The sequence below is a fragment of the Piscinibacter sp. PDB1-1 genome (assembly GCF_056675995.1).
The window spans coordinates 339,205-564,391 of the sequence record NZ_JBWVZJ010000003.1 but is presented as its reverse complement, the minus strand read 5'-3'; the positions used below and the strand labels follow the sequence as shown (position 1 = coordinate 564,391).

Annotated in this window: 200 protein-coding genes and 5 tRNA genes (1 of these 205 cut by a window edge); 116 read left to right on the top strand and 89 right to left on the bottom strand. The window is 66.2% G+C overall.

The annotated features are described in order from the left end of the window. Positions 1–4: 4 nt before the first annotated feature. Positions 5–1,132: an aromatic ring-hydroxylating oxygenase subunit alpha gene (locus AC1KAR_RS18485; RefSeq protein WP_480320372.1), complete on the bottom strand. Its 1,128-nt coding sequence runs from the start codon at positions 1,130–1,132 to the stop codon at positions 5–7. Positions 1,133–1,377: 245 nt separating this feature from the next. Between AC1KAR_RS18485 and AC1KAR_RS18480 the strand changes: the two genes are divergently transcribed. The 4 genes from AC1KAR_RS18480 (at position 1,378) to folE2 (ending at position 5,267) form a co-directional block, all read left to right on the top strand. Further along, a complete protein-coding gene (locus AC1KAR_RS18480; RefSeq protein ID WP_480320370.1) occupies positions 1,378–1,620 on the top strand; it encodes an exodeoxyribonuclease VII small subunit in 243 nt (80 codons plus the stop codon). Then, positions 1,617–2,507 (top strand): polyprenyl synthetase family protein, encoded by an 891-nt coding sequence (locus AC1KAR_RS18475; protein ID WP_480320368.1) that lies wholly within the window; start codon positions 1,617–1,619, stop codon positions 2,505–2,507. The genes AC1KAR_RS18480 and AC1KAR_RS18475 overlap by 4 nt, the downstream gene beginning before the upstream one ends. Positions 2,508–2,509: 2 nt before the next feature. Beyond that, complete coding sequence (gene dxs, locus AC1KAR_RS18470) at positions 2,510–4,393, top strand: 1-deoxy-D-xylulose-5-phosphate synthase (RefSeq protein ID WP_480320366.1); 1,884 nt, start codon at positions 2,510–2,512, stop codon at positions 4,391–4,393. A gap of 64 nt (positions 4,394–4,457) precedes the next feature. Beyond that, positions 4,458–5,267, top strand: a complete 810-nt coding sequence (gene folE2, locus AC1KAR_RS18465; RefSeq protein ID WP_480320364.1) for a GTP cyclohydrolase FolE2 — start codon at positions 4,458–4,460, stop codon at positions 5,265–5,267. A 114-nt stretch (positions 5,268–5,381) separates the two neighbouring features. On the opposite strand, the gene AC1KAR_RS18460 is transcribed toward folE2, so the two are convergent. Then, entirely contained in the window at positions 5,382–6,512 is a 1,131-nt protein-coding gene (locus AC1KAR_RS18460) for a pectinesterase family protein (RefSeq protein ID WP_480320362.1), read from the bottom strand. Between the two features lie 133 nt (positions 6,513–6,645). On the opposite strand from AC1KAR_RS18460, the gene AC1KAR_RS18455 reads away from it, so the two are divergent. After that, positions 6,646–7,902, top strand: coding sequence for a lipoprotein-releasing ABC transporter permease subunit (locus AC1KAR_RS18455; protein WP_480320360.1), 1,257 nt, complete (start codon positions 6,646–6,648; stop codon positions 7,900–7,902). Then, positions 7,895–8,584 carry an ABC transporter ATP-binding protein gene (locus AC1KAR_RS18450; protein WP_480320358.1) on the top strand — a complete coding sequence of 230 codons (690 nt, stop codon included), beginning with the start codon at positions 7,895–7,897 and terminating at the stop codon, positions 8,582–8,584. The genes AC1KAR_RS18455 and AC1KAR_RS18450 overlap by 8 nt, the downstream gene beginning before the upstream one ends. Before the next feature lie 50 nt (positions 8,585–8,634). On the opposite strand, the gene AC1KAR_RS18445 is transcribed toward AC1KAR_RS18450, so the two are convergent. From AC1KAR_RS18445 to AC1KAR_RS18425, 5 genes are all read right to left on the bottom strand, one after another. Continuing rightward, positions 8,635–9,831: a glycerophosphodiester phosphodiesterase gene (locus AC1KAR_RS18445; RefSeq protein ID WP_480320356.1), complete on the bottom strand. Its 1,197-nt coding sequence runs from the start codon at positions 9,829–9,831 to the stop codon at positions 8,635–8,637. Positions 9,832–9,939: 108 nt separating this feature from the next. After that, positions 9,940–10,968, bottom strand: a complete 1,029-nt coding sequence (locus tag AC1KAR_RS18440; protein WP_480320354.1) for a VWA domain-containing protein — start codon at positions 10,966–10,968, stop codon at positions 9,940–9,942. Continuing rightward, positions 10,949–11,917 carry a DUF58 domain-containing protein gene (locus AC1KAR_RS18435; protein ID WP_480320352.1) on the bottom strand — a complete coding sequence of 323 codons (969 nt, stop codon included), beginning with the start codon at positions 11,915–11,917 and terminating at the stop codon, positions 10,949–10,951. The genes AC1KAR_RS18440 and AC1KAR_RS18435 overlap by 20 nt, the downstream gene beginning before the upstream one ends. Continuing rightward, entirely contained in the window at positions 11,889–12,902 is a 1,014-nt protein-coding gene (locus tag AC1KAR_RS18430; protein ID WP_480320350.1) for an AAA family ATPase, read from the bottom strand. The genes AC1KAR_RS18435 and AC1KAR_RS18430 overlap by 29 nt, the downstream gene beginning before the upstream one ends. A 10-nt stretch (positions 12,903–12,912) precedes the next feature. After that, complete coding sequence (locus AC1KAR_RS18425; RefSeq protein ID WP_480320348.1) at positions 12,913–13,902, bottom strand: S1C family serine protease; 990 nt, start codon at positions 13,900–13,902, stop codon at positions 12,913–12,915. A gap of 125 nt (positions 13,903–14,027) precedes the next feature. Between AC1KAR_RS18425 and AC1KAR_RS18420 the strand changes: the two genes are divergently transcribed. The 11 genes from AC1KAR_RS18420 (at position 14,028) to AC1KAR_RS18370 (ending at position 30,382) form a co-directional block, all read left to right on the top strand. Further along, positions 14,028–14,852, top strand: coding sequence for a TatD family hydrolase (locus tag AC1KAR_RS18420; RefSeq protein WP_480320346.1), 825 nt, complete (start codon positions 14,028–14,030; stop codon positions 14,850–14,852). Then, entirely contained in the window at positions 14,852–15,370 is a 519-nt protein-coding gene (locus AC1KAR_RS18415) for a DNA-deoxyinosine glycosylase (RefSeq protein ID WP_480320344.1), read from the top strand. Before AC1KAR_RS18420 ends, AC1KAR_RS18415 begins: the two co-directional genes overlap by 1 nt. Continuing rightward, positions 15,367–16,128 (top strand): spermine/spermidine synthase domain-containing protein, encoded by a 762-nt coding sequence (locus AC1KAR_RS18410; RefSeq protein ID WP_480320341.1) that lies wholly within the window; start codon positions 15,367–15,369, stop codon positions 16,126–16,128. The genes AC1KAR_RS18415 and AC1KAR_RS18410 overlap by 4 nt, the downstream gene beginning before the upstream one ends. Continuing rightward, positions 16,125–17,945, top strand: coding sequence for a type IV pilus assembly ATPase TfpB (tfpB, locus tag AC1KAR_RS18405; RefSeq protein ID WP_480320339.1), 1,821 nt, complete (start codon positions 16,125–16,127; stop codon positions 17,943–17,945). The genes AC1KAR_RS18410 and tfpB overlap by 4 nt, the downstream gene beginning before the upstream one ends. A gap of 113 nt (positions 17,946–18,058) precedes the next feature. Beyond that, positions 18,059–18,523, top strand: coding sequence for a tripartite tricarboxylate transporter TctB family protein (locus AC1KAR_RS18400; RefSeq protein ID WP_480320337.1), 465 nt, complete (start codon positions 18,059–18,061; stop codon positions 18,521–18,523). 30 nt (positions 18,524–18,553) lie between these two features. Further along, a complete protein-coding gene (locus AC1KAR_RS18395; protein WP_480320335.1) occupies positions 18,554–20,062 on the top strand; it encodes a tripartite tricarboxylate transporter permease in 1,509 nt (502 codons plus the stop codon). Between the two features lie 122 nt (positions 20,063–20,184). Next, on the top strand, positions 20,185–21,807 hold the full coding sequence (locus AC1KAR_RS18390) for a gamma-glutamyltransferase family protein (protein WP_480320333.1): 1,623 nt from the start codon (positions 20,185–20,187) through the stop codon (positions 21,805–21,807). Positions 21,808–22,016: 209 nt separating this feature from the next. Further along, positions 22,017–25,133, top strand: coding sequence for a YncE family protein (locus tag AC1KAR_RS18385; protein WP_480320331.1), 3,117 nt, complete (start codon positions 22,017–22,019; stop codon positions 25,131–25,133). 261 nt (positions 25,134–25,394) lie between these two features. After that, positions 25,395–28,508: a YncE family protein gene (locus tag AC1KAR_RS18380; RefSeq protein WP_480320329.1), complete on the top strand. Its 3,114-nt coding sequence runs from the start codon at positions 25,395–25,397 to the stop codon at positions 28,506–28,508. Between the two features lie 121 nt (positions 28,509–28,629). Beyond that, a complete protein-coding gene (locus AC1KAR_RS18375; RefSeq protein WP_480320327.1) occupies positions 28,630–29,547 on the top strand; it encodes a DMT family transporter in 918 nt (305 codons plus the stop codon). A 52-nt stretch (positions 29,548–29,599) separates the two neighbouring features. Further along, positions 29,600–30,382, top strand: coding sequence for an SDR family oxidoreductase (locus AC1KAR_RS18370; protein WP_480320325.1), 783 nt, complete (start codon positions 29,600–29,602; stop codon positions 30,380–30,382). Between the two features lie 4 nt (positions 30,383–30,386). Here AC1KAR_RS18370 and AC1KAR_RS18365 read toward each other — a convergent pair whose 3' ends face one another. The 12 genes from AC1KAR_RS18365 to AC1KAR_RS18310 form a co-directional block, all read right to left on the bottom strand. After that, positions 30,387–31,322, bottom strand: coding sequence for a DMT family transporter (locus AC1KAR_RS18365; protein ID WP_480320322.1), 936 nt, complete (start codon positions 31,320–31,322; stop codon positions 30,387–30,389). Positions 31,323–31,383: 61 nt separating this feature from the next. Continuing rightward, positions 31,384–32,499: a BMP family ABC transporter substrate-binding protein gene (locus tag AC1KAR_RS18360; protein ID WP_480320320.1), complete on the bottom strand. Its 1,116-nt coding sequence runs from the start codon at positions 32,497–32,499 to the stop codon at positions 31,384–31,386. Positions 32,500–32,604: 105 nt separating this feature from the next. Continuing rightward, positions 32,605–33,651 carry an adenosine deaminase gene (locus AC1KAR_RS18355; protein WP_480320318.1) on the bottom strand — a complete coding sequence of 349 codons (1,047 nt, stop codon included), beginning with the start codon at positions 33,649–33,651 and terminating at the stop codon, positions 32,605–32,607. Next, positions 33,651–34,625 (bottom strand): Rieske 2Fe-2S domain-containing protein, encoded by a 975-nt coding sequence (locus AC1KAR_RS18350; RefSeq protein WP_480320316.1) that lies wholly within the window; start codon positions 34,623–34,625, stop codon positions 33,651–33,653. Before AC1KAR_RS18350 ends, AC1KAR_RS18355 begins: the two co-directional genes overlap by 1 nt. A 72-nt stretch (positions 34,626–34,697) precedes the next feature. Beyond that, complete coding sequence (locus tag AC1KAR_RS18345) at positions 34,698–35,861, bottom strand: BMP family ABC transporter substrate-binding protein (protein WP_480320314.1); 1,164 nt, start codon at positions 35,859–35,861, stop codon at positions 34,698–34,700. A gap of 83 nt (positions 35,862–35,944) precedes the next feature. Continuing rightward, positions 35,945–36,865: an ABC transporter permease gene (locus tag AC1KAR_RS18340; RefSeq protein WP_480320312.1), complete on the bottom strand. Its 921-nt coding sequence runs from the start codon at positions 36,863–36,865 to the stop codon at positions 35,945–35,947. 22 nt (positions 36,866–36,887) lie between these two features. Continuing rightward, positions 36,888–37,970 carry an ABC transporter permease gene (locus AC1KAR_RS18335; RefSeq protein ID WP_480320309.1) on the bottom strand — a complete coding sequence of 361 codons (1,083 nt, stop codon included), beginning with the start codon at positions 37,968–37,970 and terminating at the stop codon, positions 36,888–36,890. Then, on the bottom strand, positions 37,957–39,489 hold the full coding sequence (locus AC1KAR_RS18330; protein WP_480320307.1) for an ABC transporter ATP-binding protein: 1,533 nt from the start codon (positions 39,487–39,489) through the stop codon (positions 37,957–37,959). Before AC1KAR_RS18330 ends, AC1KAR_RS18335 begins: the two co-directional genes overlap by 14 nt. A 170-nt stretch (positions 39,490–39,659) precedes the next feature. Continuing rightward, the gene (locus AC1KAR_RS18325; RefSeq protein WP_480320305.1) at positions 39,660–40,889 is read right to left on the bottom strand and encodes a M20 family metallopeptidase; all 1,230 of its coding nucleotides are present in this window, start codon (positions 40,887–40,889) and stop codon (positions 39,660–39,662) included. Beyond that, entirely contained in the window at positions 40,886–42,667 is a 1,782-nt protein-coding gene (gene uraD, locus AC1KAR_RS18320) for a 2-oxo-4-hydroxy-4-carboxy-5-ureidoimidazoline decarboxylase (protein WP_480320303.1), read from the bottom strand. The genes AC1KAR_RS18325 and uraD overlap by 4 nt, the downstream gene beginning before the upstream one ends. Further along, a complete protein-coding gene (gene puuE, locus AC1KAR_RS18315; protein ID WP_480320301.1) occupies positions 42,664–43,701 on the bottom strand; it encodes an allantoinase PuuE in 1,038 nt (345 codons plus the stop codon). The genes uraD and puuE overlap by 4 nt, the downstream gene beginning before the upstream one ends. A 3-nt stretch (positions 43,702–43,704) precedes the next feature. After that, positions 43,705–44,469, bottom strand: a complete 765-nt coding sequence (locus AC1KAR_RS18310; RefSeq protein ID WP_480320299.1) for a GntR family transcriptional regulator — start codon at positions 44,467–44,469, stop codon at positions 43,705–43,707. Positions 44,470–44,560: 91 nt separating this feature from the next. Here AC1KAR_RS18310 and uraH point away from each other — a divergent pair, with 91 nt between their 5' ends. Both uraH and AC1KAR_RS18300 read left to right on the top strand, forming a co-directional pair. Then, positions 44,561–44,914: a hydroxyisourate hydrolase gene (uraH, locus tag AC1KAR_RS18305; protein WP_480320297.1), complete on the top strand. Its 354-nt coding sequence runs from the start codon at positions 44,561–44,563 to the stop codon at positions 44,912–44,914. Between the two features lie 12 nt (positions 44,915–44,926). Further along, positions 44,927–46,126, top strand: coding sequence for a urate hydroxylase PuuD (locus AC1KAR_RS18300; RefSeq protein ID WP_480320294.1), 1,200 nt, complete (start codon positions 44,927–44,929; stop codon positions 46,124–46,126). Positions 46,127–46,138: 12 nt separating this feature from the next. On the opposite strand, the gene lspA is transcribed toward AC1KAR_RS18300, so the two are convergent. The 4 genes from lspA to AC1KAR_RS18280 form a co-directional block, all read right to left on the bottom strand. Further along, positions 46,139–46,639 carry a signal peptidase II gene (gene lspA, locus AC1KAR_RS18295; RefSeq protein WP_480320292.1) on the bottom strand — a complete coding sequence of 167 codons (501 nt, stop codon included), beginning with the start codon at positions 46,637–46,639 and terminating at the stop codon, positions 46,139–46,141. Beyond that, complete coding sequence (gene ileS, locus AC1KAR_RS18290) at positions 46,636–49,575, bottom strand: isoleucine--tRNA ligase (RefSeq protein WP_480320290.1); 2,940 nt, start codon at positions 49,573–49,575, stop codon at positions 46,636–46,638. The genes lspA and ileS overlap by 4 nt, the downstream gene beginning before the upstream one ends. Positions 49,576–49,672: 97 nt before the next feature. Next, positions 49,673–50,668, bottom strand: coding sequence for a bifunctional riboflavin kinase/FAD synthetase (locus tag AC1KAR_RS18285; protein ID WP_480320288.1), 996 nt, complete (start codon positions 50,666–50,668; stop codon positions 49,673–49,675). A 9-nt stretch (positions 50,669–50,677) separates the two neighbouring features. Then, positions 50,678–51,376: a pseudouridine synthase gene (locus AC1KAR_RS18280; RefSeq protein WP_480320286.1), complete on the bottom strand. Its 699-nt coding sequence runs from the start codon at positions 51,374–51,376 to the stop codon at positions 50,678–50,680. A gap of 67 nt (positions 51,377–51,443) precedes the next feature. On the opposite strand from AC1KAR_RS18280, the gene AC1KAR_RS18275 reads away from it, so the two are divergent. Both AC1KAR_RS18275 and AC1KAR_RS18270 read left to right on the top strand, forming a co-directional pair. Then, positions 51,444–52,622 (top strand): MFS transporter, encoded by a 1,179-nt coding sequence (locus AC1KAR_RS18275; RefSeq protein ID WP_480320284.1) that lies wholly within the window; start codon positions 51,444–51,446, stop codon positions 52,620–52,622. Positions 52,623–52,663: 41 nt separating this feature from the next. Next, entirely contained in the window at positions 52,664–53,443 is a 780-nt protein-coding gene (locus AC1KAR_RS18270) for an exodeoxyribonuclease III (protein ID WP_480320282.1), read from the top strand. A gap of 12 nt (positions 53,444–53,455) precedes the next feature. Here the strand turns inward: AC1KAR_RS18270 and AC1KAR_RS18265 are convergent, their stop codons facing one another. Both AC1KAR_RS18265 and AC1KAR_RS18260 read right to left on the bottom strand, forming a co-directional pair. Then, on the bottom strand, positions 53,456–54,106 hold the full coding sequence (locus tag AC1KAR_RS18265) for a retropepsin-like aspartic protease family protein (RefSeq protein WP_480320280.1): 651 nt from the start codon (positions 54,104–54,106) through the stop codon (positions 53,456–53,458). Positions 54,107–54,111: 5 nt separating this feature from the next. Further along, positions 54,112–54,600: a YajQ family cyclic di-GMP-binding protein gene (locus tag AC1KAR_RS18260; protein ID WP_480320278.1), complete on the bottom strand. Its 489-nt coding sequence runs from the start codon at positions 54,598–54,600 to the stop codon at positions 54,112–54,114. Positions 54,601–54,639: 39 nt separating this feature from the next. Here AC1KAR_RS18260 and murB point away from each other — a divergent pair, with 39 nt between their 5' ends. Together murB and AC1KAR_RS18250 are read left to right on the top strand one after the other, a co-directional pair. Beyond that, entirely contained in the window at positions 54,640–55,656 is a 1,017-nt protein-coding gene (gene murB / locus AC1KAR_RS18255; RefSeq protein WP_480320276.1) for a UDP-N-acetylmuramate dehydrogenase, read from the top strand. A gap of 8 nt (positions 55,657–55,664) precedes the next feature. Next, on the top strand, positions 55,665–56,207 hold the full coding sequence (locus AC1KAR_RS18250) for a VUT family protein (RefSeq protein ID WP_480320274.1): 543 nt from the start codon (positions 55,665–55,667) through the stop codon (positions 56,205–56,207). A gap of 16 nt (positions 56,208–56,223) precedes the next feature. Here AC1KAR_RS18250 and ppnP read toward each other — a convergent pair whose 3' ends face one another. Beyond that, a complete protein-coding gene (ppnP, locus tag AC1KAR_RS18245) occupies positions 56,224–56,535 on the bottom strand; it encodes a pyrimidine/purine nucleoside phosphorylase (protein ID WP_480320272.1) in 312 nt (103 codons plus the stop codon). Positions 56,536–56,604: 69 nt separating this feature from the next. Beyond that, complete coding sequence (locus AC1KAR_RS18240) at positions 56,605–57,117, bottom strand: 3'-5' exonuclease (RefSeq protein ID WP_480320270.1); 513 nt, start codon at positions 57,115–57,117, stop codon at positions 56,605–56,607. Positions 57,118–57,273: 156 nt separating this feature from the next. On the opposite strand from AC1KAR_RS18240, the gene AC1KAR_RS18235 reads away from it, so the two are divergent. Then, entirely contained in the window at positions 57,274–58,983 is a 1,710-nt protein-coding gene (locus AC1KAR_RS18235) for a long-chain fatty acid--CoA ligase (RefSeq protein WP_480320268.1), read from the top strand. A gap of 298 nt (positions 58,984–59,281) precedes the next feature. Here the strand turns inward: AC1KAR_RS18235 and AC1KAR_RS18230 are convergent, their stop codons facing one another. The 4 genes from AC1KAR_RS18230 to AC1KAR_RS18215 form a co-directional block, all read right to left on the bottom strand. Further along, positions 59,282–60,979 (bottom strand): carboxylesterase/lipase family protein, encoded by a 1,698-nt coding sequence (locus AC1KAR_RS18230; protein WP_480320265.1) that lies wholly within the window; start codon positions 60,977–60,979, stop codon positions 59,282–59,284. Between the two features lie 195 nt (positions 60,980–61,174). Beyond that, positions 61,175–63,292 (bottom strand): prolyl oligopeptidase family serine peptidase, encoded by a 2,118-nt coding sequence (locus AC1KAR_RS18225; RefSeq protein ID WP_480320778.1) that lies wholly within the window; start codon positions 63,290–63,292, stop codon positions 61,175–61,177. Positions 63,293–63,348: 56 nt separating this feature from the next. Next, entirely contained in the window at positions 63,349–63,639 is a 291-nt protein-coding gene (locus AC1KAR_RS18220; protein WP_480320263.1) for a GNAT family N-acetyltransferase, read from the bottom strand. Positions 63,640–63,699: 60 nt separating this feature from the next. Then, complete coding sequence (locus AC1KAR_RS18215; RefSeq protein WP_480320261.1) at positions 63,700–64,257, bottom strand: YaeQ family protein; 558 nt, start codon at positions 64,255–64,257, stop codon at positions 63,700–63,702. A gap of 88 nt (positions 64,258–64,345) precedes the next feature. Here AC1KAR_RS18215 and AC1KAR_RS18210 point away from each other — a divergent pair, with 88 nt between their 5' ends. Beyond that, positions 64,346–64,786 carry a hypothetical protein gene (locus AC1KAR_RS18210; RefSeq protein ID WP_480320259.1) on the top strand — a complete coding sequence of 147 codons (441 nt, stop codon included), beginning with the start codon at positions 64,346–64,348 and terminating at the stop codon, positions 64,784–64,786. Here AC1KAR_RS18210 and AC1KAR_RS18205 read toward each other — a convergent pair. Beyond that, positions 64,777–65,601 (bottom strand): acyl-CoA thioesterase, encoded by an 825-nt coding sequence (locus AC1KAR_RS18205; protein ID WP_480320257.1) that lies wholly within the window; start codon positions 65,599–65,601, stop codon positions 64,777–64,779. The genes AC1KAR_RS18210 and AC1KAR_RS18205 overlap by 10 nt on opposite strands. A gap of 110 nt (positions 65,602–65,711) precedes the next feature. Between AC1KAR_RS18205 and AC1KAR_RS18200 the strand changes: the two genes are divergently transcribed. Both AC1KAR_RS18200 and AC1KAR_RS18195 read left to right on the top strand, forming a co-directional pair. Continuing rightward, positions 65,712–66,191, top strand: a complete 480-nt coding sequence (locus tag AC1KAR_RS18200) for a hypothetical protein (RefSeq protein WP_480320255.1) — start codon at positions 65,712–65,714, stop codon at positions 66,189–66,191. 84 nt (positions 66,192–66,275) lie between these two features. After that, positions 66,276–68,360 carry a M3 family metallopeptidase gene (locus AC1KAR_RS18195; RefSeq protein ID WP_480320253.1) on the top strand — a complete coding sequence of 695 codons (2,085 nt, stop codon included), beginning with the start codon at positions 66,276–66,278 and terminating at the stop codon, positions 68,358–68,360. Positions 68,361–68,367: 7 nt separating this feature from the next. On the opposite strand, the gene AC1KAR_RS18190 is transcribed toward AC1KAR_RS18195, so the two are convergent. The 5 genes from AC1KAR_RS18190 to AC1KAR_RS18170 all read right to left on the bottom strand — a co-directional run bounded on the left by AC1KAR_RS18190 (position 68,368) and on the right by AC1KAR_RS18170 (position 76,242). Beyond that, positions 68,368–68,886, bottom strand: a complete 519-nt coding sequence (locus AC1KAR_RS18190) for a protease complex subunit PrcB family protein (protein ID WP_480320251.1) — start codon at positions 68,884–68,886, stop codon at positions 68,368–68,370. Further along, positions 68,883–71,375 carry a S8 family serine peptidase gene (locus tag AC1KAR_RS18185; RefSeq protein ID WP_480320249.1) on the bottom strand — a complete coding sequence of 831 codons (2,493 nt, stop codon included), beginning with the start codon at positions 71,373–71,375 and terminating at the stop codon, positions 68,883–68,885. The genes AC1KAR_RS18190 and AC1KAR_RS18185 overlap by 4 nt, the downstream gene beginning before the upstream one ends. A 355-nt stretch (positions 71,376–71,730) precedes the next feature. Then, a complete protein-coding gene (locus AC1KAR_RS18180; RefSeq protein WP_480320247.1) occupies positions 71,731–74,796 on the bottom strand; it encodes a PAS domain-containing protein in 3,066 nt (1,021 codons plus the stop codon). Positions 74,797–74,862: 66 nt separating this feature from the next. Then, positions 74,863–75,903 (bottom strand): NADP-dependent oxidoreductase, encoded by a 1,041-nt coding sequence (locus AC1KAR_RS18175; protein ID WP_480320245.1) that lies wholly within the window; start codon positions 75,901–75,903, stop codon positions 74,863–74,865. 129 nt (positions 75,904–76,032) lie between these two features. Beyond that, on the bottom strand, positions 76,033–76,242 hold the full coding sequence (locus tag AC1KAR_RS18170; RefSeq protein ID WP_480320243.1) for a cold-shock protein: 210 nt from the start codon (positions 76,240–76,242) through the stop codon (positions 76,033–76,035). A 194-nt stretch (positions 76,243–76,436) separates the two neighbouring features. Here AC1KAR_RS18170 and AC1KAR_RS18165 point away from each other — a divergent pair, with 194 nt between their 5' ends. Together AC1KAR_RS18165 and AC1KAR_RS18160 are read left to right on the top strand one after the other, a co-directional pair. After that, positions 76,437–77,432 carry an LLM class flavin-dependent oxidoreductase gene (locus AC1KAR_RS18165; protein ID WP_480320241.1) on the top strand — a complete coding sequence of 332 codons (996 nt, stop codon included), beginning with the start codon at positions 76,437–76,439 and terminating at the stop codon, positions 77,430–77,432. 29 nt (positions 77,433–77,461) lie between these two features. After that, positions 77,462–77,728: an RNA-binding S4 domain-containing protein gene (locus AC1KAR_RS18160; protein WP_480320239.1), complete on the top strand. Its 267-nt coding sequence runs from the start codon at positions 77,462–77,464 to the stop codon at positions 77,726–77,728. A gap of 24 nt (positions 77,729–77,752) precedes the next feature. On the opposite strand, the gene AC1KAR_RS18155 is transcribed toward AC1KAR_RS18160, so the two are convergent. The 3 genes from AC1KAR_RS18155 to trhA are packed head-to-tail and all read right to left on the bottom strand — an operon-like array spanning position 77,753 to position 79,120. After that, positions 77,753–77,998: a VF530 family protein gene (locus tag AC1KAR_RS18155; RefSeq protein WP_480320237.1), complete on the bottom strand. Its 246-nt coding sequence runs from the start codon at positions 77,996–77,998 to the stop codon at positions 77,753–77,755. Further along, complete coding sequence (locus AC1KAR_RS18150) at positions 77,995–78,489, bottom strand: cupin domain-containing protein (protein ID WP_480320235.1); 495 nt, start codon at positions 78,487–78,489, stop codon at positions 77,995–77,997. Before AC1KAR_RS18150 ends, AC1KAR_RS18155 begins: the two co-directional genes overlap by 4 nt. A gap of 16 nt (positions 78,490–78,505) precedes the next feature. Further along, positions 78,506–79,120: a PAQR family membrane homeostasis protein TrhA gene (trhA, locus tag AC1KAR_RS18145; RefSeq protein ID WP_480320233.1), complete on the bottom strand. Its 615-nt coding sequence runs from the start codon at positions 79,118–79,120 to the stop codon at positions 78,506–78,508. A gap of 69 nt (positions 79,121–79,189) precedes the next feature. Here trhA and AC1KAR_RS18140 point away from each other — a divergent pair, with 69 nt between their 5' ends. Beyond that, positions 79,190–79,927 (top strand): 2OG-Fe dioxygenase family protein, encoded by a 738-nt coding sequence (locus tag AC1KAR_RS18140; protein ID WP_480320230.1) that lies wholly within the window; start codon positions 79,190–79,192, stop codon positions 79,925–79,927. Positions 79,928–79,964: 37 nt separating this feature from the next. On the opposite strand, the gene AC1KAR_RS18135 is transcribed toward AC1KAR_RS18140, so the two are convergent. After that, positions 79,965–81,983, bottom strand: a complete 2,019-nt coding sequence (locus AC1KAR_RS18135; RefSeq protein ID WP_480320228.1) for a S9 family peptidase — start codon at positions 81,981–81,983, stop codon at positions 79,965–79,967. 109 nt (positions 81,984–82,092) lie between these two features. Here AC1KAR_RS18135 and AC1KAR_RS18130 point away from each other — a divergent pair, with 109 nt between their 5' ends. Both AC1KAR_RS18130 and rsgA read left to right on the top strand, forming a co-directional pair. Next, on the top strand, positions 82,093–82,371 hold the full coding sequence (locus tag AC1KAR_RS18130; RefSeq protein WP_480320226.1) for a hypothetical protein: 279 nt from the start codon (positions 82,093–82,095) through the stop codon (positions 82,369–82,371). Positions 82,372–82,665: 294 nt separating this feature from the next. Next, positions 82,666–83,772, top strand: a complete 1,107-nt coding sequence (gene rsgA, locus AC1KAR_RS18125) for a ribosome small subunit-dependent GTPase A (RefSeq protein ID WP_480320224.1) — start codon at positions 82,666–82,668, stop codon at positions 83,770–83,772. A 105-nt stretch (positions 83,773–83,877) separates the two neighbouring features. Here the strand turns inward: rsgA and AC1KAR_RS18120 are convergent, their stop codons facing one another. The 8 genes from AC1KAR_RS18120 to AC1KAR_RS18085 form a co-directional block, all read right to left on the bottom strand. Continuing rightward, a complete protein-coding gene (locus AC1KAR_RS18120) occupies positions 83,878–85,566 on the bottom strand; it encodes a 7TM diverse intracellular signaling domain-containing protein (RefSeq protein WP_480320223.1) in 1,689 nt (562 codons plus the stop codon). A 100-nt stretch (positions 85,567–85,666) separates the two neighbouring features. After that, positions 85,667–88,864, bottom strand: a complete 3,198-nt coding sequence (locus AC1KAR_RS18115) for an NAD(P)-binding protein (protein WP_480320221.1) — start codon at positions 88,862–88,864, stop codon at positions 85,667–85,669. A gap of 90 nt (positions 88,865–88,954) precedes the next feature. Continuing rightward, a complete protein-coding gene (locus AC1KAR_RS18110; RefSeq protein WP_480320219.1) occupies positions 88,955–90,193 on the bottom strand; it encodes an MFS transporter in 1,239 nt (412 codons plus the stop codon). Beyond that, positions 90,193–90,807 carry an RluA family pseudouridine synthase gene (locus AC1KAR_RS18105; protein ID WP_480320776.1) on the bottom strand — a complete coding sequence of 205 codons (615 nt, stop codon included), beginning with the start codon at positions 90,805–90,807 and terminating at the stop codon, positions 90,193–90,195. Before AC1KAR_RS18105 ends, AC1KAR_RS18110 begins: the two co-directional genes overlap by 1 nt. A 124-nt stretch (positions 90,808–90,931) precedes the next feature. Continuing rightward, positions 90,932–92,041 (bottom strand): diguanylate cyclase, encoded by a 1,110-nt coding sequence (locus tag AC1KAR_RS18100; protein ID WP_480320217.1) that lies wholly within the window; start codon positions 92,039–92,041, stop codon positions 90,932–90,934. A 114-nt stretch (positions 92,042–92,155) separates the two neighbouring features. After that, positions 92,156–93,619, bottom strand: coding sequence for a cytochrome P450 (locus AC1KAR_RS18095; protein WP_480320215.1), 1,464 nt, complete (start codon positions 93,617–93,619; stop codon positions 92,156–92,158). A 66-nt stretch (positions 93,620–93,685) separates the two neighbouring features. Further along, positions 93,686–93,859: a hypothetical protein gene (locus AC1KAR_RS18090; protein WP_480320213.1), complete on the bottom strand. Its 174-nt coding sequence runs from the start codon at positions 93,857–93,859 to the stop codon at positions 93,686–93,688. Between the two features lie 125 nt (positions 93,860–93,984). After that, positions 93,985–95,688, bottom strand: a complete 1,704-nt coding sequence (locus AC1KAR_RS18085; RefSeq protein WP_480320211.1) for a serine/threonine protein kinase — start codon at positions 95,686–95,688, stop codon at positions 93,985–93,987. Between the two features lie 112 nt (positions 95,689–95,800). On the opposite strand from AC1KAR_RS18085, the gene AC1KAR_RS18080 reads away from it, so the two are divergent. Continuing rightward, positions 95,801–96,202: a VOC family protein gene (locus AC1KAR_RS18080; protein ID WP_480320209.1), complete on the top strand. Its 402-nt coding sequence runs from the start codon at positions 95,801–95,803 to the stop codon at positions 96,200–96,202. A 152-nt stretch (positions 96,203–96,354) separates the two neighbouring features. Next, positions 96,355–97,287: a DUF808 domain-containing protein gene (locus AC1KAR_RS18075; RefSeq protein WP_480320207.1), complete on the top strand. Its 933-nt coding sequence runs from the start codon at positions 96,355–96,357 to the stop codon at positions 97,285–97,287. 18 nt (positions 97,288–97,305) lie between these two features. Here the strand turns inward: AC1KAR_RS18075 and AC1KAR_RS18070 are convergent, their stop codons facing one another. After that, on the bottom strand, positions 97,306–99,510 hold the full coding sequence (locus AC1KAR_RS18070; protein WP_480320205.1) for a penicillin-binding protein 1A: 2,205 nt from the start codon (positions 99,508–99,510) through the stop codon (positions 97,306–97,308). Positions 99,511–99,593: 83 nt separating this feature from the next. Here AC1KAR_RS18070 and AC1KAR_RS18065 point away from each other — a divergent pair, with 83 nt between their 5' ends. Further along, complete coding sequence (locus tag AC1KAR_RS18065) at positions 99,594–101,474, top strand: ABC transporter ATP-binding protein (RefSeq protein WP_480320203.1); 1,881 nt, start codon at positions 99,594–99,596, stop codon at positions 101,472–101,474. Between the two features lie 173 nt (positions 101,475–101,647). On the opposite strand, the gene AC1KAR_RS18060 is transcribed toward AC1KAR_RS18065, so the two are convergent. From AC1KAR_RS18060 to AC1KAR_RS18050, 3 genes are read right to left on the bottom strand one after another with little or no spacing between them, the layout of a single operon-like run. Then, entirely contained in the window at positions 101,648–102,097 is a 450-nt protein-coding gene (locus tag AC1KAR_RS18060; RefSeq protein ID WP_480320201.1) for an FKBP-type peptidyl-prolyl cis-trans isomerase, read from the bottom strand. A 39-nt stretch (positions 102,098–102,136) separates the two neighbouring features. Beyond that, positions 102,137–102,685 carry a methylated-DNA--[protein]-cysteine S-methyltransferase gene (locus tag AC1KAR_RS18055; RefSeq protein WP_480320199.1) on the bottom strand — a complete coding sequence of 183 codons (549 nt, stop codon included), beginning with the start codon at positions 102,683–102,685 and terminating at the stop codon, positions 102,137–102,139. 27 nt (positions 102,686–102,712) lie between these two features. Next, positions 102,713–103,255 (bottom strand): MOSC domain-containing protein, encoded by a 543-nt coding sequence (locus tag AC1KAR_RS18050; RefSeq protein WP_480320197.1) that lies wholly within the window; start codon positions 103,253–103,255, stop codon positions 102,713–102,715. A gap of 20 nt (positions 103,256–103,275) precedes the next feature. On the opposite strand from AC1KAR_RS18050, the gene AC1KAR_RS18045 reads away from it, so the two are divergent. Continuing rightward, positions 103,276–104,226, top strand: a complete 951-nt coding sequence (locus AC1KAR_RS18045) for a tRNA dihydrouridine synthase (protein ID WP_480320194.1) — start codon at positions 103,276–103,278, stop codon at positions 104,224–104,226. 36 nt (positions 104,227–104,262) lie between these two features. Here the strand turns inward: AC1KAR_RS18045 and AC1KAR_RS18040 are convergent, their stop codons facing one another. Both AC1KAR_RS18040 and AC1KAR_RS18035 read right to left on the bottom strand, forming a co-directional pair. Further along, positions 104,263–105,234 (bottom strand): Bug family tripartite tricarboxylate transporter substrate binding protein, encoded by a 972-nt coding sequence (locus AC1KAR_RS18040; protein WP_480320192.1) that lies wholly within the window; start codon positions 105,232–105,234, stop codon positions 104,263–104,265. 73 nt (positions 105,235–105,307) lie between these two features. Next, positions 105,308–105,940, bottom strand: a complete 633-nt coding sequence (locus AC1KAR_RS18035; RefSeq protein ID WP_480320190.1) for a DsbA family protein — start codon at positions 105,938–105,940, stop codon at positions 105,308–105,310. Positions 105,941–106,014: 74 nt separating this feature from the next. Here AC1KAR_RS18035 and AC1KAR_RS18030 point away from each other — a divergent pair, with 74 nt between their 5' ends. The 4 genes from AC1KAR_RS18030 (at position 106,015) to ylqF (ending at position 108,809) form a co-directional block, all read left to right on the top strand. Beyond that, positions 106,015–106,239, top strand: coding sequence for a hypothetical protein (locus AC1KAR_RS18030; protein ID WP_480320188.1), 225 nt, complete (start codon positions 106,015–106,017; stop codon positions 106,237–106,239). A gap of 148 nt (positions 106,240–106,387) precedes the next feature. Next, positions 106,388–107,359, top strand: a complete 972-nt coding sequence (locus AC1KAR_RS18025; RefSeq protein WP_480320186.1) for a hypothetical protein — start codon at positions 106,388–106,390, stop codon at positions 107,357–107,359. Between the two features lie 213 nt (positions 107,360–107,572). Continuing rightward, entirely contained in the window at positions 107,573–107,794 is a 222-nt protein-coding gene (locus tag AC1KAR_RS18020; RefSeq protein WP_480320184.1) for a hypothetical protein, read from the top strand. An 82-nt stretch (positions 107,795–107,876) separates the two neighbouring features. Further along, on the top strand, positions 107,877–108,809 hold the full coding sequence (ylqF, locus tag AC1KAR_RS18015; RefSeq protein ID WP_480320182.1) for a ribosome biogenesis GTPase YlqF: 933 nt from the start codon (positions 107,877–107,879) through the stop codon (positions 108,807–108,809). Positions 108,810–108,847: 38 nt separating this feature from the next. On the opposite strand, the gene AC1KAR_RS18010 is transcribed toward ylqF, so the two are convergent. Continuing rightward, entirely contained in the window at positions 108,848–110,626 is a 1,779-nt protein-coding gene (locus AC1KAR_RS18010) for a glutamine--tRNA ligase/YqeY domain fusion protein (RefSeq protein ID WP_480320180.1), read from the bottom strand. Between the two features lie 236 nt (positions 110,627–110,862). Here AC1KAR_RS18010 and AC1KAR_RS18005 point away from each other — a divergent pair, with 236 nt between their 5' ends. Further along, positions 110,863–111,174 (top strand): hypothetical protein, encoded by a 312-nt coding sequence (locus tag AC1KAR_RS18005; protein ID WP_480320179.1) that lies wholly within the window; start codon positions 110,863–110,865, stop codon positions 111,172–111,174. A 158-nt stretch (positions 111,175–111,332) separates the two neighbouring features. Then, positions 111,333–111,749: a hypothetical protein gene (locus AC1KAR_RS18000; RefSeq protein ID WP_480320177.1), complete on the top strand. Its 417-nt coding sequence runs from the start codon at positions 111,333–111,335 to the stop codon at positions 111,747–111,749. 65 nt (positions 111,750–111,814) lie between these two features. Here the strand turns inward: AC1KAR_RS18000 and AC1KAR_RS17995 are convergent, their stop codons facing one another. Genes AC1KAR_RS17995 through AC1KAR_RS17980 form a run of 4 tightly spaced genes read right to left on the bottom strand, consistent with a single transcriptional unit; the run spans position 111,815 to position 114,553 of the window. After that, the gene (locus AC1KAR_RS17995) at positions 111,815–112,099 is read right to left on the bottom strand and encodes a 2TM domain-containing protein (RefSeq protein ID WP_480320176.1); all 285 of its coding nucleotides are present in this window, start codon (positions 112,097–112,099) and stop codon (positions 111,815–111,817) included. Next, positions 112,099–112,905 (bottom strand): LytR/AlgR family response regulator transcription factor, encoded by an 807-nt coding sequence (locus AC1KAR_RS17990; RefSeq protein WP_480320175.1) that lies wholly within the window; start codon positions 112,903–112,905, stop codon positions 112,099–112,101. Before AC1KAR_RS17990 ends, AC1KAR_RS17995 begins: the two co-directional genes overlap by 1 nt. Before the next feature lie 16 nt (positions 112,906–112,921). Continuing rightward, a complete protein-coding gene (locus AC1KAR_RS17985; protein WP_480320174.1) occupies positions 112,922–113,974 on the bottom strand; it encodes a sensor histidine kinase in 1,053 nt (350 codons plus the stop codon). A gap of 42 nt (positions 113,975–114,016) precedes the next feature. Continuing rightward, entirely contained in the window at positions 114,017–114,553 is a 537-nt protein-coding gene (locus AC1KAR_RS17980; protein ID WP_480320172.1) for a DUF6622 family protein, read from the bottom strand. 196 nt (positions 114,554–114,749) lie between these two features. On the opposite strand from AC1KAR_RS17980, the gene AC1KAR_RS17975 reads away from it, so the two are divergent. After that, complete coding sequence (locus tag AC1KAR_RS17975; protein ID WP_480320171.1) at positions 114,750–116,471, top strand: M14 family metallopeptidase; 1,722 nt, start codon at positions 114,750–114,752, stop codon at positions 116,469–116,471. A 13-nt stretch (positions 116,472–116,484) separates the two neighbouring features. Here the strand turns inward: AC1KAR_RS17975 and AC1KAR_RS17970 are convergent, their stop codons facing one another. Next, positions 116,485–118,002, bottom strand: a complete 1,518-nt coding sequence (locus tag AC1KAR_RS17970) for a helicase HerA-like C-terminal domain-containing protein (RefSeq protein ID WP_480320170.1) — start codon at positions 118,000–118,002, stop codon at positions 116,485–116,487. 115 nt (positions 118,003–118,117) lie between these two features. Between AC1KAR_RS17970 and AC1KAR_RS17965 the strand changes: the two genes are divergently transcribed. The 10 genes from AC1KAR_RS17965 (at position 118,118) to rng (ending at position 127,479) form a co-directional block, all read left to right on the top strand. Then, a complete protein-coding gene (locus AC1KAR_RS17965) occupies positions 118,118–119,530 on the top strand; it encodes an ethanolamine ammonia-lyase subunit EutB (RefSeq protein ID WP_480320168.1) in 1,413 nt (470 codons plus the stop codon). Further along, complete coding sequence (eutC, locus tag AC1KAR_RS17960) at positions 119,530–120,324, top strand: ethanolamine ammonia-lyase subunit EutC (RefSeq protein ID WP_480320166.1); 795 nt, start codon at positions 119,530–119,532, stop codon at positions 120,322–120,324. The genes AC1KAR_RS17965 and eutC overlap by 1 nt, the downstream gene beginning before the upstream one ends. 65 nt (positions 120,325–120,389) lie before the next feature. Beyond that, complete coding sequence (locus AC1KAR_RS17955) at positions 120,390–121,115, top strand: YebC/PmpR family DNA-binding transcriptional regulator (protein WP_480320164.1); 726 nt, start codon at positions 120,390–120,392, stop codon at positions 121,113–121,115. A 69-nt stretch (positions 121,116–121,184) separates the two neighbouring features. Next, positions 121,185–122,471, top strand: coding sequence for a phosphoribosylamine--glycine ligase (gene purD, locus AC1KAR_RS17950; RefSeq protein ID WP_480320162.1), 1,287 nt, complete (start codon positions 121,185–121,187; stop codon positions 122,469–122,471). Between the two features lie 27 nt (positions 122,472–122,498). Then, positions 122,499–123,440: an oxygen-dependent coproporphyrinogen oxidase gene (hemF, locus tag AC1KAR_RS17945; protein WP_480320160.1), complete on the top strand. Its 942-nt coding sequence runs from the start codon at positions 122,499–122,501 to the stop codon at positions 123,438–123,440. After that, the gene (gene nadD, locus AC1KAR_RS17940; protein WP_480320158.1) at positions 123,437–124,015 is read left to right on the top strand and encodes a nicotinate-nucleotide adenylyltransferase; all 579 of its coding nucleotides are present in this window, start codon (positions 123,437–123,439) and stop codon (positions 124,013–124,015) included. The genes hemF and nadD overlap by 4 nt, the downstream gene beginning before the upstream one ends. Positions 124,016–124,080: 65 nt before the next feature. Next, on the top strand, positions 124,081–124,827 hold the full coding sequence (rsfS, locus tag AC1KAR_RS17935; protein ID WP_480320157.1) for a ribosome silencing factor: 747 nt from the start codon (positions 124,081–124,083) through the stop codon (positions 124,825–124,827). After that, positions 124,824–125,291: a 23S rRNA (pseudouridine(1915)-N(3))-methyltransferase RlmH gene (rlmH, locus tag AC1KAR_RS17930; protein ID WP_480320156.1), complete on the top strand. Its 468-nt coding sequence runs from the start codon at positions 124,824–124,826 to the stop codon at positions 125,289–125,291. Before rsfS ends, rlmH begins: the two co-directional genes overlap by 4 nt. Continuing rightward, positions 125,288–125,965, top strand: coding sequence for a Maf family protein (locus AC1KAR_RS17925; protein WP_480320774.1), 678 nt, complete (start codon positions 125,288–125,290; stop codon positions 125,963–125,965). The genes rlmH and AC1KAR_RS17925 overlap by 4 nt, the downstream gene beginning before the upstream one ends. Before the next feature lie 11 nt (positions 125,966–125,976). Then, entirely contained in the window at positions 125,977–127,479 is a 1,503-nt protein-coding gene (gene rng, locus AC1KAR_RS17920; RefSeq protein ID WP_480320155.1) for a ribonuclease G, read from the top strand. Between the two features lie 6 nt (positions 127,480–127,485). On the opposite strand, the gene AC1KAR_RS17915 is transcribed toward rng, so the two are convergent. Together AC1KAR_RS17915 and AC1KAR_RS17910 are read right to left on the bottom strand one after the other, a co-directional pair. Beyond that, positions 127,486–128,181: a class I SAM-dependent methyltransferase gene (locus AC1KAR_RS17915; protein ID WP_480320153.1), complete on the bottom strand. Its 696-nt coding sequence runs from the start codon at positions 128,179–128,181 to the stop codon at positions 127,486–127,488. Continuing rightward, on the bottom strand, positions 128,178–129,401 hold the full coding sequence (locus AC1KAR_RS17910) for a glycosyltransferase WbsX family protein (protein ID WP_480320151.1): 1,224 nt from the start codon (positions 129,399–129,401) through the stop codon (positions 128,178–128,180). The genes AC1KAR_RS17915 and AC1KAR_RS17910 overlap by 4 nt, the downstream gene beginning before the upstream one ends. A 160-nt stretch (positions 129,402–129,561) precedes the next feature. Between AC1KAR_RS17910 and AC1KAR_RS17905 the strand changes: the two genes are divergently transcribed. Continuing rightward, positions 129,562–130,452, top strand: a complete 891-nt coding sequence (locus tag AC1KAR_RS17905; RefSeq protein ID WP_480320149.1) for a DUF5672 family protein — start codon at positions 129,562–129,564, stop codon at positions 130,450–130,452. Beyond that, entirely contained in the window at positions 130,419–131,618 is a 1,200-nt protein-coding gene (locus tag AC1KAR_RS17900) for a glycosyltransferase family 9 protein (protein ID WP_480320147.1), read from the top strand. The genes AC1KAR_RS17905 and AC1KAR_RS17900 overlap by 34 nt, the downstream gene beginning before the upstream one ends. Here the strand turns inward: AC1KAR_RS17900 and AC1KAR_RS17895 are convergent. From AC1KAR_RS17895 to msbA, 4 genes are read right to left on the bottom strand one after another with little or no spacing between them, the layout of a single operon-like run. Further along, entirely contained in the window at positions 131,539–132,627 is a 1,089-nt protein-coding gene (locus AC1KAR_RS17895) for a glycosyltransferase family 4 protein (protein WP_480320145.1), read from the bottom strand. The two genes, AC1KAR_RS17900 and AC1KAR_RS17895, sit on opposite strands and share 80 nt — an antisense overlap. 7 nt (positions 132,628–132,634) lie before the next feature. Further along, on the bottom strand, positions 132,635–133,504 hold the full coding sequence (locus tag AC1KAR_RS17890; RefSeq protein WP_480320143.1) for a glycosyltransferase family protein: 870 nt from the start codon (positions 133,502–133,504) through the stop codon (positions 132,635–132,637). Then, a complete protein-coding gene (locus tag AC1KAR_RS17885) occupies positions 133,501–134,319 on the bottom strand; it encodes a glycosyltransferase family 2 protein (RefSeq protein ID WP_480320141.1) in 819 nt (272 codons plus the stop codon). The genes AC1KAR_RS17890 and AC1KAR_RS17885 overlap by 4 nt, the downstream gene beginning before the upstream one ends. Next, positions 134,316–136,100, bottom strand: a complete 1,785-nt coding sequence (gene msbA / locus AC1KAR_RS17880) for a lipid A export permease/ATP-binding protein MsbA (protein WP_480320139.1) — start codon at positions 136,098–136,100, stop codon at positions 134,316–134,318. The genes AC1KAR_RS17885 and msbA overlap by 4 nt, the downstream gene beginning before the upstream one ends. A 71-nt stretch (positions 136,101–136,171) precedes the next feature. Here msbA and AC1KAR_RS17875 point away from each other — a divergent pair, with 71 nt between their 5' ends. The 10 genes from AC1KAR_RS17875 (at position 136,172) to AC1KAR_RS17830 (ending at position 143,581) form a co-directional block, all read left to right on the top strand. Next, a complete protein-coding gene (locus AC1KAR_RS17875; protein ID WP_480320137.1) occupies positions 136,172–136,951 on the top strand; it encodes a glycosyltransferase family 2 protein in 780 nt (259 codons plus the stop codon). 22 nt (positions 136,952–136,973) lie between these two features. After that, entirely contained in the window at positions 136,974–138,254 is a 1,281-nt protein-coding gene (tolB, locus tag AC1KAR_RS17870) for a Tol-Pal system beta propeller repeat protein TolB (RefSeq protein WP_480320135.1), read from the top strand. A 51-nt stretch (positions 138,255–138,305) separates the two neighbouring features. Further along, a complete protein-coding gene (gene pal, locus AC1KAR_RS17865) occupies positions 138,306–138,824 on the top strand; it encodes a peptidoglycan-associated lipoprotein Pal (protein ID WP_480320133.1) in 519 nt (172 codons plus the stop codon). A gap of 11 nt (positions 138,825–138,835) precedes the next feature. Continuing rightward, on the top strand, positions 138,836–139,612 hold the full coding sequence (ybgF, locus tag AC1KAR_RS17860) for a tol-pal system protein YbgF (protein ID WP_480320131.1): 777 nt from the start codon (positions 138,836–138,838) through the stop codon (positions 139,610–139,612). Positions 139,613–139,620: 8 nt separating this feature from the next. Beyond that, positions 139,621–140,418: a tRNA threonylcarbamoyladenosine dehydratase gene (locus AC1KAR_RS17855; protein ID WP_480320129.1), complete on the top strand. Its 798-nt coding sequence runs from the start codon at positions 139,621–139,623 to the stop codon at positions 140,416–140,418. Positions 140,419–140,441: 23 nt separating this feature from the next. After that, positions 140,442–140,517 (top strand) — tRNA-Lys (locus AC1KAR_RS17850). Positions 140,518–140,548: 31 nt separating this feature from the next. Beyond that, a tRNA-Lys gene (locus tag AC1KAR_RS17845) sits at positions 140,549–140,624 on the top strand. 294 nt (positions 140,625–140,918) lie between these two features. Beyond that, positions 140,919–142,562, top strand: a complete 1,644-nt coding sequence (locus AC1KAR_RS17840) for a methyl-accepting chemotaxis protein (RefSeq protein ID WP_480320127.1) — start codon at positions 140,919–140,921, stop codon at positions 142,560–142,562. 158 nt (positions 142,563–142,720) lie between these two features. Then, positions 142,721–143,221, top strand: coding sequence for a hypothetical protein (locus AC1KAR_RS17835; RefSeq protein ID WP_480320125.1), 501 nt, complete (start codon positions 142,721–142,723; stop codon positions 143,219–143,221). 6 nt (positions 143,222–143,227) lie between these two features. Continuing rightward, positions 143,228–143,581, top strand: coding sequence for an arsenate reductase (locus AC1KAR_RS17830; RefSeq protein ID WP_480320123.1), 354 nt, complete (start codon positions 143,228–143,230; stop codon positions 143,579–143,581). Between the two features lie 48 nt (positions 143,582–143,629). Here the strand turns inward: AC1KAR_RS17830 and acnA are convergent, their stop codons facing one another. Then, positions 143,630–146,350, bottom strand: coding sequence for an aconitate hydratase AcnA (acnA, locus tag AC1KAR_RS17825; protein WP_480320121.1), 2,721 nt, complete (start codon positions 146,348–146,350; stop codon positions 143,630–143,632). A 220-nt stretch (positions 146,351–146,570) separates the two neighbouring features. Here acnA and AC1KAR_RS17820 point away from each other — a divergent pair, with 220 nt between their 5' ends. Continuing rightward, positions 146,571–149,267, top strand: coding sequence for a hybrid sensor histidine kinase/response regulator (locus AC1KAR_RS17820; RefSeq protein WP_480320118.1), 2,697 nt, complete (start codon positions 146,571–146,573; stop codon positions 149,265–149,267). Positions 149,268–149,297: 30 nt separating this feature from the next. Here AC1KAR_RS17820 and serC read toward each other — a convergent pair whose 3' ends face one another. Beyond that, the gene (gene serC, locus AC1KAR_RS17815; RefSeq protein ID WP_480320116.1) at positions 149,298–150,380 is read right to left on the bottom strand and encodes a 3-phosphoserine/phosphohydroxythreonine transaminase; all 1,083 of its coding nucleotides are present in this window, start codon (positions 150,378–150,380) and stop codon (positions 149,298–149,300) included. A gap of 73 nt (positions 150,381–150,453) precedes the next feature. Between serC and sbcB the strand changes: the two genes are divergently transcribed. Together sbcB and AC1KAR_RS17805 are read left to right on the top strand one after the other, a co-directional pair. Beyond that, the gene (gene sbcB / locus AC1KAR_RS17810; protein ID WP_480320114.1) at positions 150,454–151,881 is read left to right on the top strand and encodes an exodeoxyribonuclease I; all 1,428 of its coding nucleotides are present in this window, start codon (positions 150,454–150,456) and stop codon (positions 151,879–151,881) included. A 162-nt stretch (positions 151,882–152,043) separates the two neighbouring features. Further along, entirely contained in the window at positions 152,044–153,834 is a 1,791-nt protein-coding gene (locus tag AC1KAR_RS17805) for a S8 family peptidase (RefSeq protein ID WP_480320112.1), read from the top strand. Between the two features lie 114 nt (positions 153,835–153,948). Here the strand turns inward: AC1KAR_RS17805 and AC1KAR_RS17800 are convergent, their stop codons facing one another. The 6 genes from AC1KAR_RS17800 to AC1KAR_RS17775 all read right to left on the bottom strand — a co-directional run bounded on the left by AC1KAR_RS17800 (position 153,949) and on the right by AC1KAR_RS17775 (position 161,302). Next, complete coding sequence (locus AC1KAR_RS17800) at positions 153,949–154,845, bottom strand: beta propeller repeat protein (protein ID WP_480320110.1); 897 nt, start codon at positions 154,843–154,845, stop codon at positions 153,949–153,951. 87 nt (positions 154,846–154,932) lie between these two features. Next, on the bottom strand, positions 154,933–157,518 hold the full coding sequence (gene acnB, locus AC1KAR_RS17795) for a bifunctional aconitate hydratase 2/2-methylisocitrate dehydratase (protein WP_480320108.1): 2,586 nt from the start codon (positions 157,516–157,518) through the stop codon (positions 154,933–154,935). A 149-nt stretch (positions 157,519–157,667) separates the two neighbouring features. Beyond that, positions 157,668–158,150, bottom strand: coding sequence for a hypothetical protein (locus AC1KAR_RS17790; RefSeq protein ID WP_480320106.1), 483 nt, complete (start codon positions 158,148–158,150; stop codon positions 157,668–157,670). Positions 158,151–158,461: 311 nt separating this feature from the next. Then, on the bottom strand, positions 158,462–159,478 hold the full coding sequence (locus AC1KAR_RS17785) for an HpcH/HpaI aldolase/citrate lyase family protein (protein ID WP_480320104.1): 1,017 nt from the start codon (positions 159,476–159,478) through the stop codon (positions 158,462–158,464). Next, a complete protein-coding gene (tam, locus tag AC1KAR_RS17780; RefSeq protein ID WP_480320102.1) occupies positions 159,475–160,257 on the bottom strand; it encodes a trans-aconitate 2-methyltransferase in 783 nt (260 codons plus the stop codon). The genes AC1KAR_RS17785 and tam overlap by 4 nt, the downstream gene beginning before the upstream one ends. A 58-nt stretch (positions 160,258–160,315) precedes the next feature. After that, entirely contained in the window at positions 160,316–161,302 is a 987-nt protein-coding gene (locus AC1KAR_RS17775) for a malate dehydrogenase (RefSeq protein WP_480320101.1), read from the bottom strand. Between the two features lie 184 nt (positions 161,303–161,486). Here AC1KAR_RS17775 and AC1KAR_RS17770 point away from each other — a divergent pair, with 184 nt between their 5' ends. From AC1KAR_RS17770 to AC1KAR_RS17620, 31 genes are all read left to right on the top strand, one after another. Then, the gene (locus AC1KAR_RS17770; RefSeq protein WP_480320099.1) at positions 161,487–162,263 is read left to right on the top strand and encodes a GntR family transcriptional regulator; all 777 of its coding nucleotides are present in this window, start codon (positions 161,487–161,489) and stop codon (positions 162,261–162,263) included. 100 nt (positions 162,264–162,363) lie between these two features. Further along, complete coding sequence (sdhC, locus tag AC1KAR_RS17765; protein ID WP_480320772.1) at positions 162,364–162,786, top strand: succinate dehydrogenase, cytochrome b556 subunit; 423 nt, start codon at positions 162,364–162,366, stop codon at positions 162,784–162,786. Positions 162,787–162,796: 10 nt separating this feature from the next. Then, complete coding sequence (gene sdhD, locus AC1KAR_RS17760) at positions 162,797–163,162, top strand: succinate dehydrogenase, hydrophobic membrane anchor protein (RefSeq protein WP_480320098.1); 366 nt, start codon at positions 162,797–162,799, stop codon at positions 163,160–163,162. A gap of 65 nt (positions 163,163–163,227) precedes the next feature. Continuing rightward, the gene (gene sdhA, locus AC1KAR_RS17755; RefSeq protein WP_480320770.1) at positions 163,228–164,955 is read left to right on the top strand and encodes a succinate dehydrogenase flavoprotein subunit; all 1,728 of its coding nucleotides are present in this window, start codon (positions 163,228–163,230) and stop codon (positions 164,953–164,955) included. 13 nt (positions 164,956–164,968) lie between these two features. Further along, the gene (locus AC1KAR_RS17750; RefSeq protein ID WP_480320097.1) at positions 164,969–165,673 is read left to right on the top strand and encodes a succinate dehydrogenase iron-sulfur subunit; all 705 of its coding nucleotides are present in this window, start codon (positions 164,969–164,971) and stop codon (positions 165,671–165,673) included. 28 nt (positions 165,674–165,701) lie between these two features. Continuing rightward, positions 165,702–165,971: an FAD assembly factor SdhE gene (locus AC1KAR_RS17745; RefSeq protein ID WP_480320095.1), complete on the top strand. Its 270-nt coding sequence runs from the start codon at positions 165,702–165,704 to the stop codon at positions 165,969–165,971. A 36-nt stretch (positions 165,972–166,007) separates the two neighbouring features. Next, positions 166,008–167,321, top strand: a complete 1,314-nt coding sequence (gltA, locus tag AC1KAR_RS17740; protein WP_480320093.1) for a citrate synthase — start codon at positions 166,008–166,010, stop codon at positions 167,319–167,321. Positions 167,322–167,430: 109 nt separating this feature from the next. Continuing rightward, positions 167,431–168,840 carry a 3-isopropylmalate dehydratase large subunit gene (gene leuC / locus AC1KAR_RS17735; RefSeq protein WP_480320091.1) on the top strand — a complete coding sequence of 470 codons (1,410 nt, stop codon included), beginning with the start codon at positions 167,431–167,433 and terminating at the stop codon, positions 168,838–168,840. Positions 168,841–168,864: 24 nt separating this feature from the next. Then, complete coding sequence (gene leuD / locus AC1KAR_RS17730; RefSeq protein ID WP_480320089.1) at positions 168,865–169,509, top strand: 3-isopropylmalate dehydratase small subunit; 645 nt, start codon at positions 168,865–168,867, stop codon at positions 169,507–169,509. A gap of 16 nt (positions 169,510–169,525) precedes the next feature. Beyond that, positions 169,526–170,605, top strand: a complete 1,080-nt coding sequence (gene leuB, locus AC1KAR_RS17725) for a 3-isopropylmalate dehydrogenase (RefSeq protein ID WP_480320087.1) — start codon at positions 169,526–169,528, stop codon at positions 170,603–170,605. A gap of 49 nt (positions 170,606–170,654) precedes the next feature. Continuing rightward, positions 170,655–171,788, top strand: a complete 1,134-nt coding sequence (asd, locus tag AC1KAR_RS17720; protein ID WP_480320085.1) for an aspartate-semialdehyde dehydrogenase — start codon at positions 170,655–170,657, stop codon at positions 171,786–171,788. Positions 171,789–172,020: 232 nt separating this feature from the next. Then, positions 172,021–174,663 (top strand): motility hub landmark protein FimV, encoded by a 2,643-nt coding sequence (locus tag AC1KAR_RS17715; protein ID WP_480320083.1) that lies wholly within the window; start codon positions 172,021–172,023, stop codon positions 174,661–174,663. Positions 174,664–174,707: 44 nt separating this feature from the next. Next, positions 174,708–175,496 (top strand): tRNA pseudouridine(38-40) synthase TruA, encoded by a 789-nt coding sequence (truA, locus tag AC1KAR_RS17710; protein ID WP_480320081.1) that lies wholly within the window; start codon positions 174,708–174,710, stop codon positions 175,494–175,496. Continuing rightward, on the top strand, positions 175,493–176,140 hold the full coding sequence (locus tag AC1KAR_RS17705) for a phosphoribosylanthranilate isomerase (protein WP_480320079.1): 648 nt from the start codon (positions 175,493–175,495) through the stop codon (positions 176,138–176,140). The genes truA and AC1KAR_RS17705 overlap by 4 nt, the downstream gene beginning before the upstream one ends. Positions 176,141–176,155: 15 nt before the next feature. Continuing rightward, positions 176,156–177,400 (top strand): tryptophan synthase subunit beta, encoded by a 1,245-nt coding sequence (gene trpB / locus AC1KAR_RS17700; protein ID WP_480320077.1) that lies wholly within the window; start codon positions 176,156–176,158, stop codon positions 177,398–177,400. Further along, the gene (gene trpA, locus AC1KAR_RS17695) at positions 177,397–178,224 is read left to right on the top strand and encodes a tryptophan synthase subunit alpha (protein ID WP_480320075.1); all 828 of its coding nucleotides are present in this window, start codon (positions 177,397–177,399) and stop codon (positions 178,222–178,224) included. The genes trpB and trpA overlap by 4 nt, the downstream gene beginning before the upstream one ends. Beyond that, positions 178,221–179,093 carry an acetyl-CoA carboxylase, carboxyltransferase subunit beta gene (gene accD, locus AC1KAR_RS17690; RefSeq protein ID WP_480320073.1) on the top strand — a complete coding sequence of 291 codons (873 nt, stop codon included), beginning with the start codon at positions 178,221–178,223 and terminating at the stop codon, positions 179,091–179,093. The genes trpA and accD overlap by 4 nt, the downstream gene beginning before the upstream one ends. Before the next feature lie 75 nt (positions 179,094–179,168). Next, positions 179,169–180,470, top strand: coding sequence for a bifunctional tetrahydrofolate synthase/dihydrofolate synthase (gene folC, locus AC1KAR_RS17685; RefSeq protein WP_480320071.1), 1,302 nt, complete (start codon positions 179,169–179,171; stop codon positions 180,468–180,470). Positions 180,471–180,567: 97 nt separating this feature from the next. Next, entirely contained in the window at positions 180,568–181,386 is an 819-nt protein-coding gene (locus AC1KAR_RS17680) for an SPOR domain-containing protein (RefSeq protein WP_480320069.1), read from the top strand. Positions 181,387–181,398: 12 nt separating this feature from the next. Beyond that, positions 181,399–181,905, top strand: a complete 507-nt coding sequence (locus tag AC1KAR_RS17675) for a CvpA family protein (RefSeq protein WP_480320067.1) — start codon at positions 181,399–181,401, stop codon at positions 181,903–181,905. A 16-nt stretch (positions 181,906–181,921) separates the two neighbouring features. Then, positions 181,922–183,445: an amidophosphoribosyltransferase gene (gene purF / locus AC1KAR_RS17670; protein WP_480320065.1), complete on the top strand. Its 1,524-nt coding sequence runs from the start codon at positions 181,922–181,924 to the stop codon at positions 183,443–183,445. After that, positions 183,442–184,833 (top strand): glutamate--tRNA ligase, encoded by a 1,392-nt coding sequence (gene gltX / locus AC1KAR_RS17665; RefSeq protein ID WP_480320063.1) that lies wholly within the window; start codon positions 183,442–183,444, stop codon positions 184,831–184,833. Before purF ends, gltX begins: the two co-directional genes overlap by 4 nt. A 52-nt stretch (positions 184,834–184,885) precedes the next feature. After that, positions 184,886–184,961: transfer RNA gene (locus tag AC1KAR_RS17660), tRNA-Ala, on the top strand. A gap of 49 nt (positions 184,962–185,010) precedes the next feature. Continuing rightward, positions 185,011–185,086 (top strand) — tRNA-Glu (locus tag AC1KAR_RS17655). A gap of 52 nt (positions 185,087–185,138) precedes the next feature. Then, a tRNA-Asp gene (locus AC1KAR_RS17650) sits at positions 185,139–185,215 on the top strand. A gap of 275 nt (positions 185,216–185,490) precedes the next feature. Further along, on the top strand, positions 185,491–186,717 hold the full coding sequence (locus tag AC1KAR_RS17645; RefSeq protein WP_480320061.1) for an acyl-CoA dehydrogenase family protein: 1,227 nt from the start codon (positions 185,491–185,493) through the stop codon (positions 186,715–186,717). 10 nt (positions 186,718–186,727) lie between these two features. Beyond that, the gene (locus tag AC1KAR_RS17640; RefSeq protein WP_480320059.1) at positions 186,728–188,131 is read left to right on the top strand and encodes an LLM class flavin-dependent oxidoreductase; all 1,404 of its coding nucleotides are present in this window, start codon (positions 186,728–186,730) and stop codon (positions 188,129–188,131) included. Between the two features lie 62 nt (positions 188,132–188,193). Then, positions 188,194–189,153 carry an ABC transporter substrate-binding protein gene (locus AC1KAR_RS17635; RefSeq protein WP_480320057.1) on the top strand — a complete coding sequence of 320 codons (960 nt, stop codon included), beginning with the start codon at positions 188,194–188,196 and terminating at the stop codon, positions 189,151–189,153. A 2-nt stretch (positions 189,154–189,155) separates the two neighbouring features. Further along, on the top strand, positions 189,156–190,139 hold the full coding sequence (locus tag AC1KAR_RS17630; protein ID WP_480320768.1) for an aliphatic sulfonate ABC transporter substrate-binding protein: 984 nt from the start codon (positions 189,156–189,158) through the stop codon (positions 190,137–190,139). Position 190,140: 1 nt separating this feature from the next. Then, positions 190,141–191,013, top strand: coding sequence for an ABC transporter permease (locus AC1KAR_RS17625; protein ID WP_480320054.1), 873 nt, complete (start codon positions 190,141–190,143; stop codon positions 191,011–191,013). Further along, positions 191,010–191,747 (top strand): ABC transporter ATP-binding protein, encoded by a 738-nt coding sequence (locus tag AC1KAR_RS17620; RefSeq protein ID WP_480320052.1) that lies wholly within the window; start codon positions 191,010–191,012, stop codon positions 191,745–191,747. Before AC1KAR_RS17625 ends, AC1KAR_RS17620 begins: the two co-directional genes overlap by 4 nt. Before the next feature lie 3 nt (positions 191,748–191,750). Here AC1KAR_RS17620 and AC1KAR_RS17615 read toward each other — a convergent pair whose 3' ends face one another. Next, positions 191,751–192,443 (bottom strand): hypothetical protein, encoded by a 693-nt coding sequence (locus AC1KAR_RS17615; protein WP_480320050.1) that lies wholly within the window; start codon positions 192,441–192,443, stop codon positions 191,751–191,753. Between the two features lie 495 nt (positions 192,444–192,938). On the opposite strand from AC1KAR_RS17615, the gene AC1KAR_RS17610 reads away from it, so the two are divergent. From AC1KAR_RS17610 to AC1KAR_RS17585, 6 genes are all read left to right on the top strand, one after another. Then, positions 192,939–193,406 carry a rhodanese-like domain-containing protein gene (locus AC1KAR_RS17610; protein WP_480320049.1) on the top strand — a complete coding sequence of 156 codons (468 nt, stop codon included), beginning with the start codon at positions 192,939–192,941 and terminating at the stop codon, positions 193,404–193,406. Further along, on the top strand, positions 193,391–194,359 hold the full coding sequence (gene epsC, locus AC1KAR_RS17605) for a serine O-acetyltransferase EpsC (RefSeq protein ID WP_480320047.1): 969 nt from the start codon (positions 193,391–193,393) through the stop codon (positions 194,357–194,359). Before AC1KAR_RS17610 ends, epsC begins: the two co-directional genes overlap by 16 nt. An 11-nt stretch (positions 194,360–194,370) precedes the next feature. After that, on the top strand, positions 194,371–194,601 hold the full coding sequence (locus AC1KAR_RS17600) for a helix-turn-helix domain-containing protein (RefSeq protein ID WP_480320045.1): 231 nt from the start codon (positions 194,371–194,373) through the stop codon (positions 194,599–194,601). A 151-nt stretch (positions 194,602–194,752) separates the two neighbouring features. Further along, positions 194,753–195,682 (top strand): family 2A encapsulin nanocompartment shell protein, encoded by a 930-nt coding sequence (locus AC1KAR_RS17595; protein ID WP_480320044.1) that lies wholly within the window; start codon positions 194,753–194,755, stop codon positions 195,680–195,682. A 23-nt stretch (positions 195,683–195,705) separates the two neighbouring features. Continuing rightward, positions 195,706–197,481: a family 2A encapsulin nanocompartment cargo protein cysteine desulfurase gene (locus tag AC1KAR_RS17590; RefSeq protein ID WP_480320042.1), complete on the top strand. Its 1,776-nt coding sequence runs from the start codon at positions 195,706–195,708 to the stop codon at positions 197,479–197,481. A gap of 97 nt (positions 197,482–197,578) precedes the next feature. Further along, a complete protein-coding gene (locus AC1KAR_RS17585) occupies positions 197,579–198,178 on the top strand; it encodes a YdeI/OmpD-associated family protein (protein ID WP_480320041.1) in 600 nt (199 codons plus the stop codon). Positions 198,179–198,212: 34 nt separating this feature from the next. Here AC1KAR_RS17585 and AC1KAR_RS17580 read toward each other — a convergent pair whose 3' ends face one another. Next, a complete protein-coding gene (locus tag AC1KAR_RS17580; RefSeq protein ID WP_480320039.1) occupies positions 198,213–198,644 on the bottom strand; it encodes a DUF4334 domain-containing protein in 432 nt (143 codons plus the stop codon). Between the two features lie 20 nt (positions 198,645–198,664). Next, positions 198,665–199,621 (bottom strand): VOC family protein, encoded by a 957-nt coding sequence (locus AC1KAR_RS17575; protein ID WP_480320037.1) that lies wholly within the window; start codon positions 199,619–199,621, stop codon positions 198,665–198,667. 225 nt (positions 199,622–199,846) lie between these two features. Here AC1KAR_RS17575 and AC1KAR_RS17570 point away from each other — a divergent pair, with 225 nt between their 5' ends. From AC1KAR_RS17570 to AC1KAR_RS17545, 6 genes are all read left to right on the top strand, one after another. Beyond that, on the top strand, positions 199,847–200,203 hold the full coding sequence (locus tag AC1KAR_RS17570; RefSeq protein WP_480320035.1) for a DUF2845 domain-containing protein: 357 nt from the start codon (positions 199,847–199,849) through the stop codon (positions 200,201–200,203). Positions 200,204–200,250: 47 nt separating this feature from the next. Continuing rightward, entirely contained in the window at positions 200,251–201,606 is a 1,356-nt protein-coding gene (gene chrA / locus AC1KAR_RS17565) for a chromate efflux transporter (protein ID WP_480320033.1), read from the top strand. Positions 201,607–201,818: 212 nt separating this feature from the next. Then, positions 201,819–203,804 (top strand): carboxylesterase/lipase family protein, encoded by a 1,986-nt coding sequence (locus AC1KAR_RS17560; RefSeq protein ID WP_480320031.1) that lies wholly within the window; start codon positions 201,819–201,821, stop codon positions 203,802–203,804. Between the two features lie 47 nt (positions 203,805–203,851). Then, complete coding sequence (locus tag AC1KAR_RS17555; protein ID WP_480320030.1) at positions 203,852–205,864, top strand: carboxylesterase/lipase family protein; 2,013 nt, start codon at positions 203,852–203,854, stop codon at positions 205,862–205,864. Between the two features lie 179 nt (positions 205,865–206,043). Then, positions 206,044–206,700, top strand: coding sequence for a peroxiredoxin (locus tag AC1KAR_RS17550; RefSeq protein WP_480320028.1), 657 nt, complete (start codon positions 206,044–206,046; stop codon positions 206,698–206,700). A gap of 143 nt (positions 206,701–206,843) precedes the next feature. Beyond that, positions 206,844–207,407, top strand: a complete 564-nt coding sequence (locus AC1KAR_RS17545; RefSeq protein WP_480320026.1) for a BPSL1445 family SYLF domain-containing lipoprotein — start codon at positions 206,844–206,846, stop codon at positions 207,405–207,407. Positions 207,408–207,435: 28 nt separating this feature from the next. Here the strand turns inward: AC1KAR_RS17545 and AC1KAR_RS17540 are convergent, their stop codons facing one another. After that, positions 207,436–208,380: a nucleotide-binding protein gene (locus tag AC1KAR_RS17540; RefSeq protein ID WP_480320024.1), complete on the bottom strand. Its 945-nt coding sequence runs from the start codon at positions 208,378–208,380 to the stop codon at positions 207,436–207,438. Positions 208,381–208,513: 133 nt separating this feature from the next. On the opposite strand from AC1KAR_RS17540, the gene AC1KAR_RS17535 reads away from it, so the two are divergent. Further along, entirely contained in the window at positions 208,514–209,764 is a 1,251-nt protein-coding gene (locus AC1KAR_RS17535; protein WP_480320022.1) for an MFS transporter, read from the top strand. Here AC1KAR_RS17535 and AC1KAR_RS17530 read toward each other — a convergent pair. Genes AC1KAR_RS17530 through AC1KAR_RS17515 form a run of 4 tightly spaced genes read right to left on the bottom strand, consistent with a single transcriptional unit; the run spans position 209,737 to position 213,495 of the window. Continuing rightward, entirely contained in the window at positions 209,737–210,582 is an 846-nt protein-coding gene (locus tag AC1KAR_RS17530; protein WP_480320020.1) for an arylamine N-acetyltransferase family protein, read from the bottom strand. The two genes, AC1KAR_RS17535 and AC1KAR_RS17530, sit on opposite strands and share 28 nt — an antisense overlap. After that, entirely contained in the window at positions 210,579–211,496 is a 918-nt protein-coding gene (locus AC1KAR_RS17525) for a DMT family transporter (RefSeq protein WP_480320018.1), read from the bottom strand. The genes AC1KAR_RS17530 and AC1KAR_RS17525 overlap by 4 nt, the downstream gene beginning before the upstream one ends. Further along, positions 211,493–211,990 (bottom strand): methylated-DNA--[protein]-cysteine S-methyltransferase, encoded by a 498-nt coding sequence (locus tag AC1KAR_RS17520; RefSeq protein WP_480320016.1) that lies wholly within the window; start codon positions 211,988–211,990, stop codon positions 211,493–211,495. Before AC1KAR_RS17520 ends, AC1KAR_RS17525 begins: the two co-directional genes overlap by 4 nt. Positions 211,991–212,004: 14 nt before the next feature. Then, positions 212,005–213,495 carry an Ada metal-binding domain-containing protein gene (locus tag AC1KAR_RS17515; RefSeq protein WP_480320014.1) on the bottom strand — a complete coding sequence of 497 codons (1,491 nt, stop codon included), beginning with the start codon at positions 213,493–213,495 and terminating at the stop codon, positions 212,005–212,007. A 166-nt stretch (positions 213,496–213,661) separates the two neighbouring features. Here AC1KAR_RS17515 and AC1KAR_RS17510 point away from each other — a divergent pair, with 166 nt between their 5' ends. From AC1KAR_RS17510 to AC1KAR_RS17500, 3 genes are read left to right on the top strand one after another with little or no spacing between them, the layout of a single operon-like run. Beyond that, entirely contained in the window at positions 213,662–215,053 is a 1,392-nt protein-coding gene (locus AC1KAR_RS17510) for a phosphomannomutase/phosphoglucomutase (RefSeq protein WP_480320012.1), read from the top strand. A 54-nt stretch (positions 215,054–215,107) separates the two neighbouring features. Continuing rightward, complete coding sequence (gene waaC / locus AC1KAR_RS17505; RefSeq protein ID WP_480320010.1) at positions 215,108–216,079, top strand: lipopolysaccharide heptosyltransferase I; 972 nt, start codon at positions 215,108–215,110, stop codon at positions 216,077–216,079. 49 nt (positions 216,080–216,128) lie between these two features. After that, entirely contained in the window at positions 216,129–217,406 is a 1,278-nt protein-coding gene (locus AC1KAR_RS17500; RefSeq protein ID WP_480320008.1) for a 3-deoxy-D-manno-octulosonic acid transferase, read from the top strand. A 25-nt stretch (positions 217,407–217,431) separates the two neighbouring features. On the opposite strand, the gene AC1KAR_RS17495 is transcribed toward AC1KAR_RS17500, so the two are convergent. Genes AC1KAR_RS17495 through AC1KAR_RS17470 form a run of 6 tightly spaced genes read right to left on the bottom strand, consistent with a single transcriptional unit; the run spans position 217,432 to position 224,945 of the window. Further along, on the bottom strand, positions 217,432–218,814 hold the full coding sequence (locus AC1KAR_RS17495) for a TolC family outer membrane protein (protein ID WP_480320006.1): 1,383 nt from the start codon (positions 218,812–218,814) through the stop codon (positions 217,432–217,434). A gap of 22 nt (positions 218,815–218,836) precedes the next feature. Then, positions 218,837–219,175: a rhodanese-like domain-containing protein gene (locus AC1KAR_RS17490; RefSeq protein ID WP_480320004.1), complete on the bottom strand. Its 339-nt coding sequence runs from the start codon at positions 219,173–219,175 to the stop codon at positions 218,837–218,839. Positions 219,176–219,197: 22 nt separating this feature from the next. Next, positions 219,198–219,863: a protein-L-isoaspartate O-methyltransferase family protein gene (locus AC1KAR_RS17485; protein ID WP_480320002.1), complete on the bottom strand. Its 666-nt coding sequence runs from the start codon at positions 219,861–219,863 to the stop codon at positions 219,198–219,200. 42 nt (positions 219,864–219,905) lie between these two features. Then, on the bottom strand, positions 219,906–223,085 hold the full coding sequence (locus AC1KAR_RS17480; protein WP_480320000.1) for an efflux RND transporter permease subunit: 3,180 nt from the start codon (positions 223,083–223,085) through the stop codon (positions 219,906–219,908). Between the two features lie 19 nt (positions 223,086–223,104). Continuing rightward, a complete protein-coding gene (locus AC1KAR_RS17475) occupies positions 223,105–224,259 on the bottom strand; it encodes an efflux RND transporter periplasmic adaptor subunit (RefSeq protein ID WP_480319998.1) in 1,155 nt (384 codons plus the stop codon). Then, positions 224,256–224,945: a TetR/AcrR family transcriptional regulator gene (locus AC1KAR_RS17470; protein WP_480319996.1), complete on the bottom strand. Its 690-nt coding sequence runs from the start codon at positions 224,943–224,945 to the stop codon at positions 224,256–224,258. The genes AC1KAR_RS17475 and AC1KAR_RS17470 overlap by 4 nt, the downstream gene beginning before the upstream one ends. Before the next feature lie 171 nt (positions 224,946–225,116). On the opposite strand from AC1KAR_RS17470, the gene AC1KAR_RS17465 reads away from it, so the two are divergent. Continuing rightward, a protein-coding gene (locus AC1KAR_RS17465) for an undecaprenyl-diphosphate phosphatase (RefSeq protein ID WP_480319994.1) crosses the window boundary here: on the top strand, positions 225,117–225,187 show its start. It continues 787 nt past the right edge of the window; the window shows 71 of its 858 coding nt (coding positions 1–71); its start codon is at positions 225,117–225,119; its stop codon lies off the right edge, out of view.

Sequence of the window (225,187 nt, the reverse complement as noted above, 5' to 3'; positions counted from 1 at the left end):
GCCATCAACCCCCGCGGAAGTTCAAGGCGCGCCGGTACCAGGCGTGGAAATGCTCCATGCCGTCTTCCATCGGCGACTGATACGGGCCAGCCTCGTCGTCGCCTCGCTCGTACAAGGCCTTGCGGCCGGCATCCATGCGCAACGCGATCTCGTCGTCCTCGATGCAGGTCTCCATGTAGGCGGCCTGCTGGGCCTCGACGAACTCGCGCTCGAACGCGGTGATCTCCTCGGGGTAGAAGAACTCCACCACGTTGAGCGTCTTCTGCGGGCCCTTGGGGTAGAGCGTGGACACGATGAGCACGTGCGGATACCACTCGACCATGATGTTCGGGTAGTAGGTCAGCCAGATGGCGCCTTGCTTGGGAGGCTGCCCGTCACGGAACTTCAGCACCGCTTCGTGCCACTTCAGGTAGACGTCGGAGCCGGCCTTGGCGAAGCCCTTGTTCACGCCCACCGTCTGCACGGAGTAATCGCGGCCGAACTCCCACGCCAGGTCGTCGCAGGTGACGAACTGGCTCAGGCCCGGGTGGAAGGGGCCGACGTGGTAGTCCTCGAGGTAGACCTCGATGAAGGTCTTCCAGTTGTAGTCGCACTCGTGCATGTGGACCTTGTCCAGCACGTAGCCGCTGAAGTCGAGGTCGGCGCGTGGGCCGAGTCGGGCCAGTTCGGCAGCGATGTCGCGACCGTTGTCCTCGAAGACGAGCCCGTTCCAGGTGCATGTCTTGTACCGGTTGAGGTGCAGGCAGGGGTCCTGCTGGAAGTGCGGCGCACCGATCAACTGGCCCTTGAGGTCGTAGGTCCAGCGGTGCAGCGGGCAGACGATGTTCTGGCCGGTGTTGCCGCGCCCTTGCAGCATCACGGCCTGGCGGTGCCGGCAGACGTTGGAGATCAGCTCGATCCCCTGGGCGGTGCGCACCAAGGCCCGGCCTTCGCCCTCCTGGGGCAAGGCGTAGTGATCGCCAATCTCTGGAATCGCCAGCTCGTGCCCGAGATAGCGGGGGCCATGCTGGTAGATCAGCTCCATCTCGCGGCGGTGAAGATCGCCGTCGAAGTAAGCAGATACGGGGAGTTGGGTGCGAGATTGCTCTAAAGCGGGGCCAAGAGCGGGGAGAGCGAGGCTCAGGTCAGGCATGATCCCGAGGTTTCCTATAACCGATGTGAACGTGCCACCCGGGTACTGCTGGCGGGTGGGATGTTGTCGCTGCGCACGGCGCGGACGGGTTTTGATCCCTGTCATTCAGCGAGGGCGGGATTGTACCCAGCGGGTGCGTGGCCGTCCCGAATTTGAGGTCTCTCCCTGAAGGGCTGGAATTGGTGCGCCCCGACAACGCTCCTGTCCGGGCCGCCTGACTACAATCTCGCTTTTGCCCCCTCCTGATGGCCAAAGCACCTCCCGCATCCACTTCCAGCCCTCTGCCCGCCAACTATGAGCAGGCCCTGGCCGAACTGGAAGCCCTGGTGGCGGCCATGGAAGGCGGACAACTGCCCCTGGAGGGCCTGTTGCAGAGCTATCGCCGTGGCGCCGACCTCTTGAACTTCTGCCGCGAACGGCTGGAAGCGGTCGAGTCGCAGGTCAAGGTACTTGAAGACGGCCAATTGAAGCCTTGGAAGAACGAATGAGTCCCGTCGTCGATTTCGACTCGTGGTCACGTGCCCAGCTCGACATGGTCGAGTCGGCGCTGTCGGCCTGGGTGCCTGGCGACGCGCCCGCCGGCCTGGGGCTCGCCATGCGCTATGGCGTGCTCGACGGCGGCAAGCGGCTGCGCCCGCTGCTGGTTCTGGCGGCGTCTCACGCCGTGGGTGGCGCGGCCGAGCCCGCTTTGCGTGCCGCCTGCGCGGTTGAGCTGATCCACGCGTATTCGCTGGTCCACGACGACATGCCCTGCATGGACAACGACGTGCTGCGCCGCGGCAAGCCCACGGTGCACGTGCAGTTCGGCGAAGCGCAGGCCATGCTGGCCGGCGACGCCATGCAGGCATTGGCGTTCGAGATTCTCACCCCTGAAGATGGCGTGGCGCCCGCCTTGCAAGCGCGGCTGTGCGCGCTGCTGGCGCGTTCAGCAGGCCATGCCGGCATGGCCGGTGGCCAGGCCATCGATCTGGCCAGCATCGGACTGCAGCTCGACGAGGCCGGCTTGCGCAACATGCATCGCCGCAAGACAGGCGCGCTGCTGCAGGCCAGCGTCCTGATGGGGGCCGCCTGTGGCGAGTGTCAGCCGGGCTGCTGGCAGGCGCTGTCCGACTATGGCGATGCCATCGGCCTGGCGTTTCAGGTTGTCGACGACATCCTCGACGTCACCCAGGCCTCCGAGACCCTGGGCAAGACGGCCGGCAAAGACTTGGACAACAACAAACCCACCTACGTGTCGGTGCTGGGCCTGGACGCGGCCCGGCAGCACGCGCGCCAGTTGCGCGAGAAGGCCCATGCGGCCTTGAAGCGCAGTGCGATTGCAGACGTGACCTGGCTGGCCGAATTGGCAGACCGCGTGGTGGAGAGGGATTCCTGAAGATGAAACACGACTTGCTCAAGACCATCGACGGCCCGGCCGACGTGCGCAAGCTCTCGCGCACCGAGCTCAAGCAGCTGGCGGTCGAGCTGCGCGACTACGTGCTGCAAAGCGTGTCGCAGACAGGCGGGCATCTGTCGTCGAACCTCGGCACGGTCGAACTGACGATTGCGCTGCACCATGTGTTCAACACGCCGCACGATCGCATCGTGTGGGACGTGGGCCACCAGACGTATCCGCACAAGATCCTCACGGGCCGTCGCGACCGCATGGCCACCCTGCGACAGCTCGGCGGCCTGTCGGGCTTCCCGCGCCGCCCCGAGAGCGAGTACGACACCTTCGGCACGGCACACTCGTCGACCTCGATCTCCGCCGCTCTCGGCATGGCGATCGCCGCGCAGATCAATGGCGAAGAGCGCCGCTCGGTGGCCGTGATCGGCGACGGCGCCATGACGGCTGGCATGGCGTTCGAGGCGCTGAACAACGGTGGCGTGGCCGGCGCCAACATGCTGGTGGTGCTCAACGACAACGACATGTCGATCTCGCCGCCGGTAGGCGCGCTCAACCGCTACCTCGCGCGCCTGATGAGCGGCAAGTTCTACGCCGCTGCGCGCGATACCGCCAAGACCGTGCTGAAGAACGCACCGCCGCTGTTCGAGCTGGCCCGGCGCTTCGAAGAGCACGCCAAGGGCATGGTCGTGCCCGGCACCATATTCGAAGAATTCGGCTTCACGTACTTCGGCCCGATCGACGGCCACGACCTCGATTCGCTCATTCCCACGCTCGAGAACCTGCGCGACATGAAGGGCCCGCTCTTCCTGCACGTCGTCACCAAGAAGGGCATGGGCTACAAGCTCGCCGAGGCCGACCCCGTGGCCTACCACGGCCCGAGCAAGTTCAACCCGGCCGAAGGCCTCAAGAAGCCTGCCACGCCGCCCAAGCCCACCTTCACGCAGGTGTTCGGCCAATGGCTGTGCGACATGGCCGAGGCCGACAAGCGCCTGGTCGGCATCACACCCGCGATGCGCGAGGGATCGGGCATGGTCGAGTTCGAGCAGCGCTTTCCCAAGCGCTATTTCGATGTCGGCATCGCCGAGCAGCACGCAGTCACATTTGCCGCCGGCCTGGCCTGCGAAGGCATGAAGCCAGTGGTGGCGATCTACTCCACCTTCTTGCAGCGCGCGTACGACCAGCTCGTGCACGACGTGGCGATTCAGAACCTGCCAGTGGTGTTCGCGCTCGACCGCGCCGGCCTGGTCGGCGCCGATGGTGCCACCCACGCCGGTGCCTACGACATCGCCTTCCTGCGCTGCATTCCCAACATGAGCGTGCTGGCACCGGCCGACGAGAAAGAGTGCCGCCAGTTGCTGACGACCGCCTTCCACCAGGATCACCCGGTCGCCGTGCGCTACCCGCGCGGCTCGGGCACCGGCGTGGCCGTGGACCCGGCGCTGACCGACCTGCCCTGGGGCAAGGGTGAAGTGCGCCGCCAAGGCGAGCGCATCGCGATCCTCGCCTTTGGCACCTTGCTGTACCCTGCGCTCGCCGCCGGGGAGAGCCTGAACGCCACCGTGGCCAACATGCGCTTTGTGAAGCCGGTGGATGTAGCGCTGGTGACGGAACTGGCGCGCAGCCATGATGCAATCGTGACCATCGAGGAAGGCTGCCTCATGGGCGGCGCCGGCAGCGCAGTGCAGGAAGCGCTGGCTGCGGCCCGCATCGAGGTGCCGGTTCTCAGTCTGGGCTTGCCCGATGAATTCATTGAGCATGGTGACCCCGCCAAGCTTCTCAGCTTGTGTGGCCTGGACGCCGCGGGCATCGAGAAGTCGATCCTCCAACGCTTTGGCGCACGCCCGGCCCTGCTGAGGCCGGCGGCGCATGGTTAGCGAGGTCGTGACCCGATGACCTTGGGCCCACCAGGGCGTGCGTTAGCTGTCATCCTTGCTTGTTATGAATCAAATGAGTGACGTCAAGAGCGCGTTGAAAGACACGCTGCACATCCCCGACACGCAAAGCGAGCGCGACGAGCGCCACCTTGCCATTCAGCGCGTGGGCGTGAAGTCCGTGCGCTATCCCTTGACGCTGCGCATGGGCGATGCCACCCAGCCGACCATCGGCGTGTGGGACATGGCCGTGGCGTTGCCTGCCGAGCAAAAGGGCACGCACATGTCGCGCTTCGTGGCGTGGCTGGGCACGCTCGGCGAGCCACTCGATGCCGCCTCGTTGCGCACGCACTTCACGGCCATGCTCGAGAAGCTCCACGCGAGCGAAGGGCATGTCGACGTCAGCTTCCCGTTTTTCATTCGCAAGCGCGCGCCGGTGTCGGGCCTGGAGAGCCTGCTCGACTACCAGGGCAGCTGGATCGCCGAGGCCGTCAATGGCGTGACCACCGTGTGGTCGCAGGTGCTGGTGCCGGTGAAGTCGCTGTGCCCGTGCTCGAAGGAGATCTCCGACTACGGCGCGCACAACCAGCGCTCGCACGTCACCATCCGCGCCGAGTTGCTGCAACCCGTCGCGTGGACCGAGCTCGTGCGCTTCGCCGAAGAGTCGGCCTCCAGCGAAATCTGGCCGATGCTCAAGCGGGCCGACGAGAAGTGGGTCACCGAGCATGCCTACGAGAACCCGAAGTTCGTCGAAGACCTCGTGCGTGACGTGGCCCTGCGGCTCAACGCCGACAAGCGCATCGGCCGTTACAGCGTGGATGTGGAGAACTTCGAGTCCATCCACAACCACAGCGCCTACGCGCGGATAGAACGTTAGCCCCCCAGTCGCTGCGCTCCTGCCCCCGAGGGGCGCCAACCAGCGGCCCGGCAAAGCCGGATCCGCGGGCGTTGCTGGATGAGCAACTTGGTTTGCTTGTTGCGACCGGATTGGTCAGGAACCCGAGCCGGTGTTCTTGTACTCGCGCAGTCGGTTTCCGGATGCGCTGAACATCCGGCCTGAGGTCGACGAGCCCCAGGGCGCCTGCAGCTTGATGTGGCTGTCGAGCGTGCTCTCCCGAATCACCGCCTGCCCGTTGGGCGACACGCCGGCCCGGTAGGTGCCGGTGCTCACGCCTTCGTCCCAGCTGCGGCCCAGCGAGATGGCGTTGCTGCGTGTGCCGCTGTCCTTGGTGAAATGACTGCCCGAGAACAGGAAGCCATAGGTGTTGCCCGCGGCCGTGGCCGGTGCGATGTGGTTGCCGTTGTTGCCCCATCGCGTCGACAGGTACTTGATCGTGCAGCTCTCGAACACGGCGGTGCCGCGGCCGAAGATGAAGTCGACGTCTCCCTGCACGTAGCTGCTCTTGAAGTAGGCGCGCGCCACGATGTTGGAGCCGCCTGTCGACAGGAACAGCGTGTCCTGGTTGCCCAGCACGCGCACGTTCTCGAACACCAGCTTGTCGCCGGTGGTCATCAGCGCAACCGCCTGCAGGTTGCCGCTCGTGTTCTCGCTGAAGTCGTTGGAGAAGGTGATGTTCTTCGCCGCGAAGTTGTTCGCCGCCACCGTGAACGTGGCGCTGCCGGTGGTGCCGTAGGTGGTCGCGCCGATCTGCGGGTTGCATGGGTTGGCTGCGGTGCTCGACCACTTCGCCTTGTCGGCGTAGTTGTTGTAGACCAGCACAGTCTGCGCGGCGTCGCTGCTGGTGCTGTACAGCGTGATCGGGGGCTTGCCCTTGGGCACGCAGGTCACGCCACGGTACGTGCCGGGTTTGATTGCGATATAGACGCGGTTGCTGCCGCTGGCGGCATTGATTGCGTCCTGAACCGTGCTGTGCGTGCCGCTTCCGTCGGCCGCTACGGTGTACTTGGCGGTGAAGCCGGCGACATCACCGGCACTGGTGGGGTTCCAGTTGTCGCTGACCAAGGAACCGATGGTGCCGGCGCGCTGCAGGTAAGCCGCCTTCGTGTAACTCGCGGCCTGGCTGTCCGACAGGTTGGGGCGCTGCGCAGAAACGGTGGCGGCTTGGGTCGCGATGCTGGCGAGCAGCGCGCAGCCGACCCACAGGGGTCGAAATGAAGTCATGCTTGTCTCCTGGATGGTGGCGCCTTGGTGGCGCCTGTTATGGGCAAGGAGATTATTGGACGTTCGTGCACTTTCAACCAGCCCCTGCCCGAACACCGGGGCCAGATGGCCCCTCAGGTAGCATCCGCCCCACATGAATTGGCCCTACGAACTTCAAATTGGCTGGCGCTACACCCGGGCGGGGCGTGCCGGGCGGCGCAACGGCTTCATCTCGTTCATCTCGGGTGTGTCGATGCTGGGCATTGCGCTCGGCGTGGCGGCTCTGATCATCGTGCTGTCGGTGATGAACGGCTTCCAGAAAGAAGTGCGCGACCGCATGCTGTCGATCGTGGCGCACATCGAGTTGTCGGACATCGGTGGTGGCGCGCTGGACGACTGGCAGGCTACGGCCGCCGCCGCCCGCAAGAACCCGCAGGTGATCGGTGCGGCGCCCTTCGTGGCCGCGCAGGCCCTGGTGGCGCGTGGCGACGAGATGCGGGGCGCTGTGGTGCGCGGCATTTCGCCGAACGACGAAGCCACCGTCACCGACCTCGCCGCCAAGCTGAAGGACAGCACGCTCGCCTTGCTGGTGCCCGGCCAGTGGGGCGTGGTGCTGGGCAGCGAACTCGCCCGCTCTCTCGGCGTGCGTGCCGGCGACAACGTGACCATCCTCGCCCCGGGCGGCCAGGTCACACCGGCCGGCGTGGTGCCGCGGCTCAAACAGATGACCGTGGTGGGCACCTTCGATTCGGGCCACTACGAATACGACAGCACGCTCGCGCTGATCCACCTGGATGATGCGGCTCGGCTCTTCCGTGTCGAAGGGCCGACTGGCGTGCAACTGCGGCTGAATGACCTGCACCAGGCGCCACAGGTGGCGTCCGAACTGTCGGCGCAGCTCGGGCCTCGCATCCTGGCGCGCGACTGGACCCGCACGAACCGCAACTGGTTCGCCGCAGTGCAGATCGAGAAGCGCCTGATGTTCATCATCCTCACGCTCATCGTTGCCGTGGCGGCGTTCAACCTGGTGTCGACGCTGGTGATGACCGTCACCGACAAGCGCGCCGACATCGCCATCCTGCGCACGCTGGGTGCCAGCCCGCGCTCTGTCATGGGGATCTTCATGGTGCAGGGGGCCACGTCCGGCGTCATCGGCACCTTGGGCGGCGTGCTGATGGGGCTGCTGGTGGCGTGCAACATCGATGTGATCGTGCCCTTCATCGAGCGCGTGCTGCACACGAGCTTCCTGCCGGGCAGCATCTACCTCATCAGCCGCATGCCGAGCGAGCCGCAGGCGGGTGACATTGTTCCCATCACCTTGATCTCTCTGTTGCTGGCCTTCGTGGCCACCATCTACCCGAGCTGGCGCGCCAGCCGCGTGCAACCCGCCGAGGCGCTGCGCTATGAATGACGGGGCGAACAAGCCGGTGATCGTGGCGCAGGGCCTGCACAAGCGCTTCACCGAAGGCGGCCTCGACGTGCCCGTGCTGCAGGGCGTGGACCTGCGCGTGGAGCGTGGCGAAACGATCGCCATCGTGGGGGCTTCGGGGTCGGGCAAGAGCACGCTGCTGCATCTGCTCGGTGGGCTCGACGCGCCCACGCAGGGCAAGGTCGAGCTGCAGGGGCGGGATTTCGCCACGATGAGTGCGTCTGCGCAAGGCGAATGGCGCAACCAGCAGCTCGGCTTCGTCTACCAGTTCCACCATCTGCTGCCGGAGTTCTCGGCGTTGGACAACGTGGCCATGCCGCTGCGAATCCGCCGCTTGCCGAAGGCCCTGGCGCGTGAGAAGGCGCAGGCGGTGCTGGCACAGGTGGGCCTCGCGGCCCGCGTGCATCACCGGCCTTCGGAGTTGTCGGGTGGCGAGCGCCAGCGTGTGGCAATTGCGCGTTCGCTGGCGGGCGGGCCGTCTTGCGTGCTGGCCGACGAGCCCACCGGCAACCTCGATCGCCGCACCGCAGACACCGTGTTCCAGATGATGCTCGGCCTCGCGCGCGAGCAGGGCATGGCCTATGTGATGGTCACGCACGACGAGGCCCTGGCCGCGCGCTGCGACCGCGTGCTGCACCTCACCCTGGGCCGGCTGGCCGCCTGAGGGCGAGTGCGGCACAAGGGGCGGCCGCGAGGCCAGCCCCTTCTTTCACATCACTTCTTCGCGACGAACGCGTCGCGCGCCAGCCGGCCCAGGAAGGGCTGGTCGGTGAAGAAGCCGTCCATGCCGAGTGCCAGGAAGGCGTCGATCTGGCCGGCCAGATTGCCCAGGTCGGCGGGCGTGCCGGCACTGTCGAACTCGTTGGGCAAGAAACTGTTCTCGGCACGGAAGGTCCAGCCGTGGACGATCAGGCCGGCCGTGTGGGCGTCCTGCACCAGCGTGGTCGGCTGGCCCAGGCGGCCGCCGGCGAGCGGGATCATGAGGTTGGTATTGGCGCCGATGCCGTTGGCGTAGGTGGCGATCTCACGCAGGCCATCGGGCTTGGCCAGGTCGGCATAGGTGCGCGGGTCACCGCTCAGAACGAAGTCATACGGCTTGCCCGAACCGTTGAGCAGTTGCACCAGCGGCAGGCGCGTCATGCGGCTCATGGCACGCAGGTTGGCCGTTTCGAACGACTGGATGAACACCGGCGCGTTCGGCAGCACGTAACCATGCCGATGCAAGGTGCGCACCAGCGTCGCTTCCATCGGCAGGCGGATGCTGGCGAAGTAGCTGGGGTGCTTGGTCTCGGGGTAGATGCCGATCGGGCGCAGCGCGAGTGCAGCCTTGACGCCACCGCTCTTGAGGGCGCGCTCGCGGCGGCGTTCGTTGGCCTGCTTGACGAGGTCGAGCACTTCGTCGAGCGTGGGGACCTCGAACATGTTGTCGAAGCGCGTGTTGGCCACGCGCAGTTGCGGCAGGCGTTCGCGGGCACGCAGCGTCTTCAGCTCGGCCAGGGTGAAGTCTTCGGTGAACCAGCCGGTGATGCTGCTGCCGTCAATCACCTTGGTGGTCTTGCGGCCTGCGAACTCGGGACGCTCCGCGACATCGGTGGTGGCTTCGCGCACGCTGCCGTCGGCATTGAGAACGGCGATGGCGTTCTCGTGGCGGGCGACGAGCACGCCGTCCTTGGTGGGCACGAGGTCGGGCTCGACGTAGTCGGCCCCCTGCTCGATGGCGAGCCAGTAGGCGGCCAGCGTGTGCTCCGGCAGGTAGCCCGAAGCGCCACGGTGCGCGATCACGAGCGGCGGCGTGTCGGGCTGCGGGCGGTGGCGAACGTCGTGCGCCTGCGCACAGGCCATCGAGGTGGCGGCAACAAGCGCGAGGCAGGTCGCGCGCAGCAGAGAGAAAGCAGGGGCGAAAGCGGGCATGGAAGGCGGGTGTTGAGTGGCAGACGCCGCCATTTCACGTGGGGCGTGTGACCTGAACGTGACCCCTCGATGACGTGTCGGTTGCCAGTGCCTGCGGCCGCTCGAAGATCAGGCCACCCGCCCGAACCACCACACCGACAAGCCGGCGGCCAGCAGCACCAGCACGGCGGCTGCCGCGGCGAAGATCGAGGTGATCTCGGTCTCCTTCTTCTCGACCACGAGGCGCGAGCTGAGCGACTGGTACACCTTCTTGAGGTCAGCGGCCGTGCCGGCATAGAAGTACTCGGCGCGGGTCATGTTGGCCACGCTCTTCAAGGTGTCTTCATCGAGCCGCACGCGCATCGACCAGCCTTCGAAGCCGATGGTCTCGCCCTCTTTGGTGCCGATGCCCACCGAGTAGACCTTCACCCCGCGGTCGGCCGCCATCTTGGCCGCCTCCATCGGGTCAGGTCCGGTGGTACGCTGCCCGTCGGTGAGCAGCACGATCGCGGCCGAGTTGAAGGAGCCCGGTGCGACCGGTGTGAACTCTTTCGGCGGCAAGTCGCCAGGCCCGGGCGGCATCGCGCGCTGGCCTGTGATCTGCGAGAGGTCGATGCCGGCGTCGGGGAAGATCGTTGCCAGCGACAGCACGATGCCGCTGCCAATGGCCGTGCCGCGCTGGAGCTGAAAGCGGTCGATCGCGGCGACCGTGTCTTCGCGGTTCTGGGTGGGCGGCTGTACCACGGCGGCCGTGCCGGCGAATGAGACCACGCCGACGCGCACGCTGCGTGGCAGGTCATTCAGGAACGCCTTGGCCGCTTCTTGCGCCGCCACCATGCGGTTGGGTTGCACGTCGGTCGCCCGCATGCTGCCCGAGACATCCATTGCGAGGATGATCGTTTCCTGCTGCAGCGGCAGGGTGATGACCGCCCGCGGCCGCGCGGTGGCGAGCATCAGCGTGGCCAGGGCCAGCAACATGAGCGCCGGCGGCACATGCCGGCGCCAGCCGGGGCCTTTGCCCATGGCTTGCTTGACGATGGCCAGGCTGGCAAATCGCAGCGAGGCCTTCTTGCGGCGATACAAGAGCCACCAGTACAGCAGCACCAGCAGAGGCAGTGCCAGCAACAGCCAGAGCAACTCAGGCCATGCGAAGCTCATTCGCGTGCTCCTTGGGCATGGGTTTCATGTGGGCGGGCAGGCCACCGCCTGCCGCGAGTTGGCCGCGCTGGCGGCGTAGCTCGACAAAGCGCAGCAAGGTGTTCAGCAGGTCTTCGTCGGTGGCGAGTTCCAGGGTGTCGACACCGGCGCGGGCGAGCGCGCCGCGCAGCTGCGTCTCGTGCTCCTCGGCCGCGTCGGCAAAGCGTGCGCGAAAGCCGGAGTCGTGGGTGTCGACGAGCACCTGTTCGCCGGTCTCGGCGTCGTGCATGTTGACCATGCCCAGGTCGGGCAACGACATCTCGATCGGGTCGTACAGGCGAACGGCCAACACCTCGTGGCGCTGCGCCAGGCGGGCGAGGCTGTCGCTCCAGCCCGGTGCGCTGATGAAGTCCGACACGACGAAGACCGTGGAGCGGCGCGGGATCAGCGGGGCGGCACGCTGGAGCAGGTCGTTCAGCTGCGTCTGGTTCTTGGCGGGCGGGCTGTGGTGCTTTTGCATGCGCTGCAGCAAATGCAACACATGGGTGCGGCCCAGGCGCGCCGGCAGCACTTCATCGAGCTGGTTGCCGTAGAGCATGGCGCCCACCCGGTTGCCATGGCGCGTGAGCAGCCGCGACAGCACGGCGACGAACTCGGACGAGACCGCCCGCTTGCTGCGCGCGGTGCCGAAATCAACGCTGCCCGAGAGATCGAGCAAGAACCACGCGGTCAGCTCGCGGTCTTCGGTGAACTGGCGCACGTAGGGTTGCTGGAGGCGCGCGGTGACGTTCCAGTCGATGTGGCGCACGTCGTCGTGGTGCTGGTACTCGCGCAGATCGGCCAGGTCGAGCCCCGCGCCGCGAAAGAGCGTTCGGTAGTCACCCTGCAGCAGCCCGTCGAGACGGCGGATCACCGTCCATTCGAGGCGGCGCAGCAGCGCGTCAGGTGTTGTTGCTTCGTTCGCCGGCATGGTGGGCCATGGGTTTGTCGGGTTTGGGCACCTTGAGCACGATGCGCTGGATGATCTTGTCGGCGCTCAGGCCTTCGGCCAGCGCCTCGTAGCTCAGCACCAGGCGGTGGCGCAGCACGTCGGCGACGAGATCGAGCACGTCTTCGGGCAACGCGTAGCTGCGGCCGCGCAACATCGCCAGTGCCTTGGAGCCCTCGATCAGGCCGATGGTGGCCCGGGGGCTGGCGCCGAAGGTGATGTACTTCGACAGATCGCTCAGCCCGTGCTTGGCGGGCGTGCGCGTGGCGCCGACCAGCTTGACGGCGTACTGCACCAGCGAGGGGTCCACGTACACCTGCCTGCACTCGTGCTGGAGTTCGGCAAGCTGCGAGGTGCTGGCCATGGGCGCCACGGTGACGGGGTCGCCCGTCACCCGGCCGACGATGACGAACTCTTCTTCCTCGCTCGGGTAGTCGACCAGCACCTTCATCATGAAGCGATCGACCTGCGCCTCGGGCAGCGGGTAGGTGCCCTCGGTTTCGATCGGGTTCTGCGTGGCCATCACCAGGAAGGGCGAGGGCACCTTGTGGGTCTCGCCGGCGATGGTGACCTGCCGCTCCTGCATCACCTCGAGCAGCGCGCTCTGTACCTTGGCGGGCGCACGGTTGATTTCGTCGGCCAGCAGCAGGTTGGCGAATACCGGTCCGAGCGAGGTGGCGAAGTCGCCCGTCTTCTGGTTGTAGATGCGCGTGCCGATCAGGTCGGCAGGCACCAGGTCGGGTGTGAACTGGATGCGCTTGAAGCTGCCGCGCAGCGTGGTGGCCAGGGTCTTGATGGTGATGGTCTTGGCCAGGCCGGGCACACCCTCGACGAGCAAGTGCCCCTGGGCCAGCATCGCGACCATCACGCGCTCCAGAAAGCGGTCCTGGCCGACCACGACGCGCTTGACCTCGTAGAGGATCTGCTCCATCAGCGTGGCGGTGGGGCTGTTGTCGGTGGTGCTCATCAGGTGGGCCTCAGAAGGGTGGCATGCCGGCAGCGGCTGCGGCGTTCTCGATGGGGACGGCAAAACCGATGCCGATGAAGGTGCGTTGCTCGGACGGGTTCAGGATGGCGGTGACGATGCCCACCACGCTGCCGTCCGTCGTGACGAGCGGCCCGCCCGAGTTCCCGGGATTGGCGGCGGCGTCGAACTGGATCAGGTTGGTCAGCTTGCGCCCGCCCTGCGGCGAGCGGAACTCGCGCTTCAGGCCCGAGACCACACCGCCCGAGACAGACGGGCCGATACCGAACGGGAAGCCCACCGCGATCACCTCGTCGCCGGGCATCAGGTCGCCGGTGGAGCGCATGGTGGCGGCCTGCAGGTCGTCGGGGATGGTGCGGGCGCGGAGCACGGCCAGGTCGTTGTCGGCCTGAACGCCCACGATCTGCGCTTCGGATTCGCTGCCGTCGGCAAAGGTGACCTTGAGGCGCCGCGACCCCGAGACGACGTGCAGGTTGGTGAGGATGGTTCCGTTGTCCACGATCACCACGCCCGTGCCGGTGGCGTGCTTGCCGTGGGGCTTGGCGTCAGGCGTGGGCTCGTCATTCGCGGCAGGCTTTTTCTTGTCCTTCGGCGGGGGGGCGTCCAGAGGGGCGTCGATGTCGTCTTCGCCTTCGACCAGCACCACCGACGGCGCGATCGCGGCGTAGGCCTTGGCGTAGGCGGAGGGCAGGGGCTCCTTGTCCAGCGAGCGCCGCACGGCTGCATCGAACTGGCGCTCGGTTTGACCGGGGGCGACAGGGGCGAAGCTGCGGGCCGTCAGAACGCCCAGCAGGACGGCCAGGCACAGCACCCCGAAGCGGGTCGACCAGCGGCGCAGGCGGCCCGTCGGAGCCTGCGGGGAGGGAGTAGGCAGGGCGCTCGCAACGGGTGCGGCGTCGGGCGTGGCGGCGTGGTCGGCAGCAGCAGCGGGCGGTGCTGCGGACGGTCGCGGCGAACGGCTGTACAGCGGGGCCTTTCTCATGCCTGCCACCTCCAACGTAAAGCGGCGTTTGAGGGAAACCGCAGCCCTTGAAAAAACACAGGTTGTCGGCATGCACACCGTATCACGGCAGCAGCCGGAGTGCACGGGCAGGGCATGATGCCGCCATGCTTTGGACAGATACCCATTGCCATCTCGATGCTCCCGAGTTCGATGCCGACCGCGATGCCGTGGTGGCCCGCGCCCGGGCCGCCGGTGTCACGCAGATCGTGCTGCCCGCCGTGGCACGGAGCAACTTCGGTGCCGTACGCGATCTGGCGCACCGCCATGGACTGACCTATGCGCTGGGCATCCACCCGCTGTGCGTGAACGACGCGGCCGAATCCGACCTGCAGGCCTTGCGAGAAGCCCTGGCCGAGCACCGCGATGACCCACGGTTGGTGGCGGTCGGAGAGATCGGCCTGGATCACTTCGTGCCTGGGCTTGACCAGCCCAAGGCCGAGCACTTCTTCGCCGCGCAGATCAAGATCGCCCACGCGGCCGGCCTGCCGGTGATCGTGCATGTACGGCGCTCGGCCGACGCGTTGCTGAAGTATCTGCGTCGCACCCCTGTGCGCGGCATCGCGCATGCCTTCAATGGCAGCGACCAGCAGGCGAAGATCTTCGTGGACCTTGGCTTCAAGCTCGGCTTCGGTGGTGCGATGACCTTCGACCGGGCGCTGCAGATCCGCCGGATCGCGGCCGAGGTGCCAGGCGACGCTCTGGTGCTGGAGACCGACGCACCAGACATCCCGCCGCACTGGCTGTACCGCACAGCGGCGCAGCGGGCTGTGGGCGAGGTGTCGCGCAACGAGCCGGCCGAATTGCCGCGCATCGCGGCCACCCTGGCCGAACTGCGTGGCTGGAGCCTCGCCCAGACCGCCGAGCAGTGTTCGCACAACGCCCGGGTTGCCCTGCCGCGCCTGGGCGCTCTGGCAGACTCTGCCGCCTGATGACCCGCCCACATCTCGCCACGCCGCCGCTGCTCAAGGGCCTGCCCCCGGTGATCGCTCCGCACACGCGGCTGGTGGTGCTGGGCAGCTTCCCGAGCGTCGCCTCCTTGAGCGCGGGCGAGTATTACGCGCACCCGCGCAACCAGTTCTGGCCAATTCTCTCGGAGCTTTGGGGCATCGAGTTGCGCAGCCTGAGTTACGCCGAGCGCCTGGTACAGGTGCTACGGCATGGCCTCGGCATCTGGGACGTCTACGCCCATTGCCGCCGCGATGGCAGCCTCGACAGCGCGATCCACGACGCCGAGTTCAACGACCTGGCTGGCCTGCGCCGACACGCCCCGCAGTTGCAGGCGGTGGCGCACAACGGTGGTGAATCGGCACGCGCCATGCGAGTGACCCGCGCGCTTGGCCTGGCTGTGCTTCGCCTGCCATCCACCAGCCCCGCCAATGCCTCCTGGAGCTTCGAGCGCAAGCTCGCGGCCTGGCGGGCGGCGTTCGCAGAACACGGGGTCGCATGAAGAAGCGCAAGGAGATGGCGCCGGCCACGTTGTCCGAGTTCGAGGGGGTGCGGTACCTGCACCTCGGCACGCCCTGGGTGCAAGGTGCCATGCGTGTGCGCAAGCCGCACGCGATCGAACTCGAATACGTGCAGCGCATGATGGTGTGGATGCTGATCCGCGAATCCGATCGCGTGACCAAAGGCCACGCTGTGCAGCTCGGATTGGGCTCTGCCGCCATCACGCGGTTCTGCCACCGCAACCTGCGCATGAAAACCACGGCCGTGGAACTCAACCCGACGGTGATCGACGCATGCCGCATGTGGTTCCACCTGCCTTCCGACGATTCGAAGCTGAAGGTGCTCCACATGGACGCGGCTGATTACGTGGCCGACCCTGATCGCACCGAGACGGCCGATGTGCTCAATATCGACCTCTACGACCACGATGCGGCCAGCCCCGTGCTCGACAGCCAAACGTTCTACGACGCGTGCCGCCGCGTGCTCACCGAGGGCGGCGTGATGACCGTCAACCTCTTCGGGCGCGATGCCAGCTTCGAGCAGAGCGCACGGCGCATTGCCCGCGCGTTTGGCGACGATTCGGTCTGGTCGCTTCGGCCCACGAAGGAGGGCAACACGGTCGTGGTGGCAGTGAAGAGCCTGACGCTGCCCGACCGTGCCGTGCTTGCTGCCCGTGCAGAAAACATTGAAACTCGCTTCGATCTGCCTGCGCGCAAGTGGCTGCGCATGATCCGCGCCCTGCCCAAGCCCACGTCATGACCACTGCCGATCCCGAAGCCAAGCCGCCCAAGCCAGCCAAGCCCGCAAAGGCTGCCACCACGCACCCTCCCGGCCGATTGGATTGGAAGCGCCTGCTGCGATGGTTGCTTGAAGACGGCATCATCAGCGTCGCCAACTTCGAGCAGACCTCGACCCGCTTTGCCGCCGGCGCGAGCGTGCAGCATCCGCTTGTTCGCCTGGCCAATGCGCAACTTCTCAACGCCAAGACCGGCAAGCCGCTCGATGTGGAGTCGCTGACCGAATGGCTGGCGGGGCACTGCGCCCTGCCGTATGTGCGCATCGACCCGCTCAAGGTCGACGTGGGCCGTGTGGCCGATGTGATGTCGATCAACTATGCCGAGCGCCGGCGCGCTCTGCCGCTGCAGTTCGGCCTGAACGACGTGACGGTTGCGACCAGCGAGCCCTTCGATCTGGGCTGGGTGCCCGAGATCGAAGCTCACACGCGCAAGGCACTCAAGATCGTGGTGGCCAACCCGCTGGATGTGGCCAAGTTCACCACCGAGTTCTACACGCTGCAGCGCTCGGTGCGCGCGGCCATCAAGACCGGCGAGCAATCGGCGCAGGCGAGCTTCGAGCAGCTCGTCGAACTCGGCAAGACCAACAAGCAACTCGACGCCAACGACCAGGGTGTCGTGCAGGTGGTCGACTGGTTGTGGCAGTACGCCTTCGACCAGCGCGCGAGTGACATCCACCTCGAGCCGCGCCGAGACCTCTCGGTGATCCGCTTTCGCATCGACGGCGTGATGCACACCGTCTACCAGCTCCCGGCCGGCGTGATGAACGCCATGATCGCCCGCGTGAAGCTGCTCGGCCGCATGGACGTGGTCGAGAAGCGCCGCCCGCTCGATGGCCGCATTAAGACGCGCAACCCGCAGGGCGACGAGGTGGAGATGCGGCTGGCCACCATCCCGACCGCCTTCGGCGAGAAGATGGTGATGCGGATCTTCGACCCCGACACCACCGTCAAGCAGCTCGACGCGCTCGGCTTCGGATCGCACGACGCGCAGCGCTGGGAGTCTCTTGTCGCCAAGCCTCACGGCATCATCCTCGTGACGGGGCCCACCGGGTCGGGCAAAACGACCACGCTGTACTCCACGCTGCGCCGGTTGGCGACCGATGAGGTCAACGTCTGCACGGTCGAGGACCCGATCGAAATGATCCAGCCCGCGTTCAACCAGACGCAGGTGCAGTCGAGCATCGATCTCGGTTTCGCTGAAGGTCTGCGGGCTCTCATGCGGCAGGACCCGGACATCATCATGGTCGGCGAAATCCGCGATCTGGAGACCGCCGAGATGGCGATCCAGGCTGCGCTCACCGGGCACCTCGTGTTCAGCACCTTGCACACCAACGATTCGGCTGCCGCGATCACGCGCCTGTCGGATCTGGGCGTGCCGCCTTACCTGATCGGTGCCACTGTGATCGGCGTGCTGGCGCAGCGACTGGTGCGCACCCTGTGTCCGAGTTGCAAGCAGGCCGACGAGACGACGACCGCCGAGCAGATCGACGAAGTCATCAAGCCGTGGCGCATCAACGGCAAGGTGAAGCCCTACAAGCCGGTGGGTTGCCTCGAATGCCGCATGACGGGATATCGGGGCCGCGCCGGTCTGTACGAATTGCTCAGCGTGAGCGAGGCCGCGTCAGCTTGCATTCACCCGACGCCCGACATCGCAAGGCTGCGCAAGCAGGCGCTGAGCGAAGGCCTGCGCCCGTTGCGGCTGGCAGGTGCCATGAAGGTCGCAGAAGGCCTCACCACCATCGAAGAAGTTCTTCGCGCGACCCCTGCGTGGGAGACGTAGTTCGCACACCGATTCCGCGCAGCGGGCCTGTGCTTCGCTACGTGTAAACCACACACGGTTCCATAGGTCGGGCTACCTAGAATCCCCTGCTCCGAGACAGCCAGGAGCAGGCTTTGAAGATCAAGAGCGAAAAGGACTTCTGGTCCGGCATCATGTTCTTGGTGGTGGGCATCGGCTTCGCAGTCGGTGCGACCAACTACAGCATGGGCACATCGGCCCGCCCAGGCCCCGGCTACTTCCCCCTGATCCTGAGCGTTATCCTCGCCATCCTCGGTGCGGTGGTGCTGTTCAAGTCGCTCACGATCGAGACAGAGGGCGGTGACAAGATCGGCGCCATCGCTTGGCGGCCGTTGCTCGTGATCGTGATTGCGATCACTCTGTTTGCCATCGCGCTGCCGCCGTTGGGCCTGTTCATCTCGATCCCGCTGCTGGTGGTCGTGGTCAGCTTTGCCGGCGACGAGTTCTCGTGGAAGGGCGTGGTGGCGAACGCCATCATCCTCACGATCTTCTCGTGGTTGGTCTTCGTCAAGGGCCTTGGCCTGACGATCCCGACCATGCCGGGCTTCATGTCCACCTGACAAACAGAACGCTGAACGAGGTCCGAGACCATGAATGAATTGCTCAGCAATCTGGCGTTGGGGTTTGGCGTTGCCTTCACCGCGCAAAACCTGCTCTACGCGTTGGGGGGGTGCCTGCTCGGCACGCTGGTCGGTGTGCTTCCAGGCCTGGGGCCGGTGGCGACGATTGCGATGCTGCTGCCTTCGATCTACAGCCTGGACCCGACGCCCGCGCTCATCATGCTGGCCGGCATCTATTACGGCTCGCAGTACGGTGGCTCGACCACGGCAATCCTGATCAACGTGCCAGGTGAATCCGCCTCCGTAGTGACAGCGATCGACGGTTACCAGATGGCCCGCCAAGGGCGGGCAGGCCCGGCACTCGCGGCAGCCGGCCTGGGCTCCTTCTTCGCCGGTTGCGTGGGCACGGTGATCATCGCGGCCTTCGCGCCGCCGCTCACCGAGCTGGCTTTCAAGTTCGGCCCGCAGGAGTACTTCTCGCTGATGGTGCTCGGCCTGATCGGCGCCGTGGTGCTGGCATCGGGCTCGCTGATCAAGGCCATCGCCATGATCATCCTGGGCCTCACGCTCGCGCAGATCAACACCGACGTGATCTCCGGCACCGCTCGCTACAGCTTCGACATCCCGGAACTCACCGACGGCATCGGCTTCGTGGTGATCGCAATGGGCATCTTCGGCTTCGGTGAAATCATCGCCAACCTGGGCCAGCCGGCCGAGCAGCGCGAGGTCTTCACCAAGGACGTCAAGGGCCTGTGGCCGACCAAGCAGGACTTCAAGGATGCGGCTCCCGCCGTGCTGCGCGGTACGGCCTTGGGCTCCTTGCTGGGTGTGCTGCCGGGTGGCGGTGCGCTGCTCTCGTCGTTTGCTTCCTACACGATGGAGAAGAAGATCGCGGGTGCGTCCGGGCGCTTCGGCCGCGGCGACATTCGCGGTGTGGCGGGTCCCGAGTCGGCCAACAACGCGGGCGCGCAGACCTCATTCATCCCGATGCTCACGCTCGGTATTCCGCCCAATGCCGTGATGGCGCTGATGGTGGGCGCCATGACGATCAAGGGGATCCAGCCCGGCCCGCAGGTCATGACGAGCAACCCCGAGCTCTTCTGGGGGTTGATCGCCTCGATGTGGATCGGCAACGCGATGCTGGTGGTTTTGAACCTGCCGCTGATCGGCATCTGGATCAAGCTGCTGACGGTGCCGTATCGCTACCTTTTCCCAGCCATCACGTTGTTCTGCTGCATTGGCGTGTACACGCTCAACAACAACAACTGGGACGTGTACCTCACGGCAGTCTTCGCCGTCGTGGGATACCTGTTCTACAAACTGGGTTGCGAAGGTGCGCCGCTGTTGCTGGGCTTCATCCTTGGCCCGATGATGGAAGAGAACCTGCGGCGTGCGCTGCTGTTGGCCCGGGGCGACTGGAGCACCTTTGTTGTGCGGCCGATCTCGGCCGGCCTCTTGATTGCCGCGGCATTGATGGTCGTCGTCGTGATGTTGCCGTCGATCAAGAAGAAGCGCGAAGAAGCGTTCGTTGAAGACTGACGCAGCACGGCGCGGGTCACGCGCCGCCGGCCCTCGCTCAAGCCGCCCCCGGGCGGCTTGTTCGTTTGGGAGCGCGAATTGCTTTGCTTCACCGATACCGAATCACACCCCATGAGGAAACCATGACGCAGCACAGTTTCGACTGGACCGCCGGCTACACGAGCCAACGCCTGCCCGTGTTCGGGCGCAACATCGTCTCGACCTCGCACCCGCTCGCGGCCCAGGCGGGAATTCGCATGCTGCTCAAGGGCGGTAATGCGGTGGATGCGGCCGTTGCCGCAGCAGCGGCCATGACCATCCTCGAACCCGTCAGCAACGGCCTCGGGTCGGACGCCTTCTGCATCTTGTGGGATGGCGAAAAGCTGCATGGTCTCAATGCCTCGGGCCGCGCGCCGCAGGCGTGGACTCCCGGGTACTTCAAGTCCAAGTACGGCGCCGACGCCAAGAGCCCGCCCGTGCGCGGCTGGGATAGCGTCACCGTGCCAGGCGCTGTAGCGTCGTGGGTCGCGCTGAGCGAGCGGTTCGGCAAGTTGCCCTTCCCGGATCTGCTGGAGCCCGCGATCGAGATCGCCGAGCGCGGCTACTCGGTGCCTGTCATCGTGCAGCAGAAGTGGGCCGCCGCCGCCCCCTTGCTGGCCGACCAGCCCGGCTACGCCGACGCCTTCATGCCGCGAGGGCGCGCGCCCAACGTGGGCGAATTGTTCCGCTTCGAGCAGGCGGCGCGTTCGCTCAAGCTCATCGCCAACACACTGGGCGCTGCCTACTACGGCGGCGAGATCGCCGAAGCCGCCGCTGCGCATGCGCGTGAGCACGGTGCGGCGATCACCGCCGAAGACTTTGCGGCCTACAAGGCGGAGTGGGTCACGCCGATCAGCAAGACCTACGGCAGCCACTCGCTGCACGAGATTCCGCCCAACGGGCAGGGCATCTCGGCGCTGATGGCGCTGGGCATCTTGTCGAACTTCGACCTGAGCTCGATGAAGGTCGATGGCGTGGACTCGCAGCACCTTCAGATCGAGGCGATGAAACTCGCCTTTGCGGATACCTACCGCTACGTGAGCGAGCCTGCGAACATGGAGGTCACGGCCGAGCAGATGCTCGACGACGCGTACCTCGCATCGCGTGCGAAGCTGATCGACATGACGCGCGCACAGGATTTTGGCGCGGGCAACCCAGTCAAGGGCGGCACCATCTACCTGAGCGCGGCCGATGAGAGCGGCATGATGGTGAGCTTCATCCAGAGCAACTACATGGGCTTCGGCTCGGGCGTGGTGGTGCCGGGCTACGGGCTCTCGATGCAGAACCGCGGTCATGCGTTCAACCTCGACCCGAAGAGCGCCAACGTGGTGGCGCCGGGCAAGCGACCGTTCCACACCATCATTCCCGCCTTTCTTACGGCGGAAGGCAAGCCCGTCATGAGCTTCGGCGTGATGGGCGCGAACATGCAGCCGCAGGGCCACATGCAGACGTTGGTGCGCATGCTCGACTACCGGCAGCAGCCCCAAGCGGCTTGCGACGCGCCGCGCTGGCGCTTCAATCAGGGGCTGGAGATCAACGTCGAAAGCGCCATGGACCCCGCCACTGTGCAGGGGCTGGCCGATCGCGGTCACGTGATGGAAGTCATCCAGGACTCCTACCAGGACTTCGGCGCCGGCCAGTTCATCTGGCGTCTGGGCGACCCGGGCGTCGATGGCTACGTGGCCGCCAGCGATCCCAGGCGCGACGGGCAAGCCGTGGCGCTCTGAAGCCCCGTTCAGGGTTGGTTGAACCTGGGTTCACCGGGTGTTCACCCTAAAAATGCACGCATGGCCAGAATGGCACTTGCGTGCGAATAAGGTCATGAACTCTCTCTGCTTGGGCGAGTTGTGAATCCGTTCCACGTCTCACCACCTGCTTCAGACGGGTGGGAGTGATCGGTAACCACAACAACGTTGCCCGGCAACGAGGAGACAACATGACGCTATTCCGGAAACGGGCCGCCCCCAGGCGGCTCCGCATACCTTTGCTCGCGCTCGGCCTCGGGCTGAGCACCCTGGCCAGCAGTGCCTACGCCGACGTCCTGCTGCAGCAGGCGTTCTCCAGTGGCCTGGGCACCTTCAGCTCGGCGGGGTCCGTCTCGACGAGCTCTGCAGGTGCCCGCATGACGGCTGCACTCTTGTCCACCGATGGCGCGATCACCTCGGCGCCCATCAGCACGGTGGGCTTCAGCGATATCAAGGTGAGCTATGACCGCTTGACGACCGGGCTCGATCTCGGCGAGGCCGGTATTGCCGAATACTCGATCAATGGCTCGACCTTCACCGGCCTCGAATCCACGAGGGAGACCGGTTCGTCGCGCGTGAGCTTCACGCTACCGGCGAGCGCGGCGGGCATCAGCAACCTGGTGCTTCGCTTCCGCGTCAATGCCAACAGCGCGCTCGAGTCGTACACCGTCAACAACGTGGCCGTTGAAGGCACGGTGAGCGGCGGTGGTGGCGGCGGCGGCGGTGGTGCCCCCAAGCCGGCCATCGGCAAATTCGCAACCTTCGAAAGCGGGCATGTGCGCCCGATGGCCTTGTCCAGCAACGGCCTGAAGCTGTACGTGGTCAACACGCCCGACAACCGTGTCGAGGTCTACAACACGCAATCGGGCGTGCCGGTCTTGTCCGAGTCGATCCCGGTCGGTCTGGAGCCGGTGTCGGTGGCCCTGGCCAACGACAACCAGCTTTGGGTGGTCAACCACCTCTCCGACAGCGTGAGCATCGTCGACGTGTCGACCAGCCCCGCCAAGGTGATCAACACACTGCTCGTCGGTGACGAGCCGCGCGACATCGTGTTCGCGGGCGCCGGCAACAAGTGGGCCTTCATCACCGCGGCCCACCGCGGCCAAAACGCAGGCTTCGACCCGCAACTCACCACCGCAGGCGTCGGCCGCGCGGACGTGTGGGTGTACAGCGTGGCCAATGTCGGCACCAAGCTGGGCGGTGCGCCCGTCACCCGGTTGAACATGTTCGGCGACACGCTGCGCGGCCTCGCCAAGAACGCCGCCGGCACGCGTGTCTACGCGGCGGTGTTCAACTCCGGCAACAAGACCACGGTGCTCAACGAGGACATCGGCGACGGCGGCCTGACTCTGCCTTCACCGACGACCGACGCCAACGGAAACGCCGGCCCCGCCGTCAGCCTGATCGTGCAGAAGAACGCTGCCGGCCAATGGACGGACAACGGCGACCCGACGCGCGGCGTCGCCCCGCGCAACCTGAGCAGCCGCGTCAAGATCAACCTCCCCGACTACGACGTCTTCACGATCGACACGACAGGCACGCTGCCCGTGGTCTCCGGTCGCGTCTCGGGCGTGGGCACCACGCTCTTCAACGTCGCGGTCAACCCCGGGTCGGGCAAGGTCTACGTGAGCAACCAGGAAGCCCGCAATGTCGTGCGCTTCGAAGGCCCGGGCACGCGCTCGACCACGGTGCGTGGGCATTTCGTTGAAAGCCGCATCACGGTGATCGACGGCAGCACGGTCGCGCCGCGCCACCTCAACAAGCACATCACGAGCTACAACCAGGCCGTGGGCACGGCCGCCGAGAAGGCTGCCAGCCTGGCTACGCCGCTTGAGATGGCCATCACGGCTGACGGCGGCACGATGTACGTGGCGGCCATGGGCTCGAACAAGCTCGGGCGCTTCAGCACCTCGCAGCTCGAAAGCGACAGCTTCACGCCCTCGGCCAGCAGCCACGTCACGCTGACCGGCGGCCTTCCGACTGGCGTGGTGCTCGATCCGACGCGCAGCCTTGCCTACGTGACCACGCGGGGGGACAACGGGGTGTCGGTCGTCAACACCAGCAGCTTCAGCGAGACCGGACACGTGAAGATGTTCAACCCGGAGCCGGCGGTGGTCCAGAACGGCCGCAAGTTCCTGTACGACGCAAACTACACCTCCAGCCGCGGCGACTCGTCGTGCTCCGGCTGCCACATCTTCGGTGACCTCGACCAGTTGGCCTGGGACCTCGGCAACCCGAGCGAGAGCCGGGTCAACAGCCCCAACACCTACAACACCAATGTGCCGGCCATCGGGCGCAAGGCCTTCTTCCACCCGATGAAGGGGCCGATGACCACGCAGAGCTTCCGCGGCATGAGCGGCAATGGCCCGCTGCACTGGCGCGGCGACCGCACCGGCGTGGCCCGCACCTCGGGAGAGGCGATCGAGCACCAGTCCTTCGAGGACTTCAACGTGGCGTTCACCGGCCTGCTGGGCCGAGACGTGCAGCTGACCGACGCCGAGATGAAGGCATTTGCCGATTTCGCGCTCGAGATCATCTACCCGCCGAACCCGATCACGAACCTGGACAACTCGCTGACCACCATACAAGCCACGGGCCAGAACGTGTACAACACCGTGCGCTCGGACGTGATCACCACCTGCAACGGGTGCCACCGCATCGACCCGCCGAACGGCAAGTTCGGGACCGACAGCACCATGTCGGTCGAAGGCCAGCAGCTCGACCAGGACTTCAAGATCCCGCACCTGCGCAACATGTACCAGAAGGTCGGCATGTTCGGCACGAACTCACAGCAGACGGCGTTCACCAACGTGGGCGACCAGATCCGGGGCTTCGGTTTCGCCAACGCAGGCAAGTTCGGGACGCTGGTTCACTTCCTGAGCGAGCGGGTCTTCGCCGGGATCAACAACACCCAGCGGCAGCAACTCGAGCAGTACCTCATGGCCGCGCCCGCCGAGATGAACCCGGTGGTCGGTCAGCAGGTCACGGTGACCCAGGCGAACGCCACGCAGTCAGACGTGACGAGCCGCCTCAACCTGCTGGTGGCCCGCGCCAAGGTCACGAGCCCGCGGGTTGAATGCGAGCTGGTCGCGAAATCGGTGGTCGGTGGCGTGCCGAAGGGCTGGGTGCTCAACAACGCCGGCAACTTCGTGCCGGACAAGAGCTCGGAAGCCGCGGTGTCGCAGGCCACGCTGATCGGCCAGACGGCCACGGCCGGAGCGCCGGTCACATTCACCTGCGTGCCTCCCGGCAACGGCACGCGTGCCGGGGTGGACCGCAACGCCGACGGCAAGCTCGATCGCGACTGACACCCGAGTCAACCGCTCCCTGAACAGCCCCCGCAGGTCGCGCTGCGGGGGCTTTTTTCATGGTTCCGGGTGCCCATTCCGTTCAGGGGCCATTCATCAACAAAAGATGCACACTCGTTCAGAATCGCATCAGCGTGCGAATCTGTGCATATTTCTCATTTAGTGAGGGATGTGGGCCGGTCCGGCGCCTCACCACCCGCAGCAGACGGATGGGAGTGATCGGTAAACCACAACTACGTTGCCACGCAACGAGGAGACAACATGAAGCTATCCCTCAGGGGAGCCGCATCCAGGCGGCTCCGCTTACCCGTGTTCGCCTTGGGTCTGGGGCTCACCGCCCTGGCAGGCACTGCCCACGCGGACGTCCTTCTTCAACAGAGCTTCGGCTCCGGGCTCGGCAGCTTCACCACCGCCGGCTCGGTGTCGACCAGCAGTGCTGGCGCCCGCATGACGGCCGCGCTGCTGTCGACGGATGGAGCGATCACGTCGCCGTCCATCAGCACGGTGGGATTCACCGACATCAAGGTCAGCTTCGATCGGCTGACCACGGGCCTCGACTCGGGCGAGAGCGGCATCGCCGAGTACTCGACCAACGGCACGACCTACACGGCACTCGAATCGACCAACTCCACGACCAGCTCGCGCGCGAGCTTCACGTTGCCCGCTGCGGCGGCCGGCGTGAGCGGTCTGCGCGTGCGCTTTCGCGTCAGCGCCAACAGCGCCACGGAGTCCTACACCGTCAACAACGTGGCCGTTGAAGGCACGGTGGGTGGCGGTGGCGGCGGCGGTGGTGGTGCGCCCAAGCCGGCCATCGGCAAGTTCGCGACCTTCGAAACGGGCCATGTCCGCCCGATGGCGCTGACGAGCAACGGCTCGCGCCTCTTCGTCGTGAACACCCCGGACAACCGCGTCGAGGTCTACAACACGACCTCCGGTACGCCGGTGTTGACTGAATCGATTGCTGTCGGCCTGGAGCCGGTGTCGGTGGCGTTGGCCAACGACAACCAGCTGTGGGTGGTGAACCACCTGTCCGACAGCGTGAGCATCGTCGACGTGTCGTCCACGCCTGCCAAGGTCGTCAACACCCTGCACGTGGGCGATGAGCCGCGCGACATCGTGTTCGCCGGCACCGGCAACAAGTGGGCGTTCATCACCGCGGCACACCGTGGCCAGAATTCCGGCCTGGACCCTCAACTCACCACGCCCGGCATCGGCCGTGCGGACGTGTGGGTCTACGACGCGTCCAACCTCGGCACGCGCCTCGGCGGCCAGCCGGTCACGCGCCTGAACATGTTCGGCGACACCTTGCGTGGCTTGGCGAAGAACGCCGCGGGCACGCGCGTCTACGCCGCGGTGTTCAACTCGGGCAACAAGACCACGGTCTTGAACGAAGACCTGGGCAACGGCGGCCTGACGCTGCCATCGCCCACGACCGACGCCGGCGGCACCGCTGCGCCGCGCAACCCGCTGATCGTGCAGAAGAACGCTGCCGGCCGCTGGATGGACAACGGCGACCCGACGCGCGGCGTGGCACCCGGTGACTTCACCTCGCGCGTGAAGATCAACCTGCCCGACTACGACGTCTTCACCATCGACACCTCGGGCAGCGTGCCCACGGTGACGGGCCGGGTCTCGGGCGTGGGCACCACGCTCTTCAACGTCGCGGTCAATCCCGCGTCGGGCAAGGTCTACGTGAGCAACCAGGAAGCGCGCAACGTCGTGCGCTTCGAAGGCCCGGGCACCCGCTCGACCACCGTGCGCGGCCATTTCGTCGAAAGCCGCATCACGGTGATCGACGGCAGCACCGTCACGCCGCGCCACTTGAACAAGCACATCACCAGCTACGACCAGGCCGTGGGTACGGCCGCGGAGAAGGCAGCCAGCCTGGCCACGCCGCTCGAGATGGCGATCACGTCCGATGGCGGCACGATGTACGTCGCGGCCATGGGCTCGAACAAGCTCGGTCGCTTCAGTACCTCGCAGCTCGAAGGCAACAGCTTCACGCCGTCTTCGGGCAGCCACGTCACGCTGACCGGCGGCCTGCCGACCGGTGTGGTGCTGGACCCGAGCCGCAACGTGGCCTACGTGACCACGCGCGGCGACAACGGCCTCTCGGTGGTGAGCACGACCTCGTTGAGCGAGACGGCTCACGTCACCATGTACAACCCGGAGCCTGCTGTCGTGAAGAACGGCCGCAAGTTCCTGTACGACGCCAACTACACCTCCAGCCGCGGCGACTCGTCGTGCTCGGGCTGCCACATCTTCGGTGACGTGGACCATCTGGCCTGGGACCTCGGCAACCCGAGCGAAGAACAGGTCTCGAGCCCCAACACCTACAACTCCGCTGTGCCGCGCTTCGGCCGCAAGGCCCGCTTCCACCCGATGAAGGGGCCGATGACGACGCAAAGTTTCCGTGGTATGTCCAAGCACGGGCCGCTGCACTGGCGTGGTGACCGCACCGGCGTGAGCCGCAGCACCGGAGAAACCATCGAGCATCAGTCGTTCGAGGACTTCAACGTGGCCTTCACCGGCCTGCTCGGGCGCGAGGCGCAACTGTCGGCTGCCGAAATGAAGGCATTCGCCGACTTCGCCTTGGAGATCATGTACCCGCCCAACCCGATCACGAACCTGGACAACTCGCTGACCACGGTTCAGGCGCAGGGGCGCAACGTCTACAACACGGTGACCTCGGACACGATCTCCACCTGCAACGGCTGCCACACGGTCGACCCGGCCCGCGGGCTCTTCGGCTCCGACACCACCATGTCGATCGAGGGCGCGCAGCTCGATCAGGACTTCAAGATCCCCCACATCCGCAACATGTACCAGAAGGTCGGCATGTTCGGCACGAACTCGACGCGCTCGCTGTTCCGTCCCGTGGGCGATCAGATCCGTGGCTACGGTTACAACAACGCCGGCAAGTTCGGCACGCTGATCGACTTCTTCTCCGAAGACGTTTTCAACGCACTCTCGGCCACGCAGAAGCAGCAGCTCGAGCAGTACGTGATGGCCGCGCCCGCCGAGGTGAACCCGGTGGTCGGCCAGCAGGTGACGGTGACTCAGGCCAATGCGTCGCAGTCCGATGTGGTGGCCCGCCTCAACCTGCTGGTGGCTCGCTCCGGTGTCACGAGCCCGGTGCCCGAATGCGAGCTGATCGCCAAGGCGGTTGTCTCCGGCACGCCCAAGGGCTGGGTGCGCAACAGCGCCGGCAACTTCGTGCCTGACAAGACCAGCGAAGCGGCTGTATCGCAATCGGCACTGATCGCGCAGACCGCCACGGCAGGCTCGCCGGTGACCTTCACCTGCGTGCCTCCTGGCAACGGCACACGCTCGGGCGTGGACCGCAATGCCGATGGCAAGCTGGATCGCGATTGACAGCGACTGATCGCTGATCGAGCAATCTGACCTTTGCCGATTCAGCCCCCGCCGGGTTTTGCCCGCGGGGGCTTTTTCATTCGCGCGGCGCGGCGTGGGCCACCTTCCTAGAATCGCGCCGATGCGTTCTCCTCAACTGGCAACCGGTGCGCCGGCGGCCCACCGTGCGATGTGGCCCGGCCTGGCCTTCGCGATCCTCGGGGCCGTAGCCTTCTCGGGCAAGGCCATCATCGTGAAGCTCGCGTACCGGTATGGCGTGGATGCAGTCACGCTGATCATGTACCGCATGCTGTTCGCGATGCCGATGTTCCTGCTGCTGTCGTGGTGGGCCGGGCGCGGCAAACCGGCACTGACGCAGCGTGACTGGCTGGCGGTGATTGGCCTCGGCTTCAGCGGCTACTACCTCGCCAGCTTTCTCGACTTCGCCGGCTTGCAGTACATCACTGCCGGGCTGGAGCGGCTCATCCTCTACCTCAACCCCACGCTGGTCCTGGCGCTGGGTGTGGTGCTGTTCAAGCAGAAGGTCACGCGGCGGCAGATCGTTTCACTCGCCGTGAGCTATTGCGGCGTGTTCCTGGTGTTCGGCCACGAGGTCACGCTGCTCGGCAGCGACGTGGCGCTGGGCGCGGCCCTGGTGTTTGCCAGCGTGGTGAGCTATGCGCTCTATCTCATCTACAGCGGCGAAGAGGTCAAGCGGCTCGGCGCGCTGCGCCTGACGGGGCTTGCCACCTCGGTGGCCTGCGTGCTGTGCATCGGGCAGTTCTTCATCCTGCGGCCGGTGTCGGCCATGGCGGTGGCGCCCGAGGTGATCTGGCTGTCGATCCTCAACGCGACGGCCTGCACCTTCTGCCCGGTGCTGCTGGTGATGATGGCCATCGAGCGCATCGGCGCGCCTATGACCACGCAGGTGGGCATGTTCGGTCCTTTGTCCACCATCCTGATGGGCATTGTGATCCTGGGCGAGCCGTTCACGGTGTGGGTCGCCATGGGCACGGTGCTGGTGCTTGCGGGTATCTGGCTGCTCGCCAAGTGGCGATGATCCGGTCGCAACGCACGCTTTCACATTCGACAGTCAACTGAGGAGACGACACATGGATCTCGGCATCAAGGGCAAGTGGGCGCTGGTGTGCGCCGCCAGCAAAGGCTTGGGCAAGGGCTGCGCGCAGGCGCTGGCCCGAGAGGGCGTCAACCTCGTGATCACTGCGCGCGGCGCGAAGGCGCTGGAGGCCACGGTCGCAGAGCTGCGTGATCTGAACGCGGGCGGCGAGGTGCGCGCGGTGGCGGGCGACATCACTACGCCTGAGGGCCGAGCTGCCGCGCTGGCGGCGTGCCCGCAGGTGGACATCCTCGTCAACAACGCGGGCGGCCCACCGCCGGGAGACTTCCGCGATTGGGACCGCGACGCCTGGATCAAGGCGCTCGACGCCAACATGCTCACCCCCATCGAGCTGATGAAGGCCGTGGTCGACCCGATGATGTCGCGCGGCTTCGGGCGCATCGTCAACATCACGTCGGCGGCGGTGAAGGCGCCGATCGACATCCTCGGTTTGTCGAATGGCGCGCGCTCGGGGCTCACCGGGTTCACCGCGGGCCTCGCACGCAAGACGGTGCTGAAGAACGTGACCATCAACGGCCTGTTGCCGGGGCCCTTCGATACCGACCGCCTGCGCGTGACGATGGAAGGCGCGGCCAAGTCGAGCGGGCAGACCATCGAAGCCATCGCCGAGGTACGGCGCAAGCAGAACCCCGCCCAGCGTTTCGGCACGCCGGAGGAGTTCGGCGCCATGTGCGCCTTTCTGTGCAGCGTGCACGCGGGCTACATCACCGGCCAGAACATCCTGATGGACGGCGGCGCCTACCCGGGCACGTTCTGATGGATCAGCGCCTGCCCGGCCTCGACGTGACGACGATGCCCGCGGCAATGAACGCGAACGCGAGCACGTGATACCAGTGCGGCGTTTCGCCCAGCACCGCGGCTGACAGCAGGGCAGCGAACACCGGCGTGAGGTTGTTGAAGAACGCGGCGATGGCGGGCCCGACCGTGGCCACGCCCGCGCCCCAGCACCGGTAGGCGACGATCGACGGGCCGATCACGATGTAGGCCAGCGCCGCCACGACGCCGGGTGTCCAGTGGATCGTGGTGTTCTGGTGCACCGCGGCCTCGGCTCCCGCGCCGAGACCGGCCCACACCGTACCGAAGAGCACCTGCACCAGCAGCAACTCCGCCCAGCCCCAGGGTGGGCGGGCTTCGCCCGTCATGTGTGCCGGCGGGCGTGCGAGCAGCCAGCTGTACCAGGCCCACAGCGCTACGGCCACGAGCATGACGATGTCGCCCGGCAGCAGCCGCAAGGAGAGCAGCACCTCGGCCTGGCCGCGCGAGACGACGAGCGTCACGCCGATCAGCGACAGCACCGCCCCCGCGATCTGCCGGCGCGTCGGGTGCTCGCCATAGAACAGCGCGCCCAGGCCGAGCATCCACAGCGGCATGCTCGAGATGATGAGCGCCACGTTGAGCGGCGTGGAGGTTTGCAGCGCGAGGTACTGCAGGCCGTTGAAGCTGCCCACGCCCAGAAAGCCCAGCAGCGCCAGGTAGGGCAGGCGGCGTCGGATGTCCTGCGGCCGCTTGAAGACGCGCCAGCCGAGCGGCAGCAGGATGAGCAGTGCCAGCACCCAGCGCGCGAAACTCAGCGCCAGCGGCGGGAACAGGCCGACCAGCATTCGACCGACGACCGCGTTGCCGGCCCACAGCAGGGGCGGGAGAGTCAGCAGGACGATGACGCCGGGGGTGAGGCGAGGGGATGAAGAAGAAGACATCCCGCGAGTGTGCCGCCTCGCGTCATCGCGTGCTGTGCGCGGGTTGCCCGCGCCGAAGTGATCAGCCGTTGGGCAGTGTGCCGATCACGCCCTGCACGAACCAGTTCATGCGCGACAGCGTGGCATCGTCCATCACGCCCTCGGCTTGACGCACGGCACCGGTGTTGTCGACGAGGCGGCCCGCAAACGGGTGCAGGCGGCCGGCTTCGATGTCTGCCTGGCGCGCTTTCACCAGCGCAACCACTTCGGCCGGAACCGAAGGCGAGAACGGTGCGAGGCCCACGAAGCCGTCCTTGATGCCGCCCCACACGGGTCTGGATTGCCAGGTGCCGTTGAGCACGGATTGAGCCACGCGCGTGTAGTAGGCGCCCCATTGCGGCGTGACGGCGGTGAGCTGCGCATCGGGCGCGTGGCGTCGCATGTCGCTCTGGTAGGACACCACGCGCACGCCCTTGCTCTTGAAGAAGGCCTGTGCCGTCTGGGGCACCGCGGCCGAGCCGCTGTGGTTGGTGAGGATGTCCGCCCCCTGGTTGATGAGCGTGGTGGCCGCCTCGCGCTCGCGTGTGGGGTCGAACCAGGTGTTGAGCCACAGCACCTTCACCTGCGCTTTCGGGTTTGCCGCACGCATGCCCAGGGTGAAGGCGTTGATGCCCTGCATCACCTCGGGCACCGGGAAGCCCGCCACATAGCCCGCCACGCCGCTCTTGCTCATCTTGCCGGCGAGCAGGCCCGCGAGATAGCGTCCCTCGTAGAAGCGGCCGTTGTAGGTGTTGAGGTTCTTGGCGGTCTTGTAGCCCCCGGTCTGCTCGATCACGACGCCAGGGAAATCGGCCGCCACACGCAGCGCCGGCTCCAGGTAGCCGAAGCTGGTTGCGAAGATCAGCTTGTTGCCACGCGAGGCCAGGTCACGCATCACGCGCTCTGAGTCGGCGCCTTCGGGCACGGCTTCCACGACGGTACTGCTCACCTGGTCGCCCAGGGCCTTCTCCATCTGCAGGCGGGCTTGATCGTGCTGGTAGCTCCATCCGGCGTCTCCGACAGGGCTGACGTACACGAACCCGACCTTGAGCGGCGGCTTCGCCGACGCATGCGGTACCGACGATGTCTGTGCGGGGGAGTGTGCGGACGCGGCCGCGAGCATCGCGGCCAGAAGGCCGCGGGCGAGGTTTTTGAACATGGTGTTCCTCTACATGGCCCCGTTGAAAACACGAACCGCCTGCGGGGGCACGCAGGCGGTTCGGGGGCGATTGTCGCAGAGGGGCGCCGGTACCCGGCACGATGGCTACTGAAACGCCGCCTCCAGTTTTGCGCGCCAGCCTGCCTTCTCGGCCTCGGGCACAAAGCTCGCATCGATGCTGTTCAGCGCCAGCTGGAACGCAGCGCGCGGTCCCAGCTCTGGCAGCGACTCGAAGGTTGCGATGAAGTTTTGGTTCATGTACCCGCCGAAGTAGGCCGGGTCGTCGGAGTTCACGGTGACGCACAGGCCGGCTTCGAGCAGCTTGGCGATGTTGTGGTCCTTCATGTCACCGAACACGCAGAGCTTGATGTTCGACAGCGGGCACACGGTGAGCGGGGTGCGGTCTGCGGCCAGGCGCAGCACGAGGGCAGGGTCGTCGAGGCAGCGCACGCCGTGGTCGATGCGTTCGACCTTGAGCACGTCGAGCGCGTTCCAGATGTACTCGGGTGGGCCTTCTTCACCGGCATGTGCAACCACATGCAGGCCGAGCGCGCGGCAGCGCTCGAAGACACGGGCAAACTTCTCCGGCGGGTTGCCGCGCTCTCCGCTGTCCAGCCCGACACCGACGAAATGCTTGCGCCAGGGCAGCGATTCTTCGAGCGTGGCGAAGGCGGCTTCTTCACTCAGATGGCGCAGGAAGCACATGATCAGCAGGCCACTCACGCCCAGCTCCCGCCTGGCCGTGTCGCAGGCGCGCGTGAGGCCCTTGATTACCGTCTCGAAGCTCACGCCCCGCTCGGTGTGGGTCTGGGGGTCGAAGAAGAGCTCGGCGTGGACCACGTTGTCGGCGGCTGCACGGCGGAAGTAGGCCATCGCCATGTCGTAGAAGTCCTGCTCGTGGATGAGCACGCTGGCGCCGGCGTAGTAGATGTCCAGGAAGCTCTGCAGGTCGGTGAAGGCATACGCCTCGCGCAGCGCCTCCACGCTTGCGTACGGGATGTCGATGTTGTTGCGCTTCGAGAGCTCGAAGATCAGCTCCGGTTCGACCGAACCTTCGATGTGGATGTGCAGTTCGGCCTTGGGCATGGCGCGCAGCAGGGCGGGCAGTCGCTCGCGCGGGATGGTGGCAACGTGCTCGGGGATGAGGCTCATCAGCAGACTCCAAAGGTGATGCCGCGTTCACGCAGGAAGCGGCGGTAGGCAGCGGAACTCCGGTCGGCGGCGCAGTGGATCTCGCCGCCGCTCAGCGGCAGGCGTTTCGGGTGCTGCGATTCGAGCACAGGCTTGTCCTGCAGAAAGATGGTGTCCTGGAAGGATCGCAGTTCGTTGTCGGTGGAATCGAAATCTGTCACGGCGAGCCGGAACCATACGCGGCTGAGCTCGGGCTCGATCGGGCAGACGAAGAGACCGATCACGTCCTGGTAGTCGCTCTGCGCCTGCGGCAGCTTGGTGAGTTGGGCGCTGTAGGGGCCGGTGAGTTCATAGCGGTAAGCGACCTGGCTGCCTTGCGTGGAGAGCCGGTTGCTCTGCGGCTGCCATGCTTCGCAGCCGTGGGCGATGAAGCCGTGTGCGGTGGGCTCGATGCGGTAGTCGGCCATGGCGGTGTGCGCGCGGTCGCCCAGCAGGCCTTCGTGGACGAAACCGAAGTGAGAGAGATCGAGAAAGTTCTCGATGATGCGCGGCGCGCTCGATGCCACGTCGTAGGGGCCGCACTGCAGCTTGCGCAGGCGTGGGTCGGTCTCGGCGTCGAAGGCGGGCGGTGGCGCATCGCAGGCCTGCAGCCGGACCCAGATCAGGCCATGTGCCTCGCGCGCTTCATGCGTGCAGGCCGTGTGCGCGGCGGGTGGCGTGAATTGCGGCAGGGCAGGCACGCGCTTGCAGTGACCGTCGACTGCAAACTGCCAGCCGTGGTACGGGCATTCGAGGCGCGAACCGACGTCGGCCGCCACGACGCGGCCGAGAGAAAGCCGTGTGCCGCGGTGGGGGCAGCGGTCGGCCCAGGCATGCGCCACGCCGCTGGCGTCGCGCCACAGCACGAGGTCTTGCGAGAGCAGGCGCACGCCGAGTGGTGCATCGACTAGCGAGGCGCAATCGGCAACGGGGTGCCACAAGCCGGCTTCGGTCATGACCTGGTTCCTCTCGAATGAAAGAAGGCCGCACGCGGCGGCCTTCGATCGTGTTGAGCCGCAGGCTGTGCCTTACTTGGCGCCGGGCACCTTGCCCTCAACGCCCTTCACGTAGAAGTTGACGCCGCTCAGGAACTTGTCGTCAGCGGCTTCGTCCTTCTTGACCAGGTCCTTGCCGTCCTGGCCGACGATCGGGCCCTTCCAGATGACGAAGCTGCCATCCTTCAGTCCGGCCTTGACCGCTTCGACCTTGGCCTTGAGATCGGCCGGCACCTTGTCGGAGATGGACACGATGTCGATCGCGTCTTCCTTCACGCCCCACCACACGCTGCCGGTCGCCCACTTGCCTTCCAGCGCGTCACTGGTGGCCTTGATGTAGTACGGCGCCCAGTTGATGATCGATGAGGCCAGGTGGGCCTCAGGTGCGTAGGACGACATGTCGCTGTCCCAGCCGAAGGCGTACTTGCCGGCCTTGGCGGCGGCTTTGAGCACGGCGGATGAATCGGTATTCTGGAACAGCACGTCGGCGCCGCCGTTGATCAGCGATTGCGCGGCTTCGGTTTCCTTCGGTGGGTCGAACCACTTGTTGACCCACACCACCTTCGTCTTGATCTTCGGGTTGACCGACTGAGCACCCAGCGTGAAGCTGTTGATGTTGCGGATCACCTCGGGGATGGGCACCGAGCCCACGACACCCAGCGTGTTGCTCTTGGTCATGCCGCCTGCGATCACGCCAGCCATGTACGCGCCTTCATAGGTGCGGCTGTCGTAGGTGCGCATGTTCTCCGAGGTCTTGTAGCCCGTGGCGTGCTCGAACTTCACTTCCTTGGCATCGGCCGCCACCTTGAGCATGGGCTCCATGTAGCCGAAGGTGGTGCCGAAGATCAGCTTGTTGCCCTGGCCGACCATGTCACGCAACACGCGCTCGGCGTCTGCCGCTTCGGGCACGTTCTCGACGAAGCTGGTGACGACCTTGTCGCCGAATTGCTTCTCGACCGCCTTGCGGGCGTTGTCGTGCGCGAAGGTCCAGCCACCGTCGCCCACCGGGCCGACGTAGGCGAAGGCGATCTTCAGGGGTTCGGGCTTCGGCGCAGGCGCGGAGGCTGCAGCCACGGGTTCGGAGGGGGCAGCCGGAGCGGCTTCTTCCTTCTTGCCGCAGCCTACCAGCGCGGTGACCGCGGCGAGAGTGCTCCACCCGGCGATCTTCAGCAGGGCTCGTTTGGATGTTCGGGTCATGTCTTCTCCAGAGGAAAGGTCATCGCAATAGGAAATCACACACGAGGTTCGAGCGCTCTCGTGGAGCGCCTCGGATTATTTATCTAACTCCCAGGAAAGAACGGCTTGCCCAGCGAAGCCGGCATGTTCACGCGGATCCAGGTGGCGTTGCGCGAGATCAGCACCAGCACCACGATGGTGGCGAGGTAGGGCAGCATGGTTAGCAACTGGCTCGAGACCTGCACGCCTTCGCCCTGAAGATGAAACTGCAGCATGGTCACGCCACCGAACAGATAGGCACCGAGCAATACCCGTGCCGGGCGCCAGGTGGCGAAGGTGGTGAGCGCGAGCGCGATCCAGCCCTTGCCGGCGACCATGCCTTCCACCCACAGCGGCGTGTAGATCACCGAGATGTACGCCCCCGAGGTGCCGCACAGCGCACCACCCACCACCACCGCCGCAAGTCGGATGCGGCGCACCGGGTACCCGAGCGCATGCGCCGACTCGGGTGACTCGCCCACCGCCCGCAGGATCAAGCCCGCGCGGGACCGGTAGAGGAACCACGCGAGTCCGATGGTGAGGGCGATTGCCAGATAGACCATCGCGTGCTGCCGGAAGAGCGCCGGCCCGATGAAGGGCAGGTCGCCCAAAAGCGGGATGGGCGCGGCGGCGTGCTCGGGCAGGCGCTCCTGCGTGTACTTGATGCCCATGAAGGCCGAGAAGCCGGCGCCGAAGAGGCTGAGCGCGAGGCCGGTGGCGTACTGGTTGGTGTTGAGCCAGATGACCAGCAGCCCGAACGCGGCTGCCAGCAGCGCGCCGGCGCCTGCGCCTGCGGCCAGCCCCCACCACTCGCTGCCGGTGTGGAACGCGGCAGCGAAGCCGGCGATGGCCGCGACCAGCATCATCCCCTCGGCCCCGAGGTTGACGATACCCGCGCGCTCGTTGATGAGCAGGCCCAGTGCGGCAAAGGCGATCACGGTGCCCGAATTGAGCGTGGCGGCGATCAGCAGTGCGAATGTGTCCATCGGGCGTCCGTGAAGGCGTCGATCAGGCTTTGCCGGCCGCAGCCGGGCGGGTGGGCACCCGGCGGATGCGGTAGTGGATAAGGGTGTCGCAGGCAAGCAGAGAGAACAGCAGCATCCCCTGGAACACGCCGGTAAGCGACTTCGGCAACCCCAGGCGGGACTGCGCCAACTCGCCCCCGATGTAGAACATGCTCATCAACACCGCCGAGAACACGATGCCCACCGGGTGCAGGCGGCCCACGAAGGCCACGATGATGGCCGCGAAGCCATAGCCCGCCGGCACGTGCGGCGTGAGCTGCCCGAGCGGCCCCGCGGCCTCGAGCCCGCCGGCCAGGCCCGCCATGCCGCCAGAGAGCAGGAGCGCCGTCCACAAGGCCTTGCGCGAAGAGAACCCTGCGTAGCGCGCCGCAGCTGGCGCGAGCCCGCCCACCTGCATCTGGTAGCCCGAGTAGCTGCGGAACATGAACAACCAGAACAGCGCCACCGACACCAGCGCTATCACTAGGCCGATGTTGACGCGCAGCCCGTTGAAGAGCTTGGGTACCTGTGTGGCGGGCAGGAAGCTGATGGTCTGAGGGAAGTTGTAGCCCGCCGGGTCCTTCCAGGGGCCGTAGACGAGATAGCTCAGCACCATCTCGGCCACGTAGACGAGCATCAGGCTGACCAGAATCTCGCTCGCGTTGGCCTTGTCGCGCAAGAGCGCCACGATGGCCGCCCACAGCATGCCGCCCGCCACGCCGGCCAGGAGGATCAACACCACGATCCAGCCACCGGTCTCCTTGCCGGCCATCATGGCCACGCCGCTGGCCGCGATGGCACCGAGGATGAACTGGCCTTCGGCGCCGATGTTCCACACGTTGGATCGGAAACACACCGCCAGGCCGAGCGCGATCAGCAGCAGCGGCGTCGCCTTGAGTGCCAGCTCGCTCAAGGCATACCCACTTTTCAGCGGCTCGACGAAGAACGCCTGCAGGCCGCGCACCGGGTCCTTGCCGAGCACCATGAACAGCAGCACGCCGACCACCACGGTGATGGCCAGCGCAATCAGCGGCGATGCCACCGACATCACACGGCTCGGCTCAGGCCGGGCTTCAAGCTTGAGCATGCGTCACCTCGTGTGCAAGTTCGTGCTGGCCTTGCCACAGCCCCGACATCCACGCGCCGATCTGAGGGATCGTGGCCTGTCGCGTGGCGATGCTGGGCGAGAGCCGTCCTTGTGCGATCACATGCAGGCGATCGGTGATCTCGAACAGCTCTTCGAGCTCTTCGCTCACGACGAGAACCGCACAGCCGGCATCGCGCAGGCGGAGCAATTCGCCCCGGATCTGAGCGGCTGCCCCCACGTCCACTCCCCAGGTGGGCTGCGAGACGATCAACAGCTTGGGTTGTGCGTCGATCTCGCGCCCGACCAGAAACTTTTGCAGGTTGCCCCCCGAAAGGCTCTTGGCCGCGGCCTGCGGCCCGCCCGCTTTCACATGAAATCGCTCGATGAGCTGGCGTGCCTGTTCGGCCACTTGCGCGATCTTGAGCCACCCACCGCGGCTGACGGCCTCGGTACGCGTCAGCAGCGTGTTCTGGGCCAGCGAGAGGGTGGGCACAGCGCCCCGCCCAAGCCGCTCCTCGGGCACGAAGTGCAGCCCCGCCGCACGGCGAACCTGCGGCGGCTTGCGCGCAATGGGCTGGCCGAAGAGCTGTATGGTGGCCGGCGCGGCGCGGGTGTCCTCTCCCGAGAGCGCGGCCATGAGTTCCTGCTGGCCATTGCCGGACACGCCCGCGATGCCCACGATCTCGCCCGCGCGCACCTCGAAGCCGATGCCCTGCAGGTTCATCCCGAACTGGTCGAGCTTGGCCAGGCTCAGTTCGTGCACGGCCAGCACCACCTCGCCCGGCGTGCGCGGCGCGTGCTGAAGTTGCGGCGGCTCCGCGCCGATCATCAGGCGCGACAGGCTGGCGTTGGTCTCCTGCGTGGGATCGACCTCGCCCGTGACGCGGCCCGCCCGCAGCACGGTGCAGTGGTGGCACAGCGCGCGGATCTCGTCGAGCTTGTGGCTGATGTAGAGAATGCTGCAGCCATCGCTGGCCAGCTTGCGTAGCGTGACGAAGAGCGTCTCGACCGCCTGCGGCGTGAGCACCGAGGTGGGCTCGTCGAGGATCAGCAGCTTCGGGCTCGTCATCAGCGCGCGCACGATCTCGACGCGTTGGCGTTCGCCCACCGACAGCGTGTGAACCGGGCGCAGCGGCTCCACGTCGAGCCCGTACTCCTTGGAGACCTGCGTGATGCGCGTGCTGACCTCGGCGAGCGACATGCCCTTGCCCAGACCGAGCCACACGTTCTCGGCCGCGGTCAGCGTATCGAAGAGGCTGAAATGCTGGAACACCATGCTGATGCCCAACTGCCGCGCCTCGTGTGGGCTGCGGATCTGCACCGGCTCGCCGTTCCAGCGGATCTCGCCTTCGTCGGGCCGCACCGCGCCGTAGATCATCTTCATCAGCGTGGACTTGCCCGCGCCGTTCTCGCCCAGCACCGCATGAATCTCGCCCGGCTTCACGCGCAGGCTCACCTGGTCGTTGGCCTTGACGGCGGGGTAGCTCTTGCTGAGCTTGAGAAGTTCTAGGCGGAGCATGGAGGTTCTGGTGTTGGGCTGCCTGCTCACATCACTGTCCGCTCGGGCTGAGGTATCGAAGCCGTGCACGGTCTCGGCAAGCTCGGGGCTTCGATACCTCAGCCTGAGCGGTCGGTGGTGTGCGGACCATGCCGGACGCTGATGTGTGGTGGTGCTGTGCGGCCATACCTTCAGGCCACTTTCAGCATGTCGTACAGCGTGCGGGCCACCACCTTGGTCGCGCGCCGCAGATCTTCCAGCACCAGGTGCTCGTCCGCCCGCTTCGCATTCGATTCGAGCACCGTGCGCGGCCCGGCACCGTAGATGACGGCCGGGATGCCTTGCGCGCAGTACAGCCGCACATCCGTGTAGAGCGGTGTGCCCATCGCCGGGATCGACTCGCCGAACACGGCCTGTGCGTTCTTCTGCAGCGCATCGACCAGCGGCTTGTTGCCCGGCAGCGGTTGCAGCGAGTTGGCCAGCAGCAGGCGTTTGATGTCGACCGCGATACCGGGGTAGCTGGCTGCCGCGTCGGCAATCACCTTGCGGATGTTGGCTTCGACGGCCACCGGGTCCTCCTCGGGGATCATGCGGCGATCGAGCTTGAGCACCACCTTGCCGGGCACAACGTTGGTGTTGGTGCCGCCCTCGATTCGGCCGACATTGAGGTACGGATGCGTGATGCCCGCCACCTTGGAAGTGACCTGCTTGTACAACGTGTTCTGCGCGTACAGCGCGTTCAGGATGGCGACCGCACCCTGCAGCGCATCCACACCCGTGCTCGGGATGGCGGCGTGGGCCATCTTGCCGTGCACGGTCACCTCCATCTGCAGGCAGCCGTTGTGCGCGGTGACGACCTCGTAGCTGAAGCCGGCGGCGATCAGGTAGTCGGGCTTCGTCAGGCCGTTCCTCAGCAGCCAGCCCGGGCCGAGTTCGCCGCCGAACTCTTCGTCGTAGGTGAAGTGCAGTTCCACACCGCCCTTGAGCGGTGCGCCCAGCGATTCGAGCGCACGCACGGCGAAGGTGAAGGTGGCGAAATCGCTCTTGCTCACCGCGGCGGCGCGCCCGTAGAGCTTGCCGTCTTCGATTGCACCACCGTATGGGTCGTGCACCCAGCCTTCTCCGGGCGGCACCACGTCGCCGTGGGCATTCAGCGCGATGGTGGGGCCGGGGCCGTAAGCGCGTCGCACGATCAGGTTGGTGATCGATTGCAGGCCGTAGGCGCGCACCTCGGCCTCGGGCACGGGGTGCTTCTCGGCGCTGTAGCCTAACCCCGCCAGGAGTTCGGCGGTGCGCTCGGCGTGCGGCGCGTTGTCGCCGGGCGGGGTGTCGGTCGGGACCTGCACCAGCGCTTGCAGGTAGCGCACCTCGTCGTCGAAGTGGGCGTCTATCCAGGCGTCGAGTTCGGTGTGTGGGCTCATGGTGTCTTGGCTCGCGTCGTGGGCTCGGCGGCCAGTTGCTCAAGCAAGTGCGAGAACGCCTCCACGCACAGTTGCGCGTCGTCGTTCGTGGTCACCTCCAGCGGGTTGTGGCTGATGCCCGAGTTGCCGCCGCGCACGAAGAGCATGGCCTGCGGCATCACCTCGTCGAACTTCATGGCATCGTGGCCCGCACCGCTGGGCATCGTGAACACCGGCAGGCCCAGTGACTCCACGGCGCGCTCCCAGCGGGCTTGCCACTCGGGTGCACTCGGCGCGGCCGAGGCGCGCATCGTCTCTTCGATCGTGTAATGCAGCCCGCGCCGCACGCTGATGCGCTGCAACTCGGCCAGCACGTCGTGCGCCATGGCGTCACGCACCTCATTGGTGGTGGCGCGGATGTCCAGGCTGAACTGGCAGCGCCCCGGCACCACGTTGATGGAACCGCTGGGCACGTTGACGATACCCACGGTGCCCACCAGGTTCGGCACCTGTGCGGCGCGCTTCTCCACGTACAGGAGCAGCTCGGCCACCGCCGCGGCGGCGTCCCGACGGCGGTCCATGGGCGTGGTGCCGGCGTGGCTGGCCATGCCGATCACTTCGCCCAGGTAACGAACGCTCCCGTTGATGGAGGTCACCACGCCCAGCGGGAGATCGATCTCGTTCAGCACGGGCCCTTGCTCGATATGGACTTCGACGAAGCCCATGTACTGCGCCGGGTCGCGCTTCATCGCGTCGATCTGCGAGATGTCGCGCCCCGCCGCGAACATGGCTTCGCGCATGGTGATGCCATCGGCGTCCTCTTGGTTCAGCCAGGTGTAGTCGAAGCGGCCGATCACCGCGCCCGAGCCGAGAAAGGTTGCCTTGTAGCGTTGGCCCTCTTCTTCGGCGAAGGCGATCACCTCCAGGCCGAAAGGCAGGCGCCGGCCTTGGCGGTGCAGTTCTCGCACGCAGACCATCGGCACGAAGATGCCGAGCCGACCGTCGTACTTGCCCCCGTTGCGCACCGTGTCGAAGTGGCTGCCGGTGAGCAAGCTTGGCGCAGTGGGGTCCGTGCCTTCGTAGATGCCGACCACGTTACCGACGGCGTCGACCTGCACGTCATCGAACCCACAGTCATGCATCCAGCGAACGAGCTGCACCTGGCAGGCCTGATGGGCCGGGGTAAGGTAGGTGACGGTGAGGGCGTCATCCACGTCGCTGTGTTGCGCAAGCAGCTCGGCACAGTCCCACACCTGGTTGCCGAGGATGGGCTCGACGCCGAACTTGTCGTTGAGGCGGATCTCGGCAATGCGGTGGATGTTGCGCAGGCACTCGGCGAGCTCGAAATCGGCGTGGCCTTCGAGGCGGCGAGCAAAGGTGTTGATGATCTGTTGCCGCGTGAGGCCGGTGCCGCGCGGCCCGCGCACCGCCACGATGAAGGGCCAGCCGAACTTGGCGAGGTACTCGGCGTTGAGGCGCTGCAATGCGGCCAGCTCTTCGGGCGAACACGCCTTGAGACCCGCGGTGGCCTGCTCATGGGCCGACTCCGCCGTGAGCGCGGCCGCGTCGGCCAGCTTGCCGGTGAGTTGCGGGTGGGCGCGGATGAGCGCGAGCTGCGCCACACGGTCGGCCTGCCGCACGGTATCGGCCATGGCGTGCTTCAGGTGAGCCAGGCTCTTGAACGGGCGGTGCGTGAGCGCGGCCTCGGCGATCCAGGGCGAATGCTCGTAGACGCCGGCGAGCATCTCCGACGCCTGGGTCAGCGTCGCCGCATTGAGCTGGTCCAACGTCAAGTTCATGCCGGTGCGGGAAAGTGCTGCTTCCAATGCCGCGCGATGTCGATGCGGCGGCACACCCACACCTTGTCGTGCGCGAGCACGTGGTCAAGAAAGCGTTGCAGCGAGCCGATGCGCCCCGGCTTGCCCAGCAGGCGGCAGTGCATGCCGATGCTCATCATCTTGGGTGTGCCTTTCTGCTCTCCATCGGTGCCTTCGGCATAGAGCGCATCAAAGCTGTCGCGCAAGTAGGTGAAGAAGTGATCGCCCGTGTTGAAGCCTTGCGCCTGCACGTAGCGCATGTCGTTGGTATCGAGCGAGTAGGGCACCACTAGGTGCTGCACCGTGCTGCCGTCGCTCTTGGTCACGGGCGTCCAGAAGGGCAGGTCGTCGCCGTAGTAGTCGCTGTCGTACTCGTAGCCGCCGTGATCTACGACGAGGCGGCGGGTGTTCGGGCTGTCCCGCCCGGTGTACCAGCCGAGCGGCCAGGCGCCGCCGGTCATGTCGCGCAAGACGTGGGTGGCGAGGTCGAGGTGGCGCTTCTCGGTGGCCTCGGGCAGGTTCTGGTAGTGAATCCAGCGCAGGCCGTGGTTGGCGATTTCGTAGCCGCTCTCCATGAAGCAGGCCACCAGTTCCGGGTAGCGCTGCATGGCCATGCCGACACCGAACACGGTCAAGGGCAGCTTGCGCTTCTCGAATTCGCGCAGGATGCGCCACACGCCTGCACGCGACCCGTACTCGTACATCGATTCCATCGTCATGTGCCGGCTCTCGTAGGCCTGGGCAGTGACGAGTTCGGAGAGAAAAGTCTCGGAGGTGGGGTCGCCGTGCAGCGGGTTGTTCTCGCCGCCTTCCTCGTAGTTGAGGACGAACTGCACCGCGATGCGTGCGCCGTTCGGCCATTGGGCGTGGGGCGGGTTGCGGCCGTAGCCGACCAGGTCGCGCGGGTAGGTGTCAGCTCCCCGCTCGGCGGCTGCATCGCGCGCCGCCCCGAGTGCGTGAGGGCTGGCTTGGGGCTGGCCCGGCGCCTGGCCCGCAGTGTCGTTGGAGCGTGTCATGGTTCAGGTCTGTTGCAACAGCACGGCTTCGAGGTCGGGCACGCGCGGGTCGAGTCGCAGGTTGCGCTCGACGTGGCGCAGGTGGTTCTCCATCAGCTTGACGGCGGCGCGGGCGTCGCCTTGCTCCAGCGCGTCGACGATGGCCACGTGCTCGGCGTAGGAGTGCTCGGCGGAATGGGCGGATTGGTACATCAGCGAAATGAGCGAACTGCGCGACACCAGTTCTCGCAAGATGTCGGCCAGAGTCTCGTTGCCGAGCATCCGCGCGATGACCACATGGAAGTCGGCCAGCAGGCGCGTGCGGCCCGATACATCGGTGCGCTGCACTGCGGCCTGCTCGTCGCGCAGGTGCGCGCGCAGCTCGGCAATCTGCCCGGGCGTGAGTTCGCCTGCTGCGCGGCGGATCATGGCGGACTCGAGCATGTGGCGCACCTCGAACACCTGGCGCGCCTCTTCGACGCTGGGTTGCGCGACACGCGCACCGCGGGCCTGCTCCAGGGTCACGAGCTTGTCGCGGCTGAGCTGGTGCAAGGCCTGACGCACGATGGTGCGCGAGACCTTGAAGATGTCGGCGATCTTCTGCTCGGCCAATTTGGTGCCGGGCATGAGCCGCCGCTCGACGATGGCGGTGGTGATCGAGTCCGCGATGCGGCGGGTGGTCGTCTGGAGGCTGGCGTCGGCAGCCTCTGCGCTCGAAACTTGCTTACGCCCGGCTCGCGGCGTTCGGCCGGGCGCTCGGATGGCTTGCAGGGTTTCGGTGCGAGGCATGGCGGTCAAGTGCCGGCTGGGAGTTGCGTCGTTCGGCAAACTGTATACACTTTATTGTGTCTTGCAACTCATTTTTGAAGGCAACCCCGGCATGGGCCAACTCACCACCCACGTGCTCGACACGATGAACGGATGCCCCGCCGCCGGCATGCGCGTGACGCTGTATCGCACCGGCACGGGCGAGCCCGTTCAGATCAAGCAGGTGGTGCTCAACGGCGACGGCCGCGCCGACGGCCCGCTGCTCGACCACGCTGCTTTCAAGCCCGGCACCTACCGCTTGGTGTTCGAGCTCGCCGCGTACTTCCGGGAACGGGGCGTGGCGTTGCCCGAGCCCCCGTTCCTCGAGAACGTCCCTCTCGATTTCGGCCTGGCCAATACAGATCAGCACTATCACGTGCCTCTGCTGGCGAGCCCCTGGGCCTATTCCACCTACCGTGGTAGCTGAAACTGTATACACATGGACGCCCATCTTCTTGACTGGCTCAACCTGCTGCTGCGCTGGGCGCACGTCATCACCGGCATCGCCTGGATCGGCGCTTCGTTCTACTTCGTCGGGCTCGACAACGGCCTGATCAGCCCCGCCGATCCGAAGGACCGCGACAAGGGCGTCGGTGGCGAAATGTGGGCCGTGCATGGCGGCGGGTTCTATCACCAGCAGAAGTACCCCGTCTCACCAGCGCTGCTGCCCGAGAAGCTGCATTGGTCGATGTGGGAGAGCTACTCCACATGGCTCACCGGCTTTGCGCTGTTCACGGTGATGTACCTGTTCAACGCGAGCACTTTCCTGATCGACAAGCGGGTGTTCGACTGGTCACCCACCGCGGCGGTGGTGACGGCGCTGGGCTTCTTCGTGGCCTTCTGGGCCATCTACGACGGCATCTGCCGACTCTTCGGCCACCGCAAGAACGGTGACCTGATCGTCGGCGTGCTTGTGTTCCTGTTCATCGTGTTCGCGGCGTGGCTGTCGTGCCACCTGTTCGCCGGCCGGGCGGCCTTCCTGCTGGTGGGCGCGATGATGGCCACCACGATGAGCGGCAACGTGCTCATGGTCATCATCCCCGGCCAACGCAAGGTGGTGGCGGCGCTGAGGGCCGGCCAACCGGTGGACCCGGTGTACGGCCGCCGTGGCAAGCAGCGCAGCGTTCACAACACCTACTTCACGCTGCCGGTGATCCTGGCGATGCTGAGCAACCACTACGGCTTCTTGTACGAGTCAGCGAACAACTGGCTGGTGCTGGTCGTGATGATGCTGGCCGGCGCCTTGATCCGCCAAAGCTTCGTGCTCCGCCACAAGGCGCTGGCCACGGGCCAGGCGGTGCCGTGGTGGTATGCGGTGGTGGGCTTCGTGCTGCTGGCGGGCGTGGCCAGCGCCACGATGCCGGAGGCGCCTGCGAACCGCGCCGCCGGTCCCGCCGCAGCCCCTGGCTTTGCGGAGGTTCAAAGCGTTGTCGCGCAGCGCTGCGTGATGTGCCACAGCGAGCAACTCGTCAACAAGGGCATCCAGTTGCACACGCCCGAGTTGATCCTGCACAACGCTCAGGCGGTGTATCAGCAGGCCTCGGTGCTCAAGCTGATGCCGTTGAACAACGCCACGCAGATGACGCCCGAAGAGCGTGATCTGGTCAAGCGCTGGTTCGAGGCCGGCGCGAAACCCTGAACCACCGACGCGTCAGCGCCCGCGGCGCACGCGCATCAGTTCGTCGAGGATCAGCAGCACCGCGCCCACCGTGATGGCGCTGTCGGCCACATTGAAGGCGGGGAAGAAGTAGCGGCTTCCCCAGTGAACCTGGACGAAGTCGACCACGTAGCCGTGGATCAGGCGGTCGATCACGTTGCCGAGCGCGCCGCCCAGGATCAGCGAGAGTGCCCAGGCGAACACGCGCTGGCCGCCATGGCTGCGCAGCATCCAGACGATGAAGATCGCGGCCACTCCGCCCAGGCCGACGAAGAACCAGCGCTGCCACCCCGAGGCATCGGCCAGGAACGAGAAAGCCGCGCCCGGGTTGTGTGCCCGCACGATGTTGAAGAACGAGGTGATGTAGCGGCTGTCGCCATACTGGAAGTGCTGCAGGATCAGTGACTTGGTGAGCTGGTCGAGACCGATCACCGCGGCGGCGACCAGCAGCCACGGCCACAAGGCGGAGCGAGATTTGTCGAATGCCATGCTCATGCCGCCTTGCGCGATTCGCCCGCGCCGTAGAGGTTGCTGGTGCAGCGCCCGCAGATGGTGGGGTGGGCCGCATCGGCGCCCACGTCATCGCGGTAGTGCCAGCAGCGCTCGCACTTCGAACTGTTGCTCTTGGATGCTTTAACGAAGACCATGCTGGGTCTTTGAGTAAGCACCTCTCCGCCACCCGCTGGCAGCAAGCCAATCAAGCCAAGTCGCGCAATCGTTTGCTTTGCCTCTGGTGTGGTTGCATCGGCCACTTCCGCGCGCGAAGTGATCAGAACGAACCGCAAGTCGTCGCTGAGCGATCTCAGGTCGTTCAGGAGGTCGGAGTCTGCAAACACCTCCACTTCGGCTTGCAGCGAGGAGCCGATCTCCGAGTTCTTGCGAAGCTCTTCAAGTTGCCTGTTGACTTCATCGCGCACATACCGGATGCGGTTCCACTTCGCTGCCAACGTCTCGTCCATCCACGATGAAGTGTCGCTGTACACCTCGGTAAAGATCGACGGCGATTGGCCCGGCGCGAACACCTTCCACGCCTCTTCTGCGGTGAAGCTCAGGAAGGGAGCCATCCAGCGCAGCATGGCGTGCGTGATGTGCCAGAGCGCCGTCTGCGCGCTGCGGCGGGCGAGGGACTTCGGGGCCGTCGTGTAGAGCCGATCCTTCAGCACGTCGAGATAGAACGCGCCGAGGTCTTCGCTGCAGAAGACCTGCAGCTTGGCGACCACCGGGTGGAACTCATAGACCTCGTAGTGCGCCAGCACCTCGGCCTGGAACTCGGCCGCACGCGCGAGGGCGTAGCGGTCGATCTCCAGCATCTCGCCCAGCGGCACGGCGTCTTTCGATGCATCGAAGTCGCTGGTGTTGGCGAGCAGGAAGCGCAGCGTGTTGCGGATGCGTCGGTAGGCGTCGACCACGCGAGCGAGGATCTTGTCGTCGCCGGCGATGTCGCCGGAATAGTCGGAGGCGGCCACCCACAAGCGGATGATCTCGGCGCCCAGCTTGTTGCTCACCTCCTGCGGCTCGATGCCGTTCTTGAGGCTCTTGCTCATCTTGCGGCCCTGGCTGTCGACGGTGAAGCCGTGCGTCAGCAGGCCGCGGTAGGGTGCGCGGCCTTCGATCGCGCAGGCGATCAGCAGCGACGAGTGGAACCAGCCGCGGTGTTGGTCGTGGCCTTCGAGGTAGAGATCGGCCTCGGGGCCGCTGGTGTGGCGGCCGCCCTCGTGGCTGCCGCGCAGCACGTGGAAGAAGGTCGAGCCGGAGTCGAACCAAACGTCGAGGATGTCGTTGCTCTTGTTGTACTGGGTCGCCTCGGCGCCCAGCCACTCAGCCGCGTCGAGCTTGGACCAGGCCTCGATGCCGCCCTTCTCGACGATGGCCGCCGCGCGGTCCATGAACGCCATGGTCTGGGGGTGCAGTTCGCCGCTGTCCTTGTGCAGGAAGAAGGGCAGGGGCACACCCCAGCTGCGCTGGCGGCTGATGCACCAGTCGGGTCGGTTGGCGATCATGTCGCGAAGCCGAACGCGGCCGTTCTCCGGGTAGAAGCTGGTGGCGTCGATGGCTTCGAGCGCGGTCTGGCGCAGGGTCTTGGGCGCCTTGTCCTTGGTGAACACGCCTTCGCCTTCGTCCATGCGCACGAACCACTGGGCCGCAGCGCGATAGATCACCGGCGTCTTGTGGCGCCAGCAGTGCGGGTAGCTGTGGACGAGCTTCGCGGTGTTGAACAGCCGGCCGTTCTCGCGCAGCGCTTCGGTCACTGCGGCGGCGGCCTTCCAGATGTTCTGGCCACCGAAGAGCGGCAGCGAGGCTTCGTAGGTGCCGTTGCCCTGCACCGGGTTCAGGATGTCGTCGAGCGCCAGCCCGTGCGCACGGCAGGAGTTGAAGTCTTCGATGCCGTAGGCGGGCGCGGAGTGGACGATGCCGGTGCCGTCTTCGGCCGTGGCGTAGTCGGCAAGGTACACCGGGCTCAGGCGGTCGTAGCCCGGGTGCACGTGCGCCAGTGGGTGATGGAAGTTCAGGCCTCCCAGGTTTTTGCCCAGCGTGGTCGCGATCACCTGGCCTTGCAGGCCGTAGCGCTCCAGACACTTCTCGACCAGCGCCGACGCCAGCAGCAGCAGCCCGCGCTCGGTGTCGACCAGGGCGTACTCCAGTTCGGGGTTCAGATTGAGCGCCTGATTGGCCGGGATCGTCCAGGCGGTGGTGGTCCAGATGACGACGAAAGCTTCCTTCTCCAGCTTGGGAAGGCCGAAAGCGGCGGCGAGCTTCTCGGGCTCGGCCGACTTGAAGCCCACATCCACCGTGTGCGAGGTCTTGTCGGCGTACTCGATCTCGAACTCGGCCAGCGAGGAGCCGCAGTCGAAGCACCAGTACACGGGCTTCAGGCCGCGGTAGACGAAGCCGCGCTCCATCACGCGCTTCAAGGCGCGGATCTCGTTGGCCTCGTTGCCGAAGTCCATCGTGCGGTAGGGGTGCTCCCAGTCGCCCAGCACACCCAGGCGCTTGAAGTCGACCATCTGCTGGGCGATCTGCTCGGTGGCGTAGGCGCGACTCTTGGCCTGCACCTCGTCGCGCGGCAAGCCGCGGCCGAAGGTCTTCTCGATCTGGTTCTCGATCGGCAGCCCGTGGCAGTCCCAGCCGGGCACGTAGAGCGCGTCCATGCCCTTGAGCTGGCGCGCCTTCGTGATCATGTCCTTGAGCACCTTGTTGACCGCGTGGCCCATGTGCAGCTGGCCGTTGGCGTAGGGCGGGCCGTCGTGCAGGATGAACTTGGGGGCGCCATGGCGCGCTTCGCGCAGGCGCTTGTAGATGCCTTGCTGGTCCCAGTCCTTCACCCAGCCCGGCTCGCGCTTGGGCAGGTCGCCGCGCATGGGGAAGGGCGTGTCGGGCAGGTTGAGCGTGGACCGGTAGTCGGTGGCGGGGGCGGTGGTCTTGTCGGTCATGGCACTTTGCACACCGTGGGGGCGCGCCTGTGTGGGTGGGGGCAGGCCCGATGGCCTGGGCTCGCGAGCTCTTCAGCGAAGAGGAGTGGGGCGAGCTTTAAATTCGGTCGCGCGTGGTCTGGCGGCGTTGAGCCGCATGGGCGGCCAGGAACTCGCGCGCATTGCGAGCATCCAGGTCGATCGCGGCCTGCAAGGCCTCCAGCCCGTCGAAACGGGCCTCGTCGCGCAGTTTGTGCAGCAGTTCCACGCGCACGATTTTACCGTAGGCCCCCTCGTTGCCGAGGTGGGCGGGCCAGTCGAAGACGTGCGTTTCGAGCAGCACGCGGCCGCTGTCGTCCACCGTGGGCCGGATGCCCAAGCTCGCCACGCCACCCAGAGGCGCCTCGGTCAGGCCATGGACCAGCACGGCGAAGATCCCCATGGCCGCCGATTTGGCGTGCGCGAAGCGCAGGTTGAGCGTGCGAAAGCCCAGGGTGCGCCCGAGCTTCTTGCCGTGCACCACGTGGCCGCTGATGCTGTACGGGCGGCCGAGCAGCGCGGCCGCTTGCGCCATGTCGCCCGTGGCGAGGGCATCGCGCACGGCCGAGCTTGAAACGCGCAGCCCGTGCACTTCGTAGCTGTTCATCCGGGCCACGTCGAAGCCCTGCGCGGCACCTGCGGCATCGAGCATGGCGTAGTCGCCCGCGCGCTTGGCGCCGAACCGGAAGTCGTCGCCGACCAGCACGTAACGTGTCCCCAGACCGGCTGCGAGCGTTTCATCGATGAAGGCCTGGGCCGACTGCGTGGCCAAAGCCTTGTCGAAGCGCAGCACGACCACCTGATCGATGCCGCATCGCTCCAGCTCGCTGAGCTTGTCGCGCAGCGTTGCGATGCGGGCGGGCGCGGCCTCTGGCTTGCCCGCCAACCGCGCGAAGTAGTCACGCGGGTGGGGCTCGAAGGTCATCACGCACGAGGGCAGGCCGCGATGCTGGGCCTCGGAGCGAAGCAGCGCCAGCATGGCCTGGTGGCCACGGTGCACGCCATCGAAGTTGCCGATGGTCAGGGCACAGGCGTTGGCGATGTCGGGGTGGTGGATGCCGCGAAAAACTTGCATGGGCGCCGATTATCGCGGGCTGATCACTTCCGGGCCCGGCAGCCAACGCCACTGGCCGGGGGCCAAATCGGCAGGAAGTTGCAAGGCGCCGAAGCCGCTGCGGTGCAAGCCCTCGACGCGGTTGCCCACTGCCGCCAGCATGCGCTTGACCTGGTGGTACTTGCCTTCGGTGAGCGTGAGCCGCAGCGTGAGTTCGCTGGTGACCTCACAGGCCGCGGCGGCCACCGTGGCCGGGTCGTCCACGAGCTTCACGCCGGCCAGCAGGCGCTGCACCTGCTCGTCGGTGACGGGGTGCTTGCAAGTCACCTCGTAGATCTTGTTCACATGCTTCTTGGGCGACGTCAGGCGGTGGATGAGTGCACCATCGTCGGTGAAGAGCAGCAGGCCGGTCGTGTCTTCGTCCAGGCGGCCGATGCTTTGCACGTCGCGCCGTCGCAGCGGCACGGGCAGCAGGCTGTAGATGCTCACGTGGTGCTTGGGCTTTTGAGAGCACTCCACGCCCTGTGGCTTGTTCATCACGATCAGCGCCTTGGCGTGATAGGGCCAGGGTTCGCCACGCACGTGGAAGACCAGCCCTTCGGGGTCGATGTCCTCGAACGGGTCGTCATGCACCTGCCCGGCAATGCTGACCAGGCCAGAGGCGATCAGGCCTTCGCATTCACGGCGTGCGCCAAAGCCTTGGGAGAAGATGATCTGCGAGAGTTTCATGAGCGTTGGAGAGGTCGGCTGATGGCCCAGGGGCCGGTCGGGATCATCGCTCACGATAATCGCGCCCGTGAAACTGCCGTCCTACCGCTCGACCATCGTTGCACTCGCGGTGGGGCAACTGCTCTGCTGGGCGGCGCTGTTCTACGGTTTCTCGTCTTTCGTGCTGCCCATGCAGCGCGAATTCGGTTGGGGCAAGCCCGAGACGATGGGCGCCTTCACCCTGGGCATGGGTTTGTGGGGCGTCTGCAGCTACGCGGCCGGCGCGGCGATCGATCGCGGCCACGGCCGGTGGGTGATGACGCTGGGCGCCGCGCTCGCCGGCGTGGGCTTTCTCGTGTGGTCGCAGGTGAGCGGGCTGGTGGGCCTGTATGCCGCCTGGGCGTTGATGGGGCCGGCGATGTCCATGTGCCTCTACGACCCAGCGTTCTCAGTGCTGACCAAGCGCTTCCCCGACCGTTACCGCGAGGGCATCACCTCGCTCACGCTGGTGGGCGGGTTCGCGAGCACCTTGTCGTTTCCGGCGGTGGCGGGGCTGATCTCGATGGGCGGGTGGCGAGTGGCCTTGGTGGTCATCGGCCTGACGCTGCTGTGTGTCGTCGCTCCGCTTCATGCGTGGGCCTTGCGCGGGCCCGACATGCCCTCGCGCCACCTCACGCCAGACGCAGTCGACGACGCCACGCTGCACGACGCCCTGCGTCACCGGTCTTTCTGGCTGCTCACCACTGCGTTCACGCTCTATGCCTTCGTGTCGGCGGCGCTGTGGGCGCACATCATGCCGGCCTTCGCGGCCAAGGGCACGAGCGAGGCCCAGGCGCTGGCGGTGGTCATGTGGGTGGGCCCGGCGCAGGTGGCGGGCCGGCTGGTCTATCTGTGGCTGGGCCGGTATGTGTCGCCACGCACGCTCGGCCTCGTGGTGCTGGCGGGCACGCCGGCGTCGCTCACGGTGTTCGCGCTGGCCGACCACTTCGTGGCACTGATGTTGTTCGCCATGTTCTTCGGCATTGCCAATGGCCTGAGCACCATCGTGCGAGGCAACATCGTGCCGGACTTCTTCGGCCGCGAGCATGTCGGCCGCATCAGCGGTGCGATGACGACGATCTCGCTTGTGTCACGTGCCGCAGCCCCGCTGGCCGTGGCCTGGCTGCTGCTCGCGCTGCCGGGCTACCGCGAGGTGATCCTCGTGCTGGCCCTGCTCGGCCTGGGTTCGTGGCTGGCTTTTGCCCTGGCGCGTGCGCCGGGACGCTGAGCTGCGCGCAGAATGCTCAAACTCACAAGTTGCCCCGCACCATGAAGATCGCCACCTTCAACATCAACGGCATGAATGCCCGCCAGCCACGCCTGCTCGAATGGCTGGCCGAGAGTTCGCCCGACGTCGCCTGCCTGCAGGAGCTGAAGACGCCCGACGAGAAGTTCCCGCATGAGGCCTTGCGCGAGGCGGGCTACGAGGCCATCTGGCACGGCCAGAAATCTTTCAACGGCGTGGCCATCCTCGCCAAGGGCGTGATGCCCCAGGAGCGCCGCCGTGGACTGCCCGGCGACCCCGACGACACCCACAGCCGCTACATCGAGGCCGAGGTCAACGGCATCGTCATCGGTTGCCTGTACCTGCCCAACGGCAACCCGCAACCGGGCCCGAAGTTCGACTACAAGCTGAAGTGGTTCGACCGCTTGAACGCGCATGCGGCCGCGCTGCTCAAAGAGGGCAAGCCCACCATCCTGCTCGGCGACTACAACGTGATCCCGACCGACGACAAGGCCGACATCTACAACCCGGCCTCGTGGGTGAAAGACGCACTCACCCAGCCCGAGAGCCGCGCCGCCTACTTCAAGCTGCTCGACCAGGGCTGGACGGATGCCATCCGAACCCTGCACCCGGGCGAACCGAAGTACACCTTCTGGGACTACATGCGCCAACGCTGGCCGCGCAACGCGGGCTTCCGCATCGACCACCTGCTGCTATCGCCCGACCTGGCCAAGCGACTGGAGGCGGGGGATGTGGATCGCGACGCGCGCGGCAAGGAAAAGGCCAGCGACCACGCCCCGGTGTGGGTGCGGCTGAAGGCCTGATCCGCTGGCCCGTCAAGGGCGCTTGACGAGCGTCATGACGTCGTTGTCGCGCCTCATCTGGAAGCGCGTGAGAAAGCTGTTGCCGAGCAGGATGTAGGGCATCGGCGCCGGGATCACGAGTGCGTCGACGTTGTAGACCTGCACATCGCCCACGCGCACCGAACCGAGCTTCGCCCGGTGCACTTGCACCATGCCGTTGGCGGTGCTGGCCATGCCTGTCTGGCCGTCCTTGTACTTGAGGCCGATGCGATCGGCCTCTTCCTGGCTGATGGCCACCGTAGTTGCCCCTGTGTCGACCACGAACTGCACCGCCCGCCCGTTGATGGAACCCTGGGTCACGAAGTGCCCGCCCGATCCGGCGGTGAGCACGATGCGGTCGCCACCGCCTTCGGTGTTGGCGCCGCCGAGGTTGACCGGAGCACCGCCCAGCGGCACGGTGACGCGTTGCCCGGCGATCTCTACGATCGAGCCGTCGGCGGTGGTGCTCAAGAGTTTCACGCCTTGCACCGTGCTGCCCACAGCCACCGTGCGGGGTGTGCCGTCGATCACGAGCAAGGCCTTGTCGCCCAGGCGCCCGCTCATCGAAACGGCCTGCGCATGGGCCGCGCCGGCGAGCACCAAGGCGGCGCCCAGCGCAGCCCCTAGCGCGGTGGTGAAGCGCACGACGATCAGTCGCGGAAGTTGTTGAAGGTGAGCGGCGCGTCGGGCACGTCCTTGCGGATGAGGGCCATCGCGGCCTGCAGGTCGTCGCGCTTGGCACCGGTGACGCGCACCGTGTCGCCCTGGATCGCGGCCTGCACCTTCATCTTGCTTTGCTTGATGAGGTTCTGGATCTTCTTGGCGGTGTCGCTGTCGATGCCGCTCTTGACCACGATCTTCTGCTTGACCTTGTCGCCACCGATCTTCTCGACCTTGGCGCTGCGATCGAGGAACCGGATATCGACATTGCGTTTGGTCATCTTGGCCAGAAGGATGTCGAGCACCTGGCTGATCTGGAAATCGCTGTCGGCGAAGACGGTCAGCTCTTTCTCCTTCAATTCGACGGCCGCCGACGAGCCCTTGAAGTCGAAGCGGGTGCCGATCTCCTTGGCGGTTTGATCGATCGCGTTGCGCACCTCGACGAGGTTCGGGTCAAGTACGGCGTCGAAGCTGGGCATGTGCAGGTCTCTTTCGGCTGGATCGGCGAAAATTCTGCCATGCATATCGAATCGGGCGTGAGCCTGAAACCCTACAACAGCTTCGGTTTGCCCGCCGTGGCGCAGACGCTGGTGCGCATCACAAGCGACGCCGACGTGCGCCAGGTGGTCGATCACCCGCAGCTGGGCCGCTCGCCCAAGTTCGTGCTGGGCGGCGGCAGCAACATCGTTCTTACGCGCGACATGCCGCAGGTGGTGCTCAAGGTCGAGGTGGTGGGCCGGCGCCTGGTCGAAGAGCGCGCCGACGCATGGATCGTGGAGGCGGGCGCTGGCGAGAACTGGCACGAGTTCGTGGCCTGGACGCTCGCGCAAGGCCTGCCGGGGTTGGAGAACATGGCGCTCATCCCGGGCACGGTGGGTGCATCGCCGGTGCAGAACATCGGCGCTTACGGCATCGAGATGAAAGACCGTTTCGAGTCACTCGACGGTGTCGATCTGGTCACGGGGCGCACCGTCACGCTCGGCGCCGATTTGTGCGCCTTTGGCTACCGCGACAGCGAGTTCAAGCGCTCCCTGGCAAGCCGCGTCGTCATCACCCGCGTGCGCTATCGGCTCCCCAAACCCTGGCAACCGGTACTGGGCTATCTGGAGCTCGAGCGAAAGATGCACGAGACCGGTGTCGCCATGCCCAGCCCGCAGCAGGTCTTCGACTGGATCTGCGCGATCCGCCGTGCCAAGCTTCCCGACCCGGCGGTGGTGGGCAATGCGGGCAGCTTCTTCAAGAACCCGGTGGTCACGCCCGAGCAGTGCCGCGACATCATCGGCCGCGACCCGGAGATCGTTCACTACCCGATGCCCGACGGAAGCATGAAGCTCGCGGCGGGTTGGATGATCGATGCCTGCGGCTGGAAAGGAAAGACCGTGGGCCGCGCCGGTGTCTACGAGAAGCAGGCGCTGGTGCTGGTCAACCGTGGCGGCGCCATCGGCTCCGAAGTGATGACCCTGGCGCGTGCCATCCAGGAGAGTGTGTACGGGCGGTTCGGTATCCGGCTGGAGCCGGAGCCGGTGGTGGTCTGAGGCGCTTCATGAACGGCACTATCTCGATCGCGCGCCTCTGGCGGCCCATTCTTGCGATGCTGGTGGTGATTGCCGCGTCGAACTGGCTGGTCCAGTACCCGATCAACGAGTGGCTGACCTGGGGTGCATTCAGCTACCCGGTGGTGTTTCTGGTTACCGACCTGACCAACCGCGCGGTAGGCGCCGCGGCGGCCCGCAAGGTGGCTTGGATCGGCCTGGCGGGAGCGGTGGTGGTGTCGCTGGGGCTTGGCCCGTGGCGCATCGCGCTGGCGTCGGGCGCGGCCTTCATCTCATCGCAATTGCTCGACGTGGCGGTGTTCAACCGCTGGCGTCAACAGAGCTGGTGGAAGGCGCCGCTCTTCGGCTCGGCGATCGCCTCGGTGCTGGACACCGCGGTCTTCTTCTTCATCGCCTTCGCCGGCGAACCCGGCGTGAACTGGCTCCAACTCGGGAGCGGCGACCTCGGCGTCAAATGGCTGATGGCCGCGCTGCTGCTGGCACCTTACCGGGCTATGCTTCCGCGCCTGCAGTCCTGGGTGCCGATGCGCTGAGGCGTGATTTTGGCGCTCAGCCGAAGTGGCACACGTAATGCAGCGTCTGCGTCACTTCGATGTCGAAGGACGACTTGCCTGGCACGTTGAACGACTGGCCGGCGCTGTAGGCCAGCCAGTTGTCGCTGCCGGCGAACTTGACGCGGCACACGCCCTCGACGAGTTCCATCACTTCGGGCGCGCCGGTGTTGAAGGTGAGCGACGAAGGCAGGATCACGCCCACGCTCTTCTTGCTGCCGTCGGCGAGCTCAATGCTGTGCGAGACGCACTTGCCATCGAAGTAGACGTTGGCGCGGGTGTTGACGGTGGCGGTGATCTTGTCGGTCATGATTTGGGTGTCAGTCAGAGGTCGGTCAGCGGGAAAGATCGGCGATTCTAGGGGCCGCCCCCGCAGCGATCAGGCCGCGCGCAGCGCCTGCAGCGTGCTCTGCAGCAGCCGTGCATCCGTGCTCGCACGGTGGCGCTGGCCCTGCATGGCCTGCGCGATGCCCTGCTTGGCGGCCTGCCAGGCACCAGCCTCGCCTTCGGTCAGCAGGCTGCGCAGGCTTTCCAGCTTGAAGCGGGGCACCATCCCGGCTTCTTCGAACAAGACCGCCAGCCACGTGTAGTCGTGCGCCCAGCCGTCGCTGTAGAGGGTGATCCCCTGCAGCCGCTCGTTCAGCAGCCGCGCTACCTCATGCACGTCGCGGCCGTGCCGTTGCAGCATCTCGCGCGTGATGTGGTGGACGCGCTCGGCGGCTTCGTCCCAGTGCGTCCAGCTCGGGGCGGGGCGGATCAGGGTGCAGAAGCTGCTGCCGTCCGGCAGGACGTAGCCCACTTCGATCGGGTAGCTCGCGCGGCCGAACCCCGAGGCTTCCAGATCGAGGAAGGCGGGAAGCTCCAGGCGGTTCGGGGCCAGCGCGATGACCATGGCGCAGCATAAGCAAGAAGCGACCCGGGCTGGCCCATGCGCCGACGCTGTCGCGAAGCTGATCTAGGGTTTTCTCGGGGCGGGCGGCTGGTATTTGCACTGCCATGCTACGAGGTGTCTTGCAATGGTTTGCCACGTAACTCAGAGGATCCGCCCGTGACTGAAGCTGCCCCCCGCCCACATGAACGCATCTGGCCGGCCCGCCTGCCGCGCCGGCTTGCCGTGCCGTCCACTTCGCTGTGGTTCAACCTCGAGGTGACCGCCCAGCGCTTCCCGGACAAGGCCTGCACCATCTTCTTCGGGCGCACGAACACCTATGAGCAGTTGCACGCCCAGGCCGAAGCCGTCGCCGGCTGGCTGCAAAGCGTGGGCGTGCAGGCCGGTGACCGGGTGGGCCTGTACATGCAGAACTGCCCGCAGTTCATGGCCAGCTTCTTCGGCATCCTGCGTGCGAATGCCGTCGTGGTGCCGATCAACCCGATGAACCGCGCCGACGAACTCCAGCACTACATCACCGACCCCGAGGCGCGCGTCTTCATCTGCAGTGCCGATCTGGCCGCCCTGGTGGACCAGGCGAATGCCGCCGTTCCCGAATCCGCGCGCCTGCGTCATGTGCTCGTCACGCGCTACAGCGACGCCATGAACGGCGCCGCCGAGACCGATCCGGCCGACACGCCGTCGGCGCCGATCGATGCGTGGCTGCGCGCGGATCCACCGTTGCCTGAGGCGGGTGACGGCCGCCCCAGCTACGTGCGATGGCAAGACGTGCTCGCCCAGGCGCGCAAGCCCGGCCCGCACACGGCCGGGCCGGACGATCTGGCCGTGCTGCCGTACACCTCGGGCACCACCGGCAACCCCAAGGGCTGCATGCACACGCACCGCACCTTGATGCACCAGTCGTGCGGCATCCAGTGGAGCCACGGCGGCCCCGAGGCCGTGGGCCTGGGCGTGGTGCCGATGTTCCACATCACCGGCATGGTGGGCATGTCGGCCGCGGTGTTTGCGGGGTCGACCATCGTGCTCATGCCCCGATGGGACCGCGAAGTGGTCGGGCGCGTGTTCGCCCGCTACCAGATCAGCCACTGGACCTGCATCCCGACCATGGTGCTCGACCTGTTCGGCAGCCCCAACTACAAGAGCTTCGACCTCTCCAGCCTGCGCTTCATGAATGGTGGTGGCGCGCCCATGCCCGCGGCCATCGCCGAGCGGCTGGAGAAGGAGTTCGGAATCCACTTCGCCGAGGGCTACGGCCTCACCGAGACCGCCGCGGCCAGCCATGGCAACCCGCCGGAACGCGCCAAGCTGCAATGCCTGGGCATCCCGATCTTCGGCGTCGATTCGCGCGTGGTCGACCCCAACACGATGCAGGAGCTGCCGCCCGGCGAGGTGGGCGAAATCATCACGCACGGCCCGCAGGTCTTCAAAGGCTATTGGCGCCAACCTGAGGCCACGGCGGCCGCGTTCGTCGAGTTCGATGGCAAGTCGTTCTTTCGCACCGGCGACCTGGGCCGCATGGACGAAGAGGGCTACTTCTACCTGACCGACCGGCTCAAGCGAATGATCAACGCGAGCGGCTTCAAGGTCTGGCCGGCAGAAGTGGAGATGCTCCTGTATCGGCACCCGGCCGTGCAAGAGGCCTGCATCATCGCGGCGCGCGACGCCTACCGAGGCGAAACCGTCAAGGCGGTGGTGGTGCTGCGCGCCGAGGCCAAGGGCAAGACCACGGAGGCCGACATCACCGACTGGGCCAAGGACCACATGGCGGCTTACAAGGTGCCGAAACTCGTTCAGTTCGTCGACACCCTGCCCAAGTCTGGGTCGGGCAAGGTCATGTGGCGCCTGCTGCAGGACGCCGAAGCCAAGTAAAGGACCCGGCGGGGCATTCGCCCCTCCAAACACGCGCCTGGCGGGAGCCGGGCAGCGCCACGCCGCCGCCAAGGTTCACACCCTTGAAAAAGAAACGGCCCGGCAGGGGACCTGCCGGGCCATCCACGCAACCGGGCTGACTGCTCCCGGTCGCTCAGCGGGCCAGCTTGCGCCAGCCTGCACTCCCTACCTCTTTGTTGTTGGTGTGGTCAGGCGACTGAGGCTCAGCGCGTCGACCACTTGTACGTGGCAATTCAAGGGTGATGTTCACCACCGCGCCGCGGCGGTGAACCGTGCATCACGGCGTGGGCGTGTACGGCGTGTTGTTGTTCCAGACGGTGCAGCGGTGGTCCGCGGCAAAGCTGGGCAGTGCGGCCACACCGTTGGTGCCGATATCGAGGCCCTGGTAGCTGTCGTTCGACTGCGTATAGGCGGCCCAGGTCGGCACGCCTGCACCGTTCGGATCGCCGTTCTTCGAGAAGTTGGCCCAGTAGCGCACCATCGTGTCCGACAGGGCTTGCTGTGCCGCGTTGAACGATGCGCTGCCCTGCATCGTGAAGAGGTATTGCAGTTCCGAGGTATGGGGCGCGCCCAGATCGAAACCGGAGCGGTGGGGCAGTGTCGACGGTGCCGTGCGGTCACGGAATTCGTACGCAAACACCGGCCGATGCTGTTGCAGTTCGAGCGCAGCGATGCGGCCGTTGCAGGCAAAGATCATGTCGGTGCCGAGCGTGCCGTAGGCGATCGGAGCACCGCCGGGGAAGCTTGACGCGGGGTAGAAGTTGGTCACGATCGCGCTGGCCGTTGGCATCGCTGTCGAAACGAACGGGTGCCCCATCAGCGTCGCGACCTTGTTGATCGTGTCGGCGTCGCTGTTGAGCACCTGCGTCATCGGCGGGGAGGCCTGCAGCTCGTCGAGTGCTGCGAAGAGGCGCCATTCGTCACGCGTGGTGCCTTCGATCATCGGCACACGGTTGTGCGTGCCTGCCGAGATCGTGGTGCGCACGTCTTGCGTCAGCACAGCGCCGTCGACCGAAGGCACCGGGCCGCTCGGGTAGGCCACCATCTGGGCACCCAGCAGAGCGCTGACGGGCAGTGCACGCAGGCAGGCTGCGGTGGTACAGGCCGGGACGGTGGTGCCCGTGGCGGTTGAAAGGATCGTGGCCGCTGTCGAAGCAACCTGCGCGCCCTTGCTTTGTGCGCTCGGATAGGGCGCCGGGGCGGCCAGCACGTCTTGCGGTGCGGCAAACGGGTAGGCACCGCTCATCGCGATGGCCTTGTGGAAAAGGCCTGCGGCACCGGCCGAAGCCACGTGCGAGTGGACGCTGAAGCCACCTGCGGATTCACCGGCGATCGTGATGTTGTCCCGGTTGCCGTGGAAGTTGGCAATGTTGGCCCGAACCCAGCTCAGAGCCGCTTGCTGGTCCATCAGGCCGTAGTTGCCCGACTTGCCGCCTTGCTCGGCCGACAGGGCGGCATGCGACATGAAGCCGAGTGCGCCAAGGCGGTAGTTGAGCGTGACCACGACTAGACCTTGATCGACCAGCTTGGTCGGCTCGTAGCCGTTCGAGAAACCCAGATAGAACGCGCCACCGTGGATCCACACGAAGACCGGGTAATTGCCGGGTGCTTTCGGGGTGTACACGTTCAGGTAGAGGCAGTCTTCGCTCGTCGACGCAGAGCCGAAGGGCGAAGCGGGTTGCGCGCAGTGCGGCGCGAAGGCGGTGGCCTCACGCACGCCCGTCCAGTTGGCCGGTGCCGCGGGCGCGCGCCAGCGCAGATCGCCCACCGGGGCGGCTGCGTAGGGGATGCCCTTGTAGCTGACCGACGTGGCGTTCTCGGTGCCACGAACTTGGCCGTTGGCGGTGGTCGCGACGTTGATGGGCGCCGCTGCCGGTGCCTCGTCGTCGTCGGAGCCGCAGGCCACGAGGCCGGCGGCCAGGGCCATGCAGACGAAGCTGCGCGCCAGGTTGCTGGGCAAACGAGATTTGTTCATGAAGTCACTTCTCCAAAGTTATGTTGCACAAGCGTGCACAAAACAGGAGTCTGCCCCAGCCTGTACGGCTCGGACACTAGGAGAAGCGAGTGATGCGGTTTAGCAACTCGGTGCAAGGCCGCTCACTTTTTGATCAGTCGTGCTAATCGTTCGTTAAGTACTGCACGAATGTCCAGCGATTGGCGGGCGCGAAGGTCAGCGCTTGAGCTGTTCCCAGAGGTAGGTGTATTCCAGGGCCTGGAGGTGGGCGCGTTGCTCGTTGTCGGCTGCGCCGCCGTGCCCGCCCTCGATGTTTTCGTAATAGAGCACGTCGTGTTTCTGCGCCAGCATGAGTGCTGCCATCTTGCGGGCGTGGCCGGGGTGCACGCGGTCGTCGCGGGTGGAGGTGGTGAACAGCACGCGCGGGTACTTCTTTTCGGTCTGCACGTTCTGGTACGGGCTGTACCTGGAGATGAAGTTCCATTCGTCGGGGACGTCGGGGTTCCCGTACTCGGCCATCCAGGAGGCTCCGGCCAGGAGCTTGTGATAGCGCTGCATGTCGAGCAGCGGCACCTGGCAGACGACCGCGTTGAAGAGGTCGGGCCGTTGCGTGAAGGTGGCGCCGACCAGCAGGCCGCCGTTGCTGCCGCCCATGATGCCGAGATGCTTCGGCGAGGTGATCTTGTTCGCGATCAGGTCTTCGGCCACGGCGATGAAGTCGTCATAGCTGCGTTGCTTGTTGGCCTTGACGGCACTCTGATGCCACTGCGGTCCAAACTCACCACCGCCTCGGATGTTGGCCACCACGAGCACCCCACCACGTGAATACCAGGCGCGGCCGAATCCGCCCGAGTACCAGGGCTTGAGCGAAATCTCGAAGCCGCCGTAGCCGTAGAGCAAGGTCGGGTTGCTGCCATCTGGTTTCGCACCTTTGGGCCAGACCACGAAGTAGGGCACCTTGGTGCCATCTGTCGACGTGGCGAAGCGCTGCTCGGCGCGCATGCCGCTGCTGTCGAATAACGAGCCACGAGACTTGATGAGTTCAGCCCCCCATTCGCTGCGCCCTGAGGCCGGGCTGTCGGCAGTCTTCGTGGTGGCGAGGTAGAGCGAGTCGGGTGTGAGGAAGTCGGTGTAGGTCAGCCAGTAGGACTCGGCCAGCGGATCGTCCTTGACGAGCGGGTCGTGGAGCCCCGCCACGCCCAGGGCGCCGGGGAAGGGGGCCTTGACCTCGTGCCCGGTGAAGCGAGCGCCTTGCTTGTGCCACACCTCCAGCTTGCCGGCCACGTTGTCGATGATGTTGAGCAGCACGTGGTCGCGTGTGCTCGAGTAGCCCGACAGAGAGCGCGTGGGTGTGGGCGTGAACAAGACGCCGAACTTGCGATCACCGCGCATGAACGCTGCGGCATCGGTGTGCAGCAGGGAGCCGCTCGGGTAGGTGGTGTCGCCCACGACCATCGCGCTGCGCAGGTGCAGCAGCATGGTGTCGCGCAGGAAGCTGGGCGAGGCGTCGCTCGGGATGTCGAGCGGCACCAGTTTGTCGCCCTGCAGGAGAAAACTCTTGGCGTTGTAGAAATCGAGCGCACGAGTGAACAACGTGCGTTCGTGGCCGGGCGTCTTGTCCACGCTGACCGACACGGCCACGTCTTGCGCGATGCCCTCGAACACGGTCGCGGCTTCCGACAGGGGCGTGCCACGCTTCCAGCGCTTGATGACGCGCGGGTAGCCCGAATCGGTCATGGAGCCGGGGCCGAAATCGGTGCCCACGTAGATCGTGTCCGCATCGATCCATTCGATCTCGGTCTTGGCTTCGGTGAGCGTGAAGCCGTCTTTCACGAACGCCTTGGTGGCGATGTCGAACTCGCGCACGACCTTGGCGTCAGCCCCGCCACGCGAGAGCGAGATCAGGCAGTCGTTGTAGCTCGGCCCCAGGCAATTGGCGCCGCCCCAGACCCAGTTCTCGTTCTCGGCCTTGCCGAGGGCATCGAGATCGAGCAGGGTGTCCCAGGCCGGCTCAGGCTTTCGGTACTCCGCGAGCGTGGTGCGGCGCCACAGGCCGCGCTTGTGGGTTTCGTCTTGCCAGAAGTTGTAGAGCCAGTCGCCGCGGCGGGTGACGCTCGGGATGCGGTCCTTGGCGTTCAGCACTTCCAGGAGCTGGCTGCGGGTGCTGGCGAACCCGGGCTGGGCCGTCAGTTCCTTCTGCGTGATCGCATTGCGTTCGCGAACCCAGTCGAGTGCTCGCTCACCTTGCACGTCTTCGAGCCAGAGATAGGGATCGGCGGGTTTCTCGGCCGGGGTGGGCGTGGTGGGGGTCTGGGGCATGACGTGGGGGCTCATCGAGAGCAACAGGGTGGCCGCGAAGATGCCCGCGGCATGGCGCCAGGCGAGCATGTTCATGCGAGCAGGTCTTGCGTTTCAGGGTGGCGCTGCATGTACGCGCGCGTGTAGGGGCACTGCGGGTCGACCTTCAGGCCAGCGCTGCGTGCGTGAGCCAGCGTGGCCGCCACCATGGCCGATGCGATTCCCCGGCCTTCGACGGAGGGGTGCACGACGGTGTGCGTGATGCGCATCACCTTGCCATCGAGCTCGTACTCGACCTTGTTGAGGTGTCCCTCAACGGTGGTTTCGAACCGGCGCCGGGCTTCGTTGTGCTGGACGGCGTGAGTGCGTGCGGTATCGGTCATGGGATCTCCAAACCTGTTGGCGTGGCCAATTATTGGCCGATCCCGATGTAAGACAGTGTGTCAAACGCCCGGGTTCAGGCGCTGCGGTGTGATCTCGATGCTGCTCGCGCCGTCGCCCACCCACACCGCGCCGTCTTGCACTGTGACCTGGAGCTGCATGGTGCGCTGCGCCAGTGCTGCTAGCGCTTGGCTTTGCTCGGCCGGGATCTGCCAGACGGCGATGTTGCGGGCCCGTGTGATCTTGGTGGCGATGCCACTCCACCAGATCGGCGTGCTGTGGCTGAAGCTGTACACCTGCACGCTCTCTGCGCGCGGGCTGGCCTTCATCAGGCGCTTGTCGTCGGGCTGGCCGATGTCGATCCACTGCACGATCTGGCCGGTGAGGTCCTTCTGCCAGAGGCTGGGCTCGTCGGTGTCCCAGAGGTCCTTGGCGAACTCCATGGCGCCATGGTCAGTGTCGGCTGGTGCGTGCAGCGCGAAGGCCAGCAGGCGGATCATCATGCGCTCGTCGGTTTCGGACGGGTGCCGCGCGATCGTCACGCTGTGGTCGCCATAGATGCTGCGATCCATGTCGGCCAGTTGCAACTGCGCTTTGTAGATGGTGGCTTTGAGCGCCATGGGTGCCGGGCTTCGGGGAGGGAGGCGCATTAGACCATCCGGCGCGGTGACAATCCGGCGATCAATTGCCACCTAGCGAGACAAGTCCATGAGCCTCAAGAAGTTCGATCTGGCCAAGCAACTCGGCCTCAAGGTCGCCGGGAACATGAAGTCGGCCGGCGTCCCCAGCCGCTTTGCGCAAGGCGCCGGCGAAGTCCTGGACCGGCGCGAACGCCGCCTGCGCGATGCAGCAGCCGGTCTGGTGCCCTTTGCCTGCAAGTTGCCGAGCGAACTGGTCAAGCGCCTGCACGCAATCGCCCCGGAGCACGAGGGCGGTCTCAACGGCTTGATGGCTGAGTTGCTGGATCGGGGCCTTGGTGGTGATGCAGCTGCTGCACCAGTTGATGCGCCCGCACCCGCGAAGAAGGTGGTTGCCAAGAAGGCGCCGACTGGCGAGAAGGCTCCCGCCAAGGCGGCATCTGCGAAGGCGGCCTCTGCGAAGGCGGCCCCTGGCAAGAAGGCCCCCGCCAAGAAGACGGCTCAGCCGTAGACCGTGACCACCTGGTAGCCCAGCGCGGCAAGTTCACCGCCAGGCGACCACAGGCGCGTGGCCTGGTTCGAGTAGCCACCGGCCGCGGCGAGCACCTCCGTGTCGACACGCCACCAGCCGTCGTTCGACGTCGTCGTGATCGGGCGCAACTCAAGCTCCCACGAGACCGAGCTTGCAGGCGTGGGCTTGGTGAACTGCGACAGCAGCGGCGTCGGCGGCACGTCGGCCAGCAAGACCGTCAGCATTTCGGCGTCGATCTCGCTGGCAGGCTCGCCCTGCAGTCGCAGGTGGATGCTGGTTTCTGTGCGCAGGCTGCCGGTGAACGGCTCACCACCGCCGACGAAGCGCATGTCCATGTGCTGGGTGAATTGCGGCGCCACGCCAGGGGGCAGGGCGCGCTTCGGGGTCTGATCCGGCGCGGTGGCTGCCGGCGGGCACTGGGGCGACATCTCCGGCACGAGCGTGTCGCGCTCGGAGCCGAATACGCCGAGCAGCAACGCGGCCGTCTGGCCCTCCTGCTGAACGAGCGCCTGTACCTGCCGCACGTTCTTGCCTTCACGCAGCAGGGTCACCTGCACCTCGACCGGGCCTTGCGCCACCGGCCCGATGAAGCTGGTCTGCAGCGCGCGCAGGCGCACTGCGGCGGGCCAGTCGGCGCCAGCCACGTCGCGCATGGCCTGCACGGCGATGACGGAGATCAGGCCGCCGAACGAGGTGCGGCCTTGCAGCCAGTCGCTAGGAATCTCGAAACGCACGTGGCTCTCGTGGCGGCTGCGCGCGGCCAGCAGGCTGGCCAGTGGGGTGAATGTGGACATGTCGTCGGGCGGATGGGGGACACTTCGGATTATCAAATTCACCCCGCACCCCTGCTGGCACCACGGTGACAGCTGTGGTGGCGCATTCGCCTATCAAGGATCAGATCAACATGAGGTTCACGCACTCTTTGGCCACCTGTCTGCTGGCCATCTTCGCTTTGGCCACCGCTGCGTCGCATGCCGCCCCTCCGCGCGAGGGGACGCTTGGCACTGGCAAGGGCACTGGCAAGGTGATGAGCATGTCGGAGTTGCGTGCCTGCCTGGCGCAACAGTCGCGCATCAGTGCGCAGAACCAGCAGAACACCAAGGACCAGGACGACCTCAAGACGGAACGCGCCGCGATCGAGCGCGATGGCGAGGCCATCAAGACCGAGATGGCCACGCTGGATCGCACCAACAAGGAGGCGGTGGAGGCCTACGTCGCCAAGTCGCAGGCGCACGACAAGCGCATCGACGCCTATCAGGACCGGGTGACGGCCTTCAATGGCAAGGTCGAGGCCACCCAAGGAGAGCGAGCCAGCTGGGGCAAGAGCTGCGAGAACCGGCGCTACCTGGAAGACGACTACAAGGACATCAAGGCCGGAAAGTGACCCGGTAGGGCCACGGCGGCCGGTGCAGGTGTGGGGGCGGGGTGCTGCCTAGAATCGGCGCGTCTCACCACCGAGAAAATCACCATGACCGTTGCCACAAGCAATCCCCTGGTGCAGCCCTGGAATACCCCGCACGGGCTGCCCCCTTTCGCAGAGATTCGCGCCGAGCATTTCAAGCCGGCCTTCGCCGCGGCGATCACTCGGCACCTGGCCGAGATCGAATTGATCGCTGCATCGCCCGAACCTGCAAGCTTCGAGAACACCGTCGCGGCGCTCGACCGCACGGGCCAGCTTCTGTCTCGCGTGGCTGATCTGTTCGACAACCTTACATCCAGCGAAACATCGCCGGCTTTGCAGGAGGTCGAGCGAGAGATGGCCGCCCCGCTTGCGGCGCACCGCAGTGCGGTGTCGATGAACAAGCCGCTGTTCGCGCGCATCGACGCGCTGTACGAACAGCGCGCGGCACTGGGCCTCTCGGCCGAGCAGGTGCGACTGCTGGAGCGCATTCACCTCGATTTCGTGCGTTCAGGTGCTCAGCTGGCCGGCAATGCGCAGAGGCGATACGCACAAATCATGCAGCAGTTGGCCGAACTCACGACGCGATTCAGCCAGAACGTGCTGGCGGATGAATCCGCATATCGCCTTGTGCTGAGTGACGAGCGCGATCTCGCCGGCCTTCCCGATTTCGTGCGAGCCGCATCGCGGCAGGCGGCGGCCGACCGTGGCATGGGTGACGTGCACGTCATCACGCTGTCGCGCTCGCACATCGTGCCGTTCCTGACCTTCTCCGAGCGCCGTGACCTGCGCGAGCAGGCGTGGCGTGCCTGGGTGTCACGCGGCGAACACGCGGGCGACCATGACAACCGCCCGGTCGCACGCGAAATACTCACGCTGCGCAACGAACAGGCGCGGTTGCACGGCTACGCGAGCTACGCAGACTACGCCCTGACCGACACCATGGCCGGCAACCAGGCTGCCGTCGCCGGGCTGTTGACCCAGGTGTGGGAGCCCGCCAAGGCACGCGCCGCGCAAGAACTGGCCGACTTGCAAGCATTGGCCGCATCGCACGGTGACTCGACCGACATCGAAGCGTGGGACTGGCGCTTCCACGCCGAGAAGCTGCGCAAGGCGCGCTACGACCTCGACGAAGCGCAGATCAAGCCCTACTTCCCGCTCGACCGCATGGTCGAGGCCGTCTTCGATTGCGCACAGCGATTGTTCGGTGTGGCCTTCACCCCTCGCACGGATCTGCAGGCCTATCACCCCGACGTGAAGGTCTACGAGGTTCGCCGCAACGCAGGCGACAGTCTGGTTGGCATCTTCCTGCATGACAACTACGCGCGGCCCACCAAGCGCAGTGGCGCGTGGATGTCGCTGTTCAGGAGTCAGTCGCGCAATCTCGGGGAGCAGGGCGGCGCGGCCTTGCCCATCGTGATCAACAACAACAACTTCGCCAAGGGGGCGCCGGGCGAACCCACCTTGTTGAGCTTCGACGACGCGCGCACGCTGTTCCACGAGTTCGGCCATGGCCTGCACGGCCTGCTCTCCGATGTGACGTACGAGCGCCTGTCGGGGACGAACGTGCTGCGCGATTTCGTCGAGTTGCCGTCGCAGCTTTTCGAGCACTGGCTGAGCGAGCGCGAGGTGCTCAAGAAGCATGCGCGCCACCATCAGACCAACGAGCCGATTCCCGACGCCCTGATCGAGCGCCTGGAGGCGGCCAGCCGGTTCAATCAGGGCTACGAAACAGTGCGCTACGTGGCGTCAGCCCGCGTCGACATGGCAGCCCACGCGCTCACCTCGGCCGAAGGCCCGGACATCACGGCCTTCGAGCGCGAGCAGGCGCAAGCCATGGGCCTGCCCGCCGCCGTGGGGATGAACCATCGCCTGGCCCACTTCCAGCACCTCTTCTCCGGCTCATCCTATGCGGCCGGCTACTACGTCTATCTCTGGGCCGAGGTGCTCGACGCCGACGGCTACGACGCCTTCACCGAAGCCGGCAACCCCTTCGACCCGGCGGTTGCCCGGCGTCTTGAGCAGTTCATCTACTCCAGTGGCAACAGCCGCGAGCCGCGCGCCGCCTACCGCGCCTTCCGCGGGCGCGATCCGCTCGTGCAGCCGATGCTGCGCGAGCGGGGTTTGCTCGAAGAGGCAAACCAGCCGGCGTGAAGCGCGTTCAGCGCGCGGCCGCGAGTGGCGTCGAGGCGCGCTCGCGGCCCTGCCCATCCACCACCACGACGCTTCGGTAGTCGCCACGCGGCACGGCCACGATCACGCACGGCTGCGTGACCATGGCCGCGTACATGCGGCCCGGCTCAGGCTGGGTCCAGGTGGTGACGATGACGAGCCGGTGCGCACCCGCCTCGAGCCGCACGCCGGTCACACCCATCCCGTAGCCGGCGTTCGCTTGCTGCCCCATCGAGATGCGCAGCACCAGCGAGCGATCGAAGTCGACGAGAGGCGCGGCGGGCGCCGTACCCAGGCTGCGCCCTTGCATGAGCTGCTGCAGCGCGCTCGCATCGGAGACGCGTTGCACCGAGGTGTCGCTGGTGCCGCATTGGCCGCCGGCATGGACCACCTGATGCGGCACCCCTGTCGGCTTGGACGCTGGCGCCTGCGCTTGGCATGCGCCGATCAGTGCCGAGGCGGCGACGGCCACCGAGACACCCCAGCGTGACGCGACGAGCCGCTTCATCGGCGCACCCTCAGCCCTTTGATGCCCCCCGCCGAGCGCGACTGCGCAGTGCTGGCGCCGATCGTCGTCACGTAGTTCGCCCCGAAGTTCAATCCGCTGCGGTTGGCGTCAACCGTCACGCGAACGGGTTCGTCGAGTGTGAGGAACGCACCGCAAGCCTCACCCACGTCGCAGATGCTGTCGTCGTTGTTCGGGTCGGTGCCGGCGACAAGCAGGTAGGTGCCTGCCGGGACGTTGCCGAACTGGAAGCTGTAGGCGCCGTTGCTGGCGGTCGCCCGCACTTGGCCGATGCCGGTCATGGTGTCGGGGTTCACGAGGAGGATGTACATCGTGCCCAGGTCGGCAGTGGCACCACCGCCTCCACCTCCGCCACCGCCGGCCACTTGCAAGGTCACCGGAACATTCACGCGGTTGGCGGACGAGGTGATCTCGAGCGTGGTGCTGTATGCGCCCGGCGCGAGTGTCCCGCGGTTCACGCTGACCGTGTAGGTGCCCAGGCCGTTGGCCGATGTCGGTGGTGTGATGCTGATCCAGCTGCTCGGCGGGTTCACGTTGATGGATGACACGCTGAGGGTTGCGGTGCCCGCGTTGCCCAGGTTCAGCGGTTGCGTGGTCGCGCCGGGGGCGAAGACCAGGCTGCCTGGCGTTGCCACCAACTGCGCCGGCGACGGGGTGTTGCCGTCTTGCGCCGCCTGCACGGCTTTCAGCGCATCGATGAGACCGTGGCCGAACTGGTCGTCACGGCCAGGTGCGCCCAGGTCATTCGTCAGCCGCCCCGCGGCCAGCAGCCGGTCGATGTCGTCCGGCGTGAGGCGTGGGTTCACCGATTTCATCAGGGCGAGGACGCCGGCCATGTGTGGCGACGCCATGGAGGTCCCTTGATGGAAGGTGTAGGCGAATCGCGTGGTGCCCCCGCTGTCGTCGCCGACCGTGCTGAGTACCTGGTCGATGTAGCCGTCGCCGTTCAGGTCGCCGCCATCCCCACCTGGGGCGGCCACGTCAATACGCGTGCCGAAGTTGGAGTAGCTGGACAGCGTTCGCCGGATGCTCACGGCGCTGACCGAGATGACGCCGTCGTACGAAGCTGGGTAGAAGAGCCCGGCATTGCCTTCGTTGCCCGCTGCCGCCACCACGATGACGCCCTGTGCCCGTGCCTGCGTGTAGGCGGCCTGCTCCGCCTGCGACGAGTCGCTCCCGCCCAGGCTCAGGTTCACGATGTCGGCGCGGCGTGCCGGGACGGTCCCGGAGCTGTTCGGCAGACCCGCCGCGTAGAGGACGGCCTGCGTGATGTCGAAGCTGCTGCCCCCCTGGGTGCCGAGCACGCGCAAGGGCATGATTCGGGCGCCTGGTGCGATGCCTGCGACGCCGATCGAGTTGTTCGTGGCCGCCGCGATGGTGCCGGCGACGTGGGTGCCGTGGAAGCTGCTTTCGCCGCCGGGCGTCGAGTTGTCGCCAGGGTCGTCGGGGTTGTTGTCGGGGCCGTTGCCATCGTTTGCATTGGCAGGGTCGGTGATGAAGTCGTACCCGGCAATGAGTTGGCCGGCCAGGTCAGGGTGGCCCGTCAGCACGCCGGTGTCGATTACCGCCACGGTGACGGTGTTGCTGCCGACCGTGCGGTCCCACGCGGCGGGCAGGTTGATCATCGGGTAGTGCCACTGCAAGGCGTAGAACTCGTCGTTCGGAATGGCGAGAGCGCGGCGGATGTAGTTGGGCTCGGCATACAGCACGGCGGGGTCGGAGCGCAGCCGCTTGATCGCCTGCAGCGTCGCTGCCTTGAGGTCACGCGACGACAAAGGCACGTTCGCAGCCCGCGCGGCTTGCGGCGTGTTGCGCGACTGGGCCAGCAGCGTGCGCGGGCTGTCCAGGGTGAGCAGCCAGTCGCCTTCGGGGGCGCCTGCGGCCTTGGTCAGCCCGTGAACCGAGAGCACCGAGGCCGAGCTGCGCTTGCCAGCTTGAAGCACCTGCGCGGGCTGACGCCAGCGGACGACCACCTCGCCCGGCACGAACTCGGCGCTGCGCCGCAGCACACCGTCGGCCTCGCCCGCGTGGCCGGCAGCCTGCGCGCCTGCCTGCCCCACGGCGAGCACGTACTGGCCTGCGCCCGAGTACGCGTAGACCTCGATGTAGTAGCGGCCAGTGGCCGGGATCGTGACGGACTCGAGCCGGCCCGTGCCTTCGGAGACATCAACCTCGTTGCGGTTCTCGTCGTAGAGGTAGAGGTCGATGTCGCTGGCTTGCGGGTCGGCGACGACAAGGGAAACCGTCTGGCCGGCCACCCCCGAGACGGCGAAATAGTCGCTGCGGTCACCGGGGGTGCGCGACCGGCCAGCGGGACCCTGATTGGCCACGTTGACGTAGCCGGCCAGGCTCAGCGGAATGGGCACGGCTTGTGCCACGGGGAAGGTGTCGTTCGATGTGTATGCCGAGTTGACGTCGTTCACATCGCTGTCGACCAGCGTGTTGCCGCTCACGCGGACCTGGCCTGACACCTCGAAGCTGCCCGCTGCAGGCGGGGGTGGTGGTGCCGGGACTGGTGCGGGCGCTGGCGCAGGCGCAGGCGCAGGCGCGGGGGACGGTGATGGTGCACTCCCGTCTCCGCCCCCTCCACCACCGCAGGATGCGATGAGTACGGTGGCGGCCAACAGGGCAACACGTGATGACAATGACATGGAACCTCTCCTGAACTTCTTGTTTTCGATGGAGGGCGGATGTTTCCATGCTGCGCCGCAGAAAACGTCACCCAGAGGGGGGAGTCATGCAGCTGTCACGGCCGGCGTGGTCCGTGCCGGGTCGTCGTTTCCCCGCGGCTCGATGCACGAGCGCGTGCGCCGTGCCGACCGCCCGTTACGCGTCCGGGAAGATCCTGTCGAGCGCGTCGAGAAACTGGCCGAAGTCGATCGGTTTCGTCCAGTAGTCGGTGAACCCCGACAGCTTGGCGCGTGCGATGTCCGCCGGCATGGCGTTGGCCGACAGGGCGATGCACGGGATGTGCGCCGTCTGTGCCTGCTGGCGCAGATGGCGCAGTACCTCGAAGCCGTTGATGTCGGGCAATTGGATGTCGATCAGGATCAGGTCGGGCTGCAGGCTCGCGGCGCGCGCCACGCCGGCCAGGCCCGTGGCAGTGGATTCCAGGCGCAGGCCGGGGCGCATGCGGATCAGTTCTTCCACCAGCACCACGTTGATCGCGTTGTCTTCGATGTAGAGGAGCGTGCCCTTTCGGGCCGCTGCCAGTTGCTGCGCGGGGGGCCTGGGCTCGCTGCTCGTCGTGCTTGCCAGGCTTGCGTCGGCCGCACGCGGCAGGCGAATGGAGAAGGTCGAGCCGACGTTGGGTTGGCTGCTGACGATCACTTCGCCGCCCATGTGCGTGGCGAGGGCCTTGACGACGGCCAGGCCGATGCCGGTGCCTTCGATCCCTTCGCGCTCCAGGCCGAGGCGGTTGAACGGCTCGAACAGGTGCGCCTGCTGTTCGGCCGTCATGCCGCGGCCGGTGTCTTGCACATGGCAGATGACGGCGTCGCCGCTGACCTCGCTATAGACCGTCACGCTGCCGTTGGGTCGGTTGTACTTGATCGCGTTGCTCAGCAGGTTGATCAGCATCTGGCGCAGGCGCGTGCGGTCGGCGTGCAACACACCATCGGTGGCACCAGTGCGCAGCGCAACGCCGTGGGTGTGCGCGAGCGCATCGACAAGCGGCAAGGCCTCATTGAGCACGTCTGCCACAGACACCGCCTGCAGGTCGAGTTTCAGTTGGCCGCTCTCCAGGCTGGACAGGTCGAGCGCGTCGTCGATCAGCGCGAGCAGGTGTTCGCCGGCTGATTGGATGTGTGCGACCTTGCCGCGCTGCTGAGGCAGCAGGGTGTCCTTGCCGATCAGCAGCAGTTGCGCAAAGCCGAGCACGGCGTTGAGCGGTGTGCGCAACTCGTGGCTCATGCGGGAGAGAAACTCCGACTTGGCGCGGCTTTCGCGCAGCGCGAGCTCTTTCTCGCGGCGGCTCACCTCGGCGCTCATCGCATCGGTGATGTCCCAGTTCACGCCAATGCGCAGCTTGCTTCGGCCATCCACCGACGGCGCGGGGGTAGAGCGCGAGGCGAGCCAGCGCACGGTGCCGTCGGGCCAGACCACGCGGAACTCGTAGGCGGTAGGGCCGGTGTTCTCGGCGGCTTCGCGCAACTCACGCCGGACGTGCTCGACGTCTTGCGGGTGCGTCATTGCAAGGCGTTGCACGGCGTCGAGGGCCTCGGCCTGTGGCTCCATGCCACGCAGGCGGAACATCGCTTCGTCCCACTTGGCGGCGCCGGTGACGACGTTCCATTCCCAGGTCCCCATCCCCACGCTGCGTGCCGCCAGCGCCACGCGCTCGTTCACGCTGAGCAGCTCGGTCTCGGCTCGCACGCGCTCGGTCACGTCGATGGTGATGCCCACCACCATCGGCACGCCATTGCGGACCTCTCGGGTGGCGCGGTTCACCAGCCAGCGGACTTCGCCGTCGGGGCGCAGGATGCGGCACTCGTGCTCGAGTGAGGTCATCTCGGGCGTGATGGCGGCGCGGGCTTCCAGGATGGCGGCACGGTCGTCCGGGTGGACGATCTCGTAGACCCATTCATCGCGCGTCGGCCCGCCGAGCGCTTCATCGCGGCCGGCGATCTTGAACATCTGCTGGTTCCAGGTCGCGCGCTCTGCGTCAGGTGCGCGGCTCCAGACACCCACGCCGGCCGCGTTCACCGCGAACTGGAGCAGCTTGGCGGCCTCATTGGCTTCGCGCAGCTTTTCCACCTGCTCCGTCACGTCGAGGCCGACGCCGATGAACTCGATTGGTGTGCCGTTGGCGTCGCGGTGCACCATGCGGCGCGTGAGCACGTAGATCCATCGGCCGTCGGTGCGGCGATAGCGTGCTTCCATATCCACCGGCTGCGTGGTGTGAAGGGCGCGTTCCGCCGTCTCCTGGACGTGCGGGATGTCGTCCGGATGGATGAACGAGCGCACCTCCTCGAGGGCGAGGCCGCCTTCGCGCGGCTCCATGCCGAGGATCTTGAAGGCGTGGTCGTTGTAATGGAAACGGTTGGTCTTGAGGTCGTGCCGCCAGATCGCGATGTTGCCCAACTCCACCGCAATGCGCAGTTGTGCGTTGGCTTTGTTGAATGCGTCTGCGAGCTCGAAGGCGCGCGAGTCGTCGATGATGAGGCCCATCACGCGCTCTGGCATGCCTTGGGCGTTGCCTTTCACCTCCCAGTGCGAATGCACGTGGCGCAGCTCGCCGGCAGGCAGCGTAAGGCGGCTGTGTTGCTCATAGACGCCCGGCTTGTCGAGCGACGTGCGGTAGACGTCGCCGGCACCGTCGTCGGGGTGGATGCGCTTCGCCGTGAGGTCGTAGTTGGGCGGGCCGTCTTCGGGGCGCATGCCGAACAGGCGATACATGTGCCTGTCCCAGAATGCAGGACCATCCGGCAGTTGGCGCTCCCACACGGCGAGGCGGCCCACCTCCTGCGTCATGTCGAGCAGTTCGGCCTGGCGGCTTGCGGTGCGGCGCAGTTCGTCGGTCAGGGTAGTGTCCTGCAGGCTGAGCATCAGGCACGCGGGGCCGGCATCGGCCACCACCCGCGCGCTGGCACGTGCGGTGTGCGCGTGGCCGGCAGCGTCGAGCCAGGGCAGATCGGCGGGGTCGAAGGCTTGCCCGGTGCGGATCGACGGTGCAATGAGCGCCCAGCCATCGGCAGGGGAGAGCAAGTCCGCCGCGTCGCGGTTCACGACGTCAGGGGCGGCATGGCCACTCAGGCGCGAGAAGGCCGCGTTGACCCACAGGATGCGGCCTTGCGCATCGAGCAGGGCGATCAGGTCGGAAACGGCGTCCAGCGCCGCGGCCCAGGCCGGTATGCCAGCGGGGAGTGCGGATGTCACCTGGATCGGAGGCATGGCAGGCCAGTCTAGCGGGCCGACGCTTTGCGCAGTTTGTCGCAGGTCGGCGCCGTCCGTGAAGTGCTACGCAGTTGCGACCTGCAGCACGAGTTTGCCGAAGTTCTCGCCGTTGAACAGCTTGAGCAGGGTCTCGGGGAAGGCTTCGACGCCACCGGTCGCCACGTCTTCCTTGCTCTTCATCTTGCCGGTCTTGAGGTAGCCCGCCATCTCGCCGATGGCTTCCGGGTAGCGATCGACGTAGTCGAACACGACCATGCCTTCCATTCGCGCCCGATTGACCAGCAGCGACATGTAGTTCGCCGGCCCCTTGATGGGCGTCGTGTTGTTGTACTGGCTGATGGCGCCGCAGATCACGATGCGCGCCCTGCGGGTGATCCGCGTCAGCACGGTGTCGAGAATCTCGCCGCCGACGTTGTCGAAGTAGATGTCGACGCCCTTGGGGCAGTGCTCGCGCAGGCCGTCCTTGACGTTGCCGGCCTTGTAGTCGACGCAGGCGTCAAAGCCCAGTTCGCGCACGACCCAGTCGCACTTGGCCTGCCCGCCGGCGATGCCCACCACGCGCAGCCCGAGGATCTTGCCGAGCTGGCCCACCGTCTGGCCGACCGCGCCGGCTGCGCCCGAGACGACGAGCGTTTCGCCCGCCTTGGGCTGGCCCACGTCCATCAGGCCGAAGTAGCCCGTCATGCCCGGCATGCCCAGCACATTGAGCCACTGCGTGAGGGTGCCCACCCGCGTGTCTATCTTGGCGAGGCCGTAGCTCTTGTGCTCGGCTTGGCCGATCAGGCAGTACTCCTGCACGCCCAGGCTTGCACTCACGTGGTCGCCGACGGCGTAGTCGGGGTGCTTGGACGCAGCCACCACCCCCACGCCACCGGCGCGCATGACTTCACCGATACCCACTGGGGGGATGTAGCTCTTGCCCTCGTTCATCCACCCCCGCATGGCGGGGTCGAGCGAGAGGCTGAGCGTCTTGATCAGCACGTCGCCCGCGGCCGGCTCGGCGACTGCTTCGGTGGTGATGTTCCAGTTGGCCCGCGTAGGCAGCCCCACCGGGCGTTCAGCGAGGCGAACCTGGCGATTGGTGGCGCTGGTGAGTGTGCTCATGCGGGGCTCCGTGGTTGCGTGCCGCCGCATCGTAGCGCCGGGTTCGTGGCCGTGCATTGCTGCATGACATTCAGGCATAAAAAAACGCGGCCGAGGCCGCGTTCTCATGAGTGGCTTGACACCCAGTCTTTACAGCACGCGGATGTTCGCGGCTTGCAGACCCTTCTGGCCTTGCTTGACTTCGAATTCGACGCGCTGGTTTTCGAGCAGTGTCTTGAAGCCGGAGCCTTGGATGTCACGGAAGTGGGCGAACAGGTCAGCGCCGCCCGCGTCTTGAGCGATGAAGCCGTAGCCCTTGCTCTCGTTGAACCACTTCACGGTACCGGTTTGAGTCGTCATGGACGATTCCTATCTTTCTTGCTTAAGTAATGCGTAGCACATGCTCCGCATGCAGAGACACTCAAGAGACGTTATTCGGGGGTTCTGACGGAACCGGGCTGGAATCAGCCCGGCATTCGAAAAGATCACTCGCAACCACTGTCTTGCGTATACCTGTAGTCTGAATATACCTCAGGCATTGTGAAAACCGCGTGATGAAGCTCTCTGTTCTCGATCAATCCATCTCACTCCATGGCAGTACTGAAGACGCCGCCATTCGCGACACTCTGGCGCTGGCCGAACACGTCGAGGAGCTGGGCTACGACCGCTTCTGGCTGAGCGAGCATCACAGTCTGCCGACCATCGTGGGCAGCGCCCCCGAGATCTTGATGGCGGCCATCGCGGCGCGCACCACGCGCATTCGCATCGGCAGCGCCGGAGTCATGCTGCCGCACTATGCGGCGCTGAAAGTGGCCGAGCAGTTTCGCGTGCTCGAAGCCCTGGCACCCGGGCGCATCGACCTGGGCGTCGGCCGGGCGCCAGGGGGTGACATGCGCACCGCGCAAGCGCTCAACCCGCACACCTACGGTACGGCGGACCACTTTCCGGAGCAGGTTCGTGACCTGCAGGCTTGGACGGCCGGCGAGCCCCACCGCGGGATCGTCGCCCACCCGCGCGGGCCCGAGGCGCCGCAGATCTGGGTTTTAGGGAGCTCAGACTACGGCGCGCAACTCGCCGCGCACTTCGGGCTCCCCTATGCCTACGCGTACTTCTTCGTCGACGGCCAGGGTGTCGAGCAGGCGCTGGACCTGTACCGCCGGCTGTACCAGCCCAGCGCCCGCCACCCGACGCCCCAACCGACGATATGCGTCTGGGCGCTCGCAGCGGACACCGAAGAAGAGGCCCTGCACCACGCCCTGAGCCGCGAACGCTGGCGCGTTGACCGCGGGCGCGGCGTGCTGGGGCCGCTGCAGTCGCCCGACGTCATCGCCGAGCGCGGTTTCAACGCCGACGAGATGCGCATCGTGGAGCCGATGCGCCAACGCGCGTTCGTCGGCAGCGCGGCGCAGGTGGCGCACAAGCTGCGTGCGTTGGGCGAAGAGTTGGCCCTGGCTGAGATCGTCATCAACACCTGGGCACACGACCCGCAGGTGAGGCGCCATTCCTACGCCCTGCTGGCCCGCGAGCTCGGGTTGGCGCACACTCGCTGAAGTCGCACAACAACACACGGAGACAGGGGATGCGAACGATCGAGTTCGAGCTGCGGGGCGACTACATCACGCTGGACGCCCTGCTCAAGGTGACAGGCCTGGCCAGCAGCGGCGGCGAAGGCAAGGCCATGGTGGCCAGCGGCAAGGTCGAGGTCGATGGCCGGCAGGAGCTGCGCAAGGCCTGCAAGATCCGGGCGGGCCAGGTCGTGGGGCTGCACGGCGCCCGCATCCGGATTCACGCGCCGACCCTGCCGGCCCCGCTCGATGGGGCCGAGGAGCGGCCGCACGAAGCCTGATGCAGCCTCGCTGCGGTGGCGCCGTCAGGGGCGGCGCTGAGTGCGCGCCTGTTCTCGCAGCATGTACAGGTACAGGCCCTCGACCTTCTCGCGCGCCCACGGCGTCTTGCGCAGGAAGCGCAGGCTGGATGAGATGCTCGGGTCGCTGGTGAAGCAGCGGATCTGAATGCGCTCACCCAGGCCCGGCCAGCCAAAGAAGGCAACCAGCTCGGTGAGCATCTTCTCCAGCGTCACGCCGTGCAGCGGGTTGCGCGGTTGATCGGTGCTCATGGCTGGTCTGCGCCCGCAAGCCGCAACAGGGCTGGGTTCAGCGCCGTGATGGCTGACATGACCTTCGCATCGAGGCGCGCGAACGAGAAGTCGGCGAACTCGAAACCCGGGCCGACGGTGGCGCCCACGTAGGCGAAATCTCCGAGCGGCTCGGCGGCCTGCCACCACCCGGATGGCACGACGTGTCGCGGTGCCGACGCGACACTTGCGGGTGCCAGGTCGACGGCATCGATGCGGTCGAGCGAAGGTGGCATGCACCAAAGGCGCAGCGGTTCGCCTTCGAGCCAGTGCCAGACCTCGTCGGATGCCACCCGGTGCCAGGCGCTGAACTCGCTTCGCTGCAGCAGGAAGTCGATGCTGGTGAGGGCGCTGCGGACCGGGCGGCCGTCGTCGGGCGTGACGCGGGCGGCAGACCGAAAGATCTCGCGGTAGTGCCCGCCCTCGGGGTGCGGGGCGAGCTGCAGGAGTTCGATCAACCGTTTGGCGCGCATGACGACCGCGGGCTACTCAGTTCACGTAGAGCAGCACAGCCACGTAATGGCAGGCAGTGCCGGCCAGCACGAAGAGGTGCCACACGCCATGAGCGTGTTTCCAGCGCTCGTCGTTGGCGTAGAAGACGACGCCCGCGGTATAGAGCAGCCCACCCGCAATCAGCCAAGTCAAGCCGGGGGCGGGAAGCTCCCGCACCAGCGGCGCCGCGGCGATCACGGCCAGCCAACCCATGGCGATGTACAGCGGTACCGAAGGCACCCGATCGCGGCCGACGACCAGCTCCTTGAGGATGCCGATCACCGCCAGGCCCCAGACCACGCCGAACAGCGACCAACCCCAAGGGCCGCGCAGCGTGACGAGCGTGAAGGGCGTGTAGGTGCCGGCGATCAGCAGGTAGATCGCGCAGTGGTCGAACTTGACCAGCACGCGCTTCGCCTGGCCGCGCACCGAGTGGTACAGCGTGGAGGCACCGTACAGCAGCACCATGGTGGCCGAGAAGATGCTCGAGGCCACGATCTGCCACGCATCGCCATGCAGAGCGCGTTGGGTGATGAGCACGGCAGCGCCGGCCGTGGCGGCCACAAGGCCGGCCAGATGCGTGAAGCTGTTGAATCGTTCGCCGTAATACATGTACGTGGGGTGGAGGTGAACAGGCCCGGCCGATTGTGGCAGCGCGGTGCGCTGGCATCATTCAGGCCCATGACCATGACCCTCACGCCACCGTTCATTGCGCCGCAAGCGCTCGTCGATGCGCTGCGCGGCGCCGGCCATGCCACGCTCAGCCCTGCCGGATGGTGCGAGTTGTTGTCGTGCGAACCGGTGGCCCTGACAGCGCTCGAATCAAGTTGGGACGATCTCGTGCCCGACGCCTACCTCCGCGATGGTGGCAACTACCGCCGCCGGCGGCACGCGTGCTTCGTGGTTGAAGGCGACAACGTGACCCAGGCACCCCACCGCGCTCATTGGCAGCCGGTTGAATACAACGCCTTGCACGGCGGTCTGGAGCGGTGGTTCGAACCGATCGAACCGCAGATCGTGGCGCACCCCGTCTGGGAGCAAATGCTGAGAGCGCTCAGCCGCAGTTGCTCTGCCGTGAAAGGTGCGCAGCCCTGGTACGTCGAGGCGCATCAATTCCGGATCGATACCTCCGAAGGCATTGGTCGCCCCACGCCGGAAGGCGCGCATCGCGATGGTGTCGACTTCGTGGCGGTGATCCTGGTGAACCGCGTGGGCGTGAAGGGCGGTGAAACACGGGTGTTCGAAGCCAACGGGCCCAAGGGCATCCGCTTCACGCTGACCGAGCCCTGGACGGCGCTCGTGCTCGACGACGAACGCGTGATCCACGAGAGCACGCCGATCCAGCCGGTGGCCGCCGATGGGCACCGCGACACGCTGGTCATCACCTTCCGCGCGGGCGGCTTCCAGGGGCCGGTGTGAGCCCGCCGCCTTGCCGGCCGCGGCGGGCAAGGCGGGGTCAATGGCCGATGGTCTGCCTCAGGAAGAGCACCGTCGCGTAGAACTGGTAGTCGGCGTTTTCCTTGCGCTGGAAGCCATGGCCCTCGTTCTCGGCGCGCAGGTACCAGACGGGCGTGTTGTTGGCGCGCGCCTTGGCGACGATCTGCTCGGCCTCGGTGTAAGGCACGCGAGGGTCGTTCTTGCCTTGCACCACGAACAGCGGTTTGGTGATGCGGCTGGCGTTGGTCAGCGGCGAGATCTTCTCCAGAAACTCGCGCATCGCCGGGTCGCGTTCATCGCCGTACTCGACGCGCCGCAGGTCGCGGCGGTAGCTCTCGGTGTTCTGCAGGAAGGTGACGAAATTCGAGATGCCCACCACGTCGATCGAACCGGCGATGCGCTCCGCATAGTTGGTGCTGACGGCCAGGCTCATGTAGCCGCCGTAGCTGCCACCGATCACGATCACCTTGCTTGCATCAAGCTGCGGCTGCGTGGTGATCCAGTCGAGCAGGGCGCCGATGTCCTTGACCGAGTCTTCACGCTTCACGCCGTCGTCGAGCGACAGAAAGCTCTTGCCGAAGCCGCTCGAACCGCGCACGTTGGGCTGGATCAGCGCCATGCCGAGTTCATTGACGTAGTAGTTGTAGCGCCCTAGGAAGCCCATGGTCGACTGGCCCTCCGGGCCACCGTGGATCAGGACCATGACCGGGCGCTTGCCGGTGTATCGCTCGGGTGGCATGTTCATCAGGCCCGAGATCATTCGGCCGTCGAAGCTTGCCCAGCGCACGATGCTCTGGTCCTGGAAGCTCGCCATGTCCACGCCGGGCGGGGCGTACGGTTGAGTCCACGACGTGATTGCTCCATCGGGCAGGCGGCTGACGATCTGTTGCGGGCCTTGCGCACTGTTGATCGACAGCGCGAGTTCGCCGGTTCGGCGGTGGAAACTCGCGCCCGTGACGCTGCCCGGCGGCACCTGCGGCTGCGCCAGTTCCTTGAGCGTGCGGCCGTCGAAGAGGTGCAGTTCTTCCTTGCCTTCGACATTGACGATCGCCGCGATGCGGCGCCCGTCTTGTGTGGTGGCGACGGAGTCCACGTCCCACGGGATATGCGCGCTGACCGGCGTGAGCCGCCTGTTCGAGAAGCGATAGCTCAGCAGCTGCCGGAACTCGCCCGCCTGGTCGCTCAACACCAGGAGGCCGGTGTTGCCGGGCGTGAACTCGCTCGCGTAGTAGGTCGCGCGTTCGTTGCTGCCCGGCGCGGGCAGGATCTGCGTGGCGCGGCCCGAGGCCACGTCGAGAATCCAGACCTGCGACTCGGTGGCAGAGATGTAGCGCGTGAGGGCGATGCGCTTGTCGTCGGACGACACACCCCCCGCATACCAGCCGCCGCCCTCGAGCTCGGCCAGCTTGCGGGCCGCCAGGGGCTTGAGCGGGTTCACCAAGCGGAAGGTCGTCGTCACCTTGTTGCGCGTTCCGCCCTGCGCTGTCTTGTCGAGCGGCAGCGACGCCGTGATCAGCGTGCTGCTGCGTCGCAGCCAGCCTTGAAGGTTGTGGCGCTCCGAGGGGTCGGTGATCTGAGTGGCTTCCTTCGTCGCGAGGTCAAGGCGGTAGAGCTGGTCGGCTTCGCTGCCGCCCGAACTGCGCTCGAACACGGCGAATTTGCCGTTGCGCGGTTCGTAGCTCGCGGTGTTGACGGGGTCGACCGAGTCGGTGAGTTGCTCCGGCTCGCCGCCGGCTTGCGCCACGCGAAAGAGCTGGGCCGTGTTGGCGCCGGCCTTGCGGTGCGAGACCAGCATTTCGCGGCGCTGCGGGTGCCAGTCTGCGAAGCCATGGCCGCGGAAGTCCGTGTACTTGGCCACCTCGTCGGCCAGGCTCGCCGGGATCGGCGGGATGCCTTGCACCAGCAAATTGGGATTCGGTGCCAGCACCGGCACCGGCTCGGCGGGCGGGGCGCTCGGGGCATTGCTGCTGCAGGCGGTGAGGCCGGCAGCGATGGCAACTGCGAAGGGGGCGAATGACGACAGCGCGGGCTTGTTCATGCGATCGGTTCGTTCTGCGGAGATGAGGGGGTTGTATCGCGGCAGATAATCCCCATGTGTGGGTTTTCCGCGACCACGGGCTGCCGGTGGCAGGCCGCACCGAATTTACATGCAAGCACTCTTCTCATTCGTTTTGTGCGCCTTGCTGGTTACCGTGGGGCTGGTTTTTGCAGCAGCGCTGCTCGTGACGGGCCTGCTGTTCAGCGTGGTGTTCGCGGTTTGGAGCGCGCTGCGCGGCCGCCGCCCCCGCGTGGTGCGGTTCAAGGTCGATCCGCGCGATCCGTTCGCCGCCATGCGGCCCAAACCGCAGGCACAAGCCGATGTGGTCGACATCGAAGCGCGTGTCATCCCCGACATGCCGCAACATTTGAATCGAAACGATCGTTGACCATGCCTTTGGCGCGTGCCAGACTGCGCGCCGTCCCATCCACCCACTTCAAAGGAGACCACTCAATGACGCACGCTGACATTGCCCTCCTGTGGGTCGCCGCTCGCATCGCCTGAGCCGCGTCGTCACGCTCTGCTTGCCCAGGCTGGCAAAGAGCGAGATCTGAACGTTCGCTGTGGCGCGCCTGCGCTGCGGTTGACCTGCTTCCTCCCCTTCGCGGCCTCGCGCACTCGCGCGCAGGCAACCGCGCGGCATTGCGCCGCGCCATCCCGACGATGGAAGACAGATCTCACCATGATCGAAATGGATGTCGAGCGCTTGCGCTCGGTAGGCTTGACCCCCGCGATGGCCCTGGTGGCCATCTGTTCCCAACCCGTTCCCGAGACCGACGCCGACGAGGTGCATGCCCTGGCGCGTCGCCTTGTGCGCGTGACCGAAGTGCATCGCGAGACGCTGCAGGTACACGACGGCCTGCACGAAGCTCGCGCGCGCGTGCTGCCCAAGCTCGCGCGCAAGCTGGCCGACCGGGACACCGCCGTGGCCGTGGGTGATTGGGTCGTGCTGGTGCACGACGCGCACGGCGAACCTTGGGTGCACGAGCGCATCCCGCCGATCTCGCACATTGCCCGGCGCGATGCCGACGGGCGCCGCCACGCGGTGGTGAGCAACGTGGACACCGCACTGCTCGTGATGGGCCTGGATGACGACTTCAACCCGCGGCGGCTCGAGCGATTTCTCGCGCTGGTGCAGGGTGAGGGCGTGACCCCTGTGGTGGTGCTCACCAAGGCCGATGTGGTGTCCGCCAATGAGGTGGAGCAGGCCATTGCGGACCTGCGCAGGCGGTTGCCGTCCAAGGTCGATGTGGTGGCCGTCAACGGTACGGCACCGCAGACCACTCGCGTGCTCGACGGCTATCTTTCTCCTGGGCAGACCGTCGTGCTGCTGGGTTCGTCCGGGGCGGGCAAGTCGACATTGACCAATGCCCTGGCCGGTGCACCCGTGCAGGACACCGGCGCGGTGCGCGAGCACGACAGCCGGGGCAAGCACACCACCACCTCGCGCTCACTGCACCAATTGCCGGGTGGAGCATGCGTGATCGACACGCCGGGCCTGCGCACGCTGCGGCCCGATGCCGACGAGAGCAGGCTGGCGCTGAGCTTCGAAGACATCGCCTCGCTGGCCGACCAATGCCGCTTCCGCGATTGCCGCCATGGCGACGAGCCCGGCTGCGCGGTGCGCGAAGGGGTGTCGCCCGATCGGCTGCGCAACTACCAGAAGCTGCTGCGCGAGATGCGCCGCGACACGCTCACGGTGCTGGAGCGGCAGCAGCAGTTGTCGGAGTGGAAGGCGCGCGGGCGTGGCGCGCAGCTGAGGCTGAAGATGAAGCGCGGCGAAGCTTGAGCCAGCGAAGCGTGGCTCCCCTCAAGCAACGTCTGTGGATCCGGCTTCGCCGGTCCACCAGGCGGCACCCCTCGGGGGGAGGGGCGCAGAGGCTGGGGGGCCGAACTAGGCAGTCGTTGTGCGCTTGGTCGTCTTGTGGAGGTACATGCGCGCGTCGGCGTGCATAAGCAGCTGCGAGCCGGAATTGATCTCCGACCCGAAGGCCACGCCAAAGCTGATGCCGCAATCGGGAAACCCGGCTTCATGCAGCTTGCGTTCGACGAGGTGCAGCGTGTGCCGCGCGAGGTCTTCCTGGCTGCGGTCACCAAGCACGGCGAACTCGTCGCCGCCCAGGCGGAAGACGCGCATGCCGTCGCTCTCGAGCACGCTGAGCTGCTGGGCGAACTCGCGAAGCAGTCCGTCGCCGTGCGAGTGGCCGTGCTTGTCGTTGATCTGCTTGAGGCCGTCGAGGTCGATCATGACCAGCATCGTGCGTTCGGATGCCGCAGGGTCGTGCGAATTGATCGTCATCGCGCTCAGTTCGCGGTCGAAGGCGTGGCGGTTGCCGATGCCTGTGAGCGAATCGGTGCTGGCCTGGGTGAGGGCGGCGTTCAGGCGGACGAGGTATTCGTCCTTCTCGCGGCCGAGCAGCCGGATCTTGTCGGCCAGTGCAAACGCGAGCAGCAAGGCGTCGGTGGTGGCGCCGAGAAGGGTGAACAACTCGATGTTGCGCATCACGCTCGGCACCAGGCCGAAGTTCGCGGGCAGGATCAGGATCGCCGGCAGCAACAACGCAAAGAACGCGGCGAGGAAATAGCGCGCCGGCAGGAAGCCTTGGCCGAGGCGGATCATCCCGGAGATCAGCGCCACCGTGAGCGTGACGGAGATGATCGCCGTGGCGAGTTGGTGCGCGTAGGCGAGCGAGACGAAACAGATCGGGATGAGGGCGATCGCCAGGAACATGTTTCCCTTGGCGACCCAGGCGAGGCGGGGCGCGTGCTCCTTCAGGCGAAGGAACTCCAGGAAGAACATGGTGTTGAACACCGCACCGAGGAAGAACAGGACGTAGTGCCAGTCGAGCGCACGCCAGCCGAGCCAGTCGGCCGGTACGTGCAGCGTCATCGACCACGACATGGTGGCCGTGATCAGGTACAGCGCGTAGTACAGCAGAGCGCGGTCGCGCACGCCGAGGTAGACGAATAGGTTGTAGAGCGCGAGCGTGAGCGTGGCGCCCAGCGCGCACAGCGTCAGCACGTTCTCGGAGACGACCGTCTTGCGGTAGCTCGCCTGGCTGGCCACGAAGACGCTCGGGTAGCGCGCGAAATAACGGCTCTCGATGCGCAGCAGGATCTGCGCGCGGGCGCCCGGCGGCAACTCGACGTTGCCACCGTAGTGCAGCATGTACGGCCCGCTCGTGTGATAGCCGGTGTTGAACGACTGCACGGCCTGGCCGGGCGTGTATACGCGCACCTCGATGCGCTCCATGAGCGTCCCGGTCGGATCGATGACCCAGCGCGTTTGCAAGGTGTCGTTCTGCACCGTGGCGTGGAACCAGTAGGTGCCGCCGAACAGGCTCACGCGGTTGACCGGCTTCAGCTTGCCCAGCCAGGCGTCGAGCTCGGCGCCGCTGGCGGGCGGGGTCTCGTCCTGGGCCTGGTAGAACTGGCCGCGGCCGGAGACTTCGGATTCGGCATCCGCATTGAGCGACACCGACGCCTGGGCCTGCGCCAGGCCGCAGCACAGCATCAGGGCCAGGACCGGCAGCCAGTGCAGGCAGGCCGAGCCATAGCGGAACCAGGGGAACAAGCGCGACATCGCGGCTATCAATTTCGCTGAGCGGACGTGATTGGCAATGTAACGAGAAGTTGCATGGGCAGACGAAGGCTGTTTCGCGAAGTGCGACTAATGTCACACATCACGGGACGTCTTTCTCGCCGGCAATCACCTTCGGGTGGCCGCAGATCGCTCGGGAGGCCTGCATGCCACCCATCACCGCGGCTTCGACGCAGCCCGCATTGACGCCGGTGCGAATCCAGTCGCCTGCCACGTAGAGGTTCGAGAAGCCCGTGCCGTCTGCGGCCAGCCTGTACTGCGTGCTGTTGACGACCGAGAGCACGTAGCGCTCGGACGGGTCGACGTTGGCGCGCCAGTACTGGCTGCTGAAGCGTTGCTCGCCGCTCGCGCCTGTCGTGTCGATGAGGCGGCTCCAGTCGAAGTCCTGCACCGTGGCCACGGCCGGCCACAGGGCGTGGATCTGGTGCTTGAGTTGGTCGATGGCGGCCTGCTTGACCTGCGCGGCCATGCGCACCGGGAAGTCGGAGTCGGTGAACGGCGGGTAGTCCTTGATCGGCAGCGCGCTGCAGAAGTAAGAGACGTTCTTCGGCTCGAATGGCGCGGGCCAGTCTTCGCGGATCAGCGTCTGGTCCATCGGGCCCCAGGTGTCGAAGGGTTCGCTGAAGGCCGTGAGCACCGGCACTTCATGCCCGCGCCCGAAGTCTTTCCAGCCGAGCTGCGGCACAGTGCGGTCCAGCCAGACCTGGTAGGCCTGCGTTGCTGCGGTCTTCACGAACTTGGCGGAGTTCTGCAGCGTCGTGCTCTTCGCAACCAGTTGCGGGCAGAGCTGCGCCAGGCCGTCGGCGGAGATGCCGAACACCACGCGGTCGAAGTCGACACCGCGCTGCAGCGTGACCGTGGGCAGTGGCTTGCCGAACTTGGCCTGGTAGCGCTGTGGCCAATCGGTCCAGTTCGATTCGAGGTTAATGGGCGGGTCGGCCTGCAGCAGCGCCGCCTGCGCGGGGTCGATCTGCTCGTACAGCGGCTGGTTGGGCCAGCAATCGAGGCCCTTCACGCTGCGCACGGGGTGGTAGTCGGCTCCGGCGAGATCGGCTTGCCGCGTCATGCGGATCTGGCCGACCGTCTTGCCGCTCGCATCGGGCAACAGTTCTTCGACCTTGTGGAAGAACTTGAACTTCACGCCGCGCTTCTTGAGGACTTCGTAGAAGGGCGTGAAGACCGTGTCGCCCATGCCGGCCTGCATCTTCCACATGATGCCGCCCTGGTAGCCGCAGGTCATGCGCAGGATGCCGCGCAGCATCGTGCCGGCTTCGATGTTGGGGCGGTCGAAGTCGCCATCTTCGTAGGCGAACACCAGGTCGTACAGGCCGCGGATGGGGGCGGAGTGGACGCTGATCTTCTCGTTGGCGCCGTGGCGGATCAGCCAGTCGCACAGGTCTTCGCCGTTGATGACGTCGAAGCCCTTCTCGAACACGCCGTCTTCGAGCATGCCGATGAGCGAGGTGACGGCCAGGTCGATGCAGATGTACAGGCGGCGCAGGTCGTCGGCCACGGTGTCGTCTTCGGCGCGCGCACCGTAGCGCGCCCGCAGCGCCGAGCGCACGCTCTTGAGTGCGCTGGCCTGCAGCGAGCGGTCGTGGCTGTCCTGGTCAACCAGGCTGGGCAGGCTCTTGACGAACGACAGGGTGGCGTCGAAGGCGCTGTGCAGGTCGGCGGCAATCGTCTCGACCGTGCGCTCGATGCGGGTGGCGATCGTCTCCAGCCAGCTGTTGTCACCGTCCTCACTCGTGACGGCGGCCACGGTGGTGGTGGTCGTGGTCGTCGTGGTCACGGTCTGGGTGGTTGCGACGGCGGCTTCTTCACCGTGCACGCCATCTAGCTCGCCGATCCACATCTTGACCCACGCGTACATGGTGAGGGCGATGTCCCACAGGCCGATGTCTTCGTCGCCATTGCCGGGCACGCCTTCCCGGATGGGCGTGTCGATCAGCCACTGGCGCCAGCTGTCGTCGATCAGTTCGCTGAGCGCGAAGGAATGCTGGGGCTTGAAGGCGTCTTCCCAGGTGGCCAGCGGCGCGCCGGGCGGGCGGCCCATCAGTTCGTAGGCGCGCTGGATGGTCTTGAAGGCGTTTTGGTAGAAGCCGAACCAGATGTGCAGGCCGTGCTCTTCGATGCGTTCGCCCAGCGCTGCGTTGCGGCCGCTCGCGCCCTTGCCGCCCAGGCGCCAGCCGAGCTGGTAGACGGTCACGTCGTACTGGTTCTGCCAGCCGGGTTGGTCGGTGAGGTAGAAGGCCGCCGTCATGGCACCCACGCCACCGCCGAGGATGGCGATCTTTTCGGGCGCGACCTGCGAGTTGTCGTGGATCTCCTCGCCCGGCGTCACTTCGAAGTCGAAGCTCAGGTGGAAGGGCAGGATGCCCGGCTGCGTGCCCAGTTGCAGGCCCAGTGTCTCGTTGAGCGGGAAGCTCGCGAAGCGGTGCAGCGTGACTTCGTAGTCGTCCTCGAACACCTCCACGCCGTGCACGGCCGTGACCTTGGCGGGCGCGGCCACGATGGCCTGGTACACCGCCTTCACGCCCGACGCATCGGGAAACTGCTTCAGGAAGATCTGCTCGCACCCGGGGCTGCGCAGCATGCCGGCGATCTGCTCCCAGCCCTCTTTGTCGAGCTCCAGCGTGGCGGGCAGGTTGGCGGCGATGAGTTCGATCGCCTCTTCGATCAGCTCCACAAAGCCGCCGAGCTTGCGCACGCCGTGGCGGTTGGTGGTGGCGGCCACCTCGATCAGCGGGTGCGTCTGCAGCTTCGAGTCGGGCGAGAAAGGCTCGAAACCCTTGGCCGCCAGCGAGAAGTAGCGCGCCGGCTCGCCCGGGGCGGGCATGCTGTATTCGCACAGGTACTTGGGGTAGCCGAACAGCTCACGCCCATTGATGAGCGCCATCGCGTCGTCGACGAAGATGTGGCACGGGTAGAAGAACACGCGGCTGATGCCGGCCTCGCCCTTCTTGATCTGGCCCACCATCACCCAGGTGATGATGTCGAGCTCTTCGCCCCAGCCCTTGGCCTGGTCGGCGGGCCAGGTGGAGAACGCCTTGTGCACCTTGGTGAAGGTGAGCATCACGAAAGGCGAGAACACCTGGAAGCGCATCTCGCCGCCGGCACAGGCGGTGAGGGTTTCGTCGACCGTGGCCTGCAGCTTCGTGAGGTCGCCCTTCACGAAGAAGCCGTACATCTCCGAATCCTGGAGCTGCAGCGGCGGGTGCATGAGCGGCGAGCCGCCCGGGTAGAGAAAGTCAGGGCGATTCGGCGTCGATGCTGTCATGGTGTCGTTGTTCGGGGCAGCCAGGGTGCGCGAAGTATCTTCGCGGCCTTGTGTTCGAACGCTCGTGAAAACCCGGTCGAAGGGCCCTCCTCAGGGCGCTTCGGTCAATCGTTCACGGCTTGCCAAGGCGGGGAAGAGTTTCAGCCACAACACCGCCACTGCCAAGGTGCCGATGCCGCCCAGCAACACCGAGCCGACCGGCCCGAGCAGCGCCGCCGTCGCCCCCGACTCGAACTCACCGAGCTGGTTCGATGCACCAATGAAGATCGAGTTGACCGCCGACACCCGCCCGCGCATGGCGTCGGGTGTTTCCAGCTGCACCAGAGATTGGCGGATCACCACGCTGATCATGTCGGCCGCGCCACTCACCCACAGCGCCACGAACGAGAGCACGAAAACCGTGGAGAGCGCGAACACCAACGTCGCCACGCCGTACACCGCCACGGCACCCAGCATCACCTTGCCCACGCGGCGGTTGATTGGCCAGCGCGTCAACACCACCGACATGCACAGCGCGCCTACCGCGGGCGCACCGCGCAGCAACCCCAGCCCCCACGGGCCCACATGCAGCACATCCTTGGCGAACATCGGCAGCAATGCGGTCGCACCGCCCAGCAGCACGGCGAACAGGTCGAGCGAGATGGCGCCGAGCACGACGGGGCGGTTCCAGATGAATCGAAAGCCTGCCAGCACCGTGCCCATCGACACCGGCTCCTTGGGCGGCGGCACGTGCGGGTGGCCGATGCGCGTGAACAGCACGCCGCCGATCACGAAGCTCAGCGCGCAGACCGCGTAGACCGCGTTCGCGCCCGCCACGTAGATGAACCCACCCAGAGCCGGGCCACCGATGATGGCCGCCTGCATGCCTGCCGAACTGAAGGCCAGCGCACGCGGCAACACCGGCACCGGCACGAGCGAAGGCACCAGCGCCTGCTGCGCCGGCATCTGGAAGGCCTTGGCCACCCCCAGGCCGACCGACATGGCCAGCAAGAGCCAGCGGCTCGCCCAATGGCCGTGCGCGGCCGTCATCAACACCACCGCGATGACCGCCTGCGCCGCCATGCACAGCGCCAGGATGCGCGTGCGGTCGTAGCGGTCCGCCACATGCCCCGCCACCAGGGTGAGCAATAGCGCAGGCAGGAACTGCAGCAGGCCGACCATGCCGAGGTCCCAGGCGCTGTTGGTCAACTCGTACATCTGCCAGCCCACGGCCACCATGAGCATCTGGTTGCCGATGGTGCCGAACACGCGCGCGAACCAGAAGCGGATGAAGGCGGGGAAGGCACGCAGCGGGGTGTCGGGCGCGGTGGAAGGTGGTGCGAGGTTCATCAGAATGGAGCAGGGCTCTCGAAGGACAGGGGCGCTCCGCTCACCGGGTGGGCGAACGCGAGCGCGTGGGCGTGCAGCAGCAGGCGGGGCGACCGCGCTGCAACTGCGGGCGGCGCATAAAGCGTGTCGCCCACGATGGGGTGGCCGAGTGCCTGCATGTGCACGCGCAACTGGTGCGAGCGGCCGGTCAACGGCGTGAGCGCCACGCGGGTGCGGCCGGGTTCGCGCACCAGCACCTCGAAGCGGGTCACCGAGGGCTTGCCGGTCTCGTGGTCGACCTTCTGCAAGGGCCGGTTGGGCCAGTCGGCGATGAGCGGCAGGTCGATCTCGCCGTGCTCGCGATCCATCACGCCCGCCACGACGGCCAGGTAGCGCTTGGCCACCAGGCGTTCGGCGAAGGCGGTGCCGAGCGTGCTCTGGGCCGCCTTGTGGCGGGCGAAGACGAGCAGGCCGGAGGTCGCCATGTCGAGCCGATGCACCACCAGTGCATCGGGCAGCACCGCCTGCACGCGCGAGGCCATGCAGTCATGCAGTTCGGCCGGGCGGCCGGGCACCGAGGGCAGGCCGGCGGGCTTATCGACGACGACGAGGGCGTCGTCCAGGTAGAGGGGGATCAGGCTCACGCGTGGTGGCGGGTTGGGGCACGCCGGGCATCGCCCCGGGCAGGCGCGCATTCTCGCGCGGACCCCAGGGTTTGGCGCGCGCCCGGTCATTCGGGCGGGGTGGTGCGAACAGGCCCTAACCCAGCACGATCCGGTCGCGCCCGCCGGTCTTGGCGCGGTACATCGCGTGGTCGGCACGCTCGAGTACCGATTCGATGCGCTCGCCAGGGTTCACCTGGACCAGCCCGGCGGAGAAGCTCATGCGCAGATCGGGCGCTGCGCCGGAAAAATCGGCCGACGCAACCTGCTCGCGCACCCGCGCAAGCGCCTGCTGCGCCGCGGCTAGCGGGGTGTCGGGCAGCAGCGCCACGAACTCTTCGCCGCCCCAGCGGCCGAGCAGATCGCTCGTGCGCAAGGCCTGCTGGGCCGTCTGGGCGAAGCGGCGCAGGGCTTCGTCACCCGCGGTGTGACCGTACTGGTCGTTGATCGCCTTGAAGTGATCGATGTCGAGCACTGCCACGCACATCGCTGCGCCGCTGCGCTCGCGTTGCTGTTGTGCAAGCGTCATCAGCTCCAGCATGTGGCGGCGGTTGTGCACCTGGGTAAGGTCGTCGCGCGTGGCGAGCAGGCGCAGCTTCTCGAATGCGAGCGCGAGTTCGCCGCGCTGTGTGCGCAGGCTCTCGTTCATGCGTGATACCAGGCTTGCCAGCCGCGCGATCAGCGCCGCCACCAGCGCGGCGTAGCCGAAGCCCAGAAGTTGCTCCCCCAGCGGGTAGCGCTCGGGTTGCCACTGACTGCACAGCCACATGGTGGCTCCCAGGCCCGTGAGCGAGAAGGCCACGATCTGCCACACGCGGCGCGTCGCCAGGCCGAACAGCGCATAGACGATGTGGCTGGCCATGATGATGAGCGTGGCGCCCGCCACCGGCCCGGCCACGGCGTAGTTGGCCCACATGTAGACGATGCCGACCAGCAGTTGGCTCACGCCCAGGTGACGGTCACCACGCGGGCCGAGCCCGAGACGCACGCCAATGTAGAACCCGGCGTTGATCACCACCGCGCTGGCGACGAGCAGCGCTGCGATGCGCGCCGGCGTATAGCCGAGCGCCACCTGCAGGCCCAGGAGGCCGGCGTACAGGACGTAGGTGACGACCGAGGTCAACCACAAGCTCAGGTTGCGGCGCACCGCGGGCTCGCGCGTCAGAACGCGATCGGCGAGTTCACGCAGGAATGGACCGCGGCGCATGCGCCGATTGTCGGCAGGCGGGGCTCGCGCATGAGGCCTTTCTCATCGCGAGCAGACGCATTGCGTGGCGATTGCCACGATCCGTACGGGTGGTGTTGCGTTTGGCGCGATGCGCTAGGCGGCGGTCACGTGTTCACGCACCCGCAGCCCGAGGCCCACCGGCGACATGGCGAAGGCCATGCGCTCGCGGGCCTCCTGCCCATCGGGCGTGGTGACCGCTTCCATCTCGAAGCTGCCGAGCAGCATGGCCATGGCCATCTTGATCTCGAGCGTGGCGAGATAGCGCCCGGGGCACACGCGGGGGCCGGCGCCGAAGGGCATGGACACGCGCTTGGGCGAACTGGGTGCGAGCGCCGCGTCGGCCCCGTCCAGCCAGCGTTCGGGCTTGAAGGCGGTGGGGTCGGGGAAGTGCGCTTCGTTCACGCTGTCGTGGCGCATCACGCACCACACGTAGCCCCCCTGGGGTACGAGGATGTCGTGCACACGGGTGTCGCGCAGGGCCTCGAACACCATCATCGGCGCCACCGGCTTGAGCCGCATGGTCTCGGCGGTGCAGGCCTCCAGGTAGTGCAACTGGTCGATGTGCTCTTGCGTGTAGGCGGCCGGGTCGGGGGCAATGCGGTGCACTTCGTCGGTGGCGCGCTGCAGGGCCTGCGGGTTGCGCTGCAGCAGATAGATCATCCAGGCGATGGTGTTGGCGGTGGTGTCTTCTCCGGCGAGCAGCATGGTGAGCATGTTGCCGGCCACGTGTTCGTCGGTCACGCCGCTGTCGCCGTGGTCGGCGGCGGCGATCATGGCTTCGAGCAGGTTGCTCGGCTGCTCACGCAACGCAGGGTTGATCCGCATGCGTTCGCGCGCCTGGGCGATGAAGTTGGCAATGGCGTGCTTGATCGCCGTCACGCTGCGGTCGAGTTCTCGGTCGGCCTGGCTGCGCCACACGCGCCAGTACGGCACGCGCGCGAAGATGCGCCGAAAGAGCGCCGGGAAGATCTTGTCGAGGTGGCGCTGGATGACGTCGTCGTCCGACTCCAAGGTGTTCATGTCGGTGCCGAACGCGAGGCCGGCCACGCCGTCGACCGTGTAGCGCATCAGGTCTTCCTGCAAGGGGATGGTGCGCCCGGCGCGGGCCGCGGCCTGCCAACGCCCGCGCAGGCGCTGCGAGACCTTCAGCAGCGTCGGGAAGTACGCCCGCACATGGTTCGGCGCGAAGCTCGCCATGACCATGCGGCGCTGGTCGCGCCACGCCTGGCCTTCGGCACCGAAGACGCCGGGCTTGAAGCCCATCTCCATGCCGACGATCGTCTGCCGCGAGGTGCGGCGAAAGCCATCCGGGCGGTCTTTCAGCAGGGTGGCGATGGCCTCGTGGTCGGCCACGCCCAGCACAGGCAGGCGGCCGAGCCGGAAGTGAAAGTACGGCCCGAACTCACGGGCCCACGCTTCGATGTCGCGGTGGATGCGATCGAGTTGAACCTGCAACGCATTGCCCAGCAAGGGAATGCCGCGTGGGCCCGGCAGATCGGCAACGCGGCGTGTCACCGCGTTGGCCGGGGCGGGTGTGGCGTCGCCTGTGGTGTTCATGGTGGCTCCCTGGTGCGCCGAGTGGTGCGCTGAGGCGGCCAGTGTCTACCATCGGGCAGCGATGCCCTATCGGCGCCCACGAGGTTCGTAGTACGGCGGCGGCGGGCCGTAGGCCGGTTCGACCACCACCGGGCGCACGCGGCGCGCAGGCACGGGCACCACGACACAGGCGCTGAGCAACTGCGTGAGTAGCACCACACCGAGCACGCCGAGCTTGCTTCGTCGGACAGACTGGTTCATCGTCTTCACTCCTGGGTGCCGACAGGCCCCCACGGGTGATCAACGGTGCGTGCCGAAGCGGTGTTGACGCTGCGAGGTTGCTGGGAGGTAAAGGCGAAGTGAAGCTTGCGTGGCGCGCTGCGGCGTCACTCTTCGCGCGCGCGGAACTCGATGCACTGCGGGTGTTGCATGAACTTGGCGCGGTCGCACTGCTGCTCCATGCAGTAGTACAGCGCGAAGTTCACGCGCGTGCCGCAGGCAGCTCGCGGCGTGCTGGCTTCGGCGCTGGTGCTTGCGGCTGCGGGAGATTTCTCTCTGTTGGCTTTGCGCGGTGCCGGGGCCTCGGGCGCGGGGCGTTCCGGCGCGCTTGGTGCTGGGGCCACGGCCGGCGTGGCGGGAACAGCTTCCGAGGGGAGAGGTTGAACCAGGGGGGCTTGAGCGGGAACAGAGCCGGGCACAGCGGGCGAGGGCGCTGCAGCCAGTTCGCTGGGCGCGATCGACGTGGGGCTCGCCGACGCGGGTGCGGCCGGCACGGATGCTTCGACAGCAGCGACCGGGACCGCCTGCGACGCGGCCTGCGCGGCGGTCGCCACGCTGGGTGCGGCAGGTGCCGGCATCACGGCGGGTGCGCTCGCCGTGGCACTCACCGGTTGCATCTGCATCCACCACCACCCGCCGACGCCGACGAGCGCGATCAACCCCAGGGCTGCCACCCACAGCGAGCCCCTGCGGCGCGGCGGGGGGGCGATGGCGGCCTGGCGCTCGGGTGGTGCATCGGCGAACCACTCCTCGCGCGGCGTGGCAGGGGGCGGATCGAAGACGGGTTCGCGACGTGCGTCGGCGCTCGCGCGAGCATCCGGTGCGGCGGGCGTGGCTTGGATGGGTGGTTGCGCCGCCTGGGATGGCCGATCGAGCAGGCGCTGGAAGTCCGCCACGTCGCGCGCTCGCTCGCGGGGCCGCACCGACAGGGCCTTGTCGATGCCGGCGAGAAAGCCGGGCGTGAAGTCGTAGCGCAGCGCCGGGTAGCGCGCCTGGAGTGCGCGCACGGTGTCGGCCAGCGGCCGCTGCGGATCGGGGTTCACGCGCAGCGTGGCGGGCGCCGGGGGCTGGCCCGTGATGGCGAAATGGAGCACGCTGGCCAGGGCGTAGAGATCGGTCCAGGCGCCCTGCGGCAGGGTGGCCGATTCGCTGTAGAGCTCGATGGCTGCGTACGCCGGGTTGAGCCTCTGGCCGAGCGACATCGCGTCGTCGCCGGCCACGCGGTTGCTCGCGGCCAGGTCCATCAAGACCGGCCTGCCGTCGGCCAGCAACATGATGTTGTCGGGGGAAATGTCGCGGTGCAGGCACTGCGCGTTGTGCAGCACGCTGAGTGCGCCCAGGAGCGGCGTGAGCATCGCGCGCAGCCAGGCTTCGTCGGGCGGGCGCTTCTGCGCGGCCAGCACCTGAGCGAGCGTATGGCCTTCGTAGTAGGGCATCGCCATGTACGCGCTGCCGTTCTCCTCCCAGGTGCTGTGCACGTGGGCGAGCGAGGGGTGCTGAAGTTGCGCCAGCAGGCGGCCCTCGGCGATGAAGGCATCGCGCGCCCTGGCGAAGGCCTCGGCCACCCGGGGCGTGCGAGGCTCCACCTGGGACGCGCCGCTGCGCACGGCCAGATCGGCGGGCAGGTACTCCTTGATCGCCACCTGCCGTTGCAGCGACGAATCGAGCGCCAGGTAAAGAATGCCGAACCCGCCGCGCAGCAGCGCGTCGACGATCTGGTAGCCGCCCAGCCGGGTGCCGGCTGGCAGGGCCTCGCGGGTCAGGGCGGTGTCGGATTGCTGGGTAGAGGGGCCGAAATCGGGAGAGGGCATCGTCTGAAGGGTTCGGGTGCGGCAGGCGCAAGCTTATAGGTCAGTGTGGCAGAGCAAGGCGCGCGCCTGCTACCGTGTCGGCCTTGATCAACCAGTACAGGAACCTTGCGTCATGGGCGTGCAACTCACCAAGCAATCGATCGACCTCGGCATCGTCACCACCAACGGCCCGGCCATGCTGGCCTTTTATCGCGACGTGCTGGGCTTCAAGTACCTGCGCGAGATGGCCGTGCAGGGCGTGGGCACCATGCACCAGATGCTGTGCGGCGAGAGCATGGTCAAGCTCGTGGTGGCCGACAAGGTGGCGGCCCCGGCCGCACCGGGCGGCATCCCAGGCGGCAGCGGCTACCGCTACTGGACCATGACCGTCAGCAACCTTAGCGAGATGGTCGACGCCTGCGCCGCGGCAGGTGCCAAGGTGGCGATGAAGGAACGCGAACTGCGCCCGGGCGTGAAGATCGCGATGGTCGAGGACCCGGACGGCAATTGGGTGGAGTTTCTCGCCCTGGGCTGAGGTCACGCTCCGGCGGTCTCGCCGGGCTCAAGGCCTGAGCGCAATCTGAATGCGGGCTGACGCTCGCGTACCATCCTCGCCGCAGCTGCGGCGGGCTCAGCGCGCGCTTCGCTCGCTTCAACTTGCTCGTTTCAACTCCGCGTCTGCACACCATGGCCACCAGCTTGCTCGCCCTTCTCGACGACATCTCGACCGTCCTCGATGACGTCGCCCTGTTGACCAAGATCGCCGCCAAGAAGACCTCGGGCGTGCTCGGCGACGACTTGGCGCTCAACGCGCAGCAGGTCAGCGGCGTGAGTGCAGATCGCGAGTTGCCGGTGGTGTGGGCCGTGGCAAAGGGCTCGGCGATGAACAAGGCGATCCTGGTGCCGGCCGCGCTGCTCATCAGCGCGTTCGCGCCCTGGGCGGTGACGCCGCTGCTGATGGTGGGCGGTCTGTTCCTGTGCTACGAAGGCGTGGAGAAGCTCGCGCACAAATGGTCGCACCGCAACGAGAAAGACGGCGGCGAGGCGGCGCGCCTGGCAGCACTCGAAGCCGAGATGAACAAGCCGAAGGTGGACCTGGCGACGCTCGAGAAGGACAAGATCAAGGGCGCCGTGCGCACCGATTTCGTTCTCTCCGCGGAGATCATTGCGATCACTCTCGGGACCGTCACCGAAGCGACCTTCGTCACCCAGGCGACGGTGCTGGTCGGGGTGGCGATCATGATGACCGTGGGCGTTTACGGGGTCGTGGCGGGTATCGTCAAGCTCGACGACCTGGGCCTGTACCTCAGCCACAAGGCTGGCAGCGCGCCGAGAGCGTTGGGCCGCGGCATCCTGTGGGCCGCGCCCTACTTGATGAAGGGCCTGACGATTGCGGGCACGGCCGCCATGTTTCTGGTGGGTGGCGGCATCCTGGTTCACGGTATCGCAGCGCTGCACCACGCCATCGAACACATCGGCGCCGGCCTGGGTGGCGTGGGCGAAGTGGTTGTTCCCGCGTTGCTCAATGGGCTGGTGGGTGTGGTGGCGGGCGCGATCGCGCTGGTGGTCGTGAGCGCCGTTCAGAAGCTCTGGGCCTCGCGCAAGACGAGCGCCGCCTGAAACCGATCCGCATGGCCCTCAGGGGCTGGCGGGCGGGTTGGCCACGTCGACCCATTCGCCGTTGACCTGCTCCAGCCCGGGCGGTGCCTCGGCCTCGTGCACGGGAACGCCTTGCAGCGCGGTTTTCATGTAGTCGATCCACACCGGCAGCGCGAGGGCGCTGCCTGAGGCGCGCTCGCCCAGGCTGCGTGGCGTGTCATAGCCCATCCACACGGCCGCCGCGACGCTGGGCTGGAAGCCCGCGAACCAGGCGTCGACCGCATCGTTGGTGGTGCCGGTCTTGCCGTAGATGTCGGGTCGCTTGAGTTGCGCCTGCGCACGGGCCGCCGTGCCCGAGCGCGTCACTTCCTGCAGCAGCGTGTTGGTGAGGAAGGCATTTCGGGCCGGGATCACGCGGTCCACTTCGGCCGGAGTTGCAGGCACGGCTTCGAACAGCACCGCGCCATGCGCGTTGGTGATGCGATCGATCATGACCGGCTTCACGTGGTGGCCACCATTGGCCAGCACAGCGTAGGCGGACGCAAGCTGCATCGGCGTGGTCGCGCCGGCACCCAGAGCGAGCGTGAGGTCGGCCGGCTGCCGCTCGGGCTCGAAGCCGAAACGTGCGGCCCACTGGCGCGCGGCGTCCGGCCCCAGCAGCTGCACGAGGCGGATGGTGACGAGGTTCTTCGAGCGCGCCAGCGCATCGCGCAGGGTCATGGGGCCGTCGTACTGGTCGTCGGAGTTCTTCGGGTTCCACTCTGGGTCCTTGCCGTCGGTGTCGGGTGGCAAGGGCGCGTCGTTGACCAAGGTTCCGGGCATCACGCCGTTCTCGATGGCCGCCGAGTAGATGAAGGGTTTGAAGCTCGACCCGGGCTGCCGCCACGCCTGCGTGGCGTGGTTGAACTGGTTGCGGCCGAAATCGAAGCCGCCCACCAGCGCGCGCACGCGACCGCCCGCCGGTTCGAGCGCCACGAGCGCGCCCTGCGCTTCGGGCCATTGCGTGATCGACCACCGGGCGCCGTCCTGCACGGTGCGGATCACGGCGCCGCGCGCAATTCGCAGCTCTGCCCTGGCGCGGGGCTGCAGCGCAGCTTGCACCTGCCTCAGGCCGTCGCCGCTGATGCGGGCGACCTCGCCGCTCGACAAGGTGGCCACCACCTCGCGCGGGCTCGCCTCGGTGACGAGCGCCACACGCAGCATCTCGTCGTCGGTATGGTCGGCGAGGGCCTGGGCCACGGCCGGGTCGCCGGCCACGGCATCGCGCGGGATGTCTTCGTTGTCCTCCGGGCCGCGGTAGGGCTGGCGGCGCTCGTGATCGACCAGGCCCTTGCGCAGGGCGTCGTACGCGGCCTGCTGGTCGGCGGCGCGCAGCGTGGTGGTGACCTTCAGCCCCAGGGCGTAGGCCGCCTCGCCGTACTGCGCGTACACCGTGCGACGCACGGCCTCGGCCACGTACTCGGCATGCACGGGTGCATCGGTGCGGCGCACCAGATGCAGCGGTTCGGACTTGGCGGTGTCGTACTGCTTCTGGGTGATGGCGCCCGTGTTGCGCATGCGTTCCAGCACCACCAGCTGGCGCTTGCGCGCCCGGTCGTAGTTCGTCACGGGGTTCGCGTAGCGCGGGTTCTGCGGCAGGCCGGCGAGCATGGCGCTTTCGGCCACTGAGAGCAGGCGCAGCGGCTTGCCGAAGTAGGACTGCGCCGCGGCCTCGAAGCCGTACGAGCGCTGGCCCATGTAAATCTGGTTCATGTAGAGCTCGAGGATCTGGTCCTTGCTCAAGCGGCGCTCGATCTTCAGCGCCAGCAGCGCCTCGCGCAGCTTGCGCGCATACGACTTCTGCTTGGTCAGGTAGAAGTTGCGCGCCACCTGCTGCGTGATGGTCGAGCCCCCCTGGCTGCGCGCGTGCCACAGGTTGGCGATCGCCGCGCGCAGCGTGGCTTTCACGCTCACCCCTGAGTGGTCGCGGAATCCGGTGTCTTCGATCGCGAGGATGGCGTCCTGGATCAGCCGGGGCGTGTGCGTGATCGGCAGGTAGTAGCGGCGCTCGCTGCCGAACTCGCCGATCTCGACGCCCTCACGCGTGAACACGCGCAGCGGCTGGCGCGGGCGGTAGTCGACCAGCATGTCGATCTCGGGCAGATCGTCGTACAGCGCAGCGAGCGTGGCGCTTGCTGCAAGCAGCGCGATCAGCGCGGCGCCGGCCAGCGCGAGCAGGGTGTATCGGAGAGTCGGGCGGTACATCAGGGCCTATCGGTGGACGGCCATTATCGTGAAGCGCCATCCGCTAACCTTCCGGGCTTCGATCTCGTTTCCAGGGGCTTTTCTTGTTCCGATTCTTCGAACGGCTGGTTCACCCATTTCCGGACGACGCGCCCGCGTCGCCGCCGGGCTCGCTGCTCGCCTTCCTGTGGGCCGGCACGCGCGGCATGCGGCCGTGGCTGCTGGGCATGACGCTGCTGTCGGCGGCGATCGGCGCCTTCGAGGCCTACCTGTTCGGGATGATGGGCAGCATCGTCGACTGGCTCTCGCACACGCCGCCGGCCGAGTTGTGGTCGCGCGAGCGTGAATCGCTGCTGTGGCTCTTGGGCATCCTGGTGCTGAGCATCGGGCTGGTGGGCCTGCAGACGGCGTTCAAGCACCTCACGCTCGGCGGCCACTTCCCGATGCTGCTGCGCTGGAACTTCCACCGCCTGATGCTCAGCCAGAGCATGAGCTTCTATCAGGACGAGTTTGCGGGCCGCGTGGCCACCAAGGTCATGCAGACCGCCCTGGCGGTGCGCGATGCCTGGTTCATCGGCGCCGATCTGATGGTCTTCGTCATCATCTACTTCGTGACGCTGCTCACGGTACTCGGTGGCTTCGCGTTGTGGATGCTGGCGCCGATCTTCGTGTGGCTCGCGCTGTACATCGGCGTGCTGTGCTACTTCGTGCCGCGCATGGCGCATGTGGCCAAGAACCAGGCCGATGCGCGCTCGCTCATGACCGGGCGCATCACCGACGCCTACACCAACATCGCAACCGTCAAGCTGTTCTCGCACGCTGGCCGCGAAGCCGCCTACGCACGCGGTGCGATGGAGGAGTTTCTCGGCACGGTGAAGCAGCAGATGCGCATGGTGGCCGGCTTCGAGCTCGCGAACCAGGTGTTGTCGGTGATCCTGATCGCGGGCACCGCCGGAGCGGCGCTGTGGCTGTGGACGCTCGGCCAGGTGGGCGTGGGCGCGGTGGCGGCCGGCACGGCGATGGCGTTGCGCCTGAACGGCATCTCGCACTGGGTGATGTGGGAGATGGCGTCGCTGTTCGAGCACATCGGCACCGTACAGGACGGGATCATCACGCTGTCGAAGCACCGCACAGTGCTCGACCGGCCCGATGCCATGCCGATTGCCGTCACCCGCGGCGATGTGCGGTTCGAAGCTATCGACTTCGCCTACGGCGCCAAGGGGTCCGCCGCGCGCAAGGTCATCGACGGTCTCTCGCTGCACATCCGCCCCGGCGAGAAGATCGGCCTCGTGGGCCGCTCGGGTGCCGGCAAGTCGACGATCGTGAACCTGCTGCTGCGCTTCTACGATGTGGATGCCGGCCGCATCGTGATCGACGGCCAGGACATCGCTGGCGTCACCCAGGACAGCCTGCGCGCCCAGATCGGCATGGTCACGCAAGACACGTCGCTCCTGCACCGCTCGGTGCGCGACAACATCCTGTACGGGCGGCCCTCGGCCGACGAGGCCGAGATGCTGGCAGCCGCCAGGCGCGCCGAGGCGCATGAGTTCGTGGCCGGCCTGGCCGATGCGAAGGGCCGCACCGGGTATGACGCCCATGTGGGCGAGCGGGGCGTCAAGCTCTCGGGTGGCCAGCGCCAGCGCATCGCGATCGCACGGGTGATGCTGAAGGACGCGCCCATCCTGCTGCTGGACGAAGCCACCAGCGCGCTCGACTCCGAGGTGGAGACCGCCATCCAGGCGAGCCTGTACTCGCTGATGGAAGGCAAGACCGTGGTGGCCATTGCGCACCGGCTGAGCACCATCGCCGCGATGGACCGGCTGGTGGTGCTCGACAAGGGCCGCATCGTCGAGATGGGCGACCACCGCAGCCTGCTGGCGCAGGGTGGTTTGTATGCGCGCCTGTGGGCGCACCAGAGCGGTGGTTTCCTCGGTGAAGAAGCCGAGGACGACGACGAGCCGGAGTTGCAGCCCGTCGCCGGTTGACTGGAGGCTTAGGGCAACGCTGAACAAGTCCCTCGCGAACGGCGCATCCTCGTTTTGGGCGGTCTGCGGCGTTGCAAATGCTCGCGATACCTGCGGGTATCGCTGTGCTTTGCGCCTTGCAGCCCATCCCAAACCGAGGCGCGCCGCCTCGCGGGGACTTATTCAGCGTTGCCTTAGCGCTTCGGCGAGATGTCGAGCAACTCGACTTCGAACAGCAGCGTGGCATTCGGCGGGATCACGCCGCCACCGGCGCCGCGTTCACCGTAGGCGATGGACGCCGGGCATACCAGCTTGGCCTTGCCGCCGACCTTCATCATCTGCACGCCTTCGGTCCAGCACTTGATGACGCCATTGAGCGGGAACGAGATCGGCTGGCCGCGCTTGTAGGAGCTGTCGAACTCCTTGCCGTCGGGGAAGGTGCCGCGGTAGTGCACCTTCACGGTGTCGGTCGCGCTCGGGCTCGCGCCGGTGCCGTCTTTCAGGGAGCGGTAGACGAGGCCGCTCTTGGTGGTGACGGCGCCGGCCTCTTGCGCAGCGGGGGCGCTGGCCTGCGCGTGGGCGCCGGTTGCGGCCCAGGTGCCAAGCAGGGCGAAGGCCAGGGCAGGGGTCAGGCGTGCTTTCAAGGGTGTCTCCTTTGGTTTGGTGTCGAATCGAGGGCGATCCTAGAACAGCCCAGGGTGGGGCCCGAACTGAGCCTGCTCGATCAGCAGGATGCGCAGCTTGGTCGATACGCCGCCGCCGGCCGAGAACCCACCCGAGCGGCCGTCTGCCGCCAGCACGCGGTGGCAGGGCACGATCACGGCAAACGGATTGGCGCCCAGCGCCTGGCCCACTGCACGCGAGGCATGGGGTTCACCCATCTCGGCGGCGATCTGGCCGTACGTGCGTGTCTGGCCGGCGAGGATCTCGCGCGTGATCTCGTACACGCGGCGATGGAAGGGCGCAATGCCGTCGTAGTCGATCTGCACTTGGCGCAGGTCGATCGGCTGGCCTTGCAGCAGCGCGACGATTCCGTCGAGCGCGCCTTGAACCTCGCGCGGCGGCTTGGCCCGCGGCAGCGGCTGGCCGCGGCGGAACATGCGGCGCAGGGTGCCGGCGTCATCAGGCTCGGGCAACTGGAAGGCGCTGATGCCGTTCGGCCCCCAGGCAATGCCGCAGCGGCCGATGGCGGTGTCGAAAAGCGTGCAGGCAGTTTCGAGGGCAGGACTCATGGCGCAGCACCCCGGGTTCGGCGGCCGTCAGACGCGTTCGAGCTCACGGTGCGGGTGTGCTGGCAATGCGGTGCGGATCGAGTCGCCCGGGCGAACGCCGCCGCCTTCGATCACGATCCCCATGACGCCGGCCTTGCGCAGCAGTTTGCCCTCGGGGGTGCGCCCGAGCACCGCCGCCATCAGGCCGGGCTGATACCGATCGAGCTGCTCGCAGGGGTTGCGCAGGCCGGTGAGCTCGACGACAGCCGAGTCGCCGATGTGCAGACGCGTGCCGACGGGCAGTGCCAGCAGGTCGATGCCGCGCGTGGTGATGTTCTCGCCAATCTGAGCGGGCTCGATCGTAAAGCCCTGTTCTGCCAGTTCTTCGAACAGCTCGGCATGCACGAGGTGCACCTGGCGCAGGTTGGGTTGGGTCGGATCGCGTGCCACGCGTGACCGGTGCTTCACGGTCACGCCGCAGTGCGCATCGCCCTCGACGCCCAGGCCGGCCAAGAGCGTGATCTGCGAGGTGGTGTTCTTCGAGAAGCTGTGCTCAGCACTCAGGCTGACGGAGGCGACTTGGGGTTCCATGGCGTCGGAGAATACCCGCCATGACGCAACTGCTCCTCGCGCCGATGGAAGGCCTGCTCGACCACATGCTGCGCGACGTGCTCACGCGTGTGGGCGGAATCGATCGTTGCGTGTCCGAGTTCATCCGCGTCACCGGCACCCTGCTGCCGGATCGCGCCTTCCTGCGCATCGTGCCCGAGCTGCGCCATGGGGGGCGCACGCCCTCGGGCGTGCCGGTGCGGGCGCAATTGATGGGCTCCGACCCGGTCTGCCTGGCCGAGAACGCCGCCAAGCTGGCTGCGCTCGGGCCGGCGGGCATCGACCTCAACTTCGGCTGCCCGGCCAAGGTCGTCAACCGGCACGGTGGCGGCGCCGCCTTGTTGGTCGACCCGCCCTTGCTGCACACCCTGATGGCTGCGGTGCGGCGCGCCGTGCCGTCGGGCATGCCGGTGTCGGCCAAGATGCGGCTCGGCTTCCACGACGACTCCCTCGCGCTCGAGTGCGCGCAGGCGCTGCACCGCGGGGGCGCCGAAGAGATCGTGGTGCACGCGCGCACGCGGTCCGACGGCTACCGGCCGCCTGCGTACTGGGACCGCATCCAGCAGATCCGCGAGGCCCTGCCGATCCCGGTCATTGCCAACGGCGAGATCTGGAACGCCGACGACGCCGAGCGTTGCCGGCAGGCGTCGGGCTGCGACGCGCTGATGCTCGGGCGTGGCATGGTCAGCGACCCCGGTCTGGCGCTCGCCATCGCAGCGCCGGATCGCGCACCGCTGCCCTGGCAAGAGGTGCTGCCGTTGATGCATGCGTTCTGGGAGGAGGTCCGCCTTCACCTCGTGCCGCGGCACCAGGCCGGGCGCATCAAGCAGTGGCTCAACTACCTGCGGCGCCGTTACCCGGAGGCTGCCGAGGCCTACATGGAGCTGCGCACCGTGAACGACCCGCAACTCATCGGCGCATGGATCGCGCAGAGGTGCAGGCCGACCGAGTGAGTGTTTGGCGGCGGGGCTGCTCCGTGCCGCGCTGGCTCACGCGGGCTGGATCTTGGCGTCGTGCACGACCTTGCCCCAGCGCCGAGATTCACTGCGGATCACCGCCGCGAAGTCTTGCGGCGAGCCGCCTGCTACCTCGTTGCCCTGGTCGATGATCGCCTGGCGCAGCTCGCTGTCTTGCAGCGCCTGGTTGGCCGTGCGGTTCAGCAGTTTCACGACGTCGGACGGCACGCCCCTGGGCGCCACGATGCCTTGCCAGTTCGTCACTTCGACAGCCGGGTAGCCGCTCTCGGCCATGGTGGGCAGGTCGGGGTAGAGGGGGGAGCGGGTCTTGCTGGTGATTGCCAGCGCGCGCAACCGGCCTCGCTTGAGAGAACGCGAGGCCGAGTACATCTGCTCGAACATCAGGTCGACCTGCCCGTTCATCAGATCGCTGCTGCCCGCGGCGCCGCTGTTGTAGGGCACGTGCGTCAACTCGATGCCCGCTACATGCTGGAACAGCGCACCGCTCAAGTGGTGCGTGCCGCCCACGCCGCCAGATGCGTAGCTGAGCGTGCCGGGCTGCGCCCGTGCGGCGTCGACGATGTCCTTGACCGACCGATAGGGCGAGTCGCTTCGCACCATCAGCACGAGCGGGCCGCGCTCGATGAGCATGATCGGCGTCAGGTCGGTCGCCGGGTTGAACTGGAGCTTGTCGAACAGGGCATGGTTCACCGCCAGCGGCGCGAAGTTGCCCATGCCGATCGTGTAGCCGTCCGGCCTGGCACGGGTGATCGTCTCGGTGCCGATGTTGCCGCCTGCGCCGGCCTGGTTCTCGACGACGATGCTCTGGCCGAGCAGGCCCTGCATCACGCGCGCGATCTGGCGGGAGCGGGTGTCGGCGTTGCCGCCTGCGGCATAGGGGCAGATCCAAGTGATGGGGCTGCTCGGGTAGTTTTCGCGCGCCAGAGTCAGGCTCGGCAGCAGCGCAGCCGCACCGGCTGTCTTGAGGAAGATGCGGCGTTTCATGGCGAAGGCTCCACGGGCGCGGGTTTGAACGCCGCCGAGCGTATCCGAGGCCGGGCTGCGCAGGGCGGCCGGGTCAGTGCGGGGCGGCTGCGCTGCCAAGCCGTTCACGCAATTCGGCGATTGGCATGTAGCCCTGGCAGACCAGGTGCAAGTGGTCGCCGTGTTCCGCGATGAGGGCCGGGAAGCCCCTGATGCCCCACTGCTGCGACTGCTGGAAGTCGGCCAGGGTGGCGTCACGCATCTCCTGCGAAGCGAAGGCCTTGGCGAAGTCGACACGCGTGATGCCCAGCGCCTCGGCGACATCGGCCAACGCTTCGGGCTTCGTCACGTCCTTGGCTTCGGCATAGAAGGCATGCTGCACGGCCTTGAGATAGCGCCACACCACGCGCGGCCAGTGCGTGCGAACGGTGATGACGGCGCGGCTTGCGGGTTCGGTGTCGTACACGAAGCCGGGGATGTGCAGCGAGGTATTGGGCGCCTGCGCGAACGGCTGACCACTCGCCTCGGCCACATGGTGCCAATGGCCGGCGATCTCGGTGGCGCGCTCCGGCGACAGGGTTTCGGTGGTGAACGGGCGCAGGCCGCCCATCACGAGGGCAAGTTGCAGGGGCGCGGCGGGCCCGGGTTGGGCGAGCAGTTCGTCGAGCGTCTTGGCAAAGCCGTAGCACCACGAGCACATCGGGTCGGCGACATAGATGAGGTTCATGGGGCGATGCTAGCCGGGCTTGCGTATTGAGATAGTCTCAGGGCTTCCGTAGACCAATTTCGCCAGGAGCTGGCTTGAAGACTTTCCAGATCGAGCTGCAAAAGATCAAGGCCATGAGCAACCGCAACGGGCTCGTCGAGGCCCGGATCGATGCGCTCGTGCTTCCCAAGAACGCCCGCGGCGACGAAGAGCCCGGCACCACGCTGAGCATGGACGAGGCCACGGCACGTGTGCTGCTGTTGCTGCTGAAGCAGCAACTGGCCGAGTTCGATGGCCGCAAGGCACGCAGCCAGCGCTGAGCGGGTGAAATCGGCTTGGCTGTTGGCTGCCCGCCGCACGGTGTAAGCAGCGGTGTCCGTGACCCCTGGCTGGCCGGCGGTGCCGGCTGGGCGAGCGGTTGCCCCCCACTTTCGGGCCGCGCCACAATGCGAGACCGAAACCTGATCGATGCCCAAGCTCACCGCCCCCACCAAGACGCCCGCCGGCGTCGACGAACTCCGCCAGCGCACGCGCGGGCTGGGTCAGCGCTACCGCACCGTCTTGTTGCTGGTCGATGGCCGCCGTTCGCTTGGCGACGTGCTGACCATGGCGCTCAAGGCCGGCGCACAGACCAGCCACTTCGAAGAGCTGGTGCGCATGGGGCTGGTCGAGATCCCTGACGACGCCCAGGCGGCCGAGCCGGTCGAGACCATGCCTGGCGCGCTCGACACCCCCCGTCTGACGAGCGTCGACGTCGACGTCTACCCCGAACCCGCACTGACGCCCATGGGCGACCTGCTGCCGGAAGACGAAGACGAGGCCGTCGACACCGCGCCACCCTTGCCGGCTTCGGAAGAGGCCTTCGACGAAGAAGATGCGCAAAGCGTCGCTGCGATCGCCGAGGTGGTGATGGCGCCCACCGCATCGGCTGCCGTTGCGGCAGTGGTCGAGCCCACACCCGATCCAACCCCAAGACCGACACGCCCGCCGATGGTTGCCGCGGCGGCACCCTCGATGCTCGCACCGGCTCCCGCCGTGCCACGCTACGTGCCGCCGGTGATCGAGATCAACGACACGCCGCGCGCGCCGGAATGGGTGAACCAGGCCCGCGCCACGCCTTTCAAGGTGGCAGACCATGCGCGGCCCGCCCCGAAGCTGACCGATGAGCAGCGCCTGCAGCAGGCGCGCGATCTCCTGGTCGACACCGTGCGGCGCGACTCGCTCTTCGCGACCTTCTCGCTCGGCCGCGTGCGCAGCGCGGCTACGCACAAGGAGCTGATCAAGCTCGTCTGGGAGCTCGAGCGCGACCGCGCGCACGCGCGGCGCAGCCGGGATCAACTGCTCAACCTGCAGCGTGCGCGCGAGCTGCTCGGCATGGGCAATACGCTCGTCGCCGGCGACAGCCAGCCCGGCGGCGGGCCCTCCGAATCCGAGTACTGAGTCACGGCGTGCCTCGATTGCCGACGCGTGATGCCCCGAATGAGGGGCGTCGGATGGTCGGAAGTCACATGAATTGTGTCGGGCGAATTCCTACATTTGGCTCATCCACTTTTCGACATCGCGCAGAGGCAGTCGCTTAGGGACACGGAGCTCGCCGGCTCCTAAGCTTCTCTCACGTTGTCATCACGGCCATAGCAGCAGGAGTTCGTTGCCATGAGTACCAACAGTTCTTCCTTGCAGATCTCAGCCAACTACGAGTTGCGCTTCCAATCGCTCTTTCACGAGGGGCGTGCGTTGAGCTTCCCTTGCGATGCCTGCGGGCAGGTGCAGCTCGACGCGCTGAGCGACCGGGCCCGCCACAACTACCTGTACGCCCGCGCGGTGGTTGGCCGGGAGTACGCGGCGCCTGCCGTTCAGTTGAGTGATCTGCACTGACTTTTGTTGTTGACGGCCGGCCCACGGCCCTCTGAGACAATCCGCGCGGCGGCAGGCCGCCGTTTCAGAGGAGCGATCGACAGTGCCGATCCAGTGGTTTCCTGGTCACATGCATCTCACGCGCCAGGCAATAGCCGAGCGCATCAAGGAGATAGACGTCGTCATCGAGCTTCTCGATGCCCGCTTGCCAGGCTCCAGCGCCAACCCCCTGCTGGCTGAGCTCACCGGCAAGCGCCCGAAGCTCAAGCTGCTGAACAAGCAAGACCTCGCCGACTCGGCGCGCACCGCCGAGTGGCTGACCCACTACAACGCATTGCCTGAAACCCGCGCCATCGCGCTCGATGCCTCTGAAACTGCACCCGCGCAGCGCCTGGTGGACGCCAGTCGATCATTGGCGCCCTTGCGCGGCGGCATGGCCAAGCCGCTTCGGGTGCTGATTTGCGGCATCCCGAACGTGGGCAAGTCCACGCTGATCAACACCCTGACCGGCAAGAAGGCCACCAAGACGGGTGACGAGGCGGGCATCACCAAGACCGAACAGCGCATCGCGCTGGCGAGCGATGTCTACCTCTTCGACACGCCCGGCATGCTGTGGCCGCGCATCATCGTGGACAAGAGCGGCTACAACCTGGCCGCGAGCGGTGCTGTCGGGCGCAATGCCTATGACGAAGAGGAAGTCGCGCTCGAACTGCTGAACTACCTCAAGCAGCACTACGCCCAGAGCTTGGCCGATCGCTATCGCGTGGACGCCGCAGGCAGCCTGACCGACGAAGACCTTCTGGCCGACATCGGCCGAAAGCGCGGCGCGTTGCAAAGTGGTGGGCGCGTGAACCTGCAAAAGGCGGCGGAGATCGTGATGTTCGACTTCCGCGCCGGGCACCTTGGGCGTGTGACGCTCGAAACGCCCGAAGAGTTCTCCACCTGGCTGGCCGCAGGGCTGCTCGCCGACGCGAAGCGCCAGGAGCGAAAGCAGGAGCGACGGGGCAAACGCAGGGCATCAGAACCCGAGGACTGATCCTCGGGGCCGTGGCCACCCGGCTCACGCCCCGGGGTTTACTTGGCGGTCCAGGTGTCCTTGAGCGTGGTGGCGCGGTTGAACACCAGCTTGCCCGGAGCGTGATCGAGCCGGTCGGCCACGAAATAGCCGTGGCGCTCGAACTGGAACCGATCTTCGGCGCGGGCCTGCGCCAGGCTCGGTTCCACATAGCCCGACACCACCTTCTTGCTGTTCGGGTTGAGGGCTGCCAGGAAGTCGGCGCCACCCGCGTCGGGCTGCGCGGCGGTGAAGAGCCGGTCGTACAGCCGGATCTCGGCCGGGATGCCGGTGGCCACGCTGACCCAGGTGATCACGCCCTTGACCTTGACCGAATCCGCGCCCGGCGTGCCGCTCTTGGTGTCCGGCACGATCTTGGCGAGCACCGCCGTCACTTCACCGGCGTCGTTCTTCTCCGCACCCACGCACTCGACGACGTAGCCGTACTTGAGGCGCGCCTTGTTGCCGGGATAGAGGCGGTGGTAGCCCTTGGGCGGCACTTCCATGAAGTCTTCGCGCTCGATCCACACCTCGTTGGTGAGGGTGAACTGGCGCTGGCCGCGCTCGGGGTGGCCTGGGTGCACAGGCGCGTGGCAGGGCTCGCCGTGGGTTGCCGTGCCGAACACGTCGGCAAAGTTGACGAGCTTGAGCTTCAGCGGATCGAGCACCGCGCAGGCACGGGCTGCCTTGGGGTCGAGGTCGTCGCGCAGGGCGATCTCGAGCGAGCTGTAGTCGAGCCACCCACCCGACTTGCTCACGCCGCTTCGCTCGGCCAGCAGTTGCAGGCTTTCGGGCGTGTAGCCACGGCGGCGCAGGCCGACGATGGTGGGCATGCGCGGGTCGTCCCAGCCGTTCACGTGCTTCTCGTCGACCAGTTGCTTCAGCTTGCGCTTGCTGGTGACGATGTAGGTGATGTTGAGCCGCGCAAACTCGTACTGGTGCGGGCGCGGCTGCGCCAGCAGGCCGAGTTCGCACAGCTTGTCGAGCAGCCAGTCGTAGAACGGGCGCTGGTCTTCGAACTCCAGCGTGCAGATGCTATGGGTGACCTGTTCCAGCGCGTCTTCGATCGGGTGCGCGAAGGTGTACATCGGGTAGATGCACCAGGTGTCGCCGGTGTTGTGGTGCGTGGCGCGCTTGATGCGATAGAGGGCCGGGTCGCGCAGGTTGATGTTCGGCGAGGCCATGTCGATCTTGGCGCGCAACACAGCCGCGCCGTCGGCGAGCAAGCCGCCGCGCATCTCGCGAAAGCGCGCCAGGTTCTCGGCCGGCGTGCGCGTGCGGAACGGGCTGTCGGTGCCGGGCGTGGCGAAGTCGCCGCGGTTGGCGCGCATCTCGTCGGCGGTTTGCTCGTCGACATACGCGAGGCCCGCGCCGATGAGCGCCTCGGCCGCGCGGTACATGAAGTCGAAATAGTTGCTCGCGTAGAACAGGTGCGAGGTGCCGTTCGCCTGCCAGTCGAAGCCCAGCCACTTCACCGCATCGAGGATGGAGTCGACGTACTCCTGTTCTTCCTTCTCGGGGTTGGTGTCGTCGAAGCGCATGTGGCACACGCCTGCGTAGTCGCGCGCCAGACCGAAATTCAGGCAGATGCTCTTGGCATGGCCGATGTGCAGGTAGCCATTTGGCTCGGGTGGGAAGCGCGTGCGGATGCGCGCGGCATCGAGCGGCCCGGCGGCATGGTGCGCGGCATCACCCGGCGTGCCGGCGAAACGGCGGCCTGCATAGGTGCCCTGAGCGATGTCGCGCTCGATGATCTGCCGCAGGAAGTTGCTGGGGGAGTGGGCTTTGTCGTCGCTCATGCAAGGCGCTTCGAATCAGGGGATTGGCTGGAGAAAACCAGCGCGGGCGATTGTAGTGGGCGCCCTTTGCGCAAGCGGGCTGCGGGGTCGGCGTGACGGTTTGCACACAGGCGCCGTGTCCGGCATCGCCACCCCCCTCGGCCGCAGGGGCGCCGCCTCTGGCCCGCGCGGGTGGAGCCCAGAACAATCCGGGCATCGCCGGCCGAGACACGACCGGTGCCAGACAGACATTCACCGTGAACCAAGCAGTTTCGTCCGACTACCCCCAGCGCCAACCGCAATCGAATGCCCTCACGCCAGACGCCCACGTGTGGCTGGCTCGCCTGCCACCGCGTTACCAGCCGCTGGCAACGGCCCGGCGGCACCCGCACATCGTGAACCGCCTGGCCGAGCTGTGGGAGGCCCCGGTCGATCTGCACACGCAACTGCGAGAGCTGATGTTCAGTACCCGGCCCGGTCGCCGGCAGGGCTTTGCGTTTGAAGTTCTTACCGAACTGGCCGACCTGCAGTCGATGCTGGAGATGACCCAGCGCGGCGAAACACCCTGAGGCTGCCCGGAGCCGCTCACACGGCGCGGTGGTCGGTCGACGCCCGCTTTACGTTCGGCAACATGGCTTTACCTCCAGCGTGTGAACGCAAGCTGAGTTCGACGCGTTGTGTGCACAGACCGACCGGCTTGTGTCGGGTCTGAAAAGGAGAGCACACCATGTTGAACCGCAAATCCACCCTCGCCGCCGGCCTGCTTGCACTGGGCTCGGTCTTCGCAGGCGCCGCCCAGGCGGCCGATGTGCATTGGTCCGTCGGCATCAACCTGCCGGCCGTGGGCACCGTGATTTCCAACGCCCCCGTTTACTACCCGCCGGCTCCCGTCGTGTACGCGCCGCCCCCGCCTGTGGTGGTGTACCAGCCGGCACCTGCACGCGTCGTGTACCGCCCGGTGCCGGTGTACCGGCCGGTGGTGCCTGTCTACCGTCCGGTCGTGCCTGTCTACCGCCCCGTTCCGGTGCCGTATGGCCGACAGCCCATGGTTCGCGCAGGCTGGGAGCGCAATGGCGACCGGCACGACCATCACCCGGGGCACGGCCCGCGCGGTCGTGGGGATGATCGCCGCCACCATCACTGATGAGCGCCTGGGCGCAAGGTGCTGAGCCGTGAGGAGCCGCCGCAAGGTGCTCCCTCCCGGCTCGGTCATTCCTTGCGGTCGCGCCGCATGCGCTCGATCTCCTCGCGCAGCATGCGTTCGCGGATGCCCTCGCTCTGCAGCGAGGCGAAGGTCATGATGCCGTGGATCGCCAGGCCGATGGCCCAGCCCCACACGAAGAACGGGCGCGTGCGTTCGCCGAGCAGGTACGCGATACCGAAGCCGAGGTGCACGAGCACGAACACCAGGGAGTGCCAGTAGAAGCCGAGCTTGCGCCGAACGCGCCGGTGCGCCCGGGCCTCGATGCTGTCGCGTGGGAGGCGTTCTCTCATCACATGGCCCTGAAAAGGTGGGCGTACAGCCGGCTCACCGCCAGTTTGTCCGGGTGACCGCGCAGTGCCAGCGTAACCTTGCCCGCCTCGTCGCGCGCCGCGCTTTCGACCGCATCGGCCCGAACCACGGTGCCGCGGTGGATCTGCCAGAAGCGGTCGGCATCGAGCTGGGGCAGCAATTCGCGCAGCGAGACCCGGATCAGATGCTCACGCTCGGGTGTGACGACCCGAACGTACTTGTCGGCGGCCTCGAAATAGAGAACCGAATCGACCGGCACCATGTGCACCGCAGCACCCACACCAGCCTGGATCACCCGCAGGCGGGGCGCGGTGGATGGCTGCGAGGCCGTCGCGCCGAGCAGACGGCGCAATTGCACGAGTGCGGCATCCATGGCGTCGGCCGGCGCGGCGCTTTGTTCGCGTTGCTTGAGCGCCTGTTGGAGCCGCCCGCAGGTTTGCGCCAGCCGCTCGGTGGTCGCGGGTTTGAGGATGTAGTCGGCGGCAGCACGCTCGAAGGCTTCGAGTGCGTACTCGTCATGCGCCGTCACGAACACCAGCAACGGGAAGGAGGCTCCGTCGGGCCATTCTTCGGCGAGCTGGTGGGCGGCTTCGAGGCCGCTCAGGCCGGGCATGCGGATGTCGAGAAAGAGCACCTGCGGCCTCAGTGAGAGCGCCTGCTGCACGGCGGCTTCGCCATGCGTGACCGTGGCCACGATCTCGAGCTGCGGCCACAGCTTGCGAAGCTCCAGCTTGAGATGTTCGGCGAGCAAGGGCTCGTCTTCGGCGATGAGGGCGGTGGCGTTCATGACAATCCTGGGCCGTTCAAGTGGTTCGGTTGAAGGGAATCCGGATGATGGCCAGCGTACCGCCTTCATCGTCCGTCGGGCTCTCGAGTGCGAACGTGGCCTCGGCGCCGTAGAGCGTTTCCAGCCGTTCGCGCACCTGGCTCACGCCGAAGTGGGTGCCATCGTTCGCCACCGTGGACAGGCCCGCGCCGGTGTCGCGAACGCTCAGCATCAGATCGTGCTCGGTGCGGCTTGCCGTGACGACCAACCGCCCACCCGCGATGTGCGGCTCCAGGCCGTGCTTGATGGCGTTCTCGACCAGGGGTTGCAGGATCAGCGTGGGCACGGCGAGGGTCCCCAGTTCCTCGGGAAAGTCCACCTGCGCTTGCAGGCGGTCGCCCATGCGAACCTTCATGAGGGCAAGGTAATCGTCGATGCGGGAGAACTCTTCGGACAGCGGCTGAAGCATATTGCGCGAGGCCGTCAGCGTGGAGCGCATGAAGGCCACCAGGCGGTCGAGCATGTCTTGCGCACGCACGGGGTCGATGCCCATGAGCACCCGCAGATTGGCCAGCGTGTTGAACAGCATGTGCGGTTCGAGCTGTGAGGCCAGCAGCTTCAACTGGTTCTCGGCGGCATCGCGCTGGGCCGTGGCCACCAGCTTCTCGAGTTCGCGGCCCCGACCCCAACTGTGGAAGAAGTAGCTGATGGCCCCCGCGGCTCCGAGCGTGAGTAGCAAGTAACCAAGCGCGGCGCCGGGTGAGGTTGACATCTCCTGGAGCGTCGATCTCCCACTGAAGGCATCGCCAATGAAGCGGCCGATGCTGTAGCCCACGATGATGCTGAAGGCCATGAGCACCCAGCGGCGCCAGCCCACGGGCCAGGAGCCGGTCGGCCCGCGCTTGAAGGCGAACTTGCCCAGGTCCATCAGCAGCCAGATCGACAGCCCGATCGCCTGCGCGTAGACCATCTGGTTGAGCGGGTCGGCGTTGCGCAGTGCGAGGCCGGTACCGATCAGAAGGTTGAATGCGACCACCAGCGACCCATTGCGGAGCAGGGTGAGGGCGAGTTGCTGGGCAGGGGGGCGCATGGTTGCTTGGCGAGGCAGGTGGTCTGGGCTGGCGCAGTCTACTCAGGCGGCCTGGGCGCTCGAGCCGGGCTGCGACGGTGCACGCAGGATGCGCAGGCATCGGGCCACGAACAGTCCGCTGAGCGCGCCGTAGACCGCGGGCAGACCGAGGCTGAACGCGGTGTCGTGCACCAATGCGGGGTGGATGGCCACCAGCACCGCGCTCACATAGCGCACGCAGAAGATCGCCCACATCGTGAAAAGTGGACCCAGGCTGCCTTGCACCTCGAAACGACCTTGGCCGAGCGCGCGAGCCTGAGCCGGCAGGCCGATCCAGCGGCTCACGCCCAGGGCCGCGGCGGCGCCGCAAGCCCAGGCGATGAAGACGGCGGCGTGCAGGCCGAGCAGGCCGACCGCGCCCGCCACCGACAACGCGCCCAGCACCACCGGCAGCGCCGTGAGGCGGCGTGTGGCGAGGACTTGCGCCGACGATTGCCGCCAGCCGAATGCTGTCAGCAGCGCCAGGACGCCCCAGACCCACACGGGCGTGTGGCTGATGATCTGTTGAATGAGAAGGCTGGTCGGGAGGTCGGAGGTCATGGTGTTCCTCGGCGTTTGTCGTGATGGGATGGCGTCACTTTGCCGGTCGACGCGCGGCGCGACGAGGCGCATGCGACGAAGTGGCGGCGTGCGTCGCGAAGCGCAATCGGCAAGGCGCGAGAGGCTGGTGCCCGTGGCCCGTGTCCGCTGCCGGTGTCCGTGGCTATAGTCAAACCCCCCAGGAGCGGAGACAGACATGGCTGGAACAGTGGCGCGCGGTCTTGATCAATGGATGCTGCAACTGGGTGCCCTTGGTGCTGCCGCCACCGTGGTGATGGGCGTCGCCGGGTGCAGCTCGCCGATGCCCCCGCACCGGCCGGCACCGCCGCCGCCCGTGGCTGCACCGCCGGCCGCCGCCGCACCCCGGCCCGCTCCGGCGTCGGAAGCCGCCGTGGCGCTGCCCGTAGCGCCCACCCCCTCGGCGGCGCCGGCGGTCAACCCGGCGGTCGCGGCGCGCTTTCCCGATCCCGCGGTGAACTATCGAGTCCCCGCCCTGCAGGACAAGCGCAGCGGCTTCACCACGCAGTCGGAGTTGCAGTCGATCGTGCGGGGCCTGGCGGGCAACGGTGCGTCGGGCGTGCACCTGATCAACCTGGGTACTTCGCAACAAGGCACGCCGCTCGAGGCGCTGCTCTTCACCCAAGGCTCCGACCCGAGCGCAGCCACCTTGCTGGCCAGCGGTCGCCCTACCGTCTTGATCGTCGGCCAGTTGCATGGTGATGAACCCGCCGGCGCCGAGGCCTTGCTGGTCGTGGCGCAAGAGCTGGCCAGCGGCTCGCTGCGCAACCTGCTCGATCGCATCAATGTGCTGGTGATGCCGCGCGCCAACCCGGATGGTGCGCTGGCGGGCACGCAGGCGACCGCGAACGGCATCGACATCGATCGTGACCAGATCCTCCTGGGTGGCGTGGAGACGCAGGCCCTCACCCGGCTGTTGCGCGAGTACCAGCCGGCCGTGGTCGTCAGCGCCCGCGAGTACGCCGTGGCCGACGCTCTCTACCGCCAGAAGTTCGGCACGCTGCAGCGCTACGACGCCTTGCTGCAATACGCAGGCACCGGAAACCTGCCGGCCTTCGTGACCAAAGCTTCCGAAGAATGGTTCCGCGGCCCCTTGCTGGCGAGCCTGAAGCAGAACCAGCTCAGCGCGCAGTGGGCCTACACGACGTCCGACGACGTGGCCGACCGCCGCCTGAGCATGCTCGGCACTGGTGCGGACAGCCTGCGCAACGCCGCAGGTTTGCGCAACGCAGTGAGCTTCAGCGTGGCCTCGCGGGGTGCTGGCATCGGCCGAGAGCAACTCAAGCGGCGCGTTCACACGCAGGTGGTGTCGGTGACGAGCCTGCTGCGCAGTGCCGCATCGCGCGGCGCAGACTTGCTCAAGCTGCGGCAATACGTCGAGGCCGAAGTCAGCTCGCAGACGTGCCAGGGCCAGGTCGTGGTGGAAGCGGGGCTCACACCCAGCGAGTTCACGCTCCAGATGCTCGATCCGACGACCGGTGCCGATCGCGAGGTCAACGTGAACTGGGACACCGCCTTGTCGTTGCAAGCCCTCAAGAGCCGCCCGCGCCCGTGTGGCTACTGGCTCGCCGCCGATCAGGCCGACGCCGTGGCGCGCTTGCGCCTGCTCGGCCTGCGGGTCGACCAGGTGAACGCGATGGGCGTGTTGCAGGCCGAGACCTTCAGCGAAGCGGCCGCGCGCCAGGGCGGTGTGCTGAAGCTGAACGCTGCCAACTCCCTGATCGACGCACCGGTGGGCAGCTACTACGTGCCGCTGAGCCAGCCGCTGGCCAACCTGGCGATCGCGGCGCTGGAGCCCGACGCACCGGGCAGCTACTTCGCCAACGGCGTGATTCTCGACCTGCGCAAGCTGGCGCGGGTGGTGGCGCTGCCCGGGATCAAGTCCGCGCCGGTTCAGTAACTCAAGCGCTGGGTCAGCGGCGCTTGCCGCCGCCGAACAGGCTGCCGAGCACGCCGCGCACGATCTCGCGGCCGACGCTAGTGCCCATGGTGCGCATGGCCGACTTGGCCATGGTCTGCGCCAGGCCGTCGTACTTGGCGCCGCGCGGCCCGGTCCGCCCGAACAGCACATCGTTCAATCCGCCGAGGATGCCGCCGTCTTCGGCCTGGGCCTGGGCGCCGCCCTTGGGCTGGGTGGAGGCGGTTTCGGCACCTGTCTCGGCCCGGCCCTTGATCATTTCGTAGGCCGATTCGCGGTCGACCGACTTTTCGTACACGCCGGCCACCAGTGAGTTGCCGATCAGCGCCTTGCGTTGTTCGGCCGTGATCGGCCCGATCTGGCTGCCCGGCGGGATCACGAAAACGCGCTGCGTGATGCTGGGGCGGCCTTTCTCGTCGAGCAGGCTCACCAGCGCCTCGCCCACGGCCAGTTCGGTGATGGCCGTTTCGATGTCGAGGCCGGGGTTCGTACGCATGGTGCTGGCAGCCGACTTGACCGCCTTCTGGTCGCGCGGCGTAAATGCGCGCAGGGCGTGCTGCACGCGGTTGCCGAGCTGGGCGAGCACGGCGTCGGGGATGTCCAGCGGGTTCTGCGTCACGAAGTACACGCCGACCCCCTTGGAGCGCACGAGCCGAACCACAAGTTCGATGCGTTCGATCAGGGCGGCCGGCGCGTCCTTGAACAGCAGGTGGGCCTCGTCGAAGAAGAAAACGAGCTTGGGCTTGTCGAGGTCGCCCACCTCGGGCAACTGCTCGAACAGCTCGGACAGCATCCACAGCAAGAACGTGGCATACAGGCGCGGCGCGTTCATGAGCTTGTCGGCGCTCAGGATGTTGATCACCCCTTGGCCGTCGGTGCTCTGCATGAAGTCGGTGATGTTGAGCATCGGCTCGCCGAAGAACTTGTCGCCCCCTTGCTCACCGATCTGAAGCAGGCCGCGCTGCACCGCGCCGATGCTGGCCGCGCTGACGTTGCCGTACTCAGTGGTGAACTTCGACGCGTTGTCGCCCACGTACTGGAGCATGGTGCGCAGGTCTTTCAGGTCGAGCAACAGCATGCCGCTGTCGTCGGCGATCTTGAAGACGAGGTTGAGCACACCGGCTTGCGTCTCGTTGAGCGCCAGCATGCGTGCCAGCAGCAGCGGCCCCATGTCGCTGATGGTGGCGCGCACCGGGTGGCCTTGCTCGCCGAACACATCCCACAAGGTGGCGGGACAGGCGGCCGAGGCCGGCGGCTCGATGCCGCGCTCTTTCAGCACGGCAGCGAGCTTGTCGCTCACCTTGCCCGCCTGGGAGATGCCGGTGAGGTCGCCTTTCACGTCCGCCATGAACACCGGCACGCCGATCCTGCTGAAGCTCTCGGCCAGCGTCTGCAGTGTGATGGTCTTGCCCGTGCCCGTGGCGCCCGTGATCAAACCGTGGCGGTTGGCCAGGGCGGGGAGAAGAAAACACTCGTTCTTGTCGTTCTTGGCGATCAGGATGGGCTCGGCCATGGTGCGTTCTCGCTGGGGGATGTGGGCTCAGTCTATCGAAGGCAAGGCCCGCGCGGTAGCGGGCCGGGGCTTGCGATGTTTCAATGGGCACGTGTCCACCCGCAGGTGCAAGCCCATGGGATACCGCCACGCCGTGCAAGGCGAGACCTACGCCTTTGCCGACTTGAAAGACTTGCTCGCCAAGGCGTCGCCGCTGCGCTCGGGCGACGTGCTCGCCGGCGTTTGCGCTGGGAGTGCTGCCGAGCGCATGGCCGCCCGCATGGCGCTGGCCGACCTCCCGTTGGCCGCGTTTGTGCAGCGCGCATTGGTGCCCTACGAGGACGACGAGGTGACCCGCCTCATCGTCGACAGCCATGACGCTTCGGCGTTTTCCGAGATCGCCAGCCTGACCGTGGGCGAACTGCGCGAGTGGTTGCTGCTCGAGACCACCGACACCGCGGCACTCACCCGCGTCGCTCCCGGCCTCACGCCCGAGATGGCCGCAGGGGTGAGCAAGCTGATGCGCAATCAGGATCTGATTTTCGTGTCGCGCAAATGCAGCGTGGTCACGCGCTTTCGTACCACCATCGGCCTGCCCGGCCACCTGGCCGTGCGCTTGCAGCCCAATCACCCGACCGACGATCCCCGGGGCATTGCCGCGTCCATGCTCGACGGCCTGCTCTATGGCTGTGGCGATGCGGTTGTGGGCATCAACCCGGCGGCCGACAGCGTGCCAGCGCTGATCCGCCTGTTGCGCCAGCTCGACGAGGTGCGCCAGCGCTTCGAGATCCCCATGCAAAGCTGCGTGCTCACCCATGTGACCAACCAGATGGCGGCCATGCAGCAGGGCGCGCCGGTGGATCTGGTCTTCCAGTCGATCGCCGGCACCGAGAAGGCGAACGCGGGTTTCGGCGTCAATCTGGCGCTCCTGCGTGAGGCACGGGAGATGGCGCTTTCGCTGCGCCGTGCCACGCTGGGCGCACCGGAAGATGCCAACCTCATGTACTTCGAAACAGGGCAGGGCAGTGCGCTGTCGGCCGACGCACACCATGGCATGGACCAGCAGACCTGCGAGGCCCGGGCTTACGCGGTGGCGCGCGCGTTCAGGCCCTTGCTCGTCAACACCGTGGTGGGGTTCATCGGGCCGGAGTATCTGTACGACGGCAAGCAGATCACTCGCGCCGGCCTGGAGGATCACTTCTGCGGCAAGCTGCTCGGCCTGCCGATGGGCTGCGACGTCTGCTACACGAACCACGCCAAGGCCGACCAGGACGACATGGACAACCTGCTCACCTTGCTCGGCACGGCGGGCGTGAACTTCGTGATGGGGGTGCCCGGCGCCGACGACGTGATGCTCAACTACCAGAGCACCTCGTTCCATGACGCGCTGTACCTGCGTGAGCTGCTGGGCCTCAAGCGCGCACCGGAGTTCGAGGCCTGGCTCACGAAGATGAGCATCACAGACGGCCGCGGCCGTCTGCGGCATGACGCAGGCGGACATCTCCAGCTTTCCGGCCTGGTGCCAGGCGTCGCGGGTGAGGGCGCGTGATGGGCGGGCTCGTACGACGCGATCCCTGGCAGTCGCTGCGAGCGCACACGCCGGCCCGCATCGGCCTGGGCCGTGCCGGCCACGGTGTGCCGACGGAGGAACTGCTGCGGTTCGGTTGCGCACACGCGCTGGCGCAGGATGCCGTGCACCACCCATTCAATGCCGACGCCTTGTCTGAAGGGCTCGCTGAGCAAGGTTGGTCCACGACCATCGTGCACAGCCGCGCGAGCGACCGCGAGCAGTACCTGATGCGCCCCGATCTGGGCCGCCGGCTCGATGAGGCGAGCGTGGCGCGGCTGCAGGCTTTGGCGCCACCGGCATTGCCCGAGCTGGTCGTCCTCATCGGCGATGGCCTGTCACCCTTGGCCGTCGAGCGGCACGCTGCACCCTTGTTGCGGGCGTTGCATGCCGAACTGCCTCCGGCCTGGCGCGATACGCCCGTGGTGCTGGCGCGGCAGGCGCGTGTGGCGCTTGGCGATGAAGTCGGTGAACTGTGGCGAGCAAGGATCGTGGCGGTCTTGATTGGCGAGCGCCCTGGCCTCAGCTCACCCGACAGCCTGGGTGCCTACGTGACCTATAGCCCGCGGGTGGGCCGCAACGACGCCGAGCGCAACTGCATCTCGAACATTCGCCCAGCCGGCTTGCCGCCGGCCGAAGCAGCACGCAAGTTGGCGTGGTTGCTCGCGGCCGCAGCACGGCGCGGGCTGACCGGTATTCAACTCAAGGACGAGAGTGACCTCCGCCTGATCGCTGCGGACGATGCGGCCACCCAGGAAGAGCTGCCGCCCCCGTAAAATGGCGGGCTTCCGATCAACAACGCAGCGCTGCCGCTTTCGGGCAGGGCGAGGAGATTCCTTTCATGGCGGGTCATTCCAAGTGGGCCAACATCCAGCACCGCAAGGGCCGCCAGGACGAAAAGCGCGGCAAGATCTGGACTCGCATCATTCGTGAAATCATGGTCGCGGCCCGTCAGGGGGGCGGTGACCAGAACATGAACCCGCGCCTGCGCTTGGCGATCGAGAAGGCCAAGGCGGCCAACATGCCGGCCGACACGATCAAGAAGAACGTCGACAAGGCCACCGGCAACCTCGAAGGCGTGAGCTACGAAGAGATCCGCTACGAGGGCTACGGCATCGGTGGGGCGGCCGTCATCATCGACTGCATGACCGACAACCGCGTGCGCACCGTGGCCGAGGTGCGCCACGCCTTCAGCAAGCACGGTGGCAACCTGGGTACCGAAGGCTCGGTGGCCTTCCAGTTCAAGCACTGCGGGCAACTCGTGTTTGCGCCGGGGACGAACGAAGACAAGGTGATGGAAGTCGCCCTGGAGGCGGGCGCCGACGACGTCGTCACCGGCGACGATGGCTCCATCGAGGTGTTGAGCGCGCCGGGCGAGTTTGAAGCCGTCAAGGCCGCACTCGAAGCCGCGGGCCTCAAGGCTGAGATTGCCGAGGTGACCATGCGCGCAGAGAACACCATCGACCTCGCGGGTGAGGATGCCCAACGCATGCAGAAGTTGCTCGACGTGCTGGAAGACCTCGACGACACGCAAGAGGTCTATCACAACGCCGTCATCGGCGATTGATCCAGGTCGCGCCCCACGGACAGCGACAAAGACAGCGACACAGAACCCCAGCAGGAACAGAAGGCATCCATGAAAGTCCTCGTCATCGGCTCCGGCGGCCGCGAACACGCGCTGGCCTGGAAGCTGGCGCAATCCCCCAAGCTGCAGACGGTGTTCGTCGCGCCGGGCAACGGCGGCACGGCGCTCGACCCGCACCTCAAGAACATCGACATCACCGACGTCAAGGCGCTGGCCGACTTCGCTCAGGCCGAGAAGATCTCGCTCACGGTGGTGGGCCCCGAGGCGCCGCTCGCGGCAGGCGTGGTCGATGAGTTCCGCGCCCGGGGCCTGCGCATCTTCGGCCCCACCCGTGCGGCTGCTCAGCTCGAAAGCTCCAAGGCATTCGCCAAGGACTTCATGAAGCGCCACGCGATCCCGACCGCGGCCTACGAAACTTTCTCCGACGTGGCCGCTGCACACGCCTACGTCGACAAGATGGGCGCGCCCATCGTCATCAAGGCCGATGGCCTGGCCGCTGGCAAGGGCGTGGTAGTCGCGATGACGCTGACCGAAGCCCACGAAGCCGTGGACTGGATGCTCGCGGCCGACGACAACAAGCTCGGCGTGAAGCACAACGCCGGTGGCGCACGCGTTGTGATCGAGGAGTTCCTGACCGGCGAGGAAGCCAGCTTCATCGTGCTGTGCGACGGCAAGAACGTGCTGCCCCTGGCCACGAGCCAGGACCACAAGCGCTTGCAGGACAACGACCAAGGCCCCAACACCGGCGGCATGGGCGCCTACTCACCGGCGCCGGTGGTCACGCCGAACGTCCACGCGCGAGCGATGCAGGACATCATCCTGCCCACCATCGCCGGCATGCAAAGCGATGGCATCCCGTTCACCGGCTTCCTGTACGCCGGGCTGATGATCGACGAACACGGTGTGCCCAAGACGCTGGAGTTCAACACCCGCATGGGCGACCCCGAGACGCAGCCCATCATGATGCGGCTCAAGACCGACCTGGTCGACGTGATGATGGCCGCCACCGACGGCTCGCTCGACGAGGTCGAGCTGCAGTGGGATCGGCGCGTGGCACTGGGGGTGGTGATGGCCGCGGCTGGCTACCCGCTCGACCCGCGCAAGGGCGATGCCATCACCGGCTTGCCGGCGGCGGCAAGCGATGCCATGGTCTTCCACGCCGGCACCACCAAGCAGGGCAATGCCGTGCTGACCTCTGGCGGGCGTGTGCTGTGCGTCACGGCGCTCGGCGAATCGACACGGCTCGCCCAGGCGCGTGCCTACGAGGCGCTGCAGGGCATCCGCTTCGACGGCGCGCAGTACCGCAACGACATCGGCCACCGGGCGATCAAGCGCTGAGGGCGGCTTGCACCGCAGCCCCGCCCCATGACCAGCACCCAAGGCGTACGCGACTACCTGCTCGGCCTGCAGACGCGCATCATCGATGCCATGCAGGCCGAAAGCGGCGAACCCTTCGTCACCGACGCATGGCAGCGCCCGGCCGGTGAGCGGCTGCAGGGCGATGGGCTGTCGCGCCTGATCGAAGGTGGGCGGTTGCTCGAACGCGGTGGCTGCAACTTCTCGCACGTGAAGGGCCAGGCCATGCCGCCGTCGGCCACGCAGCACCGGCCCGAACTGGCCGGCGCGCCGTTCGAGGCCATGGGCGTGTCACTGGTCTTCCACCCGCGCAACCCTTACGTGCCCACCGTGCACATGAACGTGCGCATGTTTGCGGCACTGCCCGCAGACCGCGAACCGGTGGTGTGGTTCGGCGGCGGCATGGACCTCACGCCTTACTACGGGTTCGACGAGGACGCCATCCACTTCCACCGTTGCAATCGCGACGCATTGGCCCCGTATGGCGACGACAAGTACTCCCGCTTCAAGCAGTGGTGCGACGAGTACTTCTTCTTGAAGCACCGCAACGAGCCGCGTGGTGTGGGCGGCGTCTTCTTCGACGACTTCTCGTTCAGCCCGGCCGAAGGCGGGTTCGAGCGCAGCTTCGAGATGACCCGGGCTGTGGGAGATGCGTTCATCGCGGCTTACCTGCCCATCGTGCAGCGCCGCAGGCACCTGGCTTACGGCGAACGCGAGCGCGATTTCCAGTCGTATCGCCGTGGCCGCTATGTCGAGTTCAACCTGGTCTTCGACCGAGGCACCTTGTTCGGCTTGCAGTCGGGCGGGCGCACCGAGAGCATCCTGATGTCGATGCCGCCGCTCGTGAGTTGGCGCTACAACTGGGCGCCTGAAGCTGGAACACCCGAGGCGCGCCTCTACACCGACTTTCTGCGCCCGCGCGATTGGGCGGCGGAACAAGGCGCGCAGTGAAGCGAATCGGCCTGTTCGGCGGCAGCTTCGACCCTGTCCACAACGCCCATGTGGCACTTGCCCGCCTGGCCCTTGCCGATCTGGCGCTCGACGAATTGCGCTGGATACCTGCTGGACAGCCCTGGCAGAAGGCGAGAGAGTTGGCGGCACCGCATCACCGCGAAGCCATGGTGCGTTTGGCCATCGAGGGTGAGACACGCTTCGTGCTCGACCGCTGCGAGCTGAGACGCAAGGGGCCGAGCTTCACGCTCGACACGGTGCGCGAGATGCAGTCGAGCGAGCCGGGGCACTCGTGGTTTCTTCTCGTGGGCCAGGATCAGTACGCCGGCCTGCACACCTGGCGCGACTGGCGCGAGTTGCTCGGTCGCGTCACGCTCGCCGTGGCCAACCGACCGGGCACCACCGCGCAGGCTCACCCCGACGTGCTTGCTGCGCCGCACAGCGTCGTGTCCCTGCCGATGATGGACGTTTCGTCAACCGATATTCGCCAGCGTGTCGCGGCTGGCCAACCCATCGACAATCTGGTGCCCGCTGCCGTGGCGAGCTATATTGCCCAACACCACCTCTACCGATAATCCACCCCCGGCCGCTGCACGCGGCGGCCACCACCGAGAGACTCGAGAGGCATCCCAGGAGCTGAATGGACATCCGCAAACTGCAACGCGCCATCATTGATGGTCTGGAAGACGTGAAGGCCCAAGGCATCCAGGTCTTCGACACCGAGCACCTTTCACCGCTCTTCGAGCGCGTGGTCATTGCTTCGGGCACTTCGAACCGTCAAACCAAGGCGCTTGCCGCCAGCGTGCGCGATGCCGTCAAGTCAAAGGGCTTCCCGGTCTTGCGCACGGAAGGCGAAGACAACGGCGAATGGATCATCGTGGACTGCGGCGCTGCCGTGGTGCACGTGATGCAACCCGCCATCCGCGACTACTACCACCTCGAAGAGATCTGGGGTGACAAGCCCGTCAAGCTGAAAGCCGAGGCGCCCACCAAGCTGGTCAAGGCGAGCGAACCTGAGAAGCCTGCGAAAGCGGTGGCCAAGAAGGCGCCGGCGAAGAAGTCACCGGTCAAGACGACGGCGACGAAGGCGGCCCCCGCCAAGGCCAGTTCCGCCAAGGCAAGTTCAGCAAAAGCCAGCGCTTCGAAGACAGCCGCAAAGAGCAAGGCGCCAGCCAAGTCGGCGGGCACAACGGCAGCCAAGAAGGTCGTGACTCGCACCGTGGGGGTCAAGACACCAGCCAAGAAGGCGCCGGCCAAGAAGGCCGTCGTCACCAGGGTGGTTGGTGCGAAGAAAGTGGTCGGCAAGAAGGCTGCGCCGTCGAAGCCTGCTGCAAAGAAGGCCGCAGCCAAGAAGGTCGCCCCCAAGAAGAGCAGCGGGCGGGCGTGAAGCTGTTTCTGGTCGCCGTCGGCCAGCGCATGCCTGCGTGGGCCGACACGGCCTACGATGATTTCGCCAAGCGCTTCCCGCCCGAGATGCGCCTGGATCTCAAAGCCGTGAAGGCCGAGACGCGCGGCTCCAAGACCGTCGAACAATTGATGGCCGCCGAGGCCACGCGCATCGAGGCCGCGCTGCCCAAGGGCGTGCGGCGCGTGGTGCTCGACGAGCGCGGCGATCGCTTGACCACGCTTCAACTCTCGGCCCGCATGAAGGCCTGGATGCACGACGGTCGTGACGTGGCCCTGATGGTCGGCGGCCCTGATGGCCTGGACACTGCGCTCAAGCAGACCGCCGACGAAACCTTGCGCCTGTCCGACCTGACCCTGCCGCACGCCTTCGTGCGCGTGATGCTGGCCGAGGCGCTGTACCGGGCATGGACGGTGATGGTCAACCACCCCTATCACCGCGAATGAAATCATCTGCACGCACGGCAACGGGTCCGTCTCCGTCGCAGGAAGGGGACTCCGCCTTGGGTCAGCCCGATGCCAGGTCGTTCATCTATCTCGCCTCGCAGAGCCCGCGGCGCAGCCAGTTGCTCACCCAACTCGGCGTGCGCCATGAGCTCCTGCTTGCAGGGCCTGATGAAGACGCGGAAGCCTTGGAAGCAGAGCAGGCGGGTGAATTGCCTGCCGATTACGTCGAGCGAGTCACTCGGGCCAAGCTCCATGCGGCGCGAGCACGCTGGAAGGCGCGCGGGCTTCCGCCAGCGCCCATTCTGTGTTCGGACACCACCGTGGCACTGGGGCGGTGCATCCTCGGCAAGCCCGTCGATGCTGTCGATGCGCGCAATACCCTGTCCTTGCTCGCCGGGCAAACGCATCGCGTGATCACGGCGGTGGCGCTCGCGTGGGGGCGCGATGAAGCACTCGCCGTGAGCGTCTCCCACGTGCGGTTTGCAGCGATCAGCGAGCAAGAGATCGATGCCTACATCGAAAGCAAGGAGCCCTTCGGCAAGGCCGGAGCCTATGCAATCCAGAGTGCCGCTGCGGCCTGGATCGCGCATATCGACGGGAGCTACTCCGGTATCATGGGTTTGCCCCTCTACGAGACGGCCCAGCTGCTGAAGCAAGCGCGCGTGAAGTTCTAACCCTGTACTCCATGCAAGACATCCTCATCAACTGGTCGCCCCAGGAAACGCGTGTGGCCGTGGTCGAGAACGGCGCGGCGCAAGACCTCTACATCGAACGCACGCTGGAGCGAGGCCTGGTCGGCAACATCTACGCCGGCCGCGTGGCGCGCGTGTTGCCCGGCATGCAGTCGGCGTTCATCGACATCGGTTTGGAGCGCGCTGCCTTCCTTCACGTGGCAGATGTTCACGTGTCAGGCAACAACGGCTCGCGCGGCGAGCATGGCCCCGGCGTGCCGCCTCCGCTGCCGATCGAGCGTCTGGTGTTCGAGGGTCAGACGCTCACCGTTCAAGTGATCAAGGACCCGATCGGTACCAAGGGTGCGCGCCTGTCCACACAGATCAGCATTGCAGGCCGCATGCTCGTGTTCCTGCCGCAAGACGATCACATCGGCATCTCGCAGAAGATCGGTTCGCACGAAATGCGCGAGCAGCTGCGCAGCCGCATGAACGTGCTCGTCGGCAAGCCGGAAGAGGGCAGCGGTGACACCTACGCCGGCGGCGGCTTCATTCTTCGCACCAATGCCGAAGATGCAACCGACGAGGAACTGGGCGACGACATCGCCTACCTGCGCAAGACCTGGGGCGTGATCCGCGAACGCAGCTTCAAGTCGCCGGCCGGCACGCTGCTGCACCAGGACCTGAGCCTGGTCGAGCGCGTGCTGCGAGATCTCACCAACGACTCCACCCAGTCCATCCGCATCGATTCGCGTGCCCAGTACGAGCAGCTCGTGGCCTTTGGTGCCGAGTTCACGCCCGGTTCGGTGGCCAAGCTTGCGCACTACAAGGGCGAGCGCCCGATCTTCGACCTGTACAGCATCGACGAGGAGATCGCTCGTGCGCTCGCGCGCCGCGTCGACCTGAAATCGGGCGGCTATCTCATCATCGACCAGACCGAGGCGCTCACCACGATCGACGTGAACACCGGCGGCTACGTCGGCGCGCGCAATTTCGACGACACCATCTTCAAGACGAACCTCGAAGCCACCCAGGCCATTGCGCGCCAGCTCCGCTTGCGCAACCTGGGCGGGATCATCATCATCGATTTCATCGACATGACCCGCGAGGAGCACCAAGGCTCAGTGCTCGCCGAATTGCGCAAGCAACTCGCCCGCGACCGCACCAAGATCACGGTGAGCGGGTTCACCCAGCTCGGCCTGGTCGAGATGACCCGCAAGCGCACGCGCGAATCGCTGGCCCACATGCTGTGCGAACCATGCCCCATATGCGAGGGCAAAGGTCAGGTGAAGACACCGCGCAGCGTCTGCTACGACATCCTTCGAGAGATCTTGCGGGAAGCACGGCAGTTCAACCCGAAGGAGTTCCGCGTCGTGGCCTCAGCCACGGTGGTCGAGATGCTGCTCGACGAAGAGAGCCAGCACCTGGCAGGCTTGTCGGACTTCATCGGCAAACCGATTTCGTTGCAGGCCGAGACCTCGGGGTCGCCCGAGGCGTACGACATCGTGCTGCTGTAGGCCGCGTCAGACTTCTTTCGGCTTCTTCACGGCTTCGAGCTCCCACAGCAGGTGGGACTTGCGGTTCTCCGGAAGCTCCCACCCGCGCTTGCCGCGGAGGAACCGGATGGACTCGCGGACGCCGTAGGCAATGCGTCGCGACAAGCGTTTGTCCTTTGCGTAGCGCCGCTGCTGCTCTTCGCGTTCTGCGGCGACATCTTCCGCGACGACGAGGCTCAGGTCAGGCTGCCGGACCCATTCGACGCGAAGCACCTTGAAGTCACCGTTGAACCCATACATGCGGCCCCAGGGGGATACGCCAGAGAAGTAGAAGTGCGTGCGATCGGTGATCACGTTCACGTGCGTTGGGTCGACGAACACCTCCGGCGCCGGGAAGGCCGGCGTGACCGCGTACAGACGACCGCCGGGTGCCAGAACGCGCCAGATCTCGTTCATCAAGTCGATGAAGGGCAGCGTCGTCCTGCGGCCCGAGTCGACCGCCAGCACGCGCGGGATGTGTTCGATGAAGTCGAACGCCGAGACCGAACCGAAGGTGTCGTCCTCGTAGGGGATCGGGTCTAGCGACAGGTTTGCGGCGCGCGACTCGAAGCTGTCGGTTGCGGGGATATCGCGAATGTCCACCCCATAGAGCTTGCTTCGGCCATAGGGGTTGCGCGGCCGGGTGCCGCAGCCGAGATCGAGGTGCTTGTCGGGCAAGGTCATTCATTGGCTCCACGAGGATGGGGCGATGTCAGGTCCTGGATCACGTCTAGCAGCTTCATTCCGTGCTCGTCATCCGGCTCCAGGTAGGTGCCTTCGGCCCACTCGTTCCAGGCGTTGAAGAACAGGAACTCGGCATTCTGGCGCCGCCCCTTCTCGAGCTGTGCCGCCATGCCGCGTCGGAAGGCTGCGAGGTTGAAATTGCGCAGGACGAGAGACCGCAACGCACGGCGCGGGCTGTTGTCCCAATCGGCGAAGCCGCCTGGGTAGACGCTCTGGGCCAGGGGTCGGCGGTTGACTTGCTTCCACAGCGCCTCGTAGTCGTGAGTGCCCAGCTTGTGCGGTCGCGCATCGCGAACGAAGAAGCGGCGAACCTTGGCCAGGTGCCGCACCAGTTTCTCGCGCCGCCGGTGCCCGCGCGTGAGGTGATGCTGGAGCGTGTGCATGGGTTCGAACTCGGCTCTCGCGTCGAACAGTTCGACGCGGTGGTCCGGGTCGGAGCCCGTGAGCATCGAGACGATGTGCAACCCGGGCAGGCCCGCATCGCGCGCCAAGGCATACCACCGCCCCAGCATCTCGGGCATCCGTTCGATCGAGACAGTGCGGTAGATCAGGAACATTGGCTTGCCGTCGACGCGGATGTAGCGAGGGTCCTGGAACGCCTTGAGCAGATAGGCGAAGTGCCGGTCCCACTCGTTCTGTTCTCCGTATAGCTGGGGCATGAGCACATCGCGATCGCCGCCGTCCCACGCGCGCGTCCAGGGCTCGTTGGCCCAGGCCAGGCAAAAGGGGAAGTCAGGCGTCTTCGCTTGGATCATCGCGTCGACTGGCTTCTCAAGAAGCTGCCGTCCATTGAACCAATAGTGGTAGTAGCAGAAGCCATACACACCGTGCCGCCGGGCCAGATCGGCCTGCCATTCGCGCGTGGCCGGGTCGAGCATGTCGTAGTAGCGGCCTTCCGCCGGTGCGCGGGGCTGTCGATGGCCGCGAAACAGAGGCTTGCTCTTGCGAACGTTCGTCCATTCGGTAAAGCCTTTGCCCCACCAGCGGTTGTTTTCCTCGATCTCGTGATACTGAGGCAGATGAAAGGCGATGATCTTGGGTGTTGCCATGCGAACGACAAGAGAGAGTGGCGGCGCCGCCGAGTCAGCTCGGACTTCTTGGCGATGAAGGGACGGCGAATTATCTGGCAGGCGCGTCGTGTGGCCGCGCGTGCCGAGCACGAAAGAGGTGTCAACCCGTTTTCAAGGGAGAATGCGACGCCACCTTGACGCCGCTTCCGACTCGATCGCGATGAGCACGCTTTCCCTTTCGCAGGTGACCCTTTGCTGCATCGACTGCACACCGCGGCTCCCCTGGGCATTGCGTGCACTGGAGGTGTCGATGAGGCAGGTGCACTTCGCTGATGCGGTCCTGTTCAGCGATGCCGAAACCATGCGGGGCGTGACGCTCCCAGAGGGCGTGCGCTGGGTCGAGATCGAGCCCTTGCGCAGCATCGAGGCCTACTCGCAGTTCATGATCAAGGGCCTGTCCGATCACCTCGTGACCTCGCACCTGTTGGTGATCCAGTGGGACGGCTACGTGCTGAACGCCGAGGCTTGGAGCGACGAGTTCATGCAGCACGACTACATCGGTGCGCCGTGGAACCACATTCCCGAGCCGTGGAAGGTCGGCAATGGTGGCTTCTCGCTGCGCTCGCGCCGGTTGCTGGAGGCCCTGCAAAGCCCGCAGATCCAGGCCAGTCACCCCGAAGACATCTGCATCTGCAAGACCTATCGGTATGAGCTCGAGCAAAGTGGCATTCGCTTCGCCCCGGTCGACATCGCCCGTCGATTCGCGGCCGAGGATGACCCGCTGACTGGCGCCGAGTTCGGCTTTCATGGGCCGTACCACCTGCCCACCGTGCTGGAGCCAGCGCAGGTGCTGGCGTTCATCGAGTCTCTCGATCCACGCGCCGTGCAGGCACATTACTTTGGCAGCCTGCTGCGCGAAATGCGTGGTGGCGCCCAGCGCGATGCGGAGCTCCGGCCCGCGATGCACGCATTTCGCCGGCTGATCCTGCGTGCCGTCGCCAGCCTGCAAGGCTCTGCAAGCTTGACGCCGCAGGCGCTTGGCATCACGAAGGCGTTGATACGGTACGGCGAGTTCGACGCCGCGGCGCAGCTGCTTGCGCACCGGCGGCATGCAGCTGGGTTTCGCTGGGGCGAAGCCCGGTTGTGGATGAGACTGAAGGCGAAGTCGTGGATTGGCCACTTGCGTGGGCCCGCGGCATGACGGACGAGGCGATGGGCGGAGATGCCTCCGGGTCGTGGCTGACCCGCTACGCGGCGCAGACCTGGACGCCACCATTCCCGCAGGCCTTGCCGTCGAATACCCAGCACTACGCGGCCAATGCACCGGTGCCGAAGGTGGCGTGGCGCCGCGCCTTGAGAGAAATCAACCTCGCCCTCCATGGGCAGCGCAGCCTGGAGCGTCGGCGGATCGACCCCGCCGTGCACAAGCGAATCCTTTGGATCCACCAGGGCACTCCTCAGGTTGGTGACTCGCTGATGGACCTGGCCGCACGCGTGCTGCTCCGAGGGCGCGTGGAGCGGCTCGACCTGCTGACCGACCAGCATCTTCTGAGCCTGTATCGACATGACGAGGTGTTTGGCCAGGTCGAGTCTTCGGCCGCGGCGCTGGCCGAGGCCTATGACCTGGTGTTGCTCCACAGCACCTCGTCGCGCTCGCTGAGGGACAAGTTTCAACACTACAGGCATACGCCTTTTGCGCATGTGCTGGGCTTCTACACGGGGCCGGAGTTCAACCGCACCTTGTTCGGCTTCTACCGGATTGCCCAGCTGCTCGGCTTGCGGCTGGACACCGGTGATCTCAACCGGATGGCCAAGCCAAGCATGTGGCCGGGCGCCGACGCGATCGCCGTGGCTTCCCGGCTCGCTGTCCCGCAGGGCAGCCTGGCGCTTGCGCTCGGCGGCGTGCGCGACTGGCGTACCTACACCCGATGGGTGCCTGTGCTCAAAGGCTTGCACCAGGCGGGCATGGAGGCGCCGGTGCTGCTGCTCGGCGCAGACAACGGCCTCGCACTGCGCGACGAGATTGTCGGTTCGGTGCCCGGGCTTCGCTTCATCGACCGCGTGGGTCAACACAGCCTGGGCGAAGTGCAGGCGCTGATGCAGCGCTGCGGTCTGGTCATGTGTGCCGATGGCGGCCTGCTGCACGTGGCGCACACGGCTGGCGTGCCTGTGCTGGCGATGTTCGCGGGCATCATCGAGCCCCGCTTTCGGGTCACGGCCGCGAACCGAACCACCTGTCTCTACGGCGCCGAGCGCGTGGACGACATCCCGCCCGATGACGTGGTCGTCAGTGCGCTGGAGGCGATGGCAGGCCCAGCATCCTTGCGTACACCGACAGGTAGTCCCGTACCGCGCGATCCCAGCTGAACTGCGCGGCGTGCTGCCGGATCGTGCCTGTACTGGCGAGCAGACGCGGCATCTCACGCTCGATGGTCTGCCGCATGGCCGTGGCGTCGAAGCTGTCGAAGTAGGCTGCAGCGCTGCCTCCGACCTCCGGCAGGCTGGTCAGGCGAGAGAGGAACACCGGCTTGCCGAAGTGCATGGCCTCCAGCGGCGGCAGGCCAAAGCCTTCGGTGATCGACGGGAAGAGGAAGGCCCGGCAGTTTGCATAGAGCCAGGCCTTTTGGGCGTCGCTCACCTCTTGCACCACATGCACGTTGGCGAGCCCGCGTGTTCGCGCCTCGGCTGCCAGCAGATCTGAATCGCGCGTCGGTGGACCCGCGAGCACCAAGGGTTGCTCCGGCCACAGTGCGGCCATCTCCAGCAGGCTGCGCGGGTTCTTTGATGCCGCCATGCGGCTCAGATGCAAGAGGTACTGGCCGGCGGGCAAGCCAGGCACGGTCTCTTGCGCATGAGCCGTGAGATCACGCGCCCCGTTGGGGATGACCGTGATGGGGCCCTTCCATCCGAGGTGCTTTCGTATGTCGCCCTCAACGTGGTGCGTGAGCGTGCTCACCTCGTCGAAGTAGCGCAGCCGACGCATCAGCTTGTGCATCGCTCTCTGCGAATCGCGTTCCTTGTCGTGATAGATCTGGTTCAGATCGTGAATGGTCAGCAACGAGTGGCGCGTGCCGAAAGGCGGGACGATTCTGCCGAGCTGGTTGAGCCCATGCCATACATCGAAGCGGCGAAAACCTTGCCAATGCCAGTAGCCCTGCAGCTTGCTCGTGTCGAGGTACGCCACGCTCTGACCGAAGCGGCCGTGCCAGTGGCGCGGCATGTGCAGGTGGAACTGCACGCCGTACTTCTGCCGCCACTGAGGGGCCAGTGCCGCGATCCGCTCGCACACCTGGGTGGAGAACTCGCCGATCCCGTCGCTCAGCGAAGCGATCATGCCCAGGCTGATGCCGACGTGGCGGGCTGGCGGCAGAGGCATCGCGGGGTCAGGCAACGAGGCGGTAGTGCTTGCGGCTCAAGTCCCAGCCAAACCAGCGCTCCAGCACCATCGAGGCGCGATGCTTGCGCTCGCGGCGCGTCAGCACGTGCTCGGGGTTGGCGGCAAAGTGCTGCTCTGCTTCGCTGGCCAGCCAGTCGGTCATCACGGCAGGGTGGCTGCCGGTGAACGGCCGCAGCGATTGCGGGTCGATGTTGCCGTACTGCACCTTCGGTGCGCCGTGCGACCAGTACTTGCTCACCTGGTCCATCTTGGCCTGCATGTAGTCGCTGCGGCGCACATGCCCGTAGTGGTAGATATGGGCCTTGGCGAGCGCGGCCTGGGGATTGCGCCCATGGCGGTGGCGATCCATCACCACCCAGAACTGGCCATCGGGGGCGTAGGTTCGGATGGTGTTGCGAACCAGCCGGCATTCGCGGCGGTACCAGGCCGGGCTCACGGCGATCCAGTGGGGCGAGCCGTAAAAGTGCAGGTAGTCGAACACCAAGGCCTCGACCTGCGGGTTGTCGTGGTGCCGGTCGACCGATGCCCGAATGGCAGCGAGCTCGGCTTCGTGCAGCACCTCGTCTCCTTCGAGGTAGAAGGCCCAATCGCCGGTGCAGGCGTACTGCGCGATCATCTTCTGCTGTGCATAGACGAACCCGCGCTCGGCCATGCGTTCGTTCCAGATGGTGTCGACCAACCGGATCTTGGGGTCGCCGATCGCCATCAGGCGCTCGCGCGTGTCGTCTTCGCCCTGGCCGATTGCGATCACGAACTCATCGACCAGAGGCAGCAGCGAACGGATCGATTGTTCGAACGGGAAGCCCAGCTTCACGCCGTTGCGCAAGAACGTGAAACCGCTGATCGAGGCGCTCATGGTGCGGTGTGCAGCCGGTGTGCCTCGGCCGGCGTCCATTTGGATTCCATCGGGATGAGGCGGTCGGCATCGGCAAAGGCGGGTGGGTTGGCGCGCATCGTGATGCGGATGTAGTGGTGGACGAACACATCGAGCGCAATGTGCAGCGGCTTGATGTCGCCATGGTCCACCGCGCGCTTCTTAACGCGCAGGAAGAGATCCGCGTCGGCCGCCTGGATGCGCTCATCCCATTCGCCCGTGAGCGCGATGGCCTTGCGGTTCAGCAACACCGAGTTGCCCACATAGCCCTCGAGGATGCGGCCCTCGAAGCGTTGTTCGCGGTCTTGGCTGAACCGCTCCCAGTCGCCGTACATCCAGCGGTGCGACAGCTTGAGCCACGGTTGCTTGCCACCGAGCAGCCGCACGGGCAGTGAGGCGCGCTTCCAGCGGCGGCGCAGTACCTGGGTGGCTTCAGGCGATTCAATGCGCTCGATGCCGCAGACGGTGAGGGCATCCAGCCCGTTGCGTTCTGCGCCGGACAGAATGCGGGTGTCCCAGGCCGGCGGCACCACGATGTCGTTGTTGAGGAAGGCCAGCCAATCGCCCTGCGCGACCCGAATGCCCTGGTTCTGCGTGTACGGGTACGAATAGTTCGCCGCGTTGCGGATCACCTTCGCACCCACTGACTCGAAGAACTCGGCCGAGCCATCGGTCGACGCGTTGTCGATGATGATCAACTCGAAGGGGCCGCGCGTGTATCGCTTCAGGTTCTCGACGAACCAGCGGTTCATCTCCAACTGGTTGTGAACGGCAGTGATGATGCTCAGTCGGCTCATGCGTGAGGCGGTGGCTCGGCGGATGTGTGATCGTTCTTGAACTGCAGCGAGTGCAGGTGGGCGAACAGGCCGTTCAGTGCCAGCAGTTCTTCATGCGTGCCTTGCTCTACCACGCGACCACCATCGAGCACGAGCACGCGGTCGGCGGCCTTGATGGTGGCAAGGCGGTGAGCGATCACGAGGCTCGTGCGGCCCTTCATCAAGGTGTCGAGCGCTTCCTGCACGAGCCGCTCGGATTCCGAGTCGAGCGCCGAGGTGGCTTCGTCGAGGATCAGGATCGGTGCGTCCTTGTAGATGGCGCGCGCGATGGCGAGTCGTTGGCGTTGCCCGCCCGAGAGCTGGTTGCCGTTGTGGCCGATGAGAGTGTCGAGCCCCTGCGGCATCCCTTCCACGAAGCTCAGCATGTTGGCGGCCTGGAGAGCCTGCCGCACGCGGGGCATGTCGGGGTTCTCGGCGTCGTCGCTGCCCAATGCCACGTTGGCGGCCACCGTGTCGTTGAACAGCACGACGTCCTGGCTCACGAGCGCGAACTGGCGCCGCAAGGCGCGCACGCTCCACTCGGGCACGGGGACGCCGTCGAGCAGCATCTCGCCGCTGGTTGGTTCCAGAAAGCGCGGCAGCAGGTTCACCAGTGTTGATTTGCCGGCGCCAGAGGGGCCCACCAGGGCCACCGTCTCGCCAGCATTGAGGTGCAATGTCACGTCGTTCAACGCCGGTGCGAGGTCGCTCTTGTATTGCAGGCTCACATGGCGCAGATCGATCCGGCCGGCAGCGCGGCCCGGATCGTGGCTGCCGCCGATCTCATCCGGCGTGTCGTTGATCAGCGTCACGCCGCGCTCCAGCGCCGCCAGCCCTCGCGTGATCGGCCCGGTGACTTCGGAGAGGTGCTTCAACGGCGCCAGCAGCATCATCATGGCGGTGATGAAGCCGACGAAGGAGCCCGGCGTGCCGCCTTGGCTCGTGCTCTGCCAGAGCGCCATCACCACCACGGCAGAAACGCCGAAGGCGGAGATCATTTGCGTGATGGGGCTCATGGTGGCTGCCGCCATCGTCGATTTGATCGACAGGCGGCGCAGCCGGTCGCTACCCTGGCCAAATCGTTTGGCCTGCGACGCGCCGGCATCGTGCAGCCGCACGATGCGCCAGGCCAGCACGTTCTCTTCGACGACATAGGCCAGCGAATGAACCGCTTCCTGCCCCTCGAGAGTGAGCCGGTGCAGCCGCTTGCTGAGCTTGCGCATCGCAAATGCAATGGCGGGGAACAAGAAGCCCACGAACAGCGTGAGCTGCCAGTTCAGATAGAGCAGGTAGACCAGCAGCGCCACCAGGCTGAGTGAATCGCGCACGAGCGTCATCACCGACCCGACCAGCATGGCGATGCCGCCCTGCGCTTCGTAGGTGATGGTGCCCGTCAGCGCGCTGGCGGTGTGCTTGCTGAAGACGGAGGGGTGCACCGTCGTCAGGCGGTCGAACATGGCCGTGCGCAAGGCCTGCGCGCCGCGGTTGCCCGCCCAGGCGAGACCGTACTCGGACATCAACCCCGCCAGGCCGCGCACGCCGAAGATCGAGATGATGACCACCGGCACCATCCACAGCGGAAAGGTGCGTTGCGTGAAGGCATCGCTGTCGAACAGGGTCTTGAGCACCTGGGGGATCAGCGGTTCCGTGGCAGCCGCGATGACCGCGCCCACGATCACCAGGGCGAAGCCTCGACCTGTGCCCGCAAAGTAAGGCGCGACGCGGAGCAGGCGCTCCTTGAGGGGGAGGGTGGGGGTGCTCATGTGGCGGGGATTATGTATCGCCGGCATCCCTACAATCCGCCGCACCCGCCAGGGCTGACCCGCCCCCACACATGCCCGACATCGCGATCTCCGTCACCCTCATCACCCACAACGAAAGCCGGCACATCGCGGCCTGTTTGATGAGTGTTGCTTTCGCTGACGAATGGGTGGTCGTGGATTCGGGCAGCACCGACGGTACGCGCGAGATAGCCGAGTCCATGGGTGCACGCGTGGTCAAAACGGACGACTGGCCCGGCTTCGGCGTGCAGAAGAACCGCGCGCTGGCGCTCGCGCAGGGCCGCTGGGTGCTGAGCATCGACGCCGACGAGCGCGTGAGCGGCGAACTCGCGGCGCATATCCAGGATGTCATTCGGAACCCGCAGTCAGCCGATGGCTACGAGCTCTCGCGCATCTCGCGCTTTTGCGGGCAGTGGATGCGCCATGGCGATTGGTATCCCGATCGCGTGCTGCGCCTCTTCAGGCGCGACAAGGGCCGCTTCACCGACGACCTGGTCCATGAGCGGCTCGACGTGAGCGGGCGCGTAAGCCGCCTTGCGGGCGATCTGTTGCACGACACCATGCCCACGCTGGACGATGCCATCGACAAGATGAACCGCTACAGCAGCGGGCGGGCTCGCGACAAGGTGGCCGCGGGCAAACGCGGCGGCCTCGGCGCGGCGTTCGGCCATGGCTTGTGGGCATTTGTGCGGTGCTACATCATCAAGCGCGGGTTTCTCGACGGGCGCCTTGGCCTCGTGCTTGCTATCTATCAGGCCGAAGGCACGTATTACCGCTATCTCAAGATGGGCCTGCTGGCCGACCAAGCCGGCAAACACGTTGAACCAATTTGAATTCGCGAGGTCTTGACCTTTCATGCTGATCAACCGTCGTTTCTTTGGGGGCAGCCTTGCCGGCGCCTCGGGTCTTTTGCTCGCCGGACCGGCATTCGCGCAGTTCCGGGTCGAGATCTCCGGCGTTGGCGCCACCCAGTTGCCGATCGCCATCGCGCGCTTTCGCGATGAAGACAAGACCACGCAGGTCATCTCAGCCATCGTGCGCGCCGACCTGGAACGTGCCGGCGTCTTCAAGGGCATCGACAACTCGAGCGTGCTCGACGAGAGCGCCCAGCCGCAGATGACCGAATGGCGTTCGCGGGGCGCCGACGCGCTGGTCGGTGGCTCGGTCACACGGCTTGCAGATGGCCGGTTCGATGTGCGCTTCAAGCTCTGGGACGTCGTCAAGGGCAGTGACATCGGCGGCCAGAGCAAGGTCGTCGCGCCCGCCGATCTGCGATTGGCAGCCCACCAGATCGCCGACTACGTCTATGAAAAATTGACCGGTGAGAAGGGCGTTTTTTCAACCCGCATCGCCTACGTCACCCGATCGGGCAGCCGATACGCGCTGCGCGTGGCCGATTCCGATGGCGAAGGCGGGCAGGTCGCGCTGGCGAGCCCCGACCCGATCATCTCGCCCGCGTGGTCGCCCAACGGGCAGGAGCTGGCTTACGTCTCGTTCGAGGCGAAGAAGGCCGTGGTGTATGCGCAGGATGTGTCGTCCGGGCAGCGCCGAGTGGTTGCGAACTTCCGGGGCACGAACAGCGCGCCCTCGTGGTCGCCTGACGGGCAAAGCATCGTGGCCACCCTCAGTCGCGATGGCGGCTCGCAGATCTTCATCATGGGGCGCAACGGAGAGAACCCACGCCGCGTGACCAGCAGTTCGTCCATCGACACCGAGGCCACATTCGCGCCGGATGGCCGCTCGCTGTACTTCGTGAGCGACCGCAGCGGCGGACCGCAGGTCTATCGCGTGCCGGTCTCGGGCGGGTCGGCCGAGCGCGTCACGTTCACGGGTGACTACAACATCAGCCCGGCCTTGAGCCCCGACGGGCGCTATCTGGCCTACATTTCGCGCCAGAGCGGTGCCTTCAAGCTGCAGGTGATGGAGCTCGGCAAGGGCGACGCCCAGTCGATCACCGACACCCGCGACGACGAGAGCCCCAGCTTCGCGCCCAACGGCCGCCTGCTCATCTACGCCACCCGCAGCGGCGGCCGCGATGTGTTGATGACCACCACGCTCGATGGCAAGATCAAAGCGAAGCTGGTGTCGACGGACGCCGACGTGCGCGAACCGATGTGGGGGCCCTACGGGCGCTGACCTGTTCACCCATCACAAGAATCACATCCACCTTCAAAGGAGCAAGCCCAAATGATCGCAACCCGTATCGCATCCATCGGCCTCGTGGCCTGTGCCTTTCTCGCCGGCTGCGCGTCGGACGTCAAGCTCGACGACACGCCCGCTCCAGTCGAAACCCGCACGCCGGGGCAGGGCGCCACGACAGGTGGCTCGCAAAGCCAGGTGGCAAGTGTCGATCTCAGCAAGAACGCGCAGGCCAATACGGCGGCGCGCGTGATCTATTTCGACTACGACAGCTTCGTCATCAAGGAAGAGTACCGCTCTGCGGTCGAGTCCCAGGCCAAGCTGCTGTCGTCCGATCGCACCAAGAAGCTGAAGGTCGAGGGTCACACCGACGAACGCGGCGGCAGCGAGTACAACCTCGCACTCGGCCAGAAGCGCGCTGAAGCAGTCACCAAGGCGTTGCGCCTGCTCGGCGTGACCGATGCGCAGGTCGAGGCAGTCAGCTTCGGCAAGGAGCGCCCTGCAGACGCCGGCCATGACGAAGCCGCATGGGCCAAGAACCGCCGCGCCGAGCTCGTCAACCGTTGAGCTTCATGAAGATGGCAGTACCTCTGCACGCCCGGGGCGTGCGCTTCGCGGCCGGGGCGCTCATGGCTGTGTCGCTGCTGGGCATGCCCTCGGCGCATGCTGGCTTGTTCGATGACGCGGAGGCTCGCAAGGCCATCCTCGACCTACGAACCAAGCTCGACCAGGCCGATGCCCGGGCAAAGGCCGCTCAGGAGTCGACCGACCAGCTGCGTGGCAGCCTGCTCGACCTCAACAGCCAGCTCGAGCTGATGCGCACCGAGCTGGCCAAGCTGCGAGGCAGCAACGAACAGCTCACGCGTGACGTGGCTGAACTGCAGCGCGCCCAGAAAGACACGCTGAAGGGCGTGGACGACCGCATCGCCAAGCTGGAGCCGCAGAAGGTCACTGTCGACGGCAAGGAGTTCATGGTCGACCCCGAAGAGCGCCGCATCTTCGATGAAAGCATGAACACCTTGCGCAGTGGCGACTTCGCCGCAGCGGCAGCGTCGCTCTCGTCGTTCAAGCGCCGTTATCCGGCGAGCGGCTACAACGCCGCAGTGTTGTTCTGGCTTGGCAATGCGCAGTACGGCATGCGTGACTACAAGGAGGCGATGAATTCGTTTCGCAGCCTCGTCACGTCCGCGCCCGACCACCCGCGCGCGCCCGAATCCTTGCTGTCCATCGCAAACTGCCAGATGGAGTTGAAGGACACCCGCGGGGCCAAGCGCACGCTCGACGAACTGCTCAAGACATATCCCAAGTCCGAAGCAGCGCAGGCCGGCAAGGAACGGCTGGCCACGCTCAAGTAGGCGGGCGCGTGAACGCTTCGCTCGACCAGTTGGCCCCGGATCTGGAGCGCCGCTTCGGCGGCTTGCGCCGCCTGTATGGCGACGCCGGCTACGAGGCGGTGCGCGCTGCGCGCATCGGTGTCGTCGGGCTGGGTGGCGTGGGGTCCTGGGCCGTCGAGGCGCTGGCGCGCAGCGGTGTGGCGCAGCTGACGCTGTTCGACATGGATCACGTGGCCGAGTCGAACGTCAACCGTCAGGTGCAGGCCATGGGCGCAACCATCGGCCAATCCAAGGGCCTGGCATTGCGCGAGCGCATCGCGGATATCCACCCGGGCTGCGACGTGCTGTTTGTCGATGACTTCGTGACGGCCGACAACTGGCCGGCGCTGCTCCCCCGCGAGGTCGACGTCCTCATCGACGCCTGCGACCAAGTGCATGCCAAGGCGGCGCTGGCCGCTTGGTCCCTGCAATCAGGTGTGGCATTGATCAGCGTGGGCGCGGCCGGCGGAAAGCAGCGGCCCCAGGCCGTCGAGGTGGAGGATCTGGCGAACGTCACGCACGACCCGTTGCTCGCCTCGCTGCGGCAGCGGCTGCGCAAGCAGCATGGCGCCGCACGCACGGGCGCAATCGGCGTGCGATGTGTGTTCTCGCGTGAGCCCGTGGTGGCGCCTACCGAGGTGTGTGACGTTGACGGGAGCCTCAACTGCCACGGCTACGGCTCGACCGTGACGGTGACCGCAACATTCGGTTTGGTGGCCGCAGCAAATGCGCTACAATGCGAGCTTCGCCGAACTGAGCGACGCGATCGATCCGAAGCCGGGCTATAATCGAAGGCTTTCGAGAGAACAGCGGGTTGTTAGCTCAGTCGGTAGAGCAGCGGACTTTTAATCCGTTGGTCACAGGTTCGAATCCTGTACAACCCACCAGCCCTCCGGGGCGAACAGAATTAAATCGAGCGGGCTCTTAGCTCAGTTGGTAGAGCAGCGGACTCTTAATCCGTTGGTCGAAGGTTCGAATCCTTCAGGGCCCACCAAATATTCATGAGACAGCCCCTGGCGCGCGAGTGCCAGGGGCTGTTTTCATTGGCGCGTCCGTGGCGAGCGCCCGTGAAATCTGCCCGCAGCCGAAGCGCCCTGCAACAAATCTGTTACGCCGGCCTCAAGCGGCACGCGTTCGGGCCGACAACCTACTGGATGCCAGCCGCCGCTATGGCGCGCCCTGGGGGCTCGTGCGCCCGGCATCAGTGATTCGCAGTCAGGGAGAACAACAAGCAAGCGCATCGCACGCCGTAGGCGATGCCCCACCCGTGGTGAATGCGAGGACAGATATGAGCCATACCCCGAAGGAATATGTCATCGACGAATCAGACCTGCTGGTGCTGATGGGCGATCAGGCGGGCAACTTTCTCTATGCCAACCCCGCCTATCTCAAGGCCAGCGGGTATGACTGGAGCGAGCTGAAGGGCACGCAGTCGGCGCGCATGCTGCACAAGGACAACCCGCCGCAGGTGATGAAGGACATGATCATCACCATCCGCGGCAAGCAACCTTGGACGGGCCTCATCAAGAACCGCCGCAAGAACGGCGACTTCTACTGGCTGCGCTTGAACATCTCGCCGGTGTTCGCGCAGAACGGCGCCTATGCCGGCAGCCTGATGGTCCACAGCCGGCCGGCGCCGGGCGAGGTCGAGAAGATCGAACCGGTCTACAAGTTGATGCTCGACGGCAGGCACAAGAAACTGATGCTGCGCCACGGCAAGGCATTCACCGCCAATGGCTGGGGCAAGCTCATGCTGTGGGCGCGCGAGACGGGCCTCAAGGGGCGCATCTGGAGCGCAATGGCCGCCCTCAATGTCGTGGGGATCGGCGGCCAGCTGGCCACGCACGGCAGCGTAGGCGAGTTGTCCTTCTGGTTGGCGGCCGGCAGCCTGACGGCGTTGACGATCGTGATCGGCGCCTACCTCAATCGCAGCGTGGTCAAGCCGCTGCGCCAGGCCGCGCGGTTTGCCAACGACATTGCTGCAGGCAACCTGGGTTCGCAGATGCTCAGCAACCGCAGCGACGAGATCGGTGCGGTGATCCGCGCCTTGTCGCAGATGAACGTGAACATGCGCGCGACCGTGCTCGACGTGCGCGATGGCGCAGGCCTGATGAAGCGCGCCACGTCAGAGATCGCCACCGGCACGCTCGACTTGTCGTCGCGCACCGAAAGCCAGGCCAGCAGCCTGCAGGAGACGGCGGCATCGATGGAGCAGATGAACGTCACGGTGCGCAACAACTCCGAGACCGCGCGCCAGGCCAGCGAGGTGGCCGCCACGGCGTGCCAGGCGGCCGAGACCGGCGGCAAGGTCGTGGGCGAAGTGATCTCGACGATGGAAGTGATCACCAAGTCGAGCAAGCAGATCTCGGAAATCATCGGCGTGATCGACAGCATCGCGTTCCAGACAAACATCCTCGCGTTGAACGCGGCGGTGGAAGCCGCCCGCGCCGGCGAGCAGGGGCGCGGCTTCGCCGTCGTGGCGGCAGAGGTGCGCAGCCTTGCCCAGCGCAGCGCCCAATCGGCCAAGGAAATCCGAAGCCTGATCTCGCAAAGCGTCGAGACGGTGGCCGGTGGCTCCAAGCTCGTCAATGCAGCCGGTCAGACGATCGACGATGTGGTGCAGCAGGTGCGGCGCGTCACGGATCTGGTGAACGAGATTGCCGGAGCGTCGAGCGAGCAGTCGTCGGGCATTGGTCAGATCAACCAGGCGGTCGTCACGCTCGATCACATGACGCAGCAGAACGCGGCCCTGGTCGAGCAGAGCACGGCAGCGGCCGAAAGCCTGCGTGAGCAAGCGGTACGCATGGTGGACGTGATGCGCCTCTTCAAGCTCTCGCATCAGGAAACGGCCGAGCTCTACAACGCCATTGACCCTGCGAAGGCTGAGGCCGACCGGCAGAAGACGGCGCGCGAGGTGGGCGTCAAGGCGTAGTGCGCTGAGCCCGGCCGCTGAGAGCCGGGCCCGCTTTGAAGCTGCGTCGCTGGTACAGGCAACGTCAGTGCAGACCCCGATCGCGACCCAGGCTGACCGAGGCGACTTAGACTCGGCACCTCGGCGCTCGCATTCGCAGAGCGCTTCGCGAGGCGACCATGAAGACAAGCACGCTGACACTCTGCCTGCTCACCTCCTGCCTGATGGCGGCCTGCGCCACCTCTTATGGGCCACCCAAGTCACTGCAGCCCGGTAGCAGCATCGATGCCGCCAAGACGGCGATGGGCGCACCCACGGGCGAGTACCCCTTGCCAGATGGCGGGCGCCGCGTCGAGTACGCACGCGGCCCGATGGGCAAGCACACGTTCATGCTCGATTTCGACGCACAGGGGCGGCTTGTGAAGTGGGAGCAGGTGTTGACCGAGAACAACTTCAACCAGATCCGCAGCGGCATGAGCGTGAACGAGGTTCTGATGCGCATTGGTCATTCCGGGCAGAAGCGCGGCATTGGCTGGCAGAAGCAGATCGCCTGGGCTTACCGTTTCGACAGCCCCTTCTGCGTGTGGTTCCAGATCGGCATGGACTTGACCGAGACCACGGTGATCGATACCGCCTATGGGCCGGACCCTATCTGCGAGGGCGATCGCTTTCCGTTCTGAGCACCCATGAGCATCAACGTCTACGGCATCCCCAACTGCGACACCGTCAAGCGCGCCCGCGCCTGGCTGGCCGAGCACCAGGCCGATGTGGTCTGGCACGACTTCAAGAAGCAGGGCGTGCCCGAAGCCGAACTCGACGCGTGGCTGAAAGCCGTGGGGTGGGAGAAGCTCGTCAATCGCCAGGGCACGACCTGGCGCAAGCTCGATGACTCCGTGAAGGCCCAGGTGACCGACTCCGCATCGGCGCGCCGCCTGCTGATCGAACAAGCAAGCGTCATCAAGCGCCCCGTGGTGCGATGGGCCGACGGCACGATCACCGTGGGCTTCAGCGAGGCGCTCTTCTCAGCTCACCTCGGCTGAAGCGGGCGCGGCGCGCGGCCGGTCAAGAGACGCCGGCCCTCGCCGACATCAAGCCAGCAACTGCCGCAACACGAACGGCAGGATGCCGCCGTGCTTGTAGTAGTCGACCTCGATTGGCGTGTCGATGCGCAGCGTGACGCGCACGTCGCGCGTGCTGCCGTCCAGGTCGTGGATCACTAGCGTGGCATCTTGTTGCGGCTTGAGTTCGGTGCCCAGCAGCACGTCGAACTTCTCGTCGCCGGTGATGCACAGCGTTTGCCAGGAGTCGTCGCCCTTGAACTGAAGGGGCAACACGCCCATGCCGACGAGGTTGGCGCGGTGGATGCGCTCGTAGCTGCGCGCCACCACGGCCTTGATGCCCAGCAGGGCGGTGCCCTTGGCGGCCCAGTCGCGCGAAGAGCCGGTGCCGTACTCCTCGCCCGCGAAGATGATGGTCGGCGTGTTCTCGGCCATGTACTTCATTGCGGCGTCGTAGATGAACATCTTGGCGTTGCCGGGCTGGAACAGCGTCACGCCGCCTTCCTCGCGGCTGCCGTCGGCATCGGCGGGGATCATCAGGTTCTTGATGCGCACGTTCGCAAAGGTGCCGCGCACCATCACGTCGTGGTGGCCGCGGCGCGAGCCGTAGGAGTTGAAGTCGGCCTTTTGCACCCCGTGCGACTTGAGCCACTGGCCCGCGGGTGATTGCTCCTTGATGGCGCCGGCAGGCGAGATGTGGTCGGTGGTGATCGAGTCGCCGAAGAGCGCCATGGCGCGTGCGCCCTTCACGCCGGCATCGGCCAGCCCCGGCTCGGGGTGGAAGTTGTCGAAGAAGGGCGGTTGCGCGATGTAGGTGCTCTTGGGCCAGGTGTAGGTTTCGCCCTTCACACCCTTGATGTTCTCCCACAGCTTGCCCGGCTTGGTCTTCACCTGCGCGTAGTTGTCGCGGTAGACCTTGCCGTCCATCGCGAGCTTGACGAGCTTGTGGATCTCTTCGCTGCTCGGCCAGATGTCGCCGAGGTAGACGTCGCGCCCGCCCTTGCCCTTGCCAACCGGCTCGGTCATGAGATCGCGCAGCGTGGTGCCTGCCAGCGCATAGGCCACCACCAGCGGCGGGGATGCGAGGAAGTTCGCCTTCAAGTTCGGATGGATGCGTGCCTCGAAGTTGCGATTGCCCGAGAGCACCGCGGCGCAGACGAGGTCATTCTTGGTGATCACCTCGTTCAACTCGGCCGTCAGGTCGCCCGCGTTGCCGATGCAGGTGGTGCAGCCGTAGCCGGCGAGGGCGAAGCCCAGCTTGTCGAGATAAGGGCTCAGCCCGGCCTTGTCGAGGTATTCGGTTACCACCCGCGAGCCCGGCGCGAGCGATGTCTTGATGTGCGGCGCCACCTTCAGGCCCGCCTCGACAGCCTTCTTCGCCAGCAGTCCGGCGGCCATCAGAACCGCGGGGTTGGAGGTGTTGGTGCACGACGTGATGGCGGCGATCAGCACGTCGCCGTTGCGCACCTCGAGGCCGCTCTTGGTCTTGAAGACCTGGTGCAACTTGTCGGCCGGCTGGTTGAAGCCATTGGCCGAAGCCGGCTTGGAGAACAGCTCGCCGAACTCGGCCTTCATCTTGCCCAGCTCGATGCGGTCTTGCGGGCGCTTGGGGCCGGCAAGCGACGGAGTGACGGTGGAGAGGTCGAGCGACACTTCTTTCGAGTAGTGGATGTCGCCCGATTTCGGTACGCCGAACATCTTCTGCGCGCGGAAGTAGGACTCGAAGGCTTCGATCTCGGTCGGGGTGCGCCCCGTGCCCTGGAAGTACGCGATCGTCTTCTCGTCGACCGGGAAGAAGCCCATGGTGGCGCCGTACTCGGGTGCCATGTTGGCGATGGTCGCGCGGTCGGGCAGCGAGAGCGAGGCCGTGCCTTCGCCGAAGAACTCGACGAACTTGCCGACCACCTTCTCGCGACGCAGGATCTCGGTCACGGTAAGCACGAGGTCGGTGGCCGTCACACCCGGGCGCAGCTGGCCCGTGAGCTCGAAGCCCACCACGTCGGGCGTCAGGAAGTACACCGGCTGGCCGAGCATGCCGGCCTCGGCCTCGATGCCGCCCACGCCCCACGCCACCACGCCGATGCCGTTGATCATGGTGGTGTGGCTGTCGGTGCCCACCAGCGAGTCGGGGTAGTAGACGCCGTTCTTGTTGTGCACCCCGCGTGCCAGGTACTCCAGGTTCACCTGGTGCACGATGCCGAAGCCCGGGGGCACGACGCGGAAGGTTTCGAACGCCTGCATGCCCCACTTCATGAACTCGTAGCGCTCGTTGTTGCGCTGGAACTCGAGCTTCATGTTCAGGTCGATCGCATTCTTGGTGCCGTAGTAGTCGACCATGACCGAGTGGTCGACCACCAGATCCACCGGCACCAGCGGCTCGATGGCGCGCGGGTTCTTGCCCTGGGCCACGGCCACGTTGCGCATCGCGGCGAGGTCGGCCAGCAGCGGCACGCCCGTGAAGTCTTGCAGCACCACGCGGGCGACCACGAACGGGATCTCGTCGACCCGGTCACCTGTGGGCTTCCAGTTGGCGAGCCGTGCCACGTGCTCGGGCGTGACCTTGTTGCCATCGCAGTTGCGCAGCACCGACTCCAGCACGATGCGCATGGAGATCGGCAACTTGTTCACATTCGGGTGCGTCTTGGCGAGTTCGGGCAGCGAGAAGTAGCTGCCCGTCTTGCCCGAAGGGGTCTTGAACGTCTTGCAGGTGCTGGCGAAAGCGTGATCGGCTGGCTTCTTGGCGGTGGCCATGGCGTGCTCCTTGAAAAAGTTCTGGGGCATTTTGCAGTGCTGTGCGTGCCAGGTGGGTGACATGGGAATGGCGTCGTCTTCGCCCCGGTATTTGGCGCGAATTCATCGCCGGTTCGTGAACGAAGGCCGCCCGACCGGGGGCAATCCAGGGGCTGAGGGGCTTGCAGACATGACTAGACTGCGCTGAGCAGTGCGTAACGATCACTTACATACCCCTCGCATGGCGACACGCTCCTCTTTGCCGCTGCAGTTGCCATCCGGCCCGTGGGCGGCTTTGCTCGAGACCAGCACCGAACTGATGGCGCTGCTCGATCAACAGGGTGCCCTCCTGTGGGCCAACCCGGCCCTGCTGCGCGCCCTCGGCCCACGAGCGGGCTCGGCATTTGGCATGCCGCTCTTCGAACTGCTCGGGGCGCCCGAGCCCGCCGAACTGGCCGATGCCGTGCGCGAGGCGCGCCCCGTGCAACTGGAAGCCCTGTCTTGGCGCGGTGCCGACGGATCGGCCCGCACGGCACAAGCCCGACTGCGCCCGCTGGCCGATGCCGAATCGGTGGCCGAGGCGCGCTGGCTCTGCGCGATGCAAGACACCACCGAGCTCACGTACTGGCGCACGGAGGCGGCGCGCATCACCGAGCGGCTGGAGCGCGCGCAGGAGTTCGGCCGCCTCGGACTGTTCGAGCGCAAGCTGCCCATGGGTCGCGGGAGTTGGGATGACCACATGTTCCGCATGTGGAGCTTCGACCCTGCCAAAGGCGCGCCTGACTTCGCCGAATTCGTGGCCCGCATCCACCCGGACGACCGGCCTGGCCTGGACTATCGCGACTCCGCCCGCACGCCGGGCAAATACTCAAAGCGGTACCGCATCACCTCGCCCAGCGGGCAGTGGCGGCACGTGCATGCGCAGTGGGAGGTGAAGGCCGGGGCCGACGGCACGCCGAACCTCATCACCGGCGTGATGGTCGACGACACGGAGGTCTATGAACTCGCGGAGTCGTTCAACACCACGAGTGCGCAACTCAAGCTGGCTGTCGACCTGGGCAACATCGCCATCTGGCGCCATGACCACCGCACCGACCGCGTGCACTACAACGACAAGTGCTTCGAGCTGCTGGGGATTCACCCGCGGCCCGAGGGGCTGGACATCAACGAGGTACGTGCGCTCATCCACCCGGATGACATCGCCCTGGTGCAAGCCAAAGCGCGTGAGTCCCTGCAAACCGACCGTCCCGTGGACATGGAGGCGCGTTACCGGCGGGCTGACGGTGCCTACCGCTACGTCCTGACGCGACGGATGATGCGTCGCAACGCCGAAGGCGTGCCGGTCGAAGCCCTGGGTGTCGCGCTGGACATCACCGAGCAGGTCGAAGACACCCGCCGGGCGCAGGAGCTGGCGCGCCGCCTCGAAGTGGCCGCATCGGCGGCCGGCATCGGCATCTGGAGCCGCGAATCGAGCGGCACGCGCGGCGAATGGAACACGCAGATGTTCGAGATGATCGGCCGCCCGCAGTCGCTCGGTGTGCCGCGGCGCAGCGAATGGCTGAGCGAGGTGGTCCACCCCGACGACCGCGAACGAATGCGCACCGCGCACGCGGAGCTGCGTGCCACCGAAGACGTGACCGTGGAGCATGAGTACCGGGTGGTGCGGCCCGACGGCCAGGTGCGCTGGCTCGTCAGCCGCGCGCGCCACGAGAGGCGTGAGGGCGGCTCGGTGCAGTTCGGGATCGCGATCGACGTGACCGAGCGGCAGGAGAAGCTCGTGGCGCAGCGCGAGAGCCAGGCGAAGTCGGAGTTCCTGGCGCGCATGAGCCACGAGTTGCGCACGCCCTTGAATGCGGTGCTGGGCTTCTCGCAGCTGCTGGGGATGGACCCGGCGCTTGCCGGCCCAGGGCCGCAAGAGAAGGTGCGCCACATCCTCTCGGCCGGGGAGCACCTGCTGTCGCTGATCAACGATGTCCTGGACCTCTCCAGCCTGGAGAGCGGCGAGGTGCGGCTCGATCTGCGTTCGCAACGCGTTGCCGACGTGTTGCAAGAGGCGCATGCGCTCGTCGATTCGTCCGCCCGCAAGGCAGGTGTGCGTATCGAGATCGAGGCGACGGAAGCCGTGGTGCACGCCGATCGCATCCGCATGCGCCAGGTCTTGATCAACTTGCTGAGCAACGCCGTGAAGTACAACGCCACGCGCGGTCGGGTGCACGTGAGCACGAGTGACCGCGGGCCGTTTGTCGTGCTGACGGTAGAAGACACCGGGCGCGGAATGACTGCTCAGCAGATGACGCATCTGTTCGAGCCATTCAACCGCCTCGGTGTCGAGCGCGAGGGCATCGAGGGCGCGGGCGTCGGCTTGTCTGTCGTGAAGGCGCTCGTGGAGCGCATGGGCGGCTCGGTGCACGTGCAAAGCCGGCCGGGCATCGGGTCGCGTTTCGAGGTGCACCTGCCGCGGCAGGCCATGGCGGGGGTGCCCGCCGCACCAGCGGCGGCGCCGCATCAGGTCTCGGCGAGTGCGGCCGAGCCGGCACCCGCACCCGCGTTACGGGCCCAGCGCCGCGGACGCCTGCTCTACATCGAAGACAACCCGGTCAATGCCTTGCTGATCGAGGAGATGGTTCGCAACTTCTCGGGGGTGGAGATCGAATCCATCCCCACTGGGGTGGCCGGTGTCGCGCGTGCGCTGGAGTGGCAGCCCGATCTGATCCTGATCGACATGCAACTGCCCGACATTCACGGCTACGAGGTGCTGTCGAGGTTGCGCCAGCAGCCCGCTACTTCGGCCACGCCGTGCATTGCGCTGTCTGCCAATGCCATGCCCGAAGACATCGCCCGGGCCACGGCCGCAGGCTTCTCGGAATACTGGACCAAGCCGATCAACCTGAGCGCCTTTCTGGCGGCGCTCGACCGTTTGTTTCCCGGCGCGGCCTGAGCGACCGACGCGGGCTCGCCGGGTTGCGGCTTAGCCGTTGCGGGCGGCGAACTCACGCATGTAGTCGGCCAGGGCCTGCACGCCTTCGATGGGCATCGCGTTGTAGATCGACGCGCGGATGCCACCCACCGAGCTGTGCCCCTTGAGCTGCACCATGCCGCGCTCGGCGGCGCCCTGCAGGAAGAGGTTCGTCAACCGATCGTCGGGCAACGTGAAGGGCACGTTCATCAACGATCGCGCTTCGCGCGCGACGGGGCTGGTGTAGAACGGCGTCGCGTCGAGCAGCTCGTACAGCAGCGCCGCCTTCTTGCGGTTATGGGCCTCCATCGCCTGTAGGCCACCTTGCTTCCTGAGCCACTGGTACACCAACCCGGCGATGTAGATCGCGTAGGTGGGCGGCGTGTTGAGCATGGAGTCGTTGTCGGCCTGCTGCTTGAAGTCGAAAGCGTTGGGCGTGATGGGCAGGGCCTGGCCGATGAGGTCCTCGCGCGCGAGCACGAGCGTCATGCCAGACGGGCCCATGTTCTTCTGCGCACCGGCGAAGATGAGGCCGTAGCGGCTCACGTCCACGGGGCGCGAGAGGATGTCGGAGGACATGTCGGCCACCAGCGGCACGTTGCCGGTGTCGGGGGTGAACTGGTACTGCACGCCGCCGATCGTTTCGTTGGAGCAGATCTGCACGTAGGCGGCATCGGGGTCGAGCTTCCAGCTCTCGAGCGGCGGGATGCTCATGAACTTGTCGGCTTCGCTGCTGGCGGCCACGTTCACCTGGGCGTACTTTCTGGCTTCCTTCAGCGACTTGGTGGACCACGAGCCGGTGTTCACGAAATCGATGCTCTTGTGCCCGCGCAGCAGGTTCATCGGCACGATGCCATTCATGCCGACGCCGCCGCCCTGCAGGAAGAGGATCTTGTAGTTGCCCGGCAGGTTCAGCAACTCGGCCAGGTCGGCCTTGGCCTGCGCCAGGATCGACATGAACTCCTTGCCGCGGTGGCTCATTTCCATGACCGACATGCCTGAGCCGTGCCAGTCCATCATTTCTTCGGCGGCTTGGCGAAGAACCGGTTCAGGGAGGACGGCGGGGCCGGCGCTGAAGTTGTAGGCGCGTGTCATGGCGAAGCAAGTACGAAAGAACTGCGGAGCCAGGGAGCTTATCGCACGTGCCCGCCTGTTAGATTCCCGGGCCATGAGCGACATGAGCTTCTTCTGGCACGACTACGAAACCTTTGGCCGCGTGCCGCGCCACGACCGGCCAGCCCAGTTTGCAGGTGTGCGAACCGACGCCGACCTCAACGAGATCGGCGAGCCGGTGATGGTGTACTGCCAGCCGGCACCCGACTACCTGCCCGACCCGGAGTCGTGCCTGCTCACCGGCATCCTGCCGCAGGCTTGCCTGGAGCAAGGCGTGCCGGAGCATGCCTTTGCTGACCTGATCGAAAGGGAGCTCGCTGCGCCGGGCACCATCGGCGTGGGCTACAACTCGATTCGCTTCGACGACGAAGTGACCCGCCACCTGTTCTGGCGCAACCTGATCGACCCCTACGCGCGCGAGTGGCAGAACCAGTGCGGCCGCTGGGACCTGCTCGACGTCGTGCGAGTGACCTGGGCCCTTCGACCCGAGGGCATCGAATGGCCCCGGCACGACGACGGCCGGCCGTCATTCAAGCTGGAGCATCTGACCAAGGCCAACGGGCTGGTGCATGAGGCCGCGCACGATGCGCTGTCTGACGTGCGCGCCACCATCGCCATGGCCAAGCTGATCAAGGAGCGCCAGCCCAAGCTGTGGGACTTCTGCCTGAAGCTGCGCAAGAAGGACGAAGTCGTGCGCGAGATGGGCATCGGCAGGCCGTTTCTGCATGTCTCGGGCATGTACGGCGTGGAGCGCGGCGGTATCGCGCTGGTGTGGCCACTGGCGCCGCACCCCACCAACAAGAACGAAGTGATCGTGTGGGACTTGTCGCACGACCCGTCGGAGTTGTTCACGCTCGGTGTCGACGACATCCGCCTGCGCATGTTCAGCAAGACCGACGATCTGCCCGAGGGCGTGGCCCGCTTGCCGATCAAGACCATCCACATCAACAAGTCGCCCATCGTGGTGGGCAACTACCGGCCGTTTGCGCCGGCTCTGACGCAGCGCTGGGGGCTCGACGTGGAGTTGTGCCTGCGCCATGCCGAAACCGCAGCACAAAGGGGCCAACTGCTCGCTGGCATGTGGCCCGCCGTTTTCGAGCGGCCCGGCATGGCGGCCAAGGCTGACGTGGACGAAGACTTGTATGGCGACTTCATCGGCAATGACGACCGTCGCACCCTGCAGCGCCTGCGAGGTCTGAGCCCGGCGCAGTTGTCCGAGAAGCGACCTGCGTTTGCCGATGGCAGGCTGGATGAACTCCTCTTCAGGTACCGGGCGCGCAACTTTCCGGCGAGCCTGAGCGAAGTCGAGCAGGCCCAATGGCGCGAGCACTGCGCGCACCGTTTGCATGACGGCGCCGGCGGTGCGCTCACGCTGCAGGCCTTCATGGATCGGATCGATGTGCTTCAGGAGTCGGCCGACGAGCGCGGCCAGGACATCCTGGGCGCCCTGGTGGACTACGCCACCGACATCGCCCCGGACTGACGCGCCTCGGGCGCCTTGTATCGGCCTGCCGCAGGTGGGCGTTGCAGGTCCAGGACAGCCCCGAAAGTCTTCGGGTAAACGCTGTTATGCACGATTGTGCACAAAACTACATTGAGTCGGCTCCGCCCTTGGGCGGCAATTTGTCACACCCCAGGGGGACTCATGAGCAAACAAGGATCTCAAGGGCGCTTTGCCCGGCTGACTCACATCGCCTGCGCGGCCCTCGTGCTGGCAGCCGCTTCATCGGCGCAGGCCGGCAGTGCCGACGCGTTCAGGCAGACCGCAGGCGCTGACTCGCCGCCTACGGATCGGCTCATCATCAAGTACCGAGGCGGTGCAGGCGCCGCCACCGCGGCCGTTCGCCAGCGTGCGCAGGATGCTGCGGCCCGGCGCGGCTTGCGCTTGCAGTTTCTGCGGGCCGCAGCGTTGAACGCGCAGGTGATGAGGCTCGAGCGGCGCATGCCTGTTTCTGATGTGCGCGAACTCGCGCGCGAGATCATGGCGGGCGACAGCGACGTCGAGTACGCCGAACCCGATCGCATCCTGCAGGCCCTGGCCACGCCCAACGACACGCAGTACGGCCAGCAGTGGCACTACTTCGAGGCCCGTGGCGGCCTGAACCTGCCGCTGGCGTGGGATCTGTCCACCGGCTCCGGCGTGCGCGTGGCGGTGATCGACACAGGCTACCGTCCGCATGCCGATCTGGCGGCCAATATCGTGGGCGGCTACGACTTCATCAAGGACACCGCCAACAGCAACGACAGCAACGCCCGTGATGGCGACGCCAGCGACCCCGGTGACTACGCGAGTTACGGCCAGTGCGGCTACTTCACGCCATCGCACAACAGCAGTTGGCACGGCACGCACGTGGCCGGCACCATCGCCGCCGTCTCCAACAACGGCAACGGTGTGGCGGGTGTGGCATACGGTGCCAAGGTGGTGCCGATCCGCGTGCTCGGCGCCTGCGGCGGCTACACCTCCGACATCGCCGACGGCATCGTGTGGGCTTCGGGCGGCAGCGTCTCGGGTGCACCCGCCAACCCCAACCCGGCGCGAGTGATCAACATGTCGCTCGGCGGCAGCGGCTCGTGCGACAGCACCTCGCAGAACGCCATCAACTCGGCGCGCAGCCGCGGCACGGTGGTGGTGGTGGCGGCGGGCAACAGCAACACCAATGCCTCGGGCTTCTCGCCCGCCAGCTGCTCGGGTGTGATCACCGTGGCGGCGACCAACCGCAACGGCGGGCGCGCGTCGTACTCCAACTACGGCAGCATCGTGGCGGTGGCGGCGCCCGGCGGCGACACCGCTTCGGGCTCAGCCAACGGCATCCTGTCCACCCTCAACAGCGGCTCGCGCACCCCAGGCAGCGACAGCTACGCGTACTACCAGGGCACCTCGATGGCCTCGCCGCACGTGGCGGGCGTGGTCGCGCTGATGCTTGCGCGCAACCCCTCGCTCACGCCGGACCAGGTGGCTTCCATCCTCAAGAGCTCGGCGCGCGCCTTCCCCGCCACCTGCTCGCAATGCGGCAGCGGCATCGTCGACGCCTACGCTGCGGTGGTGGCAGCGGGTGGTGGCACCACGCCGCCGCCGATCAACAATGTGGCCGAGGTGGAGTCGAACAACACCACGGGCACAGCCCAGCTGGTGCGTGAGGGCTACACCGTGCTCGGCAGCATCTCGAGCAGCAGCGACACCGACTACTACCGCGTCAACATCAACCCGGGCAGCACGCTGGGCGCGCGGCTCACGCCCCCGAGCGGCGCCAACTACGACCTCTACATCTACAGCAGCTCTGGCACCGAACTCGCCAGCAGCAAGCTGGGCACCGGGGTTGTGGATGCCACGTCGTACAAGAACAACGGCACGGCCACGGCCACCTACTACGTGCGGGTGCGCTACGTGAGTGGCAGCACCGGCTCGTCGGGCAGCTACACGCTGCTGGTGGATTGAACCGGTAGCGGTCTGAAGCAAACGGCCCGCTGTGAAGCGGGCCGTTTGCGTCTGGGTTGAATCTTCAGGTCATTGAAACTTGATGAAGGCGTGGCGGTGAAGAGGGCCGGGGCGTCAGACGATGCGTGTCCAGCGGCTGCCGTCGAACGACATCAAGTCGAACTCGCCGTTCGACCACATCACCCCTTCGGCACTGCTCAGTTGGTAGCAGCTTTTGGGCGGGTCGTCGCCGAAATCGACGGGGCTGAGACCTTGTGCGCCGAGCCGGTACACGTTCGTCATCGTCGAGACGTAGAGGTCGCCGGCGAACCACTGCACGCCCCAGATGGGGCCGATGGCGGTGTCGTCGTTGACCACATGCCATGAGCCTGCGCGCCCGGCGATCAGGGCGCCTTGGTGGCCACCGATGTACACCGTGCCGTCGGGGGCGCAGGTGACGCAGGTGAACGTGGCAGACGAGGGAGATTCCTCCTGCACCCAGCGCGTTCCGTCGAGGCGCCACACCTGGCCTTCGCGGCCCACCACGTACAGGTCGTCAAGGGCGAACCCGTGCACTGCCTGGGCATTGAATGTTTGCGCAAGCCCCTCGTCGATGCGAGCCCACGCCGTGGGAGAGTCCATCCGATAGACCATGCCGCGCAGGCCCACGGCGTGCGCCTGCCCTGCAATGGTGGCTACCGCACGCAGGCCACCGAGGCGCGGCTGGGCGGGCGGCGGCTGGCTGACGTCGAAGAGATCTCCGCCCATGGCACCGGCCGCGCTGTTGACCCCGTAGATGCCTTGGGCGGATACATCGACCAGGGCGAGCATGGGGTGACTGATCATGCAGGCCGAATGGGTGCTGTAGTTGGCCTCTCCCGCAGTGAACTTGCCACCCGCGTATTTGAAGATCAGCGTATGGGGTTTGCCGGCCGCTTCCTTCTTCGGGTCGGCGGCGTAGATGTAGCCCACCCCGGGCTGGCGCACGACCGCCGTGCGCATGATCAATCCGTTCAATGGGTTCTTGGGCATGGCCGAGCTCATTCGACTGCGATCAAAAAGAAAGCACCCAGGGGCTGGCGCCGCTGGGTGCTGATGAGAAGACGCGTTCTACGGCGATCAGGCGGTGACCTTCTCCGCCGCATCCGTGAAGTCCTGAATCTTGTCGAAGTTCAGGTACTGGTACACCTTGTCGCTGGCGGCTGTCAGCACGCCCATGTCGGCCAGGTACTCTTCCTTGGTCGGGATGCGGCCGAGCTTGGAGCAGATCGACGCGAGCTCGGCCGAGCCGAGGTAGACGTTGCTGTTCTTGCCCAGGCGGTTGGGGAAGTTGCGGGTGGAGGTGGAGAACACCGTCGCGCCTTCTTTCACCTGCGCCTGGTTGCCCATGCACAGCGAGCAGCCGGGCATTTCCATGCGGGCGCCGGCGGTGCCGAGAACGCCGTAGTGACCTTCTTCGGTCAGCTGCTTGGCATCCATCTTGGTCGGCGGTGCGACCCACAGCTTGACCGGGATGTCGCGCTTGCCTTCGAGCAGCTTGGAGGCTGCGCGGAAGTGGCCGATGTTGGTCATGCACGAGCCGATGAACACTTCGTCGATCTTGGCGCCGGCCACGTCGGCCAGCGTCTTCACGTCGTCCGGGTCGTTCGGGCAGGCCACGATGGGCTCGTGGATGTCGGCCAGGTCGATCTCGATCACGGCGGCGTAGTCGGCATCGGCGTCGCCCTTCAAGAGCTGCGGGTTCTTGAGCCAGGCTTCTTGCGCGGCGATGCGGCGCTGCAGGGTGCGAGCGTCGGCATAGCCTTCGGAGATCATCCATTTCATCAGCGTGATGTTACTGTTGATGTACTCGATGATCGGCTCTTTGTTGAGGTGCACCGTGCAACCTGCGGCCGAGCGCTCGGCCGAGGCATCGCTCAGCTCGAAGGCTTGTTCCACTTTCAGGTCGGGCAGGCCTTCGATCTCGAGGATGCGGCCGGAGAAGATGTTCTTCTTGCCCTTCTTCTCGACGGTGAGCAGGCCAGCCTTGATGGCGTACAGCGGGATGGCGTTGACTAGGTCACGCAGCGTCACGCCGGCTTGCATCTTGCCCTTGAAGCGCACGAGCACCGATTCAGGCATGTCGAGCGGCATCACGCCGGTGGCGGCGGCAAAGGCGACCAAGCCCGAGCCGGCCGGGAAGCTGATGCCGATGGGGAAGCGGGTGTGGCTGTCACCACCCGTGCCCACCGTGTCGGGCAGCAGGAAGCGGTTGAGCCAGCTGTGGATCACGCCGTCACCCGGGCGCAGCGCAATGCCGCCGCGGTGGGCGATGAAGTCGGGCAGCTCGTGGTGCATCTTCACGTCGACCGGCTTCGGATACGCAGCGGTGTGGCAGAACGATTGCATCACCAGGTCGGCGCTGAAGCCCAGGCAGGCCAGGTCTTTCAGCTCGTCGCGCGTCATCGGGCCGGTGGTGTCTTGCGAGCCCACGCTGGTCATGCGCGGTTCGCAGTAGGTGCCGGGGCGCACGCCCTGGCCTTCAGGCAGGCCGCAGGCGCGGCCGACCATCTTCTGTGCTAGCGAGAAGCCCTTCTTGGTGTCGACCGGTGCTTGCGGCAGGCGGAAGAGGGTGGAGGGCGCCAGGCCCAGCGCCTCGCGCGCCTTGGCGGTGAGACCGCGGCCGATGATCAGCGGAATGCGGCCGCCGGCACGCACTTCGTCGAACAGCACGTCGCTCTTGACCTTGAACTCGGCGATGACCTTGCCGTCTTTCAGGGCCTTGCCTTCGTAGGGGCGCAGTTCGACCACGTCACCCATGCCCATCTGGCTCACGTCGAGCTCGATCGGCAGGGCGCCGGCGTCTTCCATGGTGTTGTAGAAGATCGGGGCGATCTTGTTGCCCAGGCAGACGCCACCGAAGCGCTTGTTGGGGATGAAGGGGATGTCTTCGCCGGTGAACCACAGCACCGAGTTGGTCGCCGACTTGCGGCTGGAGCCGGTGCCGACCACGTCGCCCACATAGGCCACGAGGTTGCCCTTGGCGCGCAGGTCTTCGATGAACTTGATGGGGCCGCGCTTGCCGTCTTCTTCAGGGGTGATGCCGTCGCGCTTGTTCTTCAGCATGGCGAGCGCATGCAGCGGGATGTCGGGGCGGCTCCAGGCATCGGGTGCGGGCGACAGGTCATCGGTGTTCGTCTCGCCGGTCACCTTGAAGATGGCGACGGTGATGCTTTGCGGCACCTCGGGGCGCGAGGTGAACCATTCGGCGTCGGCCCAGCTCTGCAGCACCGACTTGGCGTTGGCGTTGCCCTTCTCGGCCTTTTCTTGGACGTCGTGGAACTGGTCGAACATCAGCAGCGTGCCCTTCAGGCCCTTGGCAGCGATGGCGCCGACGGCGGCGTCATCCAGCAGGTCGATCAGGGGGCTGATGTTGTAGCCGCCGAGCATGGTGCCCAGCAGTTCGGTAGCTTGCTCGCGGGTGATCAGCGAGCATTTTTCGGTGCCGTGGGCCACGGCAGCCAGGTACGACGCCTTGACTTTGGCCGCGTCGTCGACGCCGGCCGGCACGCGGTGAGTGAACAACTCCACCAGCGTGGCGCCTTCGCCCGCCGGGGGCGCCTTCAGCAACTCGATCAATTCGCCGGTTTGCTGTGCAGAGAGCGGCAGGGGAGGGATGCCGAGTGCGGCACGGTCAGCGACATGTTGGCGATAGGCTTGAAGCATGAAGTTCTCCGAGTGATGCGAAGCGATAGGACAGTGAAGCAAGAAACTTGCGAGCCACGCCCGTGACCATCCACCGGGCGGGGGAAGGGGGGAGGGGAATGGCTCGCTGGAACATGAGTGATTCGTCTCGCTTGCGCTCGGAGAAGCTCTTACTTCGGTTGCTGTTGAGCAGCTTCGAAGGCTTTGTGCTTCTCGTGCATGCAAGCGTCGACCAGGCGAATACCTTGGCGGGTGTCCATCAGCATGGACTTGTTGGCGATTTGCAGAACCAGGCCGACACCGCCCGTATCTTCCAGGCGCAGCGCGCCGGTCGACGAGAGGACGGGCTTGGTGACGAAAGTCCGGCCCTTGAAAACGACGTTGACATAGCCCGGGTACTTCGGGTTCATGCCGACGTCCATGGTTTGGTTGAACTCGCAGTCGTACTTGCCGAAGTAGGTGCGCTCAGCGGCGTCGAGTTGGGCTTGATCGGCCGGGGGCAGGGGCTTCTCGGGCGCAGCTGCGGCCGGTTTGGCGGGGGCCTTCTTCGCCGGGGCAGCTTTCTTGGCGGGCGCAGGGGCGGTGGTGGTCTGTGCCAGCGCAGAGGCGCCAGCAACTGCCATGGAGACTGCGATGATGGCGGTACGAATCATGGAATCACTCCGTGGTTGTGAAAGGACCCACGGATTGTGATCGGCTGCTAACTTGGAGGCCAGTGCCGCATCCGAGCTTTGCAACAAACTGCACGGCACTTGCGAGGTGTTTTGGGGCGCAGCGCCAGCGGCGCCAGCCTTTGGTGCAGGAATCGAGCCTCGCGTTCCGAAACGGGGCGTGCTCGAAGTCACGCACTTCGAGGGAGCCGTCTGGCGTCGGACTGCCTGCGCCGTGCTAGGGGGTTCCCACGCGCGCGTGACAACCTGGAAACATTTGTTCGCCATGTGGCGGACAAGGCTTGCGGTGAGACTCACGCTGCACCCCTCGCGTCATCGCCGAAGAACGCCTCGTGCACCGAGGCGGGCAGTGCTTGACCGGTACGCTCGGCGCGTTCCAGCACATGCCAGAAGTAGCGGTAGCTGGCTCGGTCGTGCAGGGTGTCGCGGTGGCTGATCGGGGCCCACTCGGCCGCCTGGGCGGCAAGAAGAATCTCGATCGCCTGGTCGGTCTCCGCCACGGTCGGCGCAAAGGCTTCGACGATCGGGCGGATCTGGTCGGGGTGGATGCTCCACATCCGCAGATAGCCGAGCTGTCGGGCTGCCTTATTGGCGGCCTCTTGCAGCAGGTCGAGCTTGCGGAACTCCGTGACCACGCAGTGCGACGGGGTCTTCAAATGCGCGTGGCAGGCCGCGGCAATCTCGAGCTTCGCCCGCACAACCAGAGGGTGCTCGAACTGACCCGCGGCGCTCATGCCCGCCTGCGGGATCGCGCCGCGGTGCGCCGACACGAAGTCCATCAGGCCGAAGGAGAGGGATTCGATGCGCGGATGCGCCGCGATGCGATCGACATCGCGCAGCGCACCGTGGGTTTCGATCAGGACATGGACCGGAAGCGCATGCGCAACCCCGTGCTCCTGCAAGCTGCGGTCGATGGCCGCAACCGCCGCATCGGCCTGCTCGAAGCTCTCGACCTTGGGCACCATCAGATACGCCAGGCGGGAACCCGCGCGTCGGACGAGCGTTTGCACGTCGGAATCGAACGACGGGTGATCGAACGGGTGCACGCGTGCCCCGGCGCGGCCGTGAACGTTGTGCGACGACGTGGCGAGTTCTGCCACCAGGTGCGCATGTTCGGCTTCGCCACCCACCGGCGCGCCGTCTTCGCAGTCCAGCGTGACGTCGAAGATGGGCCCCAGCTCAGCCTGCAAGGCCAGACTCTTGAGCATGCGAGCCTCGACGCCGCAATAGTGGTCGCAGACGGGCAACGCGCGCGCGACGCGGTCGCTCTCGAAGAGCGCGCGGCGCGGGTGGATAAGTGCGCCACTCATGATTTGCGCCGCGCCACGATGAACATGCGCGGGAAGCCCAGCAGCAGCCGCCCATCGGTCCGAGGCGGGTAAGCCTCGGCGATGCGGCGCTCGTAGGCTGCGAGGTAGCTGTCCCGCTCGACAGGTGGCAGCGGTTCGAGGAACGGCCGCAGGCCCGTCGAGCTGACCCACTCGACGATTCGGGCCGGCGAGTCCATCGGGTGTTGGTACGCGGTGCGCCAGACATCGATCTCCGCGGCCTGCGGCGCCAGGAGGTCGTAGTAGGCAGTCAGGGGCAAGACCTTGGTGCGCACCAAGGCGGCGCTGCCAATGTGGTCGGCCCACGGAGCCATCGACGCTAGCTCGCGCATGATGCGGTGAGTAGGTTCGTCGCGGTTGTCGGGCATCTGGATCGCGAGCACACCACCCGGCGGGAGACCGTCGAAAAGCCGTGGGATCAGTGCCTCGTGGTTGCCAACCCATTGCAGGGCGGCGTTGGCATAGATCAGGTCGGGCTGGCGGCCGGCTGCCGGTTGCCAATCGGCGATGTCGCTCAGCTCGAATCGGCAAGAGGGCAAGCGCAGTCGCGCTTCGGCGAGCATGGGCTCGGAGTTGTCCGTGCCGATTATTTCTGCGCCGGGGTATCGATCAAGCAGCAATTCAGTCGAATTGCCCGGGCCGCACCCGAGGTCGATCGCCGTGCGCGGGGCGTCGAGGGGCACCCGGGCCAGCAGTTCGCGGGCCGGCCGGGTCCGCTCGTCTTCGAAGCGGCGGTACAGCTGCGGATTCCAGTCGCTCAAGCGAGCTCCTTGGTCCGCGAGTTGAGGGCTTGCCCCGGCCGTACGCCGCCTCCGTGGGTCACAGCAGATGCTTGACGCCGTCTTGCTCTTCTTGCAGTTCCTTGAGCGTCAGGTTGATGCGCTCTTGCGAGAAGGCGTCAATGCTCAGACCGTCGACGATCTTGTACTCGCCACCTTCGGTCGTGACCGGGTAGCCGAACATCACATCCTTGGGGATGCCGTATTCGCCGTTCGACGGGATGCCCATCGTGACCCACTTGCCGTTGGTGCCGAGAGCCCAGTCGCGCATGTGGTCGATGGCTGCGTTGGCAGCCGATGCAGCCGACGAGAGGCCGCGCGCTTCGATGATGGCGGCGCCGCGCTTGCCGACGGTGGGCAGGAACACGTCCTTGTTCCACACGTCGTCGTTGATCATCTCCTTGACGGGCTTGCCATCGATGGTGGCGAAGCGATAGTCGGCGTACATCGTGGGCGAGTGGTTGCCCCACACGGCCAGCTTCTCGATCGAGGAAACGGGCTTGCCGGTCTTGGCGGCAATCTGGGAGGCCGCGCGGTTGTGGTCCAGGCGCAGCATGGCAGTGAAGTTCTTGCGCGGCAGATCAGGGGCCGACTTCATCGCGATGTAGGCGTTGGTATTGGCCGGGTTGCCGACGACGAGCACCTTGACGTTGCGCGAGGCAACGGCATTCAGTGCCTTGCCTTGAGCGGTGAAGATCTGGGCGTTGGCGGCCAGCAGGTCCTTGCGTTCCATGCCGGGGCCGCGGGGGCGGGCGCCGACGAGCAGCGCGTAGTCGGTGTCCTTGAAGGCCGTGTTGGCGTCGCTATGGGCTTCCATGCCCACCAGCAGCGGGAACGCGCAGTCGTCCAATTCCATCATCACGCCCTTGAGGGCCTTCTGGGCCTTCTCGTCGGGGATCTCCAGCAACTGCAGGATGACCGGCTGGTCTTTGCCCAGCATCTCGCCGGAGGCAATACGGAACAGCAGGGCATAGCCGATCTGGCCAGCTGCGCCGGTGACGGCAACGCGAACGGGTTTCTTGCTCATGGGGAGGCTCCGCAGGGGTTCAAAAAGGGATTCGAAGACAGCGCGCGAGGCGCGCTGTGGCCAGCCGGAAAGTTTAGGGCAGTCTAGGTGGGAACCCGCGCCCTGTCAATACTCTTATGTCTTATATAAGACATCTATCAAATGTCTCGTGGACGTGGCGTGGCGTGTGTGATGCAATCCCGACATGGCTGCGTCGTCCAATCCCTCGCTTGCTAGCCCACGGCCCGGTGAGGCCGAGGGCGAGGGGCCTGCGTTCAGCCCGCTCTACCAGCAGATCAAGGTGTTGATCACGCGCAGCCTCCAGGGTGGCGAGTGGAAGCCTGGTGAGGCCATTCCCAGCGAGATCGAGCTTGCTGCGCGCTACAAGGTGAGTCAGGGCACGGTGCGCAAGGCGATCGATGCCTTGGCTGACGAGAACCTCGTCGTCCGCCGCCAAGGCAAGGGCACTTTTGTTGCCACCCACGCCGAAGAGACGATCCAGTACCGCTTCTTGCGGTTGACCTCCGATACCGGCGAAACCAGCGGCTTCGAGCGTCGTTTCATTGATTGCCGCCGCATGCGCGCGCCGTCCGACGTGGCGCGGGCGCTCGATCTGAAGGCGGGCGACATCGCGGTCCAGGTGCGCCGCGTTCTGCACTTCCGGGCGAAACCCGTGGTGCTTGATGACATCTGGCTTAACGGGGGGCTCTTCAAAGGGCTGACGGCCGAGCGTCTGAGCGAATACCGTGGGCCGATGTACGGCCTGTTCGAAACCGAGTTCGGCGTGCGCATGATCCGTGCAGAAGAGCAGCTTCGTGCCGTGGCTGCGGATGCGGTGGCGGCCGAGCTCTTGCAGATCGAGGTCGGTACGCCTTTGCTCAGTGTGGAGCGGCTATCCCATACCTACGGCGACAAGCCCGTCGAGTTGCGCCGGGGGCTGTACAACACCGAGGCGCACTACTACCGAAATGAACTGAGTTGAGGGTGAGTGAGGAGGTTGGGTTTGTTGCGGTTGCGGCGCGATGCTGCTGCATTGCAATAAACTCATAAAGTTTCTACGTGTTTACAAGCAAGGTTGGGGTATGGCTGAAACAACAGTAAAGCAAAGACCGGGTTCTCCGATGCGTCTCATCGAAGCGACGCAGTACAGGCTGCCCCCTGCGGGCATCGTGTCGATTCTTCACCGCGTGAGCGGCATCGTGATGTTCGTGCTGATGCCTTTCATCATCTGGATGTTCGACACCAGCCTCACTTCGGAGATCAGCTACAGCCGTTTCACCAGCGCCTTCACGGCTGGCATCGGCTTCATCCCGGCCTGGTTCGTCAAGCTGGTCGTACTTGGGCTGATCTGGTCCTACTTGCATCACTTCACCGCCGGTGTGCGCCATTTGTGGATGGACGCGACCCATTCGGTGTCCAAGGAATTCGGTCGCAGCTCGGCGCTGGCGACGCTGGCCATCAGCATCGTGCTGACCCTGGCTCTGGGCTACAAGCTGTTTTTCTGAGGCCTGCGCAATGACGACAAAGAACTATGGTTCCAAGCGCGTGGTGGTTGGCGCGCACTATGGCCTGCGCGACTGGCTCGCGCAACGTGTCACCGCTGTCCTGATGGCGCTTTTCACCCTGGTGGTTATCGTGCAAGTTCTGCTGCCGGGGCCGATGGGCTACGACAAATGGGCCGGCATCTTCAATCCGCAATGGATGCGCGTCTTGACCTTCGTGACCATCGTCGCGCTGCTGTACCACGTGTGGGTGGGCATCCGTGACGTGCTCATGGACTACGTGCAACCCGTGGCTATCCGCCTAGTGCTGCAGGTGGCGACCATCGCGTGGCTGGTGGGTTGTGCGGGTTGGTCGATTCAAGTGCTGTGGAGAATGTGAACGTGAGCGCAACCGTCTCAAAGAGAAGATTCGATGTGGTGATCGTGGGTGCCGGTGGTTCGGGCATGCGCGCATCGCTGCAACTGGCGCAGGCCGGCTTGAATGTCGCCGTGCTGTCCAAGGTGTTCCCCACCCGCTCGCACACTGTCGCTGCGCAGGGCGGCATTGGTGCTTCGCTCGGCAACATGAGCGAAGACAACTGGCATTACCACTTCTTCGACACCGTCAAGGGTTCCGACTGGCTCGGTGACCAGGACGCGATCGAGTTCATGTGCCGCGAGGCGCCCAAGGTCGTGTACGAACTTGAGCATTTCGGCATGCCGTTCGACCGCAACCCGGATGGCACGATCTACCAGCGCCCGTTCGGCGGTCACACCGCGAACTACGGTGAAAAGCCGGTGCAACGTGCCTGCGCCGCGGCAGACCGTACCGGCCACGCGATGCTGCACACGCTCTACCAGCAGAACGTCAAGGCGCGCACGCAATTCTTTGTCGAATGGATGGCGCTGGACCTGATCCGCGATGCAGACGGCGATGTGGTCGGCGTCACCGCGCTGGAGATGGAAACCGGCGACGTGCACATCCTCGAAGCCAAGACGGTTCTTCTCGCCACGGGTGGGGCAGGGCGCATCTTCGCGGCCAGCACGAATGCCTTCATCAACACGGGCGACGGCCTGGGCATGGCCGCACGTGCCGGAATCCCGCTCGAAGATATGGAGTTCTGGCAGTTCCACCCGACCGGCGTGGCCGGCGCTGGTGTGCTGCTGACCGAAGGCTGCCGCGGCGAGGGTGCGATCTTGCGCAACAGTAACGGCGAGCGCTTCATGGAGCGCTATGCCCCCACGTTGAAGGATCTGGCGCCGCGAGATTTCGTCTCGCGCTGCATGGATCAGGAGATCAAGGAAGGGCGTGGCTGTGGTCCGAACAAGGACTACGTCGTGCTCGACATGACCCACCTCGGTGCCGAGACGATCATGAAGCGCCTCCCTTCGGTGTACGAAATTGGGCACAACTTCGCGAACGTCGACATCACCAAGGAGCCGATCCCGGTGGTGCCCACCATCCACTACCAGATGGGCGGTATCCCGACGAACATCCATGGCCAGGTCGTGGTGCCGAAGGACGGCAACCCCAATTCGGTCGTCAACGGCTTGTACGCTGTCGGCGAGTGTTCGTGCGTGAGCGTGCACGGCGCGAACCGGCTGGGCACGAATTCGCTGCTGGACCTGCTGGTCTTCGGACGTGCTGCAGGCAACCACATCGTCGAGAGCGGCCTCAAGGCCAAGGCGCACAAGGCCCTGCCGGCCGATGCTGCCGACTACACCTTGTCGCGCCTCGCCAAGTACGAGCAGAGCACCGCGGGCGAATACGCCCAGGACGTCGCGAACGACATCCGCAAGACGATGCAGTTGCACGCCGGCGTGTTCCGCACCCAGGCGTCGATGGATGAGGGCGTCACGCAGATCAAGGCGGTCGCCGAGCGCGCGAAGAACATCTTCCTGGCCGACAAATCCAAGGTGTTCAACACGGCGCGCGTCGAGGCGCTGGAAGTCGAGAATCTGGTCGAGGTGGCCCTCGCCACCATGATCTCCGCGGCTGCCCGCACCGAGAGTCGGGGCGCGCATACCGTCAACGACTATGGCGACTCGGCCGAGTTCCCGAACGGTCGCAACGACAAGGTGTGGATGAAGCACACCCTGTGGTACTCCGAGGGCAACCGACTCGACTACAAGCCAGTGAACCTCAAGCCGCTGACCGCCGAATCCATCCCGCCCAAGGTCCGCTCGTTCTGAGCCGAGAGATCCCATGACAAAGCGTACTTTTCAGATCTACCGCTACGACCCCGACACCGATGCCAAGCCGCGCATGCAGACGATCGAGGTCGCACTCGACGGCTCCGAGCGCATGCTGCTCGATGCACTGATCAAGCTGAAGGCGGTCGACCCCTCGTTGAGCTTCCGACGTTCGTGCCGCGAAGGCGTGTGCGGCTCGGACGCGATGAACATCAACGGCAAGAATGGCTTGGCCTGCCTGACCAACATGCGCACGCTGCCCGATGTGGTGGTGCTCAAGCCTCTGCCCGGCCTGCCTGTCATCCGCGACCTGATCGTGGACATGACCCAGTTCTTCACGCAGTACAACTCGATCAAGCCGTACCTCGTCAACGAAACGCAGCCTCCCGAGAAGGAGCGCCTGCAGTCGCCCGAAGAGCGCGAGGAACTGAACGGGCTGTACGAGTGCATCCTGTGTGCAAGCTGTTCGACGAGCTGCCCGAGCTTCTGGTGGAACCCCGACAAGTTCGTCGGCCCCGCCGGGCTGCTGCAGGCCTATCGCTTCATCGCCGACAGCCGCGACCAGGCGACCGGCGATCGGCTCGACAACCTCGAAGACCCGTACCGTCTGTTCCGTTGCCACACCATCATGAACTGCGTCGACGTCTGCCCGAAGGGTTTGAACCCGACCAAGGCCATCGGCAAGATCAAGGAATTGATGGTTCGCCGCGCCGTCTGACGCCCGCATCCGCAAAGCCCTGCCTGCCATGCAGACACTGATCGACGAACGAGCCCTCTCCAAGCTGCGCTGGCGCTGCCGCCGCGGCTTGCTGGAGAACGACCTGTTCATCGAACGGTTCTTTGCGAGGCAGGGCGACGCCATCACGGAACAGCAGGCCCAAGGCTTGCTCGCGTTGATGGACTTGCCGGACAACGACTTGCTCGATCTGCTTCTTGCCCGCAAGGAGCCTGAAGGCGAGTTGCAGCGAGACGATGTATTCGAAGTGCTCAGGCTGATGCGCAACAGCAAACACTGAGCCGTGACTTTCCAAGCCTCTCATTAAGGAACGCCCATGACCCCATCCGACGTGAAAGCCACCCTGTCGTTCTCGGACGGCAGCCCTGCCATGGAACTGCCCGTGTACAAGGGCAGTGTGGGTCCGGATGTGATCGACATCCGCAAGCTTTACGCCCAGACCGGCAAGTTCACCTACGACCCGGGCTTCCTGTCGACCGCGTCGTGCCAGTCGGCCATTACCTATATCGATGGTGACAAGGGCGAACTGCTGTACCGCGGCTACCCCATCGAGCAGCTGGCCACGCACTGCGACTATCTGGAGACTTGCTACCTCTTGCTGAAGGGCGAGTTGCCCAACGCGCAGCAAAAAGAGGAGTTCGTTCAGACGGTGACTCATCACACGATGGTCAACGAGCAGATGCAGTTCTTCCTGCGCGGCTTCCGCCGCGATGCGCACCCGATGGCCGTGATGACCGGGCTGGTGGGCGGTTTGTCTGCCTTCTATCACGACAGCACCGACATCAATAACCCGCAGCACCGCGAGATCTCGGCAATCCGCCTGATCGCGAAGATGCCCACGCTGGTGTCCATGGCCTACAAGTACGGCATCGGCCAGCCCTACATCTACCCGAAGAACGACCTGTCGTACGCCGGCAACTTCATGCGCATGATGTTCGCCACCCCGTGCGAAGAGTACGAGCCCAACGAAGTGCTCGTGCGCGCCATGGACCGCATCTTCATCCTGCACGCTGACCACGAGCAGAACGCGTCGACCTCGACCGTGCGCCTGTGCGGTTCGTCTGGCACCAACCCGTTCGCGGCCATTGCCGCCGGGGTGGCGTGCCTGTGGGGTCCGGCGCACGGCGGCGCCAACGAAGCAGCGCTCAACATGCTCGAAGACGTCCAGAAGATGGGCGGTGTCGAGAAGATCGGCGAATTCATCAAGCAGGTGAAGGACAAGAACTCCAACGTGAAGCTGATGGGCTTCGGCCACCGGGTCTACAAGAATTACGACCCGCGCGCCAAGCTGATGCGCGAAACCTGCCACGAAGTCCTGGGGGCCCTGGGCCTGCAGAACGACCCGCTGTTCAAGCTGGCCATGGCGCTCGAGAAGATCGCTCTGGAAGACGAGTACTTCGTCGCCCGCAAGCTGTACCCGAACGTCGACTTCTACTCGGGCATCGTGCAGCGCGCCATTGGCATCCCGGTGAGCCTGTTCACCGCGATCTTTGCGCTCGCCCGTACGGTGGGCTGGATTGCCCAACTCAACGAAATGATCTCGGACCCCGAGTACAAGATCGGCCGCCCCCGCCAGCTATTCGCTGGCGCCACCCAGCGCGACGTGAAACCCATTTCGCAACGCGCCTGACGCCGGAAAAGCGACCGCTTCGCACGCAAACCCCGGCCGATCGGCCGGGGTTTTTGTTTCTGGGAGCCTAAAATCTCACTCTTTTGCGAGATTCCCTTCGAGAGTCATCATGGGCCGCACGCTGTACGACAAGATCTGGGACGAGCACGTCGTCCACACCGAAGAAGACGGCACCGCCGTTCTCTACATCGACCGCCATCTCGTCCATGAAGTGACGAGCCCGCAGGCATTCGAGGGCCTGGAAATCGCGCACCGCAAGGTCTGGCGCATCTCTGCCAACCTGGCGGTCAGTGATCACAACGTGCCGACCACCGACCGTTCTCATGGGATCGCCGATCCCACGTCGCGCCTTCAGGTCGAAACGCTCGACAAGAACTGCGACCACGTGGGCATCACGCAGTTCAAGATGAACGACAAGCGGCAGGGCATCGTCCACGTCATCGGGCCGGAGCAGGGGGCAACCTTGCCGGGTATGACGGTGGTCTGCGGTGATTCTCATACCTCCACGCACGGGGCCTTCGGTGCCCTCGCGCACGGCATCGGCACGAGCGAAGTCGAACACGTTCTTGCGACGCAGACCTTGCTGGCACGCAAGGCCAAGAACCTGTTGATCCGCGTCGACGGGGTGGTGCCGGCGGGGTGCGGTGCGAAAGACATCGTGCTGGCCATCATCGGAAAGATAGGCACCGCGGGCGGCACGGGCTACACCATCGAGTTCGCCGGTTCGGCCATCCGTGCGCTGACCATGGAAGGCCGCATGACGGTATGCAACATGGCCATCGAGGCCGGTGCGCGCGCCGGGCTGATCGCCGTGGACGACACCACGCTCGAATACGTGAAGGGCCGCCCGTTCTCGCCAACGGGAGTCGTGCTGGAGCAGGCCAACAACTACTGGCGCACGCTCCACTCCGACGCTGATGCGGTCTTCGATCGAGTGGTCGAGATCGACGCCTCTCAGATTCGCCCTCAGGTCACATGGGGCACCTCTCCCGAGATGGTGCTCTCGATCGAGGACCGCGTGCCGGACCCCGATCGTGAGAAGGACCCGAACAAGCGCGGCGCCATGGAGCGCGCGCTGACCTACATGGCGCTGGAGCCCAACAAGCCGATCTCCGACATCCGGATCGACAAGGTCTTCATCGGTTCGTGCACCAACTCGCGCATCGAGGACATGCGCGAAGCCGCGGCCGTGGTGAAGCGTCTCGGAAAGCGCATCGCTTCGAACGTGAAGCTCGCGATGGTCGTGCCCGGTTCCGGCCTGGTGAAGGAGCAGGCCGAGCGAGAAGGACTCGACAAGGTCTTCACGGCAGCCGGGTTCGAGTGGCGCGAGCCGGGGTGCTCGATGTGTCTGGCCATGAACGCTGACCGGCTGGAGCCGGGTGAACGTTGCGCCTCGACGTCCAACCGCAATTTCGAAGGCCGCCAGGGTGCCGGTGGTCGCACCCACCTCGTGAGCCCGGCGATGGCTGCCGCTGCGGCCATCGAAGGCCATTTCGTCGACGTGCGGCGCATCGCCTGAAGGCGCGACACAAGAGAAACGATCATGCAAGCATTCAAGCTCCACAAGGGCCTCGTTGCACCGCTCGACCGCGAGAACGTCGACACCGACGCCATCATTCCGAAGCAGTTCCTGAAGTCCATTAAACGCACGGGTTTCGGCCCGAATCTGTTTGACGAGTGGCGATACCTCGATCACGGAGAGCCGGGGCAAGATCCGGCGACACGCAAGTCGAACCCGGATTTCGTGCTCAATCAGCCGCGCTACAAAGGCGCGTCGATCCTGCTGGCGCGCCAGAACTTCGGTTGCGGTTCGTCGCGCGAGCACGCGCCCTGGGCGCTGGAGCAATACGGATTTCGCGCGATCCTGGCGCCTAGCTTCGCCGACATCTTCTTCAACAACAGCTTCAAGAATGGCCTGCTGCCGATCGTGGTGCCTGAGTTGGTGATGGACAAGCTGTTCGACGAAGTCAATGCGTTCAATGGCTACCAACTCTCGATCGATCTCGAGCGACAACTGGTGCTCAAGTCGGATGGGTCCGAGATTGCGTTCGAGATTTCGCCGTTTCGCAAGTACTGCCTGGTCAACGGTTTCGACGACATCGGCTTGACGCTGCGGCACGCCGACAAGATCAAGACCTACGAGGCCGAGCGCCTCTTGACCAAGCCTTGGCTCGCCAAGACCATCTGACGAAGACCTGCACAACATGAAGATTGCGATCCTGCCGGGGGACGGCATCGGTACCGAGATCGTGGCGGAGGCGCTGAAGGCGCTGGCATGCCTCGACCTGAAGCTTGAGATGGAAGAGGCCAAGGTCGGTGGTGCCGCCTATGAAGCGCACGGCCATCCTTTGCCCGAGCACACCCTCAAGTTGGCCCAGGGTGCCGACGCGGTGCTCTTCGGCGCCGTGGGCGACTGGAAGTACGACAAGCTCGACCGCCCGCTGCGGCCTGAGCAGGCGATCCTGGGTTTGCGCAAGAACCTTGAGCTGTTCGCCAACTTCCGCCCGGCCATCTGCTACGAAGAGCTGACCCACGCGTCGTCGCTGAAGCCTGAGGTAGTTGCCGGTCTGGACCTACTCATCATCCGCGAGCTCACCGGCGACATCTACTTCGGGCAACCGCGCGGCCGCCGCGCGTCACCCGATGGCGCGTTCAAAGGCGCAGACGAAGCGTTCGACACGATGCGGTATTCGCGCCCGGAGATCGAGCGCATTGCGCACGTCGCCTTCCAGGCTGCCCGCAAGCGCAACAAGAAGGTCCTGAGCGTGGACAAGGCGAACGTCCTGGAGACGTTCCAGTTCTGGCGCGACGTGATGACGGAGGTTCACGCGCAGTACCCGGACGTCGAACTCGAGCACATGTACGTCGACAACGCTGCCATGCAGTTGGTGAAGCAGCCGAAGAGGCTCGATGTGATCGTCACCGGCAACATGTTCGGCGACATCCTGAGCGATGAGGCTGCGATGCTGACGGGCTCGATCGGCATGCTGCCGTCGGCGTCTCTGAACGCGAAGAACCAGGGCCTGTACGAACCCAGCCACGGTTCGGCGCCCGACATCGCCGGCAAGGGCATCGCAAACCCCCTGGCGACGATTCTGTCGGCAGCAATGATGCTGCGCTTCAGCCTCAACCAGGAGGCGGCCGCGCAGCGCATCGAGTCCGCCGTCAAGGGGGTGCTGGCACAGGGTCTGCGCACCGCGGACATCTACAGCGCGGGCACGAAGAAGGTCGGAACCAAGGAGATGGGCGACGCTGTGGTCGCCCTCCTGAAAGCGCAAGGCTGAGAGTCAGGCGTCTTTAGATCAATACATTCACAGACGATAGGAAGCAAAGATGGCTACGAGACTGGTCGGCCTGGTGGGCTGGCGGGGCATGGTGGGTTCGGTCCTGATGGACCGCATGCAGCAAGAAAACGACTTCGCACTGATCGAGCCGGTGTTTTTCAGCACCAGCAATGTCGGGGGCAAGGCGCCTGCGCAAGCGAAGAACGAAACCACCCTTCAAGACGGCTACAACATCGACGCGCTCAAGCGCTGCGAGATCATCATCACGGCGCAGGGCGGTGACTACACCACCGAGGTCTACCCGAAGCTGCGCGCCGCGGGCTGGGCCGGCCACTGGATCGATGCGGCGTCCACGCTGCGCATGAAGGACGACGCGGTCATCATCCTCGACCCCGTCAACATGCCGGTAATCAAGAACGCACTCGCAAAGGGTGGCAAGAACTGGATTGGTGGCAATTGCACCGTGAGTTGCATGCTGATGGGGGTGGGCGCGCTCTACAAGGCTGGGCTGGTCGAATGGATGAGCACGCAAACCTATCAGGCGGCGTCTGGTGGCGGCGCGCAACACATGCGCGAACTGCTCACGCAGTACGGGACCCTGAATGCAGAGGTGAAGGCGCTGCTCGACGACCCGAAGAGCGCCATCCTGGAGATCGATCGCAGGGTTATCGCCAAGCAACGCAGCCTCACCGAGGCTGAAACCGCCAACTTCGGTGTGCCGCTGGGTGGCAGTCTGATTCCTTGGATCGACAAGGACCTGGGCAACGGCATGTCCAAGGAAGAATGGAAGGGCATGGCCGAGACCAACAAGATCATGGGCTTGGGCGACGCTTTCGGCACGCAGCCCATCCCGGTCGACGGTTTCTGCGTGCGCGTGGGCGCCATGCGCTGCCACAGCCAGGCGCTGACCTTCAAGCTGAAGAAGGATGTGCCCCTCGCCGATATCGAGTCGCTCATCGCCAACGACAACGCTTGGGTGAAGTTCGTTCCCAACAACAAGGAAGCGACGCTTCAGGACCTTACCCCCGTGGCTGTCACCGGCACGATGACGATTCCGGTGGGGCGTGTGCGCAAGCTGGCAATGGGCCCTGAATACGTGGGCGCCTTTACCATCGGCGACCAGTTGCTTTGGGGAGCCGCCGAGCCCCTGCGTCGCATGCTGCGCATCCTTCTGGACGCCTGATCAGGCATTCGCGGGTCTTGCGGCATGTTGTTGAATTGCCACAAGACTCGCATTTGACGCCCGAGAATGAGACATACGCTCGAATGTCAGGATTTGCATGAGCTTGTCTTCGTATCTACTTGATGTTATTGTGATTTCTACTGTTGCGCCTGGAATCTCGTGTTCGCGTCAACAACAACTCTGAACGCAGTGGGGCTCGCTCGCTTCCACCCCCTCCAAATTGGGAGACGCCTTGAAAAGTAACTCGCAGTACGCAGGGCGATTCGCTCTGACCGGCGCGGCATTTGCCGCTATGTGTCTCGTCGGATCGAACGCCTGGGCGTTGGGCCTCGGGCGTCTCGCGGTGCAGTCTGCACTCGGCGAAACCCTCCGTGCAGAGATCGAAATCACCAGCATCACGCCGGAAGAGGCTGCCAACCTCGATGTGCGAGTGGCCCCGCCCGAATCGTTCCGCGCTGCGGGCGTCGACTACAACTCGGTGTTGCCGGGCACGCGTGTCGCCCTGATGAAGCGGCCTGACGGGCGCTCCTACCTCGCGGTGACGAGCGATCGCGCGGTCCAGGAGCCCTTCGTCGACGTCATCCTCGAGATCAATTGGTCCTCCGGGCGGCTGGTCCGCGAATACACCCTTCTGCTGGATCCGCCGACCACGCGCCTGGCAGGCTCGCCAGTTCCGTCGGCAACGACATCGCCCGCGATCACGCCGGCACCTTCGCAATCGACATCCGTCACCACCCGCCCACGCGCCGCGGCTCCCAAGCCTGCAGCCGCGCCGACGGATTCAGGCATGGCGGCAACAGAGCCTCGCAAGGCCAAGCCGAAGGCTGCGGCGTCCGCTGCTCCGACGAATGTGGGTGCCGATGAGTATCGGGTCAATGACGGCGACAACCTGTCGAGCATCGCGAGCCGCACCCGGCGATCGGGTGTGTCCCTCGACCAGATGCTCGCCTCGCTCTATCAGGCGAACCCCGACGCTTTCATCAACGCGAACATCAATCGCCTCAAGTCCGGTGTCGTGTTGAGCGTGCCTTCGACAGAAACGGCCAAGTCCATCACCACGGCCGATGCACGGCAGTTGATCCAGGCCCAGAGCGTAGATTTCGGCGCCTATCGCGAGCGGCTCGCCTCGGCCGTACCTTCCGCGAAGACCGATGGCACGAGCCGACAGGCCAGTGGCACGGTTCAGTCGTCGGTGGACGACAAGAAGGCTTCTGCGGCACCGGCACCCGACAAGCTCACCCTGAGCAAGGGCGGTGCGCCGAGCGCCAAGGCATCTGCCCCCGAAGACCGCCTCTCGAAGGAGCTTCAGCAGAAGGAAGCCAGCGCGCGGGTCGCAGAGCTCTCCAAGAATGTCGACGAGCTGAAGAGATTGTCTGGTGCATCAGCCGCGGCTGGGAGCGGGAAAGCGGCCGTTGCCGCCCCGACCACGCCTCCCGTGGTGGTTCCGCCGATCGCACCGCCGCAAGCTCCCGTGATTGCGTCGGCCCCTGCTCCCGCCCCTGTCGCTCCGCCTCCTGCGCCCGTCGTTGCGGCGGCTCCGGCGTCGATGCCAGCGCCCGCGGTTGTAGCATCCGCACCGGTCGTCGTGGCGACGGCCTCGGAAGCCGCGAGCATGCCGGCCGCGCCTGCGAGCGAGCCCGCCGTGGCGATCGCGGTGCCTCCGCGGCCAGCGTCGGCACCGGTCGTGACGCCGGCCGTCGAACCGCCCGGGCCGTTCTCGTCGATGCTCGAGGACAACCCCCTCGTCCTGGCAGCGGGCGCAGCCCTGATCGCTCTGCTCGCCGGTTTTGGCATCTATCGCTTCACCAAGCGTGCCAAGAAGGACAGTGGCGAAACCTCGTTCCTCGAAAGCCGCTTGCAGCCTGACTCATTTTTCGGCGCCAGTGGCGGCCAGCGCATCGACACCCGCGATGCCGGTGGTGCGTCATCGTCGATGAGCTACTCGCTGAGCCAGCTCGACGCCATCGGCGACGTAGATCCGGTGGCTGAAGCCGACGTCTACCTCGCCTACGGCCGTGACCTGCAAGCCGAAGAAATCCTCAAGGAGGCCATGCGCGCCAGCCCGGAGCGCTTGGCTATCCGTACCAAATTGCTTGAGGTGTATGCCAAGCGGCGCGATACCAAGGGCTTCGAGCTCCTCGCCACGCAGCTCTATGGCTTGACCGGCGGCCAAGGCGAGGACTGGAGCAAGGCTCAAGAAATCGGCCTCCAGATCGATCCCGAGAACGCCCTGTACCAGCCGGGCGGCAAGCCTGCGCTGAGCGAAGGTGATGGGCGCCCAGCGGCCGAGTTGCTGGGTGCCAGCACGATGCCGCAGTCGGTGCTGCCGTCGCCGTCCGAGTTTGGTACGAGTGGCACTTCGAGCAGCGGATTCGATTCCACGTCCGGCGGCGGTGTGGATCTCGATCTCGACCTGGGGTCTACGGACGTTGAGCCTGTTGCGGCGCCGACCCTGTCGCGCCCGCAGCAAACGCAACCGATGGCCGTGCCGCAAGACGTTCCCTCTTTGGACGACATGAGTTTCAACCTGCCGCCTGTGGCAGCCCCGTCGCCTGCGCCCGCCTCGGTGGCCCCCAATTCAGGCTCGATGGAGTTCGACCTGGGCAGCATCTCGCTCGACTTGGGTGATGACTCGACCGTCGCTCAGTCGAAGCCGAGCAAGGTCCCTGCGATCGAAGATTTCGGAACGATCGACCTCGGTCAGGCGGCTGGTGACGACGGCGCTGACCCGATCGCTCGCAAGCTCGAACTGGCAGAAGAGTTCCGCCAGATCGGTGACATGGAAGGCGCGCGTGATCTGCTTCAGGAAGTGATCGCCAAGGCCAACGGCGCCGTGAAGTCGCGCGCCCAGGCCATGTTGAACGACCTGAGCTGATCGGCCCTGGGTTTGTTGCAGCCCCTGGCGGGCGTGAGGCACCTGTGAGGCTGGCTCTCGGCATCAGCTACCGGGGCCAGGCTTATCGCGGCTGGCAGAGCCAGCCCGGTGGCAACACCATCCAGGACCACCTTGAGCAGGCCCTCTCGCAGTTTGCGGTAGCGCCTGTGCGTTCGGTGTGTGCCGGGCGCACCGATGCGGGCGTGCACGGCTTGAACCAGGTCGTTCACATCGACCCGCCTGTCACGCGCGAACTGAACTCCTGGGTCCGCGGGACCAATCGCTTTCTGCCTTCGGATATCGCTGTGCAGTGGTGTCGAGAGGTTCCGGTAGGCTTCCACGCGCGCAATCAAGCGAGGGGGCGGCGCTACGCCTATCTCTTGCTTGAGTCCCCGGTTCGACCGGCGATCGAGGCAGGCTCCGCCGGTTGGGTCTTTCGCCCTCTGGACGCCGAAGCCATGCGAGAAGGTGCGAGCTCGTTGATTGGCGAGCACGACTTCAGCTCCTTTCGCTCTGCGGAGTGCCAAGCCGCTTCCCCGACCAAGCGCCTGAACGCCGTCACCATCCATCGCATGGGTGCGTACTGGCGCTTCGACTTCGATGGCACCGCATTCCTGCACCACATGGTGCGCAACATCATGGGTTGCCTGGTTGCGATCGGGAGTGGACAGCGGCCCGCGAGCTGGATGCGATCCGTGGTTGAGGCTCGCTCGCGCGACGCGGCCGCACCGACATTCGCAGCAGATGGCCTTTACTTCGTGGGCCCGTACTACGATGAGTATCTGGCCTTGCCCGAACGCACACCGCCCATGGACTGGCTGCCTCACCCATGAAGACTCGCACCCGAATCAAGATCTGCGGCCTGACTCGCGAAGGCGATGTGGACGCGGCCGTCGATTCCGGGGCCGACGCGATCGGTTTCGTCCTGTACCCCCGCAGCCCGCGCTATGTCACCCTTGAGCGCGCTGGCGAGCTTGCGGCGCGTCTGCCGCCCTTCGTCACGCCGGTCTTGCTGTTCGTCAACGCGACGCTCTCGGAAACCAACGCCGCGGTGAGCGTCATTCCGCAGGCCTTGCTTCAATTTCACGGGGATGAATCACCCGACGATTGCCGAGCTTCGGGCCGCCCGTTCATCCGCGCGGCGCGCATCGGCCCAGGGTTCGATTTGCTAGACTTCGCCTCCCAGTATCCCCACGCCCAAGGTTTGTTGCTCGACGCCCATGTCGAGTCCTATGGCGGAAGCGGAAAGGTATTCGATTGGTCACTCATTCCTCCAAACGTACCCCGTCCAGTCGTTTTGTCTGGTGGGTTGCATGCCGGAAATGTGATCGACGGCATTTTTCAGGTACGGCCCTCGGCCGTTGACGTCAGTTCCGGCGTCGAAAGTGCCAAAGGCATCAAGGATGCCGTGGCCATGCGCCGGTTTTGTGATGCGGTCCGCGAAGCGGATGCGCGCATCGCAGCCTCCCCGACCTGAAAGCGTTTCATCACCATGTTGAACTACGACCAGCCCGATGCTCGCGGGCACTTCGGCCCCTATGGCGGCAGCTTTGTCGCCGAGACCCTGATCCACGCGCTGGATGAGCTGAACACGGCCTACGAGCAGGCTCGCAAGGATCCTGAGTTCCTTGCGGAGTATCAGTACGAACTGGCGCACTTCGTGGGCCGCCCCAGCCCGATCTATCACGCCGCGCGCCTGAGCCGCGAGCTCGGTGGTGCGCAGATTTATCTCAAGCGCGAAGACCTGAACCACACCGGCGCACACAAGGTGAACAACACCATCGGCCAGGCGCTCCTGGCGCGGCGCATGGGCAAACCCCGAGTGATCGCCGAAACCGGTGCTGGCCAACACGGCGTGGCCACCGCCACCATCTGTGCGCGCTATGGCATGGAGTGCGTGGTGTACATGGGTAGCGAGGACGTGAAGCGTCAGTCGCCCAACGTGTACCGCATGAACCTGCTCGGTGCGCGTGTGGTGCCTGTGGAAAGCGGCTCCAAGACCTTGAAGGACGCGCTGAACGAAGCCATGCGCGACTGGGTCACCAACATCGAGAACACCTTCTACATCATCGGCACGGTTGCGGGGCCCAAGCCCTACCCGGCGATGGTGCGTGACTTCCAGCGCGTGATTGGCGACGAATGCCTGGTGCAGATGCCCGAGATGGCGGGGCGCCAACCGGATGCGGTGATCGCCGCCGTCGGTGGCGGCTCCAATGCGATGGGGATCTTCTACCCCTATATCCCGCACGAGAAAGTCCGCCTCATTGGCGTCGAGGCCGCGGGGCAGGGCCTGGAGTCGGGCAAGCATTCCGCGAGCCTCACCAAGGGCTCGCCGGGCGTTCTGCACGGCAACCGCACCTACCTGCTGCAAGACGACAACGGGCAGATCACCGAGACGCACTCCATCTCTGCCGGTCTTGACTACCCGGGTGTCGGCCCCGAGCACGCGTACCTCAAGGACATCGGGCGCGCTGAATACGTCGGCATCACCGATGAGGACGCGCTCAAGGCCTTCCATCGCCTGTGCCGCACCGAAGGCATCATCCCTGCACTGGAGTCGTCGCACGCCGTGGCACAGGCCATCAAGATGGCCCCGACGATGCGATCGGATCAGCATCTGCTCGTGAACCTGTCGGGTCGTGGCGACAAGGACATCGGTACGGTGGCCGACCTCTCCGGCGCCGAGTATTTCGATCGCCCCTCGCAGGCTGGCCGCACGGTGAAGGGGGCCCAATGAGCCGCATCGCCGCTGTGTTCAGTGCACTGAAGGCACAAGGCCGCAAGGCGTTGATCCCGTACGTGATGGCAGGTGACCCGCACCCGGAGGCCACCGTCGAGGTGCTGCTGGCGATGGCCAAGGCCGGCGCCGACGTGATCGAGTTCGGCGTGCCGTTCTCCGACCCCATGGCCGATGGCCCGGTCATTCAGGCGGCCGGTGAGCGTGCTTTGGCCAAAGGCATCGGGACGCCGCAGGTGCTCGACTACGTGCGCGAGTTCCGTCGCAGCAATGACACCACGCCCATCGTCTTGATGGGTTATGCCAACCCGATCGAGCGTTACGACCAGCGCCTCGGCCAGGGGGCCTTCGTGCGCGACGCCAAGGCCGCTGGCGTCGATGGCGTGCTGGTGGTGGATTACCCGCCCGAGGAGTGCGAGGCATTTGCCGCCCAGATGAGGGCGGCGCAGCTAGATCCGATATTCCTGCTGGCGCCCACCTCCACTGAGCAACGCATCAGGGATGTCGCACGTATCGCAACGGGCTTCGTCTACTACGTGTCGCTCAAGGGTGTAACGGGGTCCGGCGCGATCGACACCCAAGCGGTTGCGCAGGCCGTCCCACGCATTCGCGCGCACGTGAGCGTGCCCGTCGGTGTCGGATTCGGCATCCGGGATGCCGAGACGGCTGTGGCTGTCGCGAAAGTCTCCGACGCAGTCGTGATCGGCGCCCGCATTGTGAAATTGCTCGAAACCCAAACGCGCGACAATGTTGCTCCCGCCGGGGCGGCGTTCATCGCCGAGATCCGCGCGGCCCTCGATTCCCTGAAAGGAGCTCCCGCATGAGTTGGCTTGAGAAACTGCTGCCCCCCAAGATGCAGCAGACCGACCCGAGCGAACGACGCACGGTGCCTGAAGGTCTGTGGATCAAGTGCCCGTCCTGCGAAACGGTCCTCTACAAGAACGACCTTGAGCAAAACGTCAACGTCTGCCCGAAGTGCGGGCATCACCATCGCATCGGCGCCCGTGCGCGCCTGAATGCCTTCCTCGATGGTGAAGGGCGCTATGAGATCGGCCAAGAAGTCGTGCCCGTCGACTCGCTCAAGTTCAAGGACAGCAAGCGCTATCCCGAGCGGCTCAAGCAGGCGATGGAGTCCACCGGAGAGACCGATGCGCTGATCGTGATGGGTGGCGCGCTCCATACCATCCCCGTCGTCGCAGCGTGCTTTGAGTTCGACTTCATGGGTGGCTCCATGGGCTCCGTCGTTGGCGAGCGTTTCGTGCGCGGCGTCGAGATGGCTGTCGATCAGAAAGTCCCGTTCATCAGCTTCACCGCCACGGGTGGCGCGCGCATGCAAGAGGGCCTGCTCAGCCTGATGCAGATGGCCAAGACCAACGCTGCGATCACGCGCCTGGCCAAGGCCAAATTGCCTTACGTGAGCGTGCTGTGCGACCCCACCATGGGTGGGGTCTCGGCGAGCTTCGCTTTCATGGGCGACATGGTGATTGCAGAGCCCAAGGCGCTGATCGGCTTCGCGGGCCCGCGTGTGATTGCCGACACCGTGCGTGAGACCCTGCCAGAAGGTTTCCAGCGCGCCGAGTTCCTGATGCAGACCGGCGCAATCGATGCGATCGTCGACCGTCGCGAACTCCGTAGCGTGGTGGCCCGGTCGCTGGCCATGCTGTTGCGGCAGAGCGCCGACGCAGTCGCCTGACGGGCTGCGTTTCATCCAGCAAGGGCGGCTTAGGCCGCCCTTGTGCATTCAACTCACTTGTAGCCTGTCTCGGCCATGTCACTGCCCACCACACTCGATGAATGGCTGAGCCATTGCGAGCGCCTGCACCCGAAGAACATCGATATGGGTCTGGCGCGCAGCGAAGAGATCAAGCGTCGTCTGGGTCTCGAGTTCAAGGTACCGGTGGTCACGGTGGCCGGTACCAATGGCAAAGGCTCGACCTGCGCCATGCTCGAAGCCATCGGCCTTCAGGCGGGCTACAAGGTGGGCCTCTACATCAAGCCGCACTTCGTGCATTTCGAGGAGCGCTGCCGAGTGAACGGGGCCATGGTGGCTGCGAGCGATCTGTTGCCGCACTTCGAGGCGGTCGAGCAGGCGCGCGGAGACATGCCACTCACGTACTTCGAGTTCACCACGATGGCGATCATGCGTTTGCTGTCGATGGCCGATCTCGACATGGTGATCCTCGAGGTGGGCTTGGGTGGCCGGCTCGACACCGTGAACGTGATCGATGCGGATTGCGCGGTGATCACCGGCATCGCGCTCGATCACACCGAATACCTCGGGCCCGATCGCGAGTCCATCGGCCGGGAGAAGGCCGCGATCATGCGCGCAGGGCGTCCAGCGGTATTCAGCGACCCCGTGCCGCCGCAGAGCGTGAGTGACTACGCCCAGCAGATCGGTGCAGATCTCTGGCAGATCGGCCGCGATTTCAACTACTCCGGCGACAAGCAGCAATGGGCCTGGGCCGGACGCAACAAGCGCTTCAACGCGTTGGCCTACCCGGCCTTGCGGGGTGCCAACCAGTTGCTCAACGCGTCCGCGGCGCTGGCGGCGTTTGAAGCTCTACGCGAGCGGCTGCCGATCACGGCGCAAGCGGTGCGAAGTGGCCTGGCGCTGGTGGAACTGCCGGGGCGCTTTCAGATCGTCCCCGGCCAGCCCACGCTGGTGCTCGACGTGGCCCACAACCCGCAGGCCGTCGGGGCCTTGTTCCAGAACCTCGACCAGATGGGATTCTTCCCGCGTACACACGCGGTCTTTGGCGCCATGGCAGACAAGGATCTGTCGGCCATCCTGCAGCGCATGGCGCCGGTGGTCGACCACTGGTACGTCTGCGATCTGCCGATACCGCGTGCGGCCACGGCAGAGCAACTCGAGGCGCTGCACGCAAGCCTCGGCCTCAAGGGCCCCGGCCCGGTCAGTGTTTCGCGCCATGCGGGCCCCGCGGAGGCACTGCGTTCCGCGGTCGCTGCCGCAGACCCCGCTGATAGAATCGTGGTCTTCGGCTCGTTCTATACCGTGGGCGGCGTGCTGAAGGAGGGTCTACCCCGTCTGTCCGCCAAGCACGTCGGCTGATTCCGCCAGCCTGGCCCCATCGGTCGTCATCTCGTGCCCGGTGGGCGACGTTTTCAGACACCGATCCATCGTCCGCCTCTCCTGACATCGGCACTGCATGGGATTGCTCTCCTTCTTCAAGCGAACCAAGTCAGCTGAATCCAAGCGGGCCGCAGTTCCGATCCCAGAGTCCGCGGATGCAGTGCAGGCGATTCGCACGCGGGCGAGGCAGCGCCTGATCGGCGCCGTGGTGCTGGTTGGCGCAGGCGTCGTAGGATTTCCGTTGTTGTTTGAATCGCAGCCGCGTCCGTTGCCGGCGAGTACCCCTATCGAGATCGCACGCAAGGACTCAGGGGGGGCGCCTGTCGGCGGTACCCGCGCCTCGCCTGCGCCACGTGGCAGTGTTCCGAGTGCGACAGATGTAATCATCGAGACGCCGGCCGATGAGGGGCATGAGGTTTCCGCTGCGCAGGCACCGGCTTCTTCGGTGGCTGAGCCCCAGGCCGCATCGTCAGCGAGGCCAGAATCCGCCAAACCCGAAGCCCTGGCCGTGGCGCCGAAGCCCGCGACGAAGCCCGAACCCAAGTCGGACGCGAAGCCCGAATCCAAAACGGAACCCAAGGCCACTGCAGCGAAGCCCAATGAAAGCGCGCGTGCGCAGGCCTTGCTTGAAGGCAAAGAGGCCGCAGAAAAGAGCGCTGCCGCCGACGGACGATTCGTGGTGCAGGTCGGCGCGTTCTCCGAAGTCATCGCCGCGCGTGAGGCGCGGCAAAAGGTCGAGAAGCTCGGACTCAAGACCTACACCCAGGTGGTCGAAACTTCGGCTGGCAAGCGCATTCGCGTGCGGGTGGGGCCGTTTGCATCGCGCGGCGAGGCCGACAAGGCAGCCGACAAGATCAAGTCGGCCGGGCTGACTTCGGCGGTCTACACCCTCTGACGCCGCACCGCCATGCAGTGGATCGACATCGTCCTCGCCAGCGTGTTGGCCATTTCGGTCATCGTGGGGTTGATGCGCGGGTTTGTGTTCGAGGTGTTGTCGCTGGTGGGTTGGTTTGCCGCCTACTTTGCCGCGGTCTGGTTCGTGCCACTGGTGGCTCCTCACGTGCCCGTGGGGGACCCTGGGTCCTCGTTGAACCACGCAGCAGCATTCGCGTCCGTGTTCATTGCGGCCCTCGTGATCTGGGCGATAGCCTCCCGGCTCGTTCGCATGCTGATCCATGCCACGCCGCTGAGCGTGGTCGATCGGCTCTTGGGGGCCGTCTTCGGCTTCGTGCGCGGTTTGGTTCTGTTGCTGGCCGCAGCCACCTTGATTGGCCTCACGCCGTGGGCGAAATCGCCGGCATGGCAGGCTTCGCAAGGTGCACAGTGGTTGCGGGGTGCGTTCGAGATCTTGCGGCCCGTGCTTCCGCCCCAACTTTTGAAGCTGTTGCCGGACCATCCCGGCACAGCGCGTTGAACTTCAAGGATTCGTCATGTGCGGCATCGTCGGCGTCATCTCCAAGAGCCCGGTCAACCAGCTGATCTACGACGCGCTGCTGCTATTGCAGCATCGCGGGCAGGATGCTGCCGGCATCGTCACGATGGATGGCACCAAATGCTTCATGCACAAGGCCCGCGGCATGGTGAGGGATGTGTTCCGCACCCGCAACATGCGTGCGCTGCCCGGCCCGGTGGGGTTGGGGCAGGTCAGGTATCCAACCGCTGGCAACGCGTACAGCGAAGAAGAGGCCCAACCGTTCTACGTGAACGCGCCCTTCGGCATCGTGCTGGTGCACAACGGCAACCTCACGAATGCACACACGCTCAAGCAGGAGCTGTTCGACATAGACCGCCGCCACATCAACACCACGAGCGACACCGAGGTGTTGATCAATGTGCTGGCGCATGAACTCGAACTGGCCGCGCGTGACCTCCCTCTGACGCCCGATGCCGTCTTCAAGGCCGTGGGAGCAGTGCACCGGCGCATCAAGGGTTCGTATGCGGTGGTGGCGTTGATCGCGGGGCATGGCCTGTTGGCTTTCCGCGATCCGTATGGCATTCGCCCTTTGTGCTTTGGCGAAGGCATCACGCCCGACGGCCGTGAAGTGATGGTCGCTAGCGAGTCCGTCGCGATCGAAGGCACCGGGCACAAGGTGACGCGTGACGTCGCGCCGGGCGAGGCCATCTTCATCGATCTCGAAGGCCAGGTGCATGCACAGCAGTGCGCCGATGCGCCGAGCCTCAACCCCTGCATGTTCGAGTTTGTCTACCTCGCACGCCCTGATTCCGTGATGGACGGCATCTCGGTGTACCAGGCACGGCTGAACATGGGCGAAACGCTGGCGCAGCGACTCATCTCGACCATTCGACCCAACGAGATCGATGTGGTGATCCCGATCCCCGAGTCGAGCCGCCCGTCGGCCATGCAGCTGGCGCAGAAGATCGGCAAGCCGTACCGCGAAGGCTTCGTGAAGAACCGCTACGTGGGTCGCACCTTCATCATGCCGGGGCAGGGCGTGCGCAAGAAGTCGGTGCGTCAGAAACTCAACGCGATTGGCGTGGAGTTCAAGGGTCGCAACGTGCTTCTCGTCGATGACTCCATTGTCCGCGGCACCACTTCGAAAGAGATCGTGCAGATGGCGCGCGACGCTGGGGCACGCAAGGTGTACATGGCGTCTGCCGCGCCGCCCGTTCGCTTCCCCAACGTGTATGGCATCGACATGCCGACCAAGGAAGAACTGATTGCGCACGACCGCAGCATCGAAGAAATCCGCGCCTTCATCGGTGCCGATGCGCTGATCTATCAAGACGTGGACGCGATGAAGAAGGTCGTCGGAGCGCTCAACCCCAAGCTCGCGGGGTTCGAAGCCTCGTGCTTCGACGGCCGCTACGTGACCGGTGACGTGTCGGTGGCTGACTTCGACGCGATGGCCACACAGCGCAAGTCACAAGGTGACGAGGAAGAAGGCAACGATCGCACTCGTCTCGCCTTGCAAAGCGCCAACGAACAGACATGACACAGAAGATCCGCACCCGAATTGCCCCTTCGCCCACCGGCTTTCTACATCTCGGTACGGCGCGTACGGCGCTCTACTCCTGGGCCTTCGCACGGCACCATGGCGGCGAGTTCGTTCTCCGCATCGAAGACACCGACGTGGCGCGCTCCACGCAAGACTCCGTCGACCAGATCCTCGCCTCGATGAAGTGGCTCGGCCTCGACTACGACGAAGGCCCTGTCTACCAAATGCAACGCCTCGACCGCTATCGCGCAGCGGTTGACCAATTGATCGCCGAGGGCAGGGCCTATCGTTGCTACGCCACGCCTGACGAACTCGACGTGATGCGCGAGGCACAGAAGGCGCGCGGCGAGAAGACGCACTACGACGGGCGCTGGCGCCCAGAACCAGGCAAGGCATTGCCTCATCCACCCGCAGGCGTGCAGCCGGTGATCCGATTCGCCAACCCACCGGACGGCGTCGTGACCTGGGACGACCTCTGCAAGGGCCCGATCACCATCGCCAACCGCGAGATCGACGACCTCATCATCATGCGTGCCGATGGCGTGCCGACATACAACTTCGCGGTTGTCGTCGATGACTGGGACATGCAGATCAGTCACGTCTTCCGCGGCGACGAACATGTCAACAACACGCCATGGCAGATCAACATCTTCAACGCACTGGGCGCGCCACTGCCGCTGTTCGGTCACGTGCCTGTCATTCTCGGTGACGACGGTCAGAAGCTCTCCAAGCGCCGCGGCGCCGTGAGCGTCACGGCCTACGAGGAGAACGGCTACCTGCCCGAAGCCATGCTGAACTACCTCGCTCGCCTGGGGTGGAGCCACGGTGACGAGGAGTTGTTCTCGCGCGAACAGCTCGTGCAATGGTTCGACGGGAGCCACCTCTCCAAGAGCCCGTCGCAATGGGATGCTGCGAAGCTATCGTGGGTCAACGCGCATTACCTCAAAGCCTTGCCCGATAAGCGCTTGGCAGAACTCGTGTCTTCGCAACTCCGGCGTCGCGGAGTCGGTGCGGGCGCGGCGGATGTTGAGCGGGTGATGGGGCCGTTCAAGGATCGTTGCTCGACGACTGTGGAGTTGGCCGATTGGGTCTCGATGTACTTTGCAGACGTGCACCCTACGCCAGAGGACATCGCTGTGCACGTCACCGACCTCGTGAAGCCTGCGTTGCCCTCGCTGCTCGGCAAACTCACCGACATCGAGTGGAACAAGGTGGCGATTGCGGCAGCCATCAAGGAAACCCTGGCGGCGCACGGTCTCAAGATGCCCCAGTTGGCACATGCAGTGCGGGTGCTGGTGTGCGGTCGTCCACAGACTCCTTCTATTGACGCAGTGCTCGAGCTATTCCCGAGAGAGATAGTTTTGGCGCGTTTGCAAGAACGATAAAAATCTGCCTATAATCTCGGTCTCGCTTGAACAGCGCGTCCTTCTGACAAGAGGGGGTATAGCTCAGCTGGGAGAGCGCTTGCATGGCATGCAAGAGGTCAGCGGTTCGATCCCGCTTACCTCCACCAAAAAGCGAATGCTTGAAGTGGCGCGCAGTTCAAGAGTGACGAAGAACATGTCCCCTTCGTCTAGAGGCCTAGGACACCACCCTTTCACGGTGGCTACAGGGGTTCGAATCCCCTAGGGGACGCCAAGTTTGATGGCGCTTGTGCAGCGATGCGAATGCATCAAAGCAGAAGCCATCTGGAGTGGTAGTTCAGTTGGTTAGAATACCGGCCTGTCACGCCGGGGGTCGCGGGTTCGAGCCCCGTCCACTCCGCCAAACAAGATAACGGGTTAGCTTCGAAAGAAGCTAACCCGTTTTTCTTTGCGCATTTGGACCGCGCCAGCGGTTGGTTCTCGCCGTCTGCATTGCGTTCGCGACGCTTCGCGGTTTTGTGCGAATGAACCTCCATCGAGTGGACGCGGATTGGCCTCGGCGATCGGTGCGCCGGCCTTTGGTGCCATTGGCGATTTGCGCAGAACCACAGCCGAATTGCTTCGTATGCACCACGGCTGCTGGATGGAAGACTCGTGCTGTTTCAACACGAGCGATCCATGTCCATCGTCTTTCCTCTTCATCGCTCCTCGGGTCGTGACTCGCTCAAAAAAGCTCCGCCTGCGGCATCTCAGGTGGGCGACGTGGTCGAGCGGTTGGCGAACGACCTCGCCGCCACGGCCATCGCGCGCGATCGCGCAGGTGGACACGCTGCGCGCGAGCGGGAGCTGATACGTGCAAGCGGCCTGTTGGCGCTCACGATTCCCGCCGTGTTCGGCGGGCAAGGCGAGCCCTGGCCGGTCTTTTACGCCGCATTGCGCCGCTTGGCGCAGGCAGACAGCGCGTTGGCGCATCTGTTTGGTTTTCATCACCTGCAGTTGGCGGGGCTGAGCCTGTATGGCAACGCGGAACAGGAGTCGCGGTTCCTGCGCGACACCGTGCAGCATCGCTGGTTCTGGGGCAATGCCCTCAATCCGGCTGACAAGCGCCTGGTGGCCACGCGGGTTGATCGCGGGTTCGTGTTGCAGGGGCCGAAGAGCTTTGCCTCCGGCTCAGTCGGCTCCGATCAGCTCACGGTCTCGGCCTGGCACGAGGCCACGCAGAGCCTGCTGATCGGCGTGGTGCCCACGCGGCGCGAAGGCGTGAGCGTCAATGCCGATTGGGATGCGTTCGGACAGAGGCAGACTGACAGCGGCACCGTCGACTTCGATCATGTGCTCATCTCTGATTTCGAGGTCTTGCAGGCGCCAGGCACGCAGCCCACCGCAAAGGCGACGCTTCGCTCGCAGGTCGCGCAACTCGTCATGGCCAACCTGTACCTTGGCCTTGGCCTGGGCGCGTTTCACGCCGCGCTGCGCTACACCCAAGGCGAGGCGCGGCCATGGGTTTCATCTGGCGTGGACAAATCCGAGGACGACCCATACATCCAGCATCGCTACGGTGACCTGTGGCTGCTGCTCCGGCCTGCCGTCGCGCTCGCCGACGAGGCTGCCGTGCTTGTGGAGCAAGCCTTTCGTCGCGGGGACGAACTGACCGCTCGAGAGCGTGGCGAAGTGGCCATCGCCGTGGCCGAGGCCAAGGTGCTGTCGCATCGCGCGGGAGTGGAGGTCAGCTCGCAGCTGTTCGAGTTGACTGGTGCCCGATCCACCTCGGCTCGCTACGGCCTCGATCGCTACTGGCGCAACGTGCGCGTACACACGTTGCACGACCCTGTCGACTACAAGCTGCGCGATCTTGGTCGCCACGTACTCACGGGTGCGTGGCCCGAGCCGACAGCCTATTCGTGAACTGCACGCCATGACCAAGAAGACTATTCGTCTCAACGCATTTCAGATGAATGCGGCGTCTCACCAATCGCCTGGGCTGTGGACGCACCCGCGCGACACCTCGCACCGCTACACCGACCCCGACCACTGGGTCGAGCTCGCGCGCCTGCTGGAGCGAGGCCTGTTCGACGGCGTCTTCCTGGCCGACGTGCTGGGTGTCAACGACGTCTACGAAGGCAGCGCCGATGCCGTGCTGCGCCACGGCGTGCAGCTGCCGCTGGGTGACCCGCTCGCGCTGGTGCCGCTGATGGCCGGCGTCACCGAGCACCTGGGCTTCGGCGTGACCTGCGCGCTGAGCTACGAGCACCCGTACTCCTTCGCGCGCCGCATGACGACGCTCGACCACATCACGCGGGGCCGCATCGGCTGGAACATCGTCACCGGCTACCTCGACAGCGCCGCGCGCAACCTGGGCGTGCCGCGCCGCGCCCACGACGACCGCTACGACCAGGCCGACGAGTACATGGATGTGGTCTACAAGCTGTGGGAGCACAGTTGGGAAGACGATGCCGTGCGGCGAGACCGCGCGAGCGGCGTCTATGTCGACCCGGCCAAGGTGCACCCCATTGGCCACCGCGGCGAGTTCTACCAGGTGCCCGGCATCCACCTCGGCGAGCCTTCGCCACAGCGCACGCCGGTGCTCTACCAGGCCGGCACCTCCTCGCGCGGCAAGGTGTTCGCGGCGCGCCATGCCGAGTGCGTGTTCGTGAGCGGCCCCAGCAAGGCGGTGATCTCGAAGTACGTGCGCGACCTGCGTGCCGCGGCGGTGGAGGCGGGCAGGGCGCCCGACAGCCTGCTGATCTATGCGCAGGCCCTCGTCATCACCGGCGAGACCGAAGCCGCCGCCAAGGCCAAACGCGCCGAGTACGAGCAGCACATCGACACCGAAGCCTCGCTCGCGCTGCTCTCGGGCTGGACCGACGTGGACTTCAGCCGCTACCCGCTCGACGTCACCATCGAGTACATCGACACCGATGCCGGCCGCGCCGCGCTGGCTTCGTTCAGCGCCGCCGACCCGACGCGAAAGTGGACGGTCGGCGAGGCCGCCCGCTTCATCGGGCTGGGCGGCCGCGGCCCCGTCATCACCGGCGACCCGCGGCAGGTGGCCACCGAGCTCGAAAGCTGGATCGACGAGACCGGCATCGACGGCTTCAACCTCACCTATGCCGTGGCGCACGAGAGCATCCGCGAGTTCGTGGAGCTCGTGGTGCCCGAGCTGCAGAAGCGCGGCCGCTACCGCACCGAGTACCCGCAGGGGACGCTGCGCAGCAAGCTGTTCCGCCGCGGCGCGCGGTTGCCGGCGAGCCATGCGGCGCACAGGGTGAGTCTGGGGCTGGTGGAAGGCAACGCCATGCAGGAACCCGCCTTGACCTGACTGTTCGCCCACCCCCAGCCTGAGCGGACTGTGCACTTCAACGATCAACCCATAACGAGACCATGACCACCTTCACCACCTGGCGCCGCGCCCTGCTCGTCGCCACCGCCCTGGCCCTCACGGGCACGCTCGCCCAGGCCCGCGAAACCGTGCGCATCAGCTTCCAGCGCTCGTCCACGCTGCTCACCCTCATCAAGCAGAGCGGCGCACTGGAGAAGAAGCTCATCCCCCTCGGCTACGACGTGAGCTGGCACGAGCTGAACGGCAACGCGCTGCTGCAGGCGCTCAACACCGGCAGCGTGGACATCCATGCCGACGTGGCCGACGCCTACATCCTCTTCACGCAGGCCGCCAACGCGCCGCTCACCTACTTCGCCAAGGAGACCTCGGCCCCGTCGGCGCAGGCCGTGATCGTGCCGGCCGAGTCGCCCATCAAGAGCGTGATCGAGCTCAAGGGCAAGCGTGTCACGGTGCTCAAGGGCGCGGGCGCGCACTACCTGCTGCTCACCGCGCTCAAGCAGGCCGGCCTCAAGCCGACCGACATCGACCTGCGCTTCCTCGACCAGCAGGACGGTGTCACCGCCTACAACGGTGGTGCCGTGGACGCCATCTCGATCTGGGACCCGCTGCTCGGCGTGCAGCTGCAATCCGGCAAGAGCCGCGTGCTGGCCGACGGTCGCGCCACCAAGGTCGAGTACAGCCGCTACTACACCGCCACCACCCCCTTCGCCAAGGCACACCCGCAGGTGCTGAAAGTGGTGTTCGACGAGCTGCAGGCCACTGGCCGCTGGGTCAAAGCCAACCCGAAAGAGGCCGCCGAGCGCCTGTCGCCCATCTGGGGCAACGTGCCCGCCGCCACGGTGGAGCAGGTGAACAGCCGCCGCAGCTACGCCATCGTGCCGGTGGTGCGCACCGAGCTCGGCGAGCTGCAACGCATCGCCGATACCTTCCGCGAGGCCGGCCTCTTCACCCGCGAACTGCAAGCCACTTCCGTCGACATCTGGACCGCACCCCAACCATGAACATGAATCGCCGCCACCTCCTCCAATGGACCGCTGCCGCCGGCAGCACCCTGGCCCTGCCGACCTTGCGTGCCGCCGATGCACCGAAGGAGGTGCGCCTCGACTACGCCTACTACTCGCCCACCAGCCTGGTGCTGCGCCGCTTCGGCTGGCTGGAAGAAGACTTCAAGAAGGATGGCATCGCCGTCAAGTGGGTGCACAGTGCCGGCAGCAACCGCGCGCTCGAGTACCTCAACAGCAACAGCGCCGACATCGCCTCCAGCGCCGGCCTGGCCGCGCTGCTGTCCAAGGCCAACGGCAACCCGATCAAGACGCCGTACATCTTCTCGCGCCCCGAGTGGACGGCGCTCGTGGTGCCGAAAGACTCGCCTATCAAGTCGCTCAAGGACCTGAAGGGCAAGAAGGTCGCCGCCACCAAGGGCACCGACCCCTATCTCTTCCTGCTGCGCTCGCTGCACACCGTGGGCTTCAAGCGCGGCGACATCGAGCACGTGGCACTGCAGCACGCCGATGGCCGCACGGCGCTGGAGCAGGGCCGCGTCGACGCCTGGGCCGGGTTGGACCCGATGATGGCCGCCGCCGAGCTCGACTCCGGCGCGCGCCTGCTCTACCGCAACGTGGCCTTCAACACCTACGGCTTTCTCAACGTGCGCGAGGACTTCCTGGCCCGCCACCCCGAGACCGTCAAGCGCGTGATCGCGTCGTACGAGCGTGCCCGCCTGTGGGTGCTGGCCAACCAGAGCGAGGCGGCCAAGATCCTGTCGGAAGAGGCCAAGGTCTCGCTGCCGGTGGCGCTGCTGCAGATCAAGGCGCGCACCGACCTGAGCAACCCGTTGCCTTCGTCCGAGCATGTGAAGGCACTGCAGGCGGCGTCGCCCATCCTGCTCGACGAGCAGCTGGTGAAGCCCGGCACCGACCTCAACCGAATCGTCACCCAGCTCGTGGACACGCAGTTCGCGCGCAACGTGGTGGCGACCCGCGCTTGAGATGAGCTCCCCGGCCGGATCGGCGACCCTGTCGGAGCAGCCTGCGCCGCGCGCGGAGCTGTCACGCGGCGAGGCAGCGGCGCCCGAGGCGCTGCCACCCTCCGCCGCCACGCCGCGTGCGTGGTGGGGCCTGGTGGTGCCGCTCTCGCTCCTGCTGCTGCTGGAAGGCGTGTCGCGCGCCGGCTGGGTGGCCAGCCACCTGATGCCGCCGCCGACCGAGATCGCCAACACCGTGTGGTGGCTGCTGCAGCAGGGCAACCTGCCGTCGCACATCGCGGCCAGCAGCCTGCGCGTGTTCGCGGGCTTCGCGTTGGGTGCCTCGCTGGCGCTCGCGGTGGGTGCGCTGGTGGGCCTGAGCGTGCGGGCCGAGCGCCTGCTCGACCCGAGCTTCCAGGCGCTGCGCGCCATCCCCTCGCTCGCCTGGGTGCCGCTGCTGCTGCTGTGGCTGGGCATCGACGAGTCACCCAAGATCGTGCTGATCGCGATCGGCGCCTTCTTCCCCGTCTACATGGGCGTGGCCTCGGGCTTCCGCGACGTCGACCGCAAACTGGTCGAGGTCGCCCAGATGGCCGGGCTGTCGCAGCTGGCGCTGGTGCGCCGCGTGCTGCTGCCGGCGGCACTGCCCTCGGTGATGACCGGCCTGCGCAACGGGTTGAGCCTGGCGTGGATGTTCATGGTGGCCGCCGAGCTGATCGCCGCCACGCGCGGCCTTGGCTACCTGCTGACGGACGGCCGCGAGACATCGCGTGCCGACATCGTGCTCGCCGCCATCGTGCTGCTGGCGCTGCTGGGCAAGCTCACCGACACCGGCATGGCCGTGGTCGAGAAGCGCTGGCTGGCTTGGCGCGACACCTTCGATGCGAGGCGCGTATGAGCACCCCCTTGTTGGACGTTCGCGTCGCGCGCAAGCGCTTCGGCCACAAGACTGTTCTGCGCGACGTGCACCTGCAGCTGAACGCTGGCGAGGTGGTCACGCTCGTGGGTGCGAGCGGTTGCGGCAAGAGCACGCTGCTGCGCGTGGTGGCCGGGCTCGACACCGATTACGAGGGGGAAGTGCGGCTGCGCGGTGAGCCCCTGCGGGGGCTCACCCGCGACATCCGCTTCGTCTTCCAGGAGCCGCGCTTGTTCCCTTGGCTCACGGTCGCGCGCAACGTCGCGTTCGACCTCGAAGGGCGTGGCGACACCGACCCCCGCGTGGCCGAGCTGCTGCGCGAGGTCGGGCTCGAAGGGTTCGGCGAGGCGCTGCCCAAGCAGCTCTCCGGCGGGCAGGCGCAGCGCGTGGCCATCGCGCGCGGTCTCTTCCTGCAGCCCGCGCTGCTGCTGCTCGACGAGCCGTTCTCGGCGGTCGATGCCTTCACGCGCATCAAGCTGCAGGACCTGCTGCTCACGCTGGCCCGCGCGCACGGCGTGACGGTGCTGATGGTCACGCACGACATCGACGAAGCCGTGCACCTCTCCGACCGCGTGCTCGTGCTGGAGGCCGACCCCGGCCGCCTGCGCGAGCAGGTCGCGATCCCACTGGGCCGGCCACGCGTGCGCAATGACGCGCAAGCCGCCGGGTTGACGCTGCGTGTCCGGCGCGCCTTGCAGGCCGCGCACGCGCTCTGACGCTCAGCCGGAACCCTGCGCCGTGGTCCGGGTCTTCGCCTCGATCGCGGCGTGTCGCGCCATGACGCCGCCTTCGCGGTGCCCGATCTGATCGAGGATGTCGCGCTCGCTGAGCGTGAAGTGCTTCTTGCGCGTCAGGGCGACGTGGGCGAGCGTCGGGTGCTCGACCAGCGGCGCCATGTCGCCATCGAGCACGTCGGTGTCCATGAAGACGAAGCTTTGCAGCGCCGGCAAGCGGCGGACGAAGCGGATGTGCTCGAGCGCCGCGCACTTCATGACCCTCAGCTGCGTGACGTGTGCGCCCTGCACCAGGCCTGCGAATCCACGTGCGGCCTTGCAGTTCTCGAAGGCCAGTTCGCGCAGCTGCGTCAGTTCGGCGATGGCATCGATGTCTTCCAGCTTGGGAGCGGAGTCCACGGCGAGCCGGTGCAGGCCGGCCAGCGACTCGACGCCGCGCAGGCTCGTCACCTGCGTTCTGAACAGCGAGAGCGACTCCAGCGAGCGCAGCACCGAGATGTTGGCAACGTCGCCTGACGCAGGCTTGAAGCCCGTCAGCCCCAGGTGCTTCAGGCGATCGAGGCTGGCGTCGACACGAAAGCGCGGTGTCCAAGGCTGGCCCAGGCTTTCAAGCCGGGTGAATGGCGTGATGTCGTCGAGCGCGTTTGGGCCGGCATGGTGAAGAAGTGGGTGAGCCACTCGGCGTTGCCCTGCAGCACCGACATGTCCACCCGGTCCGGAGCCATCAGGTGCAGCCGATTGACCGGGAAGAAGGAAGAGATGAAGTCGATGTTCTTCAGCCCCTTGTCGTGCGTGTCCCTGACCCCCAGTTCGGTGAACTCGCCGGTGCGCCACAGAGCGACGCAGGCTGGCACATGCCGTTCGTCAACCCACAGGGTCCGGTCGCGGAGCTCGCCTTCGATCACGGTTTCGTCGATCTCTGTTCGGCCTGGCAGCTTGGGTTGAGTTGGCATCGGTGATTCCTGTGGAGGATCGGCCGCGAATCTACTTGAAGCCGGCCACGCGCACGCGGCGTTTGCGCATATCAAAGCTCGGAATCGTTCGTTCTCCGCGTGACGGGTGCTGCGTACGCTGTTGTTCTGGTGGCTATACCCGCCAGACACGAACAGCAGATACGTCACTTCAAACACAGTCCATGCACCACCCCGAACCATCAATCAAAGGAGACGCACCATGACCGCCAATGCCGACACCTTGCTCGAACACCCCGTGCTCGAACGCGCGCATGCGCAGGCCCAGGCGCAAGGGCTTCCGTTCGCCGGAGGCCTGTCTCCGCAGGATGCGTGGGCGCTGGTGCAAGCCGGCGTGGCCACGCTGGTGGATGTGCGCTCGGGCGAAGAGCGCAAGTTCGTCGGCCACGTGCGACAGAGCGTTCATGTGCCCTGGGCCACGGGGACGAACCTGACGCGCAATCCACGCTTCACCCGCGAGCTGGAGGCCAAAGTTGGCAAGGACGACGTGTTGCTGCTGCTGTGCCGCAGCGGCAAGCGCTCGGCCCTGGCGGCCGAGGCCGCGACCAAGGCGGGCTTTGCGCACGTGTTCAACGTGCAGGAAGGATTCGAGGGCGAGTTGAACGCGGCGCAGCAGCGCGGCTCGTCCGACGGTTGGCGATACCGGGGGCTGCCATGGGCGCAGGACTGAACGGGGGAGTGGGCGGCAGTGCACTTGCCCTGCCGCTGGAGGAGATCGTCGCCGGCCTGCGCGTTGCACGCGAGCGCTGGCGCAGTGCGCAGCAGCGGCTGCGCGAGGTGGGCGGCCGCGAGCTGCCGTCGCGCGAGGCCATGATCGGCATCGTCGACGGCCTGTGCGGTGCGCTCTTTCCGATGCGTCTCGGCCCGCCCGATCTGCGCCAGGAAAGCGAAGACTTCTACATCGGCCACACGCTCGATGCGGTGCTGCAATCGCTGGTGCAGCAGGTGCGGCTGGAGCTGCGCTACCAGGCGCGGCTCGGCGGATTGGCGCAGGCCGATTTCGAGGGGCCGGCGCTGGAGCTGGTGCGTGCCTTCGGCAAATCACTCCCCGGCATCCGCACCTTGCTCGACAGCGACGTGCTCGCCGCCTACCGCGGCGACCCGGCGGCGCGCAGTGTGGACGAGGTGCTGCTGTGCTACCCCGGCGTGCGCGCGATGATCCACCACCGCATCGCCCACCAGTTCTATGCACTCGGCGTGCCGCTGCTGGCGCGCCTGGTGGCCGAGCGGGCGCATGCCGAGACCGGCATCGACATCCACCCCGGCGCCAGCATCGGCCCGGGCTTCTTCATCGACCACGGTACCGGCGTCGTGATCGGAGAGACGGCCGAGATCGGCCGCGACGTGCGGCTCTACCAGGCCGTCACGCTCGGCGCCAAGCGCTTTGCCACCGACGAGGAAGGCAAGCTGCACAAGGGCGGGGCGCGCCACCCCATCGTCGAAGACGAGGTGGTGGTCTACGCCGGCGCGACCATCCTGGGCCGCATCACGATCGGCCGCGGCTCGGTGATCGGTGGCAACGTGTGGGTCACGCGCAGCGTGCCACCGGGCAGCCGCATCACGCAGGCCCAGTCCAGGCAAGACCACGAGATACCCGAGAGCGCGCCCGCGCCGCTGGTCTGAAGGGCACGCACATGAACGACCTCAGTGGCAAGTTCGGTGGCGTGATCCGGCGCCTGCGCGAGGAGCGGGGGTGGTCGCAGGAACGGCTGGCGGGCATCGCCGAGCTCAACCGTTCCTACATGGGTGAGATCGAGCGCGCTACCGCGGTGCCTTCTCTGGCCACGGCAGCCAAGCTCGCGTATGCGCTCGAGGTGCCCTTGTCGCGGCTCATTCAAGACTGCGAAGGTTCGGCCCTCGCCTGACGTGCGGCGCCCGCGCGGGCGCTCACAACAAATCTCGAATTGATGGCTATAGCCGGTTGATGGCATGGCTGCCCCTCGGGAAACTCCCACCCATCGGTTTCCTCATTAGCAACTTCGCTTTTCAGATAAGGCGCACACAGGAGCTCTCACCATGGCAGACACACAACCGGCGCAGTTGGCGCTGGGTGACAACGCAGCACGGCAACTCGCCAACGCGACCAAGACCGCACCGGTCCTCTCGACCATCAGCCCGCGCTGGCTGACGCACCTGCTGCAATGGCTGCCGGTCGAAGCGGGCATCTACCGCCTGAACAAGGTCAAGAACCCCGAAGACGTGCAGGTGCTGTGCGCCAAGCGCGACGAATCCCAGCTGCCCAGCACCTTCGTCGATTACGACGAGGCGCCGCGCGAGTACTTCCTCAATGCGGTGAGCACCGTGCTGGACGTGCACACCCGCGTGTCCGACCTCTACAGCAGCCCGCACGACCAGATCAAGGAACAGCTGCGCCTGACGATCGAGACAATCAAGGAGAAGCAGGAAAGCGAGCTCATCAACAACCCCGACTACGGCCTGCTCGCCAGCGTCCACCCCGACCAGATCGTCTACCCGCTCACCGGTGCCCCCACGCCGGACGACATGGACGAGCTGCTCAGCAAGGTGTGGAAGGAGCCGGCCTTCTTCCTGACCCACCCGCTGGCGATTGCCGCCTTCGGCCGCGAGTGCACGCGCCGTGGCGTGCCGCCGCCGACCGTGAGCCTCTTCGGCTCGCAGTTCCTCACCTGGCGCGGCCTGCCGCTCATCCCGAGCGACAAGGTGCCGGTGGCCGACGGCAAGACCAAGATCCTGCTGCTGCGCGTGGGCGACAAGCGCCAGGGCGTGGTGGGCCTCTATCAGCCGGGGCTGCCGGGCGAGCAGAGCCCGGGCCTGTCGGTGCGCTTCATGGGCATCAACCGCAACGCGATCGCTTCGTACCTGATCTCGCTGTACTGCTCGCTGGCCGTGCAGACCGAGGACGCACTCGCCGTGCTGGAAGACGTGGAGATCGGCAAGTACCACGACTATCCCGATACCTACAAGTGACGCGTTGAAGGATAGAGATCACGATGGCCTCCATTGATCTTCCAGATGCCGCTCTTGGGGCGTCTGCGCCCTCGGGCCTGCCCGATGTGACGGCGCTGGCGCGCATGGCGAGCGAGCTCTTCGCGGCGCTGCCCGGTGCCTCCGCGGCGGGCGGCGTGCCGGTGCCGAGCAACCCGCATCCCGCGGGTGTCTCGCTGCCGCCGGGTGTGACCGGGCCATCGACGCCCGCCGCCGTGCCGGTGGTGGGTGCGTTGCCGGGTACGAACCTCGCGCCGACCTCGCCGCAGTCGCCGGCCAACATCGGTGCGCAAGCGCCGTCCTTGCTGCCGCATGCAACGGCGGGCAACGGTGTGCCCGACCTCGCGCTCGTCTCCGCGCCGGGCTACGACAGCCGTGCCGGCGGGCAGGTGCTGGGTGCGCCGCAAGCCGTGGGCGTGCCGCGTGTGCCCGCGGCGACGCCACCGGCCACGGGTGCCGCGCAAGCGCCGTACTACTTCCTTTCTGCTCCACCGGCACCCGCAGGGGGCTACTACTTTCTCGACAGCACCGCCGTGCCGCAAGTCGCGGCGACCGGGCATCCGCCCTTCGACGTCAACGCGGTGCGGCGCGACTTCCCGATCCTGCAGGAGCGTGTCAACGGCCGGCAGCTGGTGTGGTTCGACAACGCCGCCACCACGCAGAAGCCGCAGGCGGTGATCGACCGCCTCGCGTACTTCTACGCACACGAGAACTCCAACATCCACCGCGCCGCGCACGAGCTGGCGGCGCGTGCGACCGACGCCTACGAAGGCGCGCGCGAGACCGTGCGCCGCTTCATCGGTGCCGGCTCGACGGAAGAGATCATCTTCGTGCGCGGCACCACCGAGGCCATCAACCTCGTGGCCAAGACCTGGGGCGCGAAGAACGTCGGCGCGGGCGACGAGATCATCGTCTCGCACCTGGAGCACCACGCCAACATCGTGCCCTGGCAGCAGCTGGCGGCCGAGAAGGGGGCGGTCATCCGCGTGATCCCGGTCGACGACAGCGGGCAGGTGCTGTTGGGTGAGTACCAGAAGCTGCTCAGCAGCCGCACCAAGATTGTCTCGGTGACGCAGGTGTCGAATGCACTCGGCACCGTGGTGCCGGTGCAGGAGATCGTGGCGATGGCCCACCGCGCCGGCGCGAAGGCGCTGGTCGATGGCGCGCAGTCGGTGTCGCACATGCGGGTCGACGTGCGCGCGCTCGATGCCGACTTCTTCGTCTTCTCGGGCCACAAGATCTTCGGGCCCACCGGCATAGGCGCGGTCTACGGCAAGCGCGAGGTGCTCGAAGACATGCCCCCGTGGCAGGGCGGCGGCAACATGATCGCCGACGTGACCTTCGAGAAGACGGTCTACCACGGGCCGCCCACGCGCTTCGAGGCCGGCACCGGCAACATCGCCGATGCGGTGGGCCTGGGCGCGGCGCTCGAGTACGTGGAGCGCATCGGCATCGAGAACATCGGCCGCTACGAGCACGGGCTGCTCGAATACGCCACGCACCACATGAAGCCGATCCCCGGCGTGAAGCTGATCGGCACGGCGGCCGACAAGGCCAGCGTGCTCTCCTTCGTGCTCGACGGCTACAGCACCGAAGAGGTCGGCAAGGCGCTCAACCAGGAAGGCATCGCGGTGCGCACCGGCCACCATTGCGCGCAGCCCATCCTGCGCCGCTTCGGGCTGGAGACGACGGTGCGGCCGTCGCTGGCCTTCTACAACACCTGCGAAGAGGTCGATCGCATGGTGGCGGTGGTCAAGCGGCTGGCAGCCAACAAGCGCTGAGGGCCTGCCTGCGGTCGCCATCCGGTGCTCGCTACGGTCTCGTCCTCGCTAAAGTGGAGGTGCGGCCCATCCCGGCCGCGCTCAGCGATTCATCCGCATGGCACCCGTACCGGTCGATCCGAGCAAGGTTCGCGAGTTTCCCGATGCCCAACTCTTCTACGAGTGGCTCGCGCAACACCACGATTCCGAGGACGAGGTGTGGATCAAGATCCACAAGGTGGCGTCGGGTCGGCCGTCGATTACGCCCAAGGAGGCGATCGACGTTGTGCTCTGCTGGGGCTGGATCGACGGCCTGCGCAAAGGTCTCGACGACACGAGCTACTTGCAGCGCTACACGCGTCGGCGCACGGCGAGCATCTGGAGCCAGATCAACGTGGCCAATGTGGCGCGCCTGATCGAAGAAGGGCGGATGACAGAGCACGGATTGCGTGAGGTCGAGGCGGCCAAGGCAGATGGCCGCTGGGATCGGGCCTACGGCAGCGGGCAGGCGATGAAGATTCCCGACGACTTGCTGGCGGCCATCGCTGAGCGGCCGAAGGCGAAGAAGATGCTCGCCACGTTGTCGGCGCAGAACCGCTTCGCGCTGGCCTTCAGGCTTCACAACCTCAAGACCGAAGCGGGCCGGCGCAAGAAGATCGCCGCCTTCGTGGAGATGCTCGAGCGTGGCGAGACGATCCACCCGCAGGGGCGCAAGTAGGGCGCCCCTGCGCAAGGTCGTTGCAACGTTCGCGCTACTCGCGCGTCAGGTGAAAGAAGAAGTCCGTCGGGCGGCCTTTCACGTCGCCCAGACCGATGATCACGTTGTCGGTGACCTTGCGGAAGTAATCCATGATCGGCTGCTTGTCGTAGATCAGCGAGGCCGAGACCTTGCCGCGCCACGCGACCATTCGCATCTGCGCTGCGCCGAGGTTGTCGTAGGCGTAGATCGAGCCGTCGTCCTTGCGGCAGAGCAGAGGCTCGCAATACTCGGACGAGACGAAGCGCTTGCCGTACCACTTGATCGGGTCGGGGTCCTTGCCGCCATCGAACTTGCCGCCCTTCCAGGTGCCGAGGATGTCCTCGACGGTGATGGGATCGAGTTCGTCGTAGAGCGGGAACAGCATTGAAGGCGCGTAGGCCGCGCCGGTCTGGATCATCTCCAGCAATTGGCTTTGTGCACTCATGGTGGTGAAAACCTCGTCATTCAATTGGTGGCGCGGTAGAACTGCAGCGTGGTGCCGTCTGCATCCTTCGCAACGCCGTAGGTGACGGTGCCGAGCGCGGGCTCGGTGGCAACGGCCGGCGCGCGCGTCACCGTGCGGCCGGCTGCGGTGATGCGTTGGGCATAGGCCACGGGGTCGGTCACGCCGTAGCTGAGCATCACGGGGTTGTCGGTGTAGTTCTGGGTGGACCCGTCGGTGTAGCGCATCAACACGACCGCGGAACCCTTGTTGGCGGTGGACTGCAGGATGTACTCGTCGTACCAGGGCACGGCGGTGCCGCCTGCGCCAGGCCGTGTCACCGACAGGCGCACGAGCACGCGCATGTCGAGCGTGTTGACGTAGAAAGTTCGCGCCGCTTCGAGGTCGCTCACGCCGACGCCGATGGCGCTGATGAACGAATGCACAGCGGTGATGTCGCTCGCGATCTCGACGAGGTTGTTGTCGGGGTCTCGGCCGAAGCCGATCATGCGGCCCTGGTACGGCACTGGCGTCGAACTCAGCGTGCCGCCGGCTGCGGCGAGGGCACTGCCGAACGCAGTGGCATCTTTCACGTAGAACACGATCTTGCCCGGGTTGCGGTTGTAGAGCTGGGTGCCGCTCGTGTAGTTGAACAGCACGAGGCGCGAGCCGCGGCCGTCTGCCGAATCGAGCACGACCTCGTTGCGGTCGGCGCGGCTCAGGCGGCCCGTTTCCTTCATGCCGAGTGCCTTGTAGAAGGTCACCGCGCGGTCGAGGTTGCTCACGCCGACATTGGCGGCGCAGAGGTAGGCGCCGGTGGCCGAGGGTGTGGCCGGCGGGGTGCTGGCCGTCATGGCCGGGCAGGTGTCTACCACCGCGACCGGCGCTGCCGGCGGCTCGTCGTCGTTCGAACCACCGCAGGCGGCCAATGCCGCGGCCAGGGTCGCCAGGGCAGCCATGCCCATCAACTTCGTTTGCATCTTCTGGATCTCCGTGAATCTGATCTGTTTGACGGTTCTGTAGGGTGAAACTGAATCTCTCGTTCAGCAGAATGAATTTTGTTTTTGAACAGGGGTGCGAATTGCTCGGGCAGACCCGGTCAACGGGGGGCGCAAAACAGAACCTGTCCGAGTCGCAGGCGCAGCGCAGGGTGTCACGGGCGCGGGCTAATATCTCCGCCCACACAGAGCAGAGAGGATCGACCCATGCACCAGGCCAGCCGCGCGCGTTTGATCGCGCAAGCCGCCGCGCTCACCTTCGCGGGCGCCATGTCGTTCAACGCCCAGGCGCAGTCGATGCGCTGCAAGAACGACCTGGTGAACGTAGGCGACGGCAAGGCGGCTGTGCAGCAGAAGTGCGGCGAGCCGGTGTCGCGGGATTCCTTCTGCAAGCCGGTGGACAAGACCGCCGCAGCGGGCACGGACCCAAGCCGCGCTGTGGTGCTGCCCTGCGAGACGGTGGACGAATGGACCTACAACCCCGGACGCGGCCAGTTCATGACCACGCTTCGCTTCGAGTCGGGGCGCTTGACCACGATTACCTACGGTGACCGGGTGAACTAAGTTGTCTTCCGGCCTCTGTGCGCCGCGCTGAGGTGGCGGAGTTGCGCATGGCTGCGTCGAGTACGGGTCATCGCCCCGTGGGCGTCACCCGCGTGCAGGCCTTTGCCTACTGGCTCAAACTGGGCTTCATCAGCTTCGGTGGGCCGGCCGGGCAGATCGCGCTGATGCACGAAGAGTTGGTCGAGCGACGCCGCTGGATCTCCGAAGGGCGATTTCTGCACGCGCTCAACTACTGCATGGTGCTGCCCGGGCCCGAGGCGCAGCAACTCGCAACCTACATCGGCTGGTTGATGCACCGCACCTGGGGCGGCATCGTCGCGGGCGGGCTGTTCGTGCTGCCCTCGCTGCTGATACTCGTCGGCCTGTCGTGGGTCTATATGGCGCACGGGAACCTGCCGGTGATCGCCGGGCTGTTCTACGGCATCAAGCCGGCGGTCACCGCCTTGGTGGTGCATGCGGCGTACCGGGTGGGCTCGCGAGCCTTGAAGACCGGGTGGCTGTGGGCGATCGCGGCTGGGGCGTTTGTGGCGATCTTCGCGTTGGGGTTGCCCTTCCCACTCATCGTGGCGCTAGCAGGGGCGCTGGGCTACCTCGGTGGGCGCTACGCACCTGAGCGCTTTCACCCAGGTGGCTCCGGCGCGCACGCAACGGTGGCACAGCAATCGGGCGCTGCGCTGATCGACGATCACACGCCACTGCCGGCGCATGCGCTCTTCACCTGGCGGCGTGCGGCACTCGTGCTGGTGGCGTGCCTGGCGATCTGGGTGGCTGCGTTCGGCGGGCTGGTGGCGGCGTACGGTTGGGCGGGTGTGCTGCCGCAGATGGCGTGGTTCTTCAGCAAGGCCGCGCTGCTCACATTTGGTGGGGCGTATGCGGTGCTGCCCTACGTGTACCAGGGGGCGGTGGAGCAGCAGCACTGGCTCACGGCCACGCAGATGATCGACGGGCTCGCACTCGGCGAGACCACGCCCGGCCCGCTGATCATGGTGGTGGCGTTCGTCGGCTTCGTGGGCGGGTGGACGAAAGCCATCTTCGGCGCGGACGCGTTGTTCCTCGCAGGGGCCGCAGCCGCGGCGGTGGTCACCTTGTTCACCTTTCTGCCGTCGTTCCTGTTCATCTTGCTGGGCGCTCCCTTCATCGAGTCCACGCGCGGCAATCTGAAGTTCTCGGCCGTGCTCGGTGGCATCACGGCTGCGGTGGTCGGCGTGATCCTCAACCTGGCGGTCTTCTTCGCGTACCACGTGCTCTGGCCGCAAGGGCTGGGCGGGCGGTTCGATTGGGCTTCGGCAGTGATCGGGCTGATCGCCGCGGTGGCGCTCTACCGCTTCAAGCTCGGTGCCGTGACGGTGATCGGTGGCTGCGCGCTGATGGGCCTGGCCTGGCGGATGGCGGTCGGCGCATAGCGAAACGCCCGGTGCGGCAGCGACGCGGGACGCGTCGCATGCCTGCTTTCACCGTTCTGAAACTGTTCCTACAGGACATGGGTAGCCCCTATTGGTCAATCCGATCCTCCACTCAAAATATCAGATTGACCGTTAGATACGCACGAATCCGACATGAATCGGTGCCACGCCCTGGCGCGCGAGCGTGCCTGGGCTTTCACAGGAGACAAAAGATGTACGTTCCAGCCCGACCCATCCCTTTGGTGTGCGCGCTCTTGCTCGGCAGCGCAGCGCTGCTGGGCTGTGGCTCGTCCGACGAGGAGCCGCTCGGTGGCAGTTTTGGTGAGACACCGGTGGCCGGCCTCGACTACCAGGTCGGCAGTGAGCCGGCGCAGAAGACCGGCGCCGCGGGCGAATACAGCTACAGCCAGCCCGGTTCGGCGAGTTTCTCGATCGGCTCGCTCGCGCTCGGCTCGGCGCCAGCCGGCGGGCGGCTCACGGCATTGAGCGTCACTCCCGGAGCCAGTGCGGTGTCCGACCGCAAGGTGACGAACAAGCTGATCCTGCTGCAAACGCTCGATGCCGACGGCGACCTGAACAACGGCATCCAGATCAACCAGACGGCGCGCAGCGCCGTCTCGGCGCAGGCTGCTTCGATCAATTTCGATCAGGACAGCGCTGCCTTCCGCACCAGCCTCACACCGCTGATGACGGCCCTCAACGCCGGCTCGGCCTTCAGTGACCTCGACCCACGCCCGCGCAGCGTGCGCACGGCTGTCGCGGCGCAGGAGCAGTTCACGCGCGCCAACAGTGCGCGCAATGTGGTGGCCACAGCGGGCGGCCAACTCAGCGGCTACGAGGCCAATGCCGGCACCTGGCAGTACCTGGGCATCCCGTACGCCCGCCCGCCGGTCGGTGACCTGCGCTGGCGCCCGCCGCAAGACCCCACGCCCTGGGGCGGCGTGCGCCACGCCACAGCCTGGGCTGACCAGGCGGCGCAAACGCCGTCGCTCGGCGCTTTCGGCGAAGGCGGCATGAGCGAAGACAGCCTGTACCTCAACGTCACCGCGCCCAAGGGCGCGACCAACCTGCCGGTGATGGTGTGGTTCCATGGTGGCGGTTTCACCTCGCTCACCAGCAACACCAAGCCCTTCAACAACCCGCTGGCGATGGCCGCCAAGGGCGTGGTGCAGGTGTCGGTCAACCACCGGCTCGGCGCATTCGGCTACATCGCACACCCGTTGCTCTCGGCCGAGAGTGGCTACAACGGCTCGGGCAACTATGGGCAGATGGATCTCGTGAAGGCACTGCAATGGGTGCAGGCCAACATCGCGGCCTTTGGCGGCAACCCGGGCAACGTGACGATCTTCGGCGAGTCGGGCGGTGGGCGGAAGGTGCTCTCGCTGATGGCTTCTCCGCAGGCGCGCGGCCTCTTCCACAAGGCGATCAGCCAGAGCGGCACGCTGTACCCCGACACGCGCAGCCTTGCCGCCGCCGAGGCCGTGGGCACGCAGCTCTCGACGCGCTTGAACGCCGCCACGCTGGCCGACATGCGAGCCCGCCCGTGGACGGACGTGGTCACGGCCGTGGGCACCGGTGCGACAGCGCTCGTTCCCTACACCAACGTCGACAACCGCTATCTGCCCAACAGCGAACGCGTGAACGTGGAGTCGAAGCAGGGCAGCGACGTGCCTTTCATGATCGTCGTCAACGCGAACGACACTGCCGAGCCGATCGCCACCGTGAAGGACGTGTTGCCGTGGTTCACCGGCCAGGCGGCGAGCTCGCACTACGCGGCGGTGTTCACGCACGTGCCTGCCGGCTGGGCGGCGATGGGGCTGCGCTCGTACCACGCGCTGGAACTGGCCTACGTCTTCAACTACCTGGAGAGCGTCGTCACGCACTACCAGCTCGGGCTGGTGGTGACCGACCAGACCCAGACGACCACCTCGCGCCTGCCGATCGGCGACCTCAACGGCAACGGCGTCACCGGCACGGCAGGCGACACCGCCGACATCCTCGCCTCGGCCGGCCTCACCACCACCGACCGCACCGTGGCCGACAACATGCTCACGATGTGGACGAACTTCGCCAAGACCGGCAACCCGAGCGTTGCCGGCCTGATCGACTGGCCTGCCTACACGCCGGCCAACGATACCTATATGGAACTCGGCACGACACCGGCCGTGCGCACCGGCTTGTCCGCCGTGTTCCCGTGATCCAGTTCGCGCTACCCGCAACCCCACCAAAACCGAAGGAGACACACATGCTCAGGGAAAAGAAGAAAGCCCCGCCGCGCCATCTGGCAGGCCGGCTTGCCTGCACGGCACTGGTCGCAGCCACGCTGGTGGCATGCGGTGGCGACGATGACGACGGGCCGAGCACCGGCGTATTCGTCGACAGCCCGGTGGCCGGGCTCGACTACGTCGGCACCACGACTGCGGCGAAGACCACCGACACCTCCGGCCAATTCAGCTACACCGCCGGCGAGACGATCACCTTCTCCATCGGCAACCTGGCGCTTGGCTCGGCCACGGGCGCTGCGGTGCTGACGCCGCTGAGCGTGACGAGCGGCGCGTCGGCGCCGACCGACACGCGGGTGAACAACAAGCTGATCCTGCTGCAGTCGATCGATGCCGACGGCGACCTCAACAACGGCATCCAGATCACGACCGCCATCCGCAGCATCGTGTCGGCGCAGGCGGCGTCGATCAACTTCGCGCAGACGACGGCTGCATTCCGCACCAGCCTTGCGCCGCTGATGACGGCACTGAACGGCGCGAACGTGTTCACCGACCTCGACCCACGTGCACGCAGCGTGCGCACGGCCACTGCGGCGCTGGAGCACTTCCAGCGCTCGACGAGCCCCCGCAACACTGTGACCACCACAGGTGGCCAGCTCAGCGGCTACGAGGCCAATGCCAGCACCTGGCAGTACCTGGGCATCCCGTATGCGCGCCCACCGGTCGGTGACTTGCGCTGGCGTGCCCCCGTGGCACCGTCGCCCTGGAGCGGCGTGCGGCAAGCGGTGGGCTGGAGCGACCAGTCTGCGCAGAACCCCACCTTCGAGGCTTATGCCGAAGGCGGCATGAGTGAAGACAGCCTGTACCTCAACGTCACCGCACCCAAGGGCGCGAACAATCTGCCGGTGATGGTGTGGCTGCACGGCGGCGCGTTCGCCATCCTCACCAGCAACTCCAAGCAGTACAACAACCCGGCTGCGCTCACGACCAAGGGCGTGGTGCTCGTCACCGTGAACCACCGTCTCGGCCCCTTCGGTTACATGGCGCACCCCTTGTTGTCGGCCGAGAGCGGCCACAACGGTTCGGGCAACTACGGCCAGATGGACCTGGTGATGGCCTTGCAGTGGGTCAAGGACAACATCGCCCGCTTCGGTGGCGACGCCGCCAACGTGACGCTGTTCGGCCAGTCGGGCGGCGGCGGCAAGACGTACTCGCTGATGAATTCGCCGCAGGCCGTCGGCTTGTTCCACAAGGCGGTGGTGCAGAGCGGGGCGAGCCCGATCGCGGCCGGAACGGCGGCGGCCTCGCTCGCGGGTGGAGAAGCCCTGGGCACGGCGATGTTTGGCCGTGTCGGGGTCACTACGCTGGCCGAGGCCCGCGCGCTGCCCTGGACGGCCTTCGTGCAGGCTGACCTCGCAGCGAACATCCCGCGTGAGATCTATCGCCCCAACGTCGACTTCAACTATCTCCCCAAGACCTACTACGCCAACATGACCGATGGCATGCCGAGCGACGTGCCGTTGATGGTGGGTGCGACGTCGGGCGACTACGCCAGCCTGCGCGGGGCCATGCCGATCTTCATGACGCAGCGTGCCGCCACCTACCGCTCGAACCAGTACGTCTACAAGTTCAGCCGCGTGCCGGATGGCTGGTCGGAGATGGGCCTGCTCAGCGGCCACGGCGGTGAGTTGCCCTACCTCTTCAATTACCCCGCAGGGATGGCCAGCAACTATGCCTTCAGCCTCGTTCTGCTGCCTGATGGCACCAAGCCGCCGATCGGGGACCTCAATGGCAACGGCGTGACCGGCACGGCCGGTGATTCGGCTGACATCTACGCCTCCATGCGCTGGGGCGCGGTCGATGTGGCCAATGTCGAGAACATGATGACCATCTGGACCAACTTCGCGAAGACGGGCAACCCGTCCACCGCGGCGGTCGCATGGCCGGCCTACACGCCGTCCAACGACACGTATCTGGAGATCGGCGCCGGCGCGACGCCGGTCGTTCGCACCGGTTTGGCCACTGCCTACCCCTGAGTGGCACAGCGCTGGCGCCGCGGCCCACAAGGCCAGGGCGCCAGCGCGTCTTCCACCTTCACGCGGCGTTCATCGAGGAACGCATAAGCATCTACTGCGAGCGCGGATTGCGGTTTGAGGTTTCACGCGACTGGGGGCACCATCCACGTTTCCACAGAACAGAAACCGGAGTTGCCCCCATGTCCCTGCGCATCAACGACACCGCCCCCGACTTCACCGCCCAGACGACCCTCGGGCCGATCAAGTTCCATGACTGGATCGGCGACAAGTGGGCCGTGCTCTTTTCGCACCCCAAGGACTTCACGCCGGTGTGCACGACCGAGCTGGGCTACATGGCGAGCATCGAGCCCGAGTTCACCAAGCGCAACGCCAAGTTGATCGGCCTCTCCGTCGACCCGGTGGACAGCCACCACAAGTGGGCCGTCGATATCGAAGAGACCCAGGGCCACCTGCCCAAGTACCCGATGATCGGCGACCACGATCTGGCCGTGGCCAAGCTCTACAACATGCTGCCGGCCGACGAAGAGGGCGGCTGCGACGGCCGAACGGCGGCTACCAACGCCACTGTGCGTTCGGTGTTCGTGATCGGTCCGGACAAGAAGATCAAGCTGATGCTCACGTACCCCATGACCACCGGCCGCAACTTCGATGAGATCCTGCGCGTGCTCGACTCCATGCAGCTCACGGCCAAGTACAAGGTCGCCACGCCGGTCAACTGGAAGCAGGGCGACGACGTGATCATCACGCCGGCCGTCACCAACGAAGAGGCAGAAAAGTCCTTCCCCGGCTTCAAGACCATCAAACCTTACCTGCGCACCACCAAGCAGCCAGGCTGACATGCGGGTGATGCCCGGGTCAGGGGGCAAGCAAGACTGCCCCTGACCCTAGTGCCGCTTCGGCGGTTCGGGAGTAGGTTTGAGGTTCGCTCACCAGCCCTGGCATTGCACGGGGTCACATCCAGACTGAAGGAGAAACAAACATGTTCCGCAGAACCATTCTGTTAGTTGCCGGTGCCGCTGCTCTCGTTGCCGGCTGCACGACGACCAGCTCCAGCCCGTCTGATGCGGCCGCCAAGCGCGCCGAGATCAACGCCGGTGTCGACCGAGCGCTCGCCGATCTGTACAGCCAGGTTCCGGGCTCGCGTGAACTGGCCAACCAGGCGCGCGGCATCCTCGTGTTCCCGAAGGTCGTGCAGGCAGGCTTCATCGTGGGCGGCAGCTACGGTGACGGCGCACTGCGCAAAGGCGGCGCGACCACCGGCTACTACAACACGGCCGCGGGCTCGGTCGGGCTGCTGGCCGGCGCTCAATCCAAGGCGGTCTACCTGCTCTTCATGACCAAAGAGGCGCTCGACAAGTTCGAGGCCAGCAAGGGCTGGACGGCGGGTGTCGATGCTTCGGTGACCGTGCTCGAAACGGGTGCCAACGCACAGGCCACGACCAAGACGGTGCAGCAGCCCATCGTGGGCTACGTGCTGACCAATGCGGGCTTGATGGCCAACCTGAGCTTCGACGGCACCAAGTTCACCAAGATCGATCTGTGAGCCGCTGATGCGGCGCTGGGCCCCGCGCTCAGCGTTGCAGCAGGCGGGTCATGCCGAGCGAGGACAGGAAGTTGCCGACACGGCTGCCCATCGACGGGCGCGGTGTCGGCACGTTCTTTTGGGGCAGCGCTTGGGTGGTGGCGCGCTGGCCTGCGCGCGGTTCCTTGTCGTAGACCAGCAGCGAGCCTTGCGCGGGCCTGAGGCTCTCGGCCCGCGAGCCGTTCGGGGCGGGCGTCGCGAGGTGCGCGGCAGAAGGTGCGGCGGCAGAGCCCCCCTGCGCACGAGTCGCCAGCACGCCCTGCGGCGCGGCGGGTGCTGGCACAGGGGCAGGACGCAAGACTGGCTGCAGCCAATCCAGGATGGGTTGCCACTGAGCGAGGTCGGTCTCGACCTTGGCCGGCGGCATATCGAACAGCGTGAGGCCTTGCTCCACGCAGCGCACGTAGCCCTGCGTTTCGCGCAGCACGCCGATAAAGGGCAGCTTCTGTTCTTCGGCCCAGGCCTTGAGCACCTCGTCGGCCTTGGTGCGGGCGTCCAGGCGCATGCCCACGGCCGCCACTTTGCACTTGCCGCTGGCCACGCGGGGCAGCGTCATCAGCTCGGCGAAACAACCTGCGGCGGATTCACGGTCGAACACCGAGTTGCATACCGGCATCAGGATCACGTCGGCGAACATCACCACGCGCGCCAGCTCGAAGCCGCGCAGGCCGCCCGGGGTGTCGAGCACCACATGCGTGACGCCCGGCGGCGAGCGCAAGACGCTGCGCGCATCGACCGTCCAGCCCACGATGGGCGACTTGGACGTGACAGTCTTGGTGGCGCGCAGGCGCAGCCAGGCCTGTGTGGATTGCTGCTTGTCGACGTCACCCAGCATCACCGGGATGCCGGTGTGGGCGCAATAGGCCGCGAGGTGGGTGGCGAGCGTGCTTTTGCCGCTCCCACCTTTGCGATTGATGACGGCGACGACAGGCATGAGGGGCGTATTCGGGTTGCCACTTGCGAGGGAGGCACGTGGCCGGGTCATTACATCACCATTCGGGTGCATCTCCCATAGGCGGCTGCCCTCGTAGCGGCATGATCGTGCAAAGCGTCATGCTGAGCCCGCCATGAACAACGCGACTGACTCCATCTCGCCCCTTCGCCTGCCCGATTCGCGTTACGCATGGGCCCGCCTGTGCGTCACGCTCGCGCTCATGACGATCGGCAGCGCCGGCATGTACGTCGTGGCCGTGGTGCTGCCCTCGGTCCAGGCCGAGTTCGGCGTGGCGCGGGCCGATGCCTCCTTGCCCTACACGGCCATGATGATCGGCTTCGGGGTGGGCGGCATCCTCATGGGCCGCCTGGCCGACCGGTTCGGGGTGATGGTGCCGGCGCTGATCGGCGCGGCCAGCCTCGGGCTCGGCTTTGCAGCGGCCGCATCGGCCAGCAGCATCTGGTACTTCACGCTCGCGCATGGTGTGCTGATCGGGCTGTTCGGCTGTTCGGCCACCTTCGCGCCGCTGGTGGCTGACACCTCGCTGTGGTTCGTCAAGCGGCGCGGCATCGCGGTGGCGATCTGCGCCAGCGGCAACTACCTCGCGGGTGCCATCTGGCCGCCGCTCGTGCAGCACTTCGTCGAGAGCGTGGGTTGGCGTCAAACCTACTTCGGCCTGGCAGCGTTCAGCGTTCTGACCCTGCCGGTGCTGGCACTCGTGATGCGGCCGCGCCCACCCAAGCCCACGCCCGGCACGGCGGTGGCAGGGGCGGCGATTGGCAGCACGCGGCCGTTCGGCCTGTCGATGGGGCGCGCGCAGGCGCTGTTGTGCCTTGCCGGCCTGGCCTGCTGCGTCGCGATGTCGATGCCTCAGGTACACATCGTGGCCTACTGCGGCGACCTGGGGTATGGCGCCGCACGTGGCGCCGAGATGCTGTCGCTGATGCTCGCCTGCGGCATCGTGAGCCGGCTGGTCTCGGGGGCCATCTGCGATCGCATCGGTGGCCTGCGCACGCTGCTGCTCGGGTCGGTGTTGCAGGGTGTGGCGCTGCTGCTGTTCCTGCCGTTCGACGGGCTGGTGTCGCTCTACGTGATCTCGGCGCTGTTCGGGCTGTTCCAGGGCGGTATCGTGCCGTCGTACGCGATCATCGTGCGCGAGCACTTCCCGCCGGCCGAGGCCGGGGCGCGCGTGGGCACGGTGCTCATGTTCACCTTGCTGGGCATGGCGCTCGGCGGGTGGATGTCGGGCAAGGTGTTCGACCTCACCGGGTCGTACCACGCAGCATTCATCAACGGGCTGGCCTGGAATGCCTTGAACCTGGCGATTGCGGTGTGGCTGTGGCGCCGGGTGCGGCGTCAGGCTGCGTCGGGCACCACGAACTGATCCTGCCCTTTGGGCACGCGCTCGAACAACTGTGCCACCGTGTCGGGCGGCAAATGCAGGTCGAACTGCTCGATGAGGACCGCTCCGAAGTCCACCAGCGATTCGATCCGCCGCACTTGCGGTGGCTCGGCGGGCCGGCGGCGGATCAGCCGGTCGTTCAGCAGGGCCGTGCGCAGCTGGGGCGTGAGCCGCTCCATCAGCAGGTTGTGGCAGAAGATCGAGCCCGGGTGCGTGCCGGTGAACCAGTTGAGGGGCTCGAAGTCGACGTCGAGTTGCGGCTGCAGGGTGAAGCGGTACATCGGCGCCCAACCCGCGGGCATCAAGGCCTCGACGGCCAGATCGTCGCCGTCGCGCGTGATGCGCAGTTGATCGTCTGAACCGGGTTGGGGCACGTCGAACTCCAGCCGCAGCGGCAGGTTGACGCGGTGGCCACCGAAGCCCACGTCGACGATGAACGGCGTGGCCTCGCCGGGCACAGCCACCTGCAGCAACATGTGCGTGCGCGCACGCAGCGGTGCCCCGGCGGGCTGCATCCAGACCACCCGCGCAGCCAGCGCGGTGACGCGCATGCCGAGCTGCTCGAGCACATTCTTGAGCAGCATGTTTTGCTCGTAGCAATAGCCGCCGCGGCCACGTTCGACGAGCTTGGTCTGCAGGGCCGGCAACGCGAGCTGCGGGGCAACGCCCAGCAAGGGGTCGATGTTCTCGAAGGGGATGCTGGCGCAGTGCCGCTCGCACAGGTCGCGCAGCACGTCCAGCGTGGCTTCACGCGGGCCCTGGTAGCCAATGCGCTGCAGGTAATGGTCGATGTTGATCATGGGTTCTTGGAGTCGGCCCGTGGGATTGTGGGCGCTGGCAGCTTGAGCACGCCAACCGCCAGGCTCGTGCCGAGCAGGATGACGCCGCAGCTCATGGCCATCACCGCATCGACCTTCTCGCCGAGGAAGATGCCGCCCCAGACAACGGCGAACACCGGGATCAGGAAGGTCACCGAGATGGCGTTGGCCGGCCCCACGCTGGCGATGAGCCTGAAGTACAGCAGGTAAGCGAACCCCGTGCACACGCATGCCAGCACCAGCGCGAAGACCCAGGCGTGAGGGCTCGGCATGCTTGCTGGCCACCACCACAGCGCCGGGGCGGCCAGAACGAGCGCGGCCCCGAGCTGGCTGCCTGCCGCCACCGCGAGCGGCGGCACGCCTGTGAGATAGCGCTTCGTGAAGCTCGAAGAGAAGCCGTAGAACAGCGTGGCCGCCAGGCAGGCCAGCACAGCCAGGGTGACCGAGCCGGTGCTCGCCGCTTCGGGCTTGATGCCCGCGCGGTCCCACACCAGCCAGAGCACGCCGGCGAACCCGATGGCCAGGCCCAGCACGCGGGCGGGGGTGAGGCGGTCGTTCAGCCAGGCCCAGGCGATCAGGGCGCCAAAAAGCGGAGAGGTGGCGTTGAACACCGCCGCCAGACCCGCGTTGATGGTCAACGCCGCATACGAGAAGAACAGAAACGGCAGCGCGGAATTGGTGATGCCCACGACCAGAATGGGCCGCCAGTGCTCGCGCAAGGCGGCGAACTGCCCGCGCCCGATCAGCAGCGGCAACAACAGCAGGCCGGCTGCGAGCACACGCACGAAGGACAAGGGCGCAGGCCCGAACTCGCCCGCCCCGAGACGCACGAAGATGAAAGACGCACCCCACAGCGCGGCGAGCAGGACGAGCTCGGCAATATCGCGGCGCTTCATCTACCCGACTCCAAAGCGAGCAGCGCGCGCTTGCGGTCCAACCCGCCGGCGTAACCGGTCAGTTGCCCGCTGCTACCCAGCACGCGGTGGCAGGGCACGACCACGCTGAGCGGGTTGCGGCCAATGGCCGCGCCCACCGCGCGTGCGGCCTTGGGTGCGCCGATGCGGCGCGCGATCTCGGCATAGCTGAGCGTCGCCCCACACTCGATGCCGCCGAGCGCCTGCCAGACGCTGCGCTGGAAGGCGCTGCCCTGCGGGTCGAGCGGCAGTTCGAAGTGCGTGCGCTGGCCGGCGAAGTATTCGTTCAGCTGTGTGGCCGCGGCACGCAGCAGGGGGTCGTCCGGGCGTTCGGGAGCGTCGAAAGGTTGGGGGTGCCACTTCTGGGCCTCGAACCAGACACCCGCCAGCCCGTCGCGCGTGCGCGCTGCGAGCACGGGGCCGAGCGGCGTGTCGAAGCGCGCCTGGGCGGTGATCTGAATGCGTGTGATGTTCATGGTGGGCGATCCTTTCATGCGAGCGTGTTCCACAGACGCAGCACGGCGTACGCGCGCCAGGGGCGCCAGCGTTCGGCGAGCGCGTCGGCTTCTCGCTGGGTGGTGATGCCGAAGATCGGCTTGGTGGCGTTGAGCACGGCCACGTCGTTCGGCGGGAAGGCATCGGGCCAGTGCAGTGCACGCATGGCGATGTAGTGCGCTGTCCAGGGGCCGATGCCGGGGAGGGCCTTGAGCATGGCGATCAGCGCCTCGGGGTCGCGCTGGGCGTGCAGATGGTGCGACACCTCGGGCCAGGCCTGGGCGAGTGCCTGGATGGCCGCGGCGCGGGTACGGATGATGCCCAGTTCGCCGATGCGCTCCACGGGCGCGCTCGCCACCGTGGCAGGCGAGGGAAACGTGCGCGTGACCTCGGCCCACGGCGTGGCGATCGGCTCGCCGAAACGATCGGCGAAGCGCCGCGCCAGCGTGCGCGCCGCGGCCACGGTCACCTGCTGGCCGAGCACGGCGCGCACCACCATCTCGAAGCTGTCCACGCAACCGGGCAGGCGCAGGCCCGGAGCGCCGGGCAGGTCGGCGAGCGCCTGGTCGATGGTGTCTGGCGAGGCATCGAGATCCAGCCAGCGGCGAACGCCCGCCACGACACGCGCGCTGTGCGACGCGAGCGCCGGCGAGTAACTCAGGCGCACACGCGGTGGGCGTGTGGGCGTCTCGGGCAGGAACTCTGCCTCCAGCCAGCCGGCCGTGGGCGCGAGCGTGCCGGCACGCAGGCTGCGGCGTACGCGCAGGCCGTCGACGTGCTCGACATCAGGGATGGCTCGCAGCGCGAGGAAGCGCAGCATGGCGGCGGTGTCGTAGGGCGCGCGGTAGCCGAGGTGCACGCGCAGCGCCGCCTCGTCGTCTGGCGCTTCTTGATCGGCGGCGTCGGCCCGCAATCGGCTCGGGTTCATGCGGTAGCTGTCGGCAAAGGCCGCATTGAAGCGGCGCAGGCTGCGAAACCCGCTGGCCAGCGCCACCTGGGCGACCGGCAGCCGCGTGTCGGTCAGCAACTGCTTGGCGAGCAGCAGGCGGCGGGTCTGCAGGTACTGCAGGGGAGTCACGCCATGTTCAGCCGTGAAGATGCGGCGCAGGTGCCGATCGCTCACGCCCAGGTGCTGGGCGAGGGCTTGCATCGACAGGCCATCGGCTTCGGTGTCGTCCAGGCCGAGTCGGTCGTCGAGCCACTGCGCCGCTTGCCGGGCCAGGGTGCGCGAGGCATCCATGACGCTCCAGGCGAGCCCGGGGCCAGGGGCGACCTCGGGGCGGCACTTCATGCAGGGGCGAAACGCCTCGGCTTCGGCCTGGGCCGGGGTCGAGAAGAAGCGGCAGTTTTCCTTGCGCGGTGTGCGCACGCGGCACACGGGGCGACAGTAGATGCCGGTCGACGTGACGCCCACGAACAGGCGGCCGTCGAAGCGGGCATCGCGGGCCTTGAAGACCTGGTAGGAGGCGTCGTGATCGAGCGTCATGCAGGCCATTATGGGTGGCTGAGCGAGCCAGACTCGCCGTTTTCGGACATGTGCCTGAACAGTGCCCGCCACCGCCCGAATGGGGTGGAACGCGACGTGCTCCAGGGGGCTGGACGCCAGGATCGCGTCTATAGAATCCGCCAACTTCCCACAGGAGCACCTTCGCATGCAAGTCACCGCGTCCAACTTCAAGGCCTATGACATTCGGGGCATCGTCGGCAAGACGATCGACGAATCGTTTGCCGAACACCTGGGCCGGGCCTTCGGCAGCGCGGCCGTGGCGGCCGGTGAAAAGGCGGTTGCCGTGGGGCGCGACGGGCGTCTATCCGGGCCTTCGCTGGTGGCCGCGCTGATCCGCGGTCTGGTGTCTACCGGCCTGGATGTCGTCGACCTAGGCGCCGTGACCACGCCCATGCTCTATTACGTGGCCGCCACGCGCGGCAAGCACGGCTGCAACTCGGGCATCCAGGTAACCGGCAGCCACAACCCAAAGGACTACAACGGCTTCAAGATGGTGCTGGCTGGACGTGCCATATATGGCGACGAGATCCAAGCGCTGCGCGAGCGCATGGAAAGCGAGACCTACACCACCGGCCGGGGCCGCTCGGCCAAGATGGACATCCTGGCCGAATACAGCAACCGCATCGCGAGCGACTGCAAGCCGGTGCGCAAGATGAAGATCGTGGTCGATTCGGGCAACGGCATCCCGGGTGCATCGGCCCCGGGCATCCTGCGCGCGCTCGGTTGCGAGGTGACCGAGCTCTACTCCGAGGTCGACGGGGACTTCCCCAACCACCACCCGGACCCGAGCAAGCCTGAGAACCTGGCCGACTTGATCCGCGCGGTGAAGAACAGCGATGCCGAGATTGGCCTTGCATTCGATGGTGACGGCGATCGCCTGGGCGTGGTCACGAAAGAAGGCAACATCATCTACCCCGATCGCCAGCTGATGTTGTTCGCGATCGACGTGCTCGACCGCAACCCTGGTGCCACCATCATCTACGACGTGAAGTGCACGCAGCGCCTGGCCCCAGTGATCCGCGAGCACGGCGGCAAGCCGCTGATGTGGCGCACCGGCCACTCGCTGGTGAAGGCCAAGCTGAAGGAAACCAAGGCGCCGCTGGCGGGCGAGATGAGCGGGCACATCTTCTTCTCGGAGCGCTGGTACGGCTTCGACGACGCCACCTACACGGCGGCGCGGCTGCTCGAGATCCTGTCGCGCAGCAAGAACCCGAGCCAGGTGCTGAACGACCTGCCCACCAGCTACAACACGCCCGAGCTGAACGTGCCTTGCGCCGAAGGCGAGCCGCAGCAGGTGGTGAAGAAGCTGCTCGCCAATGCCAAGTTCCCGGGCGCGCAAGAGATCATCACCATCGATGGCCTGCGCGTGGAGTACGCAGATGGCTTCGGCCTGATCCGCTCGTCGAACACGACGCCGGTGCTGGTGTTGCGCTTCGAGGGCCACACGCCCGAGGCGCTGCACCGCATCGAGCATGACCTGATGGCGGCACTCAAGGCGGCCAAGCCCGACGCGCAGGTCGCAGCCGCGGCGCATTGAGGATGGCCTGCACGTCACTTCGTTCCTGCCCGCCGAGGCGGCTGAGTTGAGCCAGTGCGCGTCCTGATCGTCAAGCTGTCCTCGCTGGGCGACGTGGTGCACGCCATGCCGGTGGTGCACGACATACAGAGCGTGTACCCCGGCGCCAAGATCGATTGGGTCGTCGAACCTGCCTTCGCTCCCCTGGTGCGCCGCGTGCGCGGTGTCGACGAGGCCATCGAATGCGCGCAGCGTCGCTGGCGCAAGAGGTGGTGGTCTACCGAGGTACGCGCGGAGTGGCGTGCCTTTCGCCACCGGCTGAAGGTGCTGCATTACGACGCCGTGCTCGACCTGCAGGGCCTGACCAAATCGGCCGTGGTGGCGCGCATGGCCAATGGGCCGAGCTACGGGCTGGGCAACCGCACCGATGGCTCCGGCTACGAACTGCCGGCGCGCTGGCTGGTGGATCAACCGATCCGTATCGAGCCGCACATCCATGCCGTCGACCGCTCGCGCGTGCTGGCATCTCGCGCGCTCAACTACACCTTGAGTGGGTCGCCCCGCTATGGGCTGCAGGCCAACCCCGTTTCCAGCGAGAACCCGACGGTAGTGTTCGTGCACGGCACGTCGCGCGACGACAAGCTCTGGCCCGAAGAGAACTGGATCGAGCTCGGGCACCGCATGGCGTCTAGCGGCTACTCGGTCGCCTTGCCGCACGCCGGCAGCGTTGAACTCGCTCGCGCGCAGCGGCTCGCGCAGGCCATCGGCCCGCAGGCCGAGGTGTGGCCGGCGATGTCGCTCGACGCACTGGTCGACCGCATGGGCGGCGCGCGCGGAGTGATCGGTGTGGACAGCGGGCTGAGCCACATCGCCGTGGCGCTCGACCTGCCGCACGTGCAGCTCTACAACTTCCCCACGGCGTGGCGCACCGGTCCGCAGCAGGCACATGGGCACCGGCATCAGGTGTCGATCGAGCGAGATCCGACGCCCGAGGTCGACCTCGTCTGGGCGAGCTGGCAAGTGGTTCGGCGGGTGCAGCGCGCGTGAGCTTCGGCGTTCGCGGTCGCCGCGCTGGCGGGTTCAACGAAGGGCAACCATGAAAAGCTGGTTGGCGCGCTGGGCGTATTCCATGCTGCTGCGCCTGCTCACACCCGCGTACGTGCTGCGCCTGTGGTGGCGCGGGCGTGCCGAGCCGCTCTATCGCCACGCGATGGCCGAACGGCTGGGGTTCTATCGGGGCAAGGTGCCAGGAGGCATGCTGTGGGTCCATGCGGTCTCGCTCGGCGAGACTCGGGCCGCCAAGGCGCTCATCGACGCGCTGCGACGCGCGAACCCGTCCATGCGCCTGCTTCTCACGCACGGCACGGCCACCGGCCGAGAGGCGGGGCGGGCATTGCTGCGCGAAGGTGACCTGCAGGCCTGGTTGCCGTACGACACACCCGGCGCCGCGCGGCGCTTTCTGCGCCACTACAAACCGGTGGCGGGCGTGCTGATGGAGACCGAGATCTGGCCGAATCTGCTGTACGCGGCTCAGACTGCAGGCTTAGCGATGGTGTTGGCCAATGCGCGCCTGAGTGCCAAGAGCCAGCGCCAGGGCGAGCGATTTGCCGCGTTGATGCGCCCGGCCGCCGAGTCGCTGGCCAGCGCCCTGGCGCAGACCGAAGACGATGCCAAGCGCCTGCGCGCCTCGGGTGTGAGCGATGTCGTCGTGTGCGGGAACTTGAAGTTCGACCTCACACCTGACGAATACCTGCTTCAGCGCGGCCACGCCTGGCATGCAGCCACGGGCCGGCCCGTGGTGATGGCCGCCGTGACGCGCGAAGGCGAAGAGGCCATGCTGCTTGAAGAATGGTTGCGCGTGCCCGCGGCGGGGCGGCCGCTTCTGCTCGTCGTGCCGCGCCACCCGCAACGCTTCGATGAGGTCGTGGGGCTGATTCAGGCGGCTGGGTTGACGTTCGCACGCCGAAGCCAGTGGGGTGATGCACCCGGCGAGGCCCAGTGCCGTGTCGATGTGTGGCTTGGCGACAGCATGGGCGAGATGCCGCTCTACTACGGTGCCGCAGACGTGGCCCTGCTCGGCGGGAGCTTCGCGCCGCTGGGCGGGCAGAACCTCATCGAGGCAGCTGCTTGCGGCTGCCCGGTCGTGATGGGCCCGCACACCTTCAATTTTGCCGAGGCCGCCGAGCTGTCACTGGCGGCCGGCGCCTCGCTGCGCGTGGCCGACATGGCTGAGGGTGTTTCGCGCGCGCTCGAAATGGCGGGCCACGCCGAGCGAGATGACTATGCGCGCCGCGCGGTGGCCTTCGCAGCTCAGCACCGCGGGGCCGCCGATCGCATGGCCCGGCAGATCACGCCGCTCCTGGGGCGCGCCTGAGAGCCGCGAAGCGCCCCGAGCGCGATCAGCGCGCCAGCAGCGCGTTGACCTTGCTCACGTCTTCAGGCACCAGCATGCCGGCCGCCTGCTTCAGGCGCAGGCCGTTCACCAGCACGTCGTAGCGGCCCTTGGCGAGATCGCGCTGCGTCGTGTAGAGCTGGGTCTGCGCGTTGAGCACGTCGATGTTCACGCGCACGCCGACCTTGTAGCCGAGCTGCGTGGCTTCGAGCGAAACCTTGCTCGATTCTTCTGCCGCTTCGAGTGCCTTGACCTGCGCCGTTTGCGACTGCACCACGAAGTAGGCCTGCCGCAGGGTTTGCTCGACCAGTCGGCGCGAGGATTCCAGGGTGTTGCGAGACTGCTCTTCGAGCGAGAGGGTTTCCTTCACGCGGTTCTGCACCGAGAAGCCGGAGAAGATGGGGATGTTGACCTGCACGCCGATGCTGGTGTTCTTCTGATTGCCCCAGTAGTCGAAGTTCTGCGGCAGCCCCGTGGCGTTCGAGATCTGCATGCCGGCCGGGTTGGCCCGGCCCAGGCCATAGCTGGCTGCCAGCCCCACGGTGGGCAGGTGGCCAGCACGGGCCTTGCTGGTCTCGAGCTGGGCCACCTCGTAGCCGATGCGTGCACGCCGCACGATCGGTGTGTCCTCGGTGGTCGCGGCCCAGTCTTCAACGTTGGCTGGCACCAGTGGCGGGAGCACCACCGGCACGGCCAAGGGCTTGGGCACGACGCCGCTACGCCCGATCAGGCGATCAAGAGCGATCTTTCTGACGAGCAAGTCGTTCTCGGCACCGATCTCGACGGCGGTCGCGAGGTCATATCGGGCCTGGGCTTCGCGGGTGTCGGTGATGGTCGCGGTGCCGACCTCGAAGTTGCGCTTGGCGGCCGCCAATTGCTCACCGATGGCCTTGCGGCTGACCTGCGTGGTGGTCAGCGTGTCCTGTGCTGAAAGTACGTCGAAATAGATCTGCGCCACGCGCACGATCAACTCCTGGTTGGCGGTCTGCAGATCCGCCTTGGCCACTTCGAGGCTGAGATCGGCTTGGCTGATGGTGTGGTCGTTGGCGCGATTGAAGAGCGACTGTTGGGCCACGATGCTGCCGGTGGCTCCGTTGGTCTTGATGTCTGAGGTGGTGTTGCCCTCGACGGTTTCCTCGCTGGTGGTCTGACTCGCTCCAACCGTGGCTGCGACATAAGGTCGCCGCAGCGCATGCACCTGCTCGACACGGTACTGCGCCGAATCCAGCGCCGCACGCGCTGCCAGGTAGGTGGCGTCGTAGGCGCGTGCGATGTCGTAGACCTCTTGCAGGTTCTCGGCCTGTGCGGAGCTGGCAGCCCCCAGCGCCATGGCGATTGCCACGGCGAGGCGGTGCATCTTCGGCAGACGAGACGTGGATTCGGCGGGCATGGATGTTCCTCGGGGAAATGGCTCAGTAGATGGGGATCGAGGTATCGACCTCTTGTGACCAGGCATAGATGCCCCCGGCAATGTTGTAAACGTGCTCGTATCCCTGGCGCTCCAGGAATGCGACGACCTGCAGACTTCGTACCCCGTGATGACACAAACCGAAGATGGGCTGCGCCGGGTCCAGTTCGGCCAGACGCTCCGGGACTTGCTGCATGGGTATGCACACCGTGCGTGCGCCGGGCAGTGCGAGGCGGGCGAGATTCACCTCCCACGCCTCGCGCACGTCGAGCAGAACGGGCTGCGCATCTGGCGGCAGGCTGGCCAGCAAGGCGTGAACGTCGAGGACCTGGACCTGCTGCATGAGTGAGGGCCGGCGCGCGGGATCAGAAGTGGAACCGCGACGGCTCGTCGAAGCCCTGGAGCCGCGGCGCCACGGTTTCGAAGAGATTCACGCTGGAGTACTCGGTGTCGCTCGTGCGCGTGACGAGCACCGCGCGCATCGCTGGCTCCTGTCCCACGATGGCTGCAAGCCGGCCGCCGACCTTGAGTTCGGCCAGCAGCGCTTGCGGCACGGCGGCCACCGAACCCGACAGCAGGATGGCCTCGAAGGGGCCGGCTGTGGGCAGGCGCTTGGAGCCGTCGGCTTCGACCACGCTCACGTTGGTGATCGCAGCGCGCCGGAGGTTGTCGGAGGCCATCTTGGCGAGCGCCGGGTCGATCTCGAGCGTGACGACCTGGCGGGCCTTGTGCGAGAGCAGGGCGGCCATGTAGCCCGAGCCGGCACCGATCTCGAGCACGCGCTCGTGGCGGCGCACATTGAGTTCCTGCAGCAGGCGCGCTTCAACCCGGGGCGGCAGCATGTGCTGGCCATTTCGGGCGTCGGCAGTCAGCGGCACCTCGGTATCGAAGAAGGCCATGCTGCGGTAGGCCGGCGGCACGAAGTCTTCGCGCTTGACGACGGCCAGCAACGACAGCACGCCCAGGTCGAGCACATCCCAGGGGCGGATCTGCTGTTCGATCATGTTGAAGCGGGCTTGCTCGGTGTTCATGGCGATCTCCTCGCGGGGGCGTTGAATGGAAGGCGGCGCATTTTATTTGCCGCCCGTGGGCTCGACGGCCATGTCAGCAGGCGCATGGGGCTTGCCGCCCAGCTTGCGCTTGAGCCACACCGACAGGTCGTCGAGATAGCAGTAGATGACCGGCACCACGACCAGTGTCAGCAGTGACGAGGTGATGACACCGCCGATCACGGCCTGGCCCATGGGCGCGCGCTGCTCCGAGCCTTCGGTCAGCGCGAAAGCCAGCGGCACCATGCCGAAGATCATGGCCAGCGTGGTCATCAGGATCGGGCGCAGCCGCACCTGGGCGGCGTGGAGCAGGGCGTGTTCGCGGTCCATGGGTTCGGCCCCGTTCTCTCCTTCGCGGCTGCGGATGGCGAAGTCGACCAACAGGATCGCGTTCTTCGTCACCAGCCCCATCAGCATCACGATGCCGATGATGCTGAACATGTTCAGCGTGGAGCCGAAAGCCAGCAGGATCAGCACCACGCCGCTCAGCGTGAGAGGCAGCGAACTCATCAGCGCCAGGGGCTGCAGGAAGCTCTTGAACTGGCTCGCCAGGATCATGTAGATGAACACGATGGCGAGAGCCAGCGCCCCGAGCGCGTACTGGAACGACTCGTTCATGTTTTTGGTCGAGCCGCCAAAGCTGTAGCGGTAGCCGGGCGGCCACGAGACACCGTCGAGCACCTTGCGGATGTCGGCCGAGACGGCGCCCGCGCTGCGACCGAAGGCATTGGCGTCGATGTTGATCTCGCGGCTGAGGTCGCGTCGGTTGATCTGGTTGGGGCCGGTCGAGGCACTGATGTCGGCCACCTGCGACAGCCGCACCGAGCGCGGTGAGCCGTCTGCCGCCGGGGCCACATTGATCGGCAGGCGCTGCAGGTCGGCAATGGACACGCGGGAGTCGGGCATGAGCTGCACGTTCACGTCGTAGTTTTCGCCGTCGGGCGCGCGCCAGTTGCCGACCAAGGTGCCGGCGACGAGCGTGCGCAGGCTGGTGGCCAGTGCGTTGACGTTCAGGCCGACGTCGGCGGCCGCATCACGCTTCACGTCGATGGCCACCGTGGGCTTGTTCGGCTTGAGCGTACTGTCCAGATCCACCAGGCCCGGGATGGTGCGCAGCTTGGCCATCACCTCGGTCGACAGGTGCTCCAGTTCGGCCAGGTCGCTGCCCTGGATCGAGAACTGCAGGCTCTTGCCGCCGCCGAGGTCGGTCTGGCCGATGTTCGTGACCGTGACGCCTGGGATGCGCGACAGCTCGTCACGCAGCGGGATCGTCATCTGGTCCAAGTTGCGCTGGCGGTCCTTGCGGTCGACCAGGCGCACATAGGTCGCGCCGTAGATCTTGCCGGCGGCCTGCCCGCTGTTGATGGTGGTGACGGTGTACTTCACCTCGGGCATCTTGCGCAGCACAGCATCGATCTGCCGTGCGCGCGACTCCGTCACTTCGAGCGACGAGCCCACGGGTGTGTAGAAGTTGACCTGCGTTTCCGAGAAGTCAGCTTTGGGGACGAACTCCGTGCCCATCACCGGCACCAGCAGCAGGCTGCCGAAGAAGCTCGCCGCGGCGATCGCCAGGGTCGCCTTCTTGTGCTTGAGCGACCAGCGCAGGATGGACTGGTAGGTGTCCGACAACCACTCGGTGAGCTGGTCGAACTTGCGCGTCACGCGGCCGATGGTCTTGTCGTACAGCGTGACCGGTGCGCCCTGGTGTACGTGGCCATGGGCTTGCGGGTCGTGCCAGATGCTGCTCATCATCGGGTCGAGCGTGAAGCTCACGAACATCGAAATGAGCACGGCTGCCACGATCGTCAGCCCGAACTCGTGGAAGAACTTGCCCACGATGCCACCCATGAAGCCGATGGGCAGGAACACCGCAACGATCGACAAGGTGGTGGCCAGCACCGCCAGGCCGATCTCGTTGGTGCCGGCGAGCGAAGCCTCGCGCGCGCTCGCACCCATCTGCACGTGGCGCACGATGTTCTCGCGCACCACGATCGCGTCGTCGATCAGCAGGCCCACGCACAGGCTCAGCGCCATCAGCGTGATGGTGTTGATGGTGAAGCCGAACACGTACATGAACAGGAAGGTGCCGATCAGCGCGATCGGCAGCGTCAGGCCCGTGATCACGGTAGAGCGCCACGAGTTCAGGAACAGGAACACGATCAGCACCGTGAGTGCTGCGCCTTCGAGCAGCGTGCGCTGCACGTTGGCGACCGACACCCGGATCGCACGCGAGTTGTCGCGGATCACCTCGATCTTCACGCCGGGCGGCGTGAGAGGCGCGGCTTCGGCCAGCGCGCGGTTCAGCCCGTCGACCACGCCGATGGTGTTCTCGCCCTGGCTCTTCTGCACCGACAGCAGCACGGTGCGCTGGCCGTTGTAGAGCGCGAGGCTCTCCACTTCCTGCGGGCCGTCTGACACATCAGCCACCTGCCACAATTTGACGGCGTTGCCGTTCTTGCGCGCAACGACGATGTCGCGGAAGTCCTCCGGCCGCTTGAGCCGCGCGTTGATCTGAACCACGCGCTCCTGCTCCAGCGAGCGGATCGCGCCCATGGGCAGCTCCTGGTTCTCGCTGCGCACGGCGGCCACGATCTGATCGACGCTGATGCCCAGCGCTTCGAGGGCGGCGGGGCGCACATAGAGATTGATCTCGCGCGCCACGCCCCCCACGGGCGACACCGAGCCCACGCCACGCACGTTCTCCAAGCGCTTTTGCAGCACCTGGGTGGCCCAGGTGGTCAGCTCCTGCGCGCTCTTCTTGCCATCGGTTGACAGGACGGCCACGTTGAAGATCGGCACGCTCTGCGGGTCGAAGCGCGAGATGCGCGGCTCCTTGACCTCCTCGCGCAACAGGGGGCGCACGAGGGAGACCTTCTCGCGCACGTCATCCGCGGCCTTGCGCCCGTCCACGTCGAGGTTGAACTCGATGATGACGACCGAGGTTCCCTCATACGAGCGCGAGTACAGCGAGTTGATGCCCGCCACCGTGTTGACGGCTTCCTCGACCTTCTTGGTGACCTCGCTCTCGACGATCTCGGGCGATGCGCCGGGGTAGTCCATCACCACCACGACGGTGGGGAAGTCGATGTCGGGGAACTGGTCGACGGAGAGCCGCTGGTAGCTGAACAGGCCCAGCACCACGAAGGCGAGCATGACCATCGTGGCCATGACGGGGTTGTTGATGGAGACGCGGGTGAACCACATGGTCTGCGGGTGCCTCGTCTCAGCGTGCGGCGGAGGCCGCGCCGCTCGCCAGCTTGACCGTCGTGCCTTCGCGCAACTGGCCGACCACACCGCGCAGGAGCGTGGTGCCTGGGGCTACGCCTTCGGTGATCTCGACCACGCTCTCTCGGCCGGCGTCGAAGCTCGCTTCGCCACGGGCGCCCAGCGCAACGACCTTCGGCACCACTTTGCCATCGACAACGGTGAGCACATAGGGCCGCGCCTGATCGACACGCACGGCAGCCACCGGCGCCACCAGCGCGGTGCGGCTCTGCACTTCGATGTTGCCGCGAGCGAACAGGCCCTGGCGCAGGCCGGCGCGCGGCGCGAGCGCGAGGTAGACCATGACGGCACGGGTACCGGCCTGAGCGCTCGGGTTGATGCGCGCCACCGTGGCCACGGCCGTGTCGCTGAAGCCATCGACCTGCAGGCGAGCGGTCTGGCCGACCTTCACGTCGAGCACATCTTCGGGCGCCATGGCGGCTTCGAGTTCGATGCGCGACAGGTCGACGACCTCGACCAGCTTGGTGTCCACTGACACGCGTTCGCCCACCTGCACCAGCCGTTGCGAGACCATGCCCGAGATCGGGGCGACAAGCCGTGCGTCGGCCAGCGACTTGCGGGCAAGGTCGGCGGCGGCACTCGCTGCGCCGTATGTCGACTGGGCAGCAGAGGCATTGGAGATTGACGTCTCCAGCCCGGTGGCCGAGATGAACCCTTGAGCGACGAGCGCGCGGTTGTTCTCCAGCGTGCGGTTGGCAATGTCGAGTTGCGCCTTCGAGGTGCCCGCCGTCTGCTCGGCCTGGCGAAGGCGTAGCTCGAGCTCGGACGTGTCGAGTTGCCCGATGACCTGGCCCGCCTGCACGGTGTCGCCTTCGCGCACCGTGAGCGATTTCACCTCGGCGGCGACCTTGGCCTTGACGAAGGCGCTGTTCACCGCGCGCAGGCCACCGGACACGGCCAGTGTGCGCACCAGTTCCTTCGGCTGCGCGACGACCACATCGCTTGCGGTCAGGTCGTAGCCGTCGGGGGCCTTGTGGGTGGCGGCGGTTGTCTGCTCCAACTTGCGTGCCTGCAGGCGCTTGGCGACCACGGCGGTGAGGCAGAGCAGAACCAGGGCGGCAATGCCCCACTTGAACCAGCGTTTCGTCGTCATGAAAGCTGCTTTCCTTTTCGGGTCGATGGAGCGGTGGGAGTGGGGGCAGGGTTGAGCAGCCCGTGGAGGACGACGTCGATGTGCGTGGCCATCAGGCGGTTGGGGTCGACTTCGAGACCGATGGTCGGGCAGGCCCCGAACGAGTGCTTGTGCAGCGCCATGAAGAGCAGCGGCGCAAAGATCACCTGCGTGATGTCTTCGAGCGGCACCGGGCGGAACTCACCGCGCTCCATGCCGCGCTTCAAGGTGCGCATGAGAACGTCGGTGGCTGGCTGGATGACCTCGTCGGTGTAGAACTGACCGATCTCCGGGAAGTTGCGCACCTCCGCCATCATGATCTTGTGGATGCCGCCGGCCGGCGTGTTGCCTACACGCTCCCACCAGGCGCGAAGCAGCAGCCCCAGGAGCTCGACGGACGAGCCCTCGAAGGCATCGACCACGTCGGCGCTTTCTGCAATCAGTTGCGCCATGTTTTCGCGGATGACGGCCTTGAGGAGTTCTTCCTTGCTCGGGTAGTACAGATAGAGCGTGCCCTTGGACACGCCGGCGCGCGTGGCGACTTCTTCGGAGCGCGTGGCAGCGAAGCCTTTCTCGACGAACAGCTCGAGAGCCGCGTCCAGCAGTTCTTGCGGGCGAGCTTCCTTGCGTCGTTGCCGTGTCGGCGTGGTCGGGGAGGGCTTGGTCATCGAGGGGCGCAGAGATACTGACCGGAAGGTCAGTAATGTAGCCGCTGCGACTCAGTCGGGCAACCCGCCCGGCGGGGCGGGCCCGGGAATTGCCAAAGAGTTGCCATTGGCGCGTGGCCCGAGGGGGGGCCACTTATCATCGCCCGTCGTTTTTGAAGTCAGGGAGCAGATTTGGACATCGTGCTGTGGGTCAAAGCCGCCCTCATGGGCATCGTCGAAGGGTTGACCGAGTTTCTTCCCAT

Coding starts and splice junctions, on each gene's coding strand:
- AC1KAR_RS18485 (WP_480320372.1), bottom strand. CDS start 1,132: ATGCCTGACCTGAGCCTCGCTCTCCCCGCTCTTGGCCCCGCTTTAGAG.
- AC1KAR_RS18480 (WP_480320370.1), top strand. CDS start 1,378: ATGGCCAAAGCACCTCCCGCATCCACTTCCAGCCCTCTGCCCGCCAAC.
- AC1KAR_RS18475 (WP_480320368.1), top strand. CDS start 1,617: ATGAGTCCCGTCGTCGATTTCGACTCGTGGTCACGTGCCCAGCTCGAC.
- dxs (WP_480320366.1), top strand. CDS start 2,510: ATGAAACACGACTTGCTCAAGACCATCGACGGCCCGGCCGACGTGCGC.
- folE2 (WP_480320364.1), top strand. CDS start 4,458: ATGAATCAAATGAGTGACGTCAAGAGCGCGTTGAAAGACACGCTGCAC.
- AC1KAR_RS18460 (WP_480320362.1), bottom strand. CDS start 6,512: ATGACTTCATTTCGACCCCTGTGGGTCGGCTGCGCGCTGCTCGCCAGC.
- AC1KAR_RS18455 (WP_480320360.1), top strand. CDS start 6,646: ATGAATTGGCCCTACGAACTTCAAATTGGCTGGCGCTACACCCGGGCG.
- AC1KAR_RS18450 (WP_480320358.1), top strand. CDS start 7,895: ATGAATGACGGGGCGAACAAGCCGGTGATCGTGGCGCAGGGCCTGCAC.
- AC1KAR_RS18445 (WP_480320356.1), bottom strand. CDS start 9,831: ATGCCCGCTTTCGCCCCTGCTTTCTCTCTGCTGCGCGCGACCTGCCTC.
- AC1KAR_RS18440 (WP_480320354.1), bottom strand. CDS start 10,968: ATGAGCTTCGCATGGCCTGAGTTGCTCTGGCTGTTGCTGGCACTGCCT.
- AC1KAR_RS18435 (WP_480320352.1), bottom strand. CDS start 11,917: ATGCCGGCGAACGAAGCAACAACACCTGACGCGCTGCTGCGCCGCCTC.
- AC1KAR_RS18430 (WP_480320350.1), bottom strand. CDS start 12,902: ATGAGCACCACCGACAACAGCCCCACCGCCACGCTGATGGAGCAGATC.
- AC1KAR_RS18425 (WP_480320348.1), bottom strand. CDS start 13,902: ATGAGAAAGGCCCCGCTGTACAGCCGTTCGCCGCGACCGTCCGCAGCA.
- AC1KAR_RS18420 (WP_480320346.1), top strand. CDS start 14,028: ATGCTTTGGACAGATACCCATTGCCATCTCGATGCTCCCGAGTTCGAT.
- AC1KAR_RS18415 (WP_480320344.1), top strand. CDS start 14,852: ATGACCCGCCCACATCTCGCCACGCCGCCGCTGCTCAAGGGCCTGCCC.
- AC1KAR_RS18410 (WP_480320341.1), top strand. CDS start 15,367: ATGAAGAAGCGCAAGGAGATGGCGCCGGCCACGTTGTCCGAGTTCGAG.
- tfpB (WP_480320339.1), top strand. CDS start 16,125: ATGACCACTGCCGATCCCGAAGCCAAGCCGCCCAAGCCAGCCAAGCCC.
- AC1KAR_RS18395 (WP_480320335.1), top strand. CDS start 18,554: ATGAATGAATTGCTCAGCAATCTGGCGTTGGGGTTTGGCGTTGCCTTC.
- AC1KAR_RS18390 (WP_480320333.1), top strand. CDS start 20,185: ATGACGCAGCACAGTTTCGACTGGACCGCCGGCTACACGAGCCAACGC.
- AC1KAR_RS18385 (WP_480320331.1), top strand. CDS start 22,017: ATGACGCTATTCCGGAAACGGGCCGCCCCCAGGCGGCTCCGCATACCT.
- AC1KAR_RS18380 (WP_480320329.1), top strand. CDS start 25,395: ATGAAGCTATCCCTCAGGGGAGCCGCATCCAGGCGGCTCCGCTTACCC.
- AC1KAR_RS18375 (WP_480320327.1), top strand. CDS start 28,630: ATGCGTTCTCCTCAACTGGCAACCGGTGCGCCGGCGGCCCACCGTGCG.
- AC1KAR_RS18370 (WP_480320325.1), top strand. CDS start 29,600: ATGGATCTCGGCATCAAGGGCAAGTGGGCGCTGGTGTGCGCCGCCAGC.
- AC1KAR_RS18365 (WP_480320322.1), bottom strand. CDS start 31,322: ATGTCTTCTTCTTCATCCCCTCGCCTCACCCCCGGCGTCATCGTCCTG.
- AC1KAR_RS18360 (WP_480320320.1), bottom strand. CDS start 32,499: ATGTTCAAAAACCTCGCCCGCGGCCTTCTGGCCGCGATGCTCGCGGCC.
- AC1KAR_RS18355 (WP_480320318.1), bottom strand. CDS start 33,651: ATGAGCCTCATCCCCGAGCACGTTGCCACCATCCCGCGCGAGCGACTG.
- AC1KAR_RS18350 (WP_480320316.1), bottom strand. CDS start 34,625: ATGACCGAAGCCGGCTTGTGGCACCCCGTTGCCGATTGCGCCTCGCTA.
- AC1KAR_RS18345 (WP_480320314.1), bottom strand. CDS start 35,861: ATGACCCGAACATCCAAACGAGCCCTGCTGAAGATCGCCGGGTGGAGC.
- AC1KAR_RS18340 (WP_480320312.1), bottom strand. CDS start 36,865: ATGGACACATTCGCACTGCTGATCGCCGCCACGCTCAATTCGGGCACC.
- AC1KAR_RS18335 (WP_480320309.1), bottom strand. CDS start 37,970: ATGCTCAAGCTTGAAGCCCGGCCTGAGCCGAGCCGTGTGATGTCGGTG.
- AC1KAR_RS18330 (WP_480320307.1), bottom strand. CDS start 39,489: ATGCTCCGCCTAGAACTTCTCAAGCTCAGCAAGAGCTACCCCGCCGTC.
- AC1KAR_RS18325 (WP_480320305.1), bottom strand. CDS start 40,889: ATGAGCCCACACACCGAACTCGACGCCTGGATAGACGCCCACTTCGAC.
- uraD (WP_480320303.1), bottom strand. CDS start 42,667: ATGAACTTGACGTTGGACCAGCTCAATGCGGCGACGCTGACCCAGGCG.
- puuE (WP_480320301.1), bottom strand. CDS start 43,701: ATGACACGCTCCAACGACACTGCGGGCCAGGCGCCGGGCCAGCCCCAA.
- AC1KAR_RS18310 (WP_480320299.1), bottom strand. CDS start 44,469: ATGCCTCGCACCGAAACCCTGCAAGCCATCCGAGCGCCCGGCCGAACG.
- uraH (WP_480320297.1), top strand. CDS start 44,561: ATGGGCCAACTCACCACCCACGTGCTCGACACGATGAACGGATGCCCC.
- AC1KAR_RS18300 (WP_480320294.1), top strand. CDS start 44,927: ATGGACGCCCATCTTCTTGACTGGCTCAACCTGCTGCTGCGCTGGGCG.
- lspA (WP_480320292.1), bottom strand. CDS start 46,639: ATGAGCATGGCATTCGACAAATCTCGCTCCGCCTTGTGGCCGTGGCTG.
- ileS (WP_480320290.1), bottom strand. CDS start 49,575: ATGACCGACAAGACCACCGCCCCCGCCACCGACTACCGGTCCACGCTC.
- AC1KAR_RS18285 (WP_480320288.1), bottom strand. CDS start 50,668: ATGCAAGTTTTTCGCGGCATCCACCACCCCGACATCGCCAACGCCTGT.
- AC1KAR_RS18280 (WP_480320286.1), bottom strand. CDS start 51,376: ATGAAACTCTCGCAGATCATCTTCTCCCAAGGCTTTGGCGCACGCCGT.
- AC1KAR_RS18270 (WP_480320282.1), top strand. CDS start 52,664: ATGAAGATCGCCACCTTCAACATCAACGGCATGAATGCCCGCCAGCCA.
- AC1KAR_RS18260 (WP_480320278.1), bottom strand. CDS start 54,600: ATGCCCAGCTTCGACGCCGTACTTGACCCGAACCTCGTCGAGGTGCGC.
- murB (WP_480320276.1), top strand. CDS start 54,640: ATGCATATCGAATCGGGCGTGAGCCTGAAACCCTACAACAGCTTCGGT.
- AC1KAR_RS18250 (WP_480320274.1), top strand. CDS start 55,665: ATGAACGGCACTATCTCGATCGCGCGCCTCTGGCGGCCCATTCTTGCG.
- ppnP (WP_480320272.1), bottom strand. CDS start 56,535: ATGACCGACAAGATCACCGCCACCGTCAACACCCGCGCCAACGTCTAC.
- AC1KAR_RS18240 (WP_480320270.1), bottom strand. CDS start 57,117: ATGGTCATCGCGCTGGCCCCGAACCGCCTGGAGCTTCCCGCCTTCCTC.
- AC1KAR_RS18230 (WP_480320265.1), bottom strand. CDS start 60,979: ATGAACAAATCTCGTTTGCCCAGCAACCTGGCGCGCAGCTTCGTCTGC.
- AC1KAR_RS18225 (WP_480320778.1), bottom strand. CDS start 63,292: ATGAGCCCCCACGTCATGCCCCAGACCCCCACCACGCCCACCCCGGCC.
- AC1KAR_RS18220 (WP_480320263.1), bottom strand. CDS start 63,639: ATGACCGATACCGCACGCACTCACGCCGTCCAGCACAACGAAGCCCGG.
- AC1KAR_RS18215 (WP_480320261.1), bottom strand. CDS start 64,257: ATGGCGCTCAAAGCCACCATCTACAAAGCGCAGTTGCAACTGGCCGAC.
- AC1KAR_RS18210 (WP_480320259.1), top strand. CDS start 64,346: ATGAGCCTCAAGAAGTTCGATCTGGCCAAGCAACTCGGCCTCAAGGTC.
- AC1KAR_RS18205 (WP_480320257.1), bottom strand. CDS start 65,601: ATGTCCACATTCACCCCACTGGCCAGCCTGCTGGCCGCGCGCAGCCGC.
- AC1KAR_RS18200 (WP_480320255.1), top strand. CDS start 65,712: ATGAGGTTCACGCACTCTTTGGCCACCTGTCTGCTGGCCATCTTCGCT.
- AC1KAR_RS18195 (WP_480320253.1), top strand. CDS start 66,276: ATGACCGTTGCCACAAGCAATCCCCTGGTGCAGCCCTGGAATACCCCG.
- AC1KAR_RS18190 (WP_480320251.1), bottom strand. CDS start 68,886: ATGAAGCGGCTCGTCGCGTCACGCTGGGGTGTCTCGGTGGCCGTCGCC.
- AC1KAR_RS18180 (WP_480320247.1), bottom strand. CDS start 74,796: ATGCCTCCGATCCAGGTGACATCCGCACTCCCCGCTGGCATACCGGCC.
- AC1KAR_RS18175 (WP_480320245.1), bottom strand. CDS start 75,903: ATGAGCACACTCACCAGCGCCACCAATCGCCAGGTTCGCCTCGCTGAA.
- AC1KAR_RS18170 (WP_480320243.1), bottom strand. CDS start 76,242: ATGACGACTCAAACCGGTACCGTGAAGTGGTTCAACGAGAGCAAGGGC.
- AC1KAR_RS18165 (WP_480320241.1), top strand. CDS start 76,437: ATGAAGCTCTCTGTTCTCGATCAATCCATCTCACTCCATGGCAGTACT.
- AC1KAR_RS18160 (WP_480320239.1), top strand. CDS start 77,462: ATGCGAACGATCGAGTTCGAGCTGCGGGGCGACTACATCACGCTGGAC.
- AC1KAR_RS18155 (WP_480320237.1), bottom strand. CDS start 77,998: ATGAGCACCGATCAACCGCGCAACCCGCTGCACGGCGTGACGCTGGAG.
- AC1KAR_RS18150 (WP_480320235.1), bottom strand. CDS start 78,489: ATGCGCGCCAAACGGTTGATCGAACTCCTGCAGCTCGCCCCGCACCCC.
- trhA (WP_480320233.1), bottom strand. CDS start 79,120: ATGTATTACGGCGAACGATTCAACAGCTTCACGCATCTGGCCGGCCTT.
- AC1KAR_RS18140 (WP_480320230.1), top strand. CDS start 79,190: ATGACCATGACCCTCACGCCACCGTTCATTGCGCCGCAAGCGCTCGTC.
- AC1KAR_RS18135 (WP_480320228.1), bottom strand. CDS start 81,983: ATGAACAAGCCCGCGCTGTCGTCATTCGCCCCCTTCGCAGTTGCCATC.
- AC1KAR_RS18130 (WP_480320226.1), top strand. CDS start 82,093: ATGCAAGCACTCTTCTCATTCGTTTTGTGCGCCTTGCTGGTTACCGTG.
- rsgA (WP_480320224.1), top strand. CDS start 82,666: ATGATCGAAATGGATGTCGAGCGCTTGCGCTCGGTAGGCTTGACCCCC.
- AC1KAR_RS18120 (WP_480320223.1), bottom strand. CDS start 85,566: ATGTCGCGCTTGTTCCCCTGGTTCCGCTATGGCTCGGCCTGCCTGCAC.
- AC1KAR_RS18115 (WP_480320221.1), bottom strand. CDS start 88,864: ATGACAGCATCGACGCCGAATCGCCCTGACTTTCTCTACCCGGGCGGC.
- AC1KAR_RS18110 (WP_480320219.1), bottom strand. CDS start 90,193: ATGAACCTCGCACCACCTTCCACCGCGCCCGACACCCCGCTGCGTGCC.
- AC1KAR_RS18100 (WP_480320217.1), bottom strand. CDS start 92,041: ATGCGCCGCGGTCCATTCCTGCGTGAACTCGCCGATCGCGTTCTGACG.
- AC1KAR_RS18095 (WP_480320215.1), bottom strand. CDS start 93,619: ATGAACACCACAGGCGACGCCACACCCGCCCCGGCCAACGCGGTGACA.
- AC1KAR_RS18090 (WP_480320213.1), bottom strand. CDS start 93,859: ATGAACCAGTCTGTCCGACGAAGCAAGCTCGGCGTGCTCGGTGTGGTG.
- AC1KAR_RS18085 (WP_480320211.1), bottom strand. CDS start 95,688: ATGCCCTCTCCCGATTTCGGCCCCTCTACCCAGCAATCCGACACCGCC.
- AC1KAR_RS18080 (WP_480320209.1), top strand. CDS start 95,801: ATGGGCGTGCAACTCACCAAGCAATCGATCGACCTCGGCATCGTCACC.
- AC1KAR_RS18075 (WP_480320207.1), top strand. CDS start 96,355: ATGGCCACCAGCTTGCTCGCCCTTCTCGACGACATCTCGACCGTCCTC.
- AC1KAR_RS18070 (WP_480320205.1), bottom strand. CDS start 99,510: ATGTACCGCCCGACTCTCCGATACACCCTGCTCGCGCTGGCCGGCGCC.
- AC1KAR_RS18055 (WP_480320199.1), bottom strand. CDS start 102,685: ATGAGTCCTGCCCTCGAAACTGCCTGCACGCTTTTCGACACCGCCATC.
- AC1KAR_RS18050 (WP_480320197.1), bottom strand. CDS start 103,255: ATGGAACCCCAAGTCGCCTCCGTCAGCCTGAGTGCTGAGCACAGCTTC.
- AC1KAR_RS18045 (WP_480320194.1), top strand. CDS start 103,276: ATGACGCAACTGCTCCTCGCGCCGATGGAAGGCCTGCTCGACCACATG.
- AC1KAR_RS18040 (WP_480320192.1), bottom strand. CDS start 105,234: ATGAAACGCCGCATCTTCCTCAAGACAGCCGGTGCGGCTGCGCTGCTG.
- AC1KAR_RS18035 (WP_480320190.1), bottom strand. CDS start 105,940: ATGAACCTCATCTATGTCGCCGACCCGATGTGCTCGTGGTGCTACGGC.
- AC1KAR_RS18025 (WP_480320186.1), top strand. CDS start 106,388: ATGCCCAAGCTCACCGCCCCCACCAAGACGCCCGCCGGCGTCGACGAA.
- AC1KAR_RS18020 (WP_480320184.1), top strand. CDS start 107,573: ATGAGTACCAACAGTTCTTCCTTGCAGATCTCAGCCAACTACGAGTTG.
- AC1KAR_RS18010 (WP_480320180.1), bottom strand. CDS start 110,626: ATGAGCGACGACAAAGCCCACTCCCCCAGCAACTTCCTGCGGCAGATC.
- AC1KAR_RS18000 (WP_480320177.1), top strand. CDS start 111,333: ATGTTGAACCGCAAATCCACCCTCGCCGCCGGCCTGCTTGCACTGGGC.
- AC1KAR_RS17995 (WP_480320176.1), bottom strand. CDS start 112,099: ATGAGAGAACGCCTCCCACGCGACAGCATCGAGGCCCGGGCGCACCGG.
- AC1KAR_RS17990 (WP_480320175.1), bottom strand. CDS start 112,905: ATGAACGCCACCGCCCTCATCGCCGAAGACGAGCCCTTGCTCGCCGAA.
- AC1KAR_RS17985 (WP_480320174.1), bottom strand. CDS start 113,974: ATGCGCCCCCCTGCCCAGCAACTCGCCCTCACCCTGCTCCGCAATGGG.
- AC1KAR_RS17980 (WP_480320172.1), bottom strand. CDS start 114,553: ATGACCTCCGACCTCCCGACCAGCCTTCTCATTCAACAGATCATCAGC.
- AC1KAR_RS17975 (WP_480320171.1), top strand. CDS start 114,750: ATGGCTGGAACAGTGGCGCGCGGTCTTGATCAATGGATGCTGCAACTG.
- AC1KAR_RS17970 (WP_480320170.1), bottom strand. CDS start 118,002: ATGGCCGAGCCCATCCTGATCGCCAAGAACGACAAGAACGAGTGTTTT.
- AC1KAR_RS17965 (WP_480320168.1), top strand. CDS start 118,118: ATGGGATACCGCCACGCCGTGCAAGGCGAGACCTACGCCTTTGCCGAC.
- eutC (WP_480320166.1), top strand. CDS start 119,530: ATGGGCGGGCTCGTACGACGCGATCCCTGGCAGTCGCTGCGAGCGCAC.
- AC1KAR_RS17955 (WP_480320164.1), top strand. CDS start 120,390: ATGGCGGGTCATTCCAAGTGGGCCAACATCCAGCACCGCAAGGGCCGC.
- purD (WP_480320162.1), top strand. CDS start 121,185: ATGAAAGTCCTCGTCATCGGCTCCGGCGGCCGCGAACACGCGCTGGCC.
- hemF (WP_480320160.1), top strand. CDS start 122,499: ATGACCAGCACCCAAGGCGTACGCGACTACCTGCTCGGCCTGCAGACG.
- rsfS (WP_480320157.1), top strand. CDS start 124,081: ATGGACATCCGCAAACTGCAACGCGCCATCATTGATGGTCTGGAAGAC.
- AC1KAR_RS17925 (WP_480320774.1), top strand. CDS start 125,288: ATGAAATCATCTGCACGCACGGCAACGGGTCCGTCTCCGTCGCAGGAA.
- rng (WP_480320155.1), top strand. CDS start 125,977: ATGCAAGACATCCTCATCAACTGGTCGCCCCAGGAAACGCGTGTGGCC.
- AC1KAR_RS17915 (WP_480320153.1), bottom strand. CDS start 128,181: ATGACCTTGCCCGACAAGCACCTCGATCTCGGCTGCGGCACCCGGCCG.
- AC1KAR_RS17905 (WP_480320149.1), top strand. CDS start 129,562: ATGAGGCAGGTGCACTTCGCTGATGCGGTCCTGTTCAGCGATGCCGAA.
- AC1KAR_RS17895 (WP_480320145.1), bottom strand. CDS start 132,627: ATGCCTCTGCCGCCAGCCCGCCACGTCGGCATCAGCCTGGGCATGATC.
- AC1KAR_RS17890 (WP_480320143.1), bottom strand. CDS start 133,504: ATGAGCGCCTCGATCAGCGGTTTCACGTTCTTGCGCAACGGCGTGAAG.
- AC1KAR_RS17885 (WP_480320141.1), bottom strand. CDS start 134,319: ATGAGCCGACTGAGCATCATCACTGCCGTTCACAACCAGTTGGAGATG.
- msbA (WP_480320139.1), bottom strand. CDS start 136,100: ATGAGCACCCCCACCCTCCCCCTCAAGGAGCGCCTGCTCCGCGTCGCG.
- AC1KAR_RS17875 (WP_480320137.1), top strand. CDS start 136,172: ATGCCCGACATCGCGATCTCCGTCACCCTCATCACCCACAACGAAAGC.
- tolB (WP_480320135.1), top strand. CDS start 136,974: ATGCTGATCAACCGTCGTTTCTTTGGGGGCAGCCTTGCCGGCGCCTCG.
- pal (WP_480320133.1), top strand. CDS start 138,306: ATGATCGCAACCCGTATCGCATCCATCGGCCTCGTGGCCTGTGCCTTT.
- ybgF (WP_480320131.1), top strand. CDS start 138,836: ATGGCAGTACCTCTGCACGCCCGGGGCGTGCGCTTCGCGGCCGGGGCG.
- AC1KAR_RS17840 (WP_480320127.1), top strand. CDS start 140,919: ATGAGCCATACCCCGAAGGAATATGTCATCGACGAATCAGACCTGCTG.
- AC1KAR_RS17835 (WP_480320125.1), top strand. CDS start 142,721: ATGAAGACAAGCACGCTGACACTCTGCCTGCTCACCTCCTGCCTGATG.
- AC1KAR_RS17830 (WP_480320123.1), top strand. CDS start 143,228: ATGAGCATCAACGTCTACGGCATCCCCAACTGCGACACCGTCAAGCGC.
- acnA (WP_480320121.1), bottom strand. CDS start 146,350: ATGGCCACCGCCAAGAAGCCAGCCGATCACGCTTTCGCCAGCACCTGC.
- AC1KAR_RS17820 (WP_480320118.1), top strand. CDS start 146,571: ATGGCGACACGCTCCTCTTTGCCGCTGCAGTTGCCATCCGGCCCGTGG.
- serC (WP_480320116.1), bottom strand. CDS start 150,380: ATGACACGCGCCTACAACTTCAGCGCCGGCCCCGCCGTCCTCCCTGAA.
- sbcB (WP_480320114.1), top strand. CDS start 150,454: ATGAGCGACATGAGCTTCTTCTGGCACGACTACGAAACCTTTGGCCGC.
- AC1KAR_RS17805 (WP_480320112.1), top strand. CDS start 152,044: ATGAGCAAACAAGGATCTCAAGGGCGCTTTGCCCGGCTGACTCACATC.
- AC1KAR_RS17800 (WP_480320110.1), bottom strand. CDS start 154,845: ATGCCCAAGAACCCATTGAACGGATTGATCATGCGCACGGCGGTCGTG.
- acnB (WP_480320108.1), bottom strand. CDS start 157,518: ATGCTTCAAGCCTATCGCCAACATGTCGCTGACCGTGCCGCACTCGGC.
- AC1KAR_RS17790 (WP_480320106.1), bottom strand. CDS start 158,150: ATGATTCGTACCGCCATCATCGCAGTCTCCATGGCAGTTGCTGGCGCC.
- AC1KAR_RS17785 (WP_480320104.1), bottom strand. CDS start 159,478: ATGAGTGGCGCACTTATCCACCCGCGCCGCGCGCTCTTCGAGAGCGAC.
- AC1KAR_RS17775 (WP_480320101.1), bottom strand. CDS start 161,302: ATGAGCAAGAAACCCGTTCGCGTTGCCGTCACCGGCGCAGCTGGCCAG.
- AC1KAR_RS17770 (WP_480320099.1), top strand. CDS start 161,487: ATGGCTGCGTCGTCCAATCCCTCGCTTGCTAGCCCACGGCCCGGTGAG.
- sdhC (WP_480320772.1), top strand. CDS start 162,364: ATGGCTGAAACAACAGTAAAGCAAAGACCGGGTTCTCCGATGCGTCTC.
- sdhD (WP_480320098.1), top strand. CDS start 162,797: ATGACGACAAAGAACTATGGTTCCAAGCGCGTGGTGGTTGGCGCGCAC.
- sdhA (WP_480320770.1), top strand. CDS start 163,228: ATGCGCGCATCGCTGCAACTGGCGCAGGCCGGCTTGAATGTCGCCGTG.
- AC1KAR_RS17750 (WP_480320097.1), top strand. CDS start 164,969: ATGACAAAGCGTACTTTTCAGATCTACCGCTACGACCCCGACACCGAT.
- AC1KAR_RS17745 (WP_480320095.1), top strand. CDS start 165,702: ATGCAGACACTGATCGACGAACGAGCCCTCTCCAAGCTGCGCTGGCGC.
- gltA (WP_480320093.1), top strand. CDS start 166,008: ATGACCCCATCCGACGTGAAAGCCACCCTGTCGTTCTCGGACGGCAGC.
- leuC (WP_480320091.1), top strand. CDS start 167,431: ATGGGCCGCACGCTGTACGACAAGATCTGGGACGAGCACGTCGTCCAC.
- leuD (WP_480320089.1), top strand. CDS start 168,865: ATGCAAGCATTCAAGCTCCACAAGGGCCTCGTTGCACCGCTCGACCGC.
- leuB (WP_480320087.1), top strand. CDS start 169,526: ATGAAGATTGCGATCCTGCCGGGGGACGGCATCGGTACCGAGATCGTG.
- asd (WP_480320085.1), top strand. CDS start 170,655: ATGGCTACGAGACTGGTCGGCCTGGTGGGCTGGCGGGGCATGGTGGGT.
- AC1KAR_RS17705 (WP_480320079.1), top strand. CDS start 175,493: ATGAAGACTCGCACCCGAATCAAGATCTGCGGCCTGACTCGCGAAGGC.
- trpB (WP_480320077.1), top strand. CDS start 176,156: ATGTTGAACTACGACCAGCCCGATGCTCGCGGGCACTTCGGCCCCTAT.
- trpA (WP_480320075.1), top strand. CDS start 177,397: ATGAGCCGCATCGCCGCTGTGTTCAGTGCACTGAAGGCACAAGGCCGC.
- accD (WP_480320073.1), top strand. CDS start 178,221: ATGAGTTGGCTTGAGAAACTGCTGCCCCCCAAGATGCAGCAGACCGAC.
- folC (WP_480320071.1), top strand. CDS start 179,169: ATGTCACTGCCCACCACACTCGATGAATGGCTGAGCCATTGCGAGCGC.
- AC1KAR_RS17680 (WP_480320069.1), top strand. CDS start 180,568: ATGGGATTGCTCTCCTTCTTCAAGCGAACCAAGTCAGCTGAATCCAAG.
- AC1KAR_RS17675 (WP_480320067.1), top strand. CDS start 181,399: ATGCAGTGGATCGACATCGTCCTCGCCAGCGTGTTGGCCATTTCGGTC.
- purF (WP_480320065.1), top strand. CDS start 181,922: ATGTGCGGCATCGTCGGCGTCATCTCCAAGAGCCCGGTCAACCAGCTG.
- gltX (WP_480320063.1), top strand. CDS start 183,442: ATGACACAGAAGATCCGCACCCGAATTGCCCCTTCGCCCACCGGCTTT.
- AC1KAR_RS17645 (WP_480320061.1), top strand. CDS start 185,491: ATGTCCATCGTCTTTCCTCTTCATCGCTCCTCGGGTCGTGACTCGCTC.
- AC1KAR_RS17640 (WP_480320059.1), top strand. CDS start 186,728: ATGACCAAGAAGACTATTCGTCTCAACGCATTTCAGATGAATGCGGCG.
- AC1KAR_RS17635 (WP_480320057.1), top strand. CDS start 188,194: ATGACCACCTTCACCACCTGGCGCCGCGCCCTGCTCGTCGCCACCGCC.
- AC1KAR_RS17630 (WP_480320768.1), top strand. CDS start 189,156: ATGAATCGCCGCCACCTCCTCCAATGGACCGCTGCCGCCGGCAGCACC.
- AC1KAR_RS17625 (WP_480320054.1), top strand. CDS start 190,141: ATGAGCTCCCCGGCCGGATCGGCGACCCTGTCGGAGCAGCCTGCGCCG.
- AC1KAR_RS17620 (WP_480320052.1), top strand. CDS start 191,010: ATGAGCACCCCCTTGTTGGACGTTCGCGTCGCGCGCAAGCGCTTCGGC.
- AC1KAR_RS17610 (WP_480320049.1), top strand. CDS start 192,939: ATGACCGCCAATGCCGACACCTTGCTCGAACACCCCGTGCTCGAACGC.
- epsC (WP_480320047.1), top strand. CDS start 193,391: ATGGGCGCAGGACTGAACGGGGGAGTGGGCGGCAGTGCACTTGCCCTG.
- AC1KAR_RS17600 (WP_480320045.1), top strand. CDS start 194,371: ATGAACGACCTCAGTGGCAAGTTCGGTGGCGTGATCCGGCGCCTGCGC.
- AC1KAR_RS17595 (WP_480320044.1), top strand. CDS start 194,753: ATGGCAGACACACAACCGGCGCAGTTGGCGCTGGGTGACAACGCAGCA.
- AC1KAR_RS17590 (WP_480320042.1), top strand. CDS start 195,706: ATGGCCTCCATTGATCTTCCAGATGCCGCTCTTGGGGCGTCTGCGCCC.
- AC1KAR_RS17585 (WP_480320041.1), top strand. CDS start 197,579: ATGGCACCCGTACCGGTCGATCCGAGCAAGGTTCGCGAGTTTCCCGAT.
- AC1KAR_RS17580 (WP_480320039.1), bottom strand. CDS start 198,644: ATGAGTGCACAAAGCCAATTGCTGGAGATGATCCAGACCGGCGCGGCC.
- AC1KAR_RS17575 (WP_480320037.1), bottom strand. CDS start 199,621: ATGCAAACGAAGTTGATGGGCATGGCTGCCCTGGCGACCCTGGCCGCG.
- AC1KAR_RS17570 (WP_480320035.1), top strand. CDS start 199,847: ATGCACCAGGCCAGCCGCGCGCGTTTGATCGCGCAAGCCGCCGCGCTC.
- chrA (WP_480320033.1), top strand. CDS start 200,251: ATGGCTGCGTCGAGTACGGGTCATCGCCCCGTGGGCGTCACCCGCGTG.
- AC1KAR_RS17560 (WP_480320031.1), top strand. CDS start 201,819: ATGTACGTTCCAGCCCGACCCATCCCTTTGGTGTGCGCGCTCTTGCTC.
- AC1KAR_RS17555 (WP_480320030.1), top strand. CDS start 203,852: ATGCTCAGGGAAAAGAAGAAAGCCCCGCCGCGCCATCTGGCAGGCCGG.
- AC1KAR_RS17550 (WP_480320028.1), top strand. CDS start 206,044: ATGTCCCTGCGCATCAACGACACCGCCCCCGACTTCACCGCCCAGACG.
- AC1KAR_RS17545 (WP_480320026.1), top strand. CDS start 206,844: ATGTTCCGCAGAACCATTCTGTTAGTTGCCGGTGCCGCTGCTCTCGTT.
- AC1KAR_RS17540 (WP_480320024.1), bottom strand. CDS start 208,380: ATGCCTGTCGTCGCCGTCATCAATCGCAAAGGTGGGAGCGGCAAAAGC.
- AC1KAR_RS17535 (WP_480320022.1), top strand. CDS start 208,514: ATGAACAACGCGACTGACTCCATCTCGCCCCTTCGCCTGCCCGATTCG.
- AC1KAR_RS17530 (WP_480320020.1), bottom strand. CDS start 210,582: ATGATCAACATCGACCATTACCTGCAGCGCATTGGCTACCAGGGCCCG.
- AC1KAR_RS17525 (WP_480320018.1), bottom strand. CDS start 211,496: ATGAAGCGCCGCGATATTGCCGAGCTCGTCCTGCTCGCCGCGCTGTGG.
- AC1KAR_RS17520 (WP_480320016.1), bottom strand. CDS start 211,990: ATGAACATCACACGCATTCAGATCACCGCCCAGGCGCGCTTCGACACG.
- AC1KAR_RS17515 (WP_480320014.1), bottom strand. CDS start 213,495: ATGACGCTCGATCACGACGCCTCCTACCAGGTCTTCAAGGCCCGCGAT.
- AC1KAR_RS17510 (WP_480320012.1), top strand. CDS start 213,662: ATGCAAGTCACCGCGTCCAACTTCAAGGCCTATGACATTCGGGGCATC.
- AC1KAR_RS17500 (WP_480320008.1), top strand. CDS start 216,129: ATGAAAAGCTGGTTGGCGCGCTGGGCGTATTCCATGCTGCTGCGCCTG.
- AC1KAR_RS17495 (WP_480320006.1), bottom strand. CDS start 218,814: ATGCCCGCCGAATCCACGTCTCGTCTGCCGAAGATGCACCGCCTCGCC.
- AC1KAR_RS17490 (WP_480320004.1), bottom strand. CDS start 219,175: ATGCAGCAGGTCCAGGTCCTCGACGTTCACGCCTTGCTGGCCAGCCTG.
- AC1KAR_RS17485 (WP_480320002.1), bottom strand. CDS start 219,863: ATGAACACCGAGCAAGCCCGCTTCAACATGATCGAACAGCAGATCCGC.
- AC1KAR_RS17480 (WP_480320000.1), bottom strand. CDS start 223,085: ATGTGGTTCACCCGCGTCTCCATCAACAACCCCGTCATGGCCACGATG.
- AC1KAR_RS17475 (WP_480319998.1), bottom strand. CDS start 224,259: ATGACGACGAAACGCTGGTTCAAGTGGGGCATTGCCGCCCTGGTTCTG.
- AC1KAR_RS17470 (WP_480319996.1), bottom strand. CDS start 224,945: ATGACCAAGCCCTCCCCGACCACGCCGACACGGCAACGACGCAAGGAA.